The organism is Erwinia sp. MYb375 (assembly GCF_037479175.1).
GTDB lineage: Bacteria > Pseudomonadota > Gammaproteobacteria > Enterobacterales > Enterobacteriaceae > Erwinia > Erwinia rhapontici.
This window is the reverse complement of record NZ_JBBGZS010000023.1, coordinates 114,784-292,906: the sequence shown is the minus strand read 5'-3', so window position 1 is coordinate 292,906 and position 178,123 is coordinate 114,784. Positions and strand designations below refer to the sequence as shown.

Sequence of the window (178,123 nt, the reverse complement as noted above, 5' to 3'; positions counted from 1 at the left end):
TTTTTTTGGGGGGGGGGCCGGGCCCCCCCCGGCCCGGGGGTTTAACGTTTCGCGTACGCCGCCGCGTTACGCCCTGCCAGAATCCCGAAGATGATGATATCGGCGACGGCATTACCACCGATGCGGTTAGCGCCGTGAATGCCGCCGACCACTTCGCCCGCAGCCCAGGCGCCGTTAATCACCTGTTTCTGCGCATCCAGCACCGCGGTGTCGGTATTAATGGTCACGCCGCCCATCGTATGATGCACGCCCGGAGCGATACGGATAGCGTAGTACGGCCCCTTGTTGAGCGGATGACGCAATGCGGTGGTACGGCCGAAGTCTTCATCCTTCTGCTGTTCAACAAACTGATTGTAGCGACCCAGCGTGGTTTGCAGGGTTTCCTGGTCCATATTGATTTTTACGGCCAGCTCGTGCGGCGTGGGTGCACTGATCACGAAGCCTTTGGCGATGTACTCATCGGCGGCTTTGTTATTCGCACGCACCTGGTCATCAAAGATAATCCACGCACTCTTCTCTGGCAGCGCAATAATCTCGGCGGAGACTTTGTCACGGGTTTCCATTTCGTTGTAGAAGCGCAGGCCGGCCTGGCTGACCAGAATGGCACCGCCGCCGCGAATCGCTTCCGAAATCAGATAAGACGTGGTTTGTTCCACGGTCGGGTGAATCTGGATTTCGCCCATATCGACGGTATCCGCACCAATATTTTGCAGCATGGCGATGCCGCTACCGGTGGCCCCTTTGTGGTTAGTGGTGACAAAGCCATCCAGCTCAGGACGATATTTCACCACCATCTCACGGTTGGCGCTGAAGCCACCGGTCGCCACAATGACACTTTTGGCATTCAGGATGCGGGTGTCGTTATATTCGTCGACCACTTTCACGCCGCTGACCGCGCCATTTTCCAGCAGAATTTCCGCCACAGAGGTTTCCAGCAGCACTTCGATATTGCGCTGGTTAATGTTTTTCACCAGGCCGCTAATCAGGAAGCCACCGACCGCAGAACGGTCAGCCGGACGGTGCGTACGGTCAATGCTCATGCCGCCGGTGATGGTGATATCGTTCAGCTCAATACCGTTAGTCGCCAGCCACTCAATGGCTTCGGGTGCCAGGTTAACAAACTCGCGCAGCAGTTCCGGGTTGTTCTTAAACTTGCCGCCTTTGAGCGTTTCTTCATAGAACAGTTCTTTGTTGTCCTCGATGCCTTTCAGCTTCTGGAAGCGGGTTTCCGCGGCGTTCATCCCAACCGAGGCTTTAATGGTGTTCCCGCCAATGGTTGGCATTTTCTCGATGATTACCACATGCGCGCCCGCATCGCTGGCCTGAATGGCCGCCGCCAGGCCGCCACCGCCGCTGCCGACCACGACGACATCGTAGTTCTGCGGGGCTTGCGGGTTGCCCCCCTCTTCAATGACATGCTCTTTGCTTGAGGTGGCCATGGCACGGGAGACGGCTTTTTTCAGCGCCTCACTCTGTGTGGTGGCACCCGTCACAGCATCCACGTGCGGACTGTTCGCCACCAGCATACGGGTACGCAGGCTCTCAAAGGTGGTGGTGAAGTCCACGTCAAGGGTGTCATCCGGCACCAGTGAAATATCGGTAATACGGTCGGTATCCAGGGTGACACTGATTTTCAGTTTCAGCGCTTCGGCTTCCACTTTCTCCTGGTACACCCCTGCTTTATATTTACGGCCACCGGTGCTGACGTCACGGATCATGGCGTCAACCAGTGAGAAGCGCCACAGCGGTTCAGGAATGTTCAGCGCTTCACGCTGGGTGCTGTCGATAAACAGTTCAAGATGATCGTTTTTAATAATGCGATCGGCCCAGTCCGGGTAAGCAATACAGGCTTTACCTACCGCGACCAGGTCAAAACCGTATTCCAGCGCCTGTTCAGCGTCCGCTTTGTTGATCACGCCGCCCACGCCAATCACCGGCACTTTTGCCAGCGTTTCTGAACGTGCAGCCAGGTATTTGGTGATCAGTGGCGTCGGATCTTCGCGATCAACAATCGAGGAGCGCAACAGCTGCCCCACAGAGAAGTGCACGTAGTCCAGACCGCGTGCAGCCAGTTTTTCCAGCAGATACAGCGTGTCATCAAAGCGAATGCCCGGGACTTCAATTTCTTCCGGTGAGAAGCGGTAACCAATGATGAAGGATGTATCCGCAAAGCGCTCTACCATTTTATGCGTTATTTCAAGCACCTCCAGAGGGAAGCGCGCACGGTTGTCGCGGCTACCGCCCCATTTGTCATCACGCTGGTTGGAGTTCGGTGAGTAGAACTGCTGGATCAGGTAAGTGTTGGCACCGTGGATTTCCACGCCGTCAAATCCGGCTTTAATCGCGCGGTTAACCGCATCACCAAATTTGGTGATCATCACATCAACTTCTTCGGCGGTCAGCGCCTGCGGGGTGGTCGCTCCATCACGCGGTGCAGCTATGGCACTTGGCGCGACCGGCGTGCGTCCGCCAATCAGTTCCGGCTCAACCATACGGCCGCCGTGATAGATTTGCAGAATAGCTTTAGACCCTTTGGTCTTGATAGCGCTGGCAATTTTCGCCAGACCCGAAATCTTGTTATCGCTGTCGATAGCAATGGCCCCCGGGAAGGCCGGGCCTTTCGGGTCGATGAAGCAGCACTCAACAATCACCGTACCTATGCTGCCGGCACGATCGCGGTAATACTCAACCAGTTCACTGGTGACGGTGCCGTCGTAGAAACCGGTACAGGTGGTCATCGGCGCCATCAGCAGGCGGTTCTTCAGAACCGCCCCGTTTGGCAGGGTCAACGGGTTCAGAATAGGGGTTAGCGTATTCATTAGGTGTACTCCAAATTAAAAGTTTTGAATTCTTTAGCGGGCAGCTGTTTATTATTTATATTAATAGCCCGACGTCATGATGCTAATATAACAATTTCTTTAGCTATATAATCGATAACTTTAATTATTTAACTTTTAAATAAACGAATACTTTTTATTTACCCGAAATGCTACAAATAGTTTTATTAATTGTTAACTAATGAACACAAAAAATCAACCTATCGTTTACAGAAAAATTATAATCAATAAAATCATATTCTTACTAAAACAAATCTGACTTTACTGGAAATAAAATGTACACTAAGATGAAGATTAAGCCTCTTAAATGAAAACAACGCTTAATAAATGATAGCCAGTTGTTAAAAATAAAAGGGTGCTGCAATTTTTATTGATCCAGATCAAAGTCTATATTTAAGGATGTCGCATTATATTTATATCAACCCAATAAATAGATGCTTTTTCATTGGGAAAAGACGAAAACGACTTCAAGATTCACGGTAGAAAAACTAAATAAATAGAAAAGAAAGTAAAAAAATCAGTTATAACCTACCGGGACACTTAACGAATTCTTATTAACTTGCAGACTAAAACTATGAAACAGACATCTATGGTCAGTGAAACCGCAAAGGCACCTCCTGCCGCTGCGGGGCAAAAAAAACGCCTGCTTATGTTGTTCCTGCCTGTACTGGTTGCGGTGTTACTGCTACTGGTGCCGGTACCTCAGGGGCTGGAACCTCATGCATGGTACTTCTTCGCTATCTTTGTGGGGGTGATTGTTGGGCTGATTTTTGAACCCCTGCCTGGCGCGGTGATCGGCCTTACCGGCGTGGTGGTCATCGCGCTGTTCAGTCAGTGGGTGCTGTTCAGCCCGGCAGAACTGGCCGACCCGAAATTCAAAACGGCCGCTCAGGCATTTAAATGGGCCGTCAGCGGATTCGGTAACTCTACCGTGTGGCTGATCTTTGGCGCCTTTATGTTCGCCGCGGGTTATGACAAAACACAGTTCGGCCGCCGCCTGGCGCTGATTCTGGTGAAATATCTGGGGCGTCGCAGTCTGACCCTCGGTTATGCCATAACCTTCGCTGACCTGCTGCTGGCCCCGTTCACGCCGTCCAATACCGCACGCAGCGGGGGCACAATCTACCCGATTATTGCCAACCTGCCGCCGCTGTATGGTTCAAAACCTAACGACCCCAGTGCCCGTAAGATTGGTTCGTACCTGATGTGGGTGGCGATTACCGCCGCCTGTATCACCAGTTCGATGTTCCTGTCGGCGCTGGCCCCTAACCTGCTGGCCCTGGCGCTGGTGAAAAGTGTGGTGGGCTTTGATATCTCCTGGGGGATGTGGTTCCTGGCCTTCCTGCCGTTAGGTCTGTTACTGCTGTTGACCATGCCGCTGCTGGCTTACTGGCTTTATCCGCCGGAAGTGAAGTTCAACGATGAAGTGCCGCGCTGGGCCATCAGTGAGCTGGAAAAACTGGGCAAACTGACCCGTAACGAAATCCTGCTGCTGGTGTTTGTGGTCTCCGCCCTGCTGATGTGGATCTTCGCCACGGCCTGGATTGAACCGGCCATGGCTGCCCTGCTGGTCGTCGTGCTGATGCTGTGGACTGGCGTACTCAACTGGAATGACATTACCAGTAACAAACCGGCCTGGAACACTTTCGCCTGGTTTGCCACCCTGGTGGCGCTGGCAGATGGCCTGGCACGCGTTGGCTTTATCGCCTGGTTGGGTAAAGAAGGTGGGACGCTGCTGCAAGGCTACGACCCGCAAGTCTCCGCCGTGGTGCTGATGATCGCCTTCTTCCTGCTGCACTACCTGTTCGCCAGTACCACTGCGCATACCACCGCGCTGTTACCGGCCATGCTGACCATTGCCGCCTCGATTCCGGGCATCAATATGCCGGTGTTCTGCCTGATGATGTGTACCTCACTGGGCCTGATGGGCATCATCACCCCTTACGGTACAGGTCCAAGCCCGATTTACTACGGCAGTGGTTACCTGCCAACCAAAGACTACTGGCGTCTGGGTACCATCTTCGGGGCCTTCTTCCTCTGCGCCCTGATGCTGATTGGCTACCCGTGGATGGTGATGATGTTCTGATGCGCGCTTAACGGTTAATCACGCACTCAGACATGCAGTTGTTGCAACAATGTTATACCATTCCTGACCTGCCGACCTGACTCAGGGTCGGCAGGAAAACAATAAAACAGATATCGCCATTAATGTTGCCGAGCCTCCGCATCCGAGAAGGAGGGCAGCACATCATTAAGTGAGAGCACAATGTCGAAAAAACCTTTCCATTATCAGACCCCGTTCCCTCTTGCAAAAGAGGATACCGAATACTACCTGTTAACCCGCGATCACGTTTCCGTGGCCGAATTCGACGGGCAGGAAATCCTGAAAGTAGAGCCTCAGGCTCTGACGTTACTGGCGCAACAGGCGTTTCATGATGCCTCATTTATGCTACGCCCGGCCCACCAGCGCCAGGTGGCCGCCATTCTGGCCGACCCGGAAGCCAGTGAGAACGATAAGTACGTTGCCTTGCAGTTTTTGAGAAACTCCGAAATCGCCGCCAAAGGGATCCTGCCAACCTGTCAGGACACCGGCACCGCGATCATCATGGGTAAAAAAGGCCAGCGCGTCTGGACGGGCGGCGGTGACGAAGCCGCCCTGGCGTTGGGGGTGTACAACACCTACACAGAAGACAACCTGCGTTACTCGCAGAATGCCGCGCTGGATATGTACAAAGAGGTCAACACCGGCACCAACCTGCCTGCGCAAATCGACCTCTATAGCGTTGACGGTGATGAGTATAAATTCCTGTGTATGGCGAAAGGCGGCGGTTCAGCCAACAAAACCTACCTGTACCAGGAAACCAAAGCACTGCTCACCCCGGGTAAGCTGAAAGAGTACCTGACTGAGAAAATGCGCAGCCTCGGCACGGCCGCCTGCCCGCCGTACCATATCGCCTTTGTGGTCGGTGGTACGTCCGCCGACAGCACGCTGAAAACCGTCAAACTGGCTTCAACACACTACTACGACGAGCTGCCAACCGAAGTTAATGAACACGGCCAGGCCTTCCGTGATGTGCAACTCGAGCAGGAACTGCTGCTGGCCGCACAAGAGCTGGGCCTGGGCGCACAGTTCGGCGGTAAATACTTCGCACATGATATCCGCGTCATCCGTCTGCCGCGCCATGGCGCATCCTGCCCGCTGGCGATGGCGGTTTCCTGCTCCGCTGACCGTAACATCAAAGCGAAGATCAACCGCGAAGGCATCTGGATTGAAAAACTGGAAGATAACCCAGGCCAGTATATCCCTGTCGAACTGCGCCAGCAGGGCGAAGGCGATGTAGTGCATGTTGACCTGAACCGTCCGATGAAAGAGATTCTGGCCCATCTTTCTGAGTATCCGGTTTCAACACGCCTCTCTCTGAGCGGCACCATTATCGTGGGCCGTGATATTGCTCATGCCAAGCTGAAAGAGCGCCTTGATAATGGCGAAGATCTGCAACAGTACATCAAGGATCACCCGATCTACTACGCAGGGCCGGCGAAAACCCCGGAAGGTTATGCGTCCGGTTCCCTCGGCCCGACCACCGCAGGCCGCATGGACTCCTACGTTGACCTGCTTCAGGCCAACGGCGGCAGTATGATCATGCTGGCGAAAGGCAACCGCAGCAAACAGGTGACGGATGCCTGCCATAAACACGGCGGTTTCTACCTCGGCAGCATCGGTGGCCCGGCGGCGGTGCTGGCACAGCAAAGTATCAAAAGTCTGGAGTGCATTGAGTACCCTGAGCTGGGTATGGAAGCCATCTGGAAAATCGAAGTCGAAAACTTCCCGGCCTTTATTCTGGTCGATGATAAGGGCAACGACTTCTTCGCTCAGATCCAACAGAATCAGTGCGATAAATGCGTGAAGTAACCGCCTGAGGCGGCATTCCCCTCCGCTTCAGGAGGGGAATGCAATTGTCACGAAAACGTCATAAACCAGACTTCTCTCTACAGATGAGTCAGTTAGCCTTCACATCCTCTGTTATCCCCCCTTCTCCCGATTAAAGTCGCTGCCCGCCAGGTCGATATCTCTGGCGACTGTGAGCTTTTTTGCATTTTTTATTCACCGGGAAATCCTGACGCTATGAAACTTAATCATCTCTCTATCGGGCAACGCCTCGGCATGCTGGCGGCCATTTTGCTGCTGGCCACCCTGTTTATCGGTATACGCGGTCTGACGGTTAACGCCGACGGGTTAACGCAGAATCAGCATATTATGGCTACAGAGCAGACCATCGCAGAGAGCATTGATACCGCACGCAATGCGCAGGTGCAGTTCAAAATTCAGGTGCAGGAGTGGAAGAACACCCTGCTGCGCGGCACGCAGGGCGAAGCGAAATTCAATCAGTACCGTGATGCCTTTGTAAAACAGAGCCAGAAAACCCAGGTGCTGCTGGGCCAGCTGAGCACACTGCTCCCTGAGATTGGCATGAGCAACAGCGAGGTACTGAAAACCCGCACGCTGCACGCCGAGCTGGAGCAGCACTATCTAAAAGCCCTGCAACAGTACAGCATTCAGGACAGCGACAGCGCGCACAAAGTCGATGTTCTGGTCGCCGGAATTGACCGTGAGCCCACGCGGATGATCGATGAAATGGTTGCCGCCACGCTGCAACAGGCGGTGCTGATCCGCGAGCAGAGTAATGCACGTAACCAGCATCTTTATCAGCAGACGCGCATGATGCTGCTGCTGGCAATGGGTCTGACGCTACTGGCTGGCTTTATGATCACCTTTTGGCTGATCCGCAGCATCACCCGCCCGCTGGCGCAGGCTGTCTCGATTGCACGAGCGGTGGCGTCCGGTGATTTGCAGACGCCGATTATCGTCAGCGGCCGCGATGAAACCGCCGAACTGATGCATGCCCTGCAGGAGATGAACGGCAACCTGACGCGTATTGTGTCCGGGGTGCGTTCCGGCACCGAAACCATTGCGTCGGCCTCCAGCGAAATTGCCGTCGGCAGCCGCGAACTGTCCACGCGCAATGAAGCGCAGGCCAGCGCCATTGTGCAAACGGCGGCCTCGATGGAAGAGCTGACGTCGGTGGTCAAAAACAATGCCGAGAACTCACGTATCGCCAGCGATATCTCCATTGAAGCCTGTGCCGTCGCCAGCCAGGGGGGCGACGTCGTGAAACAGGTGGTCCGCACCATGAGCGACATCCACCAGTTCTCCACACAAATCAGCAATATTATCAGCGTGATTGACGGCATCGCCTTCCAGACCAATATCCTGGCATTGAATGCCGCCGTTGAAGCGGCGCGTGCAGGCAGCGAAGGACGCGGTTTCGCTGTGGTCGCGGCCGAAGTGCGCGCACTGGCTCAGCGTTCAGCCACCGCGGCGAAGGAGATCGGCACACTGATCGACAGCTCTGTCACCCGCATCAATGAGGGTAACTCGCTGGTGAAAGTAGCGGGCAGCGCGATGGAAGAGATCGTCAGCAGCGTGCAGCGCGTCAGCCAACTGGTAGAAACCATTTCTCTGGCCAGCGGCGAGCAGAGCAGCGGGATCGATCAGGTGAATGTCGCCGTGGTGCATATGGATGCCGCCACCCAGCAGAACGCCACATTGTCTCAGGCGTCAGCCGCTGCCGCACAGGCAATGCAGCAGCAGGCAGAGCAGCTGTTAGAGATGGTAAGGGTGTTTAAACTGCGGGAAGAGTAACAACGGAGGTAACTGAAACGCAGTGATAGCGGGATGGCGCATATCGCGTCATCCCGATCTGTCATGATTTAGGGTCTTGGTGGGTACAAGCCGTTAACCGCGATGCAGGCCCGCAGCGTGGTCTCTGTCGGGATAATGCTGAATGGCTGACCCGAACCGCTGTTAGACACCCCAATTACCCCACCGGTGGTGGTGGCACTGGTCCCGCTCAGCGCAACCTGAGTGCCACCCGGCGCGACATACGCTTTCGCCGCAGGACCGGTCAACGCTGACAGCTGGTTCTCAGTGGCCGTCGGTGTCGCTGAAGTGCCAACATTGCCGCTGGCATTAACCACCACCGTGGTCACTGGCGGCGTGGTCTGGACCGCTGCATGGTTATGGGTCGGCATCTGATTCACCGTTAATTGCACGCTATCTGCTCCTCGTTGTGTCCCCTGAGGTAAGTTTGGCCCCTGGCCGATTGCCAGCCTTGCCCGCAGATCGGGCAGTTTAAAGGTGCTGCCGCTACCGCCATACTGAACGCCTATCAGGGAATACAATGCCTGATAGCTATTGATCTGCATGTCACGTCCATCAGCATCCAGATAATCCTGAGGGCAATAGGTTGCCGCGGTATAACAGATCGACCCGGTATAAGGTTCTGCACTACAGGTCGCCTTTGCCGATTGAGAGACCGACATCAGCGCCAGACCGCATGTTGTGAGAGATAACGCCAGTTTCATTGAGAATTTCATCGTCACTTCCTTTTTATGCCGTTGATAACAGGTTTAAAAACCACTTTCCCGCAGCCCCAGCGCGGCAACGCGTCGCCATGCACTGGTAAACAGAGATTCCGCTTTACCGTTAATGACCACCACACCGCGCACCGGTTGTTGCGGTGCGACGGACTGGTCGATCGGTTCAATACTGACGCCATACCACGCCTGCACTGCACGCGCCCTTTTCTGTTCATCGCGTCTGACCGCCACCGGCCCCCCGCGGTCAGAGGCCAGTTTCTCCTCTTCCAGGAACGGGCTGCCTGTCGGATCGATTGCCTTCAGGCGCACCGGGATCGCCGCCAGTGCCGGGTCATCAGCAATAAACCGCCCACCGTTGCCAGGGGCAATCCGTTGCAGATTATCTTCGCGCAGATAGCCATAAATCCGGCTTTGTTCTCGTCCAACGATGCGTAGCAGGACAGCCTCCGGCGACAGCCAGCGCCCCGGCGTCAGATCGGTGGCAATATCGCGCACCACGCCCGACTGCGGGGCGCGTACCTGTAAGCGCTCCTGCTGGGCCGTCAGTCCGCGATGCTCTGCCAGCGACGCCGCCAGTTCCTGTTGCAGGACTAGCATGTCGCCTACCGTGTCCTGCCGGGCCGCCTGACGGCGGATCTGAAGCTGCAAAATGGCCACGCGCTGTCGCACGATAATTAAGCGGGCATCGAGGTCGGGTGAAGCCAGCTCCAGCAGCAGCTGTCCGGCACTGACCGGTTCACTGTCGTGCACGTGTAATGTGACAATCTGCGCCGGGGCCGGGGCATAGAGTGTGCTGACCCGGCTGGCCTCCATCAGCGCCGGGATCTCAATCCCGCTGCGCCACGGCACAAACAACACCGCCAGGATCAGAACCAACAGCAGCGCGCTACGGACCCACGTTTTGCGGCGCGACTGTTGACGTTGTTTCCACCACATCCCCATCTCCTGTATCACCGGCAGCACAATAAACCAGCCGATTTCCACCATCATCAGAAACAGCCCCAGCACTTTGAAAAAGTAGTGGTAGACCGTCAGTGCAATCCCCATGAATAAAAAGAAGCGCCACAGCCAGGAAGCATATCCCCAGAGCAGCAACCGACGACGCATACGCTGTGACCAACGCTGCGGGGGGGCCTCACCGTAGCCGAACAACGCTTCACGCAGATGCCAGCGACACAGCGCATAGGCCCGGCCTTGCAGGTTATCGATGCGCCAGAGGTCGCTTAACATGAAGTAGCCATCAAAACGCATCAGCGGGTTGATGTTAATGATCACGGTGGTCACCCAGGTGGCGCTGGAGAGCAGAAATGCTGCGGTGTGCAGCGACCCTTCAGGCAGCAGCGACCAGGCAAACAGCGCCACGACCGCCAGCAGCAGCTCTGCCAGGATCCCTCCGGCACCGATCAGCAGCCGGGTACGATGTTCCCGCACGCGCCAGGCATCGCTGACATCGGTATAAAACATCGGGAACATCACGATAAATGCCACACCCATGCTTTGTACCCGGCAACCTGCGCGTTTTGCCATCCACGCGTGCCCCAGTTCATGGATGAATTTCGCCACAACCAGCGTACAGCCGAAGGCCATCGCCCCGCCCAGCGTGAACAGATGGGAAAACGAACTCTGATAGCGCGGCCAGTCGCGGCTAACCAGAAACAGCCCCGTCAATAACAGCAGCGGGAAAAGATAGCGCAGCAGGCCTGTGCCGTACTTCTCCAGCCAGGGCCAGCTACGATTCAGGAACGGGTCGGGGCGCCACAGCGGAATGCGAAAGAACAGATACTGATGCAGGACTTTTTTAAACAGGCTCTGGCGACGCGCCGCCGACTTCAGATCGTAGCTGGCACGCTGTTCAGCATCCCCGCCGCTCACCAGATCGTGGGTGCGCAGAAAACGCAGAAAATCATCCAACGCCTCTGCCTGCAAGGGAATGCCCGGCTCGCGATTCGCCGCCGCCAGCACCTGCTGGTCATCCCCCAGAGCCCAGTGGCGCAGCAGCCTGATCGCACTGCCGTTCAGTTTGAAATAGCGCCCGGCCAGTGAATCCGCCAGCGTCCATTGCGGTGAACCATCCAGTGCGGGCGCTGCCGCAGAGAGTTGCAGATCGTCGCGTAATGCCGGGAGCGCCGCCATGCTTACAGGCCGACCGTTTTACGCAGCGCGGCCAGCGGGCGACGGAACAGATAGGCCGCCAGCGGTACGTATTCACCGTAGATTTTGGCCGTACCGCGTAATCCAATGCGTGGTGCCCTGTTAAGGAAACGCGCATCCAGCCGATAAGCCAACAGTCCGGCGGCGGTCATCCCCGCTTCATAGGCAACGCTGGTCAGCTGCGCGTCATGGCGTTGCAGCGGATCGCTGTCGAGAAACAGCGCCACGCCCGCATCGGCCGGAAACGGGATCACATCCCCCACGTCCAGCTCAATTTTCAGTTCGGCCTGCTGTGGATCGGCCAGTTCCATGAGGCGTTCCCCGGTTCTGACCGGTTTCCCCACCAGACGATCTGCATCGGCAAAGACGGCGATGCCGTCACGTTCAGCGCGCACCTCACTGCGCTGTAGCAGGTCACGGGCATAGTTCAGCTCAGCCCGCTTCTGCTCCACCTGAGCAGCAAGGAGGTCGAGTCTGGATTTGGAGTCGGCATCCTGAAACGCACGCTGGCCGCCGGTGCGCCGCTCGGCCTCCGCCACGTCCAGCGCCCGTTCGGCCACGTCAACCTGCGCTTTCAGCACCGTATTATCAAAACGCACCAGCAGGTCGTTCTGTTTCACGGGCTGATTGGGTTTCACCCTGAACTCAGCAATCACCCCGTCGAGGGGTGCCGTCACCACTCGCCCGCCCTGCGGTACCACTTCGGCCGGGGCCAGCACCGACTGCCTGACGGGGATCAACATCACGCCCACCAGCACAATCACACCTGCCAGCAGTTTGAATTTAGGCCAGCCGGGCTGCCAGGTTTTATGTGGCTCCAGCGCGAGCCAGGCATGGCTGTATACATCCGCCAGTTGCTGTGCCAGCAGCCGTTCACTCTCCTGCCAGGGCGTATCCCGCGCCAGCCATAAGCCGCCAATCAGCTGTCCGTTACGATCGTTCAGCGGCACCCACAGTGCTTCGGCGGCGGACAACGCCTGCCAGTCTCGCTGTGACTGTGCATCCAGCCAGTCGGCTTTGATGGTGGCAGCCTCGGCGGCATGTCCTCCGGCGATCAATTGCTTCGCGGCACGTTCGATAAAGGCGATAAACGGCGCGTGAGGATCAGGGACGGAGACGCCGGTCACCGCCCGCACACGGCCGTTGATAATCAATGCCACATGACGAAAACCAAACAATTTCAGCCCGTCGTTAACCATCGACCAGGCGAGGGCTTCGCTGGTCTTTGCCGCGCGGGCCTTGCGTTCAAGCTGGAAGAACTCGGCAAATACCCGCTCCGGTGCTGCTGGGGGCGTTACGCTCACTTCAGCTCCGTAAAGCGTGCGCTGCCGCTCATGCCGGCAATCAGGGCGCTGTCCGCCTGCGTCACACGGCCAATCAACACCAGCGTCTGGCTGCTTTCATCAATGCGCGCCCCGACGCGCAGGACTTCAGCCTGTAATGGGGTGCCGGTTTCATCCGGGGTAAACGTGAAGGTCTGTTTCGGCTTCAGGCTGGATAGCCAGCGTGACGGCACCAGCAGGTTGATTTCCAGATGGCGGTTGTCGACGATTTCCAGTAATGGCGCGCCCTGTGCCAGGTATTCCGACACCTGCGCCTTACGTGACACCACCTGCCCGGCAAACGGTGCCACAATACGACAACGGCTGGTCTGGATCTGGTATACCTGACTTTCCGCCACCGCCTGTGCCAGCCGCGCTTCTGACAGCGCCACCGCATTACGGCCCACGGATTTCATCTCGGCCAGCTGGCGGTTCTGGCTTAACTCCTGCTGCGCGGCACGCATCGCCGCCTGGGAGGCTGACTGCTGTGCCTGATAGGCAGAGCAGTCAAAGCGCACCAGCAGATCGCCTTTTTTAAACGCCTCCCCTTCACGAAAAGGCATCTCAATAATTTTGGCGTTCAGCTCACTGGACAGCATTGCCTGGTCAACCGCCCGCAGCACGCCACGCGCCTCTCTGCCCTCTTCAGAGGCTTTCGCCCCCGCAGCAGGCACCGGGTCGAGCTGGAGTTCGCCGGCGGCATAGCCGTGCATGGGGGCCGCACAGAGTGCGGCCAGCATCAGTAGAGAACTTCGAATATGGTTGTTCAACAGATTACCCTGCGTCCTACAGTGAAATATTACCGGCTGCCCAGCGTTTTTCGGTGCGATCCAGTGCCTGGCCGACTGACGAGATATCGGTCAGTTTTTGCGCTTCCGGCAACGGATCAAGGCCGACGGTGACAAATACCTGCCCGTAGGCGTTGCGCAGTTCCGCATAGGCCAGGTCGTTACGCAGTGAGGTATTCACCGCGTTCAGTTCGCCCTGGATCAGTTGCAGCTCACCAATGCTACCCGCTTTGTAACGGTTATTGAGCTGGGCAAGGATTTCGCTGTCGAGCACCTGCAACTCTTTACCGGTATGGTACTGGCGCAGCGCTTCGTTGTAGTTAGCACGCGCCACGTAGAGCTGGGCCAGCACCGCCATCGACATCGCCTGACGGCGCAGTTCTGACACGCTTTCTCCTGCCTTCGCTACGTCATAGGCCGCCGGGCCGGAGATCAGGTTGAACAGGTTCCAGGTCACTTTTGCCCCGGCGTCGACCCAGCTCTGGTTCACCAGGAAGGAGTTGCTGTCGTAGTTCCCGCCAAGAGAGAGCTCAATACCCGGTAACATACGCAGCAGGGATTTACGCGTTTCGGCAGCGCTGATACGCACCTGATAATCCTGCTCACGCAGTTCGGGACGGTTAACCAGTGCGGCTTTTTCGAGATCGTTCATCGGTACGTTCAGTACCGGCTCGACCAGCTGTTCACGGTCCGGCAGCGCCAGCGTATAGGCACTGCCCAGCGGCAGGTTCATCAGGGTGGCCAGTTCGGTTTTGGCCAGCGACAGCGCGCGGCGCTGCTCTTCCAACTGACGAGTGGCATCGAGCAGTGCGCGCTGATAGCTGTAGGCTTCAATCAAATCACCCACTTTTTGCGTCGACATTTTCTGGCTGTTCTCACGCGCCATATTCACGCGCCCGATTAAGGCATCAATACGCCCTAACAGACGTTCAGCGGCCACGGCACGCCAGTAGGCTGACTGCACATCCTGCACAATGGTGTGCGTAACCTTGCGGCGGCGCTCTTCCGCAATCCAGCGTTTATCCGACTGCTGATGCGCGGTGACGTAGCTGACGCCAAAATCGAGAATGTTCCACACCATGGTGAGGTCCGCGACGTGACGGGTACGATCCTGCGAGGTGGACGGCTCCAGAGACTGGTTACCCGATTCCACGCTGCGGCTGCTGGAGGCACTGTAGTTATCGCGCGTCACATAACCGGCTTCCGCCGCCATTTTCGGCAGCAGGTCAAAGCGCGAGAGATCCACCTGCGACTGTGACAGCGCCTGCTCCTTCACTTTAAGGCGGGCTTCAAGGTTATATTTCAGCGCGCGCGCCATCGCATCATGCAGGGTGATTGGCGCGGTGACCGGATCCTGTTGGCTGAACATCGCGCTGAGGTCCGCATCGGCACGTTGCTGGCTGGCTTGCTTATCGATCGGCTGCGTGGAGACCGCACAGCCGCTCACCAGTAATGCAATCATGCTGATGGTGAAGATTTTTCCATACTTATGCATCATCAATTCCTTACCCCAGACCTGCGTTATTTTCAAACTGCTGATTTATTGTTTTTGAGCGCGACTTCAAGCGAGGCCACCTGTTGAGACTGAACCTCGTCCAGCCATTGCAGTTGCTGGCTGAACACCGGCGCACCAAACACCGAAGTCGGGGCAATCGCGCCTGTGAGGGCGTTATCCGACACGTTCTGCCAGCTGCTGCCGGAGAACACTTCCAGCGCGGTATTGCCCGGTAGCGAGATCTCGCCAAACAACCCGGCCAGTGTCGACCGGCCACCCATCGGTTGATTGAGATCGACGGCCTGGCTGCGAATAATGCCCGGTTCATAGTGGTTAACGTCGTTCTGACTGAAGACCGCCGCCAGCGCAGAGGGCGCAGCCGCTCCGCCGCCCTGTCCGGCCTGACTGAATACAATGGCTGCCGATGGCGTGGTGCTGATCCCCGGGGCCGCACCGAAGATCGACGCGCCTCCGGTTAACGGCACACCGGACGCCGCCGGTAATGCAATCAACTCAATCTGGCTGCGCGGAGCCTCACCGCCGGTGGGGCTGGTCGCGCCAGGTTTGCCGTCGGTTAACATAAACTGCGCGTTCATCGCCATGGTGACAGTACTGGTTTCCACCGGACGGCTGTCGATGCTGAACGCCAGTGAACGGCTGCTGCCAGTACCGGTATTACCCGCCAGATCGGTCACGCCACTGTTATCCAGTACGATCAGATTGCCTGACACGGCAATCCCTGCCGCAGGGGTAAAGGTCGCCGTCCAGGTCTTGCCACCATCGGAAGAACTGACCGCACTGAGCGTGCCGTTGGTCACCGTCAGGCTGCTATTACTGAACCCCGTGACCGCTTCATTGAAGGTAATTGTTACCTGGGCCGTCTCCCCGGCCGTCAGCTGGCTGTCGCTCAGAGTAATGGTGCCAACAGGCGGCGTGGCATCAACCGCGTAGTTGTTGGAAATGGCTATCCCACTGCCCGTATTACCGGCAAGGTCCTGTAGCCCCGAGGTATCCAGGACCACCAGGTTAGTGGTATCGGTGGCCCCAGAGGTTGGCGTCAGTGTTGCGGTCCAGGTGATCCCCCCATCCGCTGACGTGAGGTTGCTCAGCGTGCCATTCGCGATGGACACATCGGACAGGTCGAAGCCGCTCACCGCCTCGTTAAAGGTGAAGGTCACCTGAGATGTCCCGCCAATGCCGATATTCGGGTTACCCACCACGATGGTGGCCGTCGGGCGCTGGGTATCGATGGCGTAATTATTGGAGTCAGTGGTGCCCACCCCGGTATTACCCGCGGCATTGAACACGCCGCTGTTATCCAGGGTGATGATGTTGCTGCTATCTGTCACGTTGCTGCCCGGGGTAAACGTCGCCGTCCAGGTGATGCCACCATCAGAGGAGCTGACGCTACTGAGCGTGCCGTTATTCACGGTAAGATCGCCATTATTGAAGCCCGAGACGGCTTCGGAGAAGGTAATGGTGACCAGCGAGGTTTCACCGACCAGAAGGGAATGATCTGCCATGACAATGGTGGCCGTTGGCCGGACGGTATTGATACTGTAATTCAACGATTCCGTGGTGCCAACGCCCACATTGCCTGCAAAATCCAACACGCCGCTGTTATTCAGCACGATCAGATTGGTGGCATCCTGGATATTCTGGTTTGGGGTGAAAGTCGCGGTCCAGGTGATGCCGCCGTCTGAGGAGCTGACGGCGCTTAACGTGCCGTTAGAGACCGACAGGTCACTGTTATCAAAATCCGTGACCGCTTCTGAGAAGGTGATGGTGACCAGCGAGGTTTCACCGGCCGTCAGCGCGTTGTCAGAGACCACGAGGGTGGCAGTCGGCCGCTGACTGTCAATAACGTAATAGTTGGAGTAGCTGAAGTCGGTTCCCGTATTACCGGCCTGGTCGGTCACGCCCTGGTTATTCAGGGTAATCATATTGCTGTTGGCCGAGATCCCGGACGTCGGTGTCAGGGTCGCCGTCCAGGTGATGCCGCCGTCTGAGGAGCTGACGGCGCTTAACGTGCCGTTGTTAACCACCAGGTCGGCATTGCTGAAACCCGTGACGGCTTCTGAGAACGTGATGGTCACCAGCGACGTCTGGTCAACGCCCAGAGCATCATTCGCCACCACGATCGTTGCGGTCGGGCGCACGGTATCAATCGCATAGTTATTGGAGTGGGTGGTGCCGCTGCCTGCGGTGCCCACAGCATTCTGCACGCCACTGTTATCCAGGACGATGATGTTGCTGTTATCTGTCACGCTGCTGGTCGGGGTAAAGGTTGCGGTCCAGGTGATGCCACCATCGGCTGAGCTGACCGCGCTCAGGGTGCCGTTGGCAATGGTCAGATCCTGGTTGGTGAAGCCCGTGACGGCTTCCGAGAACGTGATGGTCACCAGCGAAGTTTCACCCACGCGCAGCGCATTATCGGCGACCACGATGGTGGCGGTCGGTTGCAAGGTATTGATGGTAAAGTTAGTCGAGTCGGTCGTGCCGGTTCCCGTATTCCCCGCCAGATCGCTCACCCCCGTCTTCGCCAGTGTGATGATATTCGTGGCATCCTGAATCTGAGTATTCGGGGTATAGATTGCCGTCCAGGTGATGCCGCCGTCAGATGAAGTGACCGTGGTTAAAGTTCCGTTGGGTACAGTAAGGTCAGCATTAGTAAAACCCGTCACGGCTTCCGAGAACGTAATAGTCACCAGCGAGGTTTCGCCTGGGGTCAGTTCGGTATCCGCCATCACCACCGTGGCGGTCGGGCGCTGAGTATCAATGCTGTAATTATTAGAATCGGTGGTGCCCGCCCCGCTGTTGCCCGCCGTATCCGCCACGCCGGAATTATCCAGCGTGATGACATTACTGGTATCTGTCACGTTGCTGACGGGGGTAAAGGTTGCCGTCCAGGTGACGCCACCGTCGGCTGAGCTGACGTTGGTCATTGTGCCGTTAACAATGGTCAGATCCTGATTGGTAAACCCGGTGACCGCTTCCGAAAACGTGATGGTCACCAGCGAGGTTTCACCGATGGACAGCACAGTATCCGAGAGCACAATCGTGGCCGTCGGGCGCTGGGTATCAATCCTGTAAATGTTCGAGTCCGTTGCACCCGTGCCCGCGTTACCTGCCATGTCTGTCACACCGGTATTATCCAGCGAGATCAGGTTAGTGGCATCCGTCACGTTACTGGTCGGGGTAAAGGTCGCCGTCCATGTAATGCCGCCATCAGCTGAACTGACGGCGGTCAGCGTGCCGTTGACAATGTTCAGATCCTGATTAGTAAAACCGCTTACCGCCTCGCTGAAAGTGATGGTGACCAGCGAGGTTTCCCCGATGCGCAACGCATTATCGGCCATCACAATCGAGGCCGTCGGCCGCTGGGTATCAATGCTGTAATTGTTTGAATCGGTGGTGCCTGTACCGGTATTGCCTGCCTGGTCCGCCACACCGGTATTATCCAGCGTGATGATATTGGTGGTGTCCTGGACAGCCGTGTTCGGCGTGAAGGTTGCGGTCCAGGTGAGGCCACCATCTGACGAACTGACCGTGCTTAACGTGCCATTAGCAATGGTTAAATCCAGGTTGGTAAAACCGGTGACGGGCTCACTGAAGGTGATGGTCACCAGCGAGGTTTCACCGGCAATCAGGGCGCTATCCGCCACCACAATACTGGCGGTCGGGCGTGCGGTATCAACGGCATAGCTGGCGGAACTGACGGTGCCGCTGCCGCTGTTACCTGCCGCATCCTGCACCCCAGTCATGTTCAGGGTAATCTGATTCCCACTGGTGGTGGTGCCGTTGGTTGGCGTAAACGTGCCTGTCCATGTCGTCCCGCCATCGGCTGAGGAGACCGCACTCAATGTGCCGCCGGAAACCGTCAGGTCCGCATTACTAAAGTCGCTGACCTTTTCGCTAAACGTAATGGTCACCGTCGCGGTCTCACCGATTGTTAGTGCCGTATCACTCAGCGAGACAGTTGCCGTTGGCAACTGGGTATCAATGACAATATTTTTTGCTCCACCCAGCGACGTCAGCGCCCCGGTGTCCGGCAGCGTCACTGAAGCATTCTTCCCGCTGCTGCTGTCGCTGATAGTGGCACCGTTCAACACCAGTGAACTGCTGCTGACATAGTTAAGATCGGCGCTTTGATCGCCGCTCTGCACCACATAGCTGAACACCAGCGTTGACGTGCCCGATCCGCTGACATAGGTCGCCTGCCGATCGGTGGCACCGGTTTCCAGCAGGAGTGTGGGTGTCCCGCCGGTGGTGTTTACCGTCACTGCCGTGGAGAACTGAACGCTGACCTGCACCGTACTGCCGGCTTTGTACGCACCGTCTGCTGTGGAGGAACTCACGGCGCTGACCGTTGGGCCGATCTGTTTAACATCGACAATATTGATATCTTGCAGCGCAGAATAACTTGCGGACGAAATAACCACCTGGGTCACATCGTTAATGGTCGGTAAACTACTAATCGCGTTCAAAGCAAGCTTATCCATCGACACATCAAACGCGCTGGTGCTGCCGTTCGCGTAGGTGAGCACAAAATGCAGGGTTCCGGTATCTCCCCCCGCGCTTAATCCACTGAGATCGAAGGTGTAGCCCGTCGGCGCACTGATCACCAGTTTTGTCGCAGATGTCCCCGAAGCACCATCGTAGGAATAGACTCCGATCGGCCCTAATGTCGAATCCAGCCCCAGATAACTGTCGGAAGAAAACGTGATATTTTGTCCATCAACCACGCGCACAACGCTGAGGTTCACCCCGCTGGCAATGTCATCCTGAGACTCATTGAAATTGAGTACCGTCATCACCCCCTGATAACCATCAACATGCAGTGCCGCGGTGTCGATATCCCCCACGGTTTTTTCCAGCACCCAGTCGCCGCCAATCAGACTGCTGCCGGTGGCATCCACCGAGGCGGCCACATCCGCACCCGTCGCCGTGGCTAAATCGGTCAGCAGTGCATCACCTTTGCTGCCAGCACCGACATCGCAGCCGTAAAGCAACAGGTCGCCCTGCTCCGTCAGCGACTGGCCGATAATCGCCAGCGCCGCCTGCACATCTGCGGATTTAATCGAGGTGTCGGTCAGGACCGTACTGCCGAGGTTAAGCGTGCCTTCAGAACCGTGGGAGAAGATATGAATGGCGTCATAGCCGCTGTGGGTCGAGGCCCAGTCGGCGATCTGCTGCAGGCCATCTTTGCTACCATCAATCAACACGATCTCGACGCCCGGCTGAATGCCATCCACCAGCGTCTGGTAATCTTTGAGGGAGGTATCGATAAACACCACTTCATGGCGCGTGTGGCTGGCGCTGGTCACCACGGCATCGCTCGGGGTATCGCTGGTTTGGCTCTGATCGTTAGCCGTTGCCGTGTCGCTGCTGTTATCCGCTGTGGCCTGGGTGTGGCTGCTGTCACTGCTCTCTGCCTGACTGTCTGCAGTAGCCGTGGCGTGGGCATCTGCCGCAGGCGTGCTGGCGGCAGTAGCCGGGGCGTGGGCATCTGCCGCAGGCGTGCTGGCGGCAGTATCCGCGACCGTGGCGGCTATCGCGCCATCGAATAACATACGCGGTTCCAGCAGCCAGGCGGAAGGCAGGATGCGATCGGATGAATTATTTATGAATGCTTTATTGTCTGTTGATTTTTTGGCCGCAGAGAGCTTCGCGCCGGTGAACCAGTTTTGCCATGCCATGATGAGACTCCTGAGCCACACAGCCGCTGGCAATGGGCTATAAATTCGAATGTTTTTGGGCTGCGTGCAATTTCACAAGCTGTCTGGCATGACCAGCCTTAAGAAAAGTCTTATTAGCAATATTAACTAAACCAACTTTTATCAAAAAACATAAATTAATAGAAGTGTTATTTTTGAAATGTTTTTGTGTGTAAAAATTTCAATTAATAAACAAAAATTTACAATGCAGGCGTTAACACATTGATGAAAAGCTCGTTTTCAGCTTAGAATTCGCCGGCTTATCAACGCTTCATCATCTGCCGGAAAAGGATTATGCGTAAATCAAGGATTGCCCTGACCGTGCTGGCATCATTAACCGCCAGTTTTCAGACGTTTGCCTCTTCAGATATCGAGGCCTGTATGTGGGGCAGTAAAGACTGTTTTATTGTCAGCCCTCCCGTGCTGGACGTGACCAACGACACCCGTGACAACCTGCTGCGCCTGGTCAGCGAAACCAAAGCTGTTACCCTGACGTCGCAGCCCGTACCGCAAGATATGACGCGCAGCCGCTCGTTCTATTTCGGCTACCATGATGATGCCGCTCCTGCCGCTGCCAGCCCTGCTGCTACCGAAGATAAACTGTCTGCAACGCTGCAAAATCAGATTGCCGCGCTGGGTCTGAACGACAGCATTCTTAAAGTTACCCCGATGGCGCCCGGCGAAGAGGAAAACCGTTTTGTCTCTTATACGCTGACCACCGTTTCGCTTTTCTTCGGGGCACTGCTGGCGGATACCTCGCTAAGTACAGAACAGCGCCAGGCACTGGCCACTGCCCGTATGTCACTGTCTGATAGCGCTGAATACCGCCAGCAGACGGGGGCATTGGATTATCCTGAAGGATCATCGGCACGCGCCTTCCGTGATTATCTGCTGGCCGCCAGCGACTTCTATCAGGGTGACTATCCGGCTGCCGCACAGACCTTCACGGCGCTGCAAACGGCAAAACAGCAGTGGGTGGCCGAAACCGCCAGTTATATGCTGATGCGCACGGCACTCAACCAGAGCAGCGAGAATGCCAACGGTGAATACGGTGATTTCGATGTCAAAAAGGTCGACAAAAATGCTGCCACTGAGGCGCGTACCGCAGCACTGGCCTATCTGACCGCCTGGCCCAAAGGGCAATATGCGCACTCCGCCTACAGCATGCTACGTCGTATCGACTGGTATCGGGAGGATTGGGACCTGCTGGCAGATCACTATGAGGAGGCGCTGGAAGCGGCCACGAATAATGATGAGATTGTTGCGCTGATCGCAGAAAACGATCTGAAGCTGCAAAGCAAAGATCAAAGCGGCGATGCGATGTTTATCAGCGCCACTAACGCCCCGCTGCTGACCTTTACCCAGACATTACGTCTGATGCGCAGCAAAGAGTGTAATCCGCGCCTGCCCTGTGTGGACCAGGCGTATCTTGATGCGCTGATGCCGTCATTTGACCAGGCACGCAAGCTACCGCTTTGGCACTATCTGACGGTCATGCAGTCGTTCCGCACCGGGGATTATCCTGCGGTGATCGCTAACATCAAACCCATCACCGAACTGCCCGCCCGCAACATTGTCGCATTCAGCGAGCAGGTGCTGTATGGCGATGCGCTGATGGCGCAGCAACAATGGCCCGCCGCCCGCGACCACTGGGCGCACCTGTTAACGCTGAGTAAGGACCCGGAACAGCAGCAGTTTGTTCAGGCCCGACTGGCGGCTGCGCTGGTTTCCGGCAATGAAGTGGCACAGATTTTTGCCGCAGACAGCCGGGTGACGAACCTGCGCTACCGTTCGCTGGTGCTGAAGACTCGCGCGACGCCAGAGTTGCTACGTCAGCAGGCCAGCAAAGGGCCAAACGATGAAGAACGCACCATTGCTTTGCACACCCTGCTGGTCAGCGATTTGACCGAGGCGCGCTACGGCGAATGGTTGCAGGACCGCAAACTGAGCCAGCATATTACGCAGCCCGTGGTGACTGACGCATTTGCCGATGTGCAGCTCAGTGCCTTTGACTGGACGGGCGAAAAGACTGAAAAAGGCTACGCCTGCCCGACGCTGGAAACGGTGGTCACCCAATTGAGCCAGCACGCCGACAACAGCCATGCGCTGAACTGCCTCAGCGAGTTCTTCCGCACGACGAACGTTTCGGTCACCACCTGGCCCGACAGCGGCGGTAACGGTACGCTGGATAACGCGGTGACGACTGAGAAACGCACGGGTCAGCCGGATCGCCAGCACTATTATCAGCAGGTGATCGGCAACAGCAAAACCGAACCGGAAGATAAAAGCTACGCGTTGTACCGCGCCGTCATGTGTTACGCACCGTCAGGTTATAACGACTGCGGCGGCAAAGAGGTCGATAAAACACAGCGCCAGCGCTGGTTCACTCAGTTGAAAAAACAGTATCCGGGAAGCACGTGGGCAAACAAGCTCAAGTATTACTGGTAAGCCTCCTGCTGGCCGCCCTGTGCGGCCTTCCGGTTCGTGCTGCACAGCAGGTTAATGCCAGCGATTACCAGGCGTTCTGGCTCTGGTCGGGGGTACGCCCCGGACCCGAGCTGAAAGCCGCCCACACCGTGTATCTGCATCAGGGGGAAGTGGTGACACAGCAGGGTCAGGCGGTGTTTATCCGTATGGGCCTGCCAGTGAGCCGCTTAACGTTTCCGCATATCTGGGTCACGGTGCGTATGGAGACACTGGCGGTGCCGGATGAGATGCTGGAACGGATGGTGCGGCTGGCGCAGCGCTGGTCGCAGGCAGGCAATCAGGTGATCGGCATACAGATTGATTTTGATGCCGCGACCCACCGCCTGGATCAGTACAGCGCATTTTTGCAACGCTTGAGAACGGTGCTGCCTGCGGAGTATGCCCTTGGCGTCACCGGGCTGCTGGACTGGGCCAAAACCGGTAACGTGGCGACGCTGAACGCGCTGCCGGTGGATGAGCTGGTGATCCAGAGCTATCAGGGACGCCAGACGGTGAACCGCTACGCCGACTACTTCCCGGCGCTGACGGAGCTGCGCATTCCCTTCCGGCTGGGGCTGGTGCAGAACGGCCGCTGGGATAAGCAGGATGAGCAGCGCCTGCTGGCTTCGCCGTGGTATCGCGGCAGCGTGGTGTTTATGTTGAATCGCTGATCGGCTTAAAGGTCTGGTTAAGGTCTGAAGGTCAAGGTCTGAAGGTCAAAGGCGTTTCGCTTTCCCACTTCGTGGGCGAAGCGACCCAGGGCGGCCAGTCGCCGCCGCCCTGGCAACCCGGGCTTGCGGCAGGCGCATCGCCCGCTAAAGCGGGTTCCCTCAGTCAAGCGGCTTTCCTGCAGGACCGGGCGTGACGGGACATCCCTGTCCCGGCTCACCCTCTCGCCGACATCCTGTCGGCTCGTCCTGGAAATCCGCCCTCCTTCGGCGAAGCTTAATTGCCGCTCAAAAGGTCAAAAACCACGTCAAAAGAACAATCAAAGGCAAGTCAGACAGACCAGAGACAAAAAGCCTTTCTGGGCTTTTGGTCATTTTGGTTTTTTTAAAATTTGGGTTTTAGGGTTTGACCTGGGTTTTGATGTTGAGGCGGCAATTAAGCGGCGCTGAGGAAGTGATGTGAACCAGGATGAACCGCCAGGACGGCGGTGAAAGCTCGGGCCGGCACAGGGAAGTGCCGTCACGAGCGGTCCGTCGGTGAACGGAACTGACGAAGGCACCCGTGAAACGGGCGCGGCGCCTGCCGCAAGCCCGGGGTCAAGGGGCGGCGGCGACTGGCCGCCCCTTGTCGCTCAGCCCGCGACAGCGGGAAAGCGAAACGCCCTTGACCTTAGGATGTTGACCTGTCCACTCGAACAATAATGACTTATTATGCAAATAAAACAGATATTCAGTCATTTTTTATTGTCCCTTCGCCCTAAATCTCGCATACTCTCACCACTCTTTTTTTACGAAGTCAGGGCAGAGACGGTAATGAGTCAGAAATATCGCGTGTTTATCGATGGTCAGGCAGGCACCACCGGGTTACAGATCCAGCAGCGGTTGGCCCGTCATCCTCAGATTGAAATGCTCAGCATTGATGAAGCGCAGCGTAAAGATGCCGCTGCCCGCCAGGCGCTGATGAAACAGGCGGACGTCAGCATCCTTTGCCTGCCCGATGCTGCTGCACGTGAAGCCGTTGAGCTGGCCGATGCCGTAGGTGCACGCGTACTCGATGCCAGTTCTGCGCACCGCGTAGAAGCAGGTTGGGTGTATGGCCTGCCGGAACTGGCGGCCGACCAGCGCGAGAAAATTCGTGCTGCCAGCCATGTGTCCAATCCGGGCTGTTACGCTACCGGCGCTATCGCCCTGCTCGCACCGCTGACCCAAAGCGGCCTGCTGAAAGCCGATCAACCGCTGGCGATTAACGCCGTATCCGGCTATAGCGGCGGCGGCAAAGCGATGATCGAAAAATACCAGCAGGCAGGCACCGGGTTTGCCGCCTACGGCCTGGGCTTTGATCATAAACACCTGAAAGAGATTCAGGCGTGGAGTGGGCTGAGCAGCAAGCCGATCTTCCAGCCATCCGTCGGTGATTATGCGCAGGGTATGCTGGTGTTTATTCCGCTGAATGATGTGGATGGCGAAGCGTTACAGCAGGCGCTGGCTGACTTCTATCACGGCCAGCGGTTTATTCACGTGAACGCACTGAACAGCCTGGACGCCGATACTGCCCCTTACCTGCTGCCGGAAGCGCTGAATAATACCAATAATATGGAACTGTTTGTCTTCAGCCATGCGCAGCAGCGCCAGAGCATTCTGGTTGCTCGCCTGGATAACCTCGGCAAAGGCGCCTCGGGTGCTGCGGTACAGAACCTGAATCTGATGCTTGGCCTGCCGGAAGAGACCTGCGTGAATCTGTAATATCGCCTCACGGGGGCCTGCCAGTCCCCGTGTTTTCCTGCCATTCCCGCTGTATTTTTTTCGACCACATTCAGCGCATTGTGGTGTTAAAACCCCTACCTGACTCACACTTTGCCCCTTCGATCCCTTACCCTTTCGTTAAATTCGACTAAAGTTTTAATCTGCTCAACTACTTACAGATCATGCATGGTCTGGACATGGAGAATGGCTAATGAGAAGAGTCGAACAACGTCAATGGAATACACGCCTGTTTACCCCCCTGCTGCTCACCGCCGCGCTGACCGCCAGCTTCACGCTGCAGGCGGAAGATAATCAACGTATGCTGAGCAGTAACCCGCAGCCACCGGACATCCGGCTCGGGCCGTTGTTCCACGCGGTGCAGGCGGCAAAAATTTTCCCCGACCAGAAAACCTTTGCTGATGCCGTGCCCAAACAGGACCCGACGGCCATTCTTACCGACTGGCAAATGCAGAAAATGCAGCGCAATTTCGATTTAAAGCGGTTTGTTGCCACGAATTTTATCCTACCCGCAGAGGGGGACAAATATGTCCCGCCCGCTGGCCAGAGCCTGCGTGAACATATCAACGGCCTGTGGCCGGTGCTGACGCGCTCCGCCAGCCAGGCCAATCAGTGGGATTCGCTACTGCCGCTGCCGAAGCCTTATGTCGTCCCGGGTGGGCGCTTCCGCGAAGTGTATTACTGGGACAGCTACTTCACCATGCTGGGGCTGGCGGAAAGCGGTCACTGGGATCGGGTGCAGGATATGGTCGATAACTTTGCCTCTGAGCTGGATAAATACGGCCATATCCCCAACGGTAACCGCAGCTACTATCTCAGCCGCTCGCAGCCCCCGTTCTTCAGTATGATGGTCGATCTGCTGGCAAAACATGAGGGTGAAGCGGTCTACAGCAAATATCTGCCGCAGCTGGAAAAAGAGTACAACTACTGGATGGCCGATGCCGACAGCAGCACGTTAGCCGCCGGATCGGCCAGCAAACGCGTCGTGAAGCTCAAAGACGGCACCGTGCTCAACCGCTACTGGGATGCCCGCGATGTGCCGCGTACCGAATCCTGGATGGACGATATCGCCACCGCCGGGAAAGCCCCGTCGCGCGATAAAGCCGGGCTGTATCGCGACCTGCGAGCCGGGGCCGCATCGGGCTGGGACTTCAGTTCTCGCTGGTTCGATAAACCGGGTGATCTGGCTACCATTCATACCACCCGCATTGTCCCGGTGGACCTGAATGCCCTGATGTTCCACCTGGAGAATACCCTCGCCCACGCTTACCAGGTGGCGAAAAATGAAGGTGCCAGCAAGCGTCTGGCCGAGCGTGCCACACAGCGTCGTGACGCGATCAACCGCTATCTGTGGGATGAGAAACAGGGCTGGTATGCCGACTATGACTGGCAGAAAGCGGAGGTCCGTCCGCAGTTAACCGCCGCCACGCTGTTCCCGCTCTATGTGCAGGCCGCGACGGATGATCACGCTAACCGTACGGCCAGCGCCGTGAAAGCACAGTTGCTGAAAGAAGGTGGCCTGGTGACCACCACCGTCAACAACGGCCAGCAGTGGGATGCACCTAACGGCTGGGCACCGTTGCAGTGGGCCGCCGTTGAGGGGCTGAATCACTATGGTAAGCAGGACCTGGCGAAAGAGATCGGTATGCGCTTCCTGCAAAACGTGCAGGCCACCTACGATAAAGAACACAAGCTGGTCGAGAAATACGTTGTCGAAGGTAAAGGGCTGGGCGGCGGCGGCGGTGGCGAATATCCGCTGCAGGACGGCTTTGGCTGGACCAATGGGGTAACGCTAAAATTAATGGATCTCTACTGTCCTAAAGGCGTGACCTGTAATAACGTGGGGGATATCAGCACGGCAAAACCGGCACCTTAATTTGCATGACTCCTGAGCGGGCGGCCTTTGTGCCGCCCTTTTTTTATCGCTCTCAGCACGAATCTCCTCACATTGCCACACGCGGCGGCCCACCAGACATTTCCGATACTGAAATAAAATTTACGCTTGAAAAAATCAACGATAACAATAACAATTCTCATTGTTATTATCATATCTTGTTACGTTTATGTAAGAATGCCTTTTCCCGAGGGATCTGATCGGCTTTCAGTTCCCTCGTTCAACCCTACAAGGAAAGAAGATGACTTTGGTTTTTAACCTGAAGCGATCGGTGCTGTGCTGCGCCATTGCGATGACCGCCCCTGGCATGACTTTCGCTGCTGACAGCCAGATGGTGGTGACGGCAGCGCCCGCAGAGACCGCCGATTCACCAACACGTGGCTACACCGCAACCACGTCTACCGGCGCCAGCAAAACCGATCAGCCGCTGATCACCACGGGTCAGTCAGTATCTGTCGTCACCCGCCAGCAGATTGACGATCAGGCCGCCAATACCGTTGGCCAGGCGCTGAATTACACGCCAGGGGTGTTTTCTAACTTCAGTGGGGGTGCCACCCGTTTTGACACCGTTGCCCTGCGTGGCTTCCACGGCGGCGATGTCGATAATCTGTTCCTCGATGGTATGCGCCTGATGAGCGACGGCGGCAGCCATAATATTATGCAGGTCGATCCCTGGTTCCTTGAGCGCCTTGATATCATCAAAGGTCCCTCCTCTGCGCTGTATGGTCAGACCGTTCCCGGCGGGCTGGTGAATATGACCTCGAAACGCCCGCAGTTTGTCTCTGAAGGGCATTTCCGTCTGACCGGTGGAACACAAAATACCAAAGGGGCCGCCTTTGATTATACCAATGCGATTAATGACCAGTGGGCCTTCCGCCTGATCGGCATGACGCGCACCAGCGATACGCAGTATGACAATACACGTGAAGAACGTTACACGATCTCGCCTTCATTGCTGTGGCAGCCGTCAGAAGACACCTCCCTGTTGCTGCGTGCCTACCTGCAAAAAGATCCCTCTGGTGGTTATCACGGCTCCACACCGCTTTCCGGTAACCTGACCCAGCATAATGGCAAATGGTTAAAGGATGGCTTCAACGAAGGCGAAAGCAGCGTTGACCAGTACAAACGGCGTGAACAGGTTTACAGCTACGCCTTCTCGCACCGCTTCAATGAGACATGGGCAGTGCGCTCTGATGCCAGCTACACGCACAGCAGCGTTGCACTGGATCAGGTGTATCAGAACGGCTGGATCGATGATAGTGACCAGTTAGCACGTGGCTACAGTGGCTCACGCGGTTCACTGGATGCCTGGTCAACGGACAATCAGCTGGAAGCGGATTTCGCCACTGGCGACGTGACGCATAAGCTGGTGGTGGGTGCGGAATACCATCAGTATAAAAACGATGTCTGGAGCGGATACGGGAGTGCCAGCCCACTTAATCCGTTCACCGGCGCCACCGCCTCTCACGGCGTAACGGTCACGTCTCAGGACAACACCACTCGCCGCTACTATCAGTCCGGCGTCTATTTGCAGGATGAGCTGGAATGGAATCGCTGGCATGCCACGCTGTCCGGCCGCTATGATCGCATGGTGTCAGAGCAGGATAATCACACCACCGATGTTAAACATCGTCTGCAGGATGATCACATCAGCGGACGCGCATCGCTGTTGTATGCCTTTGAAAACGGCCTGTCGCCTTACGTCAGCTACAGCCAGGCGGTCACGCCATCCATTCTTCCTGGCAAAGATGGCAACCTGCTGAAACCTTCCACGTCTGAGCAGTATGAGGCCGGTTTGAAATACCAGCCACCGGGCACCAGCGATCTGTACACCGCTGCCGTGTATGACCTGACGCAGAAAGATGTCGCGGCACGTGATTCTAACGATATTGCCAGCGCCACCTACATTCCCGCCGGGAAAGTGCACTCTCAGGGACTTGAGCTGGAAGCACGTAATCAGCTGACCCCGCGCCTGAGTACCATCGCCGGATATACGCTGAACCACGTACGTTATAAAGAGTTGCAGGACGGCAATGATGGCCACACGCCACTGCTGACACCAAATCAGATGGCCTCTGCCTGGGCACACTATCAGTTTGACTACGGCATCAGTGCCGGTGCCGGGGTGCGTTACATCGGTAAACAGTGGGCCAATGACGACAATACCGCGCGGGTCCCCTCCGTCACGCTGGTCGACGCCTCTGTACGTGCCAATCTGGGCGACTGGAACAGCAGCATGAAAGGGGCTTATGTGCAGGTCAATGCCAATAACCTGTTCGGTCGTGACTATATCGCCGCCTGTTACAGCACCACCAACTGTTACGTGGGGGCTGAACGCAGCGTGATCGCCACCGTGGGTTACGATTTCTAAAAGCCAGACAGTAAAAAGGGAGGCCTCAGCCTCCCTTGTTTTTAAACCGTTGTGTTAACTGCGTACCTTACGGTAAATCCACAGCACCACGATCGCACCAATCACCGCGACAACAAAGCTGCCGAAGTTAAAACCATCTACCCTGCCAAAACCAAACAAGGTGCTGATCCAGCCACCCACCACGGCACCCACCACCCCAAGCACCACGGTAATGATGAAACCACCGCCATCTTTACCCGGCATAATCCATTTGGCGATAATACCGGCGATCAGACCAAAGATGATCCATGAAATAATACCCATTAGTCACTCCTTATTATCTTATGATTTAACGCTTCGCCTGATAAAACGCACTAAGTATAGGCGATGTTTCTAAGCCTGTGATTTAAATCTAAACTTTCTTCGTCTATCGCGTAAAATAATTGTAAAGCCGCCGAGGGGGTTGCCGATAACCGTTACAGGGTCGCTAACGCGCATGATTTGCTATTCGACTGGAGCCGGATGTGAAAGAGGACGACAAAGAACAATACCTGAAACGTGGGCCGCTGGCAGTTCTGGCCGTCCTGCGCGATCTGCTGGACAGTCAAACACCCGTGATGGTGTCGCACGCTCGCGGTCAGTTCATCACACGACTGCTGTACGCGGATAAAGAGAACATGTTGCTCGATTTCGGCAGTAATGATTACGACAATCAGCTGGCGAAAGAGGCCCGGAATCTGCATATCACCGCAGAAACACGCGGTGCCAAAGTCGAGTTTGCCCTGACGGCACTGAGCGCGGCCGAGCATGAAGGATTGCCCGCATTTTCTGCAGAGCTGCCTGAATTGCTCTGGATGATCCAGCGCCGCGAATTTTTCCGCGTGACGGCACCGCTCAATCCGGTGTTTTACTGCTATATCCCCTGGCCTGATGGGTCAGGTGAAGGCCGCCTGCGTTTGCAAGACCTCTCACTGGGCGGCGTTGGCGTGTTGTCCGATAACGCCCTGCCGGAGACGCTACAAATCGGCGACAGCATTAAAAAGCTGCGCGTAGAGATGGGGGAATATGGCCGTTTTGAAGTGGATGCGCAGCTGATTACCATTGGTAAACGCAGCGTGGTGGGCAGTAAAAGCGAGACAATCGTCACACCGCGCCTTAGCTTCCGCTTCCTGTCACTGAATGCCGGGCAGGAACGTGAGCTGCAACAGGTCATTTTCTCGCTGGAGCGGCTGGCGCGTGATAAAGCCAACCGTTTCCAGGAGTGATTCAGATTGTGCGATAGGCGGTGGTGACTTTCCACAGATAACGTGGTGCCTGGGCCGCAGGATGTTTATCCTGCACATGCTGGTAAAACGCTTCCGGGGTCATGGCGTTGATCATCGCAATAGCGCGATCGCGGTCACGAGAGAAGGTCCGCAGCAAAGCACCTGCACCGTTAGCGTAAGAGACGATAGTGGCATAGCGCAGGGTTTTCGGATCACGAATCCCCGCCAGCTGCTGCTCTTGTAGAATACGCAGGTACGCGGTACCAATATCGATATTTTTCACCGGGTCACGCAGTTCCGACTTCGTTGGTTGCCCACGTCGACCCTGTGAACGATACACTTCCCGTCCTGCCGTAGAGGCTTTTATCTGCATCAATCCAACGGCATTCGACTTGCTGACGACCGTGGGGTTGCCGCCTGATTCTACGGTAATAATCGCTTCCACCAGCTTTTGATCCACGCCATTCCGCTGTGCTGCCTGCTCGGTCATCATCGACCAGGCGCTGGCCACCTGCGAAGGTGGGGCCTGTGTTAAGGGAGTATCCGGCTGACGAACAATTTTTCTCTGGGGTTCACTGGCACAACCTGCCAGCAATAATGCAGCGATCATCGCCGCCATTTTCACGCTTTTTCTCACGTTTTTATTATCCTCTGAGCCTTAGCTTCGAGACTATCATACGGGTTGCCGACCATTAGGAAATTACCGTAACTCTTAAATTGTGCGGCATGCTGGTGACTTCACAGCAGCTATTCGTCATCATCGAATCAATTGGACAGCGCCCGGTTCGAAATAATTCACTGCTGGCGCATAAAAAATCATCAAAGTGAGTGTTATGGCGACAATCCCACGTACGATCCATCTGGTTGCCCCTTCCGGCTACTGCCACAATCCTGCGGCCGCAGCGCGCGGCGTGACACGTTTGCAGGCGGATGGCCACCGGGTTGATAACAGCGGCATTATTGCCCGCCGCGAGCAACGTTTTGCCGGTAACGACAGCCAGCGCCTGGCCGATATCAACGGTCTGGCTCAGCTTAATCCGTTGCCGGATATCGTTCTGGCAGTACGCGGAGGTTATGGTGCCAGCCGACTGTTGCCGCATATTCACTACGGGGCACTGCGTGAGCGGCTGGCCGGTGCCCCCCTCGCCCTCTGCGGCCACAGCGATTTTACTGCCATTCAGCTGGCGTTATTGGCGCAAAGTGGGATGTTGAGCTTCAGCGCGCCGATGCTCGCGGGCAATTTCGGCGCTGAGGTTTTGTCTGATTTTACCGTTGAACACTTCTGGCGCGCGCTAACTTCGCCTAAATTAACTCTGGAGTGGACGACAGTCTCACAACACGTTCAGGCAACCGGTACGGTTTGGGGCGGCAACCTGGCGATGATTGCTTCTCTGATCGGCACACCGTGGATGCCAGATATTCAGGGCGGCATTCTGGTGATCGAGGATGTGAATGAACACCCTTTCCGCATCGAACGCATGCTGTTGCAACTGCATCAGAGCGGTATTCTTTCCCGCCAGAATGCCATTATTACCGGCAGTTTTAGCGGAACCACTTCTACGGATTACGACAATGGCTACGATTTCACCAGTGTCTGGAACCTGATACGCGATCTGACGGGTATTCCGGTGATTACCGGGTTACCGTTCGGCCACAGCGCGGACACCGTCACCTTGCCCCTTGGCGCCCAGGGAATGCTGACGGTGGAGAATACCGCCGCTTCGTTACAGGTATCAGGATATCCCGTGCTGCGCTGATCGTTGGGAGCGCAAAAAGATGAAACAGTTATATGAAGATCTCTGGGTATCCACCCCGGAATTTCCTGCCAGTGACGATGAACCCGTATTGATGATGCATGGTTTCTTACTGCAACATGTGCGTGGCAATCTGCTGATATCACGGGTTGAACACCCGGAGGACCATCAGGTGATTGCTGATCAGGGAGGCATGATTCGCCATTATCTGACCCACTGGCACGAAGCCAGTCCGGGCACCCGCCGCTTACAGCAGCGTTTCAACTCCGCACTCTACTGCCATGCTCGTGCATTAGGCCAGGTCAGCCACTTTGCCGAAGCCGATGCCACGTTCAATGCGGCTGAGGTCCACTGCGGTAGTTTTCATGTGGTGCCCACCCCGGGGCATACGCCGGGCAGCACCAGCTATCTGTATGCCTCTCCTCATGGCAAAACGTATTTATTTGTCGGTGACACTGTCACGTTATCCCATGATCGCTGGGTCACCGTGCTGGTCGATGAGAGTAATGAGAGTGAACTGCGGCAGACGCTGGAGTTTTATCGCGCATTACGCCCGGATGTGGTCCTGATGGGCACCACTGCCGGGCATCTGGCATGGCAGGAAGTCGATGTGCGCCAGTGGCTGGCGCTGCTGGATGAAGCGGAAAATAATGTGCTGGATCTACGCCACTCGGTGCTCCCGATCGGCGGCAGTTAGTCAGGTGCGGGGTTTGGTCACCGCCATGATAAATAACATCGGGCGCTCCCTCTCTTCCGCCAGCGCAGCCTGTTGTTCAATCTGCTGAGCCGTTGGTCCCCACTCATTTAATGCCGTAATGCTGAATCCGGCCTCAATAAGTGCGTTTACCCAGGTACCGAGTGTACGATGCTGTTTGATCACCCCCTCAGCAAACCAGTTCGTCACACGTTGCCCTTCGCGCTGATAATCGCTCAGCGGCCAATATTTTTGCTGCTGTTGATCGTGCTGCCAGGCGGGCTGACGAGGGGCGGTATAGATGGGATGCTCGGCGGTAAAGATAAACTGCCCACCCGGTTTTAGCGCCGCAAATACTGTGCGCAGTAGCGCAGGTAATGCCTCAACATAATGCAGCGTCAGTGCGCTCCAGGCAAAATCATACTGCTCCGTGAGCTGTAACGTTTCCAGATCGGCACGCCGCCAGTCAATGGCCGGGTCATCACCCAGGCTGACGGCCTGAGTCAACATTTTCTCAGAAACATCCAACGCCAGTACCGAGCTTGCCCCTTGCTGGCAGGCATAGCGGCTGAACCAGCCATAGCCGCACCCCAAATCCACAACATGGCAGTTATTGAGAGGGGGCAATAATGCCTGCACAGCGGGCCATTCTGGCGCGCCATCCAGCCCCTGAACAGAACGATTTAAGGTGGCATAGCCTGCGAAGAAGGCTGGGTCGTCATAAATATTTTGCGTCATTATCGGTTTCTCTTAGCCTGTTACGTCTCTTTTATTGCTGCATTTCTGACCATGGTCTGTTCAGGTGTGGCGAAAAAACAACGGTTTCACCGTCGTCATGGGCGGTGCCGCTCAATTTTTTAATCGGGACATCCCCTGCACTTCGTCCAGATTCACGGCCTGGGTGCGCCCGGTAGCGTCAGTATAGATCAGCATTTTGGTGGCGTTATCCAGGTGAGGTTTACCCTCAACCACGACAGTACTGCCATCCCGCATATGCAAGATGTGGTCGCTGGCACACCCCACCAACAACCCCATCATCATTACCCCCATTGCACTCACCCTCATTTTGTTCATGCTGCTCTCCTTTTCAACCGATGCCCTATTCTAGCCCCGCAGCGGTCCCTGTTTTGCGGTTTGCTGCCTTTCTTCCTGTCAGAGCGGAAATAGTGTTTGAACCCGACAAGAGATACCTGTATTTTTATCCAGCAAAAATGCACAAGGAGCAAAAATGTTTGTTGAATTGATTTATGACAAGCGCAACGTAGCCGGTCTGGCCAATGCCGAACAACTTATTCTTAATGAGCTGGAAAAGCGGGTCAAGAGAGTGTTTCCTGACGCACAGGTCAAGGTAAAACCCATGCAGGCTAACGGTGTGAAGAGCGATGCCAGTAAAAGCGATAAATCTACGCTGTTGCGCATCGTTGAAGAGATGTTTGATGAAGCCGACCAGTGGATGGTATCAGAAGAGTTTTGATGTATACGTGCGGTGATCTGCCAAAATTTTTGAATTTAATGCGTAATAAAGATGCTTTTCATTTGCATTCATTCAGATTCGTCCTATTATTTATTTTAATAGATTTCCCTGGTGTTGGCCCGCAGTAAAGCTCTTCGCGGGCTTTTTTTTGCCTAAAATATCAGTCTTTGTAACCAGTTAGCTTCCTATGCAAACCCTGGCGCTAAAGTTCCCCTCTGCCCTGCCGAAAAATTAACCATCCTAATAAGAGAGACCAATGGGGCATGCTATGGCCACAATTTATCTTCCCTCACTGATGGGATTACTGAGCGATGCGGAACGACAGAAAGGGGCGAGCCTGACGCGCGAAGAGGTAGAAGCACTGCGCGATACCGCCATGTGTGTATCTATTCCCGATCGTATCGCCTATGCGCTCGATCCGTCACAGAATTTTAGTGATATAAACCCGGAAAACTGCTGGGAAGAGTGGTCCCGCTTTCGACATGGCGGTGAAACAGCGCGGCTGTCATCGGATTAAAACGATGCGCCTTAGCGTCGCTTATTCGCAGCCAGCTCTTCTGTCAGTAAATCGCACACTTTCGCGGCAAAATCTGAGCTGTCGCGCAACATCTGAATGGCTTCTTCAAGGGTCTGTGGTGGCATCTGCCCCACAATACGCCAGCCGAGGGCGATATTTTTGGCTTCTTCAAGCCGTTCAAATTGATGTTCACCCGATGCAGTTTCAGACACGTTCTTCTCCTGATTTACCTTTTGGTCCTATTTTACGTAGCCTGGTGACGTCATCACAACCCCGCCGCTGGATTTAAATCAGCCATTGCCTGCTTTTCAAGCGTTTATCGGTTAAAAAAGGCGTTTCGTTGCCTTAATTCAGATTATTACCAGCCTGAAAGTGCGGAAAAACTGACTCGTAGCGGCAAATTTATCACTTGTTTCACTAAGGTTTATCAGGAAAAGAGTCTGATTCGGACAATTGATCATGATAAATAAAAAACCGCCCAACTAAGGGCGGTTAATGTATTTACTTTTTTATCAGCTGTAGTACGGCAGTTTGCGGTCAACACCATTGATATTGAGTGTCACATACCCTGTCGGCACGCTGCTGGCAGGGGCGGAGGCTACGCTGGTGGCCATCGTGGCGACCCCGTTTTCATTTGCACCAAAGCCCGCCAGCCCGTTATGTAAACTGAGACGGGCATTCGGCGTGACCGTACCGATCTCCGTTTCATCCAGCGTTTCCGTCAGGTCCGGTGTAAACAAGGAACACTCGCCCGCCTCAAAGCGCGTCGGGCCGGTTGAGCGTAAATTAAACATCGTGTCACCACTCCCCGCCTTCAGTTTGACCCACACTTCAACGATATTTTCATAACTGCGTTTGTACTTTACATCCAGCACTGCCGGCTGCCCGCGATGGAACATATCGCCCCATACGGCAGTGGCACAGCGCTGAAAGTTCAACCAGGTCATCCCGCTGGACACCGCCTGCGTGGGATTACCCGCGACGCCGGAAGGATTGGCCGTCGACATTTTGCCCAGCAGTTCGATCGTCCACTGCTGATTGACTTTCGGAAAGACAAATTTACCCACCTTGAACCATTTATCACTGGTGGTGGTGTTCGTCAGTTTATAGCCGCTATACCAGCCCGCTTTCATCGAACCGGTCATCACCGTGCCGTAGTTTTCATCCCGGCGCCAGCCGTTCTCATAGCCGGAAAGCCAGCGACCCGGGGCGTTATCGAGGTTCACTTTCGCCCCCGCCTGAAGGTTAAGCTGGCGGACCAGCGCCCGGCTGTTACTCATATACAGCGGGTTGTCACAGTTTTCGACGCTGAGGGCATCAACAATCCACTGTCCGTTGGTCAAATCACCAGGGAAACGGGTATGTTCTATCCATACGTTGCGAATAATCCCCTGGGTCATTCTCGGCATCATCAGCGTGGCATCACCATAACCACTCTGGAAGTTGGCGTTGGTCAGCTCGACCGCCGTGGAATGGTCCCAGACGCCCCGGGGTGAGTTCGACCAGCCGATATCGAAGACGCGGGCATAAGTGGTCTGCGAATAGATCTGGTCAAAACGACTGTCGAGCGTATCCAGCAATTTCACCGCCGTGCCGCCGTTGTTCTGCACGCGGAAACAGCGGATGTTAACGAACTGCCCTTCAATGGTGATGTTTTCAAAGAAGGGCTGTACGTTCGACAGCATATCGGGCGTTATCGCCCCGGTATTGACGGTGGTATCGGCGCTGGCCTGGCCATTCCAGCTAATGCCACGGATCACCGTGCGACGGGCATTCACTTTGAGCACCGGGTTAATCGACTTATCCGACACAATCACCGTACGCGGTGTCACACCGTATGGACTGTCATCGCCGTACAGGGCGAAGCAGGCAATCTCACTGGCCGTCAGATCAATCGGGTTGATCAAAAACTTACCGGCCGGAAAGCGAACACCAATGTTTTTCGCATTGGTATCGTAGCCCTGCGACCACTTGAACATACGCAGGAAAGCATCGCTGTCGTCGGTAACCCCATCCCCGCGGGCACCAAAGTGGTACAGGTTGACCTGTTCGGTATCATTAATGATACGTTTCCAGAAAAAGCCGTTGCCTTTGGCCACACTGCCCCCGTCATCACTCAATGGCGATGTGCCGAGGAAGCCGACAAAATCGCCGCCACCGTGAAAGGTCGAGTCTTTATCGTAATAACGTTTCAGCATGGCAATATCACCAGCCTTCGCGGGTGCGGTGGTACGCAGATCGGCAAAGCAGTTAACTTCAATCATATAAACCTCCGGATAAAGACAGGAAAACCTGCCAGGAACGCCCTGTGGGCAAGAAGAAAGGAGTGGTTATCGATGCCGGGAAGCGGCACGGAAAGGTGACTGACGTCTGGATGTCGGGGATACCTCCTTAACAGATTGTCGGGTTGATGTTGGTGATGTTCAGTCCGTTAGCGTGGCTTTCATTGCCGTGGGCGCAGCACCTGAAAAAGCAGCGCTACATTGCCTTTTGCACGCCAGACCGCCGCGCAAAAAATGACATTGATGACAATCGCGGCCCAGTGCGTATGGGCATAGACGTCGAAGAGAAAACGAAAAGGCACAGAGGCGTAAGCCAGAATGATCATATAGGCCAGCCACGATGCCCACCGCTGATGCCGGGCCCCGGCTTTATAGAAGAACATCAGGCGCAGCACGATTGCTGAGCACACCACCACGTTGGTGATGACCATAGGATCATTTGTTACCATGAGGTCCTCCTCTCCAGCGCGCCAGCCACTTTGACGGGTCCTGCTGGCTGAAAAACGTTAACGTTTTAATCGCCAGCGCAGACAGCAACACCGCCCCCAGGCCATCCAGCGGTTTATCGCTGTACCCCAGTAGTAGCGCCATCTTCGCCCCGACCAGTCCTGCGCCATAAATACCTACGATCCAGGACACCATAAAATAGGCTGCCCGGCGGATAACCTGGAGTTCTGCCGCCGTCACAACATAGAAAACGGCACCGGCAAAAGCGCCAAACAGAACACCGTAGTCGGTGGCGCCGATAAATCCGGCTACACCAGCACCTTTGGTGACTGCAGCCCCCAGGCTCACTGCGAATATCATTGCTGCCATGTTGCCCCCTTTGCTGTGCCCTCTTACCGATTAAGGGATAAAAAAAACCCGGCAAATGCCGGGTTGATAAACAGTTAGCGCTGTCATGTCGGTAACTGTGTTTTTATAAAGTTACATCGGTTTTTGCGTACGCGTGAGTCGGGGATGTTATTTTTTATGTTTTTTTTAGTGCCGCCGATAACCAAAATCATCAATCATGATCGTAATCAAAACATGCTGTGCATGGCTGGGACAGCATAAAATCTCAGCGATAGCCTGATAACGAAGGAACAACATGAACGCTGCACTACTCTTTTCTCTGCTGCTGATCGGTGGGCCATTAATTGGTTTTTTAGTGATTATCGGTATTTGCCTGCCGGGCGTTCTGCTGGCGTTATGGCATCAGTTTGAAGAGCGAATGCATCTCAGAAGCAGACATTAGCCCGGCCCTTTGCAGGCGGGCTGCTCTGTGTTTTTCAGGCTGCCGATAATCGATGCAGATGACGGGTGTCCAGCGTTTGCCGTGCCTGATGCAGGCTGTAATTTGTCTGTATTTTCATCCAGGTTTCCGCCGTACTCCCGACAACGATAGCGAGACGCAACGCCATCTCAGGTGTTACCGCCGTATATCCTGACAACAACCGGCTGGCCGTTGAGGGTGCAATTTCCATTGCCCGGGCGAACTGGCGGACGCTAACGCGCATATCATCCAGTGCTTCTGCAATGATCTCGCCAGGGTGAGCAGGGTTAGCCATTTTCATCAGTGGTAATCCTCCAGGTTAAGAATCTCAGCATCGCCATCAATAAACGTAAACGTGATACGCCAGTTACCCGATACGCTAACTGACCACATTTCCTGCCGATCACCTTTGAGCGGATGCAGGTCGTAACCAGGCATATCGATCGCTCCGATTTTTTCTGCCGCATCAATCACGGTCAGGCGGTTCCTTATTCGACCCACCAGCTTTTGTTCGATACCGCTACTATCATCTTTTAGAAAGAATTTTTTTAGTCCCTTATGCTTAAAGCTTTTAATCATGGCGCAGTCCTTGTTCCGTGATGTGGAACATCATAGCAGGTGTTCCACCTCGTGCAACAGTCAAAAGGCATCACCTTTCGACAGCGCGTGGAAACAGCGGCGACCTGGCAGAGCGAGGGCTGTGATGTCGTGATAGATGTAGTTTGTTATGGTTGATATAAATGAGATAGATACGATCAGGCTATTTCGCCACCGGGAAATCGGCATAGCGGGTGGTATACGCGGGAGATAACATTTCCCGCTTCATCGCCCAGGATTTTTCGATGCCCTGCCCGGCAAACCATACCTTCCCCTTGCCTGACTGGTTCAACTCATCCAGCACCTGCATCAGTGCTTCACTGTTGGGCTTCGGCTGATACTCATCAAACAAGTTGAGCTGGGCCTCGCCCCGGCTGAAGAAATCCCCCAACATCACCCCGGCTTTCATATAGCGATGCCCTTCAATCCAGATACGATCGAGGGCCTCCGTTGCCACACGGAGAATGTCACGCGTATCGTTAGAAGGTATCAATAACGTGCCGGAAGCCTGGTTGCCATAGAAAACCTCCCCTTCCGCATGCGGGCTGGTGCGCAGAAAAACGCTGATAAAACGACAGAACTGTTTTTCCTGCCGCAATTTTTGGGCGGCGCGTTCGGCATAGGCACAGATAGCCTGGTGCATCTCTTCATAGTCGGTAATACGGTGGCCAAACGAGCGGCTGCACATAATCTGTTGCTTGGTGGGGGCAAACTCTTCCACCCCGAGACACGGCTCACCGCGCAGTTCACGCGCGGTTCTTTCCAGCACCACATTGAAATTTTTGCGGATCACCCACAGGGACGATTCCGCCAGTTGCAGCGCATTCTCGATGCCCATCACATTGAGTTTTTTACTGATCCGCCGACCAACGCCCCACACTTCTTCTACCGGCACCAGCGCCAGTAACTTACGCTGGCGGTCAACATTCGACAGGTCAACCACGCCGCCAGCCCTGCGCCACTTTTTCGCCGCATAATTGGCGAGTTTTGCCAGCGTCTTCGTCGGCCCAATTCCCACGCCCACCGTCAGCCCCGTTTCTTTCAATACGCGACTGCGCATCTGGTGCCCAAAGGTTTCCAGCGGCATGCAATTTTCCACCCCGGCAACATTAATAAAGGCTTCATCAATCGAGTAAATCTCAATGCCCGGGGACATCTCCGTCAGTAACATCATCACCCGCTCACTGAGGTCAGCATAGAGCGCATAGTTAGAGCTGAACACATGCACATGCTGGCGCTGCAGCTCTTGTTTCAGCTTAAAATAAGGCGCACCCATTTTGATCCCCAGCGCTTTGGCTTCCGCCGAGCGGGAGATCACGCACCCGTCATTATTGGATACCACAACCACGGGCTGCCCGCGCAGATCCGGGCGGAAAACCGTTTCGCAGGAAGTGTAGAAACTGTTCACATCCACCAGCGCATACATGGCTATTTGTGTGCTTTAAGGGTAAAGGTCACCACGCCGAAAATCTCCAGCTCTTCCTCACTCAAAAAGACGATCGCGGAATACTCGCTGTTATGGGGAACCAGTTGCAGTGTGGGCCGGGTACGCAGCTCTTTGACCGTAAACTCTCCGGCCACAGCCGCCACAACAATATCGCCATGCACGGCGGTCAGTGAACGATCGACGATCAACAGGTCACCGTCCCCGCTCCCTGCCCCACGCATCGAGTCCCCGCTGACTTTGATAAAGTAGGTGGCGCTGGGGTGCTTAATGGCAAACTTGTTGAGATCGAGGCGATCTTCAACATAGTCCTGTGCCGGGCTGGGAAAGCCACACGGAACGCGCTCAAGGAATAAAGGCAGGTGCAGGGCATGATAACTGTCGGTCGGGCGGATGAACTGCATAAGGGGAATCTCAACAATACTGTATTTATATACAGTATCGCTGAATCTGTGCTGCGATCAAGCGCCTTGCGATGAGATTCTGGAAAGCACCTGAAGTGGCGGGAAATTTAGTTGTCGATGCGTCTTCACCATCACCGCGACATTTAACGCGGCACCCGTTGTCGCCTGCAACGTTCTGAGCAGTAGCGCACCTCTTCCCAGCAGTTCGCCCATTTTCTGCGCCAGCTGAAAGGCCGCCCGCAGACGGCACAGATTTTAACCGGGAGCTCACTCTTTTTTTTCACAACGCCTCACCGGCATCCAGGCGGGCCAGAAGCCCTTCCCCGCGTTGCCAGAGCGCCTGCTGCCGGGATTCTGTCATACGCTCAAGGTTTTGATACGTCAGGCTCATACGCGGATAGTCCCGCAGAATATTGCTATGGCGCATCAAAAAATGCCAGTAGAGAGCGTTGAACGGGCAGGCATTGTCAGTGGTGCTTTCACTGACTTTATACGCACAGCCACGGCAGTAGTCAGACATACGGTTTATATACAGGCCGCTGGCGCAGTAGGGTTTAGAGCCCAGATATCCCCCGTCGGCATGCATCACCATACCCAGCGTATTGGGGAGTTCAACCCAGTCAAATGCATCCATATAGATCGCCAGATACCACTGACATACCTCCTCTGGTGCAATACCCGCGAGCAGCGCAAAATTGCCGGTCACCATCAGGCGCTGAATATGATGGGCATAGGCATGCTCCAGGCTTTGACCGATAGTTTGCCGCATGCAGTTCATCTGTGTTTCACCCGTCCAGTAGAACTCAGGCAACACCCGGCGATTAGCAAATCGATTACCGCTGGCGTATTCGGGCATTTTCAGCCAATAGACGCCGCGTACATACTCACGCCATCCAATCAACTGACGGATAAATCCTTCGGCAGCATTGAGTGCAACATGACCTGCCTGATAGGCAGATGCCACATCAGCACATAACTGGCGCATATCAAGCAGACCAATATTGAGCGCCGCACTGATGCGAGCATGGAACAAAAAAGGCTCATCGCTGGCCATCGCATCCTGATAGTCGCCAAAGGCTGCAAGACCGTAATCGAGAAAATAATCCCACAGAGCGCGGGCATCTTCATGAGTCACCGGATAATCGAAAGAGGTGGCTGAACCGTAATGATGGCTAAAATGTTCGCCCACCAGTGCCATGACGTCACGGGTAATGGCGTCTGCACTGAAACGTGCCGGGTACGGTGCGGTGACGTTTTTGGGCAGCGCTTTGCGGTTTTCAGCATCAAAATTCCATGCCCCACCGACAGGACTGCCGTCGCCGTTCAGCAACAGCCCACTCTTACGACGCATCTCACGATAAAAAAACTCCATGCGCAGCTGTTTTTTACCTGCAGCCCAGGAAGAGAACTCACTGCGCGTGCACAGAAATCGGGTATCGCTATGCCAGTGAATCGGGAAGCGACACGCCTTTATCGACGCCTCCAGTCGCCAGTCCCCACACTCGGTCAGATGCACTTCGTCCGGCGCCACCAGCGACTGCCAGCGCTTGAGTTCACCGGGTATTGATCCGCTGTTTTTCGGGTCATCGAGAGTGACATACTCAACCCGGATGCCACGTTGCTGTAACGCCTGGGCAAAATGGCGCATGGCGCTGAAGATCAATATGATTTTTTGCGGATGATGAGGAACATAGCTGGCCTCCTCCATGACCTCAACCAGTAAAACCGTATCGCGCTCCGCATCCAGCCCCTGTAATGAAGCCAGATCAAACGATAGCTGATCGCCCAGAACCAGGCACAACCGGTGCAGCTTATTCATGACATTGCGACCTGCGAAAATGATATGTAAGAATGCGTTAAACCGGGCCTGTCGGCGTTTAACAGCAGATAAGCACGATTAGCATAGCATTTGCCGTTGAAGAAAACCGTCACTGGCACAAACCCAGTGGCTGTCCTTTAAACCGGGTAACAGGCCGCTATTTTTATCGAGGAAAAAACGTTGCGCCGGTCAGCGGCGCTGAACCTGATCTGACAATAATGTATGTGGCAAAACGGGACGGCGAAAAAGCAAAAACCGCCCATCAGGCGGTCTGTAACAAAATCGGTAACGGTTACTGCTGAAGGGTGAATCTCGTCTCGCAATGCGGGCATTTCATCGGTGAGGCTTTTGATTGCGTGGTGATCGACTGTCGGCCGGGTCGGTGACAATCAGGGCATTCCACTTCGGTGGTAATCAGCTTAATCCGCTCCATTGCATACTTGAAGTAGGTCATGACCGTTTTTCCTTGTATCGCTGCCTGGAAGAATAAATTAACATAGCGCGCTAATGGTTAACCAGAGCTTATGGGAATTTTTACTTATTCTTACAGACGCGCATCGGGAAGTGATGCCATTCCCTTTTCGCCCCGCGATAGATTCTGCCGTACAAAAGGAGAGAGCATGATCAACAAAACCGCCTTACTGATAGCCATCGCGGCTCTTACAACCGCCTGTTCACCACATCAGCCGAAGCAACAGCGCAGCGAAACGCCTGAATGCCGTACCTGGCGCACCATGATGACCGCCCCGCTGGCACCCGATGCATACGGCAGACTAAAAGCTGACTGTGAAAAATCCATGGGGGACGGTGACGGTATTCGTCCTGACTGATCGCAGTATGGGGTGTTCAGGGGCAAATCACTCAGGATGCCGTTTTGCTCTCAGCGCGTCGCCTGGCATCATAAGGTGGAAATCGACCGAACCTCATGCTGAAAAACGTAAGGATCAGACAACAGTTCAAACACCTCATCATCCGGGTAAGTGACGGCAATCTGATAATGCTCTCCGGCAAATGCCTTCACGGCATTCAGATCCTCCCACCACGTCGCCAGGAAGAAATGCTCCCAGTCCCCCTGCGTTTCACAGCGGACAGCTGCGCCTTTGTTACCCGGCGTCCCTTTTGCATGCTCCACCCCAGTCTTCTGCAAATGAGCGCTAAACCCTTCAGCGTGTTTGAGAGGCACGCAGCCGTGCCATGTCCTGACAATCATTGATCCATCCTCCTAAAGCGATCACACACATAAGATATCCACTATTAAGTCATACCTTGCCGGTAGTATGCAAAATTGAGTGTTTTTACGAAAAAGACGCGAATGCACTGGATAATATTTACCCGTTAATCCCACGCCTTTATCCTCAGTTCTGGATGATGTGATAACAAGGAAACGTTATGGAAAACGGTTTTAGTATTGCCATGACCCCGGTCCAGTTGGCAGCCGTCATGGCTGATGAGTCAGTGCTCACTGAGCGTATCTGGGGCAGTATCGGGTTTCTCGGTAGTGTGCTGGAGCTGGCCGGTGCCACTGCCCTTTGCCTGGTCCCGGAACCTACCGGAGTGACGAAAGCGGGATGCATTATTGTGGGGGCGCACAGTCTGGATGGGATGAGTGCTTCGGCCTGGCAGGTGTATTCCGGCAAACCAACGGCCTCAATGACCGCTCGCGCTACGACGGGTATCGCAAGTGAGCTGGGCGCAGATAAGTCTACGGCAGACCAGATCGGTATCGCCGTAGATGTGATACTCCCGTTCTCAGTAGCGGGTGCGGCTCGTGTGGCATCGGTCAGAATGGGACAGGTTAATTTGATGAGGCATGAGGCCGCGAAAGGTTTTTCGGGCGGTGGGCATACATTGAGAAAGCATGTGGGCAAATCTGAGCGTGAATTACTGGAAAAGGTTAAGAGGGGTATACAGTCAGGCTCATTCAGGCCGGAACACGCTGCCAGCTCTTTCACTTCGCTGGAAGTTGCCGAAAAAGCCATAAGCAAAGCCGTTAAAGCCAATCGGGCTAAAATCCGGCAATGGGCAAAAGGTAATAGCGCTGATACTGGGTTTTACCTTACGTTCATGTATGACGTTAAGAAAAATGTAGGGATCATTGTTAAATATGATTCAACTGAGGCAGTTAAAGCCACCAGAATTGAGGTTGTTATGAAGAAAAAACAATTCAACAACAAGCCTTATTACATCACTACGGCTTTCCCGGTAATTTAAATATGAAAAACTTCACCAACATTAGTAACTTTTTCATCGTTTTCTTCGGGCAAGACAGTGATGAATATGGCGAAAATTATCCCGACATTGTCGATTCTGCTTTCAAAATCTATGTTGAAGGCGGTGAAAATTATCTGGATTACCTGATTCACAACATTGATGATTTTCGCCAAACTTACCCAGACAATGAATCTGCCGCTGTCGCTCTGAACAAGCTGACGCGATATTTAGCCGGTGACACCCATTATTATACCCCGACACTGCTTGATTTTCTTGCGTGGCTATCTGCCACTCTGAAGCAAAAACGTGAAGAATATCACGCTAAATAATATGAAATGGCCCACATCTATGTGGGCCACCGCGACGGTGTTACTTTCCTGAACTCAGCATCAGCATGGTTTTCTTCACTCTCAAATTTATTTTCCACCACTGCGGATGCCAGCCAGGTAAATAATCGTTTTTTCAGTAAAAATATCGTTCAGAATCGGTTATTTTTCCCACAGAAGCACAGGGATATTTCAACCATAGACTGAAGATTAAACGAAAATATGGAAAAAATAGAAGCATCGAGCAGCAGCCGTGGCCAGTTGTCTTTGCGCGCCCAGAATGAGGGATTTTTATCAGATATAATTTTCATCATACTGTAAGTATCCCGCTTAACCGGACCATTCACTTTTAGAGATCTTCCGACATACTGATTATGTCCCTGAAGAGATCACCATGCGTAAAGCCCGATTCTCGACGATTACCCAAGAGCGGTATGCATCGAAAGATTTGCACAGGCAGATGCCGTTCGTGACTCGTTTACTGGCCACGCGGTCAAGATACTGCTCAGCAGCATCCAGCAGTGCACTTTCACTGCCGCCGAACGCTGCCAGGTATTTTACATACCCGGTCACCAGCTTGCGTTCGTTAGACGATATAGCGCCGCCGGTAGGGTCCCAGTATTCAAATCCGAGGTTGAGTAACGCGAAGAAGCTGCGGTGAAAAGCCGGATTACGGGCCTTCGTAAACTCAGCCACCAGCACAGCGCCGAGCTTACAATTTGATTGCAAAAAATCGCTGCTCTCGGGGGGTGGCTGGGATCAGGATTCCGTTGGACTGCTTAATGAGCTGTAATTCTTGCGCCATGGAGTCCCCATCATGACGCGATGTTCTGTGCCAGTTGTTCAGGCTGGCAAGGGTATTATTGACAGGTGATTATGGAAAATCAAACTATGTCAAAGTAATATCTGATTTGAATTTGTACAAGTACAGCTCCATATGCTCAAGCTTTCTATCTTTATCCTTTATCCTACCTGCAGCATCCTTTGCATAGCTGATCGCTGAACACAACTGCTCATCAACATAATCGGTAAGAACGTGCCTGATCTGAGAGCGATAGGCTCTAGCTGTTTCAAGGTAAGGTTCAGCAACATCTTTCGTTGCTGAGTTCGCCGCACTTAGTATTGCTTTCCGTATGGCACTGAATTGTTCTTTTGAAATTGAATTTATCGCTTCCATTTTCTCTTTTCTCTCTCCTCATGCCAAAAAAAAATTATATCGGGGTGTCCATTAATATCACCATGATTTATGTGCTCATATCCACAATTCAAAAAGGTCACCAAAACCGTTAATTGCGGATGAAACAATAATCAGAATAACTCCCCAAAGAATATTGATAGACACATTGCGCCCTTCTTCGGAGGTAACAGCCGTCTTACCGTCCTCATCGCTTCCTGCGAAGCCGAATGTCTCTGCGTTAGAGAGGTAAATTCCATCTGAAAAAAGGGGCGACAGCGTCAGCAATGTTCCAATCATAATCCCGATACAGCCAAATCTTGGTAATAGACTCCACTGGTTGAAATTGTTTGAAAGCCATACTCCAACTAAAATTGTTATCACCCACACCGATAGCATGATTTTCCTATTCGCTAGCCACTTGATATAGGGATCTAACGGATGAATGTCATGCTTGCTTCTATATTGATTATTCATTTCCCCTCCGTTTGAAGGGGAAGTATATCAGGCGGCCCTCATCTGCCAAGCACACATTTCCGGTAGATTTGCCCTTACCAGCGCTTCGGCGAACGGCGGAGGTAATGCATTGCCGCAGCGTGCGACCTGCTTATCCTTCGCGTACTTTGTGCCAGTGTAGTCCCGGTCAATGATGTACCACTCCGGGAATCCCTGACTCATGCGGCTACAGCATACGCATACCGATATCCACGATGCGATATACCACCCCACCGATCGTCACCAGACCGTCATACTGCGGCCCGCAGTATTCCCACAGGAACACCAGCACCTGCAGCGCTCGCTCCTCGTCGTAATCATCAACAGCCAGGCTGCTGCTGACCTCGCCAAAGTGCAGGCCACCAGCGGTTACCGTTTGCAGAGGTGTATCCGTTGGCTGGCCGGTATTTGTACCTCGCATTTTGATGATGCTGGATGTGATCAGCGCGTGGCGCCTGTGTAATTCCCGCCGAAGTGCTTAACCAGGTTCGCGGCCACCAGCCCGAATTTACCACCACCGGCCGTTACTGTTCCCAGCAGTTTACCGGGCTGCAAAACGCGGGGATCCTGCCCTTGCCTTTCGCCATAACCCATCTGAATGAGCGTCGGCGTCACCAGCCGCGATTTACCGCCACCACCATCAGTGATTGTCGCGCTCGGTTCGTCCGCCCGGTGGCCGACGCTTGCGCCGAACTGCCGGGCGATCACTGGCGCGATAACGCAGGAGTGATTTGTATTCACCAGCGTGTGCATCGACTGGTAAGCACCACGTGGTTTTGCGGAGTATTTCGGACCACCAGCGCCAGCAATAAACGGGACCAGGCCCGCCTGCACCATCCTCAGTCCATGGCCGTTCCCGCCAGGGCGTTTCGATGTACCGGCGGTGACGGTCGGTACCGGTTCAGTTACGTGTTGGCCGGTAGCACCAGTGCGGAACTTGGTCAGATGCGGTACCGCGATCGCATAGCCGTGAGTTTTGGTTATCGACTGTAGCGGTTTCGCCAGCGACTGACCTCGGAAACAGTCGTATTTGCCTTTCGTGGTGGTGTGATTGCATTTCATGATGAATGGCGACGCACTATCGATAACAAAGCGCTGAATGCCTCGGGCAATGCGCTTGAGCGTGTTAACCGCCAGCACCGGTGGGGATTTTGGATCCCCGTGTGTTGATTCCGGCCAGGCCACTGGCAGGCCGTCGCAACGCATAACCATGAAGAACCTCTTACGGATGGTCGGCGCCCCGTAGTCACACGCCCGCAGCTCGCGGTAATCGACGATATAACCCAGTCCGTTAATCAGCTGCTGCGCCTGCTGGCTGTCCGGATGAATGCCCAGGAACTCGCAGCACTCGACCAGTGCCGGGTGATTTGCTGGAATGCCGGTAGTCAGCATCCCCACGAATGCCTGGAAGGTTTCACCCACACGTTCAGGGTCAGGGCGCATTTCAGCAGCCAGCAGCGGCCCCCACGTCTGGAACTCGGTCACGTTTTCGAGCATACCCACGCGGAACCGGGTATCCAACGCCCAGCGAATCGTAACCCAGGCGAGACCACGTATGAATTTTTACGCTGGTTTTGAGCCTTTCGCTTTGGAAAAATGGCGACAGTCCGGACTAAACCAGACTAATCCCACAGGTCGGCCAGCAGTCGCCACTTGGGGATTTACGTCATAGACGCTTTCGCAATAGTGCAACGTGTCCGGATGGTTCGTCGTGTGCATCGCGACTGCGTTCGGGTCGTGATTAATCCCGATAACCGGTGCGACATCGAGTGGACAGAAATGACAGCGCCAACTTTCCACGAGCAGCGCTCTTTGTCGGAGCGTCTTTACCGTGCACAGGGGCTAAACACACAGCAACTTCTGGGGCATAAAAACCAGGCGCAGACGGATAAATATAATGATGACAGGGGGAAAGACTGGATGGTTGTTGCCGTTTAAATCGTACTTTTTATGTACAGTTTTGGGGAAGAGTTTTGGGGAAAGGGCTGGGGAAAGGGCTGGGGAAACAAAAAGCCAACACAATTTTAACAATCATGTTGGCTTTATTATCGCTTAACGCGATTACATATGTTTGATCATCGCATCGCCAAACTCTGAAGCTTTCAGTAACTTAGCGCCGTCCATCTGACGTTCGAAGTCATAGGTCACGGTTTTGGCAGCAATTGCGCCTTCCATGCCTTTAACAATCAGGTCAGCGGCTTCGAACCATTCCATATGACGCAGCATCATTTCTGCAGACAGGATAATAGAACCTGGGTTCACTTTATCCTGGCCAGCATACTTAGGTGCAGTACCGTGGGTGGCTTCAAACAGTGCACATTCGTCACCGATGTTAGCACCCGGAGCAATACCGATACCGCCCACCTGCGCCGCCAGGGCGTCAGAGATGTAGTCACCGTTCAGGTTCATACAGGCAATTACGTCATACTCAGCCGGACGCAGCAGGATCTGCTGCAGGAAGGCATCGGCGATCACGTCTTTAATGACGATCTCTTTGCCGGTGTTCGGGTTCTTCACCGTCATCCACGGACCACCATCGATCAGCTCACCGCCGAATTCTTCTTTCGCCAACTGGTAACCCCAGTCTTTGAAAGCGCCTTCGGTGAATTTCATGATGTTGCCTTTGTGAACCAGCGTTACAGAATCACGGTCGTTAGTGATTGCGTATTCGATGGCTGCACGCACCAGACGCTGGGTGCCCGCTTCTGAACATGGCTTAACGCCGATACCACACTGCTCAGGGAAGCGAATTTTCTTCACGCCCATTTCATCACGCAGGAACTTGATGACTTTATCTGCTTCCGGCGTACCCGCTTTCCACTCGATACCCGCATAGATATCTTCGGAGTTCTCACGGAAAATCACCATATCGGTGTCTTCCGGGCGTTTCACCGGGCTTGGTGTGCCGGTGTAGTAACGGACAGGACGCAGGCAGATGTACAGATCAAGCTGCTGACGCAGGGCAACGTTCAGGGAACGAATACCGCCGCCGACCGGGGTGGTCAGTGGGCCTTTGATGGCAACGCGATATTCTTTAATCAGGTCGAGGGTTTCTTCTGGTAACCAGACATCCTGGCCGTAAAGCTCTACCGATTTCTCACCGGTGTAAATTTCCATCCAGGAAATTTTACGCTCACCGTTGTAAGCTTTCTGCACAGCGGCATCAACAACTTTGATCATCACTGGAGACACGTCAACGCCAATGCCATCACCTTCGATAAACGGGATGATTGGATTGTTAGGTACGTTGAGTTTTCCCTGATCCAGGGTGATTTTCTGACCTTCCGCCGGAACAACTACTTTGCTTTCCATTAACCTCTCCTTCGAGCGCTTTTTTTTGTTAATGACTTGTAAGATGCGCGTCAATACTACTTGAATATTGACTCCGCGCCAATCATCTCGGGATTGCGGTATAATGCACCCATTGTTACTGAGTGCAAAGACCATGCGAAAATCTTCCCTGACGAATCATCACCCTGGGCGTTCCGGCCCGCGCCGCGCCGCTAAACCCGCCGCGAAAGGCCCACGTTGCGTGGTGCTGTTTAATAAGCCCTTTGATGTGTTGCCCCAGTTCAGCGATGAAGCCGGGCGCCGCACGCTAAAAGATTATGTTCCCCAGCCGGGTATTTATGCTGCCGGGCGCCTTGACCGGGACAGCGAAGGACTGATGGTGCTGACCAATGATGGCGCACTCCAGGCCACGCTGACCCAGCCCGGTAAGCGCACCGGAAAAATCTACTTTGTACAGGTCGAGGGCGATCCGCAGGAGAGTGACCTGCAACCGTTACGCACTGGCGTAAATCTGAAAGATGGCCTCACCCTGCCCGCCGGGGTAGAAAAAGTGGCCGCCCCCGACTGGTTATGGGATCGTCAACCCCCGATTCGTGAGCGCAAAGCGATTCCAACCTGCTGGCTGAAAATCACCCTGTTTGAAGGGCGTAACCGTCAGGTACGCAGAATGACGGCGCATATTGGCTTTCCCACCCTGCGGCTGATCCGTTTCTCCATGGGTGCGTTACAGTTACAGGGTCTGGCGCCAGGCGAATGGCGTGATATCAGCAACGAAATCTGACTTTTTAGCGCGCGGCACGCTGCGCGTCTTAACCGAATGGAGGACATTATGTTTAAACCGCACGTCACCGTAGCCACGGTGGTACAGGCTGAAGGACAGTTTCTGGTAGTAGAAGAACGTGTGCGCGGACGCACAACATGGAACCAGCCTGCGGGCCATCTGGAAGCGGATGAAACGCTGCTTCAGGCGGCGGTGCGTGAACTGTCGGAAGAGACCGGCATTGATGCGATCCCCCAGGCCTTTTTACGTCTGCACCAGTGGATTGCCCCGGATAACACCCCGTTCCTGCGTTTCCTGTTCGCCCTGGATCTGCCTAAAGCGATCGACACCTACCCTCAGGATCGCGATATTGATCGCTGCTGGTGGCTGCCGCCGCAGGAGATCATGACGTCAAAAAAACTGCGCTCACCGCTGGTCGCAGAAAGCCTGCACATTTATCAAACCGGGCCGCGCTATCCGCTGGAGATCCTCAGCGCCTTCCAGTGGCCGTTTAGCGAGAGTGCGCAGGTCGCCGACGCGTGATAGAATGCCGCGCAATTTTATCAGAGTCGCCTTTAACGACTCCTTAAAACTTTAAAGTCGGGTAATTATGTCTAACAGCCAGAAAAAAGTGATCGTCGGGATGTCCGGCGGCGTTGACTCCTCCGTTTCCGCCTGGTTGCTCCAGCAACAGGGTTATCAGGTTGAAGGCCTGTTTATGAAAAACTGGGAGGAGGATGATGGTGAGGAGTATTGCACCGCAGCGGAAGATTTAGCCGATGCGCAGGCAGTCTGTGACAAGCTCGGTATCTATCTGCATACGGTCAATTTTGCCGCCGAATACTGGGACAATGTGTTTGAACACTTCCTGGCGGAATACAAAGCGGGCCGTACGCCCAATCCCGATATTCTCTGCAATAAAGAGATCAAATTTAAAGCCTTCCTGGAATTTGCCGCCGAAGATCTGGGGGCCGACTACATCGCCACCGGTCACTACGTGCGCCGTCAGGATGTGGACGGTAAAAGCCGCCTGCTGCGCGGTCTGGATGGCAATAAAGATCAGAGCTACTTCCTCTACACCCTCGGCCATGAACAGATTGCACAAAGCCTGTTCCCGGTGGGCGAATTAGAGAAACCAGAAGTCCGCCGTATTGCTGAACAGCTTGATTTGATCACCGCGAAGAAAAAAGACTCTACCGGCATCTGCTTTATCGGTGAGCGCAAATTTACCGAGTTCCTGGGCCGTTATCTGCCCGCTCAGCCGGGGCCGATTGTCTCCGTTGACGGCGATACCGTGGGGCAGCATCAGGGTCTGATGTACCACACGCTGGGCCAGCGCAAAGGGCTGGGCATCGGCGGTACCAAAGACGGTAACGAAGAGCCCTGGTACGTGGTCGATAAAGACGTAGCGAACAATGTGCTGGTGGTTGCTCAGGGCCATGACCATCCGCGTCTGATGTCCACGGGCCTGATTGCTCAGCAGTTGCACTGGGTGGATCGTGAAACGCTGACCGCGCCACTGCGCTGCATGGTGAAAACCCGCTATCGCCAGGAAGATATCCCCTGCACTGTCACCCCGCTGGATGCTGAACGTATTGAAGTACGTTTTGACCAGCCGGTGGCGGCCGTGACGCCAGGGCAGTCTGCGGTTTTCTATATCGATGAAGTCTGCCTGGGTGGCGGCATCATCGAGCAGCGTCAGCCGCTGGTTAACGCATAAGCGGGTTAACACATCAACAGTCGGGCCGCAGAACAGCAGCCAACGTACCAGCAGCCTGAAGTCTGGCGTATACAGGAGTTACCGTGGCGAAGAATTACTATGATATTACTCTGGCACTGGCTGGCATCTGCCAGTCCGCTCACCTGGTGCAGCAACTGGCGCACCAGGGACAGTGCCCGCCCGATGCGTTAAAAACATCGCTGAAGAGCCTGCTGGACCTGAACCCGTCATCCACACTGGCGGTGTTCGGTAACGACGAAGCAAACCTGCAGTTTGGCCTGGAAACTCTGTTGGCCGTACTGAACAGCAACAGCCGCCAGGGCCTGGGCGCCGAACTGACGCGTTACACGCTGAGTATGATGGTGCTGGAGCGTAAACTGAACGCCAGCAAAACGGCACTGAATGAGTTGTCCAGCCGTATTGCCCAGCTCGATCGCCAACTGGCGCACTACGATCTGGAATCCGATACCCTGTTAAGCGCGATGGCAGGGATTTATGTCGATGTGATCAGCCCGCTTGGTCCGCGTATCCAGGTCACCGGTTCACCGGCTGTCCTGCAGAATAGCCAGGTACAGAGCAAAGTTCGTGCGACACTGCTGGCGGGTATCCGTGCGGCGGTGTTGTGGCAGCAGGTCGGCGGTGGCCGTCTGCAGCTGATGTTTTCCCGTAACCGCTTAGTCAATGAGGCAAAAGCGATTCTGGCCCGCCTTAACGGGACACCAACCTGATTTTTTAACCGATCCTGGAGCAGCAACAATGGAATTATCCTCTCTGACCGCCGTCTCACCTGTAGATGGCCGTTATGGCGACAAAGTCAGCCCACTGCGTGGTATTTTCAGCGAATATGGCCTGCTGAAATTCCGCGTTGAGGTTGAAGTTCGCTGGTTACAGAAACTGGCAACCTGCGCTGCGATCAAGGAAGTTCCTGCATTTGATGCCGACGCAAACGCTTACCTTGATGCTATTGTCAGCAGTTTCAGCGAAGAAGACGCTGCGCGCATCAAAACCATTGAGCGCACCACCAATCACGATGTGAAAGCAGTGGAATACTTTCTGAAAGAGAAAGTGGAATCCGTCCCTGCCCTGCACGCGGTATCTGAATTTATTCACTTCGCCTGTACTTCAGAAGATATCAATAACCTGTCACACGCGCTGATGCTGGAAACCGCACGCCGTGAGGTGATTGTGCCTTACTGGAACAAAATCATCGTCGCCGTGAAGGACCTGGCGGTGCAGTACCGTGATATCCCATTGCTGTCGCGCACCCACGGCCAGCCTGCAACGCCGTCAACGCTGGGTAAAGAGATGGCGAACGTTGCCTATCGCTTTGAGCGTCAGCTGCGCCAGTTAGAACGCATTGAAATCCTGGGTAAAATCAACGGTGCCGTGGGCAACTACAACGCCCACATCGCGGCGTACCCGGAAGTGGACTGGCATGAATTCAGTGAAACCTTCGTGACGTCACTGGGCGTGACATGGAACCCGTACACCACGCAGATCGAGCCGCACGACTACATTGCCGAGCTGTTTGACTGCATGGCGCGCTTTAACACCATTCTGATCGACTTCGATCGTGATGTCTGGGGTTACATCGCACTGAACCACTTCAAGCAGAAAACCATTGCGGGTGAAATCGGTTCTTCCACCATGCCGCACAAGGTGAACCCGATTGACTTCGAAAACTCCGAAGGCAACCTCGGCCTGGCTAACGCCATGATGCAGCACCTGGCGAGCAAACTGCCGGTATCACGCTGGCAGCGCGATCTGACCGACTCCACGGTACTGCGTAACCTCGGTGTGGGCGTGGGTTATGCGCTGATCGCTTATCAGTCAACGCTGAAAGGCATCTCCAAACTGGAAGTGAACCGCGCGCGCCTGCTGGACGAGCTGGACCATAACTGGGAAGTGCTGGCTGAACCGATCCAGACGGTCATGCGCCGTTACGGCATCGAAAAACCTTACGAGAAGTTGAAAGAGCTGACGCGTGGTAAACGTGTTGACGCTGAAGGCATGAAAACCTTCATCGACGGACTGGCTCTGCCGGAAGACGAGAAAACTCGACTGAAGCAGATGACCCCGGCCAACTATATTGGCCGCGCCATTCAGATGGTTGATGACCTGAAATAATCTCTCCCTCACCGGGCCGGCTCAGTCGGCCCGTGTTAACCTCTTGTTTATCTGATCTCCCCTATACTTAACGCCAGTTGTGTCCCCAATAAAAGCGAGTAACCGCTGAGGCTGTTGCACCTTCAGGTCTCCTGGGGCTATGTTATTATTCCTGGCTATTTGATCTTATTAAGGATTCGGTTATGCGAGTGTTAGTTGTGGAAGATAATCCACTGCTGCGTCATCATCTGGCGGTGCAGTTGCGTGAGATGGGTCACCAGGTTGACGCCGCTGAAGACGCGAAAGAAGCCGACTATTTCCTCAATGAACACACACCGGATATTACCCTGGTCGATCTCGGGTTGCCGGATGAAGATGGCATGGCACTGATCCGCCGCTGGCGCAGCCAGGAAGTCCGTCAGCCGATTCTGGTCCTCACCGCGCGTGATGGCTGGCAGGCTAAAGTCGAAGCACTGGAAGCCGGTGCCGATGATTACGTGACCAAGCCCTTCCATATTGAAGAGGTTGTGGCCCGGATGCAGGCGTTGATGCGCCGCAACAGCGGGTTAGCCTCGCAAATTATCGCCCTGCACCCTTTCCAGGTGGATCTCTCACGCCGTGAGCTGACGATCAATGAGCAACAGATCAAACTGACCGCATTTGAATACACCATTATGGAAACCCTGATCCGCAATGCCGGCAAAGTGGTCAGTAAAGACTCGCTGATGCTGCAACTCTATCCCGATGCAGAACTGCGCGAAAGTCACACGATTGATGTGCTGATGGGCCGCTTACGCAAAAAAATCCTGGCAGAACACCCCCAGGACGTCATCACTACGGTGCGCGGTCAGGGCTACCGCTTCGATCTCTGAGCATGTTTAACTGGCGCCGCAAAAAACCGCTTTCGCTGCGGGTCCGTTTCATACTCGCTACCGCAGCGGTCGTGCTCACCATGTCGCTCTCCTACGGCATGGTAGCGGTCATCGGCTATGTGGTGAGCTTCGATAAAAACACCTACCGCGTACTGCGCAGCGAAAGTAATCTTTTTTTCACTCTCTCCCAGTGGCAGGACAATAAGCTGACTATCGTGCAGCCAGAACGCATGACGCTCAATTTTCCTGCGCTGGTCTTCATCTACGACAATAACGGCAAACTACTGTGGCAACAGCGTGATGTCCCCGATATTCGCAGCAAGATCCGCCGTGAATGGCTGAATAAGTCGGACTTTTATGAGATCGACACCAATAATCACACCAGCCGCGAAGTGCTGGGCAACGATCGGGATGCACAAAGTAAACTCAGCGCCTATGACGATGACGGCAACGATACCTTCACCCACTCGGTGGCGGTGAATCGTTATGATGCCACGCCCAACCTGCCGGCGCTGACCATCGTGGTGGTCGACTCCATTCCACAAGAGCTACAACACTCTGATGTGGTGTGGTCGTGGTTCAGCTATGTCTTGCTGGCCAATCTGCTGCTGATTATCCCGTTGCTGTGGCTGGCTGCACACTGGAGTCTGCGTCCGATTGGCGCGCTGGCAGCCCAGGTCCGTGAGCTGGAAGGCGGAAATCGCGACACGCTTGATCCTGCCCCACCTCAGGAGCTAAAAGGGCTGGTGCGAAATCTCAACCTGCTGCTGGATAATGAACGCCAGCGCTACACCCGTTACCGCACCACCCTGAGCGATCTGACGCACAGCCTGAAAACCCCGCTGGCAGTGCTGCAAACCACGCTGCGTTCGCTGCGCGGTGAACGCAATCTCTCCATCGAGCAGGCCGAACCGATCATGCTGGAGCAGATCAGCCGTATCTCGCAGCAGATCGGCTATTACCTGCATCGCGCCAGCATGCAGGCCGATCACCATGCACTGAAGCGCGATGTGCATTCGGTGCCGGCCCTGCTCGACGGGCTGTGCTCAGCACTGAATAAAGTCTATCAGCGAAAAGGCGTTGTTCTGACGCTGGATATTTCACCGGAGGTGATTTTCGTCGGTGAGCAGAACGATTTTATGGAAGTGATGGGTAACGTACTGGATAACGCCTGCAAATACTGCCTGGAGTTCGTTGAGGTCAGCGTGCAACAGACGGAAAAAACACTGCTGCTCATCGTTGAGGATGACGGTCCTGGCATTCCGGAGAACAAGCGTGACCTGGTGTTTATTCGCGGTCAACGTGCCGATACACTGCGCCCCGGCCAGGGGCTGGGTCTGTCGCTGGCACGCGATATCCTCGAACAGTACGCGGGCGATATTCGTGCCAGCACCAGCGAGCTGGGTGGCGCGCGTATGGAAGTCGAATTCCAGCGCCAGGAAATGCTGCATAAGCACGAGTAATTTTCCCCCCGGCCATAACATTACACAGTGGCCGTGCGCTGTTATAATCTTTCCACTTACGCGTTTCAGGAAACCATCATGGATTATCAGCTCGATCTCAACTGGCCCGATTTTATTCAGCGCTACTGGCAGAAACGCCCGGTAGTCCTCAAGCGCGGTTTCAAAAACTTCGTAGACCCTATTTCACCCGACGAACTGGCGGGTCTGGCGATGGAGAATGAAGTCGACAGCCGTCTGGTGAGTCACCAGGAGGGTAAATGGGAAGTCAGCCATGGCCCGTTTGAGAGCTTTGATCATCTTGGCGAAAATAACTGGTCGCTGCTGGTACAGGCTGTAGACCACTGGCATGAACCTTCTGCCGCCCTGATGCATCCCTTCCGGATGATCCCCGACTGGCGCGTTGACGATCTGATGATCTCCTTCTCAGTACCGGGCGGTGGCGTTGGCCCACACTTCGATCAGTATGATGTGTTTATCATTCAGGGAACCGGCCGTCGTCGCTGGCGTGTGGGTGAAAAAACGGAGCTGAAACAGCACTGTCCGCACCCGGACCTGCTCCAGGTGGAACCCTTTGATGCCATTATCGATGAAGAGATGGAGCCGGGCGATATTCTCTACATCCCGCCAGGATTCCCGCACGAAGGCTACTCACTGGAAAACGCGATTAACTATTCAGTCGGTTTCCGTGCGCCAAGCGGACGTGAACTGATCAGCGGTTTTGCTGATTACGTGCTGGCACGTGAGCTGGGCAGCCGTCGCTTCAGCGATCCGGATGTGCAGCCACGCGAACATAATGCAGAGATCCTGCCTGACGAACTCGATGGTATTCGCGCCATGATGATGGACGTCATCAACCAGCCTGAGCACTTTAACCAGTGGTTCGGTGAGTTTGTTTCGCAGTCGCGCCACGAACTGGATGTCGCCCCGCCGGAACCGCCTTATCAACCGGATGAGATCTACGATGCGCTGCAACAGGGTGACAGGCTGTCACGCCTTGGCGGCCTGCGCGTGGTCTCGATTGGTCAGGCCGTATTTATTAACGGTGAGCAGGTGGAATCGCCGCACCGTGCAGCCCTGACCGCACTGGCGAACGATTTAACGCTGGGGCAGGATCAGTTCGGCGATGCGCTGGACGACCCGTCCTTCCTCGCCCAGCTGGCCGCGCTGGTCAACAGCGGCTACTGGTATTTTGCTGACGCAGAGTAATCCCTGCACGGGGCGGCCAGAAAAAGTCGCCCCGTCCCCTTCAGGCCCGATACCTTCCACGCTGCCCTCAGCGACAATTACCCCGTCAATTATATGAAAGGAAACCCCATGAATCAGCCACGCTGGACACAGGTCGACCAATATCTGGTGGAACAACTGGTGCCACAGGATGCGGCACTGCTGGCCGCGCTGGAAAACAACCAGGCCGCCGGGTTACCTGCCATTGATGTGGCCCCGAATCAGGGAAAACTGCTTAATCTGTTGGCGAAAATGGTCGGCGCAAAACGCATTCTGGAAATCGGAACGCTGGGCGGCTACAGCACACTGTGGCTGGCGCGGGCGCTGCCGGATGACGGAAAAGTGATTACCCTGGAGTATGAAGCGCATCACGCAGAGATTGCCGCGCAGAATATTCGACGTGCCGGGCTGGAGAGCAAGGTCACGATCCGCGTGGGTGCCGCACTGGATACCCTGCCCACACTGGCTGACGCAGCGCCTTTTGATATGATCTTTATTGATGCCGACAAACGCAATAATCCGGCCTATCTGGAGTGGGCAATACAGTACTCACGTTCAGGCACCCTGATTATTGGTGATAACGTCGTGCGTAACGGACGGGTTGCCGATGGGGATACCAGCGACTGGAACATCCAGGGAGTACGTGATTTTCTTTCGCAGATGGGCCACGATCCACGCCTGGATGCCACCGCCATTCAGACCGTGGGTGCCAAAGGCTGGGATGGGTTCTCGCTGGCGCTGGTGAAGTAATATTATCCCGGACCAGAAGGTTCCGGGACGATATTGGCCAGCGAAATCATCATCCCGGATAAAGCAGCATAAGTCAGTGGTACAATTAACGCATCGGAATAACGAAGCGGATTCGACAGGTCTATAATAATCACCACAAAAAAAGCGCTTGATGCTAATGTTATACCGGAGAAAACCTGATGCAGCTTATATTTAATACTGTTCAATGAAAATGGCGGCGTTTTTTTTTACCACCAGTCCAAAACCAAATGAATCAACAAATAAACTGAGCAAATGACAAAGTAGAAATGCATCAGCTGTTGATTATCATGTGGGAAGTACCAGGATGCCTGCATTACTGATCCTGCCAGACAAAAAACAGATACAGCGCGATAAAAACAACCGCTCCCGCGATCGCCCCGAAGTACATCATGAAATCAGTGAAAGGCATTGACGGAAATAATAAAGGAACAAACCCTGTCGACCCAAAACCTAACCCCGACCCGCCGATCCCCGCATGCATTAACGTCTTAAGGCTAAAATCCATATTGACCTCTCTTACTTATTTCCGTAATAAAAAACATCTCCTGTATGACACGAAAATATTATCGCAGAAAAGAAATTAAAAAAATCGCAAAATACAAAACAATCCCCACACAAATCCCGTTATTCGGGACGTCTCGCAGAATTTGTGTGGGAGAAATCATTACACCGCGCCCAACGCCGGGAACCGCAGCTTAAGCTCCGCAAACAACTGCGACATCTGTTCATCCAACGCCAGCGCATTACCCTCGCCTGCTTGCACTGCGGCAAAAACCTGGTGCTTAAGGAAGTGACGCCACACCACCGGTTGCTGCGCCAGAAATGCGGTCAGCAGCTGATAACGCTGCGGGGTCCAGACCGCTTCAAAGGTGCGGCGGGCTTCACCCACATCAAAGTGTTCGCCGTTCCCCTCCGGCATGGCGGCACGCAGACGGGCCGTACCGACTTCGTCGATCTCCCCGCGCTGCAACGCCACACCATACTGCTCACGCGCCGCCTGCTCCGTCAGGAAACCGCACTGTACATCCTGTAATACCGCCTGCACCCGGCGGTGTTTCGCCAGTCCGTAGCCGCCCGCGCCCGGGCCTTTGATGGCCACCACATCGCCAGGACCACAGTGGATCACATCGGTATTTCCGTGTTCCGTCACCCGGCCATCCGCATGTTCGGTACGGAACCAGGAGGTACTTCCGGCCCGCCCACCGGCCGCCCCCGCGGAAGAGAAGACGGAGCGGTTGCGGTTACGCGCCGTAATGGTGGTATTCGGTGCAAATACCTCAAAGGCCATTTCCGTCGCCAGCCCACCGCGATACTCTCCGGCCCCTGCGCTGTCCGCCGCCAGACCATAACGCAGAAAACGCACCGGGACCTCGGCTTCATTGATCTCAATCGGGGTGTTTTTCAGGAAGGCTGACAGGCCGCCGGAACCGTCCGGGCCATCATGTTTCGGTGTACCGCCCGCACCGCCGCCGACCGGGCCGAGCGAGGCCACCACGCTGCGATTTAGCCCATCCACGGTACGAATATTGATAATCGAGTTACCGCCCGGTGAGTTCGCCGGCAGGCGTTCCGGCATCGCCAGCGAGAAAGCACCAACGGTGGCAATCTGCGACATGGCGCAGGTCAGAGAGCGCATGCCGACAGCGGCCGGGGCTTCACAGTTCATGATGGTGCCCGGCGGCAGGATTGCCCGCGTTGGCCGCAGCGTACCGGCATTCAGCAGGAGTGAACGATCCAGCGTCGAGAGGACGTAGGTCACGCCAACCAGTGCCAGCGGATGACGTTCGCGCCCGCCGGTTGGCATATTCAGCGAGGACATCAATTGCGGATCGCTGCCGGTATAATCCAGCACCAGGCTGTCACCTTTTACACGCAGTGTCACGGCAATGCGGCACGGATAACCGCCTTCGCCATCTTCATCCGCGTAATCGGCATAGAAGTAGTCACCGTCCGGAATGGTGCTGATAATGCCGCGTGCCTGTTGTTCGGCATAATCAAGAATCCCTTCAATCCCGGTGAGGAAATCATCAATACCAAAGCGGGCAATGATCTCCTGTACCTTACGTTCGCCAATATTAACTGACGCGATCTGGGCATTAAAGTCGCCCCAGTTCTGATCCGGCGCACGCACGTTAAGCCGCATAATGCGTGCCACTTCATGGTTCAGCACGCCACCGCTGATGATTTTCAGCGGCGGGATGCGGATGCCTTCCTGCACGATCTCCGTCAGCGAACGTGACAGGGAAGCCGGTACCGCACCGCCCACGTCAGTGTTGTGAATATGCCCCACCACAAAACAGGTAATTTCTCCTTCATGAAATACCGGCTTCCAGATATGAATATCCGGCGAATGCGTGGCGACATTGCCCGCGTAGGAATCATTGGTGATGCAGATATCCCCTTCCTGGTAGCTATCAATCAGCTCGAGTACCGGACCGTAATCAATGCCGCTGTACCAGGGGGCGCCAAAGCTGCGCGGCGACGCAAATGCCAGGCCGTCACGGCTGACAATCTGACAGGAGAAATCTTCCGTCTCTTTAACAAACGTCGAGTGCGCAGTACGCATCAGGGTAAACGCCATCGCATCGGCTGCCGCCGCGCAGTAGTTGGCGAGAATTTGCAGGTTACGACCATCAATTGCCATGATGTGCTCCGGTTTGCGGGGTAATAATCAGGTTGCCATAGTGGTCAACATCGACCTGCATTTGCGGAGGAACACAGGTGGTGCAGTCATCCTGTGCAATGATCACCGGGCCGTTGAGCTGGTGCCCGGCGAACAGCGCACCGCGTGACACCACATCCACCTGCCACCAGCGTCCGTCAATCCAGGCTTCAACCTGGCGCACAACCGGCACCGGCCCCTCAGCCGCCGCCAGCGTTGTCAGGCGCGGTTTTGGGGTGGGCGATGACAGCACCAGCCGCAGGTTGATCAGCTGCACGGCGGCCTCTGCATCATGATGACCAAACAACCGGGTGTGATGCGCATCGAAGGCACTGCGGATTGCCGCCAGATCGCCCTCCAGCAACCATGACGGTTGCAGCACCACATCGATCTCAAAAGACTGGCCGCGATAACGCATATCGGCCGAGAAGCTGAGTTCGTACGGCAAATCTGCACCATATTCTCGCGCCAGCCAGCCTTCGGCTTCGGTGCGCAACTGCTGCGCATGCTGTTGCAGGCGGTCGCTGACCGCCGCCGTCAGATCGCAGTACAGCGTGCGGATAAAGTCGTTTTTGATGTCGGCTACCAGCCCACCGAGCGCAGACAATACGCCCGGCGTCGGCGGTACCACCACCCCTTTTAGTTTCAGCTCACGCGCCAGGAAGCAGCCCATCATCGGCCCGGCACCGCCGAAGGCGAGGAAATAGAATTCGCGCGGGTCAAGGCCAAAGCGTGAGATCAGTCCGCTGGTATCGCTGTACATACTGGAGATCGCCAGCGCGATAATATTTTCTGCCGTCTCTTCAATGCTGATCCCCAGCGGATCAGCCAGTTTACCGACCGCTGCACGTGCCCCGGCCACATCCACCTGCACCGCGTGATAACCCAGATCGCCGTGACCAATCAGGCCACAGGCAGCAAAGGCATCCGTGGCCGTGGCTTCAGTGCCGCCACGACGGAAGCACACCGGGCCAGGCAGGGAACCGGCACTGTCCGGGCCAACCTGCAACACGCCGAGGCTGTCAATCCAGGCGATGGATCCCCCGCCCTGGCCGACCGAGGTAACAGAAACAGAGGGAATATAGATGGGGAAGTCCCCGATAATTTCACCGCTGCCGTATTCCGGGCGGCCATTGATAATCACCGCCACATCGGCGCTGGTACCGCCGATATCCAGGCTCAACAGTCGGTCGAAGCCGCAGCTTTCCGCAATATAGCTGGCCCCCATCACCCCGGAGGCGGTGCCGGACAGCACCATCTGTACGCATTCGGCTTTGGCCTGCGCCAGCCCCATCACCCCACCGTTGGATTTGGTAATACGCGGCGGCACCGGCACCCCCATCTCCTTCAGCGCCCGTTCGAAAGAGTCAAGATAATGGATCACTTTCGGCTGCACATAGGCATTAATCACGGCAGTAATGGTGCGTTCATATTCGCGGATAATCGGCCAGATCTCTGCCGAACAGGACGTCAGCAGATCGGGAGCCAGCTCGGCGACCATCTCACGCACCAATGCTTCATTGCTGCCGTTGCGATAGCTGTGTAGCAGCGAAACCACGATACCCTCACAGCCTGCCGCACGGGCAGCGTCAACCGCATTGACCACGCTCTGGCGGTCAACAGGCTGTAGCACTTTGCCATCACGGTCAGTACGTTCGGTAATGGCAAAGACCCGGTCACGGGAGATTAACGGTGTCGGCCGGCGCGAGAACAGATCGTGAATATGGGGAATTTTAAGCCGGGCCAGTTCCAGAACATCGCAGAACCCTTCCGTGGCGAACAGCGCCAGCCTGACCCCTTTACGCTGGATCACCGCGTTCACGCCGACGGTGGTGCCGTGAGTAAAATAGGTAATCTCTGTCGGATCAATGCCGTCGCGCTGCGTAAACGCCGCCAGCCCGGTCGTGGTTTAGCTGCCCGGACTGTCAGGGCGGGGCAGCACTTTCAAGGTACGGATGCTATTATCACGCTCGTCCAGCAGCGCAAAATCCGTAAACGATCCGCCAATATCGACGCCAACGCGGTAACTCATGGGGTGTTTTCCTCTGGTGGGGTGGGAACAAATTCCATCAATCGCTGTGGCTTTTCTACCGGCTGCCATCCTGCACGGCGATAGACCTCGTGGGCATCATCGGTGGCCAGCATCCAGCGTTTTATCGTGTGTAATTCCGGGTGGGTCAGGATGGTCGCGGCAAACCAACCGCCGAGGCCTTTACCGCGGTGCGCATCATCAATCATCACATCGCTGAGGTAGGCAAAGCGGCTGTAGTCGGTGATCAGCCTCCCAAACCCCACCTGCTGCTGCTGATGATAAATACCGAATGCCAGGGAAGCCGCGAGAGAGCGCTCGGTCATCTCCCGCGTCTGCCCCTGCGCCCAGTAACTCTTTTCGGCGATCTGACGATGAACCCAGTCAATATCGAGTTTTTGCGGGTCACTGCTTAACAGATAGTCATCACGCTGCCATTCGGCAATGGCGGGCACAAGCGGCTTCAGCATAAGGATTCCTGACTCTTTTTTTAGCGGATAAAAAGAGTGTAAGGCCTTTAGCGGCAGGAGTTTTTTGGTTCATAGCGGGTAAGACGGCGTTTTGTGGGGAATTGGTGGGAGGTGGGAAAATATTGTGCCGGGTGAGGTCAACTTCCCCCGGGCGCGGCATGCCACGCCCCTACGGGAGTGAGTCGCTAAAGGCGGATGGGCATGCGATGCCCCTGCAGGAGTGAGTCGCTAAAGGCGGATAGGCATGCGATGCCCCTGCGGGAGTCAGTCGCTTATGGCGGATGGGCATGCGATGCCCCTGCAGGAGTCAGTCGCTAAAGGCGGATGGGCATGCGATGCCCCTGCGGGAGTCAGTCGCTTATGGCGGATGGGCATGCGATGCCCCTGCGGGAGTCAGTCGCTGTAGGGGGCGGGCATGCCCGCCCCGCGGTTAAAACTCAACCTGGGTATGACGCGTAATCAGCGAGCGCAGAGGCACACTGCTTTTCATAATCGGCGATTTAATCACGATATAACTGAAGTATTTGTCGATGCCCACTTTGGCATCCAGCAGCCCTTCAATCACTTCCTGATAGTGCTCAATACTGCGGGTAATAAAGCGCAACAGATAGTCATAACCACCGGTAATCAGGTGACACTCCATCAGTTCATCCACTTCGCGGATGGCGTTCTCAAACTTCATAAAATCTTCGCGGCGATGGCCGGAAAGCGTCACTTCAGTGAAAACAGTGACCGAGTCGGTGATTTTCGTCAGATTGATGTGCGCCTCGTAACCGGTAATAAAACCCGCGGTTTCAAGGCGCTTTACGCGTTGCAGGCAGGGGCTGGGCGAAAGCCCAACGGCATCGGCAAGGTTCACATTGCTGATACGGCCATCTTTCTGTAGCTGCACCAGAATATTAATATCGATACGGTCCAGTTTCATTAAGCCGTTCATAGAACCCCTTCATTGTTTTACATCACTCAAATGGTATAACACGCTTTCAACAACTTACGCCAGTGTTTTACCGCGCTATACCCTTCGAGCGTTATCATCAATAACTGCAATAATATCAATGAGGAAGCATCTTTATGATCAGCCTAAACGCCCCGTTGCACGCGCCAGTGCGATATCAAAAATATGCAGCGCCTCTTCCAGCTGCGAATCACTGGTGACCAGCGGTGCCAGGAAACGTACGGTATTGCGGTACAGACCACATTTAATCAGTAACAATCCTTCCTGGCAGGCGCAATCGAGGATTTTCTGCGTTAATGCCGCATCCGGCTGCTTGGTTTCGAAGTCGATAATCTCCACCGCCTGCATAAAACCAATGCCGCGCACTTCACCAATACAGGCGTATTTATCGGCCAGCTGTTGCAGACGCGCATTTAACTGCTCACCGAGCTGGTTAGAACGCTCCAGCAGGTTACCCTGCTCAAACAGATCAAGCACAGCCAGCGCAGCCGCGCAGCCCAGCGCGTTACCGCCATAGGTACCGCCCAGCCCGCCCGGGGTTGGTGCATCCATAATGGCCGCTTTCCCCACCACGCCAGAAATTGGCAGACCGCCGCCGAGACTTTTCGCCACGGTGACCAGATCCGGCACAATGCCGGTGTGCTGGAAGCCAAACATCTTGCCGGTGCGACCAAAGCCGGTCTGCACTTCATCGCAGATCAGCAGAATGCCGTGGCGTTCAGTGATGTCGCGCAGGGCCTGCATAAACGCCGGAGACGCCGTCAGGAAGCCACCATCGCCCTGCACCGGCTCGATAATGATCGCCGCCACACGCTCAGGCAGGATTTGCACGGCAAACAGGGTATTCAGCGCTTTTAAGCAATCCTCTTCGGAAACATCGTGGAACGCATTCGGGAAGGGCACACGGTAAATATCCCCCGGGAACGGGCCGAAGTTCTGCTTATAAGGCTGGCTCATGCCGGTTAAGGTCACGCCTAATAAGGTACGTCCGTGGAACGCACCATCGAAAGCAATAATACCGGGACGGTTAGTATGTGCGCGCGCAATCTTCACCGCATTTTCTACGGCTTCCGCGCCGCTGGTGAAAAAGACACTTTTAAATTCTTCGCCCGCGCCCACCAGCTTATTCAGGCGTTTTGCCAGCTCGATATAGCCCGGGTAGGCCGCCACCTGGAAACAGGCGTGGGTCACCAGCTGCAGCTGCTCGGTCACGGCATTGATCACCGCCGGATGACTGTGGCCAACGTTTAATACGCCAATCCCGCCGACGAAATCTAAATAACGATTCCCTTCCACATCCCACACTTCAGAACCTTTGCCTTTGGCAATAACGATCGGGTGTGCGGTCACTACGCCACGGGGAACATTTTCTGCACGAGCGTCCAGAAACAGGGCGTTATCAGAGAATGTCTGCTGTTCAGCCAGTAAATTGTGCATTTATTTGCCTCATTGACGTGAAGATGAATAGTTGCCCTTAGCGGGCATGGGTCAAGTATCGCAATAAGCTGTCAGGGAAAGCTGCCGTTCAACGGACGGCGGCAGCATTAACTTTCGTAATTCGTCCTAAACGTTGGATTAAATTTTTACCGCCAGCGTTTCCTGCACCACCGCACAAAACCAGCGGATGCCGTACGGGATCAGCGCATCGTTAAAGTCGTATTCAGAGTGATGCAGCGGGCGGCTTTCCGCAGAGCCCAGCCAGACATAGGCGCCCGGTTTTGCCTGCAACATGAAGGAGAAATCTTCAGAGGTCATCGCCGGTTTCGGTGCGGTGCCGTGCTCAAGCCCGGCACGGCGTGCGGCATTCAGTGCAACACCTGCTTCATATTCGCTATTGAGGGTAGCCGGGTAGTAACGATCATAGGTTACGCTGGCCGTCAGCCCGTGCGCTGCCGTCACATGCTGCGCCAGTTCGCGCATGCGCTGTTCAATGCGGTCCTGCACCGCGCTGTCGAAGGTGCGTACGGTGCCAGTCAGGGTTGCCTGTGCCGGGATCATATTGTGTGAAAAGCCGCCGTTAATGCGCGTCACCGTCAACACCGCCGGATCGCAGGGGTCGAGATCGCGGCTGACAATGGTATGCAGTGCCACCACCAGCTCACTGGTCGCCAGCAGGGTATCCGGCGTCAGCTGTGGCTGCGCGGCATGGCCGCCACCACCTTCGACCGTGATGCTGAACGCATCGCCCGCCGCCATAATCGGCCCCGGCCGCGTCTGCACGGTGCCCAGCGGCAGCTGTGGCCAGTTGTGAATGGCGTAAACCGCATCACAGGGGAAGCGGGTAAACAGGCCGTCGTCGATCATCGCCTGCGCTCCGGCCAGCCCCTCTTCCGCAGGCTGGAAGATAAAATTCACCGTCCCGTCAAAATCCGGGTCGGCGGCCAGCTGTTCGGCGGCCCCCAGCAGCATCACGGTATGTCCGTCATGGCCGCAGGCATGGCATCTGCCGGGCTGCCGGCTTTTCCACGGCTGGCTTCCGTTATCCTCCATCGGCAGCGCATCCATGTCGGCACGCAGACCGATTGCCCGCGTGCTGGTGCCGCGTTTCAGCACCCCCACCACGCCGGTTTTCCCGATGCCGCGATGGACTTCCAATCCCAACGCAGTGAGAAAGTCAGCCACCAGGCCGCTGGTGCGGTGTTCGTGATAACCCAGTTCGGGATGCTGATGCAGATCTCGCCGCAGTGCGACTAAATGCGCCCTATCCATATCAATATCCTTTATCGCGATCGACTACGCCGATCATGGATTCTCCGCGTTCATAGCGGCGAATATTCTCCAGCAGTGCCTTAACTGCACTTTCTGGCTGCGTCTGGCTGGCAATATGGGGCGTCAGCCAGATCGCCGGATGCTGCCAGAAGGCATGCCCGGCGGGCAGCGGCTCCGGCGCGGTGACATCCACCACGGCGGCACTCAGCTGCTGGCTGTCGAGCGCACTGACTAAATCCTCGTGATTAAGCTGCGCCCCACGCCCCACCTGCACCAGCGCGGCACCCGCAGGGAGCTGGCTGAACAGATCGGCATTCAGCATCCCTTCCGTGCTGGCCGTCAGCGGCAGCAGGCAGATCAGAATGTCCGTGCGCGCCAGGAATTCAGTCAACTGGTCGTTACCGGCCCAGCAGCGTACGCCCGGCAGATCGCGCGGCGTCCGGCTCCAGCCACCACAGTCAAAGCCCATCGCCACCAGCGGTTTCAGTACCGCCTCGCCCAGCGTGCCCAGGCCCATCACGCCAATACGCCGGCTGGCTGCGGTATGCACACTGTGCACCTGCCAGAGGCCATCGCGCTGCTGTTGCAGATAGCGCGGCATATCACGATGCAGGCCCAGCACGGCAAAAGTCACGTATTCCACCATTCCGCTGGTGAGGCCCGGTTCAATCATCCGCACCACCGGCAGTTCAGGCGGCAGGCTGGCATAGTCGAACTGATCGGCCCCTGCCCCGACGGAAAACAGCACTTTCAGATTCGGAAACTGCTGCATAATATTGTCGGGCGGCACCCAGGCGACCAGGTATTCAACGTCTTCCGGATTACCGATATCCGGCCACAGGCGGAAGCTCGCGGCGGGGGCCAGTTTTGCTACCAGGGCGGCCCATTTATTCCCGCGTTCGGGTTCTGACTTATAGACAATATTCATCAGGCCAGCGCCTGGCTCATCAGCCCATACGCCTGCATCCCGCCTGCTTCTGGCTGCCACGGCACGCCTTTGTACATGGTGGTCGGTGCATCCACTTCCACCATCCCCACGTCATTCAGCCACGGGCCCAGGCCCGCTGAACGGTCGGTATCAATACGCACAAACTCCCCACTGACACCGCTTAACAGCTGGCTGACCAGTAACTTCGCATTCGACAGTGTGCGTGCGATCACCGGGCCGATAGCATAACCATGACCAAAACGACGCAGGCAGGCAAAACCCGCCGCGGTGCCATTCTCTTCCAGCACCAGGAAACGTTCCGCGCTGTCGATCAGGTTGGCGATCAACAGGGGACGATGCTGCCCCAGCGCCTGACGATCGAGCGCCGTCAGCAGCGCCGCATCCTGTACCCCGGCAGCCCGCAAGCGCTGCTGCGGGCCACAGGCAATCGCCTTGATGGCAGGCAGTTCGCGGCACTGGTGCTGCTCGACATGTCCGGTGGCGACAAAGCCCAGTTTTTCATACAGCGGCTGCCCCGCCTCCGTGGCGTGCAGACGCACATGGCTGCCCTCAAGCGCCGCCAGCGTCTGCTGCATCAGCTGTTTACCAATGCCGCGCCCCTGCTGTGCGCCATCGACAATCACCAGCCCGAGGGTGGCGTAGTCACGCCCCCAGCGCCAGCGCAGCGCGGTGCCAATCACCTCGCCATTCTCCTGCGCCACCAGGCCTTCCCCCAGCAGAAAAGCCTGCTGCCAGTCAGCGCGGCGGTGCGGCCACTTCATCTGCTGCGTCAGGGCAAATGCCGCATCCAGATGATTTTCATTCATCGCAACGAATTCAATAGTCATTTCAGCTCCTTACATCATGCCCGGCGCATCAAGGCCGGAACCGTCGATCAGACGCTCATAGCGGAACGGCGTCGGGTCAACAATCGGGGTATCTTTGGTGGCGAGGTCGGCCGCCAGCCGACCGGCACCGGGGCCAATGCCGAAACCGTGGGCGCTGTAACCCGCCGAGAGAATCAGCCCCGGCAGTTTACCGACCGGCGAGATCACCGGTACCGCATCGGCGGTGCTGTCGATCATCCCGCCCCAGGCCTGCTCCAGACGCACGTTTTCCATAGACGGGAACTCTTTGCGCATCGCACTCAGCCCTTCCTGCACCATCGCCATATCCGGTGCCGGGTCAAGAATGCGCACTTTTTCGAACGGCGAGATGCCATCCATCTGCCAGCGTGCCAGCGATTCCGGGCCGTTGAGGAACGGACCAAGGCCAAGATTAATGGTCAGGTTTTTGCGCCGCGCTTTAAAGGTCGGGTAGAACTGGCGTGCATAGCGCAGCCCCTGAAAACCGGGTTCAAGACGCCCGCGGCCTGAGACGGAAACGGTATAGCTGCCATCCAGCTGCGGACGACAGGCGAAGCCCGGGGTATACAGCGGCAAAGCAATTTTCTGTTCGATAGGTGCAGTGCGGAATGCCGTACCAATCACATTACCCAGCGGCAGATCGATGCCGTGGCGGCGGCAGAACATCGATGTCCAGGCCCCACCGGCGCAGATCACGCTGCTGGTTTTAATTAAGCCGCGTTCAGTCAGCACACCGCTGACGCGTCCGGCAGAGATATCCAGCCCGCGCACCGCGCACTGCTGAAAGACCATTGCGCCCAGGCGCTGAGCCGCAATCGCCAGGCCGGGTGCGGCAAGTGAGGGTTCAGCGTGGCCGTCCGTCGGTGAAGAAACACCGCCCAGCCAGGCGCTGGAACTGCCCGGCGTCATCGCCCTGGCGCGTTCAGCGGTCAGAATTTCGCTGTGGAAGCCATACCCTTTCGCCATGGTGTTCCAGGCTTCCCAGGCATTAATGTCCTCCTGATTTTTGGTGGCGTACACCAGCCCGCTGCGACGAAAGCCCAGCTCTTCACCGGTTTCCACACCCAGTTCTTCCCAGCGTTGCAGCGCATACTGGATTAAGGGCAGTTCGCGCTCGTCGCGGTTTTGCTGGCGGCACCAGCCCCAGTTACGGCTCGACTGTTCGCCGCCGACCAGACCCTTTTCAATCAGCACCACGCTGACGCCTTTTTTCGCCAGCTCATAGGCGGCGGCCGCTCCGGCAATGCCGGCGCCGATCACCACCACATCCGCTGCGGGCGGAAAATGGGGGCTGTCCTGTACGTATCGAATCGGTGCGGGCATGTTATTCCTTACCTGAAAATAGTGTCTTCATCTGTGGGTGAGGCGTGCCTCACCCCTACGGGCATTGATATTGTCGCCGGGCATCCCCGGTGAACGTAGGGGTCAGGCATGCCTGACCCGGTATAACATTACAAGGCGATATCACTCTCTTCGTGCTCATCAAGCCAGCCCTGACGCAGCTCCGGCACCGCGCGTTTCAGGCGCTCATAGTACAGCTCGGTCGAGGGTTTGTCGTAGTCGACACGCGCCACCTGGGTGACCATACGGCCATTTTTTACCACAATAATCTCGTCGCATACCGAACGCACCGCATGCAGGTCATGGCTGATAAACAGCACCGACAGACCCAGCTCACGCCGTAACTCGGTGATCAAATCCAGCACCGCAGCGGCCACCACGGTATCCAGCGCCGAGGTCACCTCATCACAGAGGATCAGATCCGGTTCTGCCGCCAGCGCACGCGCCAGGTTCACACGCTGCTTCTGCCCGCCCGAGAGCGACCAGGGCTTACGCCACAGCACACTGCGCGGCAGGCGCACCAGGTCGAGCAGCTGCAGCATCCGTCTTTCCAGCGCCGCACCGCGCAGCCCGTGGAACAGCTTCAGCGGGCGCTTGAGGATCGTTTCAATGCTGTGCGCCGGGTTAAGCGCGGTGTCCGCCATCTGGAACACATACTGAATGCGGCGCAGCTCGTTCTCCGGGCGTTTATGCATATCTCCGGCGATGTAGTGGCCGTTAAACAGAATATGGCCGCCGCTGGGTTTGTTCATCCCGGCGATGGCGTGTGCCAGGGTGGTTTTCCCCGACCCGGACTCACCGATAATGCCGATTGCCTGGCCGCGGTACAGTTTGAAATTAATGTCTTCGAGGATCTTAATCTTCGGCTGGCCGTTGCTGTCCAGTGGGCCATAACCGGCAGAGAGATCGCGCACCTGCAACAGCGGTTGCACGCTCTCATCCTGCGCTTCCCACGGGCTGGGACGCGGCTTCTGCTTCGCGGCTTCCAGCAGCAAATGGCTGTATTCCGCCTGAGGTGCGCGCAGCAACTGCTCAGTGGTGCCGTATTCGGCAATGGCCCCTTTCAACAGCACCAGAATTTTGTCGGCCATCTGCGCTACCACCGCCAGATCGTGGCTGACGTAGATAGCGGTGGTACCACGCTGGCGCACCACGCGGCGGAAGGCTTTCAGCACTTCCACCTGCGTTGTCACATCCAGCGCCGTGGTCGGTTCATCGAGGATCACCACTTCCGGGTCGCTGATCAGCGCCATCGCCGTCATCAGGCGCTGTAACTGGCCGCCGGAGACCTGGTGCGGATAGCGGTCACCGATGGTTTCCGGGTTCGGCAGTGCCAGCTCACGGAACAGTTCGATGGCTTTGGTTTCGGCATCGGCGCGGCTCATCACCCCGTGGATCACCACCGGCTCCACCACCTGGTCCATAATTTTCATCGCCGGGTTAAACGAGGCAGCAGCACTCTGCGCGATGTAGGCGACTTTGTTGCCACGAAACTGGCACAGCTGGCCAGGCGTGAGCGACGTCACGTCGGTGCCCGCCACGTGCACGGTGCCTCCGGCGATCTTACAGCCGTGTCGGGCATAGCCCATCAGCGCCAGCGCAATCGTGGTTTTACCCGAACCTGATTCACCAATCAGGGCCAGCACTTCGCCTTTCTGCACGGTGAAGTGGATATCCGCTACCAGGGAAATCTCGTGGCCATCATCGGCCTGGGCGGTCACACGCAGATTGTCGACAGACACCATCGGCGTTGAGGCATGTGGCGTAATATTCATGCGGTCCCCTTAGCAACAACAGTTAATGAACGCATCGATTGCAGACTGTCGATAAACAGGTTGGCACCGATGGTCAGACTGGCGATCGCCACCGCCGGCATCAGGACCGCAGGCGAACCATCAAACAGCCCTTGCAGGTTTTCGCGCACCAGCGTACCCCAGTCGGCATACGGCGGCTGCACGCCCAGGCCGAGGAAACTCAGGCCGCTGAGCAGCAGAACGATGTAGACAAAACGCAGACCGAAATCAGTCAGCATCGGGTGCAGCATATTCGGCAGAATGTCATGGATAGCCACATACAGACGGCTTTCACCGCGCAGGCGGGATGCCTGAACATAGTCCATCGAACGCAGGTTCGATGCCATCGCATACGCGATGCGATACGCCCCCGGCCAGTAGGTAAACACCGCGGTAATAATCAACATCGGCAGCGATGAGCCAAATACGGCGACAATCATCAGCGCAAGGATTTTCCCCGGCAGCACCAGCATGGCATCGTTGATGCGCCCCAGCACCTCCTCCAGCCAGCGCCCGGCCACGGCCGCCAGCAGCGCCAGCAACGTACCCACCAGGCTGGCCAGCAGTGCGGCGGTCAGCGCCAGGCCAATCGAATAGCGGGCACCAAACAGAATACGGCTGAAGATGTCACGGCCCAGATAATCGGTGCCGAACCAGAACTCACGGCTGAAGTCACCGAACAGCGGACCGCCGCCGATATCTTCCAGATTGTGCGGCGCCAGCGCGGTGCCAAACACCGCCATAAAAATCCAGAACAGGGTGATCAGCAGGCCGATTCGGCCGCTGATAGTGAGAGATTGAAAGAAGCGCCACGGCAGCGTCAATGTATTCATCAGCCCCTCCACTTAGGATTGAACGCGATAGTCAGAATGTCAGCGGCCAGTAACAGCACCAGATAGCAGACGGCGAAGAACATCACGCAGAGCTGCACCACCGGCAGATCGCGGTTGCTGACCGCATCTACCATCTGGCTGGCCAGCCCCGGATAGCTGAAGATACTTTCGATAATAATCACCCCGCCAAACAGGTAAGAGAGGCTGAGTGAGATGGCATTGGCAATCGGCCCCACCGCATTCGGCAGCGCATGGCGTAGCATGGCGCGCAGCGGCGAAACACCTTTCAGCAACGTCATTTCCAGATACGGGCTGTCCATCTGGTTGACGATAGCGGCACGCGTCATCCTTGCCATCTGCGCCACCACCACGCAGCACAGTGTCATCACAGGCAGAGCGAAGGTACGCAGGAAACCGAGGAAATCCTGATGGGTGGAACCCAGCGACATCGCCGGCACCCAGTGCAGTTTGACGGCAAAGATAATCACCGCCACGGTAGCCACCAGAAACTCGGGTACGGCCACCACGGCCATGGTGCTGACCACCAGTGCGCGGTCAAGGAACGACCCGCGCTTCATGGCGGCAGTGATACCGATAAACAGCGCCAGCGGCACCGACACCAGGGTCGTGGTGACGGCGAGCTGGAAGGTGGCCGGAATACGTTGCGCCACCAGTTGCGTCACCGGAAGATTACTGGCGAAGGAGGTGCCAAAGTCGCCCTGAAACATGCCGGCCAGCCAACTGAAGTAACGCATGATCAGCGGTTGATCCAGTCCAAGCTGCTGGCGCAGTGCCGCGACCGTTTCAGGCGTCGCGGACTGGCCAAGGATCATCTGCGCCGCATCGCCCGGCAGCATACTGGTTATAAAGAACACCAGCGCCGAAACAATGAGAAGCGTAAGTAAACCCGACCCTATGCGCCGGAATATCAGTGTGAAAATGTACCTGTTCATCGCCATTCTCCTGGTGAAAGATGAAAGATTTACGACGTCAGCCAGGCATACTCGTGGAACCGATAGCCCATCATCATGCCTGACGGCATCGCTTCAACCCCTTTCACTTTGTTGCTACAACCGTCCATCGAACTGATGAAGGCCGGGATCAGCGTGCCGCAGTTGTCGTACACCAGTTTCTGCATATCGCCATACATCTGTTTGCGTTTGCCCTGGTCGCTTTCGCCACGGGCGGCGGTGACCAGCTGGTCGAACTGTGCATTTTTCCAGCCAGACTCGTTCCACGGGGCGGAAGAGAAGTAGAACTGGGAGAACAGCATATCCAGCGTGGGGCGCGGGTTGACCGAGCCGTAACCGATGGGATCTTTCATCCAGTGGGCTGACCAGTAACCGTCATACGGCACACGGCGTACGGCCACATTCAGTCCGGCTGAACGCGCGATCTGCTGTAACAGCTGGCCACCTTCCACTGCCCCTTCGATATTCGGGGTAGTGATGATCTCGATTTTCGCACCGACCATATTGGCCTTTTTGAGGTGGAATTTGGCTTTGTCGAGATCAAGCGGACGCTGCGGCAGATCCTTGTTGAACATCGGATGCCACGGCGGAACCGGGGTGTCGTTACCCACATCGCCAAAGCCCTGCAGCACGGTTTTCACAATCATTTCACGCGGTTGCAGATACTTCATGGCCAGCACGAAGTCAGGATTGCTGCCCGGGGTACGGTCAGTACGGATAATCAGGTCACTGTACATACCGGACTTACTTTCCAGAATGTTGAACTTGCCGTTCTGACGCAGGCGTTTCACATCATTTGCGCCCAGCGTAGAGACGATATGCAGGTCGCCCGACATCAGTGCATTGACACGTGCTGCCGGATCGGTCACTCCCATCAGCTCCACTTCGTCGAGGTGTGGCAGGCCCGGTTTGTAGTAGTTTTTGTTTTTTGTGCCGACGGTACGTACACCCGGCTGGAACGAGGTGAGAACAAACGGCCCGGTCCCCATTCCTTTGCTGAAGTCTTTGGTGCCGTCCTGCACAATCAGGAAGGAGCTGGTCGCCAGAATCGACGGCAGGTCGAAGTTTGGCTGCTCAAGCGTGATCTGCACTTCAGACGGGCTGACGGCCTTAATCTCTTTCATCTGGCTGGCGAGGGTGATCACCGTTGATGCCACCGCCGGATCTTTATGGCGGCTGAGGGAGTAAACCACGTCGGTGGCCGTCAGCGTTTTACCGTCATGGAAGGTGACGCCCGTACGCAGCTTGACGTTCCAGTTCAGGCCATCACTGCTGGTAATGGATTCCGCCAGCGCAGGCTGCGCTTTCAGCTCTTTGTCCAGTTCGGTCAGACCGCTATAAAACATAAACTGACGGCAGTAGTCGCCGCTGTTGCTGCCTTTCGCCGGGTCAAGCGTATCGCTGGCGGAGGCGTTGGCCACAGCCGCACGCAGTTTGCCGCCCTTCACCGGGGCTTCAGCGGCAAAGCTGAATTCCGGGAAACCAATCAGACCGGTGCTCATCACCGCGCCTGCTGACAGCAGCTTCATCATGCCGCGTCGGGAAATGGCAACATCCGTAATCGCCTGGGTCAAATTCGGGTTAACACGGCTAAATTCTTTGCGAAATTTACTCATTTGCACACCCTCAAAATCGTTGTTAATAACGTTTACCCTGAACGGATATGTTCTTATTTAGGACATTTTGTCTTTAACTTTGTAATACAGTCCTGCTACCGGCAGGAACCAGGGCTTCCCGAAGTAACCGGGTACCGCTGGCCAGCTGTTGCGCTGCCACGGGTTTTCGTTGCTTTTCTCTGCTATCAGATCGGCCATCACGCGGCCCATCCACACTGACATCTGAGTGCCGTGCCCGCTGTAGCCCAGCGAGTAAAACACCCCGTCCTGTTCGCCCGCATGCGGCAGACGGTCGGCGGTCATATCCACCAGCCCCCCCCAGCAGTAATCAATCGCCACATTGCCCAGCGCCGGGAACATCTTCTGCATTCCGGCTTTCAGCACGTCGCCACTTTTTGCATCCGATGTCGGGCTGCTGATGGCAAAGCGGGCGCGTCCACCAAACACCAGACGACGGTCGGCGGTGGTACGCATGTAATTGCCCAGGTTAAGTGAGGTGACGTAGGTACGGTCACCCGGCAGTAAACGCTTAAGCAGGCTTTCCTCCAGAGGCTCGGTGACCACCACAAAGCTGCCCACCGGGATAATGCGCCGCTGGAACCAGTCAAACGGGCCAATGTTCGAACAACCGGTCGCCATCAGCACTTTGTCCGCGATAATATCGCCCTTAGCGGTGCTCACGCGGTGGCAGTAGCCGCTCAGACGTGTCAGGCCGGTGACCGCACTGTGCGGGTAAATCGCGGCTCCGGCGCGGGCGGCAGCTTCGGCCAGGCCGACGCCAAACTTGCCCATATGCATCTGGCCGCCGTGGCGCTGTAACAGCGCACCATGGAACTGCGGCGAATCGATTTCGCGCTTCACCTCATCGGCACTCAGGATTTCCACATCCGGGTCAACGTGGCGTTTCATCATTTAGCACGCCGCGACCAGTGACGGCAGGTGCGACGCTTTGCTTGCCAGCTTCAGCTTGCCGCAGCGGCGGAAATCACAATCGATCTGCTCATTCGCCACCACGCTCTGTACATAGTCCACCGCATCCGCAAAAGCGCGGTAATAGCGGGTGGCCTGCTCCACGCCCTGGCTCTCCACCAGGGCTGAGAAGTTCTGCGCGACGCCGGTATTACAGTGGCCGCCGTTACGGCCGGAGGCCTGGCTCATTACTTCGCCGGCTTCCAGTACCACCACTTTCACGCCACTGCGGGCGAGGTTGAGTGCTGCTGAGATGCCGGTAAAGCCGCCGCCAATCACCACCACATCGGCAGTGGCTGGCAGGTCGCCCGTTGCCGCACCGGTGAAAGCGGGTGCCGTTGCCTGCCAGAATGATTCCAGTTTCATGCCCTGCTCCTCTGAGGCTTACAGCCCGACGACGCCCGGAAGACCACCAATATCTGTGATTTCGCTGTACTCATAGGCCGTGTTGCCCGGGCCGTGACCGCGATTAACAAACACTTTGTTTTTGATGCCTAGGTCGTAGGCGGTCATCAGGTCATAACGCAGGCTGCTGGAAACGTGCAGGATCTCTTCCGGGCCACAGTTCAGCTTGTTGAGCATGACCTCAAAGCCTTTCATCTGCGGTTTATAGGCACCGACTTCTTCGGCGGTGATGGTCATATGGATCGGCGCGCCCAGGCGCGGAATATGGTTCTTGATCAGCGCATCGGTGGAGTTAGTCAGCAGCACCAGCGGGAACTCTTTCGCCACAATGGCCAGCCCGGCAGGCACATCAGGATGCGGGCCCCAGGTGGCACAGGCAGTCATCACGTCGGCGCAGTCCTGATCCGTACACTCCACGCCCCATTTGTTACAGGTGCGGTACAGCGCATTGGCCACCACCAGCGGATAGAGCTTGAACGCACCCAACACTTCATCCATGCGGTAGTTCGAGAAGTCGGTGGTAAACGCCACCATCTGAGCCGGGCTGACGCGATCGGCGAAGATGGCGGCGGCGGCACCGGCCATATCGAAGTTGATCAGCGTGCCGTAGCAATCGAAGGTGATGTATTTCGGTTTGAACACAGCCATTACGCTACCTCTACAGAGTTCGGTTTAGGGATGAAAACAGGTTTCAGAAATCGATCAGCACGCTTTTATAGCGCTGGCAGGCCTCAAAAGCCTGACGGCCCAGATCCTTGCCGATGCCGGAGCCATGGAACCCCCCGGTAGGAATAATGAAGTCGCCGGAGCGGCCATAACGGTTGATCCATACTGTCCCGGCAGCAATACCGCGCATCGCACGCAGGGCGCGGTCGATATTTTTGGTGTGCACCCCGGCGCACAGGCCGTAGGTCGGATGGGAGGCAAGTGCCAGGCCTTCGGCTTCGTCGTCGAAGATCTGCACCGTCAGTACCGGGCCAAAGATCTCTTCCTGTACCGCCGGGTTATCGTTGCCGCTCACGGCCAGTAGCGTGGGCTGCCAGAAGTAGCCTTCACCGGTATCCGCAAAGCGCTCGCCGCCGACCAGCACTTCAGCCCCCTGCTGACGAGCGCTGCTCACCACAGAGGCCACTTTTTCCGCCTGACGGCGGTCAATCATCGGCGCATAGCGGCTGGTGTCGTTCCAGGTCACACCAGCGCGGAAGCCCTGGCACAGCTCAATCAGTTTGCTAATCAGCGCATCGTGGATGCCGCGCTGGACAATCAGACGGGTGCCCGCCACGCAGGCCTGCCCACCGTTGGCGGTGAAGCCGCGCAGGATACGTCCGGCAACTTCATCAATATCCCCACAGTCGTCAAACACCAGCTGCGGGCTTTTGCCACCCAGTTCCAGCGTGACAGGTTTCATTCCGTTAAACGCGGCATCGCTCATAATGCGTGCCCCGGTAGCGGTTGACCCGGTGAAGGAGACTTTACGCACCAGCGGGTGGGCCACCAGCGAGCTGCCCGTCACCGCCCCGCCGCCCTGGATGATGTTCAGCACGCCCGCAGGCAGACCCGCCTGGATGGCCAGTTCGGCCATACGTACGGTTGAAAACGGGGTCAGCTCGGAAGGCTTCAGCACCACGGCATTTCCTGCTGCCAGCGCCGGGCCACATTTCCAGGAGGCCATCGACAGCGGGAAATTCCAGGGGGTAATCGCACCGATCACGCCGTAAGGTTCCGGCACCAGCATGCCCAGGCTGGCATCACGGGTCGGCAGCACATCGCCGCTGTATTTGTCGGCGCACTCGGCATAAAAGCGGATCGCTTCAGCAGTAAAGGGAATTTCGTGGTTCACCACGTCATGAATCGGGCGGGTGGAGCCGAGAGACTCTAACTGTGCCAGCAACGGGTCAGCAGCAATCAGATCGGCCCAGCGCTTCAGTACCGCGCCGCGCTGGCGTGGCGGGCAGGATGCCCAGCCACAGTCGCGCACCGCACGATCAGCGTTGCTCACGGCGTCATCGACCAGCGCGGCATCGGCCTCAAACAGTTCTGCGGCACGTAAACCATCAGAAGGACGGTTTACGGTTAATGCCTCACCTTTACCGGTCAGATGCTGACCATTAATGAAGTGTCCTGCCGGTAACGCTATTTTGTCGGGATCGAAACTGAGCATGAATAGACCCTTAATGGAGACCAGAACTTTTTGGTCTTAGTTATTTCATTTGTATTAAGCAATGCAGAAAGTATGCCACTCACGCAAAAAAATAATAATGCGTAAAAGCGGGTGCAAAAAAATTTTCTGCCGTAATGAAGGGTGTTTTTTTCCAGATAAACCGAGTGATTAAATAGATGATTTTCATCACAAAAAAGATGCACCAGTGCGGTGAATTCGGTACTAAACTTGCACCAAATAAGAGCGGTGAATGTGTTAGTTTTCCGTTAAGTGCAGGTATTACAGATAAAAAAAGGCCCGCACCTTTATGGGTAGCGGGCCGTTTTTTAAAGATTAACCTTAATTCTTACCCTAAATAATTCGAGCTGCAGGCAGGCGGCAAGAGAATGAATCCCCAGGAGCTTAGATAACTAAGTGACTGGGGTGAATGAATGCAGCCAACGCATCTGCGGCTTGAAGTATGACGGGTAAGTTACTGTAGGCTGCCGAAATGGAAGGCCTTAGATTCCAGATATTCTTCGATGCCGTAGCGTGACCCTTCGCGGCCAACACCCGATAATTTAATCCCACCAAACGGTGCTACTTCCAGCGAAACCGATCCGGTATTAAACCCAACCATGCCAAACTCCAGCGCCTCTCCTACGCGCCAGGCACGACGAATATCTTCGGTGAAGAAATAAGCCCCCAGACCGAAGGGGGTGTCATTCGCCATCGCAATCGCTTCGTCTTCAGTATCGAAGATAAACAGCGGTGCGACCGGGCCAAAGGTCTCTTCATGAGCAATACGCATCGCGCTGGTGACGTCACCCAGTACCGTTGGCATCACAAACGTGCCGTTCCCGTTGCTGATGCCCCCCGCCAGCAGTTCTGCTCCGTGGCTGAGGGCATCTTCAATATGGCTGTTGACCTTAGTGACTGCGGCCTGGTTGATCAGCGGCCCGATGGTGCTGCCTTCGGTGAATCCGTCGGCGACTTTCAGTTTCGCCACCTCGGCCAGCAGACGCTCGGCAAAACGCGGATAGATATTGCGCTGCACCAGGATGCGGTTGGCGCAGACACAGGTCTGCCCGGCATTGCGGAATTTACTCATCATTACGCCGCTGATGGCGATATCCAGATCCGCATCATCAAAGACGATCAGCGGGGCATTGCCCCCCAGCTCCAGGCTCAGACGTTTAATGCTGTCGGCGCTCTGCTGCATCAGCAGCTGACCAATACGGGTTGACCCGGTGAAGGAGATCTTACGTACCGTGCGGCTGCCCGTCAGGGTTTCCCCGATGGCTTTCGGCAGCCCGGTGACAATCTGCAATACGCCTGCGGGAATACCTGCTCGCTGGGCCAGTTCCACCAGGGCAAGCGCCGAGAGCGGCGTCAGCTCTGAGGGTTTAACAATGATCGGGCAGCCTGCGGCCAGCGCCGGGGCCACTTTGCGGGTGATCATGGCAATCGGGAAGTTCCATGGCGTAATCGCCGCCGCCACGCCGACAGGTTGTTTCAGCACGAGGATACGGCGGTCATCGCTCGGTGCCGGGATGGTGTCGCCGTAGATGCGGCGGGCTTCTTCGGCAAACCATTTAACGAATCCTGCACCGTACAGCACTTCCCCTCTGGCTTCCGCCAGCGGTTTGCCCTGCTCGGCGGTCATGATAATCGCCAGGTCGTCGGCGTTGTCGAGGATCAGCTGATGCCACTTTTCCAGCAGCAGTGCGCGCTGCGCATTCGGTGTTTTCGCCCAGCTTTTGCGGGCCGCATCGGCAAAGGCAATCGCCTGTTCGGTTTCCTCAGCACCCAGTGACGGAATGGTACAGAGCACATCGCCAGTGGAGGGATTGATCACCGGCAGGGTTTCACCATTAAATGCGTCCTGCCACTGTCCGTTAAAATAAGCCTGCTGGCGCAGCAGAGTGGCATCCTGTAAACGTTGTGCGAGCATAGCGTCTCCTTAATAAGTTCATTTCACTTTAGCGGAGGAGGCGCAGGCAATGCTGCGTTATCGTTTGGGCCGATGCGTGGTGGCGCGTGTTTTGCTGCGGGAAACGAAATTTTATGCCGTTGAGGTTATCAGGCCTGGTTTGTACGCCAGCGTCGCGGTCGATCATTTTTTCCGATCGTTTAAAACCACCCTGGCATTGAGATTAGGCGTAAGGGTCGAACACTGAGGGATCCCCTGCAATATTAATGGCTGGCAGTCTGGCTTCAGGTCCGGGGCCAGTTTGAGCACGCCGGATCGGCAACGACCGCATCCCTGCGTGCCTCGGCACGCGCAGCGGGAAAGCGAAACGCCCTTGACGTTGACCTGGTCGTTAAGCCCCTTACAGGACGACCGAAAAAGAGAGTCCGCCACTACGGATTAATCTCAGCATTATCAATTAATCAACAACACGCTTAATTTCAGCGTTATCGCCACGCTGAATATATTCACTATCATCCGTCGTGTAACTGGTATCGGTTTGGTTGTAGTGCGATATCCATAACAGCCATTTTTTTTCGATACAATTAGCACCAGGTTTTAGACTGTCAAAACAGCGCAAATCATTGTCGCTGGCCCTGTGCTGCAGAAACTGAAACCCATCACCTACTTCGCTAACTAACACGGTCCACGAGTATTTACTACCAATAAAGGGCAAGTTATATTTTTCTTTCAATAACTCTTTATTTTCCAGACACCATGCAACCCTCCCTCTATCAGTCATTGGAAAATTCTCCACAAAAAGGTAAACCTGACTACCTTCCCGTACGAAACTGACAATTTTCACTGGCCTGAGAAACAGGAACAACAGGAGAAAGAAAATGATAAGCAACGAGAACACTAAAACCGATTTTATTACTCGCTGATTTTTCCCCATTTTCTCTACTATGCCCATATCTGTTTCCTTCTGACAGGATGCACGAAAATGGCCCAACGACGAAAATCGTCATATCAGGCCAGATATAATATCAACCGAATAGCTGCTTTCTGCTATCCAGACAAGACCGCTTTATCTCTTAACACGTCTAATTTCAGCATTAACGCCACGCTGGATATATCTTTCGTCATCCGTATGGTAGCTGGTATCGGTTTCGTTATAGTGTGATATCCATAACAGCCATTTTTTCTCGATACAATTAGCAGCAGGTTTCAGGCTGTCAAAACAAATAAGGTCGTTGTCGCTGGCCCTGTTGCTCAGAAACTGAAACCCATCACCGGCTTCACCAATTAACACCTGCCACGGATATTTACCGCCGATAAAGGGCATGTTGTACTTTTCCTTTAACACGTCTTTATTCTCTTCCCACCATGCAATTCTCGCTTTAGCGGTGCTTGGGAAGTTAGCCACAAAAAAATAACCCTCATTCCATTCGCGGACAGTACTGACAATTTTCACTGGCCTGAGAAAAAAATACAGTATGATAACAGTGGTTACCAAAATGATAGTAGCCGGCACGACTTTTTCAAAACGTTGCCGACTCGTCTTTATTTTTGAATTAATCATAGCAACTCCTGTTATTTCTTAACCGACCGACGTATCCTTGCTGTCAGTCGGTTAATCGCGATAAATTTAATCAGCAACACGCTTAATTTCAGCATTCTCACCACGCTGAATATATTCACTATCATCCGTAGTGTATCTGGTCTCGACTTGATTGAAGTGCGATATCCATAACAGCCATTTTTTTCGGCACAATTGGCGCCAGGTTTCAGACTGTCAAAACAAATAAGATCGTTATCACTGGCCCTGTGCTGCAGAAATTGAAAACCATCGCCAACCTCACCAATTAATACCGACCACGGGTATTTACTGCCAATAAAAGGCACATTATACTTTTCTATCAAAAACGCTTTATTATCCTGCCACCATGCAACTCTCCCTTTATCCATCATGGGGAAATGCTCCACAAAAAGGTAAATACGATTTCCTTCCCGTACAAAACTGACAATATTGACCGGGCGTTGAAACTAGGAAAACACATATACACCCGCGATTAAAACCAGCAATAGATAATATTTTTTCATCATCCCAGACCATAGATAACAGTAACCGACCGATCGACATATACTTGCTATCGATCGGTTAACAGCGATAAATTTAATCAGCAACACGCTTAATTTTAGCGTTATCGCCACGCTGAATATATTTGCTATCACCCGTAAGGAAGCTGGTATCGGTTTGGTTATAGTGTGATATCCATAATAGCCACTTTTTTTCGGCACAATTGGCGCCAGGCTTCAGACTGTCAAAACAAAGATAATCATCGGCTTTGTCTGTTTTCGGCCGAAATTGAAAACCCTCGCCTGCCTCACCAATTAACACCATCCACCGCTTATCACTGCCAATAAACGGCATGTTATATTTTTCTTTTAATAACTCTTTATTATCCTGCCACCATGCAATTCTCGCTTTAGCCGTCATGGGAAAGTTATCCACAAAAAAGTAACCCTCATTCCATTCGCGGACAGTACTGACAATTTTTACTGGCCTGAGGAAAAAATACAGTATGATAAGAGCGGCAACCAAAATGACAGTAGCCGGCACTATTTTTTCAAAACGTTGCCGACTCGTCTTTATTTTTGAATTAATCATAGCGATTACCTGTAATAGTGATGGTAGCGTTCATCTCTGTAATAAAGGGCTTAAATGAATACTTATCATAATGTTGCAGTAAAAACCAGATACGAAAAATTCTAAACTGCCTGTAAACCGGATTTAAAACATCTTTGGAATCCAGTCCAAAATGGTCCTGAGACCGATAATGTATTGTAGCAGAGTAGTTATCACCTTCGATCACAAGAGACTTTAACGTAATATTGGTTGCCCATACATCATGAACACTGATAGTGAGTGAGTTGATTCTATCCACCCACTTATTGAATTTTGGTAAAACCATCTTAGCCATCTTTGTGGAAAACCAGGATTTATTTTTACTATCATAACGCCCAACCTCCCAGTTGATATAATTCGACAAAGTGTCCTTAATAATCAAAAGTGAGCTCTCTCTTGATGAGTCGCTTACTATCTGCTCCTTATACGCACTATCTAACAAGTGGCTACTAAATACCTTGCCATTACCTGTCTGCATATGAGTAATTAACTTCTCGATCAGGCCGCGATAAGGACCAATAAATGAAAACACCCTCGATAACTCGCGAAACTCATCAAATAAAATATCCGATCGTTCTTTCACTGAAAGCGGTTGTGATGCCCACTGATTAAAGAGAGTGAAACGCGATGCGGTAATCCTCTCACCCGTGTAAGGATTTACCCTTGCGGAAACGTCCCTTAGCTTGAAATCGGTTTTCAGACGAGATTCTGACACGTCGCCATAGCGCATATCATCGGCACTGTATTCATCCATGCGGTTTGCGGATGTAAACAGACGATAAGGAAGAGAAATGGCAGGCTGCTTAAACAGCGTGTTGGGATCAAACGATTGTTCTGACACAGAGCAACTCCTTTTGCTTTACCCCTTCATCATGTAGGGGAATAGAGAAGCGCCTAATATAGCCTGGTTTTTCCGTAAATTTTCATGCTGCACAATAAATCAGATTTTACACCAGTCGGCATTCTTACTGCCGTTGAGAGTGGCGCAGGGCGTGCCCGTACAAGACAAGTTGGGCGATCACCACCATTCCACCCGCCAGCCCGAACGTCAGTCGCATCCCGTGGGATGATGCGAGATGAGGAGCAAAATCACCGTACCGTGTGGCTGCGGCATATACCGCCGCCATCAAGGCCGCACCGGCAATAAACCCCAGGTTTCGGCCCAGATTCATCAACCCGGAAACCAGACCGCGCCGTGCCGGGTCGGCCCCTTTCAGTAAGGCCGTATTATTCGCCGCCTGAAACAGCGCATAACCCGCCGTCAGCAGCATCAGGCCCGCCACATAACCCGCAATACCGGCGCCGGGCGGCAACAAAGCCAGTAACAGGCAGCCGCCCGCCACCGCGGCTAACCCGATTAACGTCGTGGACTGCGCCCCAAGACGATCCACCAGACGCCCGGCAGGCACACCGCTGAAGGCGGCCACCAGTGGCCCCACCGCCATCACCAGCCCGGTCTGGCGCGGGGAAAGCTGCAATCCATGGCTCAGATAGAAGGGCCCGACAACAAAGGTCGTCATCATCACCATGGCAACCGCCATACTCAGCAGCAGGCCGCGTACCAGAACCGCCTGACGCAGCAGCGACAGCAGCGATCCACGGGGCATGGCGGCATCCGGCGCGCCAGAAGACGGCAGGAAATGCTGCACCATTCCCCATACGATCAGCCCAAGCGGCAGGTTAATCACAAACAGCGCCTGCCAGCCGAAACCCGCAATCAGCAGGCCACCCAGCGCCGGCCCCAGCGCCGTGCCGATGGCAGAGACAGTCCCCAGCAGCCCCATTGCCCGGCCGGTGCGTTCAGCGGGCAACACCTGGATCGCCAGCGCCAGCGTATTCGCCATCATCATCGCGCCGCCCAGGCCTTGCAGAATGCGGGCAGCAATCAGCCAGCCGATATGCGTTGCCAACCCACAGCCCAGCGATGCCACACTGAACAGCAGCACGCCGTAGCCCAGCAGCCGCTGGCGACCAAAACGATCGCCCAGCCACCCCATCGCCAGCACGGAAGCCGTCACCGCCAGCAGATACGCCAGCACCACCCACTGTATTTGTGAAAAAGAGGCAGCAAACGCCGCCGCCAGCGTCGGCAGACCGACGTTCGCAATACTGCTGCCCATTGAGGAGATCAACATACTAAAGGCCAGCGCATAAAGCGGGCCGGAGGAAGAACGGGGAAGAGATGAGGTCATGGCTTAAGCTCCCGGATAGAATGTACCCGGAGCTTAGGCCGTCAGCCGATAAGGCGGAAGACGCAGGGGTGTCAGTATATAGCTGCACCCAACGCCATGTCAGAATCAGATCTGGAAGTCGATCACCGGTTCTTCTTCGTTTAGCGACAATGCCTGGCGTTTGATCTCTTCCAGCGACAGGTTCGCATTACAGAGCTCCAGGAACTGCCAGACAAAATTACGCTGCAACTGGCCGCGTTTCAGCCCCAGCCAGACGGTATTAGACTCGAACAGATGGCGCGCTTCGAGCCGCGTCAACGGCGAATGCTCATCCAGCTGGCAGGCCTGATCGGCCAGCACACCCACACCGAGGCCCAGCTCAACGTAGGTTTTCACCACGTCCGAGTCCTGCGCACTCAGTACGATATCCGGCTTCAGACTGGCGGCGTGGAACGCACGGTCAACTTTCGAACGCCCGGTGATCCCCTGGCGATAGGTGATCAACGGATAACGGCTCAGCGCCGCCAGCGTCAGCGGTTGCTGCTGCTCCAGCTCGTGCCCTTTCGGCACCAGCAGCGCATGGTGCCAGCTGAACCACGGGAAGGCAGCCAGCGCCGGGTTGTTAACCACCTGCTCACTGGCGATGCCGATATCGGCCTCGCCCGCCACCAGCATGGAGACAATCTCCTGGGGGGATCCCTGATTCAGCTCCAGACGCACATTCGGATAGAGCGAACGGAAAGCTTTAATCACTTTCGGCAGGCTGTAGCGCGCCTGAGTATGGGTGGTGGCTATCGTCAGCACGCCGCTGGATTCGTTGGTGAACACATCGGCCAGGCGACGCACTTTACCCGCTTCATCAAGAATACGTTCTGCAATGGTCAGCAGCGCTTTGCCCGGTTCGGTCATCCCCAGCAGGCGTTTACCCCGGCGGATAAAAATCTCGACCCCAAGTTCATCTTCCAAATCCCGTATATGGCGGCTGACCCCAGACTGGGAGGTAAACAGCGCATTCGCCACTTCGGTAAGATTAAACTCGCAGCGTGCTGCTTCCTTAATGATTTTAAGTTGCTGAAAATTCACGCGCGCTCCTCCCTCTGTTATCTGTTGGTTTCCTTCATGTTAAGGACGCACATTGATAGCAACAAATAATAAAAAGAGGTTTTATATGCTTTTTAGCGATAAGGGAGGCGAAGCGGGAGGAAGTGAGGCGCGCGATGGCGCGCCCGGCACAAAGGCATTTAACTGACCAGCATCAGTTCGCGATCTTCCGTCACTGGATTATTCAGCAGCGACAACAGAATGTTTTTGACCGCCTGCGCGGACGGTGACATGGGCAGCGTGGCAGAGACATTTAATGACAGCGGCAGGTTCAGCGCAGGGCTGGTGATGCGCGCCATCCAGGCATTGGTTGAACTCACCAGCGCACGCGCGGCAGACTCTGGCAGCACGGTCGCGCCCATGCCGCTGGAGACGGCGGCGGTCAGCGTAGCGATAGATTCAATTTCACCGATGATGCGTGCGCTGAGGCGACGCAGAGAGAATGCTTCGTCCACACGTTTACGTACGGCGCTGTAATCACGCGGCAGGAACAGATTCATCTCTGCCACATCGGTCAGGTCGATAGTCTGCCCCGGACAGGCGCTGGCACCCACCAGATACAGTTCTTCTTTCATCAGGGGAATGCTGGTGATACCCGCGGCCGGTGAACGGTCATACAACACCGCCATATCCAGTTGCCCACTTATCACTTTTTCGTTTAATGACGCGCCGCTGTTCTCATGCAGATACACCAGCACATCCGGAAATTGTTCGCGCACGGTTTGCAGCAAAGGCATGGTCAGCGAAGAGGCGGCGGTCCCCGGCGCCAGGCCGATGGAAACCTGCCCTGCCAGTGCCTGCCCGGCGTTGATCACCGCCGTCTGCGCCTGTTCACACTGACGCAGGATAGTGCGGGCGTGGGCATAGAGGATCTTACCCGCGTCGGTCGGCGTAACGCCGCGTTTGGTGCGGATCAGCAACTGCTGGTCAAGTTCGTTTTCCAGTGTTGCCACCTGCTGGCTGAGAGCTGGCTGTGCAATATGCAGGACTTCTGCCGCCTGAGTCAGGCTGCCGATGTCGACGATTTTTACGAAATACTTCAGTCGTCTTAAGTTCATTTTGCCTCCGTCACGGTTCCCCGAGTGCCAGTAATGCTGGCGTCTGTAATAAGTTTTCATTCTGACCCGAGGGTAATTGCAAGGGGCGTGCCAGAATTTTCCTAATGGTGACAAGGCGTCCGGGATGTGGGCTAACAGGCGGTAAAATAAGAGAATCTGATTACGGGTACTGGGATGATGCGTACGCAGGAGGTCTGGCAGGTCAGATCCCTTTCCAGGGGTTGCACGCGGATGGTGCAGGAAATGCGTTGAGGATGTGCAGGGAATTAATGGAAAAGGCGGACCTGAATTCTGGCCCGCCCGGTCCCACCCGAATTAACGCTTACTACGGTTGCGGTACATATCAATCGATACCGCGGCAACAATAATCATCCCTTTGATGATGTCCTGGATGTAGGCATCAACACCCACGAAGGTAAAGCCGCTCTTGATCAGGCCGAGGATCACCGCACCAATCAGCGTGCCGGTAATACGCCCTACCCCACCCATCAGGCTGGAACCGCCGATCACCGCCGCGGCAATGGCATCCAGCTCGTAGCCCAGGCCCATACTTGACTGGCCGCTACTCACACGCGCCGCCAACACCACACCCGCCAGGCCAGACAGACCGCCTGCGATGGTGTAAACGATGATCAGGTATTTATTAACGTTGATACCGGAGACTTTCGCCGACACCATGTTGCCGCCGATGGCGTAAACATACTTACCGTAGCGGGTATGTTTCAGCGCGATATGGAAGATCACCGCCACCACCAGGAAGATAATCACCGGCATTGCACCCTGACCAATCGACGTAAAGCCATCGGACAGGAAGCTGATGGGGTTACCCTGAGTGTAATACTGTGCCAGACCACGCGCCGATACCATCATCCCCAGCGTGGCGATAAACGGCGGAATACCGGTTTTAGTGATCAGCACGCCGTTGACGATACCGCACAGCAGACCGACCCCGATCCCGGCGCTAATCGGCAGCGCGGCGGGCATATCCACCAGCGAGGGGAACATCGGTGACAGGCTTTCAGAGGTTTGCGCCAGACTGGCGGCAACCACCGCCGTCAATGCAATCACCGAACCGGACGACAGGTCAATCCCCGTGGTAATAATGACCTGAGTCACCCCGACCGCAATGATACCGATAATCGCGACCTGAAGAACAATCAGCACCAGGCGGTTCGGGTTCATCAGGAATGACTGATCGCGAACATACCAGCCGAAGGCCTCAAATATCAGCGCGATGCCGACCATCACCACAAAAATACCGGTATCTTTAGGCAGTTTGCCTTTCAGATTACTAAAGAACGACGGTGTCTCAGCTGACTGTTGCGTTGTCATTTTCACATCACTCATGTTTGTTTACCTCACGCCCTTACTCGGACGCCAACGACAATATGGTTTCCTGGTCGGCTTCTTCTTTATTGAGGATGCCGGTAATACGTCCTCCGTGCATCACCATCACGCGGTCACTCATGCCAATAATTTACGGCAGTTCAGAGGACACCATGATGATGGCAACGCCACGGCTCGCCAGTTCGCTGATCAAACGGTAGATTTCCGCTTTTGCGCCGACGTCGATACCACGGGTAGGTTCGTCAAGAATCAGAATCTTCGGTTGTGCCAGCAGCCAGCGGGCAATTAATACCTTTTGCTGATTACCGCCACTGAGGTTGTTTATGATCTGGTCCATGGTTGGCGTCTTGATATTCAGACGCTTGATCTGTTCCAGACAGTCTTTCGCCATATTGGCATGATTGACGAAGCCGCCTTTGGCGCTGTAGTCAGTCATTTTGACGATACTCATGTTTTCCATCACCGACAGCACCAGGAACAGGCCTGACTTTTTACGGTCTTCGGTCAGGAACGCCAGTCCTTTATCAATCGCACTGGCCGGTGAATCAATTTTGGTCGGCACACCATCAATCAGGATCTCTCCACTGTCTATTGATGTCATACCAAACAGACTTTCCATCACTTCACTGCGTCCGGCACCCACCAGACCCGCCACCCCAAGGATCTCCCCGCGACGTACGCTAAAGCTCACATCGTGGAACACATCCTTACGCGTCAGGCTGCGTACCGTCAGAACATCTTCGCCAATATTGCTGTCTGTTTTTGGGAACAACTGGGTCAGTTCACGCCCCACCATCTGGGTGATCAGCGACTGTCGCGTATAGCTCGATGTCTCATTGCTCGCCACCCAGGTGCCGTCACGGAATACGCTGACTTCATCGGTAATCGCAAAGATCTCATCCATTTTATGGCTGATATAGATGATGGCTTTGCCCTGCTCACGCAGGTCGCGAATGATGGTGAACAGATGCGCCACTTCGGTTTCCGTCAGGGCTGAGGTCGGTTCATCCATAATCACGATGTCTGAGTTCCAGGAAACCGCTTTGGCGATCTCCACCATCTGCTGGGAGGCGATACTGAGATCGCCCACCATCTGATCGGGACGCAGACGAATATTCAGCTTAACCAGCAGATCTTTGGTTAAACGGTTGAGCTTACCGTGGTCAACGAAGCCGAATTTCATCGGCTCGCGACCCAGCCAGATATTTTCGGCGACCGTCATATGCGGTACCAGATTAAGCTCCTGGTGAATCATGGAAATTCCCGAACGCAGTGCATCCAGCGTGTCGGTAAACTGCACAGGTTGCCCTTTAATACGAATCTGCCCCTCATCGGGACGATAAATCCCGATGAGGCACTTCATTAAAGTGGATTTACCTGCGCCATTCTCACCCATCAGAGCATGCACCGTTCCCGGCTTGATACGGAATGAGACGTTGCTTAACGCCTTCACACCCGGGAAGAATTTGCTGATGCCTTCGGCTTCAAGCGCATATGCGGTCATTTAACTACCTCCGTACTACAAGTTCAGCGAAAGTTATTTCAGGTTTTTACTCGTAAAGTCTGTGTAGTTATCTTTTGTAATCAACTGATAAGGGATAAACACATTTTTCTGAACTTGTTCGCCTTTAGCCAGTTTTACGGCCGTTTGTACAGCACCCGCACCTTGGCCTTTCGCATCCTGGAATACGGTAGCAACCATTTTTCCGTTTTTGATCATCTGCAGGGCATCGGGTGTACCATCAACGCCCGCGATCAGGATTTTCTTCTCGTTTTTACCTAACGCCTGCAATGCTCCGATAGCCATTTCATCGTTGTTTGAGGCGATGGCCTGGATGTCATCACCCGCTGTCAGCCAGTTACTCACCACATCTACCGCATCATTACGGGTAAATTTCGCCGTCTGCTTCTGAACGACTTTCAGACCCGGATATTTTGCGACAACCGCTTCAACACCTTTGGTACGGTCACGTGTAGCTTCGTTGGCCAGGTCACCCAGAAGAATGGCGACGTTGCCTTTATAATCCAGACGCTTTGCCAGCGCTTCCATCTGCAGACGACCCGCCAGCTCGGAGTCAGAACCTACATAGGCCATTTTGCCCGTCAGTTCAGTTGCGGGTTTACGGTTAACAAACACCAGTGGAATACCGGCTTTAGAGGTCAGGTCAACAATCGGTTTCACCGCATTGGTATCCACCGGGTTAATGATGATCGCGTCAACGCCCTGACCGATAAAGTTTTGCACCTGTTGCAACTGCTGGGCGACGTCACCTTTGGCGTCTTCAATCTGGCCTTTCACGCCTTCCGTTTTCATTTCATTAGTGATTGAGTTACGGACAATCGTTAAAAAGTTGTCATCAAACAATGCCATAGAGACGCCAACTTGCAGTTCTTTGGCAAAGCTGGTAACAGGTAACATGCAGACTAACAGTGACGCTAAAATTGTTTTTTTCACGTTCATGTCCAGGCCCTTATTATCGTTAGCTTGCGAAGGTGACGGATTCTGCGAATGAAAAATTTCTTTTACATTCACACACCCTCACCGACGGCTTTATTAAAGTGTAGGGGGTGACTATCTCGGGTAAAACTATCTTTCTTATTACTGTGTATCGGGACCTACTTTTACTCTTTACAACAACACGTTATGTACAACCCACTGTTTCTTTTTCTTTCATCCCCGTCTACGTTACCGCAGAGCAGTTTTTTTGTTTCATAATAACGCTAATTGAAACTTTCACTATGAAAGCATCGAAACGCATGTTTTAAAATCAGCAAATAACAAAAATTTGACACACCTCTAACATCGGCCAGCTAATCGCAACAAAGTGAGATCTGGCGCAGAGATTGAAGATTGTCCAATCAAGATAAAAAACCCTCACGCTGCTGCTTTTGCCAGCAAACGCACCAACAGAGTGGAATCGGCCTTTGACATTTCGCGGACACGCCGTTAACATGCGCCCCGTTCACACGATTCCTCTGTAGTTCAGTCGGTAGAACGGCGGACTGTTAATCCGTATGTCACTGGTTCGAGTCCAGTCAGAGGAGCCAAATTAGAGAAGCCCGCTTAAGGAAACTTAAGCGGGCTTTTTGCTGTTTGTGTGATTGGTGAATCTCTGACAGGCTCAGATTTTATCCATCAAATAACGATGCGCTTTGGATGCCGTGCTGGCGGCCTTGAAAATATAGCGTTTGTCGTTTTTCAGTGCTTTCAGCCAGGAAGCGACATAGCTTTCATGCTGCACCTCTCCTCCAGCAATCCCCAAATCTGCCATCAGGAACGCGCTTCCCCACTCGGCGAGCAACGCCTCATTTACTGATAGCGATAAGCCTGGTATAGAATTACACATCGATAAATGCACTATGAATCGTCACAGAGTCAACTTTATGTCTATCGGACTTTCAGCAGAATCCCTGCGGGGGATTACTCACTTTGTCATTACGGCGAAATCGAGCAGCTTCACTGAGGCCGCGGAGCAGCTGGGCATTACCAAATCGGCCGTTGGTAAAAGTGTGGCCCGGCTTGAGGAGAGGCTGGGAACGCGTCTTTTTCACCGCTCAACGCGTAAACTGAGCCTGACGAGTGATGGAGAGGCTTACCTGATCAGCTGCGTCTCGGCGCTTGAAATTCTCGACTCTGCCGAGAACACGCTCAGCAGACGACAGGAAAATCCCGCCGGGACGGTGCGTATTGATATGCCGGCGTCTTTCGGACGGAATCTGATGATGCCGGTACTGATTGAGATGATGACCCGCTACCCGGCCCTGCGGCTGGCGCTAACGTTCAATGACCGTCTTATTGACCCGGTAGAGGAAGGCGTTGACCTGGTGCTGCGGCTGGGAGAGCTACAGAGCACCGATGAGCTGATCGCCCGTCGCCTGAGCCGACAGCGGCTTATCCTGTGCGCCTCTCCGGCCTATCTTGAACAGAACGGCCTGCCTGTCGATATGGAGGATTTGAAAAGCCATTACTGCATTATGGGCTACCGTCGGGGCGCGCCCCTTGCCTGGCGGCTGCGAAAGGCCGGGGAGCGCGAAGTGAAATTTATCTCCGCCGCAGCGCATCAGATAAGCGACGGAGATGCCATGATTCAGGCCTGTCTGGCTGGCGTGGGGATCGCTCAGTTTCCTGAGTCTATGGTTAACAGCCATATCGCCGCAGGCAGCCTGATCTCCCTGATGGCAGACCATGCCCCTATACCGGTTGAGTTGAACGTCATCTGGCCCCGAACAAGGCACCTCATACCCAGAGTTCGCCTCATCGTTGACGAACTGCTGAAAAAGGCCGAAGAAGGCTATTTCGGCACGCTGAGGTAGACTTTTTGTCGCCACTGAGGCGATATCAGGGCTGTTTATCGCCTTTTAGCAAACTTATATCCTTATCGTCCCGCTGCTTTTGTTGCCTTACGGGCTGAAACCTTTCCCGTAAGGCGGAGCAGTTCAGACGTAAAACATAGTCTTACTGACAGGATATTTGTTATGCCATTAGCTCTCTGGGCGCTGGCGATAGGTGCATTCGGTATCGGAACCACTGAATTCATCATTGCCGGACTGCTCCCCGTCATTGCCGTTGATTTTAACGTTACCATCCCCGTTGCCGGCTATCTGGCGACCTCCTATGCGCTGGGCGTCTTCGTCGGCGCACCGGCTCTGATTATTTTGGGTTCAAAAGTGCCGCGTAAAGCCATGCTGGTATTCCTGATGCTGCTTTTCGTGGCCGGGAATATGGTAACGGCGTTTGCTCCCACGCTGGGTATTGCCATTCTGGGCAGAATTATCACGTCCATGACGCACGGTGCCTTCTTTGGCATAGGTTCGATTATTGCCGCCGATATGGTTGCACCGTCTAAGCGCGTGAGGGCCATTGCGTTCATGTTCATGGGGCTGACTGTCGCAAATCTTATCGGCGTACCCACTGGTACCTGGATTGGTCAACACCTCTCATGGCGCGATGCTTTTATGGCTATAGCCGTGATAGGGGTTATAACGGTTATCAGCATCGGAATGCTCGTCCCCCACCAACCCAGCGCACAAAATCAGAGATTTGCGCATGAGTTTAACGCCTTTCGAAACGTCAACGTGCTGCTGGCAATGGGCATTACTGTTTTCGGGCCGGGCGCATTCTTTACGTCAATTACCTACATCGCACCGATGATGACGGAGTTGGCAGGATACAGTGAAAGCAGCCTCGCATGGCTGATGCTGCTGTTCGGACTTGGATTGTTTACGGGCAACCAGCTTGGTGGCCGATATGCTGACCGCGCCCTGATGCCGATGCTCTATATCACTCTGGCTGCTCAGGCCGTCGTGTTACTGCTATTCAACTTTACAGCGCACAGCCAGGTTATGTCAGCTGTCTGCATTTTCCTGATGGCTGCGTTTGGATTTGCGACAGTTTCCCCCATCCAGAAACTGGTGATGGATAAAGCACGGGCAGCAGGTGCCCCCACGCTGGCTGCTGCGGTTAACATCGGTCTTTTCAACCTCGGTAATGCCGTGGGAGCCTGGCTGGGTGGCGCGGTGATTACTGCGGGGTTCGGTCTGCAATCGCCAAACTGGGCGGGAGCTATATTGTCTGTTATTGCACTGATACTTGCCGTGTTGTCTGGTCTTACCGATAAAACCGGGCACGCCGCAGAGCTGAATTAGACGCTATGATGACTGGCCAGTGAGAAAGCCATCTGAATCATTCACTGGCCACAACAGTTAACGCAGGATTTCACTTATCAGGTGAAGTAGCGTCCGCTTCTGGCGCGAAGCGGTCAGGTTGAAGGACCGTAAGGTCTGTTATGAGCGAAAAGCGGACAATCTGAATTGATACTATTTTATTGCAGTCGTTGTGATGAGAGCTTTAAATAGTGTATAAAAACAGCGTCTTATTTCACATGAGGGAAGAGAATGATCACTTGTCACGTCAGATATATTATTGATCCCTATCAGTTAAGTGATTTCGAGAATTATGCTTCAAATTGGATAGAAATTGTGGAGTCTATGGGTGGTATCCATCATGGATACTTCCTCCCATCGGAAGGTGCAAATAACATAGCCTACTGTTTGTTTAGCTTTGATAGTCTGGCGCAGTATGAAGAATACAGAGTAGCCATTTTAAGTAAGGCTGAATGTGTCAAACTTTTCGATGAAGCTAACCAAAAAAAGTTCATCCTTAGCTACGAGCGCAGTTTCATGAAGCCGTTACTGTCTGATAAGCAGCATTAACCTGTTATAAAATGCTGTGAAATAAATAGACGAGCTGAGAAGAGTGAATCTGCACAACTCAGATAATGTCCGCTTTTGGCACAAAGCGGACCGAGGCCGGTAGCAGGTCTGCTGTGAGCGAGAAGCGGACATGGAGTCAGGAACAGAAGCGGCACTGGTGTGCTTGAATTTAAAAAATTCAGGAGTTAGCGGCCATACCACGAACTCCTGTCCTGAATGATGGATGTGTTAAGCCCTCTCTGAGTGCCCGGTAAATACTTACATAAAGATTATACGTGATACCTGTACACCAAAATCAGCATCCGGATTGGTCCTGCTGTCGCCGGCCCGCTCCTGAAATATAGCGGCTGCAAGATCCCTTCTTGTGGCCAGACGAGATACCTCAGCTGTTGCCAGAGCGGCGGATATCTCATCGTAATGCAGATCTGTGCAGTAAACCGGAGACCCCGGCTGCTGACGCCAGGATTCTGCCAGGCTGCCGGCATTATAGGCATCAAAGCCGGTATCACTGACCAGTTTCATAATCAGTTCGCGATGCTCCTTGTTATCACCAGCCACGGGAATGGCGATGCGGCCCTCTGCGCCTGCTGACTTGCCTTTGGCTGCAAAAGATCCGGAGCCAATCGCATTCCATGCTTTAATAACAGGCCGGCCTAACTGCTTCTCAACCCACTGGCTTTCCACCTGACCGCCTTCAATTGCGTCAATTTTCTGATCCCGGTGCGGATAATAATTAGATGTGTCAGCCACGATGACGTCAGAAGGCAGATTTACGATAAGCGGCGAAATCTCAGGGATCCGCGAAAGCGGTACTGAAAGTATTAACACATCAACGTCGCTGACGGCTTGTTCAGCCTTGACAGGCAGAGCACCGGTTTCCAGTGTGTCGGCCTCGATCGTTTCAGGACCACGTGAGTTAGCGACCTTTACGTTGTGTCCTGCGGCTGCCAGTTTACGTGCCAGGGTTTTACCTATGTGGCCTGTGCCAAGGATACCTATGCTGAGAGGGGATGACTGGTTCATCGTTTTCTCCTGAATGAGTGTTTGCTTTCGGAGTCATCACGCACACACAGAAATCGTGACGTCTCTGAAATGGAAATCCGGTAGTTTAATGCCGGCAGGTCCTTCGTCGGGACCTGTCATCATTTACTTAAAAAGCTGGGGCCGATTGCGTTAAGCCGTCACTTCTCTGTTGCGTGCGATAACTTCTTCATGCGCGAAGTGGGCATCGGGGGTCATAAATACCTTTATCAGCTCATCACGGTTTTTCGGGGCGCGGGCTGCATCTGCTGCTGAAAGGGCTTTTTTGAGTTCATTTATATCCAGTTCAGTGCAGTAGGCTGGTGTACCGGGCTGCTGACGCCAGGATTCGCTCAGGGGACCGGCATCAAGCGCATCAAAGCCGGTTTCGCTGACCAGCTTAAGCACAACGGCTTTTGCCCGGGCATCATCTCCGGCAACGGGCAGCGCAATGCGCCCAGGCGCGCCGGACGGTAAACCTTTATCAGCCAGTGTGGCGGCTAAGGCTGCATTCCAGGCTTTTACAAGTTGTCGTCCAGTTTGCTCGCTCGCCCATACAGACTCCGGTTTGCCATTATCAACTTCAGCAATAGCACTGTCCCGGAAGGGATAGTAGTTAGAGGTATCAATAACCACGACACTCTCCGGTACCTGGCTGAACAGGTTTGCCAGGCCGCGATGCTTTTCAAAAGGAATGGCAAGAATAATCGCGTCGACGTCTTTTACCGCCTCTTCACGCGTAACGGCGGTTGCGCCCACTTTACGAGCCAGGTCACGGATGCTGTCTGGTCCTCTGGAGTTGGCGAGCTTTATTTCATGTCCGCCAGCGGAGAGTTTTCCAGCCAGGGTTGCGCCAATGTTTCCTGCGCCAATGATGCCAATTTTCATAATCAACTCCTTGCTTACAGTATATTTATACGCCGCCTGGTGAGATGCAGGGTGAGACAGAGCATTCAGCGTGTCGCGCAACTGAGCCAGCCCTTCTTCGCTGAGCCGACAGGCGGTTTTGATTTTGTCGGTGATACACCAGAGTTCCTCTTGCAGGGCATCTCCGGCCTCGGTCAGGGTGACGAGGACCCGACGCTCATCAGCAGGATCGCGCGTGCGCTTAACCTTGCCGGAAGCCTCCAGGCGCTTTAGAAGAGGCGTGATGGTTCCCGTGTCCATATCGAGTTTGTTCCCTAACTCTCCCACTGCCCGTGGTGTGCCACAGAACAGTTCAAGCATCACAAGATACTGGGGAAACGTCAGGCCCAGCGGGTCGAGAAACGGCTTATGGAGCCGGTTCATGCGGTTTGCGGCTCCGTAAAGGGCAAACGATAGTTGTTTTCCAATTTCCATATTTTCTTTGGGTTTCATGTTTCGTAATCTCTTGCGCCTTATTATCTAGTGCACTAGATAAAATGTTAGCCGTTCCTGCTCAATTACGAAAGGTTTCAGTATGGGTAATTTGTGCGGTAATTCAGTTTAGCTGCCCAGCAGAAGAGATGTGATGGCTTTGCAAAGTGAGGGCAGGACCTATTACTCACCTTTGCTTAATATACCTTAGCGTCAGTAACACCCGCTCCTGGCACACAGCACGCTGTCAGAGCTCTTTGGACACAATCTCGCTTCGAGCCGAATTTTTGATGCGTGTTCTGGATACCCTTCCCTTGCAGAGAACATCGTATAATGATTGATCTCACAAAATGCACAATGGTATCCATAAGGTCTCATGATCGAAACCCGGCTTCTTGTCCAGTTCATTGCCGTTGCAGAAGAATTACACTTCAACCGCGCCGCGCAGCGACTCCATATGGCGCAGCCCCCCCTGAGCCAGGCGATCCGCAGGCTGGAGCAGGAAATGGGGGTTTCGCTGTTTGAGCGCACCAATCGCAGCGTGTCGCTGACGCCTGCTGGAGAAGACTTTCTCGAATCCGCCAGAGAGGTATTGCGTATTCTTGACGAAGGCGTTGATAAAAGCCGCCGTGTGTCACAGGGGATTGAAGGCCATCTCATCCTCACCTTTATCAACATTACACATTATGGCCCCCTGCTACGCGCCCTCAGGAACTTTCGTGCTGCCTTCCCTGCCGTCTCTTTCACGATGAATGAGGCCACGACGCAAGAACAGGTTGATGCCCTTGAGCAAGGACGCGCCGACCTGGGATTTATGCGGCCGCCAGGCAGAACCTCACCTGGCCTGCGTTTCGACGCCATATTGCGCGAACCTGTCATGATCGCTTTGCCTGCTGAACACCGCCTTGCAGGCTGCGAGAGCATCCCACTGGCAGCACTTCAATGTGACCACTTCGTTTCAGCCCCCCGCCACCTGGGCCAGGGTTTTCATGACCAGCTTGTGCAGCTTTGCGAAGCGGCTGGATTCACACCTCACATTGCACAGCAGGCCCGGCAATTGCAGACACTCGTTGCACTGGTTGCCAGCGGCTTCGGCGTCGCGCTGTTACCCGCCTCACTGGCGCAGGAGCCACGGAAGGACGTGATATTCCGGCCACTTGAGGTCGATGCGCCGGCCGAACTCCAGCACGTTGAACTGTTAATGGGATGGAATGAGCACTCACCTTCTCTCATCCGGGACAAACTCATCGAAGAAATACGCAATGCAATGCCGCCAGGCTTTGATTAAGACTATTTAGGTCTTATTAGACTACAAATAATATATTTTACTGGCTACGCGTGGCGTCCCATCATCGTGACACTCAAATTCACGGAGATTCAACATGGGACAGAAGAACCCGCTTACCGATGCGCTGTTAAAGGATGCGGTAGCCATCATCACCGGCGCAGGACAGGGCCTGGGACGTACCTACGCGCAGTCACTGTTAGACCATGGTGCGCGCGTTGTTATCAGCGACCTCGGCACCAACCGGGCCGGTGAAGGCGCCAGTAAAGATGTGATTGCGGAAGCTGGCCGTACCCTGCGCGCTGACAACGGACAATTGATCACACACAACGGACGCCTGGATAATGAGGATGGCTGCAGGGAGCTCGTGGAGCTGGCTATCACCCACTTCGGTAAGCTGGACATCCTGATTCACAACGCAGGCTGGGTGGACTATCAACGTATCGAAGACCAGAGTGATGATTTCCTTGAACGTGCCATCGGCATCAACATCCGTGCGCCGATTTGGCTGAGCAAATATGCCTGGCCATACCTTAAGCACTCTTCATCACCACGGATCGTGCTCAACACCTCTGATCGCGCCCTGTTCCAGCAATATGCGCAGCCCGGCCTCGTGGCTTACGCTGCCGGTAAGATGGCTCAGGTGGGCATCATGAATGCACTGAGCCTGGAAGGCGAGCAGCATGGAATCCTTGTCAACGCTATCTCCCCTGTTGCCAAAACACGCATGTGGGGAAGCATGCCGTCACCCGAGAACCTCAAACCGGAGTGGGTCGCACCGGGCGTCGTGTATCTGGCCAGCCCGCTGTGCCATGACACAGGCTACATCCTTCGCGCAAGCAACGGTCATTTCACCGCAACCCGCTTTTGTGAGAACCCCGGCGTTGTTTATCCCACTGACCTGGCGCGTGTCGAATGTGAGAATGTGGCTGACGTCGCCCGCCAGTGGCAGCAGATCAAAGAGTGTGAATATGCATAACGATTATGATCTGTGCAACATTGCTCATGTCGGCGCCACGTTAGGCGAAAGTCCGGTCTGGGATGCTCAGAAGGGGCTTTTGTACTTCGTGGATATCGTTGAAGGGCGGATCAACGTGCTGCGGCCAGAGGGAAAGGTCGACCGTGTTTATGAGTCAGCCGCACGCATTGGCGCCCTGGCGCTCACTGACAGAGGGAATCTGATCTTCACTGAAGATGCCCGCGTTGCCATGCTCAATCTGGAGACCGGTGCAGTGAGCCACGGCTCTCCCATTATCCATGAAGGCACGAGCTATCGTTTCAATGATGGTGCCTGCGATCCACAGGGACGTTTTGTTACCGGACTGATGAACGAGCGCCCGGATGGCAATAGCGGTGCGCTGTACCGATTCGATAGTGCACTGAATGCCCGGTTAATCCTGCCGGGGGTAACGCTGCCCAACGGGGTGGCCTGGTCCGAAGATGGCCGTACTCTGTTTTTCGTTGATTCGGTAGCATGTGCAATTTTTCAGGCCACCTGTTCGGCAGAGGGCTTGCCAGGCGATATCAGGTTATTTGTTGAGACACCCGCCGAACTCGGCCGTCCTGACGGTATCGCTCTGGATAAGGAGGGAGGGCTGTGGGTATGTCAGTTCAACGGGGGATGCCTGCTGCGTTACGACAGCAACGGGTGTCTGAGCGATCGTGTCATCATGCCCGTTCCGCGCCCTACCAGTTGCTGCTTTGGTGGCGAAGGTCTTGCGACCTTATTCATTACCACCGCACGCTTTGCTATGACGCCTTCGGAGTTACTGACGTCCCCAGATGCCGGGGATGTGTATACGATTCATCCCAGAATATCGGGCAGCCGAAGGCATCTGTTCAAAGAAAGACCACTATTCATGCCGTAGCGATCCTTGCTGATGGCGAATACCAAAGTGTTGCGCTAAGGCTTCCCATCCCGACGCGGTGACGTTCAACGCTCTTGATTGATTCGAGCGGCTCAGCCATTCCCACGCAATAAATGCCTCCAGCATCGCGGAGCCAAGAGGGCCTGCGAGGTGATATTGCCGCTCGGTCCAGTCGAGGCACAAACGGTTATTGCCTGCGCGTTCCGCACTGATTTCCACGCCTTGCTGTTCAAACCAGCGATGCCCCAGAACGGTTAACACGCAGTGTTGGCCTTCTCGCATGGCAATCAGCCCCTGGTCAAGCATCCTCTGCGTAATCAGCACGCCGAGTTGCCCGGCTAAATGATCGTAACAACAACGCGCAAAACGCAGCGCTTTCGCTGCACTATTGGGCGTTGTTTGCCATTGCGCAGTGACAGGCCCGACCGAGGCCAGACTTTCTAAGAGCTGGGAAATATGTGGCCCGGCCAGGCGGTAATAACGATAGCGCCCAACAGACTCGACGGTGACAAGCCCGCCATCACGCAGTTTTGCGAGATGAAAGCTGGCGGTTTGTGCTGTGATGTTGGCGGCCTCTGCCAGAGCACTGGCAGAAAGTGCTTCGCCTCCAGAGAGGTTAATGAGCATTATCGAACGCACCGGCTCGGCGATGAGATGGGCCACGACAGAGATGTGAAATTGGTTCATTGTTGCGCCCGAAAAAGTGAAGTCAGTGTTCCTCAGAGGGGATAATACTTCGATACAGCTCGAATCATTATTTAGCGCGTGCGGGGTATAGTCAATAAATCTCATTTATGGACTATGACCTCGACTCATGAACAACACCCCTTCGGCTCAAAAATGGTTGTTAGCGGCGACCAGTATCAGTTATATCATCGTGATTCTTGATACCTCGATTGTGAACGTTGCACTTGCACCGCTGGCCGCCACTCTGCACTCGACCATTACCGGCCTGCAATGGGTCGTCAGTGCCTATACCGTGACTTTCGCCAGTCTGCTGCTCAGCGGTGGTGCTTTAGGCGACAAACTGGGGGCAAAAAACGTTTATCTCACCGGCCTGCTGCTCTTTGCGCTGGCTTCGGCGGGATGTGGTTTTTCATCAACATTGCCCACCCTGATCTTCTCGAGGATATTGCAGGGTGTTGGTGCGGCCTTGTTGGTCCCCTCCTCTCTGGCATTGATCAACAGTGCGTTCCCTCAGTCTCGGGATCGTGCCAGAGCCATCGGTATCTGGGCCGGATGCGGTGGAATTGCCATGGCTGCCGGCCCGTTATTGGGCGGTTTGCTGATCCATTTATCAGGCTGGCGAAGTCTCTTCCTGGTCAATGTCCCCATTGCCGTACTCGGGGCGGTGCTGGCAACACGCATTCCTGCGATAAAAATCACTGTTCGCGAAAGGCCGATGGATTTTGCAGGGCAGTTACTGGCGATTATCGCACTGGGATCGTCTATTGCCGTGCTGATTGAAGGTGTCCATCGTGGATGGCGTGACCCGTGGATTTGCGGAGGAATACTGGTGGCGGTCATTGCCTGGGGGGTTTTCATCTTTACCGAGCGCACAATCAACCAGCCGATGCTGCCGATGACACTCTTTCGCCTTGCTGATTTTTCTGCCTCGGTTAGCGTCTCGCTGATTTCAGGATTAGTGTTTTACGGGGTGTTCTTCCTGCTCAGCCTGTACTTCGGGGCCGTGCGCGGTTGGTCATCGCTGGACGTGGGTCTCGCCTTCCTTCCCTTGACCTTGCTGGTCACGTTGGGCAGCTTTAGCGCCGGAAAACTTAACCGCCTGCTTGGCCCATTTTGGCTGATCACAGGATGCTGCGGGCTCTACGCCGCCGGATTCGCAGGGTTAATGATAGTAAGAGAAAATACACCCTATTGGCAGATCGCACTTTGCTTTCCTGCTCTCGGTCTTGCCGCTGGCATCATTACACCGGTCGCCACGGCAGTTGTCATGAGCTCGACAGGCAAAGAGCACGCTGGAATTGCCGCCGGCGTACTCAACGCAAGCCGACAAACGGGTTCAGCGCTGGGAGTCGCAATCTTTGGGGGATTGCTTAACGCGGTCAAACCGCTCGCAGAGGATATTGACATCGCCCTCTGCGTCGGCATCGCCTTCTCACTGCTCGCCGGCCTGTTATGCTCCACCCTGCTGAGCAGGAATTCAGCCTGTAAAAAAAACACGCTGTGAAAACGGGCTCAGGGAACGACCTTCCCCGGCGATGTGATCTGAATCCCTGTGGCGCACCCAGGCACGCGGTAGATCTCAGAAATCACCTGCATCGTGGCGTCTTCGATTGTTCCTTCATTACGGCATAAAACCCAGCCGTTATCGGCAATTTCTCGCTCGAACGCCTGGCTACAGGCAACATGTTCTTCCAGCTTATGAATCACCGTACTGCTTAGCCCACGCGATCGGGCCGCAGCCCTTGCCCATGAAATATCAGGCGTAGTCACCACACCGACATGCAGGTCTGGCGTTCGCACGTTTCGTTCAAGGTTAAGCTGTAAAATCTCTGCGAAGGGAACCATGCGGCGAAACGCGGCATCCGACGGGTACCAGCGGTCCATCAAGATAATGCTGTCCGGTGGCTGTTTAGCCAGCACGTGCCGGTATATCCAGGCACGGCTGGCGGCCAGGCGCTCACACACCTCCCATTCCAACGCCAGGGTGGGTTGTCTGGCGAGCCTGTTAACGAGAACCATGGTTCCGCGCCTGAAGGGATCGCTTTTTTTCTCGCAAAGGCGGACCACCTTCTTGTTGTCAGCCCGGAGGACTTTGGTGATGGCCTCCAACAGTGTGGTTTTACCAGCGCCCTTGGGCCCATCCAGCGTCACAAACAGCGGACGACTCATTGATCAAATGACGCTTGATAGACGGTTTTTGTAGAGCCTGAATCTGGCACAAGCATCTTACTTCCTTCGTATGTTTTGATCTGCACACTACTCATGTGGACGCGTTGCCCGTTTTCCATACTCCGACAACATTGCCGTTGCTTCATCCATCCGTTGACGATCAAGTTTATAGAATACCCAGTTCTTGATACGTTTCGAGGTCACAATTCCGGCTTTAGCCAGATTTTGTAGATGGCCTGTCACTGTGGGCTGACTCAGACCAATTTTTTCGGTGATAAACCCGACACACACACCGTCCTCAACCAGGTCGCCGTCCTGCTGCTCGGGAAAATGTGACCTTGGATCGGACAGCCATTCAACAATCACGAGCCGGTGCTCATTACCCAGGGCGCGAAAAATATCGGCCATTAACGTCTTTGAGTTGTTCATATAGCCAATTACCTATATAGTCATTTTCTTATATAACTTCAGGAGAATACTATGACAAACCACACACAAAGGCCAATGGGCAGTATCACGCTGAAAGATATTTATGCCGCTTCCCGGCGAATTAAGGCAACAGTATGCAGGACACCGCTGGAGCCTTCGCAGGAACTGTCTGCCCTTGTCGGGGCGGAGGTCAGACTCAAGATGGAAAATCTCCAGCATACCGGTAGCTTTAAGCTGAGAGGCGCCGCAAACGTTCTTGCCTGTCTTGATGCAGAACAGCGAAGCACCGGCGTCATCGCCCCGACAGCAGGGAACCATGGCTTAGGACTTGCCTGTGCGGGGCATGTAACAGGCATACCCGTATCCATATACTTACCGCATTCAGCAGATCCGATGAAGGTCTCGGCAATGAAAAATTATGGTGCTCAGGTGACCTTTTTTGACAGTATTGAAGACGCAAGACAGGCCGCTATTGCCGCAGCGCAACAGTCCGGCGCGACGTTCGTCTCGGCCTACAATAATGAGCAGATGATTGCAGGGGGCGGCACCGTCGGTCTGGAAATTATGGAAGACTGGGCAGACGCTGACGTTATTCTCGTGAACATTGGCGGCGGCGGGCTGGCCTCAGGTATTGCGACGGCCATCAAAGCCATCAACCCTGCTGCCGAAGTGTGGGCAATACAAAGCGAAGCGAGCCCGACATTTGCTCGCTGGAAAGACGCTGGCGAAACGATTCCTGTGGAAATAACGTCATCAATCGCCGAAGGCATCAGTGGCTACATAGAGCCCGAAACGATGACCTGGCCACTGATACGCGACCGTGTCGATCGTGTTCTTCTCGTCTCAGAAGCCGAAATTAAAGCAGCGATGGCGTTAATGCTTAATCTGCATCGCCATGTTGTGGAGCCTTCAGGAGTGCCCGCAGTTGCGGCAGTCCTTCGTTATGCAAAAGAACTGAGCGGGCGTAACGCTGTCTGCGTGGTCAGCGGCAGAAACATATCTGGCTCCCGCTATCTCGGATTAGTGAATGAGGCCACACGCTGAATAAACGGTATCCTCAGCCGTAGCCGATTGAGCGATGAAAAGTTCAGAGTGATTTTAAAATCCACGCCAGTACCTCTCCCGGCCTTTCAAGCACGGCCAGGTGTGTTCTGGCATTCTCCAGTCGTTTCACTTCAAAAAAATCATGCTTTTCAGCGAAACGCTGTTGAAAGGCAAGGTAGTCGTCGTCCCGGTCAAGGGAATAGAGGTGTGTACACTTCGGTGGGTTTTTGAGCGTTTCCAGGCGTTGGAGCGGCGAGCCGTATTGATGATAGGCATCGGCAATCACCTGCCCTGCCAGGCGCCAGAGCTGATAGCTGGACTCCGCCATCTCGGTGTTGAGATGATGGATCATGGTGGGTGAGTCGCTCCCTGCTAACCAAAATTCAAACAGCTGATCCCGTGCATATTCCCAGCGATTTTCTTGCTGCATCTCTGTGATGGCACTGAAAAACTCCGTCGACGGCTGATTCATGATCCAGTCCAGGAATATCATAGCAGGCACGCGTTCAGTTAAACTTTCCGCTAAGTCCACGGCGATCCAACTGGCGTGGGCGACGGAAACCGGGACAACGCGCTTCAACCCGAGATGTTCAATGAGTGCCAAAGCGTCAGCGAATAACGCTGCCCCGTCAAAATCCTGACCATCGGTGGAAGATTTCCCATGGCCCCGCCAGTCTGGAGTGACAACCCGAAAAGAAGCGGCGGCCAGCGCAGAGAATTCATTGAACACGGTCTTCGGCTGGCACCAACCCGGCATCAGAAACAGCGTCGTATCGCCGCTGCCAACATCCTGATAATCGATATCGCCATGTTTTGTATGTAAAATAGGCATGCATAACATCCTGTCGTAAAGTGAAGTAATACCACTCACAGCCGTATCAGTGTCAGGAACATGGCTGCGCCTGCGCTGCGTAAACCAGAAGAATACTCTTCACATCATTGAGAGGGTTACCATCCGACATATCACCGCAGGGTGCAAATGGCGAAGCACAGTCCAACACTGCATTTAACATAATTTCGGACGTCTTCATGAGGTCTTATGATCGAAACCTGGCTTATTTTCCCGTTGACTGCCGTCGCAGAAGAATGGCACTCCAACCACGCCGCGCAACGACTTTATATGGCGCAGCCCCCTGAGTCAGGAGGCTGGAGCAGGCTGCCAGGCAGGGAGAGCTGGCAGCCATTAGCTTCTTACTCACGCATGTTTAGAGAGGCATTCTGTACTCGATAACCCCCGGTTTTTCGGCCACCCAGTCATAAAGCCTCTGTGCCGTTACGTTCTTTTCCTGGGTATGCCAGTATAAGCGTCCACACTGGCGCTCGCGGGCCTGCCCTTGCACATATTCAATCAGATGTTTTCCTGTCTGTTTACCCCGACTAGTGGGGGCCACAAACAGATCTTCTAGATAACAGAAATCATTGACCGACCATGTTGAGCGGTGAAAAACATAGTGAACAAATCCGAGGAGGGTCTCCCCCTCTTTTGCGACAGCGCAATACATCGGTTCATCAGCATCAAAAAAGCGCCCCCATGTTGCTAATGTCGTCTCTTCTGGCAGCTCCACGCCATAGAATTGCTGATAGCTCAACCAGTAAGGTAGCCATGCTGAGTAATCGGCCTCTTGAACGGGCACCACGGAAATTTCTAAATTTTCATCATTCATATCAATCACTTTTTTAAAATGAAACGTATCAGGTGATGAAAGAGTAACGCTGACAGTGGTATTGTATAAGGCACACTTTATTTATTTTTTATGGGTCCACTTTGGCGATTAAAAACAACGCGGCCAGCTTTCCCAGCATATTGTTAAAAAACGGGAAAATTAAAGAACAGTTCTATTCGGTGATCAAAGAACTGATCCTGAATGGTCAGCTTCAAACAGGGAAAAAACTCCCCTCCAGCCGGACATTTTCTGAAATGATGTCCATATCAAGAAACTCAGTTCTCGCAGGCTTGGAACGCCTGACTGATGAGGGCTACCTTATGGCTAAACAAGGATCGGGAACCTATGTGGCATCGATCATTCCTGATGAGGTGATGCACAGTCAGCCGCAAGCCTCTTATTTACCGGCGAGCCTGGATAAGCGGCGTCCCGACATTAATCCGCATATGCAGGTCATGAGAAACATATGGGATGAAACGCGGCCCTGCTCGGGACAAAATCTGACGTTTAATATTGGCGTCGGCTGCAGAGATTTATTCCCTTATGAACTTTGGGGTCGCCTGTTAGGACGCACCTGGCGTCAGTTCCGCCACCAGGACGGAAAACTGAATGAACTCCAGGGGTTTAAACCCTTACGGCAGGCTATCAGTAAATATGTCTGCACCACGCGCGGCCTTCATTGCACCGAGCAGCAGATACTGATTGTTAATGGTACCCAGCAAGCCATGAATCTGGCCGCGCAGGTGCTATTGCAAAAAGGGGATGAAGTCTGGCTGGATGAGCCGGGCTATGATGGTGCGTTAGGGGCATTTACCGCCATGGGGGCCACCCTCCGTCCTGTCGTCAGTGATAACAATGGCATGGACGTTGCGTATGGCATCAGGCACTGGCCCAAGGCCAAATTGATTTTCACCTCTCCCTCTCACCAGTTTCCGCTGGGCGGAACATTAAGTTTATCCCGCAGGCTGGCGCTACTGGCGTGGGCTGCTGAAAATAACATGTGGATATTCGAAGATGATTATAACAGTGAGTTCAGGTACACCGGCCAGCCAATACAAGCCCTTCAGGGGTTAGATAAACATCAGCGCGTGATCTATGCAGGAACCTTCTCCAAAATGATGTTTCCAGGATTTCATTTAGGTTTCCTGGTGGTTCCAGAACATTTAGTGGCGTCTTTTAACATTGCCAAATATTACGCCGATACACGCACCTCGTATTTAGAACAAACGATCCTCGCCGCTTTCATTTCTGAAGGCCATTACGCCCGTCACGTCAGGCGGGTGAGAAAAGCCTGTCATGAACGCCAGCAGGTGATGATTGAGGCCATCAAATTATATCTGCCGGAAATCGTCTGTGTGGAACCGTCGGATTCAGGTATTCATCTTGTCTGCTGGTTAGCGGATAACCTTGAAGAATCCGTCATCATTGAGCACTGCCGTCAAGCGGGTTTAGGCGCACAGCCGCTTTCACGCTACTGCCAGACCACGCCAGCGAAGCAGGCGATTTTGTTCGGTTTTGCCGCGCATCCACCGTCAGAGATCGTTGAAGGCATCAAGAAGCTGGCTCAACAACTTGCTGAAAATAAAAGAGATTGAAGCTGATCAACAGCCTTTCGCATCGGTGCAGAGATAACGAGTCTCCCCGTTATCTCCCTGCATATCCTGTTCAGCGCGCGCCGGTAGATTCACTAACAAAACGCTCGTAGGTCCGTAGCGGACGCCCCAGCAGCGTCTGCAAACGCTCCACCGTTCCTTCTGCCGCCTGCATCCCGCACTGCTGAATGCCCGCCATCATCAGGCTCATATCATAGGCCAGCCAACCGGGGCTCCAGGCGGTCATCTGCTGCTCAAAAGCGACCACGTCATCACCGCCGTAGCCAACTTCACGGCCCAGCGCTGCGCTCCAGACGGCGGCGACACGCTCACCGGTCAGAACATCCGGGCCCACCAGCGCCAGGGTGTTGCTCTCCAGTGCTGCGGTTGCCCTGTCACGCCGCAACAGTTCCACTACCGCGATATCGGCAATATCCCGCACATCGATCATGGAAACACCCGCCGAACCGATCGGCATCGGATACACCCCATACTCTTCAATGACCTTTTGCACCGAGGCTTCGTTCTGCATGAAATAGGCCGGACGCAGAATAGTCGCCGGGATATTCAGGCTTTCAATCATACGTTCAACCGTATATTTACCGGTAAAGTGCGGTACGTTGGTGTACTTTTCCGCATGGATCACCGACAGATACACCACGCGCTCGATACCCGCCTCACGGGCAAGGTTCAGGGTGATAAGGGCCTGGGTGACTTCATGGGGCGTCACCGCATTCAGCAGGAACAGGGTTCGCACCGAGGCTAACGCCGCGCGCATTGCCGCGACATCGGTCATGTCACCCGCGACTTCAGTCACACCGGCCGGAAAAACGTGTTTACCCGGCTGGCGCACCAGCGCCTTGGTGTCTGCGCCGGCATCAGCAAGACGCTGACAAATCAACGAACCCAGCGTGCCCGTGGCACCAATAACAAGAATGGTCATATTTATCTCCAGAATGCGTCAGACAGCGCCGGTTAGCGCAGAAAATCGGCCACCACTTTGCCGATACGCGGCGCCGTGCGGTGACGTTCAATGGCCTGCGGGATGTCGTTAAAGCCGACGATCTCGCTGACGTGTGACTTCAATGCTCCGCTGGCAATGCTGGCGGCCAGCGTTTCCAACTGCGTGCCGTCCGGCGTGTTTATAAACCACAGCCCACGGCGTCCGGCAGGTGTGCGGGCAACAATGTCGGGCGAAGCCGTGCTGATGATAACGCCCTGCTCCGACAGCACCGGCCATGAGCGATCCAGCACTCCGCCACCAACATAGTCGAGGACAAGGTCAATATTGCTGGCAAGCGATTCAAACGGTTGCGACTGATAGTCGATAATGTGGTCGGCCCCGAGGCTGCGCACGTATTCCATGCCTGCCGCCGCCACGGTGGCAAACACCTCTGCCCCGGCCTGTTTTGCAAACTGCACGGCGTAGCCCCCCAGCCCTCCGGCAGCGCCGTGGATCAGAATGCGTTGCCCGGAGGAGATCGGGCCAGCATAGTTAAGGCTTTGCCATGCAGCGACGGCGGCAACGGGGATGGCAGCAGCGTGGATATCGTCCAGTCCTGCCGGTGTATGGGCCAGATTTGCCTCACTGATGACGACGAAATCTGCATAAGCCCCGATTCGTCCCAGCGATCCCATCACACGGTCACCGATACGAAAACGCGAACAGCCCGGGCCCACGGCCTCAACAATACCTGCCAGCTCAATGCCGAGAACGGCGGGGAGCGATAAAGGAAACACATCGCGGACGTACCCTTCTCTCACCTTCAAGTCGAGGCCATTAATACCGGCGGCATGAACCCGCACCCGTACCTGACGCTCTCCCACGTCGGGCAGCGCTATCTCAGCCACTCTGGCGGCATCAGCCCCGCCGTACTCTCCGATGACAACGGCTCGTTGCGTCATACTCATGTTCTGTTCCTCTGGTCTGTTAGGATGAATGAACGATAAACCGTTGCGCAGACAGAGAGCAGACACTAAATTAGAGACATGTCGTTTCAAAAATGGAACAGTATGGATCTCAATGCTCTGGTTGATTTTGCGCTTGTCGCCACCCACGGCGGGCTGGGGAAGGCCAGCCGCGCCAGCGGCAGGTCTAAAGCCACGTTATCGCGCCATATCGCGGATCTTGAACAACAGCTTGGCGTACGCCTTATCGAGCGCAGTCCCAGAGGGCTGAGACTCACTGAGGCGGGCGATATGCTGATGGCCAGAACATCGGGGTCAATCAACGAGGTGGTGGAGGCCATGACGTCGGTGCGGGAAGGGATCTCTGTTCCACGCGGGCACCTGCGCGTGGCATCGCCTGTGTTGTTCTCGCAGCTCACCATGGGGAGAATAGCTGCCGAGTTTTGCGCCGCGTATCCGGAAATCACCCTTGAAGTGGTGGCAGAAGACCGCATGGTGGATCTGGTGGAGGAACATTATGATGTGGCCATTCGTATTAACCCGCGCCCCGACAGCAGCCTGACGGGGCGATGCTTTGCTGAAGACCGCCAGATTGTGGTTGCCGCGCCCTCCGTTACCCTGCCCCAGCCGGGCCTGGTCACTCAGGTTCCCGCCATCGTATTTGGCAACGCACAGCCATCGCTGTGGAAACTGGACGATGGCCGCCTGGTGATTGAACCTCTCCCCCGCCTGAGGTTTTCCTCTTTTCTGATGATCCGCGACGCCGCCATCGCCGGTGGCGGTGCCGCGATTATTCCTCAGTCTATTGTCGGTAACGCCCTTGCCCGCGGCGACCTGGTGAAGTGGGGAACGGTGTCAGATGTCAAGGTGGCGCTGTGGGTCCTGCATACCTCACGGCGTTTAACGGCGCCAAAGGTCAGGGCATTCGTCGATTTTATCTGCGAACGCTACCCTAAAATTGCGCTGGTGATGACGGGATAAAACAGCACCGGATGCGCTCACCTCACCGGTTGTTTCTCTGCGGCACATCGACCGAAAACCTGGCCGTTCTTGCATCGCGTTCATACCCTTGCGGTTCCGTCAGTATCTGGTATAGCTCAGGACGGCGACCGTGGATCCAGCGGCGGCCCGTGCTCATCGCCAGTAGGGTTAAATCGAGTTCGGCGCTGACCATGGCATCGCCTGCCGCCCAGGTTTCCTCAATAATGCTGCCGTAAGGGTCAATCATCATGGCATTGCCGGTACGGACTTCGTCTTCATCCGCACCAACGCCGTTACTGAATAAGATAAACACCCCGTTGTCATGAGCACGCGCTGGCAGCCAGCGCATCAGCCAGCCGCGACCATTAGGGCCTCTAAAGGCAGCGGTCAATTCCTCCTGGCGCGTCGCCCGTTGCTCCCAGAGTTCCAGCGGGATCGGCTTCATGCCGCAGGGACTGCGGGATTGCGTGCCCCCTGTCTGGTGCGGTGCGAGAAGAATATCGGCACCCAGCAGCGCCGTGGCGCGCACATTCTCCACCAGATTGTTATCCCAGCAGATCAGTATCCCCACTTTCACTCCCCAGGGGGTGTCAAACACCGTGAACCGATCGCCACTGCTGATCGCGGGATGTTCAAAGGCATGAAGCTTGCGATGTGTATGCAGTGAACCGTCGGGCAGACAGGCAACGTAGGCGTTATACAGGCGGCCATCGTCGGCACGTTCGATCAGCCCGGCACCAATCAGCATCTGATGCTTGACGGCCAGCGAACGGATCAATGCCAGAGAAGGACTGGTTTCAATCGGCTCTGCCAAAGCTGAAACCTCAAAAGAGGTCAATTTAGGAACATGCCAGTAACCGGTGATACACATTTCGGGGAAGGTGAGGATTTTCACCTGTTGCAGGGCGGCTTGCTCGATAAACTTCTCCATCATCAGGAGATTATAGTGTTTGTTACCGGCCTGATGCTGAAACTGCACGGTGGCAGCCTTTAATGATGTTAACGCGGACATAATGATTCTCCAGCGGGGGTCAAAACACCATTACACCCGGTTGACTGATAACGGTATAATCAAATGATTTCCCATTCTGATAACTTTCTGGAATGTAATAATGAACCTGCGGTTGCTCAAAGCCTTTGTCACGCTGGCAGAGAAAGGTAATTATGCCGATGCGGCACAGGCGCTGTTTGTCTCGCAGCCCGCGTTAACCAAACAGATTAACCTGCTTGAGTCACAGCTCACTCTGTCGCTGTTTTCACGTGGCCGTCACGGCACCACGTTAACGGCCGGCGGCCGGCGCTTACTGCCAGAAGCGAAGAAGGTGATCGGGCAGGCCGCGCTGTTTCTCCAGCATGCAGAGCAGGTCGCGAAAGGGAGTGAAGGCAGTCTGGCCGTGGGATTTGGGCTTTCCAGTTTCTACTTAGCCCCGCGCTACATCGCAGAATTTCGCCAATGTTATCCCGGTGTCGATGTCTCATTAACGGATCTTCCCTCAGCAATACAGGACCAGTTGCTGCAAAGTGACGAGATTCAGGTGGGGTTTGTTCGCGTTCCACCCAGCGAGCCGCTGGATTACCTGCCGCTGTTCAACGATCGGCTGGTGTTAGTGACGCCGGATACAACGTGGGTCAGTGCGGCAGAGTGGCTAAAAAATCGCCCTCTGCTGCGGCTGCATACTGAACGCGGCCGTGGGCTGAATACACAGATTGATCGCTTCTTGCAGGACAACGCGCTTTATACGTCTTCGACTCAGCTGGCTGACGATATTCATACCATCGTCGCGCTGGTGATTGCCGGTACGGGCGTGGCGCTTTTGCCACAAAGCGTTATTCATATTGCGCCACCGGGGTTGAATATTATTCCGTTAAGCGGCGAGTCGTTAAGCTGGCAGGTGGGCGTCGCATGGAACGCCAGTACTGATGATGTTATCAGGGATAATTTTATCGTCAGGCTAATCAGTTGCACACAATCATGATGTGCCCGTGGCGGCATCGTATCGCGTTATCTCCCGTGATTCGCACCCGAACTTACGCTAACGACCTTTGATAAGAGGCACCTCAAGATAATGGTCAATGCCGCCATATTGCTGCGTTAAATAGTGATCAACCTGCTCAATCGCCGCAGCAGGACAGCATAGCCTTTGCAGATAATGCTCCCGACTGCTGCCACGTTTAAGCCAGTGAGCAGAAAACAAATCCACACTCTTTTTTAGCTCATACTCGGACCTGCGGTAATCAAGAATAATGTCATCTAAAGAGACATTAAACTTTTTGCACAGCAGAAAACTTGCCATCCCGGTTCGATCTTTGCCAAAAAAGCAGCCGAAACCAACGGAAGGTGATGAAGTGACAATCTGAAGCAATTGAGAGAAGTCGCCCCGATGTGCGTCGATTATCTCTATATAAAACTCGACAAGATCACTGACAGCCGGGTCAGTCGCACGTCGATACAACTCACCGACGGTAGTCATGGGAATATTAATTATTTTCCTGGAAAAAGGAAACGCCACATTAGCCTCGTTTATCCCTCTGAAATCCACAAGAATATCCAGTGCTGCAGGAAAAGCAGCCCCGGAAGAGTAAGAGAGAGAAGTACGAAAGAATGAATAGCGACCACAATGAACCTTTCTGCAATTTATCATTATTCCACCGCAGTCAGTTCATAAAGAGGGACGATTATTTTACCAAATCGATTTTTATAACGGCGTATATTGCAGGTTTTATCATCTTCAGAAAGTCGTGCAATGGAAAGATTGAGCGTATGCAGGCCCAATGACCTACCCCATTCAGCAGCAGTCATCATAGCGTAATATGAAGAACCAGGATCTTTGTAACCTGACTGGCGGTTAAAAGCGAGTTTTCTTAAATAACACTCATTTCCAATTTTAACCAGGTTGAGACAACACAGGACGTCTTCATCGTTTAGGGCAAAAAAACTTCTGCTGATACCCATGCGATCCTGATTAATGATGACATCAACTGCATTTTGAGCCGATTGATTCTGAATTAAATTCCTTTCATAACCCTGCAAAATAGCTTTACAATAGTGCTCACGGTAGAATCCTTCGACAGAAGAAACCGCATCACCTGAATATGAAACGATAGAAACGCCCTCTCTTTTAACTCTTTCAATAATATTATTAATCTTCCTTTTTTTTCCACCCGAAAAGTAGAAAGCATCCAGCCAGATATCAGAAGTTAAATCTTTTTTAATTAAAGATGACAATGTCATCCTTAACCCGTTACTGTGGACGGCCGTCATGAACTGATTGGCCATTGATAAAGAGTGCAGGCTATTATTCATAGTGAAATTTGCTTTTTTTATGCGTAATTTCAATGATAAAACCCACTCAAAAAAGAGGTTAATCAATTGCGGGACATTATGATATTTTCCAGATATTACCGGACCACAAGACCATTTCACTGAATTTTCATTTTCATTAATGAGTACCAGACACTTTAACCATGCATCATCAAGATTGATTGAAACATAGACGGGTTTACTGTTGTAACATGCTACGACATACTGGCCGTAATACGTTGACTGAGGATAAGGTGTATCAGAGTAGCTGATCATAAAATTATTCCATGCTTCACTATCTACCTCAGTATGCGAATGCACCAGATGCATATTATCCTCTGTCAATGGGAAAAAGAATGAAGCGAGTGTTGATTCTCAGTCAGAATATGATTCATATGCTGCTGAATCGACGATAATTCTTTCTGAGGTATGTCGGAAGAGTGAGAAATAATTGTATCGGCGAGAGAAGAGAAAGTGTGCAGACCCGAAACTTTCTTCCAATACCCTCCCTCCCGCAAAAAATCATCCTGTGCTGCATAGAGTTCCATCAACGTTTCTGCAGTGAGCAATCTTTGACTTATCATGCCACCTGTACCTGTTCTTATGCTTAATGCATGCTCCAGTGTATTAGGGAAATATCCTCTCATCTGTTTATCTGGAATAATGACTTTTATCTTTCTGGCGGGTTGTAAGGCCAGTAAAGGCAGAAAACGATACATACACATTCCCGTCCCTGAGATGATAACATTAGCTTTTTGTGACAATATTTGGGAAAAAGCAAAAGCATTAGCTCGCGGCGTAAGAGCGCGGACGACTTCACCTAACTCATTTTGGTAGTCAGGTAAATCACTGGTCTCCGCGACTTTACCGGATCCTAAAGTAACACCATGCGGAAGTATGACTCCCGTTTTATTCAGTGTGTGAGTCGCGAGTTGCGGAAGACCATCAGGGTGGGTTTTGCCGTAGCAGTAGACGAAATCATCAATCATTGCGGCAATACTCTCCACATCAGAGTTATGCGCTTCAGCATGATCGAGGATGGTTGATATAAAATGGGAAAGCGTTGTTTTACCACAGCCTGGCGCCCCCACGATCAGTACGATGAGCCTGTTACTCTGGGGCATACTTTTTGATTTCATTTTCAATACGCTGCCATGAATTATAGAAGTCAGAAAAGACATCTGAACCATACTGGAGACTAAAAAGATTATTGTTTGACGTTAATTTCTCAAAGCTGTGCTTCCTCCCAGGGACTAAGGGTGACGGAGACATATTTAAATAATCAGTGAAATGTCTTTCCTGATTAGGATTAGTGAAAAGAAGACGATCGTGGATGGAATTCAAAGGATAAATATCTAAGGCATCTTTCTTATCGAGGTAATTAAGCATAATAAATACTAACTTACCCGTACTCTCACGATAATTCACATTAAAAAAATGCATAAACTCATCGACATCGAAAAGTATTCTCTTTCTTGATTCAGGTGGGCAATGCTGGCCAATATTGTTGACCCAGTTATCGACCAGATGCTGTTTGCGGCGAAGTGTGTCTATTTTCAAACCAGTGGCAATACGATCATCAAATGCACTTAATGTTATCCCCATACGGCGCGGCCAGCCGGAAAGATTAATATTTTCACCCTCAATCCAACTGACCAGTAAATCGTCGGACTTGAAATCAGCCTTGAGATCAGTGCAGCAGCGAAAGAGGAAGCTGGATTTACCCGAACCACGCGGGCCAAAGAAAACATAACTGGTATCATCAATCACCGCACAGGATGCGTGAATCACCTGTGCATTTTTTTTGTTTGCGCAGTATCCGACCAACTGTTTTATCGTTCTGGCGAAGGTTTTATTATTTAGTTCCCCTTCCTGCGAAATAGTGACATTCCATTTTCTATTGTCATCATTAATTTCAATAAGTACACCTGCACTATCTTTTTCAGGTTCACGATATATGGTCTTTTCCTCAGCGCTATAGTTTATGATCCTCAACCCGCCACCATTATCGTCGAGGTCAACGTTCAGAACAGGTGGCATGCGCCAGGGCTTCTCATCATCAACCCAGCTTGTTGCAAATTTATTTATATTCAACGTGAGTGTGCAGGTAACATCACTTAGCGTATCTATCATCTTGAAAGATGGTGTCAGAAACACCATAACTGCCTTTAAGTTAACGCCAGTTCCTGCATAAACAGCAAACTTCTCGCCCGCAAATTCAAAAAAACAGCGTTCGCTCATTAAATTACATCCTCTATATAACGAGTAACAGGTTAAGATGTTACTTATCGGAATAGATTATTCTACCTGCAGGTGTTGCTGAAGGTTGAGATTCCCAGAAAACAATTTGAATTGAATTTCTTTTGTACTTTTTGTGCATCATATTAACTGAATGATAAGAGTCTTCCGTCCGTTTGAAAATAACACTCCTGCCCACTTTTGGCTCTATAGCGTGAAGTACCGAGCCATTTTCATCATGGATCATAAACTCCCCGCCCAGTCCCTGATTCAGTTCGCCACTCAGATAAATAAGCTGAGTCGCTAACTTTGGTCTTCTGTCCGTGTGGACAGACATAAAACAGTTTTCATAATATTGATTAAGAATGATTTCAATATGGGCATTAGTCAGATCGATTTTAATTAAATTCTCTACGCTTTTTTTATATTCCCCGGCGGTGGCAATTTCAATAAGCCTCTTCCAGGACGGAGCCAGATATAATGCATTCAATGAAGCCTGATCAAACTCAGTGTAAATTTTGATCTGCTTACACAAGTAGTTTTTATCCGAACCCACTTTTCGCTCGGTTAAAACCAACTGATTTTCCGGAAAATCATCTGATAATTGTTGTATAAACTGCGTTTCAAGGAAATTGTCTGACATAAACCATCTCCAGGGGCCACCCTGCTGAAAACCAGAAAAATTCATGCGACAATTTCCTTTTTGTTACTCTGTAAATAGTGAATATTAACGCCGAGGCTGGATAAATTCTCGATCAAATGTGTGTAGCCTCGCTCAAGATGCTCACACCCAGTGATTATCGTTTCTCCATTTCGGACAATGGCAGCAATAAGTAACACGGCGGCAGATCTGAGATCCTGTGCGAAGACCGACTGTGGTTCAGAATTTAATACCGCAGGATTAATACATATTTTACCGTCAAAAACTCCGATATCAGTTCCCATTTTATTCAGTTCATGAGCATAAGAAAATCGGTGCTTCCAGACGCGTTCCTCAATATTGGACAAACCCCTGGCGTAACAGAGAATCAAGGCGAAGAAAGGCTGATGATCGCTGTAAATACTCGTGCTTTTAACGACAACGTCGCAAGGTGATAATTCCGGTTTTGCCACGGCATATAGCGTTTTATTTTCATGTATTATGTTTATCCCGATACGTCTGAATAGGGTGATCTCGGCCTGCAGTCCTGAAATAACATTGTCAATTTTGTCACAATGTAACCTGATTTTTTTCCCCGATAAGATGGAAAGAGTTAAGTAAGTGATCACTTCGGAGAGATCTGAAAGTAACGTTACTGTCACCTTGTCACGGGTAACGATATCAACGGGAACGTCGGGAGGACAAATAACGATTTCTTCTTTATTCCAGGACACCCGAAAACCGTTGAGGCGCAAAAACGACAGGAGCTCAGTAACATCGGGTTTCAAATAAGGATTCAGGATCCTTGTTACCCCCTCAGTGACAGAAAGCGAAGCTAATATCGCCGTTTTTGTCGCTCCTGATACTAATGGCCCGGTAAGGTCATCAGGAAAATCAGAAAAATCCATAATATCAATGGTACAGGCTTGAAAACCGTTGGTACTGCCGATCATTCTTTCATCATTAATATCGAAACTGGCACTAAAATGAGACAAAACATCCAGCATATGCTGTAGAGGACGTGCACCATTATCGCCGATTGCACAGCCACCGAATGAAGCAAATGATACCTGTTTAAATCTTCCCAGAAGAACAGGTATTAAATAAATCGCGCCATGAATTTTTTCAGCCATATCAACCGGGATAATCCAGTCACGCAGATGAGTACAGTTAATTCTCAAGGTATCATCTTCGCAGTGGGAATCCCCCCCAAGATGATTAATGATGCTATTAAGGACTGAGGTATCTAAGACCTGTGGGACATTCTTGATAAAACAATCTTTCTTAAAACAGACAGCGGCAGACATAATTAAAGTAACCGCATGCTTAAAACCTGCAATTTTTAACGAACCGTCAGTGAGTTGGCCCGGGGAAACTGATAATGTGTGCACTGAATTTTAACTCCAGAAAAATGTGTATCGTATTTAATTACCGGGTACTGACAGGAATATTATCATCAACAGTAGTGACTTTTTTATATTCGTAACCGTGGAACAATCTGTAATATTCCATTTCCTGAGCATCAGGATAGTCCCGGGTTGAGAAAAGTTGTCTGTTGTAAAGTGAGATATCCTCAACCGTCATATCATCAGTAATTTCGTGATAACTGGTGAATATTGTTGGTCGATAACGTGCGTTATTGTCGTGTATATATTTAATAGTGCGTTTCAATCCATCAATACTATCCCCGGGTAAGCCCATCATGATGAAACAGTTCAATTCAATATGATGATCCCGACAGAGAGCTGAAACGTCCTCAATCTTTCTCAATGCCATCGTTTTCATTTTTGGCAGATTACTTTCTGCAACCGCAGTTTCAATGGTTTCGACACCTAAACTTATTCTAATGCATTTAGCCTGTGACATTCTTCGGATTAATTTCTCGTCTAGAAAAGATAGAGTAGTAACGCATTTCCACGGAATTGTTATTTCCTTTTCTATCATTTTATCACAAAGTTCAAGAACCCATTTTTTATTGAGAGTAAAAGTGGGCGCGTAGAACGTGACGTACTCAAACTGCCCTTTTGACAAAGAATCCTGGATGTAATCAATGACACTTGACACAGATACACGACGTTCATTTTTTCCCTGCATAATGGGCACGTCACAATAATGGCAACCAATACTGCACCCTCTGGCAATGGGAACGACTAATTCCCGTCTATTGGGAATGCCACAAAACTTATTAAAGTCATCCAGATACATCTTGTCATAATGCGTATAGGGGATAATGTCAACGTCAGGGAATACCCACGCCTCACAGTCCAGCATTCTGCCATTACCCCTATCATGATAGCCCTGTGCAGTTTTAATCAGAAAACCTTTAGCTGGTTCACCCCCCATGATTTCGATAAGATAGTCATGAATGCCTGATTCATAATCACCAGAGTAATGAATAGCATCAAAATCAAACTGTTTGAAAACCTGAGGATTCTGTTTACTAAGTCGTCCAAAAGTCAGCAGTTTACTGCGTGGCGTCATTTTTTTACAATAGTGTACAAAACGGGAAAATGTATCAACCCCGTCAAAATCATTCATCGCGATGATGACATCGAAGTCATTGTTGATCAGCAATTCACAGATGTTTTTCCAATTTACATTTAATACTGCAGCATCGAGTGTTGTGACTTTGAGCTCGGGTAATTTTTTTTTCAGATAAGCTGACACCTGAAATATTGGCAAATGATGCCCGGCATTAAAATATGAAGGTATGTACGGTGGTATAATTAATAACACATTCATGCGACGGCCTCGACATTAACAATTCAACATTATGATTTGATACCCTTCCCTTACTGGTTACATTGCAATCTTGAAATTAATTGCTTTATCAGCATGGTGGCATAACAGCCGGATGGGAGGAAGAAAGAAAGACTAAATGCATATTTGCCATCATTCAGCTCATCGAAACCTGCATGGCCAAAGGTTATGCACGTATTGATTATCGCCGGACGATCTGTATCAACAGGTACGATTTTGTTATCAATGACGATGTGCCGTTTGTATTTGTACTGTAAATCACTCAGCAGTGCTTCAATGGATTCATTGACTTCTAAAGGAAAAATGAATTTTACACCTTCATTTTCTTCTGTGGTCTTTTGTGAGCTATTAAGATGATTTTCAAGCTTTTCAATCAGCTGACCATTCCATTTAAAAGATGAATAAGAGGAACGATAAAATGCTATCTTTCTCAGGTCAATGCGTGCGAAGAAGTCATTAATGCTGGTAACAGGACGGTCAATAATATCTTGCGTGTCCTTGATTCTGTTAACTAATGTCACTGCACGAGTGTAATCTTCATGCTCAATGGCATGACCAAGTAAATGTGTTATTTTATCTCCACCGGGAATGCCAAAACGTTGAGTATCATAATAATTGACAAACGCCATTGACATCCGATCATGACTGATAATTTTTCTATAGACAGAATAATCCACGTTACGTACTACGATGTTGAATTCATTCCCCTGTAACGAGGCGACAGTGATTCTTTCACCTCTCTTGCCAGTTGGGTATAGTCTGACAAACCTGTTATCCATACTGACTATGTCAAATATCACATCGTTTTTTTTATACTGACTCTCAGCCAGTGCAGTGCTGTCAACAGAGATATACTGTTCCGTGAGTCCGTCACAATCTTTCAGCCCGGCATAACCTATTCTATTTTGGTGTATATCAAAATAATCTGCGATCAACGTAATTGCTTCAAAAGTTTCATAATTTTTCTTTTTTAGTAGAAAATAAACATTATTATCTGAAGCGTTATCAGTATCACCTGAATGCTCGAGAAGATCATGTTTTTCCTTAACAATAAAATCTTCCGGCATTGACTTTAATTTAAATGTCATCCTTACCTCATTCCTATTTTTGCCAGACAATCAGCATTTTTGATATATATTAATAATTATGGATTTTTACTTCCGGAAAAAGGTTGATCATATTCAGATCAAATTCTTTTGCGTATCGTTTATACAAAATGATCTTTCTTATTAGAAAGGTCACTTTAATTTCCTGATACCATCTGCCATAGGCAATATGACGTTCTTGACCGAAGGTACGAAATAATACTCTTTTAAAGTATCGGTAGGTAGCAGTAAACCCATTCACATTGAGTATAATGACATCAGTCGCATGGGATAATCTTTGAGGTAACCCAGAAAGATAGTCACCAGAAATAATCCATTCATCAGTGGATAAAATGCACTGGACACGCTGATTCATCTCCTCAACATTGACTCTATCCCATCCCTTCCTCCAGTTAATATCATCAAGATCATACGAAGGAATACCCCATAGCCTGGATAATTTTTTGGCTAAGGTTGTTTTACCACTGCAGGGTCTGCCAATGATAAGAATTTTCCTTCCATTAAATGTTGCACAGTTCATTAAGTAAAAGGTCCTGTTCCTCAGGCAAACACACTGTGACCCTGAAAAAATTTTCATAGCCTTGAATGTTGCCCAGATATGCCATATAGATCCCTTTCTCTTTCATCTTTTCCCACATAATTTCTGCACAAATATTTTTAGATAATCTGAACAGTAAAAAATTGGTTGCTGATTCTTTATATGGGGAGATGCCCGGGACAAGCTCTAAACTTTTTAACAATGTATGCCGATTTAAGCACACCATCTCTCTGTAATCCTGTATCACTGAAGGTTGGTCTAATAATTGTGAAACATAATCTATGCTGTAACCTGATAGATTAGATTCTGGGAAATAATTCCTTAACCTTTCTAGATGATTTTCATTCGCCGCTATCCAACCCACACGGATGCCTGGTAATCCATATGATTTTGAAAAACTATTTATCAGAATGAGATTATCATAACTATCAATTAAAGAAACATGAGAGCTTTTCCCTAACCCACTATAAACCTCATCAAGAATAACGCTGATATTAACATTCTTACAAGCATGTACGAATGATGATATTTCATTATTCTCAAAAAAATCACCCGAAAAAGGATCTGGATTAGTTATAATTATAACATTACAATCATTTAGTATGGCACCCGATAACAACCCACCGAGAACATGGGGCTGAGTTGGGGCGCGCATCATAAGAGTAAAGGGTATAGAAAATAGTTCTAAATATAATTCGTAACCCGTGTAGTTAGGCCCCGCCAGTAATACTTTATTTTCTCGACTCAGGCTGACAAGCAACATCCTGATTGCATCATGGGCACCGGCCGTTAATATAAAATTTTTAGTTTTTATATGAGCGGATACTTTATAAAACACTTCATCATAGACAGGGTATTTATGAATAACATCAGGTGATATCTGGTAGTCATGCCTGGTTTTCCCGGAAATGAAAAAATTTTTCACCAAATTCTCATTGCTTTTCAGATTCAAAAAACCTCTTTTAGATTCTTTGCTAACCGTAGTTGAGCGTTTCGCGAAATTATATTTAATCATTTTCCGCTCTTTTTTCCGATTAAACTTAACGCCTTGATTTCATGTTCTTTAATAAAGGCATCTTTATACTTTACATAAAGATCCGGCGACTGGTTAGCAGCAACCACTGCTTTCTTCTTAATCGCTTCGTACTGTCGTGCTATGGCATGATGACTCCTGAGATAATCCCGAAAGGCCAGATGTCTCTCAACATCAGGATGGTCTTTTTCATACGCATGTATATGAAACTCTCTGACATCATTACCTTTAAAAAAATATCGTCTTCCCGGAATGCCATTTTCCCCTTTGACGGTATATCCTGACCTCTCAAGTACAGCCTGATGCAGGTCTACTTGTTCCAGAGATGAGACGGTCATCAGCATATCAATGACAGGTTTTGCTGCCAGGCCTGGAACGGCGGTGCTACCAATATGAAAACAATCGATAAAACAATCAGTTAATAACTTTTGAAGCGACTGCTTTTCATTTTCGAACTTAGTAGGCCAGTTGCTATCATAATCAGCAATAATTATTTTTCGCGTTGTCATATCCCTTCCTTGTAGATCATTTGCAGGCAATAGCGTGCCGGTGCATGATCGGTAACAGGAGAAACACTGTGCCAGGCATTTTGGCTGTTTTTTATGACAGGTGATACCTGATAAGCGGGTAATATTCGCTGATAGATATCCTGTTCATCGCTGCTACCCAGGATGTTCAAACTGCCACCATAGTCTGCATGCCAGATTTCGTTCAAATAAAGCAATTGAGTCAAAAATTTATATCTTTTATCAACATGGGGTGATAAGTAGTTAGATTCTGAATATCGCCATATATTTAACTCAATATCACGACCGCGAAGCTGACAATCAGTGAAAATTTCAAACCTTGACAGATATTCGTCTGACCTTAGATCTTCAATTACCGCATTGAGTACATCACAGTTCACCTTCGTTTTCTGTAAGTCTATTAATTCCATCTGATAGTTCTTTTCTTTCCTTCGACTAATAACAGTATCAAATTCCAATAAATTTAATTCATTCGATATTTTTTTTACTGCATCAAGAGGGAGTAAATTCTCCAGTATTCCCCAATCCCAGGGTTCCGCAGAAAAAGAAGAATTATCGAAAGCGTCCAGATCCAGTATATTCATTTAACAGTCCCATTGATAAATAGTTATTGAGAAGTGTTTTTTATGATCTCAGTTTTCAGCCTGCGTCCTACCTCGGTATTTTCATAAAACCCTTTAAATTTTTCAGCCCCATATCCATAGGCAAAAATGGGGATATCCTCACCCGTATGGCTTTGTGTTGTCCAACCCGTATTTGTCGTTAAGTTGATCAAATGCGTGAGGTAATGACGTATTCCCTCTTCATCATTTTTTTCTTTGTACTTCTTTATTTCCGATAGTTGTTGATCGTTAAGCGGTACATCACTGTATTTCTTCCATGTTTCTCTAAAATCAGCACGTTGCATCAACCTTTTACTGAGCATGTCCACAGACGCATGCATTTTATCGATAACTGCCGGATTCCAGTATTTCCCTCTCGCACTACCTACTGATAACCCTCCCGTCGAGTGGTCGGCGGTAATCACTAACAACGTATCCGGATGATCATCGACAAAACGCTTCACTAGCGCAGTAGTTTCTGCAAAATCATTCATTTCATTGAGTGCGCAAACAATATCATTCTTATGACCACACCAATCTATCTGACTCGATTCAACCAGCAAGAAGAACCCCTGACTGTTTTGGAGATTTTGTAACGCATAGTGAGTCATCATCATCAGGCTGGGCTCTCTGTGATCGATGGCAAAAGGTAAACCCTCTTCAGCAAAGGCTCCTATTACAGGAAGATGTTCTTCGGGAACTAAGCGCGAGAACTCGGTGACATATTTGACATTGCTACTTTTTTTCACATCTGTTTTTATTAAGCTGTTTTTTTCAAAATATTTACGCCCGCCGCCTAAAAGAATATCGTACAACGGCCTTTTATCGACGGCTTGTTGAATATATGAATAGGCGATTTCATCCTGGTTGTCGCGACTTCTGTTGGTTGTTAAAAAACTGGCAGGCGTCGCGTCCGTTACTGAAGACGTCACAACAACACCTGTTTTTAAACCCTGTTCCTTCGCTGTTTTCAGCACTGATTTGAACGAATGACCCTCAGGTGACATACCGATATAACCATTTTCTGTTTTTTCCCCCGTTGCTAAAGCTGTTCCTCCTGCGGCACTATCGGTGATTTTATTCAAGCCGAGAGGCTGAGTTCGAATCATCCCCACCCCAATAGAGTCAAAAATTGTTGGTTTATTGTTTTGGTTCTTAGCGTTTTCGTAATATCTCAATGCTGAGAGATACGATGTTCCCATGCCATCACCTATCATAAAGATATAATTATGTGCTGATACCAGAGGAGGAAATAAAACGAGAATAATTATTGAAAATAACTTAAGAGAATTAATATTATTCATTTATTTCCCGCCATATTAATTGTGGAAATTTTTATACACTTTTGCACAAGGTGCGGCTCAGGCATCTGCAATGAGTAAATCCTCTATCAATTTAATTGCCTCAACTTTTACCATACGAAAAGCGCAGCCGCCGGTAAAGACAATCACTTCCCCATCTCGCTCCATAGTAAAGAATCGGATATTACAGTGGTGTTTGAAAAAATCAGTCTGCGCAGCATGCTTGCTCAAAGCCTTATACTGCATTAAAGCCACCACGTTGTTTATTATGCTCTCTAATTCTTCCATGTCTTTTTCGTTCTCAATTTTATAATTGATCGCTATAAAGAACTCTTGCAGTAATTCACTGTTGTTTTTTTCAACACGAAGCAGACGGGAGATGAGCCATTTTGTTTTGATAAAACGGTCCCCCCTACAAAAGAGATAAATCTCTGTCATTTTCTCTAAATATTTTTTTAAAGAAAAAGCATATTGTTGTAAATGGCAGTTGTTTTTTAAACCTGCCAGGGCACTATACATTTTCAGTGCCTGATCGGTGTTTTTACAATAGTAACGTTTATCAAAATCTGTCTGTAGTTTTTTCCGATCGAAACTGCACTTACCAAATTTTATTTCACCAAAAAGAATTTTCTGTAAGGAATAAAAATCATTACTTTCGAATGACTTTATAATCATTAAATTCATATCTTCCTGAGTCACTATCAGGATTTCAAACTTAATACCCGCGCTGGCGCTGATCGAATAGCACTTACTTTCTACGCCATAGTATTCAGGAGAATCTGTAATCACAATAAGATCAACATCCGAATTTTCGGTGGCATAGCCTTCTGCACGTGATCCCACAAGGAGCACACAGCTTGCATGATGATAATATTTTTCCAGGTGGTGTTCTATCTCAGCACTGTCCATTATGATATTCCATGACTCTCTATTACATTTTCGCTACTCTCTAATCGTGTAGCGGACAATTATATTATTAAAAATCATTATTAAAGAAATATGAAGCTCGCGGTAAAAATACTTCCCTTTCTTTTTCAAAACTAAAGAGCTGATATAATCTTGAATTGAACTTACCAAATAACTCCTGGCAATCACTATCAATCGTCTTTTGCTGGTCAAAGTTTCTGCTTTCAATCCCATGTTCTATTTTTTTTAAAACCATCCTAATCTCTACAGCCCATTGTGCATTTTCCTGCTCATACCAGGCACGGTCTGCCAGCTCACGCAATATCGGAATATCCTTAACGACATGCGAACGTTCGGCATCATACAAATAATGGCTGTAAGGGATAGTATATTTTTTTTGTATCGCCTTACCCCGATTTCTGCAATGGCACAGATTGTAAAATTCATAATGGCAGGACAGCAACTCGAAAAGTGATGTGATGCTGGCATAATGATAATATTTCACATGCGTCCTATCACTGAAGCTTTCCTCAACTTGATTATCATCCATCATAATCGAGAGTATTTTTTTTATCATCGCAGCGGGCCCTGCGCAGACCTCTTTTGATTGTTGACCTATAAGTATTTCTTTATCGTCTATATATCTATAGAGTTCATCTATTTTGTTATTTTCGTAACAATAATTAATGACTCTTTTATCGCAGCTATAAATGAGATGGCAGAGTCCATGACAAATTTTTGACAATGCAGATAAATACGGTGGATAAGAGAAATCAACTTCTTTCAGCACACTATCGGCAAGATGATAATTTGCACTTTTGAAACCACTGAGTGCTATAGCATAAAGCCTGTCTGCTTTAGTTACCTCATCAGGCTGAAAATTTTTCATCATCCTGGTATGGAAATGCAGTTTTTTCAGTGTAGATATAATTTCATCAGAGTGACGCCAGGCTATTTTCAGTGCCTCTTTATTCATCGGATACGTATGTTTTTTTCGCCGCCCCTGATAGTGGCAAACAGAATAATCTGATTCAGCAGGTTTATGAGATATCGAACGCCCTTCAAGTATTGGTCTGTTATCATTATCAAGCAGATCAACAGGAACACAACTAAAAAAAACGGGTAATGCTCTAAGATTTTTTACGTCAACAGGATAAGGAAGTTTCATTCTTTACCTATATTTTTTTCAAAATCGTGGTCATATCGATAACCTCGTTGGCAATTTGCGTTGTTTCTTGCCGATGAGATATAATGATGATTGTGATATTTAAACTTAATAAACCCTTCAGTACCACAGCTTCATTTTCATAGTCCAGTTGGCAGGTTGCTTCGTCAAGGAACAAAATTTTTGGTTTTTTATATAATGCCCGGGCTAACAAGGTTCTTTGTTTTTGCCCTCCTGATAAATGGCTGCCAATGTCACCGACGATAGTGTCATACCCCATTGGCATTTTCTTAATATCGTAATGTATAGAAGCTAATTTAGCGCACTGTTCAATTAATTCATAATCCTTTGTTTCAGAGAAACCACTAATATTATCTCCTATTGATCCGGAAAACAGCTCATCAGACTGCAATACTGTAGAGATGTTCTCTCTGTATTTCTCCAGGCCATATGCTCTGATATCAACCCCTCCCAGCATAATCCTTCCAGAGTCAGGCGTAAGTAACCCCATCATTATTTTAAGTAAGGTTGACTTCCCGCAGCCTGATGGTCCAACGATGGCAGTAATCACCCGCTCTTTTATTTTCAAATTAACATCAACAAATAAAGGTAGCTCTATCGGACTGAATGCATAGTTTATTCCATCGAGTTGAATGTCCATCCCGGATGAAATCTGGTTTGTGGCACCGTATTGACTATCAGGCAATAAATTTTCTTTGCTGGTCTGAATAATATCAGACACGCGCTCAAGATGGAGATAAAGCAGTTTCAGCTCCATCAGCTTTTCAATAAATGCACGATAGCGGGTAATAAACATCGTTTTGTATGCCACAAAGGCAAACATCATGCCGATTGAAAGCGAGCCATCCATTATTTGTAAAGCAGCAATATACAGGACAATTATCGATTCCAAACCAAAAATAAGCTGATTTGCACCAATAGAATAAATATTTATATGACTAAGTTTCATACCACTATTAATACTATCTATTAACTTATTCAGCCACTGGCTTTCCCTTATGCCATAATTGCCTGCCATTTTTATACTTTGTATGGTTCTGATGCTTTCTATAAAATAGCTATTTTCAATGGCGGTAGTATTTAAATTTATTTCCGTTGCTTTCCGGTAAAAGTTATAGAGGATAAGTCTGATTACGGTATAAAGTAGTGCAACAGCCATGACAATAAAACTCAACTGGCTGCTATAAGAAAACATAAACCCCAGTATCGCTATGGTTAACACACCATCAACCACAACCTCAACAAATCCATTAGTAATAAAATTCTTTATTGCCTTTAATGATTCAAACCTAGATATAATATCACCCAGATTTCTTTTATTAAAAAAACTGACTGGCAGAGACATTAAATGGTGAAAGAGTCTGGTACTTATATACACGCTAATCAGATTACTAAAACGTACTGTCGTTAGCCCGCGAAAAACCGTTAAACTCACATTTAGCAGCAGTATGAAGATGAAGAAAATGGCGATAATCATCAGCAGATTATAGTTTTTAAACGCTACGGCATCATCAATCAGTATCTGGCTGTAGAATGGTGACAAAAGGATAAAAAACTGTATCGCGAAGGATAATACTAAAATATTGAGTAAGCTTTTTTTTACCGGTGTTTCCTTACCTAATAAATCCCTAAAGGATGTCTTACATTTTTCACAGCGACTTTTGAATGTTTCACTGGGATACAATTCCAAAGCAATACCGGTAAAGTGATGTGAAACCTTGTCCAGAGACAGGGTCTTCTCTCCTCTGGCAGGATCGAGTATGACAGCACTCTTGCTGCTGATTTTTTTCAGTACAACAAAATGATTCAAATTCCAGTGCAAAATGCAGGGTGTTCGCAGTTTTTGCAAATCCTCAAGCTCCACCCTCAATGGCCTTGCCACGAGGTCCAGCTTTGATGAAATATTCATGAGTTGTTTGAGATTCACACCCCGTGAGGTCACGGGAAAGCGGTCTCTCAATGCTGGCAAGTCAGTCTCGTGACCATAATATCCCAGCACCATAGCGATACAAGCCAATCCGCACTCCGCAGATTCGGCCTGCAGCTGTAACTTGACTCCTCCGTTATTTTTAACTTTAAATATATTCATATCCCTGTACTTCCCTTGAATTTATTATATAAAAACAACCAAAGCTTCTCATCTTCCCACAGGAAGGCTGTCATTCTCCCTTGCAGGCTTGACGGATTATCAATATATTTATTGTTAATTTTTATGCATATTTCTTTTTTTGATTTTACTGATACGACTTTACCTGTTAAAACTTTATTTCCATTTAAATAAACAACAATGAATTCATCGGGTGATATATTTATATTTCTCGCGCTACTTTGTTGTAAGTCAAAGCACCCCTCATTTCCATCTATAGGCGTGCTCAACGCGATATTACCCACAACAGTGTTCTTTCTGATTATATGCTGACTCAAAAATAACAATGGCACGCAAATTACCACCATTAAAACCAGCATAACCTTCATTTGTTTCTTCCCTGAATCATCCAAAATCACGCCGTTAATATTATTTTTCTTTCTTTCTAAGACTTCTTTTCTAAAAACAGACATTGTGGATCGTTCCTGTTTTACAAAAGTATAGCTTTAACAACGCTACCGCCCTTGAGTGTCAGCCTCAAAGCCTGTTAGTTTATTAATTTTGATATAGATAAGGCCACGAGTGAAAGACTGGTGGCCTGGTTTAATTACTCTTTATCGCCGTTCTAACACAACGTCAGGCGTTATTTACTCATGGCCGGAAGCTAGAAATCTCTCAAAATCTTCCACGGAAGCCACTGCGCCAAAACCGCCACCACCATTACCGGTGCAGGCTTTGCAGCCACCAGATACCAGCAGCATCGTTTCTTCTTCAGTCAGCGCTTTAAGGGTCATATCACGTTCCATTATTCTCTCCTTTACACAATTTATCTTATGTATTTGGCTTTCGTTCAGCCAATGTACTTATAGATAACATGGAATTAAATATCACCAACAAATTTACATTACAGATAAAAAAAGTGACTTAGATCACCTTATAGTTACAATTTAAACATTTTATCAACACTAAAATGTGATGTAAGTCACGTTTTAGTGTTCGTTTACAGGAAGATATTGATCAGTAATCTACAGATACGACAAGACTTTCAGCGTCATAAAATGCCAAAAAATAGTCAGACAAACTTCACTATCCCCCTGTCTGTTCCTGCTGCGGTCACACCGGGTATTTCGCTGATCATGCTTCCCCTTCAGTCAAGAGCACATCCCCCCTTTTCTTCACACTGATCAGGCACGTAACACTATTCTCATCATGTTAAAAACATCCAAATAAAATGTTTTATTTTAGAGATTCTTATTTTCTGGAAATAAATGGAGCGAATGATGTATATCCGTTTTATCCTCCCGCTCCATAACCATTTTTATCGACACCCTTTAAATATCCCTGCCCGCTGTAGATTTAAAAAAAGCCACGGCATAACGTCCCTGAGCAGGGTTTTCATTTTTTTTGTTTCGGTCGAACCGGGGATCATTTTTGTGCTGGCCGCAATCAAGCGCCACTCTTTTCCTGGGATATCTCAGCGCCCGTGGCGGATTTTTTTATACATTCACCTGTCAGATAAAGAGCAGACAATTCCCTCATGTATACAAGATGCGGATCCGCCTGATAAGCACTTCGCGCTGTTACGCGGCGTTAATGCCCTGCGCCTCTTTTACCCACTGTAAGCGTAGCAGCAATGCCACGGCGACAAAGCAGGCACCTCCGGCGCACAGCATGGCGAGATGAAAACCACTTTCCATCGCTGCTGTGTAGCGTGCGCTAAAATCAGCGACGACCGAGGTGGGCAGATGCCGCGTCACCGCCAGGTGGGCAATCTGCGCAGCATCGCTAATACCACTGACATCGAGGGAGGCCGTCAGCGTGCGTATTGCCTGTGCGCTCATTAACGTTCCCAGTAACGCAATGCCGATGGTCATCCCCGCCTGGCGCAGCGCATTCATCATGGCGGAAACTGACCCGGCCTGCTCAGGCGGCGCCATCGCCATCACCAGCATGCCCGTGCCCGGAACCGCCAGCCCGGCCCCGGCCCCCAGCAGCGTAAACAACACCCCCACCTGCCAGTAAGCGGAGTTCGCATCCAGCAGCACCATAGCGATCATCGACAGGCCCGCCAGCCCGTAACCCGTGACCATTAATCCACGCATTGGCAGCCGCGCACTCATGCGGCCAAACAACAGCGACACCAGGCCGGTGACGACAAATAACGGCATCATGCGCCAGCCTGCTTCTGCGGGTGCCCAGCCCTGAATCTGTTGGAGGAAAATCGAGAAAAAGAACAGACAGCTGTAGTAAGAAAAACCGAGAATAAACGACGCCAGATTCACGCTGACAAATCCCTGCTCGCGCAACAGTGCCAGCGGCAGCAGCGGGCGCAACGTCCGTTTTTCCACCAGCGCGAAAAGCATAAAACTCACCAGGGCACAGGCCAGAATCGCCAGTGGAAGTCTGCCGGTAAAGCCGTATTGCCCTGCCTCAATCATCCCCCAGGCCAGCGTTCCTAATGCGACAATCCCCAACAGCTGGCCCGCCGTATCCAGCGCCGCGTGGTCAGGATATTTACGCTCCGGTATCCCCCACAGCCCTGCGGCAATCGCCACCAGGCACAGTGGGATATTGACCAGAAAGATACTTTGCCAGCCCAGCCACTGGAGCAGAACGCCCCCCAGCAGCGGCCCGAGGATCAGCGCCAGCGCGCTAAACGCCGACCACCCGCCGATGGCATGCGCGCGCTGGCGGGCATCAGGAAACGCGTGGGTCAGGATGGGCATCGCCCCTGAAATCAGCAGCGCGGCCGACACGCCCTGAATGGCCCGCCCCGTCAGCAGCATGCCGAGGCTGGGTGCCACACCACACAGCAGAGACCCGCCGGTAAACAGCACGACGCCGCTCACCCAGGCACGTTTATGACCGTAACGATCGGCCAGCGGACCGGCAGAAAGCATAAAAGCAGACAGGCAAACGGCGTAGGCATTGACCACCCACTGCAACCCGGCAATATCCGTATCCAGCGCACTCTGCATGGTGGGCAAAGCGACATTCACAATGCTGATATCCAGCGAGGCAAGAAAAGTGCCAAGATAAGCCGCAGCAAGCGCGGCATGATGACGGCTAAGACGCATGATAATCCCTAACGTGATTGGTTGATTTTACTCAACCCTAGCAATTGACTGACCGACGGTCAATCAAAACTCGACACAATGGACACTCTGCCAGCCATCATTATTCCGCCCTTCATCCCCCCGGCTGTGCATCCTCCCGTCCCGGTGTTTTCAGCCCCAAATGTCCCCGGAAGGTGGTCGCGGTGTACTGCTCTCTCAACAGCCCCCGGCGCTGTAACACCGGAATCACCTGGGTGACAAACTCCTCTACGCCGCCGGGAAAATGAGAGAACATCACGTTAAATCCATCGGCCGCCCCGCTCTCCAGCCAGTGCTGCAGGGTATCGGCCACCTGGGTTGCCGTGCCCACCATTTCCAGCCCCTGATAACCACAAATGCGACGCGCCAGCGCCAGGATGCTGAGATTCTCCCGCCGCGCCAGTTGAACCACCCGTTCACGCCCGCTTTTGCTGGCATTACTTTCCGGCATCGCGGGCAGCGGGCCATGTTTATCGTACGGCGAAATATCATGCCCAAGCGCCACGGATAAGGTGGCAAGGCTGCTCTGCTCGTCGACCAGACTGTCGAGCAGTGCTCTTTTCGCCTGCGCCTCTTGTGGCGTTTCCCCCAGCACCACGAACGCCGCCGGGATGATTTTCAGTGCATCACGACGGCCAGCAGCCTGCGCCCGGGACTGCATATCCTGGTAAAACTGACGGGCAGAGACGAGATCCGTCTGGTAGGTGAAGATGACTTCTGCCGTTTCCGCTGCCACCTGCCTGCCAGCTTCAGACGCGCCGGCCTGCACAATCACCGGTCGCCCCTGCGGAGGACGATCAACATTTAACGGCCCGCGTACGGAAAAATACTCCCCCTCGTGATTGAGCGTATGCATCTTTGCCGCATCAAAAAACACGCCGCTGGCGGCATCACGGCAAAATGCACCCTGCTCCCAGCTGTCCCACAGCCCGTTCATCACCGACGAAAACTCGCGCGCGCGCGCATAACGCAGGCCGTGCTCCATATGTTCAGCGACACCAAAATTACCGGCCTCGTTGGCATTACTGGAGGTCACCAGATTCCATCCGGCCCGGCCTTCGCTGATGTGATCCAGTGTGGCCAGCCGCCGGGCGAGCATATAAGGCTCATTGTAGGTGGTGCTGGCGGTGGCAATCAGCCCGATATGCTGCGTAACCGCCGCCAGCGCAGGGAGCAGCGTCAGCGGATCCAACGTCACCGTACTGTGCCCCCGCGCCAGGGCCTGGGTCGATACCTGGCGCAGCGCCAGCGTGTCGGGCAAAAACAGGCCGTCAAACCGCCCCTGTTCCAGCGTCCGGGCAAACCGTTTCATCTGCTTAAAGCTGCTGTGAAACTCGGGGATGGCACCGGGATAACGCCATGCACCGGCATGAATACTGGGCATCGCCAGCAGAATAAGGTGAGGTGTTCGGGTCATACGACGGTCTCCTTGAGGCTTAACCAGTAGCCGGATTGATAAGGCACGGGAAGAAAACGTTCATGTAACTCGCGGAAGGTGGCTTCCGGGTCAAGCGCGGCAAACAGCTCAGGATGCAGCCACTTCGCCACGCGCTGCAGGGCGATAAAATAGTAAGGATTGTCATAAAACGGGTGCCAGATGGCATACACCTGCTGTTCCCTGACGGCACGCAGCGTGCGGTACGCCGGACGCTGCATCAGGCGTTGCAGGCGCGCATGCCCTTCCTGCGCATCGGCCCCTGGCCCCAGATTCACCCAGTCACCGCCGGGGGAATACAGTGACCAGTTCGCGCCGGTGACCAGCACCACATCGGGGTCGGCGTGGATCACCTTCTCCGGGCTGAGAGCGCCAAAGGTGCCAGGCAGTAGTTGCGTGCCCAGGTTACGCCCCCCGGCCACTGCCACCAGTTCACCAAAGTTACCGTCACCGTAGGTCAGGCAACAGTCGTCATAGAGTCCTGCTGCGCGTTCAACCATCACCAGGGGGCGCGTCGTTAACAGTTTAAGCGGCTGTATCACCCGGTCGATCTGCTGCTGACGAAAGCGTAAAAAGTCGGCTGCCCTTGCCACTCTGCCGAACACCTCCCCCAAAATCTGCATGCTGCGCCCGGTGTTGGCGAACATTCGGGTGCGAAAATCGACGAACACCACCGGGATCCCCGCCTGCTCCAGCAGACGCAGTAAACCGGAGGTGGTTGCTGCACCTGCCGAGCTCAGGTTCAGCACCACAATATCGGGCTTCAGCGCAATCGCCTGCTCTCCACCAATCGCATCAACCGTCTTACCGGAAAAGCGTGGGATCTGGTCGATATGGGGAAACTGCCGCTGATACGCCCGATAACTATCGAGGTCGGCGGCGCGGAAGTTATCTCCCCAGGCCACCACGCCCTGAAAGGGATCGTCGGGGCGCAGCAGCGCCAGTGCATACGCCAGGGTGCCGTCACCCAGCAGAATACGGCTGACCGGCGTGTGAATCCGCACTGAGCGCCCGGCTATATCAGTCACAGACTGCGTGGCGGGTTTTGCTGCCAGTGCCCGCGTGGTCATCAGAACCCCCGCGGCCAGCAGGCCAGTGAGCAGTGAACGTCGCGAGGTGCCGCCAGAGGCGGCATCACTGACACGTTCACGGCGATGAGTGGAGGACGGTTTTTGCATCATGAGGACATTATTCTGTTGGCGGAGAGAGAAAGAATCATAACATTGACCGACTGACGGTCAATGTATAATATGCAGTCATTATAATTATCATTCGCATTTATGAATTGTGAAAAATCCGCTTAAAACATTTTATTTCAATAACTTGAAATGAGCTCTGTGTGCACAGACCACTCCACTCTGAACTTCTACCAGGATCATAAGGACGTACATGCTGACGAAACAATCTGCTGCTGCGCACATTCGCTCTCTACCCTGTCCGCCGTTGGTGTTAAGCGGCTTTTCCCTGTCATTGATGCTTTCTCTTTGCCTCACTGCGCCCGCTAACGCCGCAGAAAGTCCGTCGGGTGAGAAAAAAGAGGACGCGACCACAGAACAATCCCCGATGACGGTAAGTGCCAGTGTGCCGGTGCAAACTGAGGGAGAGGAAAACGGCTATGTGGCGGAAGAATCGGCCGTCGCCAGCAAAACCCGCACCTCTATCCTGGAAACGCCCCAGTCCGTCTCGGTGATCACCCGTTCGCAGATGGACCTGACGCGCCCGTCATCCAGCAGTGCCGCATTGCGCTACACGGCTGGCGCCACCAGTGAACGATATGGTGGCTTTGGTGATTATCTGGATATGACCCGGATTCGCGGCGTCGATGCCGATTACTATCTGGATGGCTTACGCATCATCAGCAACCCGGGCAGCTGGCTGCCGCAGGTTGATCCCTGGTCCCTGGAGCGGATCGAAGTGCTGCGCGGCCCCGCATCGACCCTCTACGGCCAGGGGACGGGCGGCGGTATTGTCAATCAGGTCAGCCGCAAGCCCCAGGATATCGCCTCACACGAGGTCAGCCTGCAATACGGCAGCTTCAACCGTAAGCAGTTCGGCATTGATTCCACCGGCGCCGTCAATGACGATAACAGCCTGTTGTATCGTTTTACCGCCAGTGGCCTGGACAGCCAGGGGCAAATTGAAGATAGCCGCCACCGCCGCCTCTATCTCGCCCCTTCCCTGACCTGGCGCCCGAGTGATAATGCCAGCTGGACCGTGCTGGCGACGTATTCCTGGGAACCGGATATTCCCGACTACAACAGTTTGCCTGCGGCCGTCCTGGGGCTGAATAACAGCCCTTATCAGCAAATTGACCGGCATAAAAACTACACTGATGGCCATTTTTCCCACTCCACCCGCCGTCAGGATTCACTGACCTCGCTATTTGAATATCAGTTTGATAATGGCTGGCGTTTCAACAGCAATGCGCGTTATATGAATGTCCATTCAGATATTCAGCGCGGCGTGGTTTATGGGTATCAGCTCGTCAACGATCGCCCCTGGCTCAAAGCTTACGATGAGCTGACCCCGGCCAGAGTCAGCACGTTCTCGATGGATAACCATATCAGTGGCGATGTGGACGCTGGCCCCACCCGTCATACGCTGCTGGCCGGCATCGATTTTTCCACCGGTAGTCTGAAGAACGAGCTGTACAGTGTCGGTCCGGTGCTGATTGATCCGTACAGTTCTGATTACCGACCGGATCTCAATCCTGATTTCACCGCCAGCCGGGCCGCCCCCTGGAAAGAGAAACAGACATTTAACCGTACCGGCGTCTATGTGCAGGATCAGATGGCCTGGAACCGCTGGCGCCTGACGCTGAGTGGCCGCCATGACTGGTCGAATACTGACCATGAAACCAACAGCTACTCTCCGGTAACGGTGAAAAGCCGCCAGGAAGATACCCAGTGGAGTGGGCGCGCCGGGTTGAGCTATCAGTTCGATATCGGGCTGGCACCTTACATCAGCTACGCGACCTCATTCGACCCGCTGCTGGGCAGTGGCTATGATGGTAAAACCTTCCTGCCCGTGGAAACGAAGCAGAGCGAAATCGGCATTAAGTACCACCCGCAAGGGTCGAAAACATTACTCAGTGCCGCCCTCTTCCAGCTGACCCAGTCCAATGTGAAAACCAGCGATGCCGAGCATCTGGGCTTCAATACCCAGGCCGGGGAGGCGCGCACGCGCGGGCTTGATTTACAGGCGACCACTGAAATTGTGCACAACCTGAACCTGATCGCCAGCTACACCTGGCTGGATAATACGTTGACCAGGGATACGAAAAATCAGGGGAACACCCTGACGCAGGTGCCGGCCAACAGCGCCGCCGCCTGGCTTGACTATCGATTTGATGCGGGAGAGCTGGCGGGCTTACAGCTGGGCAGCGGCGTGCGTTATCTCGGCACCAGCTACGGCGACCCCGCCAATACCTTCAAAGTCCCGGCCACTACGCTGGTGGATATGGCGGTAAGCTATGATTTAGGGCAGTTAACGCCACAGCTCAAAGGCACCACGCTGGCCGTGAATGTCAGCAATCTGACAAACCAGCAGTATGTGGCCAGCTGCACCTCGGCGATGTATTGCTTCGTCGGTCAGGATCGCAGCGTCACGGCCAGCGTGGATTATCGCTGGTAAAAAAAAGGGGATGGCAGGTGCCATCCCCCGTGTATCAGGCCACCATCAGCGCGGATTTTACCGGCTGCAATAACCTGCCCACTTCACAATCCAGCAGCGTTGCACGCCGTAATAACTCTTCCGTTTTCGCCCCAATCACCGAATAAACATAGGCATTCACCTGATCCTGGCTCATCTGGTTGTAGCGCTCGGTAAAGGCCATTTCGATACTGTCACAAATCACCGCCCCCGCATTGCTGACATAGTCGGGCAGATAATGAATCCCGCGTGCAATCAGCACATCTTCCGCCAGTTGGCTGTTAAACGGTGAATTGGCGCTGCTGACCACCCATCCGCAGGCTAACTGCGTGACGTTATCCTGGGTTAAAATGCCGGACAGTGACGCGATACACAGGATATGACTGCGCAACTCGAATAGCTGCGCTTCGTTAACCCGGCGCACGCCTTCAGGGAAAACGGCGCGTGGATTAATGTCATACCCCACCACCTCGCACCCCTGTTGCAGGCACTGCCTGGCCACTTCAGAACCCACTTTACCCATACCGTGGATCGCCACCAGCGGATGCGCAACATCAGACAGACGCAGCATGATCACTTTATGAATCGAGCTCCAGACGCCGTAGCCGGTGGCAATCGACGTATCTATCTGTGGGCTGTCCATCGCATTGAGGATCCAGGGGGTAAAACGCCGCAGATAATCCATATCCTGGTTACTGGTGTTAATGTCACAGCCGGTAAACATGGTGCCATTATAGCGATTCAGCAGCTCGCCAATCGCTGCCATCACCTCCGGCTGCTGCGCGGGCAGATGCGGGCTGTTGACCACAATTTTGCCGCCGCTGAAGCCGGTGTTATACAAACCATGCTTGAGTGACATACTTTGTGCCAGCATCACAGCCTCACTCTCCTGCTGCTGACGCGAGCCATATTGACGCCAGCGAATGCCGCCGTTGGCCGGAAGAAGTTTGATTTGTGGTGAGCAGGCCAGAGTAAAGGACGTCTCGCTGTCAAACTGCACGGTTTCAATCTGATACTGTTTATCGTTCAGTGTTGCATTCAATGCGCACATGATTTTCATCCTGTTAATGAGTGAGATTTTGCTCAACAACGCCAGACTTCAGCAAACAGTGGCGAATCCCCAACGGGGTTGGCTGCTGTAAAAAATCGGCCATACTGATGGCCACGCTAAATTCCTGTTCCAGCCGCGCCATCAGGCGCAGTGCCATCAGTGATTGCCCACCGGAATCATAAAAATCCTGATATCCCGACGCGGGTAGCGCCCCGGTAATTTCCAGCCACAGCAGGCGGATACGGGCCATTAGCGCATCATGCTCTTCTGCCTCCTCACCGGTGCCAGCGGGCTGCGGACTGGCGGGCAACTCGCGGTCACCCATCCACCAAAAATGCGGTTCAAAAGGATACAGCGGCAATGCCACGTGGCCGGGCGATGACGTCCACAGTCGTGGCCAGCAGATATCCACCCCGGCACGCCAGATTTTTTGCAGCGCCTGTACCCACAGAGCACATTCGCTGAGTGCATCATCGCGGCGACGCAGTGTGCGCACCGTGGAGGTTTTCCCACCCTGCTGTCGTAACTGCGCGACCAGGGCGGTCAGCGTCGATCCTGGCCCCACTTCGATAAACAGCGTTCGCCCACGTTCGGGGATCTGTTGCAGCGCCTGGTGATAACGCACCGCCTCGCGGGCATGGCGACACCAGTAGTCGGCATCCAACTCACGCAAGTCACCGACCTCCTGCGCCAGCAGCGCGGAGTAGTAGCGCACGCCCTGGTGCGGCACAGTGACGGGTGGCACAACGTGACATAAGTCGTTGAGGATCGGTTCCATCATCGCCGAATGGAAAGCGTGGGAAACACTGAGGGCTTTACAGCGAATGCCTTCCCTTCGCAGGCGTTGCTCGCAGTCGGCCAACGCGGCCACATTGCCCGACAGTACACAGCTGTTTTCGCCATTGACCGCCGCCAGCGCAACACCGCGTCCAAGCCAGGGCTGGCAGCCACTGTCGCTGAGTTCCACCGCCAGCATCGCCCCCCCTTCCAGTGAGGCCATCAATCTGCCGCGCTGCGCAGCAAAGATCAGCGCCTGCTCAACGGAGAAGGCGCCCGCAGCCCAGGCCGCAGCGATCTCCCCGACGCTGTGGCCGATCACCCGGTCGGGGACCACGCCGTAATGCATCAGCAGTTCGGCGAGAGATATTTCCACGGCCACCAGTGTCGGCTGGGTCAGTGCCGTATTGTTCAGCATCGTGCTGTTGCCCTGCGGGCTAAACAGCAGAGCAATATCCAGCGCCAGTTGATCACGCAGCAGTGCGATCTTCTCCTCCATCAGACGCTGAAAGGTGCTGTCATTGGCCATCAGCTCTCGCGCCATACCGATAAACTGGCTGCCCTGCCCTGGAAACTGGAATATCACGCTCAGTCGCCCCTTACCGCTGTCGGTCACGCCCTCTTTCACCACCAGTTTTCCCTCTTCATCTGGCCCCAGCGTGCCGCGAAAGCGCATGGCCTGCCTGCGGGTCTGCGCACTCCAGGCCAGCGCGGATAACGGCTCACCCGTCGCACGCTGACGATACTGCTTTGCCAGCTGGTGCCAGGCCTGTTCAGAACGGGCAGAGATCGGCACCACGCTGTCAGCCAGCGAAGAAGACCGGGTGTCAGATGCGGCTGCGGCAACATCAGGTCGGCTTAACACCACGTGCGCGTTGCTGCCACCGATACCAAAGGCACTGACACCAATTGCACGGCGGGGATCGTCAGCCTGCCAGCGTTCTGCACGTGTCAGCACGCGAAATGGACTGTGGCGCAGGTCGAAGGCCGGATTGGCACGGGTGAAATTGATTTGCGGTGTTAGCCAGCCGTGTTTGATTTGCAAAGCAGCTTTGATCAGTCCCGCCATTCCAGCCGCCGTTTCCAGATGCCCGACATTGGCCTTTACCGCCCCCAGCGCGCAGAAACCTTCACGCCCGGTAAATTCCCTGAACACGCTGTTAAGCGCGGAAAACTCGATCGGGTCACCCGCCAGCGTGCCCGTGCCGTGGGCTTCTATCGCACGAAAATCCTCCGGGTGCCGCTGCGCATCCTGCAAGGCCAGGCGCAACAGGCGTTGCTGCCCCGCAAGGCTGGTGGTGGTAAAACTGACTTTTTCAGCCCCGTCATTGTTCATCGCCACGCCGTCTATCACCGCGATCACCTCGTCCCCGGCGGCCAGCGCGTCCTCCAGACGTTTCATCACCACCACGCCCACACCGCTGCCAAACACTGTCCCGCTGGCATCCGCCGAAAATGGCCGACAATGCCCATCCGTGGCGAAGATCATGCCCTGCTGGCTGAAATAGCCTTCGAGTTGAGGAATGCGCAACGTGCAGGCTCCGGCCAGCGCCAGATTGCAACGCCCGCTGCGCAGGGCATAGACCGCCTCACAGACAGCGACCAGAGACGTGGCACAGGCGGCCTGAACATTCACGACAGGCCCCCCTATGCCCAGGTGCCAGGCCACACGCGTGCTGAGATAATCTTTATCGTTGGTGATCTGCTGCTCGAATGCCGAGGGGGCCAGGCTGGCAAAACGCTGCGCGCCGCTGTTTTGCCGTAAATAGTCTGAACTGCTGCAGCCCGCAAACAGAGCAGCATCAGGCAGTGCGCCAGGCACAATGCCGGCATCTTCCAGTGCGTGCCAGGCACACTCAAGGAACAGACGGTGCTGCGGATCCATCAGCGCGGCTTCACGCGCACTGAGACCAAAAAATCCGGCATCAAAGCGCGCAATATCCTGCGCCAGCGGCGCAGCAACCCCCACCCAGGTCGGATCGTCTTGCGGGCCGTCCTCCAGCGTGACCAGAGATTCAACGCCGTTGACCAGATGGTGCCACCATGTTTCGATATCACTGGCGCCGGGAAAACGGCAGGCCATCCCCACCAGTGCAATCTTCTGATGCGTGCAGTGTTGCTGTTGCATACTGCTCTCCTCAGTCAAAAACGTAACGCGCTGATATCCCAGCGGGGCGATTTATCACTTAACAAGTCCGCGCAGATCTGCCCCATCAGTGGCGTAAATTTGAATGCCCATCCCCCCGCAGACACCACCACGTTCTCGCCGCCGTGGCAGCGGCCACGGGCGCTATCCAGGTAGAACTGCCGCTGGGGATCGGTGGGTAGCACGGCCAGGCAACTGCTGGCGTAATGTTCACGGTCGGGGGCGAGGAACGGCATGTGCCGCTGGGCGAACTCCAGTGCACGTTCGACGTGCAGCGGGTTGGCACGATAGCTCGGGCCATGCGTATCACTGAGCGGGTCGACTTCAAAATCGGTGCCGAGGCGGTCAAAACCGTTAACCGACCAGGGATTGGGGGGAAAGCCGTAAAACAGATTACTGTCACTGGCAACCGGCTGCTGAAAAGCGAACCAGAATGGATCATTCGCCGTGGTGCGCTCGCTGCGCAGCATACTGATACAGGCCATCTCATAGGTCGACAGCGCCAGATCGATATCCAGCTGCCCCACCAGTTTTTTACTTCCCGGACCACTGGCCACCAGCACCTTACGCGCCCGGAAACGCTGTTCTGCGCCAATCACAGTGACGCCCGTGCTGTCCGGCTCGAGTGCCACCACTTCCTGGCCGAAAGCAAAGCTGACATTCAGTTCGCTGGCCAACGCATACAGCGTGGAGAGCGTGCCCTTAACATCAATAACGCCGCCGTCGCGCTGTAAAAAACCTTCATAGTTAGCGTCAAAATGGGTGAAGCCGAAACGCTGCTCAATGGCGCGGATGCTCAGACGCTCATAGGGCAACGCCATCTCATCCATCGATTTCATTGTCTGGGTGATCTGTCCTTCATTGGTCCAGACATCCGCATCGCCAAACCACAGACTGCCGGTACGATGGATCAGTTTCCGGTCAGCGTTTTTTTCCAGCGCCTGCCATAATTTATCGGCTTCCAGCGTTAAGCGGAAAATATCAATTTCTGAATATTGCAAACGCCAGTGGCGTTCTTCACCACTTGTGCCAGCAAGTTGCGTCATCAGACCATATTTATCTAACACTAACACCTTATGCTGTTTATTCTCTCTGGCGTAATTCCAGGCCGTGGATAAACCAATCGGACCCGCACCGATAATAACAACATCCCATTCTTCAGACGTGTGCATACCTACCCCTTAAGAGTGTTTATCTGTTCTTGAATATAAAATTATTGGGTCAGTGTTTTAATTTGATCGAGTGGCACCAGCACCAGTAACGTACGATATTTCTCTCTGGGCACTTCCTGATAAAGCTGACGTACCCCCACTTTCCCCATCACATCGCCACTTACGCCTACGGCCAGCAATGACTGCCACTGCGATGCCCAGATGGCACTGGAGTTCCAGATACCTGAAGTTTCAATACGTCCCTGAGGGGTTTCGGCGGTCTCATGATAATAAGAGACCACGCTGTTATCGGCCAGCGCCGCAATTTTCCACCCGCTGCCGGTCATGGTTCCTACGGGTTCACCTCGCTCATCAATAAAATGGTCGACGTGCGAATTCGCGTCACCCACCGTCGGCCCACTGTTGGTTTTTGCATTAAAATGAATATTTGCCATTTCCACGACGGAAATAACCGTAGCATTCGCGTAGCCTTTATTTACTGCCAGAGAATGCTCAACTTCGGTTACCGAAGAACCCTGTTCAATTTCAGCGCGAACCCAGTTTGCGAGCGCAATCAGCTCTGACAATACATTATTATTGCCCTGAATAATTTCCATGTTTTTGACCCTTTAATTAAAAATGAGGTTATGCCACCACGATATCGGACTGTTTAAACCAGGCTTCTCCTTTCTCTCTTTCCACATCACTTCCGGCGTCAGCGAACAGGGTCACCACCTGCTGACCGCGGTCAAGCGTCTGCGCCAGTTTCCACGCGGTCTTCCAGTTGGCGGCGGAGGATGCGCCAATTTTCACGCCGGTCAACTGCCAGAATTCATACATAGCCGTCAGTGCTTCGCGATAGGTCACTTCATTAAACGGCAGATTTTTTGGCATCAGCTGGGTAATAAACGGCTGGCGGAAGCCAAACCCCAGGCCGCCTGCCCCGGCAAACTTTGCCTCACCGTTAGGGGCATTCAGCGTGCCATAAGGTAACTCTGCAGGCGTGGATCCCCAGGCAATAATCTGGGGATTATCGCGGCTCAGTGCTGCATATACGCCGGATAAGGTGCCACCGGTTCCCACTGCCGATACCCAGCCATCGGCACGTGTGCCGTTCAACTGATGGAGGATCTCAGCCCCGGTCTGATGCTGATGCACGGCGGTATTCACCAGATTGAGGTGCTGTGAGAGTAGCGTCCAGCTGGGATCATCGCGGGCAATTTGCTGGCTACGGGCAATCACGCCGAGTAAAAACTGACTGCGGTCCACCAGCGTCACCTGCGCATTATCGCCCTTCAGCGTCGCCACCAGCTGCTCGGGTGAGGAGTCGGGGATCACTACCTGCACGGCAATGCCACACATGTTGCCCAGTTTTGCCAGCGCCTTCGCCATATTGCCGCCGGACGAATCCAGCAGTTTCAGTTCGCCACGCGCAAAGTCATGTTGATTGATGGCATCACAAAACAGCCCGAAGGCGGTCCGGTCTTTTACCGAACCAAAAGGGTTGTTGAATTCATATTTCGCCAGAATCGTCGCGTGCCCCTGAGGGCCTGGCACCGGGATCAGCGGCGTTTTGCCGAGCGAGGCATAAAACTTTTTCAATGCCGGGAACAGCGTAAAAGCCTTTTCTGTGTCTGGCGCAGCGCGTTGAGGATTAAACAGCTCAAAGTTCATCACATCTTCCTTATCTGACCATCAGTTGAGTTGAGCCGCTGCGCATGACGGCAACAGCTGGTGTAAAAAGGCATCCAGATTGTCCTGGAAGTAAAAGTGCCCGCCCGGCCAGCGCTTAAGCTGACTTTCCGTCACCGTTGTCGACCAGGCTTCCAGCGCCGACCGTTCCACCAGCGGATCCTCTTCCCCACCGGCAATCAGTAACGGGATATCGGCGACCGGCAGGTCGGCCAACTGCCCGAGCAACATCAGATCCTGCAAAATTAAAGCGGCGACCCTCGGGCGCGTCAGTTCGTCAAGGCGCATGATGCCGCTCTGTTCGCTGTAGGTGAGGATGGTGTCGAGCAGTCGCTCGCGCGCGCCCGGCTGTTGCAGCATCATCAGTTCTGACGGCACCCGCTGTGCGGAGAGCACCACCCGCTGGCAGGCAAAGCGTGAATCCCATAGCGCAGTGGCCACCTGCAATGCCAGCAATGCGCCCATGCTGTGACCAAAAAATGTTACCGGTGCCACGCCCAGTAATTCCCGCAGTCCGTGGTTACAGGCCGCGATCGCCTGCTGTGCACCCGACCAGGGAAGGTCTGCCTGGCGCTCTTCCCGCCCCGGATATTGCACCACCAGCAGGTCACATTCTGCCGGGAGTCGCTCACGCCACTGCTGGTAAAACGCGGCACTGCCGCCAGCATGAGGAAAGACCACCAACTGCTGCTGTACGGGTGCAACGTTACCGGTGCTGAAGCGCATGACTGTTCTGTTATGACTGAGGGTGGTTTTCATCGTCTACGTTCGCTCTGTCATCGTGCCAGGAAGAGGCGCCTCTTGCTGCGCCAGTAACGCCCTCAAGGCCAGGCGGTCAATTTTGCCAATGCCTTTCATCGGGATGGAATCAATCAGGATCAGTCTTTCCGGGGCCTTGAAAGTGGCGAGCCCCTGCTGTTCAAAAAAACGGCGCACCGCCCCCAGGGTCAATTCGCTATCGTCGGTGGTGACAAACAGGCAGGGAACTTCGCCATACAACGCATCCGCCATGCCCACACAGGCGGCCTGCCGGATCGCCGGATGATGAAGCGCCAGCTCTTCAATTTCATTCGGTGAGAACTTCTCCCCGCCACGGTTAATCGCGTCGTTAACCCTTCCATCGATAAAGACATTGCCCTGTCGATCAACGTGTGCGAGGTCGCCGGTGCGATAAAACCCGTCAGCGGTAAACGCCAGGCTGTCGGCCAGCGGATTCTGGTAATAACGGGTGATGGTGTAAGGGCCACGGGTAATTAATTCGCCCGAATGTCCCGGCGGAACGTCTTCCCCCTGTTCATCAACGATGCGCACCTCATCTTCAGGACAAAGCGGTCGCCCCTGCGAGTGGAAACGAAGGCTGTCATCATCATCGAGAGCGTTAAAACAGAGCAGCCCTTCGCTCATGCCATAGCATTGCTGGAGGGTAATGCCGAGGGTGTCAGAGGCGGATGCGGCCAGCTCCGGTGTCACGCGTGCGCCGCCGACCTGCACATGCCACAGCGAGTCGATAAAGCGGGGACTCTCGCGCTGAACCTCCGCCCACTGCGAAAGCAGCGCCGGAACCAGCGTGGTATGAGTGACGCCACAGTAGGCGATGAAATCCAGTGCCTGCGCCGCAGAGGGCACATCGGCCAGTGCGACGGCGCCCCCCCGCAACAGCGTGCCCAGCATCCCCGGGCAATTGATCACGAATCCGTGAGAAACCGGCATTACCGCGAAATAAACGGAGCGCTCAGTCAGGCCAAAAACGTCGCACCCGCAGGCAATCATATAGCTATAGCCGGCGTTTTTACGGGCGATAGCCTTCGGAAGACCGGTCGTGCCGCTGGAGAGCAACATCATGGCGATATCGTCATCGGCCATCGTCGCCAGCTTTTGCACGGGAACGGGCGCCAGCAACGCGCAGAAATCCTGCAAATTAAGATAACGTGAGTCCTGGTGGCAGTTAGCGCCCTCCTCCACCAGCACCAGATCGACATTAAGCCCCTCCTGCTGCAGATTTTGTAATACTGCCAGAGGGTTATAACGACGAGTACTGCGTTGCACAGCCAGCACTTTAGGCGTGGTCATTTGCAAAATATGACGCAACTCTTTTTCACGATAAGAGGGAAGGACAGGAACGGGGATCGCGCCGATCATCAGCGTAGCGAGCATTAATATCACGGCCTGATGCGTATTACGCAGTTGCATCGCCACGCGATCTCCCTTCTGCACACCCCGTTGCTGCAGGCGATAGCTACAAGAGGCCACGCGGTCGGCTAACTCACCGTGAGTGATTATCATGTCCTGTTCGAACAATGCCCGGCGTTGGCGGTTTTCGTGCAGCGCCGCCAGCAGGTTTTGATTCAATGAACCACCAGACTTAACCATGTTTAACTCCATCATGCGCACACTATTTGTCTGCTTTGAAAATACGGTCAACCGCAATCATGCAGGGTTACCCCCTTCTTCGGACCTGGCTTAACGAAGATGCTGTTACTCGTGCTTACTCACATGGAAGAGAAAAATTTACTTACTGGTATTTATTAGTTATGGGCCACACTACACACCACGACTGACCGTCAGTCAATTAAAAATAGATTAATTTTATATGTATTTTTCTCGCAACCTAAGCACCTTCGCTTCTGTTGCGATAACGAATCAGATAAATCCCTACTGCCCCTCTCGCTTTAGTTACCCAGTGCAATAATTTCATCAAGGGTGTAGTCATTGCTTCCCCATAACGAAAACTGCCTGCCGGTTTGCTGCTGTAATCGTGCCTGCAGAGCCACCGTTTCGGCAGAAGATAGCGCCAGATCGCGCCTTAACTGCCAACTTCCGTCTGCCTCTTCCAGCACATCTGCCGGAATGCCAATCTCATTGAGCAGGGAGATTATGTTGTTAAAATCCATAACAGTTTCACCTAATGATTAATGAAAGTGATTATTATTAGCATTGACCGCCAGTCGGTCAACAGCTTTTTTACCACAGAAGTTTGTATGGATGTAAAACAAACAATTAATAAAACTTATGTTTATGAGGGTATTCAGAAGAAGAACGAGGAAGGGAGAACAGAGGCCGGAAGGAGACGTAGTCGCGACGCCCCCTTCAGAGAATTATGGCTGGTGGTAGCCGAGTAAACGCAGAAACTCGCAGGCAAGTTGATGGCCCAACTGCGTTTTATCGTTTTCATCCGTGACCACCGCATCATCCACCGCACCGTGCATGCCGTGGTACATCAGGATAGCGGTCAGACGCGGGTTCTCAAGCTGCCAGGCACCAAAAGTGCTACCGTGATTGAGGATTGTCAGGATTTGATCCAGTACCGCATCACGATCCTGATTACCGCGCGTGTGATAATGATGATCGTGATACAACGCATCATGCAGCGCCATACCGTCAAAATAGGCAGTGATACCGGCATCACACCAGGCACGCAGACGCGCAACACTGTCTTCAGCGGGACAGGCATCCACGGCCAGCTGGATCTCTTCGATAAAATGCCGGGTAAAGCGCTCACGCAGTGCGGAAAGCATCTCATTTTTTGACGGGAAGTAGTGGTAGAAGGTCCCTTTTGCCACTTGCGCATCGCGCACGATGTCGCTGATGGTGGTGGCTTCAAACCCTTTAGTGATGAACAACTGCTGTGCAGCATCCATCAGTTCATCAAGACGGACTTCCGCCGGTTTCGTACGTGGCTTAGGATCTGTTTTCTTTATTTCCATTTTAACCATTTTATCAAGTCAGGACTTGAGTAAGATAGTAGACAATATTGACCTGATTGGCGAGGGGTTGTTGGGTTATAAAGAAACCTTTTCATTTTACTCACAAAAGTGCTGACAAGGGTATTAATAAAACAATAACCCTCTGCACAAAATTATAATTCCGCCTGAAGAATTGAATTAGCCAGAGAAAGCACAAAGTTTAATATCATAGATAAATAAAATATTGAATATCATTAATACGGGTCAATAATTAATACATTAAAATAAAGCACAGCGCTATTTTCATCCCCCGCGGATCGTCCCGCGCCAGATAAAATCAGCATGGTACATCCGTGTTTCGCCAGGCATCTCCTCGTCCAGCGCCGCAGGCTGGTTATCTTCACGTTGCTCCTCATTCACCAGCCACTCGACCGCGTCACGGGCAAAGCGATCAACGGGTTGGGTGAAAGTGGTGAGATGATAAGACGACCACGCCGCCTGGGGAATATCATCGTAACCCGCGACGCAGAGGTCCTGCGGGATGCGCAAGGAAAAACGGTGCCGCGCTTCATCCATAAAGCCGCAGGCCAGCAGGTCAGTCACACAGAATACCGCGTCGGGGCGATCGCGGCGGGTCAGCAGTCGGTGTGCCAGGATCTGCCCGCTCTCATAAGAGGTGGTGCCGAAACGCTCCACGCTGGCTTTTAGCCCGGCCGCTTCCGCCGCCTGAAGAAACCCACGTTCACGCGCCATCAGGCTCGGCGTTCCGGCAAGGGAGTTAGCAAATGCCACATGCTGGCAACCCGCCCGCGCAAACGCCATCACCACACGGCTGGCGGCATCTTCGTTATCCAGATTAATACTCAATGATCCCGGCAGCACATCGTTGCGGTTAATCAGTACCAGCCGCTGACCGTGTTTATGACACTGACGCGCAATGGCGCTTTCCGGCATCCCCGAGAGCACAAAAGAAGCATCAGCACGGTAGTTGATCGCCTGTTGCAGCGCCTGCGACACACTGTCATCCGAGCGGTCGGTATTGATCAGCATGGCAATTTTCCCGGCTTCCTGCAGATGCTGCGTCACCAGCCGCACGAGGCTGGCACGGTACGGTGTCGCCAGTTCAGAAACAATCAGGCAGACGAGGCCGCTGCGGTTACGCACCAGCCCGCGTGCCAGGTGATTAACGTGATAGCCCAGTTCTTCTGCGGCCTGCATGACCCTTTTCCGCGTGGCAGCGGAGACACTGGCCCCCGTCGTGAAGGTGCGCGACACCGCTGAACGCGACACGCCCGCCCTCTCTGCCACATCTTTCGCACTGACCACTGCCTTTTCCATCGCCATTATCACACCCGCCCGCTTTGTGTTGCGAATGAGTCTGTCGCACTTTGCACGGCTGTGCAATTATTTTTGTAGCGTAATTGTTTCATTTTTGTGACATGGCAACTGAAATGCGTACCAGCGCAATTGACAGCATAAATTTTGTGCATTAATTAATTGCACACACGTGCAAAACGTATGCACAAAAAACCTGGCGACAACGTATCGCCTACCCTACACACTGAAGGAGAACACCATGCATCGTATTACTCTGATGGCGGTCATCGCCGCTGGCTCTGCGCTCTCAGCCCTTCCGGCTCAGGCCGCTGAAAAGCTGAATATGATCTGCTCCGCCGATGTGGTTGTTTGTGAGCAAATGACCAACCTGTTTGAGAAACAACACCCGGATATCAAGGTCAGCATGGTGCGCCTCTCTGCGGGCGAAGCCTATGCACGCATCCGCACCGAGGCCCGCAACCCACGCACCGATATCTGGTGGGCCGGGACGGGCGATCCGCATATGCAGGCCGCCGACGAAGGCCTGACCCAGGCCTACAAATCACCGCTGCTCGACCAGCAGCAGGACTGGGCACGTAAGCAGGCGGAGAGCGCACAGTTCCGCACCGTCGGCGTCTATGCCGGTGCGCTGGGCTGGGGTTACAACACCAAACTGGTGGAAGAGAAAAAACTGAAAGCGCCAGCCTGCTGGGCCGATCTGCTGGACCCGTCATGGAAAGGAGAGATCCAGATGGCAAACCCGAACTCCTCCGGCACTGCCTACAATACCCTTGCCACCCTGGTGCAGATCATGGGGGAAGAGAAAGCCTTCGATTACCTGAAAAAGCTCAACGCCAATATCTCCCAGTACACCAAATCCGGCTCTGCCCCGGTGAAAGCGGCAGCACGCGGTGAAACCACCATCGGTATTGTCTTTATGCATGATGCGGTGGCCATGCAGGTGGATGGCTTCCCGGTGAAAGCCGTCGCCCCCTGCGAAGGCACCGGCTATGAAATCGGCTCGATGTCGATTGTGAAAGGGGCGCGTAACCTGGCCGCCGCCAAAGTGTGGTACGACTGGGCGCTCAGTGCGGAGGCACAGTCCCACATGAAAGACGCCAAATCCTTCCAGCTTCCGTCAAATAAAAATGCGGCGATATCGGAATACGCACCGCGCTTCGAGAATATCAAACTGATCGATTACGACTTCAAAACCTACGGTGACTCGGCCAAACGCAAAGCGTTGCTCAGCCGCTGGGATAAAGAGATCGGCGCCAGCGCCCAGTAATTCTTCCTCCCTTCCCCTCCCGCCCGTGCGGGAGGCCGGATCATAAACGATCGAGGTTATGATGAATGCTCAAAACCGCCGCCTGGACGGGGCTTTCGTGCTGGGCGCACTTGCCATCCTGCTGCTGCCCTGGTACAGCCTGGAAGCCGGATTTTTCGACTTCGGCTGGCTGACAACACTCTGGCAGGATCGCGAAACGGCCCCGGCGCTATGGCAGATTGCCCAGTTCCAGCGCCCCTGGCTGACCATTGCCGTGCTGATGCTCCTGATCTGCGCCCTGGCGCGCTTACTGCCCGTGGGCAACCGCCGCTCCTGGCTCCTGATGGGGGCCAGTACCTTTGGCGTCCTGTTTTTGCTGTTTGAAGGCCATGCGATTGGTTACACAGGCTGGAACTGGCAGTGGAGCGAACAGCTGTTCGGCGCACTCAGCGACGGCCAGCCTGCTTTTGGCGCAGGGGCGATCCTGCTACTCACCACCTTCCTGCTGCTGTTCTCCTTTGCGCTGGCAGAACGCGGCGTGCTGCGCGGTGATGCCTTTGTGGTGGCGGCAATTGTGCTGCTGGTAGCCCTGGTGACCACCTTCGTGCTGTACCCGGTTCTCAGCATGTTTGTCGCCTCCGTACAGGATGTGGACGGTTCCTTTAAACCGGATGGCATGATCGCCAATATTCAGGACCCGGCAATCTGGAGCCTCGGCTGCCTGAACGGCAGCGGGGGCTGCGGCACGGCATGGCGTACCCTGTGGCTGGCGCTGATGACCGCCTCTGGCTCTACCCTGCTGGGTCTGGCCTTTGCGCTGGCGGCGACCCGCACGCCGCTGCCGTTTAAGAAAGCGCTGCGCATGCTGACCGTGCTGCCGATCATCACGCCGCCGTTTGTTATTGGCCTGGCGCTGATGCTGCTGTTTGGCCGTGCAGGCGTCGTGACAGAACTGCTCGCAACGGTGTTTGGTATTGAGCCAGGCCGCTGGCTGTATGGTCTGACCGGGATCTGGATAGCCCAGGTCCTCTCTTTCACGCCGATTGCCTTCCTGGTGCTGATTGGTGTGGTTGAAGGCGTCAGTCCGTCACTGGAAGAAGCCTCGCAAACGCTGCGCGCTAACCGCTGGCGCACCTTCCGCTACGTCTCGCTGCCGCTGATGGCACCGGGCCTGGCGAATGCGTTCCTGATCAGCTTTATCGAAAGTATGGCGGACTTCGGCAACCCGATGGTGCTGGGTGGCAGCCACGGCGTGCTCTCGACCGAGATCTTCTTCTCGGTGGTCGGGGCGCAAAACGACCCGAGCCGGGCAGCGGTGCTGGCTATTATCCTGCTGTGCTTCACCCTCAGCGCCTTTATTCTCCAGCGACTGTGGCTGTCGGGTAAAAACTTCGCCACCGTCACCGGCAAAGGCGACTCCGGTCAGCACTGCGGTCTGCCGCGTGGCCTGCGTTATGGCGTTTACGCACTGGTGATCCCGTGGGGCCTGTTCACGCTGGTGATCTACGGCATGATCCTGATTGGCGGATTTGTACAGTCGTGGGGCCTGGACAGCAGCCTGACGCTGGCGCACTACGCCCGTGCGTTCGGCTTCCACTGGAACGAGGGGCAGATGGTGTGGACCGGGGTGGCCTGGAATTCGTTCTGGACCACCATGGAAATTGCGCTGATTGCGGCTCCGCTGACGGCCATTGTCGGCCTGCTGACCGCCTGGCTGATCGTACGGCAGAAGTTTGCCGGGCGTTCGACCTTTGAATTTATGCTGATGCTCAGTTTTGCCATTCCCGGCACCGTCATTGGTGTCAGCTATATCATGGCATACAACCTGCCGCCGCTGGAGATCACCGGGACGGCGCTGATCCTTGTCGCCTGCTTTGTTTTCCGCAATATGCCGGTCGGCGTTCGCGGGGGGATTGCCGCCATGAGCCAGCTCGATCGCAGCCTGGATGAAGCCTCATTAACATTAGGGGCCAGCAGTTTCCGCACGCTGCGCAAAGTGATCCTGCCACTGCTGAAACCGGCGATCAGCGCTGCACTGGTCTACGCCTTTGTGCGGGCGATCACCTCCATCAGCGCCGTCATTTTCCTTGTCAGCGCCCAGTACAACATGGCCACCTCTTATATCGTCGGACTGGTCGAAAACGGGGAATACGGCGTCGCTATCGCTTACTCCTCCGTCCTTATTGTGGTGATGCTGGCGGTGATCCTTACTTTCCAGCTGCTGGTCGGTGAACGCCGCCTGCGCCGCGCTACCCGCATTGCCACAGCACCGGTGGCTCCACCACCGGCATTACATCAGGAGAGTGCCGTATGACGACCATTCGTTCCGGCTCGGTGGTGTTTGAGAACGTCACCAAACAGTTTGCCGATTTCAACGCCCTGCCCAACTTATCGCTGACGGTTGAACCGGGCACGCTGGTAACCCTGCTCGGCCCCAGCGGCTGTGGCAAAACCACCACCCTGCGCCTGCTGGCAGGACTGGAACACCCGACCTCCGGGCGTATTCTGATTGGCGGTAACGATGTGACGCATCTGCCCGCTAACGAGCGTGATGTGGCGATGGTGTTTCAGTCCTACGCCCTGTTCCCGCATATGAGCGCACTGGATAACGTGATGTACGGCCTGCTCTCCGGCGGAATGTCGAAAAAAGAAGCGCAGGATCGTGCGCGTGAAGGGATGAAGCTGGTCGGCCTGGAGAGTATGGGCCAGCGCCTTCCGGCGGAGCTGTCCGGCGGCCAGCAGCAGCGTATTGCCGTAGCACGTGCGCTGGTGCTGGAGCCGCAGGTGTTACTGCTGGATGAACCGCTCTCCAACCTGGATGAACGCCTGCGCCGCCGCGTGCGCACTGAAATTCGCGATCTGCAACAGCGGCTGGGTTTTACGGCCGTATACGTGACTCACGATCAGGAAGAGGCGCTTGCCGTCTCCGATAAGATTATTGTCATGAAAGAAGGGCATATTGCCCAACAGGGTGCACCGCAGGAGCTGTATCAGTCACCGGCGTCGGTATTTATCGCCGACTTTATGGGCGAGGCCAATATCCTGCCCTGTGATATCCGCCGGGTGGAAGACAGCCAGGCGGTTATCGCGCTGGGCAATCGCGAGTATCGCGTACCCGGCGCTTACGCCCGCCCCGGTGCCGCGCAGCTCTCGGTGCGGCCGCAGTTTATTACACTGCGCACTGAACCGGCAGGCGCACTGAACGGTGAAGTCACCCACAGCACCTGGCTGGGGGACCACATCGAATATGAGGTGCAGACGGCGCTGGGTGCGCTGTTTATTGTCGATGTGCAGATGGAAAGCCAGCTGGCGCCGGGCAGCCGCGTATTCGTGGATTTCAAACCTCAGGGACTGGCGCTGATTGCCCAGTGATCCCCATTAATAAGGACTGAACATGAGTGAAGACATTTCCCGCCGGCTGAGACTGGCGGAACAGGTAGCACGAGAAGCCGGCGCCAAAGCGCTCGATTATTTTCATCGCCGTGAAACGCTGGTGATTGAAACCAAGCGAGATGCGCAGGACGTGGTCTCGATCGCCGACCGCGAAGTGGAAATGCTGATTAACGGGCAGATTGCTCAGGCATTCCCGGATGACGGTTTTCTCGGTGAAGAGTTCGGCTTGCAGGCGGGCAGCTCAGGTTTCACCTGGGTGGTGGACCCTATTGATGGTACCAGCCCGTTTGTTAACGGTATGCCGAACTGGTGCGTATCGATTGCCGTGATCCACGAAGGGCAGCCGGTCATTGGCGTGATCATGGCACCGTGCCAGCAGGAGTGCTTTGTGTCTGCACGCGGCCAGGGCGCAACGCTGAATGGCAAACCGTTGCAGGTTGATCCGGCACGCACCATGCAGAACCACGTCACCGGCTTCGGTGCTAACAGCTATGTTACCCCGGAACGCGTGGGTGAGATTGCCGCCGGGATCACCGCCGCAGGCGGCAACTTCTTCCGCAACGGATCGGGGGCAATGATGCTGGCATACGTTGCCGCCGGGCGTCTGGTGGGCTATTACGAACCCCATATGCACGCGTGGGATTGCCTGGCGGGTTACTGCCTGGTCAATGAGGCAGGCGGCTGGACGCACACGTTTAACACCGCGGGTGAGCACCTGCTGCGCGGTGCCCCGGTGCTGGCCGTGGCACCAGGCGCCAAAGACGATTTGCTGAGGATTGCCCAACTGTAGCCCCTTCTGCGCAGTGCTTTCATGACGCCGGATAGCACTGCGCAAGTTCCCCTCCATATTTCGTTCTCCAGCGAAGTGTTGTTTTTTTAGATCAGTAAAGTTGCCTCTCCCCCTGCAAGAGAGTGCACTGATGATCGCCGTTCTTTTTGAAGCCGAGATAAGCCCTGACGGGCAAGCCCGTTACCTGCAACTTGCCGCTGAACTGAAACCTCTGCTGGCAGATATTGATGGTTTTATTGCCATTGAACGTTTTCGTAGCCTGGCCGACGACGGCAAGATCCTGTCGCTTTCATGGTGGCGCGACGAAGACGCCGTGCTGGCCTGGAAACAGAATGCCCACCACCAGGCCGCCCAGGCTGAAGGACGCCGCCACCTGTTTTCCTTCTACCGCATCCGCATTGCCGGAGTACTGCGGGATTACTCATCAGAAAATAAAGGACAACACCATGTTTGATATCCATATCCTGTTACCCAATGTTCCCGGTGCGCTGGCCGCGCTGGCGAGCCTGTTAGGCCGTCAGGGTATCGGCCTGGAAGGCGGTGGTGTCTTTAGCGCAGGCGAACACAGTCATGCACACTTTCTGGTGGTGGAAGGCCAGCGGGCGCGGGCTGTGCTTGAGGCAGAAGGGTTTCAGGTTCAGAATGTCTGCCAGCCACTGATCCGCAAGCTGAAGCAGGCGCGCCCGGGTGAACTGGGCGAGATCGCAACCGCACTGGCTGACGCCGGGGTTTCTATCCTGACGCAGTACAGCGATCATGCGAATCAGTTAATTCTGGTGACGGACAACCCCGCTGCCGCCGAACGCGCTACTGAACAATGGGCCGTAGTGCCTGAGTAACCATGCAAAAACAGACGATAACGACCGACAATGAGGATGTGCTGGCGTTTTCCATGGTCGCCGTCGCGGCGGCCCTGGCGGATACCTCCCGCGTTAAAATACTCTGCGCCTTAATGGACGGGCGCGCCTGGACGGCGACAGAGCTGAGTGCCGTGGCGGATGTCGCCTCTTCCACCGCCAGTGCCCATCTGGCACGTCTGGTGCAAAGCCGTCTGATTTCCTGCCTGTCCCAGGGGCGGCACCGTTACTATCGGCTGGCCGGAGGCGATATTGCGCAGCTGATCGAAACCATGATGGGAGTGTCATGGCGGCGTGTTGCGGCACCAGAACCCAGTACGCCCGCCGATATGCGTTATGCCCGCACCTGTTACGACCATCTGGCGGGGGAAGTCGCGGTACAGATCTATGACGCAATGCGCGATGCACAGTGGATAACGGCAGATGGCGCTGCGCTGACCGATACCGGCAGACGACACCTGACTGAACTCGGCATTGAACCCGATGCCGGTACCCGGCGGAAACACTGCTGCGCCTGCCTGGACTGGAGTGAGCGACGATTTCATCTTGGTGGCTATATCGGTGCCGCTTTTTTCCAGCACGGCGAAGCGCAGGACTGGCTGGTTCGGACACCGGGTTACCGGATGGTCACGATTACCCCAAAAGGCAGGATGATGCTGAACAGACATTTCAAGCTGGCCCTGTAGTTCCTCCACCCTGAACCTGTGATAAACCTCTCTTGCTCCTGTAGCTGAACCCTTTTGTCTATTATAAGAAATGCCCCACCGGGATGATCCCGGCCACCATGACATAAGGCAACCCATGATGAACAAGACGTTTGTATTAGCACCCGACTCCTTCAAAGAGAGTATGACGGCGAAGCAGGTTTGCCTCGCGATGGAGGCCGGGCTGAAGCGCGTATTTCCCGACGCCAACTATATTCACGTTCCGATGGCGGACGGCGGCGAAGGCACTACGCAGTCACTGATTGATGCCACCGGGGGTGAGTTATTCACGCTACAGGTGACCGGTCCGCTGGGTACGCCAGTAGAGGGCTGCTACGGCATTATGGGCAGTGGCGACATGGCCGTGATTGAAATGGCGTCGGCCAGCGGCATCCATTACGTTAACCCGCACACTAAAAATCCTTTGCTGACCACCACCCGGGGCACCGGGGAACTGATCCGCGCCTGCCTGGATAAAGGCATCAGGAAGATCATCCTGGGCATCGGCGGCAGTGCCACCAATGACGGCGGGGCCGGAATGGCCGAAGCGCTGGGCGTGCGCTTCTTTGATAAACAGGGTGCACGTTTAGCCCCCGGTGGCGGCGCACTGGGTGATTTACACCGCATTGATATTTCCGGGCTGGACAGCCGACTGGCAGAGGTAGATATTCAGGTGGCCTGTGATGTCACCAACCCGCTATGCGGTCCGCAGGGTGCATCGGCGGTGTTTGGTCCGCAAAAAGGGGCAACCCCGGAAATGGTCGCCACCCTGGACCATCACCTCGCTCATTATGCTGACGTTATCTCGCAGCAACTCGGCCACGAAGTGGCAGCAACGCCAGGAGCCGGAGCCGCAGGAGGGCTGGGCGCCGGGCTGATGGCCTTCACCCACTGCACGCTGCGTAAAGGTATTGAAATCGTGGTTGAGTACAGTGGTCTGAGCGCGCAGTTGGCCGGGGCCGATTACTGCTTTACCGGAGAAGGCCGCATCGACTTCCAGACACGTTTTGGTAAAACACCTTTCGGCGTAGCACAGACCGCCAGACAACATCAGGTTCCGGTCATTGCAGTTGCTGGCAGTATTGGCGATGATGTCGGCGCGCTGTATGACGCTGGCATTGATGCTATTTTTGGCATTATCCCGCACGCGGCGGCAATAGAATCGCTGTTGCAGGAAGGCACAACCAATATGGAGCGCACCTGCGAAAACATTGGCCGACTGATTAAAAAAACAGCGGCAGTTTCTCATTAATACCCGATTCACTGGCGTTAACGCGTCAGGAGAACAACGGATGACATTTAACCAAGGACGTGATCATGTCTGAAGTATTGAGACGCACCAAGATTGTTGCCACGTTAGGCCCGGCGACAGACCGGGATAATAACCTCGAAAAAATCATCAAAGCGGGCGCTAACGTCGTCAGGCTGAACTTTTCTCATGGTACCGCCGAAGACCATATTGCCCGCGCCCAGCGCGTGCGTGATGTCGCCAGCCGTCTCGGCCGCCAGGTGGCGATTTTAGGCGATCTGCAGGGGCCAAAAATCCGTGTATCGACCTTTAAAGAAGGCAAAGCCCTGCTGACGGTCGGCGATGAATTTATCCTTGATGCCCTGCTGGACAAAGGCCAGGGCGACAACCAGCGCGTGGGTATCGACTATAAATCCCTGCCCGATGATGTGGTGCCCGGCGATATTTTGCTGCTGGATGATGGCCGCATTCAACTGCGCGTGCTGCGCGTAGCGGGCGCGACGATTTATACCGTGATCACCGTGGGCGGCGTACTGTCGAACAATAAAGGGGTGAATAAGCTGGGAGGCGGCCTCTCCGCCGATGCACTAACCGAGAAAGACAAAGCCGATATTCTCACCGCCGCCAAAATGAACGTCGACTACCTTGCCGTCTCCTTCCCGCGCAGCGGTGAAGACCTGCGTTTCACCCGCCGTCTGGCGCGTGAAGCCGGCTGTAAGGCGCTGATTGTGGCAAAAGTAGAGCGTGCCGAAGTGGTGGCAACACAGGAAAGCATGGACGATATGATCCTCGCCTCCGATGTGATTATGGTGGCGCGTGGCGATCTTGGCGTCGAGATCGGTGATGCCGCGCTGGTCGGGGTGCAAAAACGCCTGATTGCACGTTCACGACAGCTCAACCGTGTGGTGATTACCGCCACCCAGATGATGGAATCGATGATCACCAACCCGATGCCAACCCGCGCAGAGGTGATGGACGTCGCCAACGCCGTGCTCGACGGCACCGATGCCGTCATGCTGTCGGCTGAAACCGCCGCGGGCAGCTTCCCGGTAGAAGCCATCACTGCCATGCATAATATCTGCCTGGGTGCGGAACGGGTGCCGGGCACGAACACCTCTAAACACCGCCTGGACGTTGAGTTCAGTAATATTGAAGAGATGACGGCGATGTCTGCCATGTACGCGGCAAACCATCTGACCGGGGTGAAAGCCGTTATTGCCATGACCGAATCCGGGCGCACGGCACGTATGATGTCGCGCATCACCTCGCGTCTGCCGATCTTCGCCCTCTCCCGCCATCAGTCCACGCTCAATCTGACTACGTTGTATCGTGGTGTCACGCCGGTGCTGTTTAACGGTCATGCCGAAGGCGTGCAGTCGGCGCAGGATGCTATCGCTATTCTGCGTGAACAGGGTTACCTGGCCTCGGGGGATCTGGTGATCGTCACGCAGGGAGACAGCGTTGGCCAGATTGGCAGCGCCAACACCTGCCGTATTTCGATCGTCGACTAAGTTCCCTTCTCTCTGCGGCCTGTGTGCCGCAGCGCCGCGCAGGCACGCTGCCGAAGGTGGCCGACCAGCTTGATAATGACTGACGGGGAACGGCAGATACCGCTCCCCGGTTCAGATTACTTCAGGCGGTAAGCCACTACCGAGTCACCGGCTTTGGTGCCGAGCGAACCGTGACCACCAGCCGCAATCACCACATACTGCTGGTTATCGCTGCCCATATAGGTGGCAGGCGTTGCCTGGCCCCCGGCGGGCAGTTCGGTCTGCCACAGTAACTCGCCCGTGTTGACATCGTAAGCACGGAAGAAGTTATCGGCCGTTGCACCGTGGAACACCACATCACCTGCCGTGGTTAACGGACCACCGTGTGCCACCATCCCCATTGGGAAGCCAATCGGGAAGCGGCCCGGCAGGAAGCTGGTGTTCAGGTTTTTCGTGGTACCCACACGACGCAGCCACTCGGTTTTCCCGGTTTTCAGATCAACACCGACCATGCGGCCCCACGGTGGCGCGATGCACGGAATCCCCAGGCTGGAAGAGAGCTGCTGAATATGAATGGCGTAATCGCCTTCAAAGTTCTCATTCCAGTACGGTGTGCCGTCTTTGGTGAACAGACGCTTGTCCGCCGTTGCCGCCGAACGCTTGATCAGGTTGTATTTGTAAGCCAGACGCACCGGGGAAGCGATCAGGATCTGACGCTCAGGATCGACCGCCACAGAACCCCAGTTAAACACCCCGATATTGCCCGGGAAGATAATCGAACCGGCTTCGGTCGCTGGCGTCCACGGATTGCCGTCATAACGCAGTGACTTGAAGTCAATACGGCAGGCCATCTGGTCAAACGGCGTCAGGCCCCACATCGCTTTTTCATTGAGCGGTGCCGGAATAAAGTTCAGCGCAGAAACGGGCTGCGTCGGCGAGTATTTCTCACCACTGATGCCCTGCGTGGAAACATCAACCTGATTAATCGGGTACACCTGCTGGCCCGTCAGGCGGTTAAGCACAAACAGGTTGCCGGTTTTGGTCGGCAGGATCACCACAGGCTGTTTCTGGCCCTGATAGTCGATATCCAGCAGCGAAGGCTGTGACGGATTATCGCGGTCCCACAGATCGTTTTTCGAGGACTGGAAGCGCCATTTGAAGCTACCGGTTTTCAGATCCAGCGCCACCAGGGTGTCGCGGAACTTCTCGGTGTTGCTGTTGGCATCACGCGCAATGCCCACTTCATCCGGCGAGGCATTACCAAACGGCACATACACCAGGCCATTTTTCAGGTCAGCACTCAGCGTACCCCACGCCACCGGCGTATCCTGCGGATAGCTTTGGTCGGCGGCAATCGGCTGGGTGTTTTCCGGGTTGGCCGGGTCGAAGTTCCACACCAGACGGCCAGACATCGCATCATAAGCACGGATCACCCCAGATGGATTTCCAGTATTGTAGCCGTTGTCCATGACGGAACCGCCAACAATCACCAGGTTACCCGCCACCAGCGGTGCTGCCGTTTGCATCAGAGCATGCGGGCGCACTGTGCCCATATTGGCATGCAGATCAACCACGCCGTTGTTACCGAAGTCAGCACACAGCTTGCCGGTATCCGCATCCAGCGCGATCAGTTTGGCATCGTTGCTGGCGTTATAGATACGCTTGCGGCAAAGGGCGGGCTGGGCGGGAGTACTCTCTGCCTGTGCCGCGCTGCCGTCATAGTAGCTGACGCCACGGCAGGTCTGATGCTGTTGCAGATAAGAGGCATCTTTCGCTGGCTGATATTTCCACTTCAGCGCACCGGTTTCCGGGTTCAGCGCATGAACTTCATTGTGCGGCGTACAGAAATAGACGCTGTTGTTCACCTTCAGCGGCGTCGCTTCAAAGGTGTATTCCGTGGCATCCTTTTCCGCGTCGCGCACGTCGCCCGTATGGTAGGTCCAGGCCACATCCAGCTTGCTGACGTTATCGCGCGTGATCTGTTTCAGGCTGGAAAAACGCAGGCCGTTGGTGGTGCCACCGTAGGCCGTCCAGTCACTGCCCGCCACATCGGTGTCGCCGCTCTGGCGCTGGGTCGTGATGTTGCCGGCCTGTGGCAGCGGGTCGTAAAACATCATCCCCACCACCAGCGCCACAATCAGAATGACCGTGGTGCCAAGGAAGGGATGAAAACGGCGCCCTTCGTTCTTGTACAGCGGGCGAACCACCCAGGGCAATGCCAGCCACAGGCCGATCACGCCAATGATGTCTCCGCGCGGGATCCACTGCCATTTGTCAAAGCCGACTTCATAAATCATCCACGCCAGTACCATCCACATCAATAAAGCGTAGAGAGACAAAGCGATTTTTTTATTCATAAACAGCGTGATAGCCGTGACCAGCAGGCCGAGGCCCATCAGTGCATAGAACGGCGTACCGCCGATCAACAGCAGTTGTGTACCCATGTAGAGCATCGCGATCCCGACGATCGCGATGACAATACTGGTTATCTTGTTAAGCATTGGTATCCCTTAGTGTTAAAGTGCGCAATTATTATCTGACAAATAATTACAACGTACTTACACTAATTTAACTAAAAAAATCTGATATAAAAACAAAATTATTTTAATTGTTATCGGTAACTATTTCGGTCAGGGCAGAGTTTTGTCCATCGTCAGTTTTACGAGCCTGCTCTGAAAGTTGTCATTTTCTGCCCCTTTAGCGCCCTGACTTCATCCTTTCTGTCGCACCTGCGTTTACAATCCAGGCAGATTTATTGTGTCTGGCACTTGAAAGTACGAAATGAAACGTACATAATACACGGAGGTAATATGACACTCACAGAAGTGAAGAAGCAGGCAATCAACTGCCTCAGGCAAGATGCTTATGACCATGAAGTCCGGCGGGATCTGGACGTAAAAAACCTGTTTGCGACGGGCGTGGTGGATAAGGTCTGGGTTGCTGAACTGATCAGGAAAACCAGCGGGTCGGGGTATCATTGCAGCCCTCATCATCGGGCCCCTGACGTGGATGTTCATATCTGTCGCAGCTGGAAATGCGGCGGCTGGTGGTACGTTAAATTTTATTTTATGGAACCTGATATGATTTTTATCAGCGTGCATCTGTAACAAGGAAGAGGTGACCATGAGAATTGTCAAAGAGGGCGAAACACGGACGCTGCTGTGCCATAACTGCGGTAAAACATCTGCCACTTACCGGGTACGTGATGTCGCATTCAGCGATAAGCGTGGCACGGTGAAAAATATTCTCGCCGCTGTCTGTGACCGCTGCGATGAGGTGGCCGCTATCCCCGCGCAGTCCACCGCGCGTATCAAAGAGGCCTTCGAACAGTCCAGTTCCCCGCTGGAAATCAGAGTGCCGGTACACTACTTGGATATTCTGTATGTTGCTACGCAGAAGATTGATACCACCCTCAGCGAAAACTTCAACAAGGCTTTGATCCTCTGGTATCTGCATGCGCTGACCAGCGGCCGTTATCCGCAGCAGGAATTGAAAACATTGCTGAGCAGCGACATGGCGGATGCGAAAGCGTCAAGACGCCTCTCGATGAAAATCACGCAAAAGCAGCAGGCGGAACTCAACCAGCTGATGCAGCAGCAGGGGATGAAAAAAACCTCTGATGTGGTGAAAGCGGTGATCCTGAAAATTCATCAGGACCTGGTGCTGGAGCAGGATCTCAGCGGCCTGCCAGAGTTACGCAATATGGCTGCCGCAATCGCCTGATCAATCGCGGCCGCTGTGACACCTGTATCACCTGCCCGGCAGTCGTGCGGGCAGTTCAAGGCTGGTGCGGAAATCTTCGCCCCGATAATCTTCATCCAGCAGATGACGTTTGCGCAGCTCCGGCAGCAGGCCATTAATCAGCAGATCTTCCTGGTCTGGCTGCCCCAGCCCGTGCAGCGAAATCACATCCAGTACGCCCGCGTTGTAGCGCTGCTCAATGGCATCGGCCAGCGATTCCGGGGTTCCGGCGACAAACCAGTGTCCGGTCTCTTCGGCTTCAATAATCAGCTGACGCAGCGTCAGTCCCTGGCGGGCATAGCGGGTAAAAATTTCCGCACGTCCACGACGTCGGTTCACCTGACGCGTATCCGGCAACAGGGATTCCGGGATCGTCTGGTCGAGATCCAGATCCTGCAAGTCAACCTCCCCGCCGAGCATATCCGCCACCTTCAGTCGTCCACGCTGATAGTCAATGCGTTGGTGCTTCTCTTCCAGCCGTCGTGCCACATCGGCCGGATTTTCACCCATAACTGAATGGAAAGAGTTCATGATCAGCGGCGACTGTTCACGGCCTGCCAGCAGTGCACGCCGCCGGACTTCGGCCACAAACGTACTGGCGTCATCCAGCGTCGGCTGCGAGGTGTAAATCACTTCGGCATAGCGGGCGCCGAGGCTGATCCCCTCCTCCGACTGCCCGGCCTGGAACTGTACCGGACGATGTTGCGGTGGCGGAGGCACATTCAGCGGCCCCGCCACGCGGAAGAAATCACCGTGATAGTTAACCGGGTGCAGCTTACGCGGATCAAGGCTGACGCCACCCCCGTTTTTGCGCTGCACCGCGTCCCGGTCGTTGGCGTCGAACAACGCATTAATCACTTCAATAAATTCGGTGGCGCGGGCATAACGCGCGGCCGGAGAAGGCAGCTCGCCCCCGCCAAAGTTCTCCTCTCCAACCGATGAGGTCACCGCATTCCAGCCCGCGCGCCCGGCGCTGATATGGTCGAGCGTGCCGATCAGGCGCGCCAGATTATACGGGTGCTGGAAGGTGGTGGTGACGGTGGCTATCAAGCCTATGTGGCGGGTCACCTGGCTTAACGCCGCCAGCGTGACAATCGGGTCCTGGCTGCCGGTGATCCCGGCCAGCCCGGCGGGGTCGCTCTGAAGCAGATCGGCGGTAAACAGCCCGGTGATTTTTTCGCGTTCAGCGGTTTGCGCCAGTGCCACGGCGCGCTGAATGCCAAAGGCGCGGTCGGTGTCGTTGGCGGCGTAAATCACGCTGCCCGCGCCCACCAGTGTTTTCAGTCGTCTGCGGTGTTGAGTCGTCACGTTAAGTCCCTTATTTCAGCCAGGTCAGAGGCTTAAAAAATAAAGGGCTGAGGTTTTTACGCCACTAAGAAAAACGAATGTGGTTGGGTGAAATTCAGCTAAGACGCATTAATCCGGGTTCAGGCACCGCTAAAAACAAACAGGGGCTGACGAGAATCTCGCCAGCCCCTGCTTTCAGGCAAAGAACCTTAACGCACAATCAGGCCTAACAGGATGCCGACGGCACCGAAGTCAGAGTCACTGAAGGTGGTGTTCGCCAGACCGATGCTGCCCAGTACCGGCAGCAGGAACACCGGAATAAAGGTAATCAGCAGGCCGTTGGTGAAGGCCCCGAGGATAGCCCCACGGCGCCCACCGGTGGCATTACCGAACACCCCGGCAGCAGCACCGACGAAGAAGTGCGGCACCACACCCGGAATAATCACCGTCATATTCAGCGCGTACAGCAGGAACATGCCCAGTACCCCGGCAACAAAACTGCTGAGGAAGCCCACCAGCACCGCATTAGGGGCATACGGGAACACCACCGGGCAGTCGAGGGCCGGTTTCGCGTTCGGCACCAGCTTGTCGGAGATGCCTTTAAACGCCGGAACGATTTCCGCAATCACCATGCGCACCCCCTGCAGCACGATGTAAACCCCGGCGGCAAAAGTGATGGACTGCATCAGTGAGAACATAAACCAGTTTTTGCCACCCGCATTCATCTCTTTGACCGTTGACGGACCCGCCACCAGACAGGTGAAGATAAAGATGAAGAACATGGTAAAGGCAATCGCCACCGGCGTATCACGCAGGAACAGCAGGCTTTTCGGTACTTCCATATCTTCGGTAGATTTCTCTTTATTACCGAACTTGCTGCCGATCCAGGCAGAAAGCAGCTGAGAAATCGCCGAGAAGTGACCAAATGCTACGTCGTCTGAACCCGTGACTTTCTTCATATACGGGTGAACAATCGCCGGGAAGAACACCATCGACACACCAACCACCAGCGAACCGACCGCAATCAGGCTCGCGCCTTTCATGCCTGCAGTCGCGAGGATCACCGCCACCATCATCGACATAAACAGCGTGTGGTGACCGGTCAGGAAGATGTATTTCCACGGCGTGAAGCGGGCAATCGCAATGTTGATGACCATCGCGAAGAACATAATCATCGCCATTTCAGTGCCGAAGCTCTTCTGCGCCACAGCAACGATCGCTTCGTTGTTCGGCACCACACCTGGGATACCAAAGGCATGATGGAAGATCGCCGCAAAGTCGCCCAGTGAAGAGACAATCAGCCCGGCACCGGCCCCGAGGATCAGGAAGCCCATCACGGTTTTCACTGTCCCTTTGATCACTTCCGTGGCCGGTTTTTTCTGTGCCACCAGACCGATCAGCGCAATCAGCCCCACCAGAATGGATGGCTCAGACAACACATCACTCATTAAAAAACGGAAAAATTCCATTTTTGGCTCCCTTATAACGCGCCGAGTTCGGTCAGAGCTTCAGAGATACGCTCTTTCATCGCCACTTTGTCTACCATGTTTTTCAGAGAGACAATTTTACCGCCCACCTGCTGAGCCACGAGCTGCTCGGCAATATCGGAGGTGCCCACGAAGATATCGCTGGCGGTGCCTTTGGCTGAACCGAGATCGACATGGTCGACTTCTGCATTCACGCCCAGATCTTTAACGATTGATTTAATGCTCATTTCCATCATCAGGCTGGTACCAAGACCGTTGCCACATACCACGGTGATTTTCATTTTTTTTCCTCTGGAAGAATTAATAGCGTGAAATAATGGATAAAATTTGTTCGACCTCTGTCGCTGCGATCAGCGACGCCGTATCTTCAGGGGTATCAAACAGATGGGCGAGCGCGGTAATAATACCGATATGGCTGTTACTGTCCGTTGCGGCCAGCACAATCAGCAGATGCACCGGGTCATTTCCTTCTGAATCGAAGTTTACACCCTCGCGGACCACCGTCAGGCTGACGCCCATTTTGTTTGCACCGTCTTCAGGACGTGCATGAGGCATAGCGATACCAGGGCCAACCACGTAATATGGACCAATCGCCTCGTGTGAGCGGTAGATAGCCTTGACATAACGGGCTTCAATGGTGCCATTATCGCGCAGCGGCTGGCAGGAAAGTGAGACAGCCTCACGCCAGTCAGCGCAGGCAGGGATAATCTGAACAACGTCGGCTGTCAGTAATTCTTTAAGCATGTGTGTCACCTCTCTCTTAATCGCCCGAGCAGAGTAGTGTGAGACTCATCTGATTAATGTGACGAACATCTAAAAAGATAACGCTAACTGTTATAACTATCATTAATTGTGATCGGCTTATCATCAGCCGGAGAATAATTTGTTGCCAGACGTCGGCAACGGCACACTGACGGTGAGAATGGGTCAGTTTCGTAGGGGCGAGATACGCCTCACCATTACATGCGCGTTGATAATGGGTCAGGCATGCCTGACCCCTACGCTAATTTCGTGGGGGCGAGGTACACCTCACCATCACATGCGCGTTGATAATGGGTCAGGCATGCCTGACCCCTACGTTAGTTTCGTGGGGGCGAGATACGCCTCATCATTACATATACTTTTGTAGGGGCGAGGCACGCCTCGCCCGGCCCTGCCGGAACCAGCAAAGAAGGAGAACCAGGATGCGCAAGCGTCGCAGTAGCGGTCGGGTGACGCTGCAGGATGTCGCCGATTATGTCGGCGTCGGGGCCATGACCGTGTCGCGCGTGATGCGCACACCGGAGCTGGTGTCAGACAGTGTTCGTAACAAAGTAGAACAGGCCGCCCGCGCACTGGGCTATCAGGCCAACCCGGAAGCCAGCGAACTGGCAGCCGGGCGCAGCGACCGTGTCACCTTGCAGGATGTCGCCCGCCATGCCGGTATCGGCCCGATGACGGTATCGCGCGCGCTGCGCGATCCGAGCCAGGTCTCTGAAGCCTCGCTCATCAAAATCCAACAGGCGGTCGCGACCCTCGGCTACGTACCCAATCAGGCCGCCAGCACGCTCGCCTCGTCCCAGTTGCATACCGTGGCCGTGCTCTACCCCTTTCAGCACGATCGTGCCAGCACCCGCTTTGTTCAGGCACTGCAACAAACCCTGAGTAAACAGCCTTTCCAGCTGATCATGGCCTGCCATGAATATCATCAGTACGGTGAAACGCCGCTGGTGGAAAAACTGCTGCAAAACCGCCCTTCCGCCCTGGTACTGTTCGGGGCGCAGCTCTCCAAAAAGACCTGCGAACTGATTGAATCCGCTGAGCTGGTGACGGTTAACGTCTGCGGCGCGGAGCGTTTTTCTGCCGATATCACCCTCGATATCGCCATCAACGATGCGGCCGAACGTCTGACGGCGCATCTGCTGGATAAAGGCTATCGCCGCATCGGCTTTATTGGCGCGCACACGGATAACCGCCTGCACAAACAGCAGCTGAACGGCTGGCATAAAGCGATGCTGATGCACTATCAGAATGCGGACCTGATGATCACCGTGCCGGATGCGCCAAGCCTGGAGTTTGGCCGCTATGCGCTGGGGCAGCTACTGCAAAATCAGCCGGATCTGGATGCGATTATCTGTAGCCATGAAGAGATTGCTTTTGGTGTACTGTCTGAGTGTCAGCGGCGACTGTTGAAGGTACCCTATGATATGGCGGTGGCCTGCCTTGATGGCTCGGCTAACTGCGATCACACTTTCCCGGCGCTGACCTCAATGCGACTGAATTACGAAAAGCTGGGCCAGCAGGTGGGCCAGCAGCTGATGGCGATGCTGGACAATGCCCCGCAGCCGCAGGAAGAACAGGTGAGATTCAGCCTGGAACCCGGTGCCAGCAGCTAACATACCCTGAATAATTCGAGGTGCGTTGAGGCGGCAGAGAGCGAATCCCGATGAGCTTACACAGGTAAGTGATTCGGGTGAGTGAACGTCGCCAACAAAGAGGCAGCTTGAAGTATGACGGGTATAAATTAAACGATGCAAGGAGAGACCATGACTTATCCCGTAGCGCGATCCCTGACCGTCACCGAAGCGCTCGACAGCCTCGAAAACCATTACAACGCGGCGGTCGATGCCCTGCGCGACGCCATCACGGCGTTTATCGCTGACGGCAGCCTGCCTGATGCCACACAGCGCGCAGCTGGCCTGTTTGTTTATCCGCAACTGCGCGTCACCTGGGACGGCGTGGCCCCCTCCCAGCGCCTGACCCGCGCCTTTGGTCGCTTCACCCGCGCAGGCAGCTACAGCACCACCATTACCCGCCCGGCCCTGCTGCGCCACTACCTCAGCGATCAGCTCACGCTGCTGACCCAGGAGTATCAGGTGCAGATTGACGTGCTGCCATCGCAGCAGGAGATCCCCTTCCCGTATGTGATTGACGGTTCCGGCCTGGCGCTGGATCGCAGCATGAGCGCCGGGATCGCCCAGCATTTCCCAACCACCGAGCTGTCGCAGATTGGCGATGAGAATGCCGACGGACTGCTACCGCCGGGTGAAACCTTCCCGCTGTCGCACTTCGATGCCCTGCGCACCGACTTCTCGCTGGCACGCCTGCGCCACTACACCGGCACGCCGGTGGAAGATTTCCAGCCCTACGTGCTGTTCACCAACTACACGCGTTATGTCGATGAGTTTGTGCTGTGGGCCTGCGAGCAGATTGCCGACCCGACGTCACCGTATCTGGCGCTCTCCTGCGCGGGCGGCACCACCATCACGCATGATACGCCGCACCCGGAACAGACGGTGTCTGACCTCGCCTGGAAAAAACACCAGATGCCCGCCTGGCACCTGATCGGCAAAGACGGCCAGGGCATAACGCTGGTGAATATCGGTGTGGGCCCGTCGAATGCCAAAACCATCTGTGACCATCTCGCCGTGCTGCGCCCTCATGCCTGGCTGATGATCGGCCACTGCGGCGGACTGCGCGAGAGCCAGACCATCGGCGACTACGTGCTGGCGCACGCCTATCTGCGTGACGACCATGTGCTGGATGCCGTGCTGCCGCCGGATATTCCTATCCCGAGCATTGCCGAAGTGCAGCGCGCGCTGTATGACGCCACCAAACTGGTGAGCGGGATGCCAGGTGAAGCGGTGAAAGAACGCCTGCGCACCGGCACCGTGGTGACCACCGACGACCGCAACTGGGAGCTACGTTATTCGGCTTCCGCGCTGCGCTTCAACCTCAGCCGCGCCGTTGCCGTCGATATGGAAAGCGCCACCATTGCCGCCCAGGGTTACCGCTTCCGCGTGCCTTACGGCACCCTGCTGTGCGTGTCCGATAAGCCGCTGCACGGCGAAATTAAGCTGCCGGGCCAGGCAAACCGCTTCTATGAGGGTGCCATTTCCGAGCATTTGCAGATAGGCATTCGCGCCATCGACCTGCTGCGCGCAGAGGGCGACCGCCTGCACTCGCGTAAGCTGCGCACGTTTAATGAACCGCCGTTCAGGTGATGATGGGTTAAGAAATCGCTTCTGCCTGTGAGGTAAGCGCGGTTTGGATGATTTTGGAATGCTGTCCCGTTGAGGGATGGCATTTTTTTGGTGTGGGTGTTAGTGGACTGATGGCGGCTTAGAGCGAGGAATGGACGTTTTATCGAGCATTCCAGTCGAGCACAGTAACAACGCCAATATTTATAATAGCTGTCAGTAATAATGCTAAATAGCTGTGCCTAATATCGCTACACTTTTGCCAGACCATGCTTAGGGCTTGAAGCTGACGTCCAGTTGAAAATCAAAAATGATTGCTACTAGGTCAGTGGCGATGCACTCTCTAAGGCCGAGAATTTTTGAGAGAAAAAGTTGTCGATATGAATTTTATTCTCATAATGAACCATGATTCGAAACAGTTATTATAAAATAAGGTAATATCTTTTTTAAGATCAGATAATCAGGAGAAAAGATATGTTGGCAGTAATCAAGGATTTCTTCAGTATCCAAGTGGTTTCCGTAGCTGTTCTTGCCATCATCGGGGCGATTACAAAAAAATATATTCAGTTTCATCGCAGAGACTTTTTTTCACGCTCATCATCTGAGCAGATAAAAGCAGTCAAATGGCTTAGGAACTCTTCTGCGCCGTCGTCCGATCCGTTAGCCAAGGCTGAACAACAGTTTCGTTTACAGTCGTTCGGGCTACATAGAGATCGGTATTTATCTCATAAAATCCTATGCTTATGTTCAGAAAGTGCACAGTCATTGATTCCATCTCTTAAGACAGTCTTACGCTATCAGGGTATGTACATTACTTCTGACGGAAATATATATCCCCATAAATTTCATAAGTGGTTTTTACCGCTGGCATTATTGTGTTTACTAATATTCATAAGTGCAGAGATATACAGATATTCCTTACATAGTAATGGCATGGAATTTTTAAAGTCTCTTTTCATCTTTGTTGTGGGTTTGATAGTATGGTGCTGGGTAACTGTTTGTGCTTGGAAAATATCCAGTATCAGTAAAAAAATTAATTTTTACACTCTACCCGTAAACAGTGTTAAATCTAGCTCAGAAGATTTCAGTTTAATACTTAACAATGAATATCCTTAATCTGGCATTAACGCGTCAGAAAAATAAGATATTAATGCCTCAAAAACAGCGTGAATTACTTCACACGCTTGCCTGGTCCTTCAGGCAGGCAATAGTTGCACATTCAGATTATCATTTAAATCTCATACTAGAGGTAGATAAAAGCCGCTATCGAAACTTCCGCTTTTGGCACGAAACGGCCGAACTAACTAAGCAGAAGGTCTGCTGTGAGCGAGGAGCGGACCTTTCAGACACTGATGCGTCAGATAGCGGGAAGCTGCTCAAAAATGAATGCAAGGGACATTCTTGCTTGCTGCGATCACATCCATTTGCTTCGATGACGATCTAAAAGCTGCTTTACGCAGAGGAAAAACTTCCAATTGGCAGAAACTTGATATAACTCTACAAATGAGTGTTTTGGATAATTGCTCTACAATAAAAACTTGAAGCCTTAAAGCAAGAGAATAAAGTACTAATGCTACAGATTTTAGGTGGTAAGCACTGAAATTTCATGATTTAAGTGGGGAAAGGCATGGAGTTGACAAAGGAATTTGCATATCAAGCGATTGCAGAGTTTTTTACTGAGAAGCCGTTTGTTTTGTTTGGCACAGGAACTTCATGTGCACTTGATCTGAATTTTGGGATGCCAGCTCTAGAGCGTCACCTTCGAGCTAATCTGACCAGTGGTATAACAGACACTCAGGCACAACAATGGCAGCAAGTTGTCTCTGCGCTCGATGCGGGTAGCCATGATTTTGAATCCGCTATGGACTTCATCAAGGATGAGGCTCTGACCACTCGAATAGTCGAACTAACTGCAAGTTTTGTTGCGTATCACGATAACGTTCACGCCCATCAAATCATTTCAGGGTTACGTGATTGGCCCGCTGGTTCACTACTGAAAAAGCTCGTTGAGACTCTACCACAGGCCGATAAACAACTTCATGTCGCAACGCCCAATTACGATTTATTAGCTGAGTACGCCTTTGTTCGACACAAGATTCCATATATTACGGGATTTTACGGGGGCTTTCTTCAACGTTATGACTGGAGTGAAGCGAGAAAGTCAGTTCAATCTATCCATAAAGGTTTAGGCAGGCCTAGGCAACCACCAAGAATCGTTGAATGCAAACATGTTCGACTACACAAACCGCATGGCTCGTTAAATACGTTTGAATGGGAAGCTCACCTTATTGAGTGTAATAGCTGGATCCTCAACAAACCTGAAAACGTTATGCGAGCTATGATCACTCCTGGCACAGCAAAATATCAGCGATTACACAAAGATAGGGCACAGTTGGCTGAATATGATAACGCTGTCGGAAACCATACCTGTTTTCTGTTTTTAGGATTTGGCTTTAACGATTCCCAACTTGTAAATAACGTATTTAGGCAAAAACTTGAACAAGATCAGTGCCGTGCGTTGGTGATCACTCGGGATTCAAATCCAAGAATCGAGGAATGGTTAGATAAATGCCCAAATATGTGGCTTATCTGCAAACAGACAAATTCAGATAAAAGCAGAATCTACAATTCAAAGTTTGAAAACTGGCTGCATGTAGATGACAAGGAATTATGGCGTTTTGACGCTTTCACTAACGAGTTCTTAGGGGGGTAACATGGCTCTTTTTACTTTTAATGATGACAGCTACATACTTGGCAATATTCGTGAAGTTGACACCAGAAAAGTAACCATTCTGGTAAATAGTGACAAGGATCTGCGCAAGGCCAGAGTTGGACAGCTCGTAACAGTGCAACTCAGCGGAGCAACAGAATGTTGGCTCATTGGCATGATTGATAAAGTAATCAAAGCAGTAGTCGCCCAACCCCTCACCCTAGAAGTGCAAGAAGATGATGCTGACGAGATAGACGCTTTTGAAGATAGCGTAGTCAACACAGTCAAGATTACGTTAATGGGAGGGGCCCGATGGGATGCAATTGATCAAAAGTATAAGTTTTCAAGATCGCTAGATCACGTTCCTGAAATCGACTCGACCTGTTACATACTTAAAGATGCTCACCTAGAAGAATTCATGCGTGTGATTTCTGAATGTGGCAATGGAGAGGAGTCGCTTGAATTGGGTTCTTATAAGCTCAATGAGAATGCACGCGCTTATGTTGATGGCAATAAGTTATTTCAGCGACATGCTGCTCTACTTGGTAGCACGGGTTCTGGTAAATCGTGGACGGTTGCTTCGATTCTTGAAAGAAGCTCGCGACTACCATCTTCAAACCTTGTGGTATTCGATTTACACGGTGAATACAAAGAACTTTCCTATGCGAAACAATTGAGAATACCAGGGCCGGATGAGGTTGATATAGATGATGATTCACTACTCTTCCTACCTTATTGGTTGCTCAATTCAGAAGAGATTCAGTCATTATTCGTTGACCGAAGTGAATTCAGCGCGCATAACCAAGTTGTGGTTGTTCAAGATGCAATTACCGAGCAAAAGAAAACTTTCCTGCAAGCGAATGGTAGAGCCGACCTGTTACAGTCTTTTACACTCGACAGTCCAATTCCATATTCTCTGAATGATGTCATTGGAAAACTAAAATATTTAAATGAAGAGAAGGTCGATGGCTCAAGAGGTCCTAAAAACGGCCCTTTCAACGGCGAATTCTCCAGGCTGCTAGTTCGCTTGGCAAGCCGTTTAAACGACCGACGTTATGGTTTTCTCTTTAATAGTCCTGATAAATACAACCAATACGATTCGTTGAGCATGATTGCTGAAAAACTGATGGAGTTTGGCGAGCAAAAAAAAAGCATAAAAGTAATCGACTTTTCAGAAGTTCCGGCCGATATCCTGCCAGTAATCATTGGGTTGGTTGCCCGTATCATCTATCAGGTTCAATTCTGGACTGATCCGAAAAATCGCAGACCAGTTGCCTTTGTCTGTGATGAGGCGCATCTATACCTACCAAGAAAAGAAGGTAACCCAGTTGAACGCAGAGCGGTTGAAGCATTTGAAAAAATCGCTAAAGAAGGACGTAAATATGGCGTTGCGTTGATGATTGTAAGCCAGAGACCTTCAGATGTAAGTGCCACCATTCTCAGCCAGTGTAACAACATCATTTCTCTGCGTTTAACGAACGCGGATGATCAAGCGACCGTGCGCAAGTTGCTACCCGAAAGTTTGGAGAGCCTCTTAGAGGCACTCCCAATCATGGATGTTGGAGAAGCCATGGTTGTGGGTGATTCGGTGCTCCTGCCAAGCAGGATTAAAATTGACCCTCCAACTGAAAAACCGTTAAGTGCAACAATAGATTTTTGGTCTCGTTGGCAAGAGAACGTTACCAATGCAGACTTTACATTGGCAGTAGAAAACATGCGTCGACAAAATCGAATAAAGTTATAAACCGAAAATACCCCTCGAACGAGGGGTATTAGCAAGCTAGGTTTGTTAAACCCTTCTTCATATGGTGTTGTATCCCTCAAAGCATTTTGAAAAAAACTATGACAGCCCTCTCGTTGATTAATACATTATGCTGCCAGCAGCGTCCATTTCTGACATAAGCAGTCTACTGCAACTTCAGCAGGCTGCTATGAGCGAGGAGCAGACGTTGAGACACATAATAAATCGTCTCAATTTTCAACTTTTCTGACCCTTAAAGTCCTGAGAAGTAAATCAGACAAACTCCAATGCCCAAGATCCCTGAGATGCTTCTTCTGAGCAATGATACTTCCATTAGCTCAAGGGGCCCCAAAAGATGTTCATTGCCTAGAATTTGCAGACGAGGTGGTACGGCTGTACTGGATAGGAACCGAATCAGCCAGGCTTCTTTCCACTACAGTACTCTGTCCCGGAAGGTAGGAGCTGTCTACACCACCGTCCCTGCAGCGCTAATGCGGAGATAGCACTCCGCTCAGTAAGGCTTGTACTTTCATAAACCGCAATAGTTTTTAGCTTAGGCCTTAATGTAAAGTTAATAATTGATTCAGGCAGTTATGTAATTTCGTAGTTCTAAATGTGCGCTGATCGTAACTCATACGCATATAACTATCTATCTCATCCAGACGCATGTTCTTATTTACAGAAACATCCGTTCCATACATCATTTTTAATATGCATGTGAAATCATGTCCATTGCATATAGAAAAGTGGTCTGGAGACATTAATTCTAATTTACGTATTTCATTAAATAAGTCTGCTGCATTAAAATCCCCACCGGCGGGGCTTTTATTAACCACATGGTTTATATACTCATTCTCATCCACTACAACATCTGTTCTATTAATACTTACAAAATCCCTGTATTTTAATCCTTTGAAATTAAGATTGCTATGTGTAAGATAATTGTACCATTTAAGAAGCCCGATTTTATAACATGCACAAAGGATATTCATCTTTACATCACGACAAAATGTCTCAGCCAACTCCCCTTGAATTAGTTTTCTATCTGTGTGTGACATAATAAATTTATCAACCACGCCACCTTTCACTAACATCATTTCAAGATCATGAGCATCAGTATAAAAAACCCCCTCGTAATTTATTCCACTTAACTCATCAAAATCAGCGTCACATACACCATACACAGCATCATTGCCTGCATGACGTAATTGACTAACAGCCGATATTACCTCACGTTTTCCATTTTCTGGCGATTCATAAATTATCCTATTATCAAGTCGGTATGCATTAAAAAATCGGATATCTGTAATGCCCTCAACTAGAATCAATATACGACATCGATTCATTTCGCTTCTGAATAAAAGCATCATACTACTCAGCCAATCATCTTCGCTAACAGCATCGCGTAATGACATCATTTACTCTTTTCCTTCTGAAGACTGTTGGCTTTCATTTCTATTTTTAATCATTTCATAAAGATCGTATGTTAATTCCCAATTTTTACTGATTACTTGTGGTGAGTGAGTAGCAATAATGACCTTTTCATACTGGTTGATTTTTTGTATTTTTTTGAGAGAATCTAAGAAAGTTTGTTGCCAAGCGACATGCAATGATATCTCAGGCTCATCGATAAGAATTACTTTTTGTAAAACCAGATCGAAAATTAAATTAAAAAGAAGAACCACTTGGTTTTGTTCACCCGATGAAAGCATATTTCGATCAATAAAATCACCGTTTAAACTTTCGAAATAAAATCCGTTCTTTTTATCAATCACCACCTGTTTAAAAGCTAAGATCTTTTCTTGCAAGATTGATTCAAATAAATCAATCTTTTGATGTAATGTCTGAAACGGTGACAGTTTACCAAGGGCATCTTCAATGTATAGATCCAAAACACCTAGATATTCATTACTACTATAAAGACTTGTGCTTTTTTCAGGCATTAGATTATTTTCAGACTGAATAAGACCATACCGCATGTAATGACGACGCTTATCTTGAATTCCATTTAAGCGCGCCTCAATATTTCCTGATGAAAATCGTTTTTGTTGTTCTAAACGATCAAATAATCGGATAGGAAATGTAGCGTCTAATTTTTGTGATAATGCAGCGGAATCATCTTGTGCGCTTTCCATCAAATCTTTTAACTTTCTTGCACATAAATCAATGACTGTTTCATCATCAGCCCTGACTTGTAATCGATCTGCACATATGAAAGATACGTCTTTTTTCGATGTAATGTGACCTAACACCTT

Annotated in this window: 153 protein-coding genes, 1 tRNA gene and 7 pseudogenes (1 of these 161 cut by a window edge); 55 read left to right on the top strand and 106 right to left on the bottom strand. The window is 53.3% G+C overall.

The window, feature by feature from the left end; translation table 11 throughout:
• Positions 1-41: 41 nt before the first annotated feature.
• Complete coding sequence (locus WH279_RS14340; protein WP_339457459.1) at positions 42-2,819, bottom strand: flavocytochrome c; 2,778 nt, start codon at positions 2,817-2,819, stop codon at positions 42-44.
• 592 nt (positions 2,820-3,411) lie between these two features.
• Here WH279_RS14340 and WH279_RS14335 point away from each other — a divergent pair.
• The 3 genes from WH279_RS14335 (at position 3,412) to WH279_RS14325 (ending at position 8,541) form a co-directional block, all read left to right on the top strand.
• Positions 3,412-4,923 (top strand): DASS family sodium-coupled anion symporter, encoded by a 1,512-nt coding sequence (locus tag WH279_RS14335; RefSeq protein ID WP_133843393.1) that lies wholly within the window; start codon positions 3,412-3,414, stop codon positions 4,921-4,923.
• Between the two features lie 180 nt (positions 4,924-5,103).
• Complete coding sequence (gene fumA / locus WH279_RS14330) at positions 5,104-6,750, top strand: class I fumarate hydratase FumA (protein WP_339457457.1); 1,647 nt, start codon at positions 5,104-5,106, stop codon at positions 6,748-6,750.
• 213 nt (positions 6,751-6,963) lie between these two features.
• Positions 6,964-8,541, top strand: a complete 1,578-nt coding sequence (locus WH279_RS14325) for a methyl-accepting chemotaxis protein (protein ID WP_339457455.1) — start codon at positions 6,964-6,966, stop codon at positions 8,539-8,541.
• 68 nt (positions 8,542-8,609) lie between these two features.
• On the opposite strand, the gene WH279_RS14320 is transcribed toward WH279_RS14325, so the two are convergent.
• The 6 genes from WH279_RS14320 to WH279_RS14295 are packed head-to-tail and all read right to left on the bottom strand — an operon-like array spanning position 8,610 to position 20,733.
• Positions 8,610-9,275: a phage tail protein gene (locus tag WH279_RS14320; RefSeq protein WP_339457453.1), complete on the bottom strand. Its 666-nt coding sequence runs from the start codon at positions 9,273-9,275 to the stop codon at positions 8,610-8,612.
• A 33-nt stretch (positions 9,276-9,308) separates the two neighbouring features.
• On the bottom strand, positions 9,309-11,411 hold the full coding sequence (locus WH279_RS14315) for an HlyD family efflux transporter periplasmic adaptor subunit (RefSeq protein ID WP_339457452.1): 2,103 nt from the start codon (positions 11,409-11,411) through the stop codon (positions 9,309-9,311).
• Positions 11,412-11,413: 2 nt separating this feature from the next.
• A complete protein-coding gene (locus tag WH279_RS14310) occupies positions 11,414-12,733 on the bottom strand; it encodes an efflux RND transporter periplasmic adaptor subunit (RefSeq protein WP_339457450.1) in 1,320 nt (439 codons plus the stop codon).
• Positions 12,730-13,521 (bottom strand): efflux RND transporter periplasmic adaptor subunit, encoded by a 792-nt coding sequence (locus WH279_RS14305; protein ID WP_339457448.1) that lies wholly within the window; start codon positions 13,519-13,521, stop codon positions 12,730-12,732. The genes WH279_RS14310 and WH279_RS14305 overlap by 4 nt, the downstream gene beginning before the upstream one ends.
• A 16-nt stretch (positions 13,522-13,537) precedes the next feature.
• Positions 13,538-15,034 carry a TolC family protein gene (locus WH279_RS14300; RefSeq protein ID WP_339458705.1) on the bottom strand — a complete coding sequence of 499 codons (1,497 nt, stop codon included), beginning with the start codon at positions 15,032-15,034 and terminating at the stop codon, positions 13,538-13,540.
• Positions 15,035-15,066: 32 nt separating this feature from the next.
• On the bottom strand, positions 15,067-20,733 hold the full coding sequence (locus WH279_RS14295) for an Ig-like domain-containing protein (RefSeq protein ID WP_339457446.1): 5,667 nt from the start codon (positions 20,731-20,733) through the stop codon (positions 15,067-15,069).
• Between the two features lie 312 nt (positions 20,734-21,045).
• Between WH279_RS14295 and WH279_RS14290 the strand changes: the two genes are divergently transcribed.
• The 5 genes from WH279_RS14290 to WH279_RS14270 all read left to right on the top strand — a co-directional run bounded on the left by WH279_RS14290 (position 21,046) and on the right by WH279_RS14270 (position 29,911).
• On the top strand, positions 21,046-23,199 hold the full coding sequence (locus WH279_RS14290; protein ID WP_445235223.1) for a hypothetical protein: 2,154 nt from the start codon (positions 21,046-21,048) through the stop codon (positions 23,197-23,199).
• Positions 23,169-23,888, top strand: coding sequence for a DUF3142 domain-containing protein (locus tag WH279_RS14285; protein ID WP_200642973.1), 720 nt, complete (start codon positions 23,169-23,171; stop codon positions 23,886-23,888). Before WH279_RS14290 ends, WH279_RS14285 begins: the two co-directional genes overlap by 31 nt.
• Before the next feature lie 810 nt (positions 23,889-24,698).
• Positions 24,699-25,628: an N-acetyl-gamma-glutamyl-phosphate reductase gene (gene argC / locus WH279_RS14280; protein WP_339457443.1), complete on the top strand. Its 930-nt coding sequence runs from the start codon at positions 24,699-24,701 to the stop codon at positions 25,626-25,628.
• Between the two features lie 211 nt (positions 25,629-25,839).
• The gene (gene treA, locus WH279_RS14275) at positions 25,840-27,522 is read left to right on the top strand and encodes an alpha,alpha-trehalase TreA (protein ID WP_339457441.1); all 1,683 of its coding nucleotides are present in this window, start codon (positions 25,840-25,842) and stop codon (positions 27,520-27,522) included.
• A 259-nt stretch (positions 27,523-27,781) separates the two neighbouring features.
• Positions 27,782-29,911 carry a TonB-dependent siderophore receptor gene (locus WH279_RS14270; RefSeq protein ID WP_200644022.1) on the top strand — a complete coding sequence of 710 codons (2,130 nt, stop codon included), beginning with the start codon at positions 27,782-27,784 and terminating at the stop codon, positions 29,909-29,911.
• Between the two features lie 54 nt (positions 29,912-29,965).
• Here WH279_RS14270 and WH279_RS14265 read toward each other — a convergent pair whose 3' ends face one another.
• Positions 29,966-30,214 carry a GlsB/YeaQ/YmgE family stress response membrane protein gene (locus WH279_RS14265; RefSeq protein ID WP_339457438.1) on the bottom strand — a complete coding sequence of 83 codons (249 nt, stop codon included), beginning with the start codon at positions 30,212-30,214 and terminating at the stop codon, positions 29,966-29,968.
• Positions 30,215-30,414: 200 nt separating this feature from the next.
• On the opposite strand from WH279_RS14265, the gene WH279_RS14260 reads away from it, so the two are divergent.
• Entirely contained in the window at positions 30,415-31,155 is a 741-nt protein-coding gene (locus tag WH279_RS14260; protein ID WP_339457436.1) for a flagellar brake protein, read from the top strand.
• Between the two features lies 1 nt (position 31,156).
• Here the strand turns inward: WH279_RS14260 and emtA are convergent, their stop codons facing one another.
• Complete coding sequence (gene emtA / locus WH279_RS14255) at positions 31,157-31,792, bottom strand: membrane-bound lytic murein transglycosylase EmtA (RefSeq protein ID WP_200644020.1); 636 nt, start codon at positions 31,790-31,792, stop codon at positions 31,157-31,159.
• A 196-nt stretch (positions 31,793-31,988) separates the two neighbouring features.
• On the opposite strand from emtA, the gene ldcA reads away from it, so the two are divergent.
• Both ldcA and WH279_RS14245 read left to right on the top strand, forming a co-directional pair.
• Positions 31,989-32,912: a muramoyltetrapeptide carboxypeptidase gene (gene ldcA / locus WH279_RS14250; protein ID WP_339457433.1), complete on the top strand. Its 924-nt coding sequence runs from the start codon at positions 31,989-31,991 to the stop codon at positions 32,910-32,912.
• 19 nt (positions 32,913-32,931) lie between these two features.
• Complete coding sequence (locus WH279_RS14245) at positions 32,932-33,606, top strand: MBL fold metallo-hydrolase (RefSeq protein WP_339457431.1); 675 nt, start codon at positions 32,932-32,934, stop codon at positions 33,604-33,606.
• On the opposite strand, the gene WH279_RS14240 is transcribed toward WH279_RS14245, so the two are convergent.
• Positions 33,607-34,341 carry a class I SAM-dependent methyltransferase gene (locus WH279_RS14240; protein WP_200644017.1) on the bottom strand — a complete coding sequence of 245 codons (735 nt, stop codon included), beginning with the start codon at positions 34,339-34,341 and terminating at the stop codon, positions 33,607-33,609.
• 111 nt (positions 34,342-34,452) lie between these two features.
• On the bottom strand, positions 34,453-34,677 hold the full coding sequence (locus WH279_RS14235; RefSeq protein WP_339457427.1) for a YgdI/YgdR family lipoprotein: 225 nt from the start codon (positions 34,675-34,677) through the stop codon (positions 34,453-34,455).
• A gap of 154 nt (positions 34,678-34,831) precedes the next feature.
• Here WH279_RS14235 and WH279_RS14230 point away from each other — a divergent pair, with 154 nt between their 5' ends.
• Complete coding sequence (locus WH279_RS14230) at positions 34,832-35,077, top strand: DinI-like family protein (protein WP_133843362.1); 246 nt, start codon at positions 34,832-34,834, stop codon at positions 35,075-35,077.
• A 268-nt stretch (positions 35,078-35,345) separates the two neighbouring features.
• On the top strand, positions 35,346-35,594 hold the full coding sequence (locus WH279_RS14225) for a hypothetical protein (RefSeq protein WP_200644015.1): 249 nt from the start codon (positions 35,346-35,348) through the stop codon (positions 35,592-35,594).
• A gap of 11 nt (positions 35,595-35,605) precedes the next feature.
• On the opposite strand, the gene WH279_RS14220 is transcribed toward WH279_RS14225, so the two are convergent.
• From WH279_RS14220 to WH279_RS14205, 4 genes are all read right to left on the bottom strand, one after another.
• Positions 35,606-35,806: a hypothetical protein gene (locus tag WH279_RS14220; RefSeq protein WP_133843358.1), complete on the bottom strand. Its 201-nt coding sequence runs from the start codon at positions 35,804-35,806 to the stop codon at positions 35,606-35,608.
• A 300-nt stretch (positions 35,807-36,106) separates the two neighbouring features.
• Complete coding sequence (locus WH279_RS14215) at positions 36,107-37,858, bottom strand: amylovoran biosynthesis protein AmsF (protein ID WP_339457424.1); 1,752 nt, start codon at positions 37,856-37,858, stop codon at positions 36,107-36,109.
• A 179-nt stretch (positions 37,859-38,037) separates the two neighbouring features.
• Positions 38,038-38,325 (bottom strand): phage holin family protein, encoded by a 288-nt coding sequence (locus WH279_RS14210; protein ID WP_200644013.1) that lies wholly within the window; start codon positions 38,323-38,325, stop codon positions 38,038-38,040.
• Positions 38,312-38,692 (bottom strand): putative holin, encoded by a 381-nt coding sequence (locus WH279_RS14205; RefSeq protein WP_133843352.1) that lies wholly within the window; start codon positions 38,690-38,692, stop codon positions 38,312-38,314. Before WH279_RS14205 ends, WH279_RS14210 begins: the two co-directional genes overlap by 14 nt.
• Positions 38,693-38,966: 274 nt before the next feature.
• Here WH279_RS14205 and WH279_RS14200 point away from each other — a divergent pair, with 274 nt between their 5' ends.
• Positions 38,967-39,113 (top strand): hypothetical protein, encoded by a 147-nt coding sequence (locus WH279_RS14200; RefSeq protein ID WP_159337277.1) that lies wholly within the window; start codon positions 38,967-38,969, stop codon positions 39,111-39,113.
• A 34-nt stretch (positions 39,114-39,147) separates the two neighbouring features.
• Here WH279_RS14200 and WH279_RS14195 read toward each other — a convergent pair whose 3' ends face one another.
• From WH279_RS14195 to WH279_RS22750, 7 genes are all read right to left on the bottom strand, one after another.
• On the bottom strand, positions 39,148-39,432 hold the full coding sequence (locus tag WH279_RS14195; protein WP_159337278.1) for a HigA family addiction module antitoxin: 285 nt from the start codon (positions 39,430-39,432) through the stop codon (positions 39,148-39,150).
• The gene (locus tag WH279_RS14190) at positions 39,432-39,710 is read right to left on the bottom strand and encodes a type II toxin-antitoxin system RelE/ParE family toxin (RefSeq protein ID WP_133843348.1); all 279 of its coding nucleotides are present in this window, start codon (positions 39,708-39,710) and stop codon (positions 39,432-39,434) included. Before WH279_RS14190 ends, WH279_RS14195 begins: the two co-directional genes overlap by 1 nt.
• Before the next feature lie 181 nt (positions 39,711-39,891).
• On the bottom strand, positions 39,892-41,154 hold the full coding sequence (gene umuC, locus WH279_RS14185) for a translesion error-prone DNA polymerase V subunit UmuC (protein WP_339457419.1): 1,263 nt from the start codon (positions 41,152-41,154) through the stop codon (positions 39,892-39,894).
• Positions 41,155-41,156: 2 nt separating this feature from the next.
• Positions 41,157-41,576: a translesion error-prone DNA polymerase V autoproteolytic subunit gene (gene umuD / locus WH279_RS14180; RefSeq protein ID WP_339457417.1), complete on the bottom strand. Its 420-nt coding sequence runs from the start codon at positions 41,574-41,576 to the stop codon at positions 41,157-41,159.
• Between the two features lie 143 nt (positions 41,577-41,719).
• Positions 41,720-41,860 carry a DUF2256 domain-containing protein gene (locus WH279_RS14175; RefSeq protein ID WP_227536147.1) on the bottom strand — a complete coding sequence of 47 codons (141 nt, stop codon included), beginning with the start codon at positions 41,858-41,860 and terminating at the stop codon, positions 41,720-41,722.
• Entirely contained in the window at positions 41,857-43,395 is a 1,539-nt protein-coding gene (locus WH279_RS14170; protein ID WP_339457409.1) for a cryptochrome/photolyase family protein, read from the bottom strand. The genes WH279_RS14175 and WH279_RS14170 overlap by 4 nt, the downstream gene beginning before the upstream one ends.
• 292 nt (positions 43,396-43,687) lie before the next feature.
• Positions 43,688-43,849 (bottom strand): YnfU family zinc-binding protein, encoded by a 162-nt coding sequence (locus WH279_RS22750; protein WP_445235222.1) that lies wholly within the window; start codon positions 43,847-43,849, stop codon positions 43,688-43,690.
• A 166-nt stretch (positions 43,850-44,015) separates the two neighbouring features.
• Between WH279_RS22750 and WH279_RS14165 the strand changes: the two genes are divergently transcribed.
• A complete protein-coding gene (locus WH279_RS14165; protein ID WP_339457407.1) occupies positions 44,016-44,225 on the top strand; it encodes a hypothetical protein in 210 nt (69 codons plus the stop codon).
• Between the two features lie 68 nt (positions 44,226-44,293).
• Here WH279_RS14165 and WH279_RS14160 read toward each other — a convergent pair whose 3' ends face one another.
• Complete coding sequence (locus WH279_RS14160) at positions 44,294-44,605, bottom strand: hypothetical protein (protein ID WP_339457405.1); 312 nt, start codon at positions 44,603-44,605, stop codon at positions 44,294-44,296.
• A gap of 179 nt (positions 44,606-44,784) precedes the next feature.
• Between WH279_RS14160 and WH279_RS14155 the strand changes: the two genes are divergently transcribed.
• Positions 44,785-45,606: an RNase A-like domain-containing protein gene (locus WH279_RS14155; protein ID WP_339457403.1), complete on the top strand. Its 822-nt coding sequence runs from the start codon at positions 44,785-44,787 to the stop codon at positions 45,604-45,606.
• A 2-nt stretch (positions 45,607-45,608) separates the two neighbouring features.
• The gene (locus WH279_RS14150) at positions 45,609-45,935 is read left to right on the top strand and encodes a hypothetical protein (protein ID WP_339457401.1); all 327 of its coding nucleotides are present in this window, start codon (positions 45,609-45,611) and stop codon (positions 45,933-45,935) included.
• A 408-nt stretch (positions 45,936-46,343) separates the two neighbouring features.
• On the opposite strand, the pseudogene WH279_RS14145 reads toward WH279_RS14150, so the two are convergent.
• The 4 genes and pseudogenes from WH279_RS14145 to WH279_RS14130 form a co-directional block, all read right to left on the bottom strand.
• Positions 46,344-46,737, bottom strand: a pseudogene (locus tag WH279_RS14145) (DUF1367 family protein); the annotation flags it as partial.
• Positions 46,738-46,821: 84 nt separating this feature from the next.
• A complete protein-coding gene (locus tag WH279_RS14140; protein WP_339457399.1) occupies positions 46,822-47,109 on the bottom strand; it encodes a hypothetical protein in 288 nt (95 codons plus the stop codon).
• Between the two features lie 75 nt (positions 47,110-47,184).
• On the bottom strand, positions 47,185-47,583 hold the full coding sequence (locus WH279_RS14135) for a hypothetical protein (RefSeq protein WP_339457397.1): 399 nt from the start codon (positions 47,581-47,583) through the stop codon (positions 47,185-47,187).
• 27 nt (positions 47,584-47,610) lie between these two features.
• Positions 47,611-49,320, bottom strand: a pseudogene (locus WH279_RS14130) (DNA cytosine methyltransferase).
• Between the two features lie 33 nt (positions 49,321-49,353).
• Between WH279_RS14130 and WH279_RS14125 the strand changes: the two are divergent.
• Positions 49,354-49,539: pseudogene (locus WH279_RS14125) on the top strand (integrase); the annotation flags it as partial.
• A 123-nt stretch (positions 49,540-49,662) separates the two neighbouring features.
• On the opposite strand, the gene icd reads toward WH279_RS14125, so the two are convergent.
• On the bottom strand, positions 49,663-50,913 hold the full coding sequence (icd, locus tag WH279_RS14120) for an NADP-dependent isocitrate dehydrogenase (protein WP_133843297.1): 1,251 nt from the start codon (positions 50,911-50,913) through the stop codon (positions 49,663-49,665).
• 103 nt (positions 50,914-51,016) lie between these two features.
• Here icd and rluE point away from each other — a divergent pair, with 103 nt between their 5' ends.
• The 9 genes from rluE to WH279_RS14075 all read left to right on the top strand — a co-directional run bounded on the left by rluE (position 51,017) and on the right by WH279_RS14075 (position 59,787).
• Complete coding sequence (gene rluE, locus WH279_RS14115; RefSeq protein ID WP_339457395.1) at positions 51,017-51,673, top strand: 23S rRNA pseudouridine(2457) synthase RluE; 657 nt, start codon at positions 51,017-51,019, stop codon at positions 51,671-51,673.
• A gap of 48 nt (positions 51,674-51,721) precedes the next feature.
• The gene (locus WH279_RS14110) at positions 51,722-52,195 is read left to right on the top strand and encodes an NUDIX domain-containing protein (protein ID WP_200643998.1); all 474 of its coding nucleotides are present in this window, start codon (positions 51,722-51,724) and stop codon (positions 52,193-52,195) included.
• 67 nt (positions 52,196-52,262) lie between these two features.
• Entirely contained in the window at positions 52,263-53,372 is a 1,110-nt protein-coding gene (mnmA, locus tag WH279_RS14105; protein ID WP_200643997.1) for a tRNA 2-thiouridine(34) synthase MnmA, read from the top strand.
• 83 nt (positions 53,373-53,455) lie between these two features.
• Positions 53,456-54,100, top strand: coding sequence for a high frequency lysogenization protein HflD (gene hflD / locus WH279_RS14100; RefSeq protein ID WP_339457392.1), 645 nt, complete (start codon positions 53,456-53,458; stop codon positions 54,098-54,100).
• Between the two features lie 28 nt (positions 54,101-54,128).
• Complete coding sequence (purB, locus tag WH279_RS14095; protein WP_339457390.1) at positions 54,129-55,499, top strand: adenylosuccinate lyase; 1,371 nt, start codon at positions 54,129-54,131, stop codon at positions 55,497-55,499.
• Positions 55,500-55,681: 182 nt separating this feature from the next.
• Positions 55,682-56,350 carry a two-component system response regulator PhoP gene (phoP, locus tag WH279_RS14090; RefSeq protein WP_339457388.1) on the top strand — a complete coding sequence of 223 codons (669 nt, stop codon included), beginning with the start codon at positions 55,682-55,684 and terminating at the stop codon, positions 56,348-56,350.
• A gap of 2 nt (positions 56,351-56,352) precedes the next feature.
• Positions 56,353-57,813, top strand: coding sequence for a two-component system sensor histidine kinase PhoQ (gene phoQ / locus WH279_RS14085; protein ID WP_200643993.1), 1,461 nt, complete (start codon positions 56,353-56,355; stop codon positions 57,811-57,813).
• Positions 57,814-57,891: 78 nt separating this feature from the next.
• On the top strand, positions 57,892-59,019 hold the full coding sequence (locus WH279_RS14080; RefSeq protein WP_339457385.1) for a ribosomal protein uL16 3-hydroxylase: 1,128 nt from the start codon (positions 57,892-57,894) through the stop codon (positions 59,017-59,019).
• A 108-nt stretch (positions 59,020-59,127) separates the two neighbouring features.
• Positions 59,128-59,787, top strand: a complete 660-nt coding sequence (locus WH279_RS14075) for an O-methyltransferase (RefSeq protein ID WP_200643991.1) — start codon at positions 59,128-59,130, stop codon at positions 59,785-59,787.
• Between the two features lie 334 nt (positions 59,788-60,121).
• On the opposite strand, the gene WH279_RS14070 is transcribed toward WH279_RS14075, so the two are convergent.
• The 29 genes and pseudogenes from WH279_RS14070 to WH279_RS13930 form a co-directional block, all read right to left on the bottom strand.
• A complete protein-coding gene (locus tag WH279_RS14070; RefSeq protein ID WP_227536134.1) occupies positions 60,122-60,313 on the bottom strand; it encodes a hypothetical protein in 192 nt (63 codons plus the stop codon).
• Positions 60,314-60,472: 159 nt separating this feature from the next.
• Positions 60,473-62,452, bottom strand: coding sequence for a hydantoinase B/oxoprolinase family protein (locus tag WH279_RS14065; protein WP_339457381.1), 1,980 nt, complete (start codon positions 62,450-62,452; stop codon positions 60,473-60,475).
• Positions 62,442-64,502 (bottom strand): annotated as a pseudogene (locus WH279_RS14060) (hydantoinase/oxoprolinase family protein). Before WH279_RS14060 ends, WH279_RS14065 begins: the two are co-directional and overlap by 11 nt.
• Entirely contained in the window at positions 64,499-64,969 is a 471-nt protein-coding gene (locus tag WH279_RS14055; RefSeq protein WP_339457379.1) for a GNAT family N-acetyltransferase, read from the bottom strand. Before WH279_RS14055 ends, WH279_RS14060 begins: the two are co-directional and overlap by 4 nt.
• A gap of 430 nt (positions 64,970-65,399) precedes the next feature.
• Complete coding sequence (locus tag WH279_RS14050) at positions 65,400-65,906, bottom strand: Lrp/AsnC family transcriptional regulator (protein WP_105594848.1); 507 nt, start codon at positions 65,904-65,906, stop codon at positions 65,400-65,402.
• 138 nt (positions 65,907-66,044) lie between these two features.
• A complete protein-coding gene (gabT, locus tag WH279_RS14045) occupies positions 66,045-67,361 on the bottom strand; it encodes a 4-aminobutyrate--2-oxoglutarate transaminase (RefSeq protein ID WP_339457376.1) in 1,317 nt (438 codons plus the stop codon).
• Between the two features lie 138 nt (positions 67,362-67,499).
• Positions 67,500-68,633 (bottom strand): M20 aminoacylase family protein, encoded by a 1,134-nt coding sequence (locus WH279_RS14040; protein ID WP_339457374.1) that lies wholly within the window; start codon positions 68,631-68,633, stop codon positions 67,500-67,502.
• 1 nt (position 68,634) lies between these two features.
• Positions 68,635-69,561, bottom strand: a complete 927-nt coding sequence (locus tag WH279_RS14035; protein ID WP_339457372.1) for a 2-hydroxyacid dehydrogenase — start codon at positions 69,559-69,561, stop codon at positions 68,635-68,637.
• Positions 69,561-70,409: a GNAT family N-acetyltransferase gene (locus tag WH279_RS14030; protein ID WP_339457370.1), complete on the bottom strand. Its 849-nt coding sequence runs from the start codon at positions 70,407-70,409 to the stop codon at positions 69,561-69,563. The genes WH279_RS14035 and WH279_RS14030 overlap by 1 nt, the downstream gene beginning before the upstream one ends.
• 9 nt (positions 70,410-70,418) lie before the next feature.
• Positions 70,419-71,750, bottom strand: a complete 1,332-nt coding sequence (locus WH279_RS14025; RefSeq protein ID WP_159337290.1) for an NAD(P)/FAD-dependent oxidoreductase — start codon at positions 71,748-71,750, stop codon at positions 70,419-70,421.
• 128 nt (positions 71,751-71,878) lie between these two features.
• Positions 71,879-73,543: an ABC transporter ATP-binding protein gene (locus tag WH279_RS14020; RefSeq protein WP_339457367.1), complete on the bottom strand. Its 1,665-nt coding sequence runs from the start codon at positions 73,541-73,543 to the stop codon at positions 71,879-71,881.
• Complete coding sequence (locus tag WH279_RS14015; protein ID WP_339457365.1) at positions 73,540-74,394, bottom strand: ABC transporter permease; 855 nt, start codon at positions 74,392-74,394, stop codon at positions 73,540-73,542. The genes WH279_RS14020 and WH279_RS14015 overlap by 4 nt, the downstream gene beginning before the upstream one ends.
• Positions 74,394-75,347 carry an ABC transporter permease gene (locus tag WH279_RS14010; RefSeq protein WP_133843264.1) on the bottom strand — a complete coding sequence of 318 codons (954 nt, stop codon included), beginning with the start codon at positions 75,345-75,347 and terminating at the stop codon, positions 74,394-74,396. Before WH279_RS14010 ends, WH279_RS14015 begins: the two co-directional genes overlap by 1 nt.
• 29 nt (positions 75,348-75,376) lie before the next feature.
• Positions 75,377-76,981: an ABC transporter substrate-binding protein gene (locus WH279_RS14005; RefSeq protein ID WP_159337291.1), complete on the bottom strand. Its 1,605-nt coding sequence runs from the start codon at positions 76,979-76,981 to the stop codon at positions 75,377-75,379.
• A gap of 57 nt (positions 76,982-77,038) precedes the next feature.
• Positions 77,039-78,316: pseudogene (locus WH279_RS14000) on the bottom strand (NAD(P)/FAD-dependent oxidoreductase).
• A gap of 18 nt (positions 78,317-78,334) precedes the next feature.
• Entirely contained in the window at positions 78,335-79,003 is a 669-nt protein-coding gene (locus WH279_RS13995) for a haloacid dehalogenase type II (protein WP_339457362.1), read from the bottom strand.
• A 43-nt stretch (positions 79,004-79,046) separates the two neighbouring features.
• A complete protein-coding gene (locus WH279_RS13990; RefSeq protein ID WP_339457360.1) occupies positions 79,047-80,516 on the bottom strand; it encodes an aldehyde dehydrogenase family protein in 1,470 nt (489 codons plus the stop codon).
• Between the two features lie 472 nt (positions 80,517-80,988).
• The gene (locus tag WH279_RS13985; RefSeq protein ID WP_339457358.1) at positions 80,989-82,449 is read right to left on the bottom strand and encodes an NAD-dependent succinate-semialdehyde dehydrogenase; all 1,461 of its coding nucleotides are present in this window, start codon (positions 82,447-82,449) and stop codon (positions 80,989-80,991) included.
• Between the two features lie 436 nt (positions 82,450-82,885).
• Positions 82,886-83,380, bottom strand: coding sequence for a DUF943 family protein (locus WH279_RS13980; protein ID WP_339457356.1), 495 nt, complete (start codon positions 83,378-83,380; stop codon positions 82,886-82,888).
• Between the two features lie 114 nt (positions 83,381-83,494).
• Positions 83,495-83,989, bottom strand: a complete 495-nt coding sequence (locus tag WH279_RS13975) for a DUF943 family protein (RefSeq protein WP_339457354.1) — start codon at positions 83,987-83,989, stop codon at positions 83,495-83,497.
• 11 nt (positions 83,990-84,000) lie between these two features.
• On the bottom strand, positions 84,001-84,435 hold the full coding sequence (locus WH279_RS13970) for a DUF943 family protein (protein ID WP_339458701.1): 435 nt from the start codon (positions 84,433-84,435) through the stop codon (positions 84,001-84,003).
• Between the two features lie 148 nt (positions 84,436-84,583).
• Complete coding sequence (locus tag WH279_RS13965; RefSeq protein WP_200643976.1) at positions 84,584-85,078, bottom strand: DUF943 family protein; 495 nt, start codon at positions 85,076-85,078, stop codon at positions 84,584-84,586.
• Complete coding sequence (locus WH279_RS13960) at positions 85,071-85,937, bottom strand: YPO3983 family protein (RefSeq protein WP_339457352.1); 867 nt, start codon at positions 85,935-85,937, stop codon at positions 85,071-85,073. Before WH279_RS13960 ends, WH279_RS13965 begins: the two co-directional genes overlap by 8 nt.
• A 124-nt stretch (positions 85,938-86,061) precedes the next feature.
• Positions 86,062-87,288: an MFS transporter gene (locus tag WH279_RS13955; RefSeq protein ID WP_339457351.1), complete on the bottom strand. Its 1,227-nt coding sequence runs from the start codon at positions 87,286-87,288 to the stop codon at positions 86,062-86,064.
• Between the two features lie 105 nt (positions 87,289-87,393).
• Positions 87,394-88,350, bottom strand: coding sequence for an HTH-type transcriptional regulator Cbl (cbl, locus tag WH279_RS13950; RefSeq protein WP_133843238.1), 957 nt, complete (start codon positions 88,348-88,350; stop codon positions 87,394-87,396).
• Between the two features lie 158 nt (positions 88,351-88,508).
• Positions 88,509-89,426: a nitrogen assimilation transcriptional regulator NAC gene (gene nac / locus WH279_RS13945; RefSeq protein WP_339457346.1), complete on the bottom strand. Its 918-nt coding sequence runs from the start codon at positions 89,424-89,426 to the stop codon at positions 88,509-88,511.
• Between the two features lie 315 nt (positions 89,427-89,741).
• A complete protein-coding gene (locus WH279_RS13940) occupies positions 89,742-90,773 on the bottom strand; it encodes an ABC transporter permease (protein ID WP_167864487.1) in 1,032 nt (343 codons plus the stop codon).
• A 19-nt stretch (positions 90,774-90,792) separates the two neighbouring features.
• Positions 90,793-92,277, bottom strand: a pseudogene (locus WH279_RS13935) (sugar ABC transporter ATP-binding protein).
• A 33-nt stretch (positions 92,278-92,310) separates the two neighbouring features.
• Positions 92,311-93,234: a sugar ABC transporter substrate-binding protein gene (locus WH279_RS13930; protein WP_339457343.1), complete on the bottom strand. Its 924-nt coding sequence runs from the start codon at positions 93,232-93,234 to the stop codon at positions 92,311-92,313.
• A gap of 511 nt (positions 93,235-93,745) precedes the next feature.
• Here WH279_RS13930 and WH279_RS13925 point away from each other — a divergent pair.
• Positions 93,746-93,821: transfer RNA gene (locus WH279_RS13925), tRNA-Asn, on the top strand.
• Positions 93,822-93,895: 74 nt separating this feature from the next.
• On the opposite strand, the pseudogene WH279_RS13920 reads toward WH279_RS13925, so the two are convergent.
• Positions 93,896-94,081, bottom strand: a pseudogene (locus WH279_RS13920) (zincin-like metallopeptidase domain-containing protein); the annotation flags it as partial.
• A 76-nt stretch (positions 94,082-94,157) separates the two neighbouring features.
• On the opposite strand from WH279_RS13920, the gene WH279_RS13915 reads away from it, so the two are divergent.
• From WH279_RS13915 to WH279_RS13905, 3 genes are all read left to right on the top strand, one after another.
• Complete coding sequence (locus WH279_RS13915; protein WP_339457341.1) at positions 94,158-95,087, top strand: LysR family transcriptional regulator; 930 nt, start codon at positions 94,158-94,160, stop codon at positions 95,085-95,087.
• Positions 95,088-95,249: 162 nt separating this feature from the next.
• Positions 95,250-96,419, top strand: coding sequence for an MFS transporter (locus WH279_RS13910; protein ID WP_339457339.1), 1,170 nt, complete (start codon positions 95,250-95,252; stop codon positions 96,417-96,419).
• Between the two features lie 249 nt (positions 96,420-96,668).
• Positions 96,669-96,986 carry an NIPSNAP family protein gene (locus WH279_RS13905; RefSeq protein ID WP_339457338.1) on the top strand — a complete coding sequence of 106 codons (318 nt, stop codon included), beginning with the start codon at positions 96,669-96,671 and terminating at the stop codon, positions 96,984-96,986.
• Positions 96,987-97,244: 258 nt separating this feature from the next.
• Here WH279_RS13905 and WH279_RS13900 read toward each other — a convergent pair whose 3' ends face one another.
• Together WH279_RS13900 and WH279_RS13895 are read right to left on the bottom strand one after the other, a co-directional pair.
• Complete coding sequence (locus WH279_RS13900; RefSeq protein ID WP_339457337.1) at positions 97,245-98,009, bottom strand: NADPH-dependent F420 reductase; 765 nt, start codon at positions 98,007-98,009, stop codon at positions 97,245-97,247.
• A gap of 150 nt (positions 98,010-98,159) precedes the next feature.
• Positions 98,160-99,365: an NAD(P)-binding domain-containing protein gene (locus tag WH279_RS13895; RefSeq protein WP_339457336.1), complete on the bottom strand. Its 1,206-nt coding sequence runs from the start codon at positions 99,363-99,365 to the stop codon at positions 98,160-98,162.
• 355 nt (positions 99,366-99,720) lie between these two features.
• On the opposite strand from WH279_RS13895, the gene WH279_RS13890 reads away from it, so the two are divergent.
• From WH279_RS13890 to WH279_RS13880, 3 genes are all read left to right on the top strand, one after another.
• On the top strand, positions 99,721-100,632 hold the full coding sequence (locus WH279_RS13890; protein ID WP_339457335.1) for a LysR substrate-binding domain-containing protein: 912 nt from the start codon (positions 99,721-99,723) through the stop codon (positions 100,630-100,632).
• Positions 100,633-100,726: 94 nt separating this feature from the next.
• The gene (locus WH279_RS13885) at positions 100,727-101,608 is read left to right on the top strand and encodes an SDR family NAD(P)-dependent oxidoreductase (protein WP_339457334.1); all 882 of its coding nucleotides are present in this window, start codon (positions 100,727-100,729) and stop codon (positions 101,606-101,608) included.
• Positions 101,601-102,497 carry an SMP-30/gluconolactonase/LRE family protein gene (locus WH279_RS13880; protein WP_339457333.1) on the top strand — a complete coding sequence of 299 codons (897 nt, stop codon included), beginning with the start codon at positions 101,601-101,603 and terminating at the stop codon, positions 102,495-102,497. Before WH279_RS13885 ends, WH279_RS13880 begins: the two co-directional genes overlap by 8 nt.
• On the opposite strand, the gene WH279_RS13875 is transcribed toward WH279_RS13880, so the two are convergent.
• A complete protein-coding gene (locus tag WH279_RS13875; protein WP_339457331.1) occupies positions 102,483-103,184 on the bottom strand; it encodes a helix-turn-helix domain-containing protein in 702 nt (233 codons plus the stop codon). The genes WH279_RS13880 and WH279_RS13875 overlap by 15 nt on opposite strands.
• 127 nt (positions 103,185-103,311) lie before the next feature.
• On the opposite strand from WH279_RS13875, the gene WH279_RS13870 reads away from it, so the two are divergent.
• Positions 103,312-104,688 (top strand): MFS transporter, encoded by a 1,377-nt coding sequence (locus WH279_RS13870; RefSeq protein WP_339457329.1) that lies wholly within the window; start codon positions 103,312-103,314, stop codon positions 104,686-104,688.
• A gap of 8 nt (positions 104,689-104,696) precedes the next feature.
• On the opposite strand, the gene WH279_RS13865 is transcribed toward WH279_RS13870, so the two are convergent.
• The gene (locus tag WH279_RS13865) at positions 104,697-105,353 is read right to left on the bottom strand and encodes a dTMP kinase (protein ID WP_339457327.1); all 657 of its coding nucleotides are present in this window, start codon (positions 105,351-105,353) and stop codon (positions 104,697-104,699) included.
• Between the two features lie 87 nt (positions 105,354-105,440).
• Positions 105,441-105,782: an ArsR/SmtB family transcription factor gene (locus tag WH279_RS13860; RefSeq protein WP_133843191.1), complete on the bottom strand. Its 342-nt coding sequence runs from the start codon at positions 105,780-105,782 to the stop codon at positions 105,441-105,443.
• A 51-nt stretch (positions 105,783-105,833) separates the two neighbouring features.
• On the opposite strand from WH279_RS13860, the gene WH279_RS13855 reads away from it, so the two are divergent.
• Entirely contained in the window at positions 105,834-106,826 is a 993-nt protein-coding gene (locus tag WH279_RS13855; RefSeq protein WP_339457323.1) for a threonine ammonia-lyase, read from the top strand.
• Between the two features lie 43 nt (positions 106,827-106,869).
• Here WH279_RS13855 and WH279_RS13850 read toward each other — a convergent pair whose 3' ends face one another.
• Both WH279_RS13850 and WH279_RS13845 read right to left on the bottom strand, forming a co-directional pair.
• Complete coding sequence (locus tag WH279_RS13850) at positions 106,870-107,658, bottom strand: alpha/beta hydrolase (protein WP_339457321.1); 789 nt, start codon at positions 107,656-107,658, stop codon at positions 106,870-106,872.
• Between the two features lie 373 nt (positions 107,659-108,031).
• Positions 108,032-108,490: a GNAT family N-acetyltransferase gene (locus tag WH279_RS13845; RefSeq protein WP_339457319.1), complete on the bottom strand. Its 459-nt coding sequence runs from the start codon at positions 108,488-108,490 to the stop codon at positions 108,032-108,034.
• A gap of 107 nt (positions 108,491-108,597) precedes the next feature.
• Between WH279_RS13845 and pdxR the strand changes: the two genes are divergently transcribed.
• Positions 108,598-110,085 (top strand): MocR-like pyridoxine biosynthesis transcription factor PdxR, encoded by a 1,488-nt coding sequence (gene pdxR, locus WH279_RS13840; RefSeq protein ID WP_339458699.1) that lies wholly within the window; start codon positions 108,598-108,600, stop codon positions 110,083-110,085.
• A 70-nt stretch (positions 110,086-110,155) separates the two neighbouring features.
• On the opposite strand, the gene WH279_RS13835 is transcribed toward pdxR, so the two are convergent.
• Both WH279_RS13835 and WH279_RS13830 read right to left on the bottom strand, forming a co-directional pair.
• The gene (locus WH279_RS13835; RefSeq protein ID WP_339457317.1) at positions 110,156-111,025 is read right to left on the bottom strand and encodes an SDR family oxidoreductase; all 870 of its coding nucleotides are present in this window, start codon (positions 111,023-111,025) and stop codon (positions 110,156-110,158) included.
• Between the two features lie 32 nt (positions 111,026-111,057).
• A complete protein-coding gene (locus WH279_RS13830) occupies positions 111,058-111,993 on the bottom strand; it encodes an NADP-dependent oxidoreductase (RefSeq protein ID WP_339457315.1) in 936 nt (311 codons plus the stop codon).
• 102 nt (positions 111,994-112,095) lie between these two features.
• Between WH279_RS13830 and WH279_RS13825 the strand changes: the two genes are divergently transcribed.
• Positions 112,096-112,971 carry a LysR family transcriptional regulator gene (locus WH279_RS13825; protein ID WP_339457313.1) on the top strand — a complete coding sequence of 292 codons (876 nt, stop codon included), beginning with the start codon at positions 112,096-112,098 and terminating at the stop codon, positions 112,969-112,971.
• A gap of 22 nt (positions 112,972-112,993) precedes the next feature.
• Here WH279_RS13825 and WH279_RS13820 read toward each other — a convergent pair whose 3' ends face one another.
• The gene (locus WH279_RS13820) at positions 112,994-113,983 is read right to left on the bottom strand and encodes a nitrilase family protein (protein ID WP_339457311.1); all 990 of its coding nucleotides are present in this window, start codon (positions 113,981-113,983) and stop codon (positions 112,994-112,996) included.
• Positions 113,984-114,083: 100 nt separating this feature from the next.
• Here WH279_RS13820 and WH279_RS13815 point away from each other — a divergent pair, with 100 nt between their 5' ends.
• A complete protein-coding gene (locus WH279_RS13815) occupies positions 114,084-114,947 on the top strand; it encodes a LysR family transcriptional regulator (RefSeq protein WP_339457310.1) in 864 nt (287 codons plus the stop codon).
• Between the two features lie 57 nt (positions 114,948-115,004).
• Here WH279_RS13815 and WH279_RS13810 read toward each other — a convergent pair whose 3' ends face one another.
• The 21 genes from WH279_RS13810 to WH279_RS13710 form a co-directional block, all read right to left on the bottom strand.
• On the bottom strand, positions 115,005-115,511 hold the full coding sequence (locus tag WH279_RS13810) for a tyrosine-protein phosphatase (RefSeq protein WP_339457308.1): 507 nt from the start codon (positions 115,509-115,511) through the stop codon (positions 115,005-115,007).
• A 101-nt stretch (positions 115,512-115,612) separates the two neighbouring features.
• Positions 115,613-116,548 (bottom strand): hypothetical protein, encoded by a 936-nt coding sequence (locus WH279_RS13805; RefSeq protein ID WP_339457306.1) that lies wholly within the window; start codon positions 116,546-116,548, stop codon positions 115,613-115,615.
• Between the two features lie 65 nt (positions 116,549-116,613).
• Positions 116,614-117,411: a hypothetical protein gene (locus WH279_RS13800; protein ID WP_339457304.1), complete on the bottom strand. Its 798-nt coding sequence runs from the start codon at positions 117,409-117,411 to the stop codon at positions 116,614-116,616.
• A complete protein-coding gene (locus WH279_RS13795; RefSeq protein WP_339457302.1) occupies positions 117,383-118,513 on the bottom strand; it encodes a hypothetical protein in 1,131 nt (376 codons plus the stop codon). Before WH279_RS13795 ends, WH279_RS13800 begins: the two co-directional genes overlap by 29 nt.
• Positions 118,514-118,553: 40 nt before the next feature.
• Positions 118,554-119,198, bottom strand: a complete 645-nt coding sequence (locus WH279_RS13790) for a 2OG-Fe(II) oxygenase (protein WP_339457300.1) — start codon at positions 119,196-119,198, stop codon at positions 118,554-118,556.
• On the bottom strand, positions 119,195-120,541 hold the full coding sequence (locus tag WH279_RS13785) for a hypothetical protein (RefSeq protein WP_339457298.1): 1,347 nt from the start codon (positions 120,539-120,541) through the stop codon (positions 119,195-119,197). The genes WH279_RS13790 and WH279_RS13785 overlap by 4 nt, the downstream gene beginning before the upstream one ends.
• Before the next feature lie 37 nt (positions 120,542-120,578).
• Positions 120,579-121,892 carry a B12-binding domain-containing radical SAM protein gene (locus WH279_RS13780; protein WP_339457296.1) on the bottom strand — a complete coding sequence of 438 codons (1,314 nt, stop codon included), beginning with the start codon at positions 121,890-121,892 and terminating at the stop codon, positions 120,579-120,581.
• A 50-nt stretch (positions 121,893-121,942) separates the two neighbouring features.
• Positions 121,943-122,998: a tRNA pseudouridine(13) synthase TruD gene (gene truD, locus WH279_RS13775; protein ID WP_339457294.1), complete on the bottom strand. Its 1,056-nt coding sequence runs from the start codon at positions 122,996-122,998 to the stop codon at positions 121,943-121,945.
• A gap of 49 nt (positions 122,999-123,047) precedes the next feature.
• A complete protein-coding gene (locus WH279_RS13770) occupies positions 123,048-123,536 on the bottom strand; it encodes a hypothetical protein (RefSeq protein ID WP_339457292.1) in 489 nt (162 codons plus the stop codon).
• Entirely contained in the window at positions 123,517-124,569 is a 1,053-nt protein-coding gene (locus tag WH279_RS13765; RefSeq protein WP_339457291.1) for an aminotransferase class I/II-fold pyridoxal phosphate-dependent enzyme, read from the bottom strand. Before WH279_RS13765 ends, WH279_RS13770 begins: the two co-directional genes overlap by 20 nt.
• Positions 124,566-125,096: a GrpB family protein gene (locus WH279_RS13760; RefSeq protein WP_339457289.1), complete on the bottom strand. Its 531-nt coding sequence runs from the start codon at positions 125,094-125,096 to the stop codon at positions 124,566-124,568. Before WH279_RS13760 ends, WH279_RS13765 begins: the two co-directional genes overlap by 4 nt.
• Positions 125,093-125,698 carry a 2OG-Fe(II) oxygenase gene (locus WH279_RS13755; RefSeq protein ID WP_339457287.1) on the bottom strand — a complete coding sequence of 202 codons (606 nt, stop codon included), beginning with the start codon at positions 125,696-125,698 and terminating at the stop codon, positions 125,093-125,095. The genes WH279_RS13760 and WH279_RS13755 overlap by 4 nt, the downstream gene beginning before the upstream one ends.
• 23 nt (positions 125,699-125,721) lie before the next feature.
• Positions 125,722-127,020, bottom strand: a complete 1,299-nt coding sequence (locus WH279_RS13750; RefSeq protein ID WP_339457285.1) for an alkaline phosphatase — start codon at positions 127,018-127,020, stop codon at positions 125,722-125,724.
• A 57-nt stretch (positions 127,021-127,077) separates the two neighbouring features.
• Complete coding sequence (locus WH279_RS13745) at positions 127,078-127,926, bottom strand: nucleotidyltransferase domain-containing protein (protein ID WP_339457283.1); 849 nt, start codon at positions 127,924-127,926, stop codon at positions 127,078-127,080.
• Positions 127,927-127,993: 67 nt separating this feature from the next.
• Complete coding sequence (locus WH279_RS13740) at positions 127,994-129,091, bottom strand: hypothetical protein (protein ID WP_339457281.1); 1,098 nt, start codon at positions 129,089-129,091, stop codon at positions 127,994-127,996.
• A 7-nt stretch (positions 129,092-129,098) separates the two neighbouring features.
• The gene (locus tag WH279_RS13735) at positions 129,099-131,198 is read right to left on the bottom strand and encodes a peptidase domain-containing ABC transporter (RefSeq protein ID WP_339457279.1); all 2,100 of its coding nucleotides are present in this window, start codon (positions 131,196-131,198) and stop codon (positions 129,099-129,101) included.
• Positions 131,195-131,668: a hypothetical protein gene (locus tag WH279_RS13730; RefSeq protein WP_339457277.1), complete on the bottom strand. Its 474-nt coding sequence runs from the start codon at positions 131,666-131,668 to the stop codon at positions 131,195-131,197. The genes WH279_RS13735 and WH279_RS13730 overlap by 4 nt, the downstream gene beginning before the upstream one ends.
• A gap of 174 nt (positions 131,669-131,842) precedes the next feature.
• On the bottom strand, positions 131,843-132,001 hold the full coding sequence (locus tag WH279_RS13725; protein ID WP_339457275.1) for a hypothetical protein: 159 nt from the start codon (positions 131,999-132,001) through the stop codon (positions 131,843-131,845).
• Between the two features lie 774 nt (positions 132,002-132,775).
• Complete coding sequence (locus WH279_RS13720) at positions 132,776-134,272, bottom strand: MFS transporter (RefSeq protein ID WP_339457273.1); 1,497 nt, start codon at positions 134,270-134,272, stop codon at positions 132,776-132,778.
• Positions 134,273-134,384: 112 nt separating this feature from the next.
• Entirely contained in the window at positions 134,385-135,707 is a 1,323-nt protein-coding gene (locus WH279_RS13715; protein WP_339457271.1) for an LLM class flavin-dependent oxidoreductase, read from the bottom strand.
• Positions 135,704-136,906, bottom strand: a complete 1,203-nt coding sequence (locus WH279_RS13710) for an ABC transporter substrate-binding protein (protein ID WP_339457269.1) — start codon at positions 136,904-136,906, stop codon at positions 135,704-135,706. Before WH279_RS13710 ends, WH279_RS13715 begins: the two co-directional genes overlap by 4 nt.
• Before the next feature lie 208 nt (positions 136,907-137,114).
• Between WH279_RS13710 and WH279_RS13705 the strand changes: the two genes are divergently transcribed.
• Positions 137,115-139,358, top strand: a complete 2,244-nt coding sequence (locus WH279_RS13705; RefSeq protein ID WP_339457267.1) for a TonB-dependent siderophore receptor — start codon at positions 137,115-137,117, stop codon at positions 139,356-139,358.
• 34 nt (positions 139,359-139,392) lie between these two features.
• Here the strand turns inward: WH279_RS13705 and WH279_RS13700 are convergent, their stop codons facing one another.
• The 10 genes from WH279_RS13700 to WH279_RS13655 form a co-directional block, all read right to left on the bottom strand.
• Entirely contained in the window at positions 139,393-140,427 is a 1,035-nt protein-coding gene (locus WH279_RS13700; RefSeq protein WP_167864466.1) for a Glu/Leu/Phe/Val dehydrogenase, read from the bottom strand.
• 13 nt (positions 140,428-140,440) lie between these two features.
• The gene (locus WH279_RS13695; RefSeq protein WP_339457265.1) at positions 140,441-143,332 is read right to left on the bottom strand and encodes a beta-ketoacyl synthase N-terminal-like domain-containing protein; all 2,892 of its coding nucleotides are present in this window, start codon (positions 143,330-143,332) and stop codon (positions 140,441-140,443) included.
• 14 nt (positions 143,333-143,346) lie between these two features.
• Positions 143,347-144,522: an NAD(P)/FAD-dependent oxidoreductase gene (locus tag WH279_RS13690; RefSeq protein ID WP_133843163.1), complete on the bottom strand. Its 1,176-nt coding sequence runs from the start codon at positions 144,520-144,522 to the stop codon at positions 143,347-143,349.
• Between the two features lie 41 nt (positions 144,523-144,563).
• Positions 144,564-145,118, bottom strand: coding sequence for an allene oxide cyclase barrel-like domain-containing protein (locus WH279_RS13685; protein ID WP_339457263.1), 555 nt, complete (start codon positions 145,116-145,118; stop codon positions 144,564-144,566).
• 28 nt (positions 145,119-145,146) lie between these two features.
• Positions 145,147-146,175 carry a pyridoxal-phosphate dependent enzyme gene (locus tag WH279_RS13680; protein WP_339457261.1) on the bottom strand — a complete coding sequence of 343 codons (1,029 nt, stop codon included), beginning with the start codon at positions 146,173-146,175 and terminating at the stop codon, positions 145,147-145,149.
• A gap of 21 nt (positions 146,176-146,196) precedes the next feature.
• On the bottom strand, positions 146,197-146,919 hold the full coding sequence (locus WH279_RS13675) for a thioesterase II family protein (RefSeq protein ID WP_339457259.1): 723 nt from the start codon (positions 146,917-146,919) through the stop codon (positions 146,197-146,199).
• Between the two features lie 36 nt (positions 146,920-146,955).
• A complete protein-coding gene (locus WH279_RS13670; protein WP_339457257.1) occupies positions 146,956-148,563 on the bottom strand; it encodes an AMP-binding protein in 1,608 nt (535 codons plus the stop codon).
• Positions 148,564-148,862: 299 nt separating this feature from the next.
• The gene (locus WH279_RS13665) at positions 148,863-149,084 is read right to left on the bottom strand and encodes a hypothetical protein (protein WP_339457255.1); all 222 of its coding nucleotides are present in this window, start codon (positions 149,082-149,084) and stop codon (positions 148,863-148,865) included.
• 204 nt (positions 149,085-149,288) lie between these two features.
• Positions 149,289-149,897 (bottom strand): TetR/AcrR family transcriptional regulator, encoded by a 609-nt coding sequence (locus WH279_RS13660; RefSeq protein WP_227536094.1) that lies wholly within the window; start codon positions 149,895-149,897, stop codon positions 149,289-149,291.
• Between the two features lie 282 nt (positions 149,898-150,179).
• Entirely contained in the window at positions 150,180-151,220 is a 1,041-nt protein-coding gene (locus tag WH279_RS13655; RefSeq protein WP_227536093.1) for a LacI family DNA-binding transcriptional regulator, read from the bottom strand.
• Positions 151,221-151,452: 232 nt separating this feature from the next.
• On the opposite strand from WH279_RS13655, the gene WH279_RS13650 reads away from it, so the two are divergent.
• From WH279_RS13650 to pyk, 9 genes are all read left to right on the top strand, one after another.
• Positions 151,453-152,481, top strand: a complete 1,029-nt coding sequence (locus WH279_RS13650) for an ABC transporter substrate-binding protein (RefSeq protein ID WP_133843149.1) — start codon at positions 151,453-151,455, stop codon at positions 152,479-152,481.
• A gap of 61 nt (positions 152,482-152,542) precedes the next feature.
• Positions 152,543-154,774, top strand: a complete 2,232-nt coding sequence (locus tag WH279_RS13645) for an ABC transporter permease (protein WP_159337144.1) — start codon at positions 152,543-152,545, stop codon at positions 154,772-154,774.
• Positions 154,771-155,832 (top strand): ABC transporter ATP-binding protein, encoded by a 1,062-nt coding sequence (locus WH279_RS13640; protein WP_339457250.1) that lies wholly within the window; start codon positions 154,771-154,773, stop codon positions 155,830-155,832. Before WH279_RS13645 ends, WH279_RS13640 begins: the two co-directional genes overlap by 4 nt.
• Before the next feature lie 22 nt (positions 155,833-155,854).
• Complete coding sequence (locus tag WH279_RS13635) at positions 155,855-156,643, top strand: inositol monophosphatase family protein (protein WP_159336990.1); 789 nt, start codon at positions 155,855-155,857, stop codon at positions 156,641-156,643.
• A gap of 130 nt (positions 156,644-156,773) precedes the next feature.
• Complete coding sequence (locus tag WH279_RS13630) at positions 156,774-157,097, top strand: antibiotic biosynthesis monooxygenase family protein (RefSeq protein WP_133843143.1); 324 nt, start codon at positions 156,774-156,776, stop codon at positions 157,095-157,097.
• The gene (locus tag WH279_RS13625) at positions 157,090-157,482 is read left to right on the top strand and encodes an amino acid-binding protein (RefSeq protein ID WP_339457246.1); all 393 of its coding nucleotides are present in this window, start codon (positions 157,090-157,092) and stop codon (positions 157,480-157,482) included. The genes WH279_RS13630 and WH279_RS13625 overlap by 8 nt, the downstream gene beginning before the upstream one ends.
• Positions 157,483-157,484: 2 nt before the next feature.
• A complete protein-coding gene (locus WH279_RS13620; protein ID WP_339457244.1) occupies positions 157,485-158,186 on the top strand; it encodes an ArsR/SmtB family transcription factor in 702 nt (233 codons plus the stop codon).
• Between the two features lie 115 nt (positions 158,187-158,301).
• Positions 158,302-159,456, top strand: coding sequence for a glycerate kinase family protein (locus WH279_RS13615; protein ID WP_339457242.1), 1,155 nt, complete (start codon positions 158,302-158,304; stop codon positions 159,454-159,456).
• A gap of 65 nt (positions 159,457-159,521) precedes the next feature.
• Complete coding sequence (pyk, locus tag WH279_RS13610; protein ID WP_227536089.1) at positions 159,522-160,964, top strand: pyruvate kinase; 1,443 nt, start codon at positions 159,522-159,524, stop codon at positions 160,962-160,964.
• 116 nt (positions 160,965-161,080) lie between these two features.
• On the opposite strand, the gene WH279_RS13605 is transcribed toward pyk, so the two are convergent.
• The gene (locus tag WH279_RS13605) at positions 161,081-163,444 is read right to left on the bottom strand and encodes a membrane-bound PQQ-dependent dehydrogenase, glucose/quinate/shikimate family (RefSeq protein ID WP_339457239.1); all 2,364 of its coding nucleotides are present in this window, start codon (positions 163,442-163,444) and stop codon (positions 161,081-161,083) included.
• 309 nt (positions 163,445-163,753) lie between these two features.
• Here WH279_RS13605 and WH279_RS13600 point away from each other — a divergent pair, with 309 nt between their 5' ends.
• Together WH279_RS13600 and WH279_RS13595 are read left to right on the top strand one after the other, a co-directional pair.
• A complete protein-coding gene (locus WH279_RS13600; RefSeq protein ID WP_133843129.1) occupies positions 163,754-164,050 on the top strand; it encodes a hypothetical protein in 297 nt (98 codons plus the stop codon).
• A 16-nt stretch (positions 164,051-164,066) separates the two neighbouring features.
• The gene (locus tag WH279_RS13595; protein WP_159336998.1) at positions 164,067-164,666 is read left to right on the top strand and encodes a hypothetical protein; all 600 of its coding nucleotides are present in this window, start codon (positions 164,067-164,069) and stop codon (positions 164,664-164,666) included.
• 27 nt (positions 164,667-164,693) lie between these two features.
• Here WH279_RS13595 and WH279_RS13590 read toward each other — a convergent pair whose 3' ends face one another.
• The 4 genes from WH279_RS13590 to WH279_RS13575 form a co-directional block, all read right to left on the bottom strand.
• Positions 164,694-165,992 carry an NtaA/DmoA family FMN-dependent monooxygenase gene (locus tag WH279_RS13590; RefSeq protein WP_339457236.1) on the bottom strand — a complete coding sequence of 433 codons (1,299 nt, stop codon included), beginning with the start codon at positions 165,990-165,992 and terminating at the stop codon, positions 164,694-164,696.
• A 188-nt stretch (positions 165,993-166,180) separates the two neighbouring features.
• Entirely contained in the window at positions 166,181-167,440 is a 1,260-nt protein-coding gene (locus WH279_RS13585; RefSeq protein ID WP_133843122.1) for a PTS ascorbate transporter subunit IIC, read from the bottom strand.
• A gap of 11 nt (positions 167,441-167,451) precedes the next feature.
• Positions 167,452-167,739, bottom strand: coding sequence for a PTS sugar transporter subunit IIB (locus WH279_RS13580; protein WP_133843120.1), 288 nt, complete (start codon positions 167,737-167,739; stop codon positions 167,452-167,454).
• A 19-nt stretch (positions 167,740-167,758) separates the two neighbouring features.
• A complete protein-coding gene (locus WH279_RS13575) occupies positions 167,759-168,202 on the bottom strand; it encodes a PTS sugar transporter subunit IIA (RefSeq protein WP_339457229.1) in 444 nt (147 codons plus the stop codon).
• Positions 168,203-168,642: 440 nt separating this feature from the next.
• Here WH279_RS13575 and WH279_RS13570 point away from each other — a divergent pair, with 440 nt between their 5' ends.
• From WH279_RS13570 to WH279_RS13555, 4 genes are all read left to right on the top strand, one after another.
• Positions 168,643-169,833, top strand: a complete 1,191-nt coding sequence (locus WH279_RS13570) for a LacI family DNA-binding transcriptional regulator (RefSeq protein ID WP_133843117.1) — start codon at positions 168,643-168,645, stop codon at positions 169,831-169,833.
• Between the two features lie 150 nt (positions 169,834-169,983).
• The gene (locus WH279_RS13565) at positions 169,984-171,441 is read left to right on the top strand and encodes an AMP nucleosidase (protein ID WP_133843115.1); all 1,458 of its coding nucleotides are present in this window, start codon (positions 169,984-169,986) and stop codon (positions 171,439-171,441) included.
• Between the two features lie 1,603 nt (positions 171,442-173,044).
• On the top strand, positions 173,045-174,130 hold the full coding sequence (locus tag WH279_RS13560) for an SIR2 family protein (protein WP_339457225.1): 1,086 nt from the start codon (positions 173,045-173,047) through the stop codon (positions 174,128-174,130).
• 1 nt (position 174,131) lies between these two features.
• Complete coding sequence (locus WH279_RS13555; protein WP_339457223.1) at positions 174,132-175,871, top strand: ATP-binding protein; 1,740 nt, start codon at positions 174,132-174,134, stop codon at positions 175,869-175,871.
• Positions 175,872-176,428: 557 nt separating this feature from the next.
• Here the strand turns inward: WH279_RS13555 and WH279_RS13550 are convergent.
• Together WH279_RS13550 and WH279_RS13545 are read right to left on the bottom strand one after the other, a co-directional pair.
• Positions 176,429-177,286 carry a DUF4435 domain-containing protein gene (locus WH279_RS13550; RefSeq protein WP_339457221.1) on the bottom strand — a complete coding sequence of 286 codons (858 nt, stop codon included), beginning with the start codon at positions 177,284-177,286 and terminating at the stop codon, positions 176,429-176,431.
• On the bottom strand, positions 177,287-178,123 hold the 3' portion of the coding sequence (locus WH279_RS13545) for an AAA family ATPase (protein ID WP_339457219.1). 408 nt of this gene lie beyond the right edge of the window; 837 of the gene's 1,245 nt are visible here — the last part of the coding sequence; its start codon lies off the right edge, out of view; its stop codon occupies positions 177,287-177,289.

Excerpts from the sequence above, each read along its gene's own strand:
- WH279_RS14340 (WP_339457459.1), bottom strand. The coding sequence starts at position 2,819 with ATGAATACGCTAACCCCTATTCTGAACCCGTTGACCCTGCCAAACGGG.
- WH279_RS14335 (WP_133843393.1), top strand. The coding sequence starts at position 3,412 with ATGAAACAGACATCTATGGTCAGTGAAACCGCAAAGGCACCTCCTGCC.
- fumA (WP_339457457.1), top strand. The coding sequence starts at position 5,104 with ATGTCGAAAAAACCTTTCCATTATCAGACCCCGTTCCCTCTTGCAAAA.
- WH279_RS14325 (WP_339457455.1), top strand. The coding sequence starts at position 6,964 with ATGAAACTTAATCATCTCTCTATCGGGCAACGCCTCGGCATGCTGGCG.
- WH279_RS14320 (WP_339457453.1), bottom strand. The coding sequence starts at position 9,275 with ATGAAATTCTCAATGAAACTGGCGTTATCTCTCACAACATGCGGTCTG.
- WH279_RS14315 (WP_339457452.1), bottom strand. The coding sequence starts at position 11,411 with ATGGCGGCGCTCCCGGCATTACGCGACGATCTGCAACTCTCTGCGGCA.
- WH279_RS14300 (WP_339458705.1), bottom strand. The coding sequence starts at position 15,034 with ATGCATAAGTATGGAAAAATCTTCACCATCAGCATGATTGCATTACTG.
- WH279_RS14295 (WP_339457446.1), bottom strand. The coding sequence starts at position 20,733 with ATGGCATGGCAAAACTGGTTCACCGGCGCGAAGCTCTCTGCGGCCAAA.
- WH279_RS14290 (WP_445235223.1), top strand. The coding sequence starts at position 21,046 with ATGCGTAAATCAAGGATTGCCCTGACCGTGCTGGCATCATTAACCGCC.
- argC (WP_339457443.1), top strand. The coding sequence starts at position 24,699 with ATGAGTCAGAAATATCGCGTGTTTATCGATGGTCAGGCAGGCACCACC.
- treA (WP_339457441.1), top strand. The coding sequence starts at position 25,840 with ATGAGAAGAGTCGAACAACGTCAATGGAATACACGCCTGTTTACCCCC.
- WH279_RS14270 (WP_200644022.1), top strand. The coding sequence starts at position 27,782 with ATGACTTTGGTTTTTAACCTGAAGCGATCGGTGCTGTGCTGCGCCATT.
- WH279_RS14265 (WP_339457438.1), bottom strand. The coding sequence starts at position 30,214 with ATGGGTATTATTTCATGGATCATCTTTGGTCTGATCGCCGGTATTATC.
- ldcA (WP_339457433.1), top strand. The coding sequence starts at position 31,989 with ATGGCGACAATCCCACGTACGATCCATCTGGTTGCCCCTTCCGGCTAC.
- WH279_RS14245 (WP_339457431.1), top strand. The coding sequence starts at position 32,932 with ATGAAACAGTTATATGAAGATCTCTGGGTATCCACCCCGGAATTTCCT.
- WH279_RS14240 (WP_200644017.1), bottom strand. The coding sequence starts at position 34,341 with ATGACGCAAAATATTTATGACGACCCAGCCTTCTTCGCAGGCTATGCC.
- WH279_RS14235 (WP_339457427.1), bottom strand. The coding sequence starts at position 34,677 with ATGAACAAAATGAGGGTGAGTGCAATGGGGGTAATGATGATGGGGTTG.
- WH279_RS14230 (WP_133843362.1), top strand. The coding sequence starts at position 34,832 with ATGTTTGTTGAATTGATTTATGACAAGCGCAACGTAGCCGGTCTGGCC.
- WH279_RS14225 (WP_200644015.1), top strand. The coding sequence starts at position 35,346 with ATGGCCACAATTTATCTTCCCTCACTGATGGGATTACTGAGCGATGCG.
- WH279_RS14215 (WP_339457424.1), bottom strand. The coding sequence starts at position 37,858 with ATGATTGAAGTTAACTGCTTTGCCGATCTGCGTACCACCGCACCCGCG.
- WH279_RS14210 (WP_200644013.1), bottom strand. The coding sequence starts at position 38,325 with ATGGTAACAAATGATCCTATGGTCATCACCAACGTGGTGGTGTGCTCA.
- WH279_RS14205 (WP_133843352.1), bottom strand. The coding sequence starts at position 38,692 with ATGGCAGCAATGATATTCGCAGTGAGCCTGGGGGCTGCAGTCACCAAA.
- WH279_RS14200 (WP_159337277.1), top strand. The coding sequence starts at position 38,967 with ATGAACGCTGCACTACTCTTTTCTCTGCTGCTGATCGGTGGGCCATTA.
- WH279_RS14195 (WP_159337278.1), bottom strand. The coding sequence starts at position 39,432 with ATGAAAATGGCTAACCCTGCTCACCCTGGCGAGATCATTGCAGAAGCA.
- WH279_RS14190 (WP_133843348.1), bottom strand. The coding sequence starts at position 39,710 with ATGATTAAAAGCTTTAAGCATAAGGGACTAAAAAAATTCTTTCTAAAA.
- umuC (WP_339457419.1), bottom strand. The coding sequence starts at position 41,154 with ATGTATGCGCTGGTGGATGTGAACAGTTTCTACACTTCCTGCGAAACG.
- umuD (WP_339457417.1), bottom strand. The coding sequence starts at position 41,576 with ATGCAGTTCATCCGCCCGACCGACAGTTATCATGCCCTGCACCTGCCT.
- WH279_RS14170 (WP_339457409.1), bottom strand. The coding sequence starts at position 43,395 with ATGAATAAGCTGCACCGGTTGTGCCTGGTTCTGGGCGATCAGCTATCG.
- WH279_RS22750 (WP_445235222.1), bottom strand. The coding sequence starts at position 43,849 with ATGACCTACTTCAAGTATGCAATGGAGCGGATTAAGCTGATTACCACC.
- WH279_RS14165 (WP_339457407.1), top strand. The coding sequence starts at position 44,016 with ATGATCAACAAAACCGCCTTACTGATAGCCATCGCGGCTCTTACAACC.
- WH279_RS14160 (WP_339457405.1), bottom strand. The coding sequence starts at position 44,605 with ATGATTGTCAGGACATGGCACGGCTGCGTGCCTCTCAAACACGCTGAA.
- WH279_RS14155 (WP_339457403.1), top strand. The coding sequence starts at position 44,785 with ATGGAAAACGGTTTTAGTATTGCCATGACCCCGGTCCAGTTGGCAGCC.
- WH279_RS14150 (WP_339457401.1), top strand. The coding sequence starts at position 45,609 with ATGAAAAACTTCACCAACATTAGTAACTTTTTCATCGTTTTCTTCGGG.
- WH279_RS14140 (WP_339457399.1), bottom strand. The coding sequence starts at position 47,109 with ATGGAAGCGATAAATTCAATTTCAAAAGAACAATTCAGTGCCATACGG.
- WH279_RS14135 (WP_339457397.1), bottom strand. The coding sequence starts at position 47,583 with ATGAATAATCAATATAGAAGCAAGCATGACATTCATCCGTTAGATCCC.
- icd (WP_133843297.1), bottom strand. The coding sequence starts at position 50,913 with ATGGAAAGCAAAGTAGTTGTTCCGGCGGAAGGTCAGAAAATCACCCTG.
- rluE (WP_339457395.1), top strand. The coding sequence starts at position 51,017 with ATGCACCCATTGTTACTGAGTGCAAAGACCATGCGAAAATCTTCCCTG.
- WH279_RS14110 (WP_200643998.1), top strand. The coding sequence starts at position 51,722 with ATGTTTAAACCGCACGTCACCGTAGCCACGGTGGTACAGGCTGAAGGA.
- mnmA (WP_200643997.1), top strand. The coding sequence starts at position 52,263 with ATGTCTAACAGCCAGAAAAAAGTGATCGTCGGGATGTCCGGCGGCGTT.
- purB (WP_339457390.1), top strand. The coding sequence starts at position 54,129 with ATGGAATTATCCTCTCTGACCGCCGTCTCACCTGTAGATGGCCGTTAT.
- phoP (WP_339457388.1), top strand. The coding sequence starts at position 55,682 with ATGCGAGTGTTAGTTGTGGAAGATAATCCACTGCTGCGTCATCATCTG.
- phoQ (WP_200643993.1), top strand. The coding sequence starts at position 56,353 with ATGTTTAACTGGCGCCGCAAAAAACCGCTTTCGCTGCGGGTCCGTTTC.
- WH279_RS14080 (WP_339457385.1), top strand. The coding sequence starts at position 57,892 with ATGGATTATCAGCTCGATCTCAACTGGCCCGATTTTATTCAGCGCTAC.
- WH279_RS14075 (WP_200643991.1), top strand. The coding sequence starts at position 59,128 with ATGAATCAGCCACGCTGGACACAGGTCGACCAATATCTGGTGGAACAA.
- WH279_RS14070 (WP_227536134.1), bottom strand. The coding sequence starts at position 60,313 with ATGGATTTTAGCCTTAAGACGTTAATGCATGCGGGGATCGGCGGGTCG.
- WH279_RS14065 (WP_339457381.1), bottom strand. The coding sequence starts at position 62,452 with ATGGCAATTGATGGTCGTAACCTGCAAATTCTCGCCAACTACTGCGCG.
- WH279_RS14055 (WP_339457379.1), bottom strand. The coding sequence starts at position 64,969 with ATGCTGAAGCCGCTTGTGCCCGCCATTGCCGAATGGCAGCGTGATGAC.
- WH279_RS14050 (WP_105594848.1), bottom strand. The coding sequence starts at position 65,906 with ATGAACGGCTTAATGAAACTGGACCGTATCGATATTAATATTCTGGTG.
- gabT (WP_339457376.1), bottom strand. The coding sequence starts at position 67,361 with ATGCACAATTTACTGGCTGAACAGCAGACATTCTCTGATAACGCCCTG.
- WH279_RS14040 (WP_339457374.1), bottom strand. The coding sequence starts at position 68,633 with ATGGATAGGGCGCATTTAGTCGCACTGCGGCGAGATCTGCATCAGCAT.
- WH279_RS14035 (WP_339457372.1), bottom strand. The coding sequence starts at position 69,561 with ATGAATATTGTCTATAAGTCAGAACCCGAACGCGGGAATAAATGGGCC.
- WH279_RS14030 (WP_339457370.1), bottom strand. The coding sequence starts at position 70,409 with ATGACTATTGAATTCGTTGCGATGAATGAAAATCATCTGGATGCGGCA.
- WH279_RS14025 (WP_159337290.1), bottom strand. The coding sequence starts at position 71,750 with ATGCCCGCACCGATTCGATACGTACAGGACAGCCCCCATTTTCCGCCC.
- WH279_RS14020 (WP_339457367.1), bottom strand. The coding sequence starts at position 73,543 with ATGAATATTACGCCACATGCCTCAACGCCGATGGTGTCTGTCGACAAT.
- WH279_RS14015 (WP_339457365.1), bottom strand. The coding sequence starts at position 74,394 with ATGAATACATTGACGCTGCCGTGGCGCTTCTTTCAATCTCTCACTATC.
- WH279_RS14010 (WP_133843264.1), bottom strand. The coding sequence starts at position 75,347 with ATGAACAGGTACATTTTCACACTGATATTCCGGCGCATAGGGTCGGGT.
- WH279_RS14005 (WP_159337291.1), bottom strand. The coding sequence starts at position 76,981 with ATGAGTAAATTTCGCAAAGAATTTAGCCGTGTTAACCCGAATTTGACC.
- WH279_RS13995 (WP_339457362.1), bottom strand. The coding sequence starts at position 79,003 with ATGGCTGTGTTCAAACCGAAATACATCACCTTCGATTGCTACGGCACG.
- WH279_RS13990 (WP_339457360.1), bottom strand. The coding sequence starts at position 80,516 with ATGCTCAGTTTCGATCCCGACAAAATAGCGTTACCGGCAGGACACTTC.
- WH279_RS13985 (WP_339457358.1), bottom strand. The coding sequence starts at position 82,449 with ATGCTCGCACAACGTTTACAGGATGCCACTCTGCTGCGCCAGCAGGCT.
- WH279_RS13980 (WP_339457356.1), bottom strand. The coding sequence starts at position 83,380 with ATGGGCATAGTAGAGAAAATGGGGAAAAATCAGCGAGTAATAAAATCG.
- WH279_RS13975 (WP_339457354.1), bottom strand. The coding sequence starts at position 83,989 with ATGATTAATTCAAAAATAAAGACGAGTCGGCAACGTTTTGAAAAAGTC.
- WH279_RS13965 (WP_200643976.1), bottom strand. The coding sequence starts at position 85,078 with ATGATTAATTCAAAAATAAAGACGAGTCGGCAACGTTTTGAAAAAATA.
- WH279_RS13955 (WP_339457351.1), bottom strand. The coding sequence starts at position 87,288 with ATGACCTCATCTCTTCCCCGTTCTTCCTCCGGCCCGCTTTATGCGCTG.
- nac (WP_339457346.1), bottom strand. The coding sequence starts at position 89,426 with ATGAACTTAAGACGACTGAAGTATTTCGTAAAAATCGTCGACATCGGC.
- WH279_RS13940 (WP_167864487.1), bottom strand. The coding sequence starts at position 90,773 with ATGAGTGATGTGAAAATGACAACGCAACAGTCAGCTGAGACACCGTCG.
- WH279_RS13930 (WP_339457343.1), bottom strand. The coding sequence starts at position 93,234 with ATGAACGTGAAAAAAACAATTTTAGCGTCACTGTTAGTCTGCATGTTA.
- WH279_RS13915 (WP_339457341.1), top strand. The coding sequence starts at position 94,158 with ATGTCTATCGGACTTTCAGCAGAATCCCTGCGGGGGATTACTCACTTT.
- WH279_RS13910 (WP_339457339.1), top strand. The coding sequence starts at position 95,250 with ATGCCATTAGCTCTCTGGGCGCTGGCGATAGGTGCATTCGGTATCGGA.
- WH279_RS13905 (WP_339457338.1), top strand. The coding sequence starts at position 96,669 with ATGATCACTTGTCACGTCAGATATATTATTGATCCCTATCAGTTAAGT.
- WH279_RS13900 (WP_339457337.1), bottom strand. The coding sequence starts at position 98,009 with ATGAACCAGTCATCCCCTCTCAGCATAGGTATCCTTGGCACAGGCCAC.
- WH279_RS13895 (WP_339457336.1), bottom strand. The coding sequence starts at position 99,365 with ATGAAACCCAAAGAAAATATGGAAATTGGAAAACAACTATCGTTTGCC.
- WH279_RS13890 (WP_339457335.1), top strand. The coding sequence starts at position 99,721 with ATGATCGAAACCCGGCTTCTTGTCCAGTTCATTGCCGTTGCAGAAGAA.
- WH279_RS13885 (WP_339457334.1), top strand. The coding sequence starts at position 100,727 with ATGGGACAGAAGAACCCGCTTACCGATGCGCTGTTAAAGGATGCGGTA.
- WH279_RS13880 (WP_339457333.1), top strand. The coding sequence starts at position 101,601 with ATGCATAACGATTATGATCTGTGCAACATTGCTCATGTCGGCGCCACG.
- WH279_RS13875 (WP_339457331.1), bottom strand. The coding sequence starts at position 103,184 with ATGAACCAATTTCACATCTCTGTCGTGGCCCATCTCATCGCCGAGCCG.
- WH279_RS13870 (WP_339457329.1), top strand. The coding sequence starts at position 103,312 with ATGAACAACACCCCTTCGGCTCAAAAATGGTTGTTAGCGGCGACCAGT.
- WH279_RS13865 (WP_339457327.1), bottom strand. The coding sequence starts at position 105,353 with ATGAGTCGTCCGCTGTTTGTGACGCTGGATGGGCCCAAGGGCGCTGGT.
- WH279_RS13860 (WP_133843191.1), bottom strand. The coding sequence starts at position 105,782 with ATGAACAACTCAAAGACGTTAATGGCCGATATTTTTCGCGCCCTGGGT.
- WH279_RS13855 (WP_339457323.1), top strand. The coding sequence starts at position 105,834 with ATGACAAACCACACACAAAGGCCAATGGGCAGTATCACGCTGAAAGAT.
- WH279_RS13850 (WP_339457321.1), bottom strand. The coding sequence starts at position 107,658 with ATGCCTATTTTACATACAAAACATGGCGATATCGATTATCAGGATGTT.
- WH279_RS13845 (WP_339457319.1), bottom strand. The coding sequence starts at position 108,490 with ATGAATGATGAAAATTTAGAAATTTCCGTGGTGCCCGTTCAAGAGGCC.
- WH279_RS13835 (WP_339457317.1), bottom strand. The coding sequence starts at position 111,025 with ATGACCATTCTTGTTATTGGTGCCACGGGCACGCTGGGTTCGTTGATT.
- WH279_RS13830 (WP_339457315.1), bottom strand. The coding sequence starts at position 111,993 with ATGAGTATGACGCAACGAGCCGTTGTCATCGGAGAGTACGGCGGGGCT.
- WH279_RS13825 (WP_339457313.1), top strand. The coding sequence starts at position 112,096 with ATGGATCTCAATGCTCTGGTTGATTTTGCGCTTGTCGCCACCCACGGC.
- WH279_RS13820 (WP_339457311.1), bottom strand. The coding sequence starts at position 113,983 with ATGTCCGCGTTAACATCATTAAAGGCTGCCACCGTGCAGTTTCAGCAT.
- WH279_RS13815 (WP_339457310.1), top strand. The coding sequence starts at position 114,084 with ATGAACCTGCGGTTGCTCAAAGCCTTTGTCACGCTGGCAGAGAAAGGT.
- WH279_RS13805 (WP_339457306.1), bottom strand. The coding sequence starts at position 116,548 with ATGATCAGCTACTCTGATACACCTTATCCTCAGTCAACGTATTACGGC.
- WH279_RS13800 (WP_339457304.1), bottom strand. The coding sequence starts at position 117,411 with ATGAAATCAAAAAGTATGCCCCAGAGTAACAGGCTCATCGTACTGATC.
- WH279_RS13795 (WP_339457302.1), bottom strand. The coding sequence starts at position 118,513 with ATGAGCGAACGCTGTTTTTTTGAATTTGCGGGCGAGAAGTTTGCTGTT.
- WH279_RS13790 (WP_339457300.1), bottom strand. The coding sequence starts at position 119,198 with ATGAATTTTTCTGGTTTTCAGCAGGGTGGCCCCTGGAGATGGTTTATG.
- WH279_RS13780 (WP_339457296.1), bottom strand. The coding sequence starts at position 121,892 with ATGAATGTGTTATTAATTATACCACCGTACATACCTTCATATTTTAAT.
- truD (WP_339457294.1), bottom strand. The coding sequence starts at position 122,998 with ATGACATTTAAATTAAAGTCAATGCCGGAAGATTTTATTGTTAAGGAA.
- WH279_RS13770 (WP_339457292.1), bottom strand. The coding sequence starts at position 123,536 with ATGAACTGTGCAACATTTAATGGAAGGAAAATTCTTATCATTGGCAGA.
- WH279_RS13765 (WP_339457291.1), bottom strand. The coding sequence starts at position 124,569 with ATGATTAAATATAATTTCGCGAAACGCTCAACTACGGTTAGCAAAGAA.
- WH279_RS13760 (WP_339457289.1), bottom strand. The coding sequence starts at position 125,096 with ATGACAACGCGAAAAATAATTATTGCTGATTATGATAGCAACTGGCCT.
- WH279_RS13755 (WP_339457287.1), bottom strand. The coding sequence starts at position 125,698 with ATGAATATACTGGATCTGGACGCTTTCGATAATTCTTCTTTTTCTGCG.
- WH279_RS13750 (WP_339457285.1), bottom strand. The coding sequence starts at position 127,020 with ATGAATAATATTAATTCTCTTAAGTTATTTTCAATAATTATTCTCGTT.
- WH279_RS13745 (WP_339457283.1), bottom strand. The coding sequence starts at position 127,926 with ATGGACAGTGCTGAGATAGAACACCACCTGGAAAAATATTATCATCAT.
- WH279_RS13740 (WP_339457281.1), bottom strand. The coding sequence starts at position 129,091 with ATGAAACTTCCTTATCCTGTTGACGTAAAAAATCTTAGAGCATTACCC.
- WH279_RS13735 (WP_339457279.1), bottom strand. The coding sequence starts at position 131,198 with ATGAATATATTTAAAGTTAAAAATAACGGAGGAGTCAAGTTACAGCTG.
- WH279_RS13730 (WP_339457277.1), bottom strand. The coding sequence starts at position 131,668 with ATGTCTGTTTTTAGAAAAGAAGTCTTAGAAAGAAAGAAAAATAATATT.
- WH279_RS13725 (WP_339457275.1), bottom strand. The coding sequence starts at position 132,001 with ATGGAACGTGATATGACCCTTAAAGCGCTGACTGAAGAAGAAACGATG.
- WH279_RS13720 (WP_339457273.1), bottom strand. The coding sequence starts at position 134,272 with ATGCGTCTTAGCCGTCATCATGCCGCGCTTGCTGCGGCTTATCTTGGC.
- WH279_RS13715 (WP_339457271.1), bottom strand. The coding sequence starts at position 135,707 with ATGACCCGAACACCTCACCTTATTCTGCTGGCGATGCCCAGTATTCAT.
- WH279_RS13710 (WP_339457269.1), bottom strand. The coding sequence starts at position 136,906 with ATGATGCAAAAACCGTCCTCCACTCATCGCCGTGAACGTGTCAGTGAT.
- WH279_RS13705 (WP_339457267.1), top strand. The coding sequence starts at position 137,115 with ATGCTGACGAAACAATCTGCTGCTGCGCACATTCGCTCTCTACCCTGT.
- WH279_RS13700 (WP_167864466.1), bottom strand. The coding sequence starts at position 140,427 with ATGTGCGCATTGAATGCAACACTGAACGATAAACAGTATCAGATTGAA.
- WH279_RS13695 (WP_339457265.1), bottom strand. The coding sequence starts at position 143,332 with ATGCAACAGCAACACTGCACGCATCAGAAGATTGCACTGGTGGGGATG.
- WH279_RS13690 (WP_133843163.1), bottom strand. The coding sequence starts at position 144,522 with ATGCACACGTCTGAAGAATGGGATGTTGTTATTATCGGTGCGGGTCCG.
- WH279_RS13685 (WP_339457263.1), bottom strand. The coding sequence starts at position 145,118 with ATGGAAATTATTCAGGGCAATAATAATGTATTGTCAGAGCTGATTGCG.
- WH279_RS13680 (WP_339457261.1), bottom strand. The coding sequence starts at position 146,175 with ATGAACTTTGAGCTGTTTAATCCTCAACGCGCTGCGCCAGACACAGAA.
- WH279_RS13675 (WP_339457259.1), bottom strand. The coding sequence starts at position 146,919 with ATGCGCTTCAGCACCGGTAACGTTGCACCCGTACAGCAGCAGTTGGTG.
- WH279_RS13670 (WP_339457257.1), bottom strand. The coding sequence starts at position 148,563 with ATGGTTAAGTCTGGTGGTTCATTGAATCAAAACCTGCTGGCGGCGCTG.
- WH279_RS13665 (WP_339457255.1), bottom strand. The coding sequence starts at position 149,084 with ATGGATTTTAACAACATAATCTCCCTGCTCAATGAGATTGGCATTCCG.
- WH279_RS13660 (WP_227536094.1), bottom strand. The coding sequence starts at position 149,897 with ATGGAAATAAAGAAAACAGATCCTAAGCCACGTACGAAACCGGCGGAA.
- WH279_RS13655 (WP_227536093.1), bottom strand. The coding sequence starts at position 151,220 with ATGGCGATGGAAAAGGCAGTGGTCAGTGCGAAAGATGTGGCAGAGAGG.
- WH279_RS13650 (WP_133843149.1), top strand. The coding sequence starts at position 151,453 with ATGCATCGTATTACTCTGATGGCGGTCATCGCCGCTGGCTCTGCGCTC.
- WH279_RS13645 (WP_159337144.1), top strand. The coding sequence starts at position 152,543 with ATGAATGCTCAAAACCGCCGCCTGGACGGGGCTTTCGTGCTGGGCGCA.
- WH279_RS13640 (WP_339457250.1), top strand. The coding sequence starts at position 154,771 with ATGACGACCATTCGTTCCGGCTCGGTGGTGTTTGAGAACGTCACCAAA.
- WH279_RS13635 (WP_159336990.1), top strand. The coding sequence starts at position 155,855 with ATGAGTGAAGACATTTCCCGCCGGCTGAGACTGGCGGAACAGGTAGCA.
- WH279_RS13630 (WP_133843143.1), top strand. The coding sequence starts at position 156,774 with ATGATCGCCGTTCTTTTTGAAGCCGAGATAAGCCCTGACGGGCAAGCC.
- WH279_RS13625 (WP_339457246.1), top strand. The coding sequence starts at position 157,090 with ATGTTTGATATCCATATCCTGTTACCCAATGTTCCCGGTGCGCTGGCC.
- WH279_RS13620 (WP_339457244.1), top strand. The coding sequence starts at position 157,485 with ATGCAAAAACAGACGATAACGACCGACAATGAGGATGTGCTGGCGTTT.
- WH279_RS13615 (WP_339457242.1), top strand. The coding sequence starts at position 158,302 with ATGATGAACAAGACGTTTGTATTAGCACCCGACTCCTTCAAAGAGAGT.
- pyk (WP_227536089.1), top strand. The coding sequence starts at position 159,522 with ATGTCTGAAGTATTGAGACGCACCAAGATTGTTGCCACGTTAGGCCCG.
- WH279_RS13605 (WP_339457239.1), bottom strand. The coding sequence starts at position 163,444 with ATGCTTAACAAGATAACCAGTATTGTCATCGCGATCGTCGGGATCGCG.
- WH279_RS13600 (WP_133843129.1), top strand. The coding sequence starts at position 163,754 with ATGACACTCACAGAAGTGAAGAAGCAGGCAATCAACTGCCTCAGGCAA.
- WH279_RS13595 (WP_159336998.1), top strand. The coding sequence starts at position 164,067 with ATGAGAATTGTCAAAGAGGGCGAAACACGGACGCTGCTGTGCCATAAC.
- WH279_RS13585 (WP_133843122.1), bottom strand. The coding sequence starts at position 167,440 with ATGGAATTTTTCCGTTTTTTAATGAGTGATGTGTTGTCTGAGCCATCC.
- WH279_RS13580 (WP_133843120.1), bottom strand. The coding sequence starts at position 167,739 with ATGAAAATCACCGTGGTATGTGGCAACGGTCTTGGTACCAGCCTGATG.
- WH279_RS13575 (WP_339457229.1), bottom strand. The coding sequence starts at position 168,202 with ATGCTTAAAGAATTACTGACAGCCGACGTTGTTCAGATTATCCCTGCC.
- WH279_RS13570 (WP_133843117.1), top strand. The coding sequence starts at position 168,643 with ATGCGCAAGCGTCGCAGTAGCGGTCGGGTGACGCTGCAGGATGTCGCC.
- WH279_RS13565 (WP_133843115.1), top strand. The coding sequence starts at position 169,984 with ATGACTTATCCCGTAGCGCGATCCCTGACCGTCACCGAAGCGCTCGAC.
- WH279_RS13560 (WP_339457225.1), top strand. The coding sequence starts at position 173,045 with ATGGAGTTGACAAAGGAATTTGCATATCAAGCGATTGCAGAGTTTTTT.
- WH279_RS13555 (WP_339457223.1), top strand. The coding sequence starts at position 174,132 with ATGGCTCTTTTTACTTTTAATGATGACAGCTACATACTTGGCAATATT.
- WH279_RS13550 (WP_339457221.1), bottom strand. The coding sequence starts at position 177,286 with ATGATGTCATTACGCGATGCTGTTAGCGAAGATGATTGGCTGAGTAGT.